The organism is Kitasatospora sp. CB02891 (genome assembly GCF_002803145.1).
GTDB lineage: Bacteria > Actinomycetota > Actinomycetes > Streptomycetales > Streptomycetaceae > Kitasatospora > Kitasatospora griseola.
This window is the reverse complement of record NZ_NNBO01000007.1, coordinates 1-227,240: the sequence shown is the minus strand read 5'-3', so window position 1 is coordinate 227,240 and position 227,240 is coordinate 1. Positions and strand designations below refer to the sequence as shown.

Annotated in this window: 222 protein-coding genes, 4 tRNA genes and 1 pseudogene (1 of these 227 running past the window's edge); 48 read left to right on the top strand and 179 right to left on the bottom strand. The window is 72.2% G+C overall.

The window, feature by feature from the left end; translation table 11 throughout:
- The 5 genes from CG736_RS18065 to CG736_RS18045 all read right to left on the bottom strand — a co-directional run.
- Positions 1–282 carry the 5' portion of an acyltransferase gene (locus CG736_RS18065; protein WP_100587216.1) on the bottom strand. Its footprint begins 969 nt before the window's first position, so 282 of the gene's 1,251 nt are visible here — the first part of the coding sequence; its start codon is at positions 280–282; its stop codon lies beyond the left edge, outside the window.
- The gene (locus CG736_RS18060; protein ID WP_100587215.1) at positions 279–1,937 is read right to left on the bottom strand and encodes a hypothetical protein; all 1,659 of its coding nucleotides are present in this window, start codon (positions 1,935–1,937) and stop codon (positions 279–281) included. The genes CG736_RS18065 and CG736_RS18060 overlap by 4 nt, the downstream gene beginning before the upstream one ends.
- Before the next feature lie 97 nt (positions 1,938–2,034).
- Positions 2,035–3,363 (bottom strand): glycosyltransferase 87 family protein, encoded by a 1,329-nt coding sequence (locus CG736_RS18055; protein ID WP_100587214.1) that lies wholly within the window; start codon positions 3,361–3,363, stop codon positions 2,035–2,037.
- Between the two features lie 141 nt (positions 3,364–3,504).
- Entirely contained in the window at positions 3,505–4,173 is a 669-nt protein-coding gene (locus tag CG736_RS18050; protein ID WP_100587213.1) for a response regulator transcription factor, read from the bottom strand.
- Positions 4,166–5,560, bottom strand: a complete 1,395-nt coding sequence (locus CG736_RS18045) for an ATP-binding protein (RefSeq protein WP_100587212.1) — start codon at positions 5,558–5,560, stop codon at positions 4,166–4,168. Before CG736_RS18045 ends, CG736_RS18050 begins: the two co-directional genes overlap by 8 nt.
- Before the next feature lie 134 nt (positions 5,561–5,694).
- Here CG736_RS18045 and CG736_RS18040 point away from each other — a divergent pair, with 134 nt between their 5' ends.
- Together CG736_RS18040 and CG736_RS18035 are read left to right on the top strand one after the other, a co-directional pair.
- Positions 5,695–7,215: a PspC domain-containing protein gene (locus tag CG736_RS18040; protein WP_198520539.1), complete on the top strand. Its 1,521-nt coding sequence runs from the start codon at positions 5,695–5,697 to the stop codon at positions 7,213–7,215.
- Positions 7,215–7,445, top strand: a complete 231-nt coding sequence (locus tag CG736_RS18035) for a hypothetical protein (protein WP_100587210.1) — start codon at positions 7,215–7,217, stop codon at positions 7,443–7,445. Before CG736_RS18040 ends, CG736_RS18035 begins: the two co-directional genes overlap by 1 nt.
- Here CG736_RS18035 and CG736_RS37840 read toward each other — a convergent pair.
- The 9 genes and pseudogenes from CG736_RS37840 to CG736_RS17995 form a co-directional block, all read right to left on the bottom strand.
- Positions 7,442–7,750: a ubiquinol-cytochrome c reductase iron-sulfur subunit gene (locus CG736_RS37840; RefSeq protein ID WP_255419014.1), complete on the bottom strand. Its 309-nt coding sequence runs from the start codon at positions 7,748–7,750 to the stop codon at positions 7,442–7,444. The two genes, CG736_RS18035 and CG736_RS37840, sit on opposite strands and share 4 nt — an antisense overlap.
- Before the next feature lie 192 nt (positions 7,751–7,942).
- Positions 7,943–8,467: pseudogene (locus tag CG736_RS37835) on the bottom strand (DoxX family membrane protein); the annotation flags it as partial.
- 143 nt (positions 8,468–8,610) lie between these two features.
- Positions 8,611–10,194, bottom strand: coding sequence for a glutamine-hydrolyzing GMP synthase (guaA, locus tag CG736_RS18025; protein ID WP_100587209.1), 1,584 nt, complete (start codon positions 10,192–10,194; stop codon positions 8,611–8,613).
- Between the two features lie 740 nt (positions 10,195–10,934).
- Positions 10,935–12,443, bottom strand: coding sequence for a hypothetical protein (locus tag CG736_RS18020; protein ID WP_100587208.1), 1,509 nt, complete (start codon positions 12,441–12,443; stop codon positions 10,935–10,937).
- Between the two features lie 72 nt (positions 12,444–12,515).
- Positions 12,516–14,267: a GMC oxidoreductase gene (locus CG736_RS18015; protein ID WP_100587207.1), complete on the bottom strand. Its 1,752-nt coding sequence runs from the start codon at positions 14,265–14,267 to the stop codon at positions 12,516–12,518.
- Between the two features lie 25 nt (positions 14,268–14,292).
- Positions 14,293–15,900, bottom strand: coding sequence for a succinic semialdehyde dehydrogenase (locus CG736_RS18010; RefSeq protein ID WP_100587206.1), 1,608 nt, complete (start codon positions 15,898–15,900; stop codon positions 14,293–14,295).
- 76 nt (positions 15,901–15,976) lie between these two features.
- Entirely contained in the window at positions 15,977–17,584 is a 1,608-nt protein-coding gene (locus tag CG736_RS18005) for a serine/threonine-protein kinase (RefSeq protein WP_198520538.1), read from the bottom strand.
- Positions 17,585–17,739: 155 nt separating this feature from the next.
- Positions 17,740–18,834 (bottom strand): protein kinase, encoded by a 1,095-nt coding sequence (locus CG736_RS18000; RefSeq protein ID WP_157815623.1) that lies wholly within the window; start codon positions 18,832–18,834, stop codon positions 17,740–17,742.
- Positions 18,835–18,956: 122 nt separating this feature from the next.
- Entirely contained in the window at positions 18,957–20,618 is a 1,662-nt protein-coding gene (locus tag CG736_RS17995) for a serine/threonine-protein kinase (protein WP_100587204.1), read from the bottom strand.
- Between the two features lie 310 nt (positions 20,619–20,928).
- Between CG736_RS17995 and CG736_RS36290 the strand changes: the two genes are divergently transcribed.
- A complete protein-coding gene (locus tag CG736_RS36290; protein WP_157815622.1) occupies positions 20,929–21,558 on the top strand; it encodes a hypothetical protein in 630 nt (209 codons plus the stop codon).
- Here CG736_RS36290 and CG736_RS17985 read toward each other — a convergent pair.
- The 4 genes from CG736_RS17985 to CG736_RS17970 form a co-directional block, all read right to left on the bottom strand.
- Positions 21,501–22,619, bottom strand: coding sequence for a GuaB3 family IMP dehydrogenase-related protein (locus CG736_RS17985; RefSeq protein ID WP_100587202.1), 1,119 nt, complete (start codon positions 22,617–22,619; stop codon positions 21,501–21,503). The genes CG736_RS36290 and CG736_RS17985 overlap by 58 nt on opposite strands.
- A 158-nt stretch (positions 22,620–22,777) precedes the next feature.
- Positions 22,778–24,280 (bottom strand): IMP dehydrogenase, encoded by a 1,503-nt coding sequence (gene guaB / locus CG736_RS17980; RefSeq protein WP_043914495.1) that lies wholly within the window; start codon positions 24,278–24,280, stop codon positions 22,778–22,780.
- Positions 24,281–24,511: 231 nt separating this feature from the next.
- Entirely contained in the window at positions 24,512–25,231 is a 720-nt protein-coding gene (gene shbA / locus CG736_RS17975) for an RNA polymerase sigma factor ShbA (RefSeq protein WP_100587201.1), read from the bottom strand.
- Positions 25,232–25,429: 198 nt separating this feature from the next.
- A complete protein-coding gene (locus tag CG736_RS17970) occupies positions 25,430–26,041 on the bottom strand; it encodes a response regulator transcription factor (protein ID WP_014136228.1) in 612 nt (203 codons plus the stop codon).
- Between the two features lie 536 nt (positions 26,042–26,577).
- On the opposite strand from CG736_RS17970, the gene CG736_RS17965 reads away from it, so the two are divergent.
- On the top strand, positions 26,578–26,904 hold the full coding sequence (locus CG736_RS17965) for a WhiB family transcriptional regulator (protein WP_100587200.1): 327 nt from the start codon (positions 26,578–26,580) through the stop codon (positions 26,902–26,904).
- A gap of 119 nt (positions 26,905–27,023) precedes the next feature.
- Here CG736_RS17965 and CG736_RS17960 read toward each other — a convergent pair whose 3' ends face one another.
- The 3 genes from CG736_RS17960 to groES all read right to left on the bottom strand — a co-directional run bounded on the left by CG736_RS17960 (position 27,024) and on the right by groES (position 30,399).
- Positions 27,024–28,025 (bottom strand): LysR family transcriptional regulator, encoded by a 1,002-nt coding sequence (locus tag CG736_RS17960; protein ID WP_043914497.1) that lies wholly within the window; start codon positions 28,023–28,025, stop codon positions 27,024–27,026.
- A gap of 333 nt (positions 28,026–28,358) precedes the next feature.
- Complete coding sequence (gene groL / locus CG736_RS17955; RefSeq protein ID WP_100587199.1) at positions 28,359–29,993, bottom strand: chaperonin GroEL; 1,635 nt, start codon at positions 29,991–29,993, stop codon at positions 28,359–28,361.
- A 100-nt stretch (positions 29,994–30,093) separates the two neighbouring features.
- Entirely contained in the window at positions 30,094–30,399 is a 306-nt protein-coding gene (gene groES, locus CG736_RS17950; RefSeq protein WP_014136232.1) for a co-chaperone GroES, read from the bottom strand.
- A 470-nt stretch (positions 30,400–30,869) separates the two neighbouring features.
- Between groES and CG736_RS17945 the strand changes: the two genes are divergently transcribed.
- Entirely contained in the window at positions 30,870–32,048 is a 1,179-nt protein-coding gene (locus tag CG736_RS17945; protein WP_100587198.1) for a class I SAM-dependent methyltransferase, read from the top strand.
- Here CG736_RS17945 and CG736_RS17940 read toward each other — a convergent pair.
- The 5 genes from CG736_RS17940 to tsaB all read right to left on the bottom strand — a co-directional run bounded on the left by CG736_RS17940 (position 32,024) and on the right by tsaB (position 35,476).
- The gene (locus CG736_RS17940) at positions 32,024–32,905 is read right to left on the bottom strand and encodes a polysaccharide deacetylase family protein (protein ID WP_100587197.1); all 882 of its coding nucleotides are present in this window, start codon (positions 32,903–32,905) and stop codon (positions 32,024–32,026) included. The genes CG736_RS17945 and CG736_RS17940 overlap by 25 nt on opposite strands.
- Before the next feature lie 69 nt (positions 32,906–32,974).
- Positions 32,975–33,220: a hypothetical protein gene (locus CG736_RS17935; protein WP_369880215.1), complete on the bottom strand. Its 246-nt coding sequence runs from the start codon at positions 33,218–33,220 to the stop codon at positions 32,975–32,977.
- Between the two features lie 11 nt (positions 33,221–33,231).
- Positions 33,232–34,311, bottom strand: a complete 1,080-nt coding sequence (gene tsaD / locus CG736_RS17930) for a tRNA (adenosine(37)-N6)-threonylcarbamoyltransferase complex transferase subunit TsaD (RefSeq protein ID WP_100587195.1) — start codon at positions 34,309–34,311, stop codon at positions 33,232–33,234.
- Positions 34,304–34,783, bottom strand: a complete 480-nt coding sequence (gene rimI / locus CG736_RS17925) for a ribosomal protein S18-alanine N-acetyltransferase (protein ID WP_100587194.1) — start codon at positions 34,781–34,783, stop codon at positions 34,304–34,306. The genes tsaD and rimI overlap by 8 nt, the downstream gene beginning before the upstream one ends.
- A 45-nt stretch (positions 34,784–34,828) precedes the next feature.
- Positions 34,829–35,476 carry a tRNA (adenosine(37)-N6)-threonylcarbamoyltransferase complex dimerization subunit type 1 TsaB gene (gene tsaB / locus CG736_RS17920; protein WP_100587193.1) on the bottom strand — a complete coding sequence of 216 codons (648 nt, stop codon included), beginning with the start codon at positions 35,474–35,476 and terminating at the stop codon, positions 34,829–34,831.
- A 133-nt stretch (positions 35,477–35,609) separates the two neighbouring features.
- Between tsaB and CG736_RS17915 the strand changes: the two genes are divergently transcribed.
- On the top strand, positions 35,610–36,182 hold the full coding sequence (locus tag CG736_RS17915; protein ID WP_232734048.1) for a L,D-transpeptidase: 573 nt from the start codon (positions 35,610–35,612) through the stop codon (positions 36,180–36,182).
- Between the two features lie 12 nt (positions 36,183–36,194).
- Here the strand turns inward: CG736_RS17915 and CG736_RS17910 are convergent, their stop codons facing one another.
- The 7 genes from CG736_RS17910 to glmS form a co-directional block, all read right to left on the bottom strand.
- Positions 36,195–36,383 (bottom strand): hypothetical protein, encoded by a 189-nt coding sequence (locus CG736_RS17910; RefSeq protein WP_100587192.1) that lies wholly within the window; start codon positions 36,381–36,383, stop codon positions 36,195–36,197.
- A 102-nt stretch (positions 36,384–36,485) separates the two neighbouring features.
- Entirely contained in the window at positions 36,486–36,995 is a 510-nt protein-coding gene (gene tsaE / locus CG736_RS17905) for a tRNA (adenosine(37)-N6)-threonylcarbamoyltransferase complex ATPase subunit type 1 TsaE (protein ID WP_043914511.1), read from the bottom strand.
- A 61-nt stretch (positions 36,996–37,056) separates the two neighbouring features.
- A complete protein-coding gene (locus tag CG736_RS17900) occupies positions 37,057–38,199 on the bottom strand; it encodes an alpha/beta fold hydrolase (protein WP_100587191.1) in 1,143 nt (380 codons plus the stop codon).
- A 108-nt stretch (positions 38,200–38,307) separates the two neighbouring features.
- A complete protein-coding gene (alr, locus tag CG736_RS17895) occupies positions 38,308–39,489 on the bottom strand; it encodes an alanine racemase (protein ID WP_100587190.1) in 1,182 nt (393 codons plus the stop codon).
- Between the two features lie 763 nt (positions 39,490–40,252).
- The gene (locus tag CG736_RS17890; protein ID WP_100587189.1) at positions 40,253–41,692 is read right to left on the bottom strand and encodes an NAD(P)H-hydrate dehydratase; all 1,440 of its coding nucleotides are present in this window, start codon (positions 41,690–41,692) and stop codon (positions 40,253–40,255) included.
- Positions 41,693–41,803: 111 nt separating this feature from the next.
- Positions 41,804–42,190: a holo-ACP synthase gene (locus CG736_RS17885; RefSeq protein ID WP_100587188.1), complete on the bottom strand. Its 387-nt coding sequence runs from the start codon at positions 42,188–42,190 to the stop codon at positions 41,804–41,806.
- A gap of 38 nt (positions 42,191–42,228) precedes the next feature.
- Positions 42,229–44,085 carry a glutamine--fructose-6-phosphate transaminase (isomerizing) gene (gene glmS / locus CG736_RS17880; RefSeq protein WP_100587187.1) on the bottom strand — a complete coding sequence of 619 codons (1,857 nt, stop codon included), beginning with the start codon at positions 44,083–44,085 and terminating at the stop codon, positions 42,229–42,231.
- 110 nt (positions 44,086–44,195) lie between these two features.
- On the opposite strand from glmS, the gene coaA reads away from it, so the two are divergent.
- The 3 genes from coaA to CG736_RS17865 all read left to right on the top strand — a co-directional run bounded on the left by coaA (position 44,196) and on the right by CG736_RS17865 (position 47,917).
- Positions 44,196–45,176: a type I pantothenate kinase gene (gene coaA, locus CG736_RS17875; protein ID WP_083462715.1), complete on the top strand. Its 981-nt coding sequence runs from the start codon at positions 44,196–44,198 to the stop codon at positions 45,174–45,176.
- A 232-nt stretch (positions 45,177–45,408) separates the two neighbouring features.
- Positions 45,409–46,728: a glycosyltransferase family 2 protein gene (locus CG736_RS17870; RefSeq protein ID WP_043914522.1), complete on the top strand. Its 1,320-nt coding sequence runs from the start codon at positions 45,409–45,411 to the stop codon at positions 46,726–46,728.
- Entirely contained in the window at positions 46,721–47,917 is a 1,197-nt protein-coding gene (locus CG736_RS17865) for a glycoside hydrolase family 26 protein (protein WP_100587186.1), read from the top strand. The genes CG736_RS17870 and CG736_RS17865 overlap by 8 nt, the downstream gene beginning before the upstream one ends.
- A 39-nt stretch (positions 47,918–47,956) precedes the next feature.
- Here CG736_RS17865 and CG736_RS17860 read toward each other — a convergent pair whose 3' ends face one another.
- The 46 genes from CG736_RS17860 to CG736_RS17635 form a co-directional block, all read right to left on the bottom strand.
- Entirely contained in the window at positions 47,957–49,552 is a 1,596-nt protein-coding gene (locus CG736_RS17860; protein WP_100587185.1) for a glycosyltransferase family 39 protein, read from the bottom strand.
- Positions 49,553–49,647: 95 nt separating this feature from the next.
- Positions 49,648–50,859, bottom strand: coding sequence for a glycoside hydrolase family 26 protein (locus CG736_RS17855; protein WP_100587184.1), 1,212 nt, complete (start codon positions 50,857–50,859; stop codon positions 49,648–49,650).
- Entirely contained in the window at positions 50,849–51,943 is a 1,095-nt protein-coding gene (locus CG736_RS17850; RefSeq protein WP_157815621.1) for a hypothetical protein, read from the bottom strand. Before CG736_RS17850 ends, CG736_RS17855 begins: the two co-directional genes overlap by 11 nt.
- Before the next feature lie 190 nt (positions 51,944–52,133).
- Positions 52,134–53,498, bottom strand: coding sequence for a phosphoglucosamine mutase (glmM, locus tag CG736_RS17845; RefSeq protein ID WP_100587182.1), 1,365 nt, complete (start codon positions 53,496–53,498; stop codon positions 52,134–52,136).
- 137 nt (positions 53,499–53,635) lie between these two features.
- Entirely contained in the window at positions 53,636–54,142 is a 507-nt protein-coding gene (gene rpsI, locus CG736_RS17840) for a 30S ribosomal protein S9 (RefSeq protein ID WP_043914527.1), read from the bottom strand.
- 47 nt (positions 54,143–54,189) lie between these two features.
- Complete coding sequence (rplM, locus tag CG736_RS17835) at positions 54,190–54,633, bottom strand: 50S ribosomal protein L13 (RefSeq protein ID WP_035863497.1); 444 nt, start codon at positions 54,631–54,633, stop codon at positions 54,190–54,192.
- Positions 54,634–54,868: 235 nt separating this feature from the next.
- Entirely contained in the window at positions 54,869–56,527 is a 1,659-nt protein-coding gene (locus tag CG736_RS17830) for an ABC-F family ATP-binding cassette domain-containing protein (protein WP_100587181.1), read from the bottom strand.
- Between the two features lie 128 nt (positions 56,528–56,655).
- Positions 56,656–57,561, bottom strand: coding sequence for a tRNA pseudouridine(38-40) synthase TruA (gene truA, locus CG736_RS17825; protein WP_100587339.1), 906 nt, complete (start codon positions 57,559–57,561; stop codon positions 56,656–56,658).
- Between the two features lie 116 nt (positions 57,562–57,677).
- Positions 57,678–58,148: a 50S ribosomal protein L17 gene (gene rplQ / locus CG736_RS17820; RefSeq protein WP_035863499.1), complete on the bottom strand. Its 471-nt coding sequence runs from the start codon at positions 58,146–58,148 to the stop codon at positions 57,678–57,680.
- Positions 58,149–58,272: 124 nt separating this feature from the next.
- Positions 58,273–59,295, bottom strand: coding sequence for a DNA-directed RNA polymerase subunit alpha (locus CG736_RS17815; RefSeq protein ID WP_030457404.1), 1,023 nt, complete (start codon positions 59,293–59,295; stop codon positions 58,273–58,275).
- Between the two features lie 133 nt (positions 59,296–59,428).
- Positions 59,429–59,836 (bottom strand): 30S ribosomal protein S11, encoded by a 408-nt coding sequence (gene rpsK / locus CG736_RS17810; RefSeq protein WP_030232513.1) that lies wholly within the window; start codon positions 59,834–59,836, stop codon positions 59,429–59,431.
- A 73-nt stretch (positions 59,837–59,909) separates the two neighbouring features.
- Positions 59,910–60,290 (bottom strand): 30S ribosomal protein S13, encoded by a 381-nt coding sequence (rpsM, locus tag CG736_RS17805; protein WP_035863501.1) that lies wholly within the window; start codon positions 60,288–60,290, stop codon positions 59,910–59,912.
- Between the two features lie 177 nt (positions 60,291–60,467).
- On the bottom strand, positions 60,468–60,581 hold the full coding sequence (gene rpmJ / locus CG736_RS17800) for a 50S ribosomal protein L36 (protein WP_003956441.1): 114 nt from the start codon (positions 60,579–60,581) through the stop codon (positions 60,468–60,470).
- Positions 60,582–60,616: 35 nt separating this feature from the next.
- Entirely contained in the window at positions 60,617–60,838 is a 222-nt protein-coding gene (gene infA, locus CG736_RS17795) for a translation initiation factor IF-1 (RefSeq protein ID WP_003956442.1), read from the bottom strand.
- Positions 60,839–61,006: 168 nt separating this feature from the next.
- Positions 61,007–61,441 carry a large conductance mechanosensitive channel protein MscL gene (mscL, locus tag CG736_RS17790; RefSeq protein WP_043914559.1) on the bottom strand — a complete coding sequence of 145 codons (435 nt, stop codon included), beginning with the start codon at positions 61,439–61,441 and terminating at the stop codon, positions 61,007–61,009.
- 140 nt (positions 61,442–61,581) lie between these two features.
- The gene (map, locus tag CG736_RS17785; protein WP_100587338.1) at positions 61,582–62,415 is read right to left on the bottom strand and encodes a type I methionyl aminopeptidase; all 834 of its coding nucleotides are present in this window, start codon (positions 62,413–62,415) and stop codon (positions 61,582–61,584) included.
- Between the two features lie 108 nt (positions 62,416–62,523).
- Positions 62,524–63,183: an adenylate kinase gene (locus CG736_RS17780; protein ID WP_100587180.1), complete on the bottom strand. Its 660-nt coding sequence runs from the start codon at positions 63,181–63,183 to the stop codon at positions 62,524–62,526.
- The gene (secY, locus tag CG736_RS17775; protein WP_043914563.1) at positions 63,183–64,490 is read right to left on the bottom strand and encodes a preprotein translocase subunit SecY; all 1,308 of its coding nucleotides are present in this window, start codon (positions 64,488–64,490) and stop codon (positions 63,183–63,185) included. Before secY ends, CG736_RS17780 begins: the two co-directional genes overlap by 1 nt.
- 273 nt (positions 64,491–64,763) lie before the next feature.
- Complete coding sequence (gene rplO, locus CG736_RS17770; RefSeq protein ID WP_043914565.1) at positions 64,764–65,219, bottom strand: 50S ribosomal protein L15; 456 nt, start codon at positions 65,217–65,219, stop codon at positions 64,764–64,766.
- Between the two features lies 1 nt (position 65,220).
- The gene (gene rpmD / locus CG736_RS17765; RefSeq protein WP_014136270.1) at positions 65,221–65,403 is read right to left on the bottom strand and encodes a 50S ribosomal protein L30; all 183 of its coding nucleotides are present in this window, start codon (positions 65,401–65,403) and stop codon (positions 65,221–65,223) included.
- The gene (gene rpsE, locus CG736_RS17760; RefSeq protein ID WP_043914567.1) at positions 65,403–66,023 is read right to left on the bottom strand and encodes a 30S ribosomal protein S5; all 621 of its coding nucleotides are present in this window, start codon (positions 66,021–66,023) and stop codon (positions 65,403–65,405) included. The genes rpmD and rpsE overlap by 1 nt, the downstream gene beginning before the upstream one ends.
- 48 nt (positions 66,024–66,071) lie before the next feature.
- Entirely contained in the window at positions 66,072–66,455 is a 384-nt protein-coding gene (gene rplR / locus CG736_RS17755) for a 50S ribosomal protein L18 (protein WP_035863513.1), read from the bottom strand.
- Between the two features lie 3 nt (positions 66,456–66,458).
- Positions 66,459–66,998, bottom strand: coding sequence for a 50S ribosomal protein L6 (gene rplF / locus CG736_RS17750; RefSeq protein ID WP_100587179.1), 540 nt, complete (start codon positions 66,996–66,998; stop codon positions 66,459–66,461).
- 22 nt (positions 66,999–67,020) lie between these two features.
- Entirely contained in the window at positions 67,021–67,428 is a 408-nt protein-coding gene (gene rpsH / locus CG736_RS17745) for a 30S ribosomal protein S8 (RefSeq protein ID WP_043914570.1), read from the bottom strand.
- Between the two features lie 265 nt (positions 67,429–67,693).
- Positions 67,694–67,879: a type Z 30S ribosomal protein S14 gene (locus CG736_RS17740; RefSeq protein WP_008747480.1), complete on the bottom strand. Its 186-nt coding sequence runs from the start codon at positions 67,877–67,879 to the stop codon at positions 67,694–67,696.
- Positions 67,880–67,882: 3 nt separating this feature from the next.
- Positions 67,883–68,452 carry a 50S ribosomal protein L5 gene (gene rplE, locus CG736_RS17735; RefSeq protein WP_073807936.1) on the bottom strand — a complete coding sequence of 190 codons (570 nt, stop codon included), beginning with the start codon at positions 68,450–68,452 and terminating at the stop codon, positions 67,883–67,885.
- On the bottom strand, positions 68,452–68,763 hold the full coding sequence (rplX, locus tag CG736_RS17730; RefSeq protein ID WP_035872243.1) for a 50S ribosomal protein L24: 312 nt from the start codon (positions 68,761–68,763) through the stop codon (positions 68,452–68,454). Before rplX ends, rplE begins: the two co-directional genes overlap by 1 nt.
- A gap of 15 nt (positions 68,764–68,778) precedes the next feature.
- Positions 68,779–69,150, bottom strand: coding sequence for a 50S ribosomal protein L14 (gene rplN, locus CG736_RS17725; protein ID WP_030300391.1), 372 nt, complete (start codon positions 69,148–69,150; stop codon positions 68,779–68,781).
- A gap of 102 nt (positions 69,151–69,252) precedes the next feature.
- The gene (rpsQ, locus tag CG736_RS17720) at positions 69,253–69,525 is read right to left on the bottom strand and encodes a 30S ribosomal protein S17 (protein WP_014136278.1); all 273 of its coding nucleotides are present in this window, start codon (positions 69,523–69,525) and stop codon (positions 69,253–69,255) included.
- The gene (rpmC, locus tag CG736_RS17715) at positions 69,525–69,749 is read right to left on the bottom strand and encodes a 50S ribosomal protein L29 (protein ID WP_014136279.1); all 225 of its coding nucleotides are present in this window, start codon (positions 69,747–69,749) and stop codon (positions 69,525–69,527) included. Before rpmC ends, rpsQ begins: the two co-directional genes overlap by 1 nt.
- The gene (gene rplP, locus CG736_RS17710) at positions 69,749–70,168 is read right to left on the bottom strand and encodes a 50S ribosomal protein L16 (protein WP_030457415.1); all 420 of its coding nucleotides are present in this window, start codon (positions 70,166–70,168) and stop codon (positions 69,749–69,751) included. The genes rpmC and rplP overlap by 1 nt, the downstream gene beginning before the upstream one ends.
- Before the next feature lie 5 nt (positions 70,169–70,173).
- The gene (rpsC, locus tag CG736_RS17705; RefSeq protein WP_100587178.1) at positions 70,174–71,016 is read right to left on the bottom strand and encodes a 30S ribosomal protein S3; all 843 of its coding nucleotides are present in this window, start codon (positions 71,014–71,016) and stop codon (positions 70,174–70,176) included.
- Complete coding sequence (rplV, locus tag CG736_RS17700) at positions 71,016–71,363, bottom strand: 50S ribosomal protein L22 (protein ID WP_014136282.1); 348 nt, start codon at positions 71,361–71,363, stop codon at positions 71,016–71,018. Before rplV ends, rpsC begins: the two co-directional genes overlap by 1 nt.
- 59 nt (positions 71,364–71,422) lie before the next feature.
- Positions 71,423–71,704, bottom strand: a complete 282-nt coding sequence (gene rpsS, locus CG736_RS17695; protein WP_043914586.1) for a 30S ribosomal protein S19 — start codon at positions 71,702–71,704, stop codon at positions 71,423–71,425.
- Positions 71,705–71,715: 11 nt separating this feature from the next.
- Positions 71,716–72,552 (bottom strand): 50S ribosomal protein L2, encoded by an 837-nt coding sequence (rplB, locus tag CG736_RS17690; RefSeq protein WP_043914588.1) that lies wholly within the window; start codon positions 72,550–72,552, stop codon positions 71,716–71,718.
- A 44-nt stretch (positions 72,553–72,596) separates the two neighbouring features.
- The gene (gene rplW, locus CG736_RS17685; RefSeq protein ID WP_100587177.1) at positions 72,597–72,914 is read right to left on the bottom strand and encodes a 50S ribosomal protein L23; all 318 of its coding nucleotides are present in this window, start codon (positions 72,912–72,914) and stop codon (positions 72,597–72,599) included.
- Entirely contained in the window at positions 72,914–73,591 is a 678-nt protein-coding gene (gene rplD / locus CG736_RS17680; protein ID WP_100587176.1) for a 50S ribosomal protein L4, read from the bottom strand. Before rplD ends, rplW begins: the two co-directional genes overlap by 1 nt.
- Before the next feature lie 5 nt (positions 73,592–73,596).
- Positions 73,597–74,244, bottom strand: coding sequence for a 50S ribosomal protein L3 (gene rplC / locus CG736_RS17675; RefSeq protein WP_100587175.1), 648 nt, complete (start codon positions 74,242–74,244; stop codon positions 73,597–73,599).
- Between the two features lie 14 nt (positions 74,245–74,258).
- Positions 74,259–74,567: a 30S ribosomal protein S10 gene (rpsJ, locus tag CG736_RS17670; protein ID WP_012785157.1), complete on the bottom strand. Its 309-nt coding sequence runs from the start codon at positions 74,565–74,567 to the stop codon at positions 74,259–74,261.
- 394 nt (positions 74,568–74,961) lie between these two features.
- A complete protein-coding gene (locus tag CG736_RS17665; RefSeq protein ID WP_100587174.1) occupies positions 74,962–75,675 on the bottom strand; it encodes a hypothetical protein in 714 nt (237 codons plus the stop codon).
- A complete protein-coding gene (locus tag CG736_RS17660) occupies positions 75,672–76,175 on the bottom strand; it encodes a SigE family RNA polymerase sigma factor (RefSeq protein ID WP_100587173.1) in 504 nt (167 codons plus the stop codon). The genes CG736_RS17665 and CG736_RS17660 overlap by 4 nt, the downstream gene beginning before the upstream one ends.
- A 179-nt stretch (positions 76,176–76,354) precedes the next feature.
- Positions 76,355–77,548: an elongation factor Tu gene (gene tuf, locus CG736_RS17655; RefSeq protein WP_030457430.1), complete on the bottom strand. Its 1,194-nt coding sequence runs from the start codon at positions 77,546–77,548 to the stop codon at positions 76,355–76,357.
- A gap of 201 nt (positions 77,549–77,749) precedes the next feature.
- On the bottom strand, positions 77,750–79,855 hold the full coding sequence (fusA, locus tag CG736_RS17650; protein ID WP_100587172.1) for an elongation factor G: 2,106 nt from the start codon (positions 79,853–79,855) through the stop codon (positions 77,750–77,752).
- Between the two features lie 39 nt (positions 79,856–79,894).
- Positions 79,895–80,365, bottom strand: coding sequence for a 30S ribosomal protein S7 (gene rpsG / locus CG736_RS17645; protein WP_030457432.1), 471 nt, complete (start codon positions 80,363–80,365; stop codon positions 79,895–79,897).
- Between the two features lie 2 nt (positions 80,366–80,367).
- Positions 80,368–80,739, bottom strand: a complete 372-nt coding sequence (gene rpsL / locus CG736_RS17640; protein ID WP_014144289.1) for a 30S ribosomal protein S12 — start codon at positions 80,737–80,739, stop codon at positions 80,368–80,370.
- 318 nt (positions 80,740–81,057) lie between these two features.
- Positions 81,058–81,615, bottom strand: coding sequence for a DUF1707 and DUF4190 domain-containing protein (locus CG736_RS17635; protein ID WP_369880214.1), 558 nt, complete (start codon positions 81,613–81,615; stop codon positions 81,058–81,060).
- 230 nt (positions 81,616–81,845) lie between these two features.
- Between CG736_RS17635 and CG736_RS17630 the strand changes: the two genes are divergently transcribed.
- The 6 genes from CG736_RS17630 to CG736_RS17605 all read left to right on the top strand — a co-directional run bounded on the left by CG736_RS17630 (position 81,846) and on the right by CG736_RS17605 (position 89,525).
- The gene (locus CG736_RS17630) at positions 81,846–82,625 is read left to right on the top strand and encodes an ABC transporter ATP-binding protein (RefSeq protein WP_100587171.1); all 780 of its coding nucleotides are present in this window, start codon (positions 81,846–81,848) and stop codon (positions 82,623–82,625) included.
- Positions 82,622–84,262, top strand: a complete 1,641-nt coding sequence (locus CG736_RS17625) for a transporter (protein ID WP_100587170.1) — start codon at positions 82,622–82,624, stop codon at positions 84,260–84,262. Before CG736_RS17630 ends, CG736_RS17625 begins: the two co-directional genes overlap by 4 nt.
- A gap of 82 nt (positions 84,263–84,344) precedes the next feature.
- A complete protein-coding gene (locus CG736_RS17620) occupies positions 84,345–86,378 on the top strand; it encodes a serine/threonine-protein kinase (RefSeq protein ID WP_100587169.1) in 2,034 nt (677 codons plus the stop codon).
- An 86-nt stretch (positions 86,379–86,464) separates the two neighbouring features.
- Positions 86,465–87,763 carry a DUF2786 domain-containing protein gene (locus CG736_RS17615; protein ID WP_198520537.1) on the top strand — a complete coding sequence of 433 codons (1,299 nt, stop codon included), beginning with the start codon at positions 86,465–86,467 and terminating at the stop codon, positions 87,761–87,763.
- A gap of 27 nt (positions 87,764–87,790) precedes the next feature.
- A complete protein-coding gene (locus tag CG736_RS17610; protein ID WP_100587168.1) occupies positions 87,791–88,816 on the top strand; it encodes an ADP-ribosylglycohydrolase family protein in 1,026 nt (341 codons plus the stop codon).
- 1 nt (position 88,817) lies between these two features.
- Positions 88,818–89,525, top strand: coding sequence for a VWA domain-containing protein (locus CG736_RS17605; protein ID WP_100587167.1), 708 nt, complete (start codon positions 88,818–88,820; stop codon positions 89,523–89,525).
- A 10-nt stretch (positions 89,526–89,535) separates the two neighbouring features.
- On the opposite strand, the gene CG736_RS17600 is transcribed toward CG736_RS17605, so the two are convergent.
- The 19 genes from CG736_RS17600 to CG736_RS17510 all read right to left on the bottom strand — a co-directional run bounded on the left by CG736_RS17600 (position 89,536) and on the right by CG736_RS17510 (position 111,970).
- On the bottom strand, positions 89,536–90,531 hold the full coding sequence (locus tag CG736_RS17600) for an ADP-ribosylglycohydrolase family protein (RefSeq protein ID WP_232734046.1): 996 nt from the start codon (positions 90,529–90,531) through the stop codon (positions 89,536–89,538).
- A 12-nt stretch (positions 90,532–90,543) separates the two neighbouring features.
- Positions 90,544–91,755 carry a cytochrome P450 gene (locus tag CG736_RS17595; RefSeq protein ID WP_100587165.1) on the bottom strand — a complete coding sequence of 404 codons (1,212 nt, stop codon included), beginning with the start codon at positions 91,753–91,755 and terminating at the stop codon, positions 90,544–90,546.
- Positions 91,756–91,815: 60 nt separating this feature from the next.
- Entirely contained in the window at positions 91,816–92,565 is a 750-nt protein-coding gene (locus tag CG736_RS17590) for a Sir2 family NAD-dependent protein deacetylase (RefSeq protein WP_100587164.1), read from the bottom strand.
- On the bottom strand, positions 92,562–93,143 hold the full coding sequence (locus tag CG736_RS17585) for a hypothetical protein (RefSeq protein ID WP_100587163.1): 582 nt from the start codon (positions 93,141–93,143) through the stop codon (positions 92,562–92,564). The genes CG736_RS17590 and CG736_RS17585 overlap by 4 nt, the downstream gene beginning before the upstream one ends.
- Positions 93,144–93,298: 155 nt before the next feature.
- Positions 93,299–93,973, bottom strand: coding sequence for a response regulator transcription factor (locus tag CG736_RS17580; RefSeq protein WP_043914619.1), 675 nt, complete (start codon positions 93,971–93,973; stop codon positions 93,299–93,301).
- Between the two features lie 14 nt (positions 93,974–93,987).
- Positions 93,988–95,148, bottom strand: a complete 1,161-nt coding sequence (locus tag CG736_RS17575; RefSeq protein ID WP_232734045.1) for a sensor histidine kinase — start codon at positions 95,146–95,148, stop codon at positions 93,988–93,990.
- A gap of 104 nt (positions 95,149–95,252) precedes the next feature.
- Positions 95,253–96,704, bottom strand: coding sequence for a WGR domain-containing protein (locus CG736_RS17570; protein WP_100587161.1), 1,452 nt, complete (start codon positions 96,702–96,704; stop codon positions 95,253–95,255).
- Positions 96,705–96,811: 107 nt separating this feature from the next.
- Positions 96,812–97,480 carry a DUF4097 family beta strand repeat-containing protein gene (locus CG736_RS17565; RefSeq protein ID WP_100587160.1) on the bottom strand — a complete coding sequence of 223 codons (669 nt, stop codon included), beginning with the start codon at positions 97,478–97,480 and terminating at the stop codon, positions 96,812–96,814.
- Between the two features lie 177 nt (positions 97,481–97,657).
- The gene (locus CG736_RS17560) at positions 97,658–101,551 is read right to left on the bottom strand and encodes a DNA-directed RNA polymerase subunit beta' (protein ID WP_100587159.1); all 3,894 of its coding nucleotides are present in this window, start codon (positions 101,549–101,551) and stop codon (positions 97,658–97,660) included.
- 104 nt (positions 101,552–101,655) lie between these two features.
- The gene (rpoB, locus tag CG736_RS17555) at positions 101,656–105,129 is read right to left on the bottom strand and encodes a DNA-directed RNA polymerase subunit beta (protein WP_043914627.1); all 3,474 of its coding nucleotides are present in this window, start codon (positions 105,127–105,129) and stop codon (positions 101,656–101,658) included.
- Between the two features lie 600 nt (positions 105,130–105,729).
- A complete protein-coding gene (gene rplL / locus CG736_RS17550; protein ID WP_100587158.1) occupies positions 105,730–106,113 on the bottom strand; it encodes a 50S ribosomal protein L7/L12 in 384 nt (127 codons plus the stop codon).
- Positions 106,114–106,195: 82 nt separating this feature from the next.
- Positions 106,196–106,750, bottom strand: a complete 555-nt coding sequence (rplJ, locus tag CG736_RS17545) for a 50S ribosomal protein L10 (protein ID WP_043914630.1) — start codon at positions 106,748–106,750, stop codon at positions 106,196–106,198.
- Between the two features lie 306 nt (positions 106,751–107,056).
- Complete coding sequence (locus tag CG736_RS17540) at positions 107,057–107,857, bottom strand: hypothetical protein (RefSeq protein WP_100587157.1); 801 nt, start codon at positions 107,855–107,857, stop codon at positions 107,057–107,059.
- A 92-nt stretch (positions 107,858–107,949) separates the two neighbouring features.
- Positions 107,950–108,792, bottom strand: coding sequence for a hypothetical protein (locus CG736_RS17535; RefSeq protein WP_157815620.1), 843 nt, complete (start codon positions 108,790–108,792; stop codon positions 107,950–107,952).
- Positions 108,793–108,945: 153 nt separating this feature from the next.
- Complete coding sequence (gene rplA / locus CG736_RS17530) at positions 108,946–109,668, bottom strand: 50S ribosomal protein L1 (protein ID WP_043914633.1); 723 nt, start codon at positions 109,666–109,668, stop codon at positions 108,946–108,948.
- A 77-nt stretch (positions 109,669–109,745) separates the two neighbouring features.
- Entirely contained in the window at positions 109,746–110,180 is a 435-nt protein-coding gene (rplK, locus tag CG736_RS17525; RefSeq protein WP_030457453.1) for a 50S ribosomal protein L11, read from the bottom strand.
- A 167-nt stretch (positions 110,181–110,347) separates the two neighbouring features.
- On the bottom strand, positions 110,348–111,217 hold the full coding sequence (gene nusG, locus CG736_RS17520; RefSeq protein WP_043914634.1) for a transcription termination/antitermination protein NusG: 870 nt from the start codon (positions 111,215–111,217) through the stop codon (positions 110,348–110,350).
- 178 nt (positions 111,218–111,395) lie between these two features.
- Entirely contained in the window at positions 111,396–111,755 is a 360-nt protein-coding gene (secE, locus tag CG736_RS17515; protein ID WP_100587155.1) for a preprotein translocase subunit SecE, read from the bottom strand.
- A gap of 142 nt (positions 111,756–111,897) precedes the next feature.
- Positions 111,898–111,970, bottom strand: a tRNA-Trp gene (locus CG736_RS17510).
- Positions 111,971–112,243: 273 nt separating this feature from the next.
- Here CG736_RS17510 and CG736_RS17505 point away from each other — a divergent pair.
- Together CG736_RS17505 and CG736_RS17500 are read left to right on the top strand one after the other, a co-directional pair.
- On the top strand, positions 112,244–113,491 hold the full coding sequence (locus CG736_RS17505; RefSeq protein ID WP_369880213.1) for a pyridoxal phosphate-dependent aminotransferase: 1,248 nt from the start codon (positions 112,244–112,246) through the stop codon (positions 113,489–113,491).
- Between the two features lie 114 nt (positions 113,492–113,605).
- Positions 113,606–114,661: an adenosine deaminase gene (locus CG736_RS17500; protein ID WP_100587153.1), complete on the top strand. Its 1,056-nt coding sequence runs from the start codon at positions 113,606–113,608 to the stop codon at positions 114,659–114,661.
- A 24-nt stretch (positions 114,662–114,685) separates the two neighbouring features.
- On the opposite strand, the gene CG736_RS17495 is transcribed toward CG736_RS17500, so the two are convergent.
- The 8 genes from CG736_RS17495 to CG736_RS17460 form a co-directional block, all read right to left on the bottom strand.
- Positions 114,686–115,726: a UDP-N-acetylmuramate dehydrogenase gene (locus CG736_RS17495; RefSeq protein ID WP_100587152.1), complete on the bottom strand. Its 1,041-nt coding sequence runs from the start codon at positions 115,724–115,726 to the stop codon at positions 114,686–114,688.
- A 49-nt stretch (positions 115,727–115,775) separates the two neighbouring features.
- Complete coding sequence (locus CG736_RS17490) at positions 115,776–117,203, bottom strand: DHA2 family efflux MFS transporter permease subunit (RefSeq protein WP_100587151.1); 1,428 nt, start codon at positions 117,201–117,203, stop codon at positions 115,776–115,778.
- A gap of 81 nt (positions 117,204–117,284) precedes the next feature.
- Positions 117,285–117,857 carry a TetR/AcrR family transcriptional regulator gene (locus tag CG736_RS17485; RefSeq protein WP_232734044.1) on the bottom strand — a complete coding sequence of 191 codons (573 nt, stop codon included), beginning with the start codon at positions 117,855–117,857 and terminating at the stop codon, positions 117,285–117,287.
- 79 nt (positions 117,858–117,936) lie between these two features.
- Complete coding sequence (locus CG736_RS17480) at positions 117,937–118,365, bottom strand: MaoC family dehydratase (protein ID WP_043914642.1); 429 nt, start codon at positions 118,363–118,365, stop codon at positions 117,937–117,939.
- Entirely contained in the window at positions 118,362–118,823 is a 462-nt protein-coding gene (locus CG736_RS17475) for a MaoC family dehydratase N-terminal domain-containing protein (protein WP_100587149.1), read from the bottom strand. The genes CG736_RS17480 and CG736_RS17475 overlap by 4 nt, the downstream gene beginning before the upstream one ends.
- Before the next feature lie 93 nt (positions 118,824–118,916).
- Positions 118,917–119,081, bottom strand: coding sequence for a 50S ribosomal protein L33 (gene rpmG / locus CG736_RS17470; RefSeq protein ID WP_006604855.1), 165 nt, complete (start codon positions 119,079–119,081; stop codon positions 118,917–118,919).
- An 83-nt stretch (positions 119,082–119,164) separates the two neighbouring features.
- Positions 119,165–119,237, bottom strand: a tRNA-Met gene (locus CG736_RS17465).
- Between the two features lie 42 nt (positions 119,238–119,279).
- A tRNA-Thr gene (locus tag CG736_RS17460) sits at positions 119,280–119,352 on the bottom strand.
- Positions 119,353–119,748: 396 nt separating this feature from the next.
- Between CG736_RS17460 and CG736_RS17455 the strand changes: the two genes are divergently transcribed.
- On the top strand, positions 119,749–120,999 hold the full coding sequence (locus CG736_RS17455; RefSeq protein ID WP_100587148.1) for a hydrolase: 1,251 nt from the start codon (positions 119,749–119,751) through the stop codon (positions 120,997–120,999).
- Positions 121,000–121,078: 79 nt separating this feature from the next.
- Here CG736_RS17455 and CG736_RS17450 read toward each other — a convergent pair whose 3' ends face one another.
- Together CG736_RS17450 and CG736_RS17445 are read right to left on the bottom strand one after the other, a co-directional pair.
- Positions 121,079–122,005, bottom strand: coding sequence for an HNH endonuclease signature motif containing protein (locus tag CG736_RS17450; RefSeq protein WP_100587147.1), 927 nt, complete (start codon positions 122,003–122,005; stop codon positions 121,079–121,081).
- Positions 122,006–122,308: 303 nt separating this feature from the next.
- Positions 122,309–122,389 (bottom strand) — tRNA-Tyr (locus CG736_RS17445).
- Positions 122,390–122,604: 215 nt separating this feature from the next.
- Here CG736_RS17445 and CG736_RS17440 point away from each other — a divergent pair.
- From CG736_RS17440 to CG736_RS17430, 3 genes are all read left to right on the top strand, one after another.
- A complete protein-coding gene (locus tag CG736_RS17440) occupies positions 122,605–123,093 on the top strand; it encodes a YajQ family cyclic di-GMP-binding protein (RefSeq protein ID WP_043914650.1) in 489 nt (162 codons plus the stop codon).
- 110 nt (positions 123,094–123,203) lie between these two features.
- Positions 123,204–123,773 carry a hypothetical protein gene (locus CG736_RS17435; protein WP_100587146.1) on the top strand — a complete coding sequence of 190 codons (570 nt, stop codon included), beginning with the start codon at positions 123,204–123,206 and terminating at the stop codon, positions 123,771–123,773.
- A 180-nt stretch (positions 123,774–123,953) separates the two neighbouring features.
- Positions 123,954–125,441 (top strand): alpha/beta hydrolase, encoded by a 1,488-nt coding sequence (locus tag CG736_RS17430; RefSeq protein ID WP_198520536.1) that lies wholly within the window; start codon positions 123,954–123,956, stop codon positions 125,439–125,441.
- A 113-nt stretch (positions 125,442–125,554) separates the two neighbouring features.
- Here CG736_RS17430 and CG736_RS38640 read toward each other — a convergent pair whose 3' ends face one another.
- Complete coding sequence (locus tag CG736_RS38640) at positions 125,555–128,767, bottom strand: BTAD domain-containing putative transcriptional regulator (protein WP_198520535.1); 3,213 nt, start codon at positions 128,765–128,767, stop codon at positions 125,555–125,557.
- Between the two features lie 79 nt (positions 128,768–128,846).
- Positions 128,847–129,287 (bottom strand): hypothetical protein, encoded by a 441-nt coding sequence (locus CG736_RS17410; RefSeq protein ID WP_157815618.1) that lies wholly within the window; start codon positions 129,285–129,287, stop codon positions 128,847–128,849.
- A gap of 126 nt (positions 129,288–129,413) precedes the next feature.
- Here CG736_RS17410 and mug point away from each other — a divergent pair, with 126 nt between their 5' ends.
- A complete protein-coding gene (gene mug / locus CG736_RS17405) occupies positions 129,414–129,986 on the top strand; it encodes a G/U mismatch-specific DNA glycosylase (RefSeq protein ID WP_100587335.1) in 573 nt (190 codons plus the stop codon).
- Here the strand turns inward: mug and CG736_RS17400 are convergent.
- From CG736_RS17400 to CG736_RS37815, 15 genes are all read right to left on the bottom strand, one after another.
- Positions 129,972–130,742, bottom strand: a complete 771-nt coding sequence (locus CG736_RS17400; protein ID WP_100587143.1) for a phosphotransferase enzyme family protein — start codon at positions 130,740–130,742, stop codon at positions 129,972–129,974. The genes mug and CG736_RS17400 overlap by 15 nt on opposite strands.
- 82 nt (positions 130,743–130,824) lie before the next feature.
- Positions 130,825–131,226 (bottom strand): YccF domain-containing protein, encoded by a 402-nt coding sequence (locus CG736_RS17395; RefSeq protein ID WP_100587142.1) that lies wholly within the window; start codon positions 131,224–131,226, stop codon positions 130,825–130,827.
- Positions 131,227–131,360: 134 nt separating this feature from the next.
- A complete protein-coding gene (locus CG736_RS17390; RefSeq protein WP_100587141.1) occupies positions 131,361–131,780 on the bottom strand; it encodes an SHOCT domain-containing protein in 420 nt (139 codons plus the stop codon).
- Between the two features lie 111 nt (positions 131,781–131,891).
- Positions 131,892–133,604, bottom strand: a complete 1,713-nt coding sequence (gene ctaD, locus CG736_RS17385) for a cytochrome c oxidase subunit I (RefSeq protein WP_369880212.1) — start codon at positions 133,602–133,604, stop codon at positions 131,892–131,894.
- A gap of 98 nt (positions 133,605–133,702) precedes the next feature.
- Entirely contained in the window at positions 133,703–134,560 is an 858-nt protein-coding gene (gene htpX, locus CG736_RS17380; protein WP_100587140.1) for a zinc metalloprotease HtpX, read from the bottom strand.
- Positions 134,561–134,665: 105 nt separating this feature from the next.
- Positions 134,666–136,168 (bottom strand): NADH-quinone oxidoreductase subunit N, encoded by a 1,503-nt coding sequence (locus CG736_RS17375; RefSeq protein ID WP_100587333.1) that lies wholly within the window; start codon positions 136,166–136,168, stop codon positions 134,666–134,668.
- Positions 136,169–136,200: 32 nt separating this feature from the next.
- Positions 136,201–137,727 (bottom strand): NuoM family protein, encoded by a 1,527-nt coding sequence (locus CG736_RS17370; RefSeq protein ID WP_100587139.1) that lies wholly within the window; start codon positions 137,725–137,727, stop codon positions 136,201–136,203.
- Positions 137,728–137,770: 43 nt separating this feature from the next.
- Complete coding sequence (locus CG736_RS17365; protein WP_100587138.1) at positions 137,771–139,735, bottom strand: NADH-quinone oxidoreductase subunit L; 1,965 nt, start codon at positions 139,733–139,735, stop codon at positions 137,771–137,773.
- Positions 139,732–140,082 (bottom strand): NADH-quinone oxidoreductase subunit NuoK, encoded by a 351-nt coding sequence (gene nuoK, locus CG736_RS17360; RefSeq protein ID WP_100587137.1) that lies wholly within the window; start codon positions 140,080–140,082, stop codon positions 139,732–139,734. Before nuoK ends, CG736_RS17365 begins: the two co-directional genes overlap by 4 nt.
- A 2-nt stretch (positions 140,083–140,084) precedes the next feature.
- Positions 140,085–140,702 carry an NADH-quinone oxidoreductase subunit J gene (locus CG736_RS17355; RefSeq protein ID WP_100587136.1) on the bottom strand — a complete coding sequence of 206 codons (618 nt, stop codon included), beginning with the start codon at positions 140,700–140,702 and terminating at the stop codon, positions 140,085–140,087.
- Positions 140,699–141,259 carry an NADH-quinone oxidoreductase subunit I gene (locus tag CG736_RS17350; RefSeq protein WP_100587332.1) on the bottom strand — a complete coding sequence of 187 codons (561 nt, stop codon included), beginning with the start codon at positions 141,257–141,259 and terminating at the stop codon, positions 140,699–140,701. Before CG736_RS17350 ends, CG736_RS17355 begins: the two co-directional genes overlap by 4 nt.
- Complete coding sequence (nuoH, locus tag CG736_RS17345) at positions 141,256–142,215, bottom strand: NADH-quinone oxidoreductase subunit NuoH (RefSeq protein ID WP_100587135.1); 960 nt, start codon at positions 142,213–142,215, stop codon at positions 141,256–141,258. Before nuoH ends, CG736_RS17350 begins: the two co-directional genes overlap by 4 nt.
- Entirely contained in the window at positions 142,212–144,179 is a 1,968-nt protein-coding gene (locus CG736_RS38635) for an NADH-quinone oxidoreductase subunit C (RefSeq protein ID WP_100587134.1), read from the bottom strand. Before CG736_RS38635 ends, nuoH begins: the two co-directional genes overlap by 4 nt.
- Positions 144,176–144,814, bottom strand: coding sequence for an NADH-quinone oxidoreductase subunit B (locus tag CG736_RS17335; protein ID WP_043914674.1), 639 nt, complete (start codon positions 144,812–144,814; stop codon positions 144,176–144,178). The genes CG736_RS38635 and CG736_RS17335 overlap by 4 nt, the downstream gene beginning before the upstream one ends.
- The gene (locus CG736_RS37815) at positions 144,805–145,212 is read right to left on the bottom strand and encodes an NADH-quinone oxidoreductase subunit A (protein ID WP_100587132.1); all 408 of its coding nucleotides are present in this window, start codon (positions 145,210–145,212) and stop codon (positions 144,805–144,807) included. The genes CG736_RS17335 and CG736_RS37815 overlap by 10 nt, the downstream gene beginning before the upstream one ends.
- Positions 145,213–145,487: 275 nt before the next feature.
- On the opposite strand from CG736_RS37815, the gene CG736_RS17325 reads away from it, so the two are divergent.
- Positions 145,488–146,639: a sensor histidine kinase gene (locus CG736_RS17325; protein WP_100587131.1), complete on the top strand. Its 1,152-nt coding sequence runs from the start codon at positions 145,488–145,490 to the stop codon at positions 146,637–146,639.
- Between the two features lie 79 nt (positions 146,640–146,718).
- Here the strand turns inward: CG736_RS17325 and CG736_RS17320 are convergent, their stop codons facing one another.
- Positions 146,719–147,804 carry a S1C family serine protease gene (locus tag CG736_RS17320; RefSeq protein ID WP_369880219.1) on the bottom strand — a complete coding sequence of 362 codons (1,086 nt, stop codon included), beginning with the start codon at positions 147,802–147,804 and terminating at the stop codon, positions 146,719–146,721.
- A 143-nt stretch (positions 147,805–147,947) separates the two neighbouring features.
- On the opposite strand from CG736_RS17320, the gene galE reads away from it, so the two are divergent.
- Positions 147,948–148,922: a UDP-glucose 4-epimerase GalE gene (gene galE, locus CG736_RS17315; RefSeq protein WP_100587129.1), complete on the top strand. Its 975-nt coding sequence runs from the start codon at positions 147,948–147,950 to the stop codon at positions 148,920–148,922.
- 171 nt (positions 148,923–149,093) lie between these two features.
- On the opposite strand, the gene CG736_RS17310 is transcribed toward galE, so the two are convergent.
- On the bottom strand, positions 149,094–151,388 hold the full coding sequence (locus CG736_RS17310) for a serine/threonine-protein kinase (RefSeq protein ID WP_100587128.1): 2,295 nt from the start codon (positions 151,386–151,388) through the stop codon (positions 149,094–149,096).
- A 307-nt stretch (positions 151,389–151,695) separates the two neighbouring features.
- Between CG736_RS17310 and CG736_RS17305 the strand changes: the two genes are divergently transcribed.
- The gene (locus CG736_RS17305; protein WP_100587127.1) at positions 151,696–152,337 is read left to right on the top strand and encodes a TetR family transcriptional regulator; all 642 of its coding nucleotides are present in this window, start codon (positions 151,696–151,698) and stop codon (positions 152,335–152,337) included.
- Positions 152,338–152,535: 198 nt separating this feature from the next.
- On the opposite strand, the gene CG736_RS17300 is transcribed toward CG736_RS17305, so the two are convergent.
- From CG736_RS17300 to CG736_RS17275, 6 genes are all read right to left on the bottom strand, one after another.
- Entirely contained in the window at positions 152,536–153,480 is a 945-nt protein-coding gene (locus CG736_RS17300) for a beta-ketoacyl-ACP synthase III (protein ID WP_100587126.1), read from the bottom strand.
- A 95-nt stretch (positions 153,481–153,575) separates the two neighbouring features.
- Complete coding sequence (locus tag CG736_RS17295; RefSeq protein ID WP_189271517.1) at positions 153,576–154,481, bottom strand: L,D-transpeptidase family protein; 906 nt, start codon at positions 154,479–154,481, stop codon at positions 153,576–153,578.
- 202 nt (positions 154,482–154,683) lie between these two features.
- Positions 154,684–155,847, bottom strand: a complete 1,164-nt coding sequence (gene mqnE, locus CG736_RS17290) for an aminofutalosine synthase MqnE (protein ID WP_043914689.1) — start codon at positions 155,845–155,847, stop codon at positions 154,684–154,686.
- 51 nt (positions 155,848–155,898) lie between these two features.
- Entirely contained in the window at positions 155,899–156,864 is a 966-nt protein-coding gene (locus CG736_RS17285) for a threonine/serine dehydratase (protein WP_043914691.1), read from the bottom strand.
- A 51-nt stretch (positions 156,865–156,915) separates the two neighbouring features.
- Positions 156,916–157,377, bottom strand: coding sequence for an Lrp/AsnC family transcriptional regulator (locus tag CG736_RS17280; protein WP_030462120.1), 462 nt, complete (start codon positions 157,375–157,377; stop codon positions 156,916–156,918).
- Positions 157,378–157,494: 117 nt separating this feature from the next.
- Positions 157,495–158,175 carry a UbiX family flavin prenyltransferase gene (locus CG736_RS17275; protein ID WP_100587125.1) on the bottom strand — a complete coding sequence of 227 codons (681 nt, stop codon included), beginning with the start codon at positions 158,173–158,175 and terminating at the stop codon, positions 157,495–157,497.
- 187 nt (positions 158,176–158,362) lie between these two features.
- Here CG736_RS17275 and CG736_RS38630 point away from each other — a divergent pair, with 187 nt between their 5' ends.
- Both CG736_RS38630 and CG736_RS17265 read left to right on the top strand, forming a co-directional pair.
- Complete coding sequence (locus CG736_RS38630; protein ID WP_100587331.1) at positions 158,363–159,103, top strand: cyclase family protein; 741 nt, start codon at positions 158,363–158,365, stop codon at positions 159,101–159,103.
- Positions 159,104–159,177: 74 nt separating this feature from the next.
- Positions 159,178–159,888 carry an MOSC domain-containing protein gene (locus tag CG736_RS17265; protein ID WP_100587124.1) on the top strand — a complete coding sequence of 237 codons (711 nt, stop codon included), beginning with the start codon at positions 159,178–159,180 and terminating at the stop codon, positions 159,886–159,888.
- 3 nt (positions 159,889–159,891) lie between these two features.
- Here CG736_RS17265 and CG736_RS17260 read toward each other — a convergent pair whose 3' ends face one another.
- From CG736_RS17260 to CG736_RS17240, 5 genes are all read right to left on the bottom strand, one after another.
- Positions 159,892–160,269, bottom strand: a complete 378-nt coding sequence (locus CG736_RS17260; protein WP_100587330.1) for a VOC family protein — start codon at positions 160,267–160,269, stop codon at positions 159,892–159,894.
- A gap of 77 nt (positions 160,270–160,346) precedes the next feature.
- The gene (locus tag CG736_RS17255) at positions 160,347–163,061 is read right to left on the bottom strand and encodes an RNA repair domain-containing protein (RefSeq protein ID WP_100587123.1); all 2,715 of its coding nucleotides are present in this window, start codon (positions 163,059–163,061) and stop codon (positions 160,347–160,349) included.
- A gap of 1 nt (position 163,062) precedes the next feature.
- Positions 163,063–164,766: an RNA ligase family protein gene (locus tag CG736_RS17250; RefSeq protein ID WP_100587122.1), complete on the bottom strand. Its 1,704-nt coding sequence runs from the start codon at positions 164,764–164,766 to the stop codon at positions 163,063–163,065.
- Positions 164,767–164,877: 111 nt separating this feature from the next.
- The gene (mqnP, locus tag CG736_RS17245; protein WP_100587121.1) at positions 164,878–165,780 is read right to left on the bottom strand and encodes a menaquinone biosynthesis prenyltransferase MqnP; all 903 of its coding nucleotides are present in this window, start codon (positions 165,778–165,780) and stop codon (positions 164,878–164,880) included.
- Positions 165,777–167,234, bottom strand: coding sequence for a menaquinone biosynthesis decarboxylase (locus CG736_RS17240; protein WP_100587120.1), 1,458 nt, complete (start codon positions 167,232–167,234; stop codon positions 165,777–165,779). The genes mqnP and CG736_RS17240 overlap by 4 nt, the downstream gene beginning before the upstream one ends.
- A 74-nt stretch (positions 167,235–167,308) precedes the next feature.
- Between CG736_RS17240 and CG736_RS17235 the strand changes: the two genes are divergently transcribed.
- From CG736_RS17235 to CG736_RS17225, 3 genes are all read left to right on the top strand, one after another.
- On the top strand, positions 167,309–167,725 hold the full coding sequence (locus tag CG736_RS17235; RefSeq protein WP_100587119.1) for a PLD nuclease N-terminal domain-containing protein: 417 nt from the start codon (positions 167,309–167,311) through the stop codon (positions 167,723–167,725).
- A gap of 350 nt (positions 167,726–168,075) precedes the next feature.
- Positions 168,076–169,668 carry an acyl-CoA carboxylase subunit beta gene (locus CG736_RS17230; RefSeq protein WP_100587329.1) on the top strand — a complete coding sequence of 531 codons (1,593 nt, stop codon included), beginning with the start codon at positions 168,076–168,078 and terminating at the stop codon, positions 169,666–169,668.
- A 59-nt stretch (positions 169,669–169,727) separates the two neighbouring features.
- Positions 169,728–169,931, top strand: coding sequence for an acyl-CoA carboxylase epsilon subunit (locus CG736_RS17225; protein ID WP_043914715.1), 204 nt, complete (start codon positions 169,728–169,730; stop codon positions 169,929–169,931).
- Positions 169,932–170,035: 104 nt separating this feature from the next.
- Here CG736_RS17225 and CG736_RS17220 read toward each other — a convergent pair whose 3' ends face one another.
- The 7 genes from CG736_RS17220 to hemL all read right to left on the bottom strand — a co-directional run bounded on the left by CG736_RS17220 (position 170,036) and on the right by hemL (position 177,120).
- Positions 170,036–170,440 carry a hypothetical protein gene (locus tag CG736_RS17220; RefSeq protein ID WP_043914717.1) on the bottom strand — a complete coding sequence of 135 codons (405 nt, stop codon included), beginning with the start codon at positions 170,438–170,440 and terminating at the stop codon, positions 170,036–170,038.
- A 64-nt stretch (positions 170,441–170,504) separates the two neighbouring features.
- Entirely contained in the window at positions 170,505–171,626 is a 1,122-nt protein-coding gene (gene ccsB / locus CG736_RS17215) for a c-type cytochrome biogenesis protein CcsB (RefSeq protein ID WP_100587118.1), read from the bottom strand.
- Between the two features lie 3 nt (positions 171,627–171,629).
- Positions 171,630–173,435, bottom strand: a complete 1,806-nt coding sequence (locus tag CG736_RS17210) for a cytochrome c biogenesis protein ResB (protein ID WP_100587117.1) — start codon at positions 173,433–173,435, stop codon at positions 171,630–171,632.
- A gap of 3 nt (positions 173,436–173,438) precedes the next feature.
- Positions 173,439–174,218 (bottom strand): cytochrome c biogenesis CcdA family protein, encoded by a 780-nt coding sequence (locus tag CG736_RS17205; RefSeq protein ID WP_189271525.1) that lies wholly within the window; start codon positions 174,216–174,218, stop codon positions 173,439–173,441.
- Positions 174,215–174,808: a TlpA disulfide reductase family protein gene (locus CG736_RS17200; protein WP_043914724.1), complete on the bottom strand. Its 594-nt coding sequence runs from the start codon at positions 174,806–174,808 to the stop codon at positions 174,215–174,217. Before CG736_RS17200 ends, CG736_RS17205 begins: the two co-directional genes overlap by 4 nt.
- A gap of 219 nt (positions 174,809–175,027) precedes the next feature.
- Positions 175,028–175,678, bottom strand: a complete 651-nt coding sequence (locus CG736_RS17195) for a histidine phosphatase family protein (RefSeq protein ID WP_100587327.1) — start codon at positions 175,676–175,678, stop codon at positions 175,028–175,030.
- A 101-nt stretch (positions 175,679–175,779) separates the two neighbouring features.
- Complete coding sequence (gene hemL, locus CG736_RS17190) at positions 175,780–177,120, bottom strand: glutamate-1-semialdehyde 2,1-aminomutase (protein WP_100587116.1); 1,341 nt, start codon at positions 177,118–177,120, stop codon at positions 175,780–175,782.
- Between the two features lie 367 nt (positions 177,121–177,487).
- On the opposite strand from hemL, the gene CG736_RS17185 reads away from it, so the two are divergent.
- Positions 177,488–177,976, top strand: a complete 489-nt coding sequence (locus tag CG736_RS17185; protein WP_035863661.1) for a hypothetical protein — start codon at positions 177,488–177,490, stop codon at positions 177,974–177,976.
- A gap of 113 nt (positions 177,977–178,089) precedes the next feature.
- Here CG736_RS17185 and CG736_RS17180 read toward each other — a convergent pair whose 3' ends face one another.
- Positions 178,090–179,463, bottom strand: a complete 1,374-nt coding sequence (locus CG736_RS17180) for a hypothetical protein (protein WP_100587115.1) — start codon at positions 179,461–179,463, stop codon at positions 178,090–178,092.
- A 286-nt stretch (positions 179,464–179,749) separates the two neighbouring features.
- Between CG736_RS17180 and CG736_RS17175 the strand changes: the two genes are divergently transcribed.
- A complete protein-coding gene (locus CG736_RS17175) occupies positions 179,750–180,004 on the top strand; it encodes a dTMP kinase (protein ID WP_100587114.1) in 255 nt (84 codons plus the stop codon).
- Positions 180,005–180,463: 459 nt separating this feature from the next.
- On the opposite strand, the gene CG736_RS17170 is transcribed toward CG736_RS17175, so the two are convergent.
- Positions 180,464–181,744, bottom strand: a complete 1,281-nt coding sequence (locus tag CG736_RS17170; protein WP_100587326.1) for an MFS transporter — start codon at positions 181,742–181,744, stop codon at positions 180,464–180,466.
- 252 nt (positions 181,745–181,996) lie between these two features.
- Between CG736_RS17170 and CG736_RS17165 the strand changes: the two genes are divergently transcribed.
- Entirely contained in the window at positions 181,997–182,524 is a 528-nt protein-coding gene (locus CG736_RS17165; RefSeq protein ID WP_100587113.1) for a YbhB/YbcL family Raf kinase inhibitor-like protein, read from the top strand.
- Positions 182,525–182,627: 103 nt separating this feature from the next.
- The gene (locus CG736_RS36280; RefSeq protein ID WP_157815617.1) at positions 182,628–183,785 is read left to right on the top strand and encodes an alpha/beta hydrolase; all 1,158 of its coding nucleotides are present in this window, start codon (positions 182,628–182,630) and stop codon (positions 183,783–183,785) included.
- Between the two features lie 72 nt (positions 183,786–183,857).
- Here CG736_RS36280 and CG736_RS17155 read toward each other — a convergent pair whose 3' ends face one another.
- The gene (locus tag CG736_RS17155) at positions 183,858–184,616 is read right to left on the bottom strand and encodes a GntR family transcriptional regulator (protein WP_100587112.1); all 759 of its coding nucleotides are present in this window, start codon (positions 184,614–184,616) and stop codon (positions 183,858–183,860) included.
- A 190-nt stretch (positions 184,617–184,806) separates the two neighbouring features.
- Between CG736_RS17155 and CG736_RS17150 the strand changes: the two genes are divergently transcribed.
- Positions 184,807–185,340: an ATP-binding protein gene (locus CG736_RS17150; protein WP_157815616.1), complete on the top strand. Its 534-nt coding sequence runs from the start codon at positions 184,807–184,809 to the stop codon at positions 185,338–185,340.
- 25 nt (positions 185,341–185,365) lie between these two features.
- Here the strand turns inward: CG736_RS17150 and CG736_RS17145 are convergent, their stop codons facing one another.
- Together CG736_RS17145 and CG736_RS17140 are read right to left on the bottom strand one after the other, a co-directional pair.
- Positions 185,366–186,358, bottom strand: a complete 993-nt coding sequence (locus CG736_RS17145) for an N-acetylglucosamine kinase (protein ID WP_100587110.1) — start codon at positions 186,356–186,358, stop codon at positions 185,366–185,368.
- Complete coding sequence (locus tag CG736_RS17140; RefSeq protein ID WP_043914733.1) at positions 186,355–187,110, bottom strand: sugar isomerase domain-containing protein; 756 nt, start codon at positions 187,108–187,110, stop codon at positions 186,355–186,357. Before CG736_RS17140 ends, CG736_RS17145 begins: the two co-directional genes overlap by 4 nt.
- 212 nt (positions 187,111–187,322) lie before the next feature.
- Between CG736_RS17140 and CG736_RS17135 the strand changes: the two genes are divergently transcribed.
- Complete coding sequence (locus tag CG736_RS17135; protein ID WP_100587109.1) at positions 187,323–187,901, top strand: DUF4291 domain-containing protein; 579 nt, start codon at positions 187,323–187,325, stop codon at positions 187,899–187,901.
- A gap of 38 nt (positions 187,902–187,939) precedes the next feature.
- On the opposite strand, the gene CG736_RS17130 is transcribed toward CG736_RS17135, so the two are convergent.
- Both CG736_RS17130 and CG736_RS17125 read right to left on the bottom strand, forming a co-directional pair.
- Positions 187,940–189,589, bottom strand: a complete 1,650-nt coding sequence (locus CG736_RS17130) for an RICIN domain-containing protein (protein WP_100587108.1) — start codon at positions 189,587–189,589, stop codon at positions 187,940–187,942.
- 257 nt (positions 189,590–189,846) lie between these two features.
- A complete protein-coding gene (locus tag CG736_RS17125) occupies positions 189,847–190,086 on the bottom strand; it encodes a chaplin (protein ID WP_043914736.1) in 240 nt (79 codons plus the stop codon).
- A 253-nt stretch (positions 190,087–190,339) separates the two neighbouring features.
- On the opposite strand from CG736_RS17125, the gene CG736_RS17120 reads away from it, so the two are divergent.
- From CG736_RS17120 to CG736_RS17105, 4 genes are all read left to right on the top strand, one after another.
- Positions 190,340–190,582 (top strand): chaplin, encoded by a 243-nt coding sequence (locus CG736_RS17120; protein WP_100587107.1) that lies wholly within the window; start codon positions 190,340–190,342, stop codon positions 190,580–190,582.
- A gap of 178 nt (positions 190,583–190,760) precedes the next feature.
- Positions 190,761–191,003 (top strand): chaplin, encoded by a 243-nt coding sequence (locus CG736_RS17115; protein ID WP_043914739.1) that lies wholly within the window; start codon positions 190,761–190,763, stop codon positions 191,001–191,003.
- 75 nt (positions 191,004–191,078) lie between these two features.
- Positions 191,079–191,444 carry a chaplin gene (locus CG736_RS38625; RefSeq protein ID WP_232734043.1) on the top strand — a complete coding sequence of 122 codons (366 nt, stop codon included), beginning with the start codon at positions 191,079–191,081 and terminating at the stop codon, positions 191,442–191,444.
- A gap of 99 nt (positions 191,445–191,543) precedes the next feature.
- Entirely contained in the window at positions 191,544–191,927 is a 384-nt protein-coding gene (locus CG736_RS17105; protein ID WP_100587106.1) for a hypothetical protein, read from the top strand.
- A 72-nt stretch (positions 191,928–191,999) separates the two neighbouring features.
- Here the strand turns inward: CG736_RS17105 and CG736_RS17100 are convergent, their stop codons facing one another.
- Entirely contained in the window at positions 192,000–192,707 is a 708-nt protein-coding gene (locus CG736_RS17100; protein ID WP_100587105.1) for a hypothetical protein, read from the bottom strand.
- Between the two features lie 319 nt (positions 192,708–193,026).
- Between CG736_RS17100 and CG736_RS17095 the strand changes: the two genes are divergently transcribed.
- From CG736_RS17095 to CG736_RS17085, 3 genes are all read left to right on the top strand, one after another.
- Complete coding sequence (locus tag CG736_RS17095) at positions 193,027–193,371, top strand: rodlet layer protein (RefSeq protein WP_100587104.1); 345 nt, start codon at positions 193,027–193,029, stop codon at positions 193,369–193,371.
- Between the two features lie 147 nt (positions 193,372–193,518).
- Entirely contained in the window at positions 193,519–193,866 is a 348-nt protein-coding gene (locus CG736_RS17090; RefSeq protein ID WP_043914748.1) for a hypothetical protein, read from the top strand.
- 195 nt (positions 193,867–194,061) lie between these two features.
- Positions 194,062–194,319 carry a hypothetical protein gene (locus CG736_RS17085; protein WP_043914751.1) on the top strand — a complete coding sequence of 86 codons (258 nt, stop codon included), beginning with the start codon at positions 194,062–194,064 and terminating at the stop codon, positions 194,317–194,319.
- A 72-nt stretch (positions 194,320–194,391) separates the two neighbouring features.
- On the opposite strand, the gene hemB is transcribed toward CG736_RS17085, so the two are convergent.
- The 7 genes from hemB to CG736_RS17050 all read right to left on the bottom strand — a co-directional run bounded on the left by hemB (position 194,392) and on the right by CG736_RS17050 (position 201,563).
- Positions 194,392–195,372 (bottom strand): porphobilinogen synthase, encoded by a 981-nt coding sequence (gene hemB, locus CG736_RS17080; protein ID WP_100587103.1) that lies wholly within the window; start codon positions 195,370–195,372, stop codon positions 194,392–194,394.
- Between the two features lie 68 nt (positions 195,373–195,440).
- Positions 195,441–197,060: a bifunctional uroporphyrinogen-III C-methyltransferase/uroporphyrinogen-III synthase gene (locus CG736_RS17075; RefSeq protein ID WP_100587102.1), complete on the bottom strand. Its 1,620-nt coding sequence runs from the start codon at positions 197,058–197,060 to the stop codon at positions 195,441–195,443.
- The gene (hemC, locus tag CG736_RS17070; RefSeq protein WP_100587325.1) at positions 197,057–198,031 is read right to left on the bottom strand and encodes a hydroxymethylbilane synthase; all 975 of its coding nucleotides are present in this window, start codon (positions 198,029–198,031) and stop codon (positions 197,057–197,059) included. The genes CG736_RS17075 and hemC overlap by 4 nt, the downstream gene beginning before the upstream one ends.
- 41 nt (positions 198,032–198,072) lie before the next feature.
- On the bottom strand, positions 198,073–199,458 hold the full coding sequence (locus tag CG736_RS17065) for a glutamyl-tRNA reductase (protein WP_100587101.1): 1,386 nt from the start codon (positions 199,456–199,458) through the stop codon (positions 198,073–198,075).
- A 31-nt stretch (positions 199,459–199,489) separates the two neighbouring features.
- Complete coding sequence (locus CG736_RS17060; RefSeq protein WP_100587324.1) at positions 199,490–200,347, bottom strand: redox-sensing transcriptional repressor Rex; 858 nt, start codon at positions 200,345–200,347, stop codon at positions 199,490–199,492.
- A gap of 107 nt (positions 200,348–200,454) precedes the next feature.
- Positions 200,455–201,129 (bottom strand): 3'-5' exonuclease, encoded by a 675-nt coding sequence (locus CG736_RS17055; RefSeq protein ID WP_100587100.1) that lies wholly within the window; start codon positions 201,127–201,129, stop codon positions 200,455–200,457.
- A 155-nt stretch (positions 201,130–201,284) separates the two neighbouring features.
- Positions 201,285–201,563 carry a glutaredoxin family protein gene (locus tag CG736_RS17050; protein WP_100587099.1) on the bottom strand — a complete coding sequence of 93 codons (279 nt, stop codon included), beginning with the start codon at positions 201,561–201,563 and terminating at the stop codon, positions 201,285–201,287.
- Between the two features lie 99 nt (positions 201,564–201,662).
- Between CG736_RS17050 and CG736_RS17045 the strand changes: the two genes are divergently transcribed.
- The 3 genes from CG736_RS17045 to CG736_RS17035 all read left to right on the top strand — a co-directional run bounded on the left by CG736_RS17045 (position 201,663) and on the right by CG736_RS17035 (position 205,458).
- Positions 201,663–202,601: an HAD family phosphatase gene (locus CG736_RS17045; RefSeq protein WP_100587098.1), complete on the top strand. Its 939-nt coding sequence runs from the start codon at positions 201,663–201,665 to the stop codon at positions 202,599–202,601.
- A gap of 487 nt (positions 202,602–203,088) precedes the next feature.
- Positions 203,089–203,937: an ECF subfamily RNA polymerase sigma factor, BldN family gene (locus tag CG736_RS17040; protein WP_369880211.1), complete on the top strand. Its 849-nt coding sequence runs from the start codon at positions 203,089–203,091 to the stop codon at positions 203,935–203,937.
- Between the two features lie 363 nt (positions 203,938–204,300).
- A complete protein-coding gene (locus CG736_RS17035; protein WP_157815615.1) occupies positions 204,301–205,458 on the top strand; it encodes a DUF5667 domain-containing protein in 1,158 nt (385 codons plus the stop codon).
- A 50-nt stretch (positions 205,459–205,508) separates the two neighbouring features.
- On the opposite strand, the gene CG736_RS17030 is transcribed toward CG736_RS17035, so the two are convergent.
- The 10 genes from CG736_RS17030 to CG736_RS16985 form a co-directional block, all read right to left on the bottom strand.
- Positions 205,509–206,513 carry a lysophospholipid acyltransferase family protein gene (locus CG736_RS17030; RefSeq protein ID WP_100587096.1) on the bottom strand — a complete coding sequence of 335 codons (1,005 nt, stop codon included), beginning with the start codon at positions 206,511–206,513 and terminating at the stop codon, positions 205,509–205,511.
- Positions 206,510–207,565: an NAD-dependent epimerase/dehydratase family protein gene (locus CG736_RS17025; RefSeq protein WP_100587095.1), complete on the bottom strand. Its 1,056-nt coding sequence runs from the start codon at positions 207,563–207,565 to the stop codon at positions 206,510–206,512. Before CG736_RS17025 ends, CG736_RS17030 begins: the two co-directional genes overlap by 4 nt.
- 209 nt (positions 207,566–207,774) lie before the next feature.
- Positions 207,775–207,873 carry a 30S ribosomal protein bS22 gene (locus CG736_RS17020; RefSeq protein WP_003948845.1) on the bottom strand — a complete coding sequence of 33 codons (99 nt, stop codon included), beginning with the start codon at positions 207,871–207,873 and terminating at the stop codon, positions 207,775–207,777.
- A 123-nt stretch (positions 207,874–207,996) separates the two neighbouring features.
- Positions 207,997–208,200 carry a helix-turn-helix domain-containing protein gene (locus CG736_RS17015; protein ID WP_035863710.1) on the bottom strand — a complete coding sequence of 68 codons (204 nt, stop codon included), beginning with the start codon at positions 208,198–208,200 and terminating at the stop codon, positions 207,997–207,999.
- Positions 208,201–208,317: 117 nt separating this feature from the next.
- Positions 208,318–209,181: a phosphatase gene (locus CG736_RS17010; RefSeq protein WP_100587094.1), complete on the bottom strand. Its 864-nt coding sequence runs from the start codon at positions 209,179–209,181 to the stop codon at positions 208,318–208,320.
- Entirely contained in the window at positions 209,178–210,362 is a 1,185-nt protein-coding gene (locus CG736_RS17005) for an acetoin utilization protein AcuC (protein ID WP_100587093.1), read from the bottom strand. Before CG736_RS17005 ends, CG736_RS17010 begins: the two co-directional genes overlap by 4 nt.
- A 39-nt stretch (positions 210,363–210,401) precedes the next feature.
- The gene (locus CG736_RS17000) at positions 210,402–211,643 is read right to left on the bottom strand and encodes an MFS transporter (protein ID WP_100587322.1); all 1,242 of its coding nucleotides are present in this window, start codon (positions 211,641–211,643) and stop codon (positions 210,402–210,404) included.
- 96 nt (positions 211,644–211,739) lie between these two features.
- Entirely contained in the window at positions 211,740–212,390 is a 651-nt protein-coding gene (locus CG736_RS16995) for an HAD family phosphatase (protein ID WP_100587092.1), read from the bottom strand.
- 11 nt (positions 212,391–212,401) lie between these two features.
- A complete protein-coding gene (proC, locus tag CG736_RS16990) occupies positions 212,402–213,229 on the bottom strand; it encodes a pyrroline-5-carboxylate reductase (protein ID WP_100587091.1) in 828 nt (275 codons plus the stop codon).
- 85 nt (positions 213,230–213,314) lie between these two features.
- Entirely contained in the window at positions 213,315–213,947 is a 633-nt protein-coding gene (locus tag CG736_RS16985; protein ID WP_100587090.1) for a DUF6461 domain-containing protein, read from the bottom strand.
- Between the two features lie 120 nt (positions 213,948–214,067).
- Between CG736_RS16985 and CG736_RS16980 the strand changes: the two genes are divergently transcribed.
- Both CG736_RS16980 and CG736_RS16975 read left to right on the top strand, forming a co-directional pair.
- The gene (locus tag CG736_RS16980) at positions 214,068–214,514 is read left to right on the top strand and encodes a hypothetical protein (protein WP_157815614.1); all 447 of its coding nucleotides are present in this window, start codon (positions 214,068–214,070) and stop codon (positions 214,512–214,514) included.
- 51 nt (positions 214,515–214,565) lie between these two features.
- Complete coding sequence (locus CG736_RS16975) at positions 214,566–215,795, top strand: hypothetical protein (RefSeq protein ID WP_157815613.1); 1,230 nt, start codon at positions 214,566–214,568, stop codon at positions 215,793–215,795.
- A 7-nt stretch (positions 215,796–215,802) separates the two neighbouring features.
- Here CG736_RS16975 and CG736_RS16970 read toward each other — a convergent pair whose 3' ends face one another.
- The 9 genes from CG736_RS16970 to CG736_RS16930 all read right to left on the bottom strand — a co-directional run.
- On the bottom strand, positions 215,803–216,306 hold the full coding sequence (locus CG736_RS16970; protein ID WP_100587087.1) for a hypothetical protein: 504 nt from the start codon (positions 216,304–216,306) through the stop codon (positions 215,803–215,805).
- 64 nt (positions 216,307–216,370) lie between these two features.
- Complete coding sequence (gene ilvD, locus CG736_RS16965; RefSeq protein ID WP_100587086.1) at positions 216,371–218,215, bottom strand: dihydroxy-acid dehydratase; 1,845 nt, start codon at positions 218,213–218,215, stop codon at positions 216,371–216,373.
- 119 nt (positions 218,216–218,334) lie between these two features.
- Positions 218,335–219,090 (bottom strand): class I SAM-dependent methyltransferase, encoded by a 756-nt coding sequence (locus CG736_RS16960; RefSeq protein WP_100587085.1) that lies wholly within the window; start codon positions 219,088–219,090, stop codon positions 218,335–218,337.
- 15 nt (positions 219,091–219,105) lie between these two features.
- A complete protein-coding gene (locus CG736_RS16955) occupies positions 219,106–219,504 on the bottom strand; it encodes a VOC family protein (RefSeq protein ID WP_100587084.1) in 399 nt (132 codons plus the stop codon).
- Positions 219,505–219,608: 104 nt separating this feature from the next.
- The gene (locus tag CG736_RS16950) at positions 219,609–220,436 is read right to left on the bottom strand and encodes a sugar phosphate isomerase/epimerase (RefSeq protein ID WP_198520545.1); all 828 of its coding nucleotides are present in this window, start codon (positions 220,434–220,436) and stop codon (positions 219,609–219,611) included.
- Positions 220,437–220,635: 199 nt separating this feature from the next.
- Positions 220,636–223,761: a hypothetical protein gene (locus tag CG736_RS16945; protein WP_157815612.1), complete on the bottom strand. Its 3,126-nt coding sequence runs from the start codon at positions 223,759–223,761 to the stop codon at positions 220,636–220,638.
- A 103-nt stretch (positions 223,762–223,864) separates the two neighbouring features.
- On the bottom strand, positions 223,865–224,818 hold the full coding sequence (locus tag CG736_RS16940) for a Ppx/GppA phosphatase family protein (RefSeq protein ID WP_100587082.1): 954 nt from the start codon (positions 224,816–224,818) through the stop codon (positions 223,865–223,867).
- Positions 224,819–224,867: 49 nt separating this feature from the next.
- A complete protein-coding gene (locus CG736_RS16935) occupies positions 224,868–226,145 on the bottom strand; it encodes an SUKH-4 family immunity protein (protein WP_100587081.1) in 1,278 nt (425 codons plus the stop codon).
- The coding region (locus CG736_RS16930) for a toxin glutamine deamidase domain-containing protein (RefSeq protein WP_100587080.1) at positions 226,142–227,240 on the bottom strand (1,099 nt) is incomplete at its 5' end. The genes CG736_RS16935 and CG736_RS16930, both read right to left, overlap by 4 nt.

Here is a 227,240-nt window from a genome sequence, read left to right as displayed (position 1 = left end):
GATCCAGCCGTAGATGGCCACGCCGTGCAGGGCCGGCATCAGCACGTCGGGCGCGCCCCGCCAGACCTGCTCCCACCCGGCGGGCTTGCCGACGTAGTGGAAGAGCATCACGGTCAGCGCGGCGACCAGGCGCATGCCGTCGAGCACGTACAGGCGGGGTCGCTTGGCGGGGGCGGCGGCCCGCCGCCCCGTCCCGACGGGGGACGGAGCGGCGTCCGCGAACACCGGCGCCTGGAGCAGGGGGCGTTCGGGGGACGGGTGTCCCGGGCCTGCGTTCGTCACGGCTTCGACACCTTGATCAGGTACTCGCCCTGCGGGCTCTTGGTCACGACCTGGAACTCGGGGCCGGTGGGCACCTCGCCGTCCTTCGGGAGCAGCATGACCCAGTCGGCGTGGTACTGGCGGAGCAGCTCCGTCTTGCGGGTGTTCGTCGTGTTCTTGGCGAAGAACTCGTCGGTGTCCTTCTTCCGCTGGTCGAGCACGGCCTGGTCGATCGCCGGGTCCGGGTAGCCGGCCTCGACGGTGTAGTAGCCGTATGCCGGGAGCTGCACCAGCGGGCGCTCACCGGTGGCCATCACCACGTCGCCGTACTTGAGGTACTTGCCGGCCCAGGTGTAGCCCGGCCACGGGTTCCAGGCCTGGACGTTCTCCACCACGCCCTTGGGGAAGTGGTTCTTGGGGACGAGGTAGAACATCGCGCCGGACTGCACCCACATGCCGAGCACCAGGCAGATCGCCATGATCCCGGTGAAGTAGTTGCGCGTCCACTGCCGCCACGGCACCCGGGCGGCCTCCAGGGCGGCGGCCAGCTGGAGCATGACGATCACGCCGGGGTAGGCGCGGCCCCAGCTGTAGTGGCCGCTGAACCAGCCGTAGGCGACGGTCGCGCCGACCAGGGCGAAGGTCAGCACCACCGGGTCGAGCCGGTTGCGGCGGAAGCGCGCCACCATCGCGGGCAGGCCGAGCAGCAGCGCGAAGCCGAACCAGTTCAGCGGGTGGTTGTACAGGCCGCGGTGCATGTCGTCGAGCGCGGCGGACTGCTTGAGCTCCAGCACGCTCCAGTACGGCCAGGCCAGCACGCCGACGGTGACGACGGCGGCGGACAGCGCCCACAGCAGCCAGTCGCGCAGCACGATGCCCCGCAGCGAGCCGATCATGATGCCGGCCATGCCCATGCACAGCACGATGCCGGTGAACGGGTGCGACAGCAGCACCGAGAACAGCGCGACGCCCAGCAGCAGGTGCAGCGGTATCCGGACCAGCAGCGAGTCGGACAGCGGCGCCCGGTCCGGGACCCGGCCGAGCAGCCGCAGGGTGAGCGCCCAGATCCAGAACATCACGCCGGCGCCGAAGGCACTCGGGTAGGACAGGCCCAGCGAGAACGACACGAACGACTCGTAGCCGCTCCACACCGAGACGTCCACGCCCCAGAGGAAGAAGTAGGAGAACAGCGCGACCACCGGCGCCCACCGGTTGGGCGTCAGCGCCCGGACCAGCGCGCCGAGGCCGGTGATCACCAGCACGACGTTCATCACGGCGAGCAGGTGCAGCGTCTTCAGCGGGACCAGGCCGGTGGCCAGCGACACCAGCGCGCCGAACAGCTGGTACGGCGAGAAGTAGGGGCTGCCGTCACCGGGCAGGTCGATCATCGGGCTGGTCGGGTGCGAGAGGTTCTCGCGCAGTCGCCAGATGGTCGACGCGTGCTGGCCGATGTCGCCGGACCACGGGAGGCGGGCGGCCATCGGCACCAGGAACAGCAGGAACAGCAGTCCGGTGACCCGGTAGGGGGTGATCCGGAACAGTCCGCGCAGGCCCCGGGCCGACTTCGGTGCGCGGGAACCGTCCTCCGACCCCAGCGGGGAACTGCCCGAACCCGGCCGGACCGGGTCCGGTGAGGTTTCGGGCGTCGGAAGACTCGAAGCGGCGGTGTCGGTCACGGTGCTCCACGTTAAGCGAGGCGGGGCCCGATTCTGCGGGCCCGGGGCGGCTCCGGAACGTCCGTCCGGAGATGGGCTGGGTTGCGGCGCCGGGCGCTCAGCCGCCCGTCCCGGCCGCGGTGTCGACCGGGGCACGGGACGCGCCTCGACCGGTCTTCCCGCGCGGCACGGTGGAGCGCCACAGCTGGACACACGACAGTACCGTCGCCGCCACCAGCACCAGGTTGCGCAGCAGCAGCACGGCGGTGAATCCCGCGTGCCCTTGAAGGACCTTCTCGTAGAAGAACGGGAACTCGACGGTGGTCAGCGCGGTCGCGACCACCAGCAGGCCGACCACCAGGCGCTGCGAGGAGTGGCGGAAGGTCACGCAGACCGCGCCGAGCCCGGCCAGCCAGATGAAGTACTGCGGGCTGATCACCCGGCTGGTGGTGACGAACACCAGCACCGCGGCCAGCGCCGCGTCGGCCGGGGTGGCCGCGGAGAACACCCGGGCCCGGACCCGCCACAGCAGCAGCCAGCAGAAGCCGACCACGCTGAGCCCGACCAGCACCCTGCCGACCACGTCGACGTACGGGCCGACGACCTCGTTCGAGCCGTACTGGTAGACCACGCTGCCGGTCCAGCCGAAGTGCTTGGCCGCCAGCAGCGCGCTGCCGCCCAGCGACTCGAACTCCACGCCGCGCCCGCTCTGCTCCTGCAGGAAGCCGAAGCTGTTGCTGAACAGCAGCGACATGATGCCGATCAGCGCCGCCGCCGAGGCCACGAAGCCGAGCACGGCCGACCGCAGGCCGCGCCCCCACGGCATGCCGAAGACCGCGAACGCCGGCCAGACCTTGACCGCCGCGCCGATCGCGGCCACCGCCCCGCCGAGCGCCTTGTACCGCGGCAGCAGCACCAGCGCCAGCACGGCGAACAGCGTGACGATGATGTCGTAGCGCGCGTACGGGATGTACTGCATCAGCGGCAGCATCAGCACCCACACCCAGGCGCCGGCCAGGCTGCGGCCGGGCCGGGAGCCGGCCCGCAGCAGCGCGCCGAGGATCACCGCGTCGGCCAGGAAGGTCACCACGATGAAGGCCTGGACGTAGTTGACGCCCGGCACCAGGGTGGGCGCGAGGATCACCGCGCCCGCGCCGGGCGGGTACTGCCAGGTCGAGTCGCCGACCGGGAAGGACCCGTTCTGCAGGAGGTGGGCCCACTTGCGGTACAGCAGGTGCACCTCGCCGTGGGCGTTCTCCCCCGTGGTGAACACCATCATGATGATCAGCAGACGGGTGCACGCCCAGTAGCCGACCGGCGCCAGCACGCGCTGGTTCCAGGTCGTGACGCGCCACGGCGAGAACGTCCGGGCGCCGTCCGCCCCCAGGTCACCGTCGGGCTGCCGGGAGTCGGTTCGCGACTCGGGGCCGGTGTGGGTGGTGGGCATGCTGCTCCATCGGGCGGGGCGGGCGCGGACAACGAGCGGCGGTCGGTTGGACGGGCCTCCGAACGACCCGGCTCTCCCAACACAATTGCGTGCATCCTAGCCGCACACCGCCCCGGGCCCCGCCCCGGGCCGTTCCTTGGTTCAGACCAGTCGGCGGGCGGTGGCCCAGCGGGTCAACTCGTGACGGTTCGACAACTGCAGTTTGCGCAGCACCGCGGAGACGTGGCTCTCCACCGTCTTCACCGAGATGAACAGCTGCTTGGCGATCTCCTTGTAGGCGTAGCCGCGCGCGATCAGCCGCAGCACCTCGCGCTCGCGCTGGGTCAGCCGGTCGAGGTCCTCGTCGACCGGCGGGGTGTCAGTGGCGGCGAACGCGTCGAGCACGAAGCCCGCCAGCCGCGGCGAGAACACCGCGTCGCCGTCGGAGATCCGGAAGATCGCGTTGACCAGGTCGGTGCCGGTGATGGTCTTGGTGACGTAGCCGCGGGCGCCGCCGCGGATCACGCCGATGACGTCCTCGGCGGCGTCGGAGACCGACAGCGCGAGGAAGCGCACGCCCTCCACGCCCACCGAGCGGCGCAGCACCTCGACGCCGCCGCCGCCCGGCAGGTGGACGTCGAGCAGCACCACGTCGGGCCGGGTCTCGGCGACCACCCGGACCGCCGACTCCACGTCGTCGGCCTCGCCGACCACGTCGATGCCGGTCTCCTCGGTGCGCCCGATCTCGGCGCGCACTCCGGTGCGGAACATCCGGTGGTCGTCCACCAGGACCACCCGGGCACGCCTCTCGGGTGCCGCTGCGTCAGTCATCTGCCGCCCTCTCCATCTCCAGCTCGACCTCGGTACCGCCGTCCGGCGCGGGCCGCACCCGTGCGGTGCCCCCGTTGCGCCGCATCCGGCCGATGATCGATTCGCGTACGCCCATGCGGTCCTCGGGGAGGTCGTCGGGGTCGAAGCCGGGGCCGTGGTCGCGGACGAACACCGACACCGTCCTCCCCTCCACCTCCGCGAAGACCTGGACCGGTCCCCCGCCACCGTACTTGGCGGCGTTCACCATGGCTTCCCTGGCCGCCTGCATCTGCGAGGCGATCTTCTCGTCCATCGGGCAGTCGCCGACGCAGACCAGCTCGATGGGCACGCCGTGCCGGTCCTCGACCTCGGCGACGATCTCCCGCAGGTGCTCGGCGAGGGTGTCGGGCGCGGCCTCGGCGGCGGCCTCGGGGCGGTACAGCCACAGGCGCAGTTCGCGTTCCTGGGCGCGGGCCAGGCGCAGCACCTCCTTGGGGTCCTCGGCGCGGCGCTGGATCAGCGTCAGGGTGTGCAGCACCGAGTCGTGGACGTGCGCGGCGATCTCGGCGCGCTCCTGGGCGCGGATGCGGGCGGTGCGCTCCGCGCCGAGGTCCTGCCACATCCGCAGCATGGACGGGCCGGCCAGCACCAGCACGCCCGCCACCACCGCCAGCGAGGACTCGACCACCAGCGCGATCGGCGACTCGACGCCCTGCGTCACGAAGTAGCCGACGATGCCGGCCACCACCAGCAGCACGCCCGCGCCGACCCGCAGGTAGGCGCCGTTGCGGCTGCCGGGCTCCAGGCCGAACCAGTTCTGCCAGCGCGAGTCGTCGGCCTGCCGCCACACCAGGGCGACGCCGACGCCGACCGCGAGCAGCGGCCACACGTACGGCTTGGCGGTCTGGATGCCGAGCGCGGACAGCAGCGCCATCACGCCGATGACCAGGCCGATCAGCGCGAACAGCTGGCCGAGGCCGGCGCCGCGCTGCCCGGTGGCGGCCGGGGCGGTCGCCGGGCGGCCCGCCGGGTCGGCGTGGGCGCCGGGGGCGCCGTCCTCGCCGTGGAAGGTCCGCTCCAGCAGCTCGCGCAGCCGCCCGAGGCGGCCGAGCCGGCCGACGTCGGGCAGGCTCGGCCGGGCGGCGCCGGGCGCGGCCTCGCCGATGCCGAGCGGCACCACCACCCAGAACGCGGCGTACAGCAGCGTGCCGATGCCCTGCGCGAAGAACAGCACGATGAACGCCAGCCGCACCCAGGTGACGGGCACGCCGAGGTGCACCGACAGGCCCTGGCAGACGCCGCCGAGGATCCCGCCGTGCGGGCTGCGGTAGAGCCGCCGGTACGGCGGCGCGCCGGCCGGCAGGTCGGTCGGTGCGGTCTCGGGGGTTCTGGTGTCGGGTGCTGCCACGGCACCGATGGTCGCAGGTGCGGTGTCGGCGGCGCATCAGGGTCCGGCCCGGAGCCCGCCTCAGGGACAGTTCAGGGTCGCTCCGGGGCCCAGGACGGTTGGGCGGGGCCCGGCGGGCCGGAAGGATGGGGGGCATGACGGACGACCAGATCCCGGGAGACGCACCGGACGCCCCCGCCGAACCGCGCCCGGCGCTGACCCGCTCCTCCCGGCACCGGGTGGTGGCGGGCGTGTGCGGCGGACTCGGCCGCTACCTCGACATCGACCCGGTGGTGTTCCGGGTGGTGATCGCGGTGCTCGGCCTGACCGGCGGACTGGGACTCTTCCTGTACGGCCTGGCCTGGCTGGTGATCCCGCGCGAGGCGACCGACGGCGAGGGCGGCCGCACCGAGCTGCAGCGGGTGCTGACCGGCCGGGTGGACGGCCAGTCGATCGGCGCGGTGCTGCTGACGGTGATCGGCACCGGGGTGTTCTTCTCCTCGATGGGCGACGGCGACCAGCTGTTCCCGCTGCTGCTGCTGGCCGCGCTGGTGTTCCTGGCGCTGCGCTACGACCCGGAGCGCCGGCGCCGGTTCGGCAGCGGCGAGGGCGCCGGCCCGAAGCCGGGCGGCGGCCCGTACGACCGGCTGGACCCGTCCGGCGCGTTCGCCGACTGGAAGACCTGGGGGGAGGCGATGAGCCGGGACCTGCGCCGGGAGTGGCGGACCCGCACCGCCGACCTGCACGAGCGGGTCGCGGCCCAGCACGAGGAGCGCCCGGCGGACACGCCCCCGACCGGCCCGTCCGGCTACCTGTGGGACCCGCGGCACCCGGAGCGCAACCCGTACGGCGCGACGCCGCCGCCCGGCACGCCCGCCCAGCCGTGGTGGCAGCGCACCGACCTGCCGGAGGGCGACCCGCTGCGCAAGGAGACGACCGCGCCGCAGGGCCAACAGGAGTGGAAGGCGCACTTCCGGGACGCCGCCGAGCAGCGCCGGCAGGCGCAGCGCGAGGCGATGGAGCAGCGCCGCGAGAACCTGCGCCGCCACCAGGAGTGGAAGGCCGCGCGGCGGGCGCAGCGCGGACGTTCGGGGCTGGGCGCGTGGGCGGTGCTGGTGGCGATCGGCGCGTCCTGGGCGGTCGCGGCGAGCGACCACGGCGACCACCGCTGGTCGACGGTGCTGGCGGTGGCGCTGCTGCCGCTGGGCCTGGCGATGATGCTCAGCGCCCGCTGGGGCCGCACCCGCGGGCTGACCTTCCTGTCGCTGCTGCTGACGGTGGGCCTGGTGTTCTCGGCGAGCACCTCGACGACGGTCGCGGGCACGGTCGGCGACCGCCACTGGACCGCCGCGAACGACAACCTGCACTCGGCGTACACGGTGGGCATCGGCGACGCCCGGCTCGACCTGTCGGCGCTGGACCCGAAGGGCGGCGTCCTCGACACCGAGCTGCGGGTCGGCATCGGCACCGCGACGGTGCAGGTGCCGCCCGGCGTCGAGCTGCGGCTGAAGCTGCGCGACGCGGTGGGCTCGGTGAGCCTGCCGGACGGCCAGGACTACAGCGGGCCGGTCACCAACGAGAACGTGGTGATCGAGGTCCCGCAGGGGCAGCCGTCGAAGGGCGCGCTGGAACTGACGGTGACGATGGGCATCGGTGACATCAGGGTGGAGCGGTGATGAGGAAGCATCAGTTCGATCTGTACGCGCTGGTCGCGGGCGGCCTGTTCACGGCGCTGGCCGTGCTGTACCTGGTGGCGTCGCTGAACGACCGGGAGATGAACAGCCGGTTCGTGCTGCCGCTGGCGCTGATCGTGCTCGGCGCGGGCGGCCTCGGCGGCGCGCTGGTGGCGGTCTCCAGGCGCGGCCGGGGCGGGGCCCGCGACGACGACCACACGCTGGACGGCTAGGCGGACTGCTGCGGCCCGAGTTCGAGCTGCTCGCCGTTCTTGGTGACGGTGTAGTGGGGCAGCGGCTTGACGGCCGGCCCGTTGATCACGGCGCCGGTGGCGGCGTCGAACTTGGAGCCGTGGCAGGGGCAGTACAGCTGGCCGTCCTTGGGCGGGTTGACGGCGCAGCCGGAGTGGGTGCAGACCGAGGACAGCGCGGTGTACTTCCCGGCGGACGGCTGGACGATGTACACCGCGTCGCCGCTGGCCGGGTCCTTGACGGTGGCGGAGCCGCCGACCGGGACCTGCGCGGCGGGGACGGTCACCGCCGGGCCGCCGGACTGCGGGGCGGGGGCGGCGGTGCCGGGCGCGGCGGCGGGCGGGAGGTCCTCGCGGCCGAAGGCGGCGGTGAGCGAGCCGGACAGCAGGCCGGCGCCGCCGAGCGCGACCGCCGCGATGCCGCCGTCCAGCAGGGCGCGGCGGCGCACCGCGTCCTCGGCGAGGCCGCGGGCACGGTCCCGGGCGGCCCGGGCGGCGAGGTAGCCGTCCACCGACAGGTACGGGGTGCCGGCCAGCACCAGCGGCGTCCAGGCCATCAGGTAGGCCAGGTCGTTGCCCAGGTAGTACGGGGTGGTGTGGAAGCTGACGGACAGCCAGAGGGTGGCGCTGAGCAGCGCGCCGCCGAGGGCGGCGATCCGGCCCCACAGTCCGAACAGGGTGCCGAGGCCGACCGCGAGCTCGCCGAAGGCGATCAGCAGGCCGAAGAAGGTGGGGGCGTGCAGCGCGGGGGCGAGCGTCCAGCCGATCGGGCTGCCGGCCCGGGCCGCCCGGGTCTGCGAGTAGAAGGAGGCGGCGTCGCCGGCGCCGGCCAGGTAGTGCGCGTCGGAGAGCTTGTCGAAGCCGGCGTAGACGAAGGTCACCCCCAGGAACAGCCGCAGCGGCAGCAGGGCGAGGCGCGAGGCCGCCGCCTTCCACTGCCCGATCCGTGCCGCCGTCCCCGACCCTTCGTGCGGGACCGTTCCCGTCCCCGTCCCTGTCGCCATCGCTGCCGTCCCTCTCCCTCGCGCCGCCTGCCGACCGCCGACACGGCCGGGTCCGATTGTGCCGGGTGGCGTCCGCACATGACGGCGCCGCCACTCCCCTGACGTCGGGGAGCGGCGGCGGCGTCACACGGTTGCCGGTGGGATCACTCCCACTCGATGGTGCCCGGCGGCTTGGAGGTGACGTCCAGCACGACCCGGTTGACGTCCTTGACCTCGTTGGTGATCCGGGTGGAGATCTTCGCCAGCACCTCGTAGGGCAGGCGCGACCAGTCGGCGGTCATGGCGTCCTCGGAGGAGACCGGGCGCAGCACGATCGGGTGACCGTAGGTGCGGCCGTCGCCCTGGACGCCGACCGAGCGGACGTCGGCCAGCAGCACCACGGGGCACTGCCAGATCTCGGCGTCGAGGCCGGCCAGGGTCAGCTCCTCGCGGGCGATGGCGTCGGCGTCGCGGAGCAGGTCCAGGCGCTCCTTGGTGACCTCGCCGACGATCCGGATGCCGAGGCCCGGGCCGGGGAACGGCTGGCGCTGGACGATCTCGGCGGGCAGGCCGAGCTCCTGGCCGACCATCCGGACCTCGTCCTTGAACAGCTTGCGCAGCGGCTCGACCAGCTGGAACTCGAGGTCCTCGGGCAGGCCGCCGACGTTGTGGTGGGACTTGATGTTGGCGGTGCCGGTGCCGCCGCCGGACTCCACCACGTCCGGGTACAGGGTGCCCTGGACCAGGAACTCCACGGCCGGGCCCTCGTCGGCGATGATGTCCGCCTGGGCCTGCTCGAAGACCCGGATGAACTCGCGGCCGATGATCTTGCGCTTGGTCTCGGGGTCGGAGACGCCCTTCAGCGCGGTCAGGAAGCGCTCCTCGGCGTCGACCACGACCAGCTTGACGCCGGTGGCCGCGACGAAGTCCTTCTCGACCTGCTCGGTCTCGCCCTTGCGCATCAGACCGTGGTCGACGTAGACGCAGGTCAGCCGGTCGCCGATGGCGCGCTGCACCAGGGCGGCGGCGACGGCGGAGTCCACGCCGCCGGACAGGCCGCAGATGGCGCGCTTGTCGCCGACCTGCTCGCGGATCAGCGCGACCTGCTCCTCGACCACGTTGGTGGTGGTCCAGTTCGGGGCGATGCCGGCGCCGCGGTACAGGAAGTGCTCCAGCACCTGCTGGCCGTGCTCGGAGTGCATCACCTCGGGGTGGTACTGCACGCCGTACAGCTTGCGCTCGTCGTTCTCGAACGCGGCGACCGGCACCACGTCGGTGGAGGCGGTGACGGTGAAGCCCTCGGGCGCGGCCGAGCAGGCGTCGCCGTGCGACATCCACACCGAGTGCTTGTCCGGGGTGCCCTCGAACAGGGTGGAGCCGGAGCGGGTGACGGTCAGCGGGGTGCGGCCGTACTCACGGGCGCCGCTGTTGTCGACGGTGCCGCCGAGGACGGTGGCCATCAGCTGGAAGCCGTAGCACATGCCGAACACCGGGACGCCGGCCTCGAAGATCGCACGGTCGAGCTGCGGTGCGCCCTCCTCGTACACCGACGACGGACCGCCGGAGAGGATGATCGCCCTCGGGTTCTTGGCGAGCATCTCGGCGACCGGCATGGAGCTCGGCACGATCTCGCTGTAGACCCGCGCCTCACGCACCCGACGGGCGATGAGCTGGGCGTACTGGGCGCCGAAGTCGACGACCAGGACGGTGTCGTTCTCGGGCGGGGACTGGGGGTGTACAGAGGACACGGACGGCCTTCCGGCGGCGGTACAAAAGGGGTGTCGCCACCGAGTCTACCGGGAGCGTTTCACCCGACTGCCCGCCGCGCTGCCCGTGACCGCGCCGGGTGGCGAATCGTTGCACCGGGCGGCCGTACGAAGACGCTGGCACCCTCCAGGTGCGGGCGGCGGCGTACGGCGGACCACGCGTGGATCTTCTCCGGTCCACCGGGTGCGCGTGGCGGGCACGGGCCCGCCGTGGGACCGCGCCCCGGTGCCGCGGTCGGGTCAGCAGGGGACAGCGAACCCGTCCGCGACCGGGCGGACCCGGGGTGTGGCGGCCGGTACCGGTGCCGGCCGCCACACATCGGCCGACCGCCCGCTCCGGCGTACGCCCCGGTACGCCCCGCAAGCCACTATCACGGAAAGTCACCACCCCGGCCGGTCGGGACCGGCGCTCCCCGGCGCCGTGTCCTGTTCCGGCCTCCCCCTGATTTGCGTCGAATCGGTTGCACGGCAAGGCCCTCGTCCAGGACGATGACTGCTGGACGGGGACCACCGCACACCCCCGCCGCAGTCCTGGACCGTTGGCGCGAACGGCCCGTTTCTCACGCTCCGTGAGGCTCACCGGCCTCCGGCGTGCTCCGAGCCATTTCCCCCGACGGCGCTCCTCCCCCGGCGCCGTCACCAGCACCCGGCGCGGCCCTGACGCCGAGTGCTGACCGACAAAGGGCCCCGTTCCCCCGCGGGGCCCTTTGCCCGGTCCGGGCTCAGTCGGCGTCGGGCCGCCGGTAGGGGGCGTGCGAGTCCAGCACGTCGACGCGTCCGACCACCGGCCGCCGCTCGGCGACCGACTCGACCAGCTCGACCGGCTCCGCCTCCATCGGCCCGCCCGTCGGTTCCGGCTGGTCCGAGGCCTGCTCGGGCAGCGGCACGGACACCGGCGCCGGCGTGCGCCGCACCGCGTCGAGCAGGGCCGGCACCACCAGCGCCCCGAACACCGCCCAGGCCGCGGCGGCGACCAGCACCGAGGTCGGCGACCAGCCGACCAGGTCGATCCGGGTCTCGTGGACCTCGCCCTTCAGCGTGGTGCGGTCGCTCAGCCGGATCGAGGTGCCGAGCACCAGGGCGGCGGTCAGCGCCGCGTACAGCACGGCCAGCCGGGCCCGGTCCGGCCGGGTCAGCCGCCCGCGGTGGGCGGACCAGCCGAGCGCCAGCGCCGCCAGCAGCACCGGCACCACCGCCAGCCACCACTGGGAGCCGTGCCCGCCCAGGTCGTACAGCGCGAAGGAGTCGTCCCGGCTGCCGCGCAGGGACCGCTGCACCACCCGGGCGCCGCTGCCCACGCCGAACAGGTAGCCGCCGCCGTTGACCGTCAGCGCCCGGAACGCGTACTGCGGGAACGGCCGGTCGACCAGCACCTGCATCACCGCCGACACCACGGTGAGCAGCACCAGCAGGCCGCCGACCACCCGCGCCGCGTGCTGCCACGCCAGCAGCCAGCCGCCCAGCCACCGGCGCCGCGCGGCCTCCGCCCGGAGCGCGCCCTGCCCGTCCACGGCGAGCACCACGACGGTCGCGGCCAGGAACGCGGACACCCCGAGCGGCGTCATCGCCGGGCCGGTGGTGATGTGCATGCTGAGGCTGAGCGTCTCCTTCTCCGAACTGCCGGTGGCGATCCAGCCCAGCACGAGCGCCGCAGCCGCCGACAGCGCGCCGGTGCGCAGCGCCTGCGCGCCGGCCGCGCGCGCGGTCGGCTCGGCGGCGCCGGCCGCGGCGCGGGCCCGGGCCGCGAGCCGCTGCCCGAACCAGAGCAGTGCCAGCCAGCCGAGGGCCACCGCGTAGGGCAGCACGTGGACGGCGGCGACGGCGCTGCCGAAGCTGCTGGTGTTGGCGTTCCGCCAGGGCGTGCCGAACGCGGTCAGCGTCAGTTGCAGCCACATCTGGAAGGCGTGGCTGGTCCACCGCACCCCCGGGTCGTCGTCCACGCCGGCGACGTCGCGGCCCGCGACGGTGGAGCCGAGCGCGGCCAGCAGCACCAGCAGCACGGTCGGGGCGAGCAGCACCCGGCCGGCGGTCAGCCAGCCCCGGGACGGCGTCGGCCACTGCCGGTCCGGGTGGATCCGCCCGGCGCCCCACGGGGAGCCGCCGGTCGTCGAGGTGTCGTCCGCCACCACTTCGCCGATCGCGGGCGGCGGCAGCGCGAGGCCGTGCCCGCAGTTCGCGCAGGCCGCCACGGCGCCGGCGACGGCCGCGCCGCAGGACGGGCAGATGGGCATGACGGTCCCCCCGGGGATGGTTCGATCGGGTGCCCGTTTATCCCACCGGCCCTCCGGGGATGTCAATCGGCCTCAGTCCGCCTTCCGCGGCACCTTCGGCACGGCCAGCAGCGGCAGCCGCAGCGCCCCGAACGCCCCCTCGGGGACGGCGGGCTGACGGGGCGCCACCGGCCGGACGGCCCGGTAGTCGGCGCCCTGCTCGGGCCGCGGGTCGGCCTCGCCGCGGTTGGGCCACATCGACATGGCGCGCTCGGCCTGCGCGGTGATCGTCAGCGACGGGTTGACGCCGAGGTTGGCGGAGACCGCGGAGCCGTCGACCACGCTGATCCCCGGGTAGCCGTACAGCCGGTGGTACGGGTCGACCACGCCGGTGTCGGCGCTGTCGCCGATCGGGCAGCCGCCGAGGAAGTGCGCGGTCAGCGGGATGTCGAAGATCTCGCCGACGGTCGAGCCGGGGAAGCCGTTGATGGACGCGGCCAGCGCCCGCGCCCCCTCCTCCGCGGCGGGGATGTAGTTCGGGTTGGGTGCGCCGTGGCCCTGCCGGGAGGTCAGCTTCCCGTTCTTCAGGGACACCGTCAGCGAGTTGTCCAGCGACTGCATGACCAGTCCGATGATGGTCTTCTCCGACCAGCGGTGCTGGTTCATCGACTGCGCGAAGATCCACGGGTGCCGGGCGGCCGTCCCGAGGTAGCGCAGCCAGCGCGGCCCCCGCCCGGCGCCGCTGACCTGCTGGACGGAGAGCGCGCCCATCGCGTTCGAGCCGCGGCCGTAGCGGACCGGCTCGATGTGGGTGTTCTCGTCGGGGTGCACGGACGAGGTGATGGCCACGCCGCGGGTGAAGTCGGGCCGCTCCCCGTAGCGCCGGTCGGAGGTCTGCGCGCCCACCAGCGCCTCGGAGTTGGTGCGGGTGAGGTGGCCGAGCCTGGCGGAGATCCGGGGCAGCAGCCCGCCCTCGCGCATCCGGTGCAGCAGCGTCTGGGTGCCGTAGGTGCCGGCCGCGACCACCACCCGCTCGGCGGTGATCGTGCGGGCGCCGGCCCTCTTCGCCCGCCGGGTGCGGGCGTCGGTGGGCAGCACGTCCACCGCGTAGCCGTCGCCGTGCGGGCGCAGCCGCTTCACGGTGGTCAGCGGCAGGATCTCGGCGCCGGCCCGCTCCGCCAGGTACAGGTAGTTCTCGGTGAGCATGTTCTTCGCGCCGTGCCGGCAGCCCGTCATGCACTCGCCGCACTCGGTGCACGCCGTGCGCTTCGGGCCGGCCCCGCCGAAGTACGGGTCGTCGACCTCGGCGCCGGGCGCGGCCTCGGCCTCGCCCGTGCCGTCCTGCCCGTCGCCGAAGAACACCCCGACGGGGGCCAGGTGGAAGGTGTCGCCGCAGCCCATCGCCTCGGCGGCGGCCTTCAGGTGCACGTCCGAGGGCGTCATCGTCGGATTGGTCCGGACGCCGAGCATCCGCTGCGCCTGGTCGTAGAACGGGGCGAGTTCGGACTGCCAGTCGGTGATGTGCCGCCACTGCCGGTCCTCGAAGAACGGCCTGGGCGGCACGTACAGCGTGTTGGCGTAGTTCAGCGAGCCGCCGCCGACGCCCGCCCCGGCCAGGATCAGCACGTTGCGCAGCAGGTGGATGCGCTGGATGCCGTACAGGCCGACCGCGGGCGCCCACAGGTAGTCGCGGGTGTCCCAGGAGGTGCTGGGCAGTTCGTCGCGGCCGAACCGGCGCCCGGCCTCCAGGACGGCGACCCGGTAGCCCTTCTCGGTCAGCCGCAGCGCGGCGACCGAACCGCCGAAGCCCGAACCGACCACCACGACGTCGTAGTCGAACGACACTGCCCCTCCTCGATCAACGGCCCTGCTACTTCAGACGGAACGCCTTCATGACCTTCAGGCCGGCGGTGAACAGCTCGGCGAACTTCCGGTCGTCCAGGCCCATCGACGGCCCGATCGGCAGCAGCCGCTGCACGGCGATGGTCTGCGCCTCGGTGTAGCGCAGGATGCCCTCCGCGCCGTGCCGCCGGCCCAGTCCGGAGTCGCCCATGCCGCCCATCGGCGACGCGACCGACCCGTACGCGGCGGCGTACGCCTCGTTCACGTTGACGGTGCCGGTGCGCAGCCGGGCCGCGATCCGGCGGCCCCGGCCGGTGTCCTTCGTCCACACGCTGGAGTTCAGGCCGTACGGGGTGGCGTTGGCGGCGGCGACCGCCTCGTCCTCGGTGTCGAACCGGTAGATCGACACCACCGGGCCGAAGGTCTCCTCCGTGCACACCGCCATGTCGGGGGTGACGCCGTCCAGGATGGTCGGCTCGAAGAACAGCGGCCCGAGGTCCGGCCGGGCCTGCCCGCCGGCCACCACCGTCGCCCCGGCCTTCACCGCCTCGTCGACGTGCCGGGTCACCGTCTCCAGCTGACGGCCCGACACCAGCGAGCCCATGTCCGCGCCGTACGCCAGGCCGCCGCCGAGGCGCAGCGCGGAGGTCCTCTCGGCGAACTTCGCCAGGAACGCGTCCGCCACCGACCGGTGCACGTACAGCCGCTCGATCGAGATGCACAGCTGCCCGGCGGACGAGAAGCAGGCCCGCACCGCGCCCGCCGCCGCCTTGTCCAGGTCTGCGTCGGACAGCACCAGCATGGCGTTCTTGCCGCCCAGCTCCAGCGAGGCCCCGACCAGCCGCTCGGCGGCCCGCCGGGCCACCTCCCGACCCGTGCGGGTGGAGCCGGTGAACGCCACGTAGTCGGCGCGCTCCACCACCTCCGGGCCCACCACCGGGCCGTCGCCCAGCACGATCTGCCACACCTGCGGCGGCAGCCCCGCCTCGACGAACAGCTCCCGCGCCCACAGCGCGGTCAGCGCCGTCTGGGTGTCCGGCTTGTTCACCACCGCGTTGCCCGCGACCAGCGCCGGCAGCGCGTCGCCGACGGACAGCTCCAGCGGGTAGTTCCACGGCGAGATCTGCCCGACCACGCCCTTCGGCCGACGCGCCTCCACGGCACTGGTCAGCCCCGGCACCGCGCCCCCGCGACGGCGGTCCCGCAGGTACGACGCCGCCGTCCGGCCGTAGTGCCGGGCCGCCGACGCGACCGCCATGACCTCCTCGAAGGCGTGCAGCCGGGCCTTGCCGGTCTCCGCCTGGATCAGGTCCAGCACCTCGTCCTGCCGCCGCAGCAGCAGATCGTGGAACCGCAGCAGCACACCCGCCCGGTGCCGCACCGACAGCGCCGCCCACCCGGGCTGCGCCCGCCGCGCCTCGGCGAAGGCCCGCTCCACGTCCGCCGTCCCCGACACCGGCAGCGTCGCCAGCGCCTCGCCGGTCAGCGGCGCGACGGTCTCCACGACGTCCGCCCCGGACGCCGTGACCCCCTTCGCCAACCGCGCGACCACCGCCGCCGGCACCGCCGAAGCAACCGTACGCGCCGCACCCTTCGCCGAAGGATTGCGCCGACCCTGGCTCGCACTCTCCGTCATGCGGGCAGCCTAGGCGCTCGACGCCCGCTTGTGTACCCGGCGGTAACAACAATCCGGGGGCGCGCCCTCCGTCACGTCACTTGGTCGGCACGAAGTTGTTCAACACCGTGGTGAAGCGCCGCAGGCTCTGCGTCCAGTCCTTCTCCGGCCCCGACACGTACACGATGTACGACGTCCCGTCACTGCGCCGGAACTCCACTTCCTTCGCGTGCCGTCGCCCGCCCGACCCGGTGAAGCTGAACTCCCACACCGCGCCTTCCTGGTCGTTGATCCGCGCGGCGGCCAGGCTGCTGGTCTGGAAGTCCTTCAGGCTCCGGCTGAGCGAGGCCTCCAGCTGCAGCAGGTGCTCCTGCGGCGCCAGCGGCTGACCGACCGTCACCGCGAACTGCAGGTAGTGGTCGCGCTCGTCGGGCGAGTAGAGGATCTGCGTGCCGCTCTCGCTGCGCACCCAGGTGCCGTCGGTGGGCAGCGGGAAGCGGAACCCCGCCGGGTCGTCCTGCCAGGTGTAGCCGGCGGGCGCGGGCCCCTGCCCGGGTTCGGCGGCGGACGGCGTCGTCCCGCCGCCGCCGGCCTGCTGCTGGTGGCGGTGGGTGGCGTAGTACCCGCCGCCGCCGGCCGCGGCCAGCACCAGGACGGCCGCCAGTGCCAGCAGCGGCCATCGCCTCCGGCCGCCGCGGGCGGCCGGGGGCGGGGTCGCGGTCTCCGCCGGCCCGCCCTGCGACGGCACCCGCGGCGCCGCCGCCGGCTCCGCCTCGGCGGGCGCCTCGTCCGGTTCGACCCGGTCGGCCACCGGCACCTGCTGGGTGGGCAGCCGGTCCTCGCCGGCCTGCTGCGGGACGCGCATGCTGACGGTGTGTCCGGCGGCGACCTCGCGGAGCATCCTCGCGGCCTCGTCGGCCCCGGGCCGCTCCGCCGGGTCCTTGGCCATCAGCGCGGCCAGCACCGGCCCGAGGGCGGCCGCCCGCCGGGACTCCGGCAGCGGCTCGTCGACGACGGCGGTGAGGGTGCCGAGCGGGCTGTCGCGGCGGAACGGCGACTGGCCCTCGACGGCGTGGAACAGCGTCGCGCCGAGCGCCCACAGGTCGGAGGCCGGTCCGGGCCGCTGGCCCTGGGCGCGTTCGGGCGCCAGGTAGTCGGGCGAGCCGACCAGGTCGCCGGGGCGGGTGATCTCCATCGCGCCCTCGAACTTGGCGATGCCGAAGTCGAGCAGGACGACCCGTCCGCTGCCGTGTTCGAGCAGCACGTTGGCGGGCTTGACGTCCCGGTGCAGCACCCCGAGCTGGTGGCCGCGGTGCAGGGCGGCGAGCACCTGGAGGCCGACGTCGGCGGCCTCACGCGGCGTCAGGGTGCCGTCCTGGCTGATCACTTCGGACAGCGCGCGGCCGTCGACGAGCTCCATCACGATCCACGGCCGGCCGTCCTGTTCGAGCACGTCGTGGATGGTGATGACGCCCGGGTGCTTGATCCGGGCGGCGGCCCGGGCCTCGCGCTTCATCCGGGACTGGAGGATCTCCAGGTCCTCCTCCGAGAGATGGCTGACCGTCAGTTCCTTGACGGCGACCTCCCGGTCCAGCATTTCGTCCCTGGCCCGCCAGACGGTCCCCATCCCGCCGCGCCCCAGGCGCTCGCCGAGCGCGTACCGCCCGGCCAGCAGACGGCCTGTCGACTGGTCCTGCCCGCCCATGACCGTCCCCCCTTCTGACCCCCCACCGTCGGTCGGACGAGGTCGTGGCACCTCGTGTGCCTGCTCGCACCGACGGTTCGAAGGCAAGCCTAGGCTGCGCGGGGCCGCGCGGGAATCACACCCCGGGTTGCGAATCGCACGGTGACCGGCCGCATTCAGCCAGCGACCAGAACGATCCCGGCGACCGCCGCCGCCATCAGCACCAGCACGGCCGCCAGCACCAGCGGACCGAGCATCCGGGCGGGAATCCGCGGCGGACGCCCGGCGGGCGCGGCCTTCTGACGGGACGTCGGCGGGCGCTTGCGCGGGCGGGCGCCGCGCGGGCGGACGGCCGGCGGCCCGGTCTCGGTGCGGGGCGCCGGCAGCGGCGGGGCGGTCGGCCCGTCCGGGTACGGCTCGGGGGCGAACGCCAGCAGCTCGCGCAGCTCCTGCTGGACGGCGACCGCGTCGGGCCGGGCCTCGGCGTCCGGGCGCAGCAGCCGCTCCACCAGGGGCCGCAGCGGTCCGCACCCGTCGGTGCGGTGGTGGCGGCCGTCCCGGACGGCGGCCAGCAGCGTCGGCAGGTCGTGCTCGGGGTACGGGCCGTGGCCGGTGAGCAGGCGGTACAGCAGGACGCCGAGGGCCCAGGTGTCGGCGGGCGCGCCCGCGTCGATCGCCCAGCGCTCGGCGAGCGGTCCGAGCATGAGCGCGCGGGTCTCGTACACCCGGCGCGGCACTTCGCCGCCGAGCGCCGCGCACAGTTCCTCCTCGGCGGCGCCGAGCAGCAGGCCGCCGAGCATCGCCGCGCCGTCCTCGCAGACCAGCACGGTGCGGGCGGTGACGTTGCCGTGGGTGAGGCCGGTGTCGTGCACGGCCCGCAGCGCCCCGGCCAGGTCGGCACCGATCTCGGCGACCCGGTACGGCGACAGCGGTCCGTCGTCCATCAGCCGTTCCAGCGGCACTCCGGAGACCGACTCCTCGGCGACCCACAGCAGTTCGCCCTCGGGTCCGGCGGCGAGTCCGCGCAGCAGCCGCGGGTGGGCGGGGGCGGCGGCCGCGACCTGCGCCACCCGGGCGGTCAGCAGCTGCCCGTAGGCGGGCGCGGCGGGGTCCATCGCCCGGTCGGGCGCGACCAGGTCGGGCAGTTCCAGGCCGAACAGCCGCACCCGGGCGCCGCTGGACCCGTCCACCGCGGGCACACCGACACCGTCGTCCGGACGGTCCGTCACCCGGTACCGTCCGGCCACCACCTGTCCAGGGGCCGCTCGCATGCCTGTTCCTCACGCCGTAGTGCCGCCAGCCTACGGCCCCGAGCCGCACCCGCCACCTTTCGGTGCGGCCTTTCAACTCCCCTGCTCCTCCCCGCCGGAGGCTCCCGCTCCGGCGGGCGGGCCTACGGCGCGGGCTGGAAGCTCTCGAAGGAGATCCGCCGGGCGAGCGAACCGTCCGGCGCGGACCACACGGCTTCCGGCATGGTCCAGTAGATCGCGTAGCCGTACTTGCCGTCGCCGGTGACGAAGCCGCGGTTCAGCGAGTGCAGCAGGGTGCCGGTCTTGCCGGAGTACGTCCACTCCCAGTCGGCGGCGTTGCTCCAGCCCCGGTAGGCCACGGATTCGACCCGGATCCGGCGGTAGTCCTTCATCGTCGCGGAGCGGTCGGACGCCTGCCAGTCCTTGAGCGCGCTGTCCCCGGCGGGCGACTGCCAGTCGACCACCAGCCGCAGCCCGTTGCCCTCGAACTGCCGGCTGGTGGAGCGGTAGTCCGCGCCCTTGTCGGACATCCAGTCCGGCAGCGTGATGCTGAAGCCCGACGGGTCCTTGTACACCCGGTACCCGTCCGGCACCTGACCGGGCGTCAGGGTCGGCCCGGGCTGCTCCCCGGTGCCCGCCGACGCGCCGGCGCTCGGGCTCGGGCTCGGACTCGCGGACGGCGAGGCGGACGGGGACGGCTGCACGGGCGCCGCGGTGCTGCCGCCGCCGTCCGCGGCGTTCGCCCCGTTGCCCTTCTCGGCGGGCCACAGCACCACCAGCGCGGCGACCAGCGCCAGCACCGCGACCACCGCGGCGACGGTCAGCAGGGTGCGCCGCCGGGACGCGCCGGCGCGCTGCACCACCGCGGTGTCCGCGCCGGCGGCGGGGTCCGCGGGCAGCGCCCGGGTCGCGGTCTCCGCGGCGACCGGCTCGGCCGGCCTCCCGGCGGCGGCGCGCTTCGAGTCGGGGAGCGCCTTCCCGGCGACGATCCGCTGCAGCAGCTCGCGGGCCTCGTCCGCGCCCATCCGCTTCGCGGGGTCCTTCTCCAGCAGGCCCTCGATGACCGGCAGCAGCGGCCCGGCGTGCGGGGGCGGCGGCAGTTCCTCGGTCATCACGGCGGTCAGCGTGGCCAGCGCGGAGCCCCGGTCGTACGGCGGGACGCCCTCGACCATCGCGTACAGGGTGCCGCCGAGCGACCACAGGTCGGACGGCGGGCCGGGCCGCTGCCCGCGGGCCCGCTCGGGCGCGATGTACGAGGGCGCGCCGACCAGCATGCCGGTGGAGGTGATCGAGGTGTCGCCCTCGACGCTGGCGATGCCGAAGTCGGTGAGCACGGTGCGCCCGTCCTCGCCGATCAGCACGTTGGACGGCTTCACGTCGCGGTGCAGCACGCCCTGGCTGTGCGCGGCGCCGAGCACACCGAGCAGATCCAGCCCGATCGCGGCGGCCCGCTCCGGCGTCAGCACGCCGTCCTCGCGGACCACGTCGGCCAGCGAGCGGCCGTCGACGAGCTCCATCACGATCCACGGCCGGTCGTCCTCCTCGACCACGTCGAAGACGGTGACGGCGGCGGTGTGCCGGATCCGGGCGGTGGCCTTGGCCTCGCGCAGGGTGCGGACGATCAGCCGGTGCTTCTCGGCCTCGTCGACGGCCCCGGTCATCCGGAGCTCCTTCACCGCGACGATCCGGCCGAGCATCTCGTCCTCGGCCCGCCACACGGTGCCCATGCCGCCCCGGCCGAGCACCTCGCCCAGCCGGTAGCGGTCCGCCAGCAGTCGGCCGGTCGGTTCCTGCGGCTGCGTCATCGGTGCGCTCTCCCCATGGTGTTGCGGCCCTCGCCGGTCGCCCGGCCGGGACCTGACGGCATGTCGGGCCGCCGCGGGCGGCGGTCGCACGCCGGGGGACCATCATCCCCTGCCGCCGCCCCGCCCGGCCACCCACCCCCACCCGGCTCGCGCCCCGTGCGCCCCTCGTGTCACTTCCGCACCGGTCCGCCGACCGAAAACGACCGCTCCCGACCTGCCCGTACCGCCGTGCGAATAGCGCTGTCCAATCGTCCTTATGCCCTGCTAACCTCTGCGCGCTCTTCACATCATCGCCACGGGGGAAGCCCACATGACCACACCCGAGCCCACCAACCCGTACGCCGGCCCGCCGCAGGCCCCTGCCGCGCCCAACCCGTACGCCGCCCCGCCGCAGACCCCGCCCCCGCCCGGCGGCGTCCCGCTCCCCCCGCCCGCGCCCGCCGAGCAGGCGTGGGGCGGCACCGCCGCCCCGCCGGTGGCGCCGACGGTCCCGGTCGTCAAGAACGTGCCGCTGGCGGTCCTGGCCGGCGTCGGTGCGGCACTGGCCGCCGCCCTGCTCTACGGCTTCATCGTCAAGGCCATGGAGCGCGAGTTCTCCGTCCTGGCGATCGGCATCGGCGCCGCCGTCGGCTTCGCGGTCGGCAAGGTCGGCGGCGCGCACCGGGCGCTGCCGCCGGTCGCTGCCCTGATCACCCTGCTTCACCGAGCACTTCGACCTGCTGTTCGAAGGCTGGAAGGCCGACTTCGACCTCCTGTCGGTGCTGTTCCTGGGACTCGGTGCGTTCTTCGGCGCCAGCGCCGCCAAGAAGTTCGGAGATTCCTGACGGACCACCAGGAAGGGCCCCCGCCGAGTACGGCAGGGGCCCTTTCCGCTGATCGGGATCAGTGGCCGGAGTTGACCGTGACCTCGACCCGCTGGAACTCCTTCAGCTCGGTGTAGCCGGTGGTGGCCATCGCCCGGCGCAGCGCGCCGAACAGGTTCATGGTGCCGTCGGGGGTGTGCGACGGGCCGGCCAGGATCTGCTCGGTGGAGCCGACGGTGCCCAGGTGCACCCGCTTGCCGCGCGGCAGCTCCTCGTGGACGGCCTCCATGCCCCAGTGGTAGCCCTGGCCGGGCGCGTCGGTGGCACGGGCCAGCGCGGCGCCGATCATCACCGCGTCGGCGCCGCAGGCGACGGCCTTCGGGATGTCGCCGCTGTAGCCGACGCCGCCGTCCGCGATGACGTGCACGTAGCGGCCGCCGGACTCGTCCATGTAGTCCCGGCGGGCCGCCGCGACGTCCGCCACCGCGGTCGCCATCGGCACCTGGATGCCCAGCACGTTGCGGGTGGTGTGCGCGGCGCCGCCGCCGAAGCCGACCAGCACGCCGGCCGCACCGGTGCGCATCAGGTGCAGCGCGGCGGTGTAGGTGGCGCAGCCGCCGACGATCACCGGGACGTCCAGCTCGTAGATGAACTGCTTCAGGTTCAGCGGCTCGGCCGCGCCCGACACGTGCTCGGCGGACACCGTGGTGCCGCGGATCACGAACACGTCGACGCCGGCGTCCACCACGGCCTTGGAGAACTCGGCGGTGCGCTGCGGCGACAGCGCCGCGGCGGTGACCACGCCCGAGTCACGGACCTCCTTGATCCGCTCCTTGATCAGCTCGGCCTTGATCGGCGCGGCGTACACCTCCTGCAGGCGACGGGTCGCGTCCGCCTCGTCGGAGATCGACGCGATCTCCTCCAGCAGCGGCTGCGGGTCCTCGTACCGCGTCCACAGGCCTTCCAGGTTCAGCACGCCCAGGCCGCCCAGCTGCCCGATCGCGATCGCCTGCTGCGGCGACACCACGCTGTCCATCGGCGCCGCCAGGAACGGCAGCTCGAACCGGTAGGCGTCGATCTGCCAAGCGATCGAGACCTCCTTCGGGTCACGCGTACGGCGGCTGGGGACGACGGCGATGTCGTCGAAGGAGTACGCCCGGCGGCCGCGCTTGCCTCGCCCGATCTCGATCTCAGTCACTTCGAGCCCTTCTGCTGCTTTCCATCTCCCGACCGGGTCACCCCGGTCGCCACCCAAGTATCCCGTACCGCCCCGGCCGCCCCGTCAGGGGCGCACCGAACAGCGGAAACCGCCCGGACTGCAGCGTGGACTGCGATCCGGGCGGCTCCCCGGAACCCTTAGCGCGAGGTGTAGTTCGGCGCCTCGACCGTCATCTGGATGTCGTGCGGGTGGCTCTCCTTGAGGCCCGCCGAGGTGATCCGGACGAACCGGCCCTTGGTCTGCATCTCGTCGACCGACCCGGCGCCGACGTAGCCCATGGTCTGCCGCAGGCCGCCGACCAGCTGGAACAGCACCGCGGACAGCGGGCCGCGGTACGGCACCTGGCCCTCGATGCCCTCGGCGATCAGCTTCTCGTCCGAGGACACCTCGGCCTGGAAGTAGCGGTCCTTGGAGAAGGACTTCGCCTGGCCGCGGGTCTGCATCGCGCCCAGCGAGCCCATGCCGCGGTACGACTTGTACTGCTTGCCGTTGATGAACAGCAGCTCGCCCGGCGACTCCTCGCAGCCGGCCAGCAGCGAGCCCAGCATCACGGTGTCGGCGCCGGCGCACAGCGCCTTGCCGATGTCACCGGAGTACTGCAGGCCGCCGTCGCCGATGATCGGGACGCCCGCGCTCTGACAGGCCTGCGCGGCCTCGTAGATCGCGGTGACCTGCGGCACGCCGACGCCGGCGACCACGCGGGTGGTGCAGATCGAGCCCGGGCCGACGCCGACCTTCACGCCGTCCACGCCCGCGTCGATCAGCGCCTGCGCGCCGTCCCGGGTGGCGACGTTGCCGCCGACCACGTCGACCGACACGGCGGACTTGATCTTCGAGATCCAGGCCAGCGCGTTGTGCGAGTGGCCGTGCGAGGTGTCCACCACGAGGAAGTCCACGCCCGCGCCGACCAGCGCCTGGGCCCGGTCGAACGCCTCCGCGGAGGCGCCGACGGCGGCGCCGACCAGCAGACGGCCCTCGGCGTCCTTCGCGGCGTTCGGGTACTTCTCCGCCTTGACGAAGTCCTTGACGGTGATCAGGCCCTTGATCCGGCCCTCGTCGTCGACCAGCGGCAGCTTCTCGATCTTGTGGCGGCGCAGCAGCGCGATCGCGTCCTCGCCGGAGATCCCGACCTTGCCGGTGATCAGCGGCATCGGCGTCATGATCTCGGCGACCTTGCGGCTGCGGTCGGTCTCGAAGGCCATGTCACGGTTGGTGACGATGCCCAGCAGCTTGCCGTCCGGGCTCGCGACCGGGACGCCGGAGATCCGGAACCGGGCGCACAGCGCGTCGGCCTCGGCCAGCGTGGCCTCCGGGCCGACCGTGATCGGGTCGGTCACCATGCCGGACTCGGAGCGCTTCACCAGGTCGACCTGGTTGACCTGGTCCTCGATCGACAGGTTGCGGTGCAGGACGCCGACGCCGCCCTGCCGGGCCATCGCGATCGCCATCCGCGACTCGGTGACCTTGTCCATCGCCGCCGACAGCAGCGGGATGTTGACCCGCACGTTCCGGGAGATCCGCGAGGAGGTGTCGACCTGGTTGGGGAGCACCTCGGAAGCCCCGGGCAGCAGCAGGACGTCGTCGTACGTGAGTCCGAGCATCGCGAACTTCTCGGGTACGCCGGCGGCGTTGTAAGACATGGGGAACCTTCCGTGGCGGGCCGTCGTTCTGCGCACGGGCGCCAGGGCTCTCTCGGCCGCCAAGGACGCCCGGCGTTCGGTCGATCCTCCAACCGAGGACCGCGCACACCGGAGAAACTTTGGCGACCCGACCAGGCGCCGATACCCCATGGTACTGGTGCCGCGGGGTGTGTCGTCGCGCCCTCTTGACAACGCGCGCGCCCCCGCGCTTCTTCCCCCCGGCCGGACCGGCTAGCCGGACTCCTCCGCCAGCGCCCGCAGCCGCGACAGCGCCCGGTGCTGGGCCACCCGCACCGCGCCCGGCGACATGCCGAGCACCTCGCCGGTCTCCTCCGCCGACAGCCCGTCCGCCACCCGCAGCAGCACCAGCTCGCGCTGCCGGGCCGGCAGGTTGGACAGCAGCTCCTTGATCCACGCGGCGTCGCTGGACAGCAGCGCCCGCTCCTCGGGGCCGAGCGAGTCGTCCGGCGTCTCCGGCAGGTCGTCCGGCGGGATCACCGTCGAACCGGGCCCGCGCATCGCGGCCCGCTGCAGATCGGCGATCTTGTGCGCGGCGATCCCGTACACGAAGGCCTCGAACGGGCGGCCGGTGTCCCGGTAGCGGGGCAGCGCGCACAGCACGGCGACGCACACCTCCTGCGCCACGTCGTCCACGTGGTGCCGGGCCCCGCCGGGCAGCCGGACCAACCGCCCCCGGCAGTACCGCAGCGCCAGCGGCAGCACGTACCCGAGCAGCGCCTCGATCGCCGGGCCGTCCCCGCGCACCGCGGCCGCGACCAGCGCGGCCTCCTCCGGCGAGGTGGCACCCGCGACCTGCGGACGGGCGCCCGCATCCGACGCACCGTCGGATCCCGCCGCCCGGCCCTCCGGCGCCGACGACGGAGCGGCAGCCGCACCCCCGGGGGCGGGCTGCGCCGGTTCGGTGCCGGCGGCCTCCTCGTCGTCATGCATCGGTCCATGGTGCCTGGTCGGACCGGAAAACGCGGCACCGCGTCCGGACTTGTGCATCGGAACGTTATGCGTCGCCGGGTGCACCGTGCCGCCTCCCCTGCCTGTCCGCTGGTCCCCGAGGTGCTCCACTACTCCATGGTGCAGCCTCGGGACCACAACGTCACACGTCCGAGCGAACGCAGTTGTCCCCGCACCCGCTCAGCGGACCAGGCCCCAGCGGAAGCCCAGCGCCACCGCGTGCGCGCGGTCCGAGGCGCCGAGCTTCTTGAACAGCCGCCTGGCGTGCGTCTTCACGGTGTCCTCGGACAGGAACAGCTCGCGGCCGATCTCCGCGTTGCTGCGGCCGTGGCTCATCCCCTCCAGCACCTGGATCTCACGGGCCGTCAGAGTCGGTGCGGCGCCCATGTCCGGGCTGCGCAGCCGGCGCGGCGCCAGGCGCCAGGTCGGGTCGGCCAGCGCCTGGGTGACGGTGGCCCGCAGCTCGGCGCGCGAGGCGTCCTTGTGCAGGTAGCCGCGGGCCCCGGCGGCGACCGCGAGGGCCACGCCGTCCAGGTCCTCGGCCACGGTGAGCATGATGATCCGGGCGCCCGGGTCGGCCGAGAGCAGTCGGCGGACCGTCTCCACCCCGCCGAGCCCGGGCATCCGAACGTCCATCAGAACGAGATCGGAACGGTCGGCCACCCAGCGGCGGAGGACCTCCTCACCGTTCGTCGCAGTGGTCACCCGGTCCACGCCGGGCACGGTCGCCACCGCACGGCGCAGTGCCTCCCGGGCGAGCGGGGAATCGTCGCAGACGAGTACGGATGTCATGACCGTCCTCCGCAGCTGATCCGCGTCACGTTGAGCCTCCTGGCTGGTACGAACCTCTCCGACACGGCCGCCGGGACGGACCCCGTTCCGATCGCCTCGCTCCGCGACCGATCCCGATGTCCTGCGCCTGCTGACCGCCTCCGTACATCCAACGACCGTCACTCGAATGAGTTACGGCTCAGGTCCATCTCCACCACTGTACGTGGCCGACCCATCACACAAGAGCCACCTCGCGGTGCACACGCCGCACTTTTGTGCAGCTCGCGCGCGGTGTCCGCGCCGCGCACGCCTTCCGACCGCGGCCCGCGCCCCGTCGAGCCTCCGATCGGGGAGTGGCGCGACTCAAAACCTATTGCACCGTTTGTCCGTTTTTATAGCTTCCGTTAGGTCATTGACTGTTGTGTCGGACTGTGGGTGACTTGTCCGTGTAGTTGGGTGTAAGTCATATTTCCAGGTGTCCGTATCGGTCCCGTGCAGCCTCGCCGGAGCAAGCCCGTCCGGGCCGCCAGGTCCCGTACCCTCGAAGGGAATGAGCCATGGCAGATTTCTCCCGCCTCCCCGGCCCCAACGCAGACCTCTGGGACTGGCAGCTCTCCGCCGCCTGCCGCGGCGTCGACAGCTCGCTGTTCTTCCACCCCGAGGGCGAACGCGGCGCGGCCCGGACCTCCCGCGAGGCGAGCGCCAAGGAGGTCTGCATGCGCTGCCCGGTACGCGCCCAGTGCGCGGCCCACGCCCTCGCCGTCCGCGAGCCCTACGGGGTCTGGGGCGGCATGACGGAGGACGAGCGCGAAGAGCTGCTCGGCCGCTCCCGCAACCGACTGGTCCAGGTCCCGCTGGCGATGCCGCAGACCGTCCGCCACTGAGCGCCCGATGAGCGGCCGCGCATGCCCCCGTCAGCTGTCCCGGCAGCGGCCCTCGAACAGCTGAAAAAACGTTTCCCTGAATCCGCCGCGCCGCCCGCCCACCGGCCGGCGCGGACGCCTCACCGGGCGGCGGCCGCCGCCGCGAGCTGATCCAGCATCAGCTCCACCGCCGGAACCCCCGCCAGGTCCGGCAGGGTCAGCGCCACCACCTCACGCCGCGCGGGCTCCCCCGACGCGACCCGCACCGGCACCGCCACCACCCCCGGATGCCGCACCGACTCCAGCGCCAGGCCCGGCAGCACCGCCACCCCCAGACCCGCGCCCACCAGGCCCACCACCGCCGGGTAGTCGTCGGTGGCGAACTCGATCGCCGGCGCGAAGCCCGCGTCCGTGCACAGTTCCACCAGGTGCCCCCGGCACTGCGGACAGCCCGCGATCCACTGCTCCCGCGCCAGCTCCGCGAGATCCACCGGCTCGCCCTCGCCCCGGCCCGCCAGCGGATGCCCCGCCGGCACCAGCCCCACCAGCGGATCGTCCAGCAGCGGCCGCACCACCAGCTCCGACCAGTCGTTCGCCGCGGCCGTCGCCGCCGCCTCCAGCGCCGCCTCCGCGCGGGCCTCGCGCAACGTCGCGTGCGGGGACGGCAGGCTCAGCCCGCCCTGCGAGTCCGGGTACCGGAACGCCAGCGCCACCTCGCACTCCCCGCCCCGCAGCATCGCCAGCGCCTGCGGCGGCTCCGCCTCCACCAACGACACCCGCACCCCCGGATGCGCCGCCCGCACCTGCGCCACCGACCGCGGCACCAGCGTCGAACTCGCCGTCGGGAACGAGACCAGCCGCACCCGGCCCGCCCGCAGCCCGGCGATCGCCGCGACCTCCTCCTCGGCGGCCGACAGCCCCGCGAGGATCCCGTTCGCGTGCTTCAACAGCACCCGCCCGGCCTCGCTCAGCTGCATCTCCCGCCCCGACCGCACCACCAGCGGGGTGTCCACCGCCTTCTCCAGCGCCTTCATCTGCTGACTCACCGCAGGCTGCGTGCACCCCAGCTCCCGCGCCGCAGCGGAGAACGACCCGGTCCGGGCGACGGCATGCAGAACACGGAGATGGCGGGCTTCAATCACGCCATCAACCTTAGGGGAGAGCGCAGCAGGCACGGACGGACGCGAAACCGGGGGCGCGAGCGGGTGCGAAAGCAGGGACGCTGGGGGTACCCCCAGGCGAAGCCGAGGGGGCGGAACTGCGCGCAGCGGAAGGCACTCGTCAGCAAGATCGCAACGCCGGACAATGACCTGCACGTGCTCGCGACCTTGCGGACGTGGCCTGCGCTTGTCGCGCAGTCCCCCGCCCATGCGAAAGGGCGCGAGGCCCTGCACGCTCCGAGCCTCGCACTACGAGAGTGCAGGGCCGGTCGCGCAGTTCCTCGCGCCCCTCATTGCCGCCTAGCGGCCAGTGCTTCAGTGGCTGTGGCCGTGCCCGCCGTGCGAGTGGCCGTGGCCCGCCGCGTCGTCCTCTTCCTTCTTCTCGACCACGAGGGTCTCGGTGGTGAGGAGGAGGGAGGCGATGGAGGCGGCGTTCTCCAGGGCGGAGCGGGTGACCTTGACCGGGTCGATGACGCCGGCCTTGACCAGGTCGCCGTACTCGCCGGTGGCGGCGTTGTAGCCCTGGCCGGCCTCCAGCTCGGAGACCTTGGAGGTGATGACGTAGCCCTCAAGACCGGCGTTCTGGGCGATCCAGCGCAGCGGCTCGACCAGGGCGCGGCGGACCACGGCGACACCGGTCGCCTCGTCGCCGGACAGGCCGAGGCCGTCCTCCAGGACCTTCGCGGCGTGCACCAGCGAGGCGCCGCCACCGGCGACGATGCCCTCCTCGACCGCGGCGCGGGTCGCGGAGATGGCGTCCTCCAGACGGTGCTTGCGCTCCTTGAGCTCGACCTCGGTGGCCGCGCCGACCTTGATCACGCAGACGCCGCCGGCCAGCTTGGCGAGGCGCTCCTGGAGCTTCTCGCGGTCCCAGTCGGAGTCGGTGTTGGCGATCTCGGCCTTGATCTGGGCGACCCGGCCGGCGACCGCGTCGGACGCGCCGGCGCCGTCGACGACGATGGTCTCGTCCTTGGTGACGGTGATGCGGCGGGCGGAGCCCAGCACGTCCAGGCCGACCTGGTCGAGCTTGAGGCCGACCTCCTCGGAGATGACCTGGCCGCCGGTCAGGGTGGCGATGTCGCCGAGGATGGCCTTGCGGCGGTCACCGAAGCCGGGGGCCTTGACCGCGACCGCGTTGAAGGTGCCGCGGATCTTGTTGACCACCAGGGTGGAGAGGGCCTCGCCGTCGACGTCCTCGGCGATGATCAGCAGCGGGCGGGAGCCGCCGGCCTGCAGAACCTTCTCCAGCAGCGGCAGGAGCTCCTGGATGCTGGAGATCTTGCCCTGGTTGATCAGGATGTACGGGTCCTCCAGGATGGCTTCCTGGCGCTCCGCGTCGGTGACGAAGTACGGCGAGAGGTAGCCCTTGTCGAACTGCATGCCCTCGGTGAACTCGAGCTCGACGCCGAAGGCGTTGGACTCCTCGACGGTGATGACACCGTCCTTGCCGACCTTGTCGATCGCCTCGGCGATCAGCTCGCCGACCTGGGTGTCCTGGGCGGAGAGGGAGGCGACGGCGGCGATGTCGTCCTTGCCCTCGATCTCGCGGGCGATGGACAGCAGGTGCTCGGAGACGGCGGCGACGGCCTTGTCGATGCCCTTCTTCAGGGCGGCCGGGCCGGCGCCGGCGGCGACGTTGCGCAGACCCTCGTTGACCAGGGCCTGGGCCAGCACGGTGGCGGTGGTGGTGCCGTCGCCCGCGACGTCGTTGGTCTTGGTGGCGACCTCCTTGACCAGCTGCGCGCCGAGGTTCTCGTACGGGTCGTCGAGCTCGACCTCGCGGGCGATGGTCACACCGTCGTTGGTGATGGTGGGAGCGCCGAACTTCTTGTCGATGACGACGTTGCGGCCCTTGGGGCCGATGGTCACCTTGACGGTGTCGGCAAGCTTGTTGACGCCGCGCTCCAGCGAGCGGCGGGCGTCCTCGTCGAACTGCAGGGTCTTCGCCATGATCCCGTTTCCTCAGGGTGTGGTCTGCGTACGTGGAGCAACAACCGCGCCCCGGGCCCCTGTCAGTGCTGACACGGATCCGGGGCGGGCTGGGGACGTCTTACTTCTCGATGATGGCGAGAACGTCGCGAGCCGAGAGGACGAGGTACTCCTCGCCCTGGTACTTCACCTCGGTGCCGCCGTACTTCGAGTACAGGACGATGTCACCGACGGCGACGTCGAGCGGCAGACGCTGGCCGTCCTCGAAGCGGCCCGGGCCGACGGCAAGGACGACACCCTCCTGGGGCTTCTCCTTGGCAGTGTCCGGGATCACCAGGCCGGAGGCGGTGGTGGTCTCGGCGTCGAGCGGCTGGACCACAATGCGGTCCTCGAGCGGCTTGATGGCAACCTTGCTGCTGGTGGTCACGTCCGAGCTCCCCTTCGGAGATTACGGGGTTGTCTAACAGGTAGGTGGGCGATGGTGCGCAACTGCCGTCGCGGGGGTCAGACACGCATCTTCGCGTTAGCACTCCCCCTGGAGTGAGTGCCAGGAACGACCTTAGGACGCCGTTAGCACTCAGTCAACCAGAGTGCCAACGACGTCGTGTCGGAGTTTTCCGCCCGACCCGGCCCGTTTCGAGCACGGATACTCAGGCGGCACACCAACTCCCTTGCCACGCTTGGCCCATGGCGACGGGGCGGCCGGGGCGGCCGCGCTGTGCGGGCTGTTCGCACTGACGGCGGTGACCGGGACGGCGCCGGCCCTGGTGCGGACCGCCCGGCGGGGGTACCGGATCACGCCGGTCGCGCTGCTGACGGCGGGTCCGCTGCCGGCCGTGGTCCTGGACTCGACGACAGCGCCCCGACCCACCGGCGCCGGGCGGCGACAATGGGGCCGTGGAGATCGAATCGTTCCGGGCGCTGCTGACCGAGCAGGGGCAGGCGCTGCTGGCCGAGTTGCGGGAGTTCACCGCGGATCAGGAGCTGGCGCTGGCGACCCGGCTGCGGCGGGACTACCCAGCGGAGCTGGTGCGGGCGGCGTTCGAGCAGGCGCGGTTGCGGCAGCGGGCGGAGGCGAAGTTCGGGGCGGACGCCCGGGGGATGTACTTCACGCAGCACGGGGTGGAGCAGGCGACGCGGCGCAATGTGGCCGAGTGGCGGGCGGGGCGGTTCGCGGCGCTCGGGGTGAAGCGGCTGGCGGATCTGTGCTGCGGGATCGGCGGGGACGCGGTCGCGCTGGCCCGGGCCGGGATCGCGGTGCTGGCGGTGGACCGGGACGAGCTGACCTGCGAGGTGGCGCGGGCGAACGCGGCGGCGCTGGGCGTGGCGGAGCTGGTGGAGGTGCGCTGCGCGGACGTCGCGGACGTCGACACGGACGGCTTCGACGCGGTGTTCACCGATCCGGCGCGGCGTACCTCGCGCGGCCGGGTGTTCGACCCGGAGGCGTACTCGCCGCCGCTGTCCTGGGCGGTGGAGGCGGCCCGGCGCACCCCGTTCGGGGCGTTGAAGGTGGCGCCGGGGATCCCGCACGAGCTGGTGCCGGAGGGCGCCGAGGCGGAGTGGGTGTCGGACCGGGGCGAGGTGAAGGAGGCGGTGCTGTGGTTCGGCACCGCGGCCGCCGAGCCGTACCGGGCGACGCTGCTGCCGGGCCCGCACTCGCTGACCGGCGGGGCGCTGCCGGACCCGCCGGTGGGTCCGGTGGGGCGGTACCTGTACGAGCCGGACGGCGCGGTGATCCGGGGCCGGATGGTCGCCGAGGTGGTCGAGTCGACGAACGGTCGGCTGATCGATCCGATGATCGCGTACGTCACCTCGGACGAGCTGCGTCCGACGCCGTACGCGCACGCCTACGAGCTGACGGACGTGCTGCCGTACAACGTGAAGAAGTTGAAGGCGCTGGTGAAGGAGCGCCGGATCGGCACCGTGGTGATCAAGAAGCGCGGGGCGTCGGTGGTCCCGGAGGAGCTGCGGCGGCAGTTGAAGCCGGCCGGGCCGAACGCGGTGACGGTGATCGTGGCCCGCACCGCGGCCGGCCCGGTGATGATGCTGGGTCAGCCGGCGGGCTTGGCGATGTAGTCGTCGAGGCGGGCGACCGCGAAGCCCTGTTCCTGGATGCGGGCGAGCATCTCGCCGAACATCGCGGTCATGGTCTCGCCCTTGAGCTCGGACGGGCCGCGGAAGTGGGCGAGGATGATGTCGCCGTTCTTCAGCTTCTTGTCGGCGGACTGGTACTGCATGTCGTGGATCTGCATGGACTCGCGCCACAGCACGATGGCACGCGGCCCGCACTCCTGCACCGAGGTGTTCAGGGTGGGGGTGTTGGCGCCGTCGCCGAAGGGCGGCCGGAACAGGTACGGGGCGGTGCCGTACTGCTCGGTGAGGGCGGTCTGGTCGTCGCAGATCTGGGTCTTCTGCTGGGCCGCGGTGATCTTGCTCATCACCGGGTGGCTGACCGTGTGGTTCTGCACGGTGTTGCCGAGCGCCTGCAGCGGCTTGAAGTAGGCGTAGTCGTTCTTGACGATGTCCTTGGTCAGGAACATCGTGATCGGCACCTTCAGCTCGGTGAGCATCTGGACGAACTTGGGGTCCTTCTCGGCCCCGTCGTCGATGGTGATGAAGACGACCTTGTCCTGGGTGGGGACTTCGCTGAACACCGGCACGGCGCCCGTCTTCGTCAGCTTGATCGGCTTGTCGGCGGGCGGCGCGGGCGCCTTGGCCATCGGCTTGAGGCCCCACTTCGCCCACGCGGCCTCCCCGGCGGTGTCCTGCGCGGGCGCCGACGCGGCGGCGGAGGAGGAGCTGCCCGAGGACGCCGCCGCGGGCTTCGCGGGGGCGGCGGACTTCGTGGCGGGGGCGGAACTGCCGCACCCGCTCGCCGCCAGCAGCACGGCGAGCGCACCCACGCCGTACCCGATCCGGGCCCTGTTCGTCACCGGTGTCCCCCGCTCTTCCTCTACACGTCTGTCGATGTTCTGGACGAACGCTACCGGCTCCCCGGTTGCCTACCCGACATCCGTCCGGGTGAAGGTCCACCGGTGCACCGGACGGGCCAGCAGCCCGGCCGGGGGCTCCGGCACCGGCCCCGGCTCGCCCGCCCAGAGCGCGATCAGCAGCACCCGGTCCCCGGGCGCGGTGAACAGCTCGACCCGCTCCAGACCGGCCGCCCCGCGCACTTCGGGCAGCGCGAACTCCCGCGCCCAGGCGTGCAGTTCACTCCCCCGCCCGTCGACCGCGCGGGCCTCCCACATCGCCGCCAGGGTCACTTCAGCGCCTCGTGGGCGTGGGCGTGGAAGTCGGTGTGCGGGACGTGCGTCTCGGTGACCGGCAGCGAGGAGTCCGCCGACAGGTCGAACGAGGACGGGGTGCGGTCGCGCCAGACCATCTCCGCGCCGAGCGCCGCCACCATCGCGCCGTTGTCGGTGCACAGGCCCGGACGCGGCACCCGCAGCACGATGCCCGCCTTGTCGCAGCGCTGCTGCGCCATCTCGCGCAGCCGGGAGTTCGCGGCGACGCCGCCGCCGATCATCAGGTGGTCGACGTCGTTGTCCTTGCACGCCCGCACGGCCTTGCGGGTGAGCACGTCGGTGACCGCCTCCTGGAAGGACGCGGCGACGTCCGCCACCGGCACCGGCTCGCCGGCCCGTCGCTTGGCCTCCACCCAGCGCGCCACGGCGGTCTTCAGGCCGGAGAACGAGAAGTCGTACGCGGGGTCGCCGGCGTTGTTCAGACCGCGCGGGAAGGCGATCGCCCTGCCGTCGCCCTCCCGGGCCATCCGGTCCACCACCGGCCCGCCCGGGAAGCCCAGGCCGAGCACCCGGGCCACCTTGTCGAACGCCTCGCCGGCCGCGTCGTCGATGGTCGCGCCGAGCGGCCGCACGTCGGAGGTGATGTCGCCGCTGAGCAGCAGCGAGGAGTGGCCGCCGGAGACCAGCAGCGCCATGGTCGGCTCGGGCAGCCGGCCGTGCTCCAGCTGGTCGACGCAGATGTGCGAGGCCAGGTGGTTCACGCCGTACAGCGGCTTGTCCAGCGCCCACGCGTACGCCTTGGCGGCGCTCACGCCGACCAGCAGCGCGCCGGCCAGGCCGGGGCCGGCGGTGACGGCGATGCCGTCCAGGTCGCTCGCCTTGACGCCCGCGGTGTCCAGCGCGCGCTGGATGGTGGGGACCATCGCCTCCAGGTGCGCCCGGCTGGCGATCTCCGGGACGACGCCGCCGAACCGGGCGTGGTCGTTCACCGAGGACGCGACCGCGTCGGCGAGCAGCGTGGTGCCGCGGACGATGCCGACGCCGGTCTCGTCGCAGGAGGTCTCGATACCGAGGACGAGCGGTTCGTCAGCCATTGTGATGATCCTTCAGATCGCTTGCATCGCTTGCCAGGTGGTCCAGACGCATCACCAGTGCGTCCACGTTGGCGGGCTGGTAGTAGCCCCGCCGGATGCCGACCGGCTCGAACCCGAACCGCTCGTACAGCCGCTGCGCGGGCAGGTTGTCGACCCGCACCTCCAGCAGCAGCTCGGCGCAGCCGCGCCGGACCGACTCCTCGACCAGTTCGGTCAGCAGCATCGCCCCGAGGCCCGCCCCCTGGCGCCCGGCCTCCACCGCGATGGTCTGCACGTCGCCGTCCGCCCCGACCGTCATCAGCCCGGCGTAGCCGACCACCGCGTCGGTCTCGTCCACCGCCACCACGTAGTGCCGGCTGCCGCCCGGGTACGCCTCGGCCAGCTCGGACCAGTACATCCCGCGCGACCAGGCGTCCTCGGGGAACAGCAGGTGCTCCAGCACCATGACCGGCTCGATGTCCCACCAGCGCATGGGGCGCAGCGCGAACCTAGCCACGGTCGGAGAGTCCCGTGCGCGTCACGCCGGAAGCACCGCCTTGTAGCCCGCCGGCACCTGCGCGTCCGGGCGCCGCAGGTACAGCGGGGCGTTCGGCAGCAGTTCGCGGCCGGCGGCCAGCTCGCGGACCGCGAAGTCGGCGAGCGCGCCCGCCGACACGTGCTCGGGGCCGCTCGCCGCCGGCAGGCCGTACAGCAGCGCGCCCGCGCCGACCGTCCGCTCGCCGGGCTCGATCTCCGCCGGGCGGTCCACCGCCGGGCCGGAGACCCGGGCGCCGGACGCGTCGTAGGAGGCCCAGTAGACCTCCTTGCGGCGCGCGTCGGTGGCCACCGTGAACGCGCCGTCCAAGCCCTCGGTGCGGGCCTGGTGGGCGATCGCGTCGAGGGTGCAGACGCCGTGCACGGGCAGGCCGAGCGCGTCGCCGAGCGCGGCGGCGGTCACCAGGCCGACCCGCAGGCCGGTGTACGGGCCCGGGCCGACGCCGACCGCCAGGTCGGTGAGCTGCCGCTTGTCCACACCGGCGGTGCGCAGCACGGCGTCGATGGTGGGCAGCAGCAGTTCGCCGTGCCGGCGGGCGTCGACCTCGTAGGACTCGGCGAGCACGCGCTCGCCGTTGTGGACGGCGGCCGTGACGGCGGGGGTGGCGGTGTCGAAGGCGAGGAGGAGCACGGGTTCAAGGTTAGAGGGTCCGGCGCCGGTGCCCGCACCGGCCGGGAACACACGATCGGAAGAGGCCGGGGCGGCGGCGCGGACCTGGCACGATGGGCCTCGGACGGGATACGCGGAGCGTTGAGGAGCAGACGTGGCGAAGCTGGGTCCTGGTGTGGTGGTCGGCGGACTGACCCTGAGCGCCATGGCGGTGATCGGTCTGCTGGCGTTCCAGGCGAACGGCGCCGCGTCCCGGGCGGTCGCGGCCGGCCCGTCGTCGAGCGCCTCCGCGACGACGGCCGCCTCGCCCGCGGCGAGCGAGAAGCCCACCGCGCCCCCGCTGCCGGCGGACTCCGGGGCGGGCCTGCGGGTGGTGTTCTCGCTCAAGGACCGCCAGGTGTGGCTGGTCGACCCGAAGAAGACCGAGCAGGTGCTCGCCTCGTTCAAGGTGACGCCGGGCAGCGCGCTGCCGAACCCGGGCGCCTACGCGGTGTACAGCCGCGCCGCGGCCGGCACCGGCACCGACGGCCGGCAGATCGAGCACGTGGTGCGTTTCACCCAGCAGCAGGGCACGGTCTTCGGCTTCAGCGCGCTGGTGGACGAGAACGCCCCCGCGCCGTCGATGGACCCGAAGACCAAGACCGGCGGCATCCGGGCGTCCCGCTCCGACGGCCAGGCCCTGTGGGACTTCGCGCCGAACGGCACCCGGGTGGTCGTGGTCGCCTGACCGCTCGGGGCGCTACGCGGCGTGGCGCTCCGGCGGGGTGGAGACCGCCTTCGCGGCCCGGCAGGACGCCAGCAGCGCCCGCATCGGCACGGGGTTCTCCGGCTCCTCGGTGCGCGGCTGCTCGGCATCGGCGCGCGCCGCCTCGACGGGGGCGTCGGCCGGTTCGGGACGGGCGTCGGTCCGGGGGGTGGTGCTCGCCATGGGGCGCCTCCCTAGTTAGGCACACCTAACCTGCTGTCGCCATCCCATCACGCCCACCGGCCGGGCCGCAACAGTTTCCCGACACGCTGTCGGAAACCCGGCTCAGTTGTCACCCAATACGGTGAGGTCCACGTCGTCCCAGCGACCGCCCAGGCCCGTCACGGTGACCCGCCGCCCGTCCGCCTCGTCCACCACGTCGGCCTCCGCACCGCCGAGCGTCCGCTCGATCCGGACCTCCAGCCGGTCCTCGGAGAGCTGCTCGACCTTGCCCTCGCCCCACTCCACGACGATCACCGACTCCGGCAGCGACACGTCCAGGTCGAGGTCCTCCATCTCGTCCAGACCGCCGCCCAGCCGGTACGCGTCCACGTGCACCAGCGCCGGGCCGCCGGTCAGCGACGGATGCACCCGGGCGATCACGAAGGTCGGCGAGGTCACCGCGCCGCGCACCCCCATGCCCTCTCCCAGGCCGCGGGTCAGCGTGGTCTTGCCCGCGCCCAGCTCCCCCGACAGCAGCACCAGGTCGCCGGGGCGCAGCAGGGCGGCGAGCCGCCGGCCGAGGCCGGTCATCCGCTCCGCGGTGGCGACGGTCAGAGTGGTCTGCGAACCCATGGCGTCCTTCTTCGTTCGTTGCGGCCACCCCTACGGTGCCACACCGCGCACGGACGCCCGCTCAGCCCTCCGGCTGCTCCCCGTCCGGCTCGGCCGGGACGGCCGGCAGCGGGCCGGTGCCCGCCCGCTCGGCGGCCCGCTCCAACAGGGCCGCCAGCTCCCGGTCCACCAGCTCGGGACGCTCCAGCATCACCAGGTGCCCGGCGTCCTCCACCAGCACCAGCCGGGACCCGGGCAGCGCCGCCGCGATCGCCTCGGCGTACTCGGGCGGGGTGATCAGGTCCTTGGCGCCGGCCATCACCAGTGCGGGGACGCCGTCCAGCCCGGCCAGCGCGGCCCGCTTGTCGTGCACCGAGAACGCCGGGTAGAACTCGGCGACCACATCGATCGGGGTCGCGTCCAGCAGCTGTTCGGCGAACCGCACCACCGCCGGGTCGACGTCCTTCCCGCCGAACGAGAACCGCCGGTAGAACACCGCCGTCACGTCCGCACCCCAGCGCCGGGTCGCCTCCACCAGCTCGACCTGCCGGCCCAGCAGCCGCACCACGCCGGGCGCGATCCGCTTCACCACCTTCGCCCCCGCGGCGGGCAGCCCCAGCGTCACCGAGTCCCAGCCGCCGGCCAGCGTCCCGATCAACGCCACCCCGACCACCCGGCCCTGCGGACCGAACAGCTCGGGGTGCTGCGCGGCCAGCGCCATCACCGTCATCCCGCCCATCGAATGCCCGACCAGCACGATCGGGCCCTCCGGCACCACCGCGTCCAGCACCGCCCGCAGATCACCGCCGAGCTGATCGATCGAGGCGGGCTCACCGCTCAGGTACGAGCGGGAGCGCTCGGACCGGCCGTGGCTGCGCTGGTCCCAGAACACCGTGCGCAGCACGCCCCGCAGCGCCGCCCGCTGGAAGTGCCAACTGTCCTGGTTCAGGCAGTACCCGTGACAGAACACCACCGTCGGCCCGGGCCCCTCGGCGGCGTCCACCTCCACGTACAACTCGGTGCCGTCGTCCGCCCGCACCCGCCGCGGCGCCCCGCGCAACGACCCGAACGGCGCCGCCGCGTCCAACTCCTCCCGGGCCCGCCGGCGCATCGCCCGCCCCACCGTCATCCGCTCCACGGCGACCCCGGCGGCGGCCCCGGCGGCCAGCACCCCGAGCGATATCCCGATCAGCCCGGCCCTGGAGACCCCGGACGACTCAGCCATGGGTGGAACCAGGGGCGCGGGGGACGGCGCGAAGCGGAAGGCGCCCGTCGGAATGCTCGCGGCACCGACCGCCGGTCGAACACGCGCGCGCCGCAGCGATGACGGCCACTACTGCACCCCTCCCACGTACCGCCGGGGCACTCGCCCCCCGATCCGGGTGATGATCTCGTACGCGATCGTCCCGCAGGCCCGCGCCCAGTCCTCGGCCGTGGGCTCGCCCCGATCGCCCGGGCCGAACAGCAGGGCTTCCTCGCCGACCTCGTGCGCGTCCCCGCCGAGGTCGACCACGAACTGGTCCATCGCGACCCGGCCCGCCACCCGGTAGCGCCCGGAGCCGATCTGCACCGGCCCGGTGTTGCTCGCGTGCCGGGGGATGCCGTCCGCGTAGCCGAGCGGGATCAGGCCCAGCGTAGTGGGCCCGGGCGTCACGTAGTGGTGGCCGTAGGAGACGCCGTGGCCGCCGGGGGCGTGCTTGACCAGGGCGAGCCGGGCGGCCAGCGACATGACCGGCCGCAGGCCGTACTCGGCGGGCGTGCCGAGCTCGGGCACCGGCGACAGGCCGTACATGGCGAGGCCCGGACGGACCAGGTCGTAGTGGGACTGCGGGAGCAGCAGGGTGGCCGGGGAGTTCGCCAGGTGCCGCACCTCGGGGTCGAGGCCGGACCGCTCGGCGAACGCCAGGGCCTGGGCGAACGAGTCCAACTGGGCCTGGATGGAGGGGTGCCCGGGCTCGTCGGCGGCGGCGAAGTGCGACCACACGCCGACCACCCGCAGCATGCCGTCGGCCTGCGCCTCGGCGGCGCGGTCGACCAGGTCGGGCCAGTCGTGCGGCTGGCAGCCGTTGCGGCCGAGGCCGGTGTCGGCCTTCAGGTGGATCCGGGCCGGGATGCCGGTGGCGCGGACGGCGGCGAGGAGCTCGTCCAGCGCCCACTGGCCGCTGATCGAGATGTCGACGGACTCGCGCAGCGCCTGCTCCCACGGGCCGCCGGGCGTCCACAGCCAGCACAGGATCCGCGCCCGGTCGGGGCCGATCCCGGCGGCGCGCAGCGCGAGCGCCTCCTGCGGGGTGGCCGTCCCGAGCCAGCCCGCGCCGGCGGCGATCGCCTCCCGGGCGCACTGGAGCGCACCGTGGCCATAGGCGTCCGCCTTGACCACGGCCATCAGCTCGGGGCCGTTGGTACGGGCGCGCAGAGCGGCCAGGTTGTCGCGCAGGGCGGCCAGGTCGATCGTCGCCTCGGCGCGCACCCCCTCGGTCAGTGCGGGTGTCCCGGTGGTGTTCGCAGTCGTCATCGCGTATCAGTCTCCCAGACCCCCGCCGGTCCCCCCATCAGGGGCGCGGCCGACCGGGAGTCCTGTCACCCGTCCACCCGTACGCCCTTTCCCTTCCGCTGTCTCCACGCGACGCGGCCCACTCCGGTTCCGAACGGCGCGTCACCGGGCCGTGGGCAAGGCCGAGAGCGACGAGTGCCAACGGCGTGTCGGCCGGGCCGGACGCAGGGTCGAGCGCAGCGATCGAGGAGCCCGCACCGAACCCCGCGGACAGCGGCGACGCACGGAGCGAGGCGGCGCCCGACAGACGACCGCTCCGACCGGGCGCAGGACACGACGACACCTGCTCCGGCGCCAAGCCGCGCGTACACGGTGGCAGAAGCGGGCAGCGCAGGACGTCGGCAGGATGATCCGGGCACGCGCCCCGACCACGCGCCAGCCGTCGGCGAGCACGGCAGAGCCTGTGCCGAAACGCCCCTGCGAAGCGGGCCGCCACCCCATCGGCGACAGCTGAGCGGGCCGCAAGGCGTCAACGGACGCCAGCGCGGTGGTCTGGGCACTGCACGCCCCGACCACGCGCCAGCCGTCGGCGAGCACAGCAGAACCCGTGCCGAAACGCCCTTACGAAGCAGACCGCCACCCCACCAGCGATAGCTGAGCGGGCCGCAAGGCGTCAACGGACGCCGGCACAGCAGGCCGAGCACGCACTCGCCCCGACCACGCGCCAGCCGTCAGCGAGCACAGCAGAGCCCGCGCCGAACGCCTTCCCACTCCCAACCGGCCGTCACCCCGTCAGCGACTGCCAGACGGGATGCAGGGCGTCGGCGATGTCCAGGGCGGTGATCGGGGCGCCCGTGCCGGCGGCGTGGCGGCCGGCCAGGCCGTGCAGGTGGGCGGCGGCGGAGGCGGCGTCGAGTGGGGTGAGGCCGGTGGCGAGCAGGGAGCCGGCCAGGCCGGACAGGACGTCGCCGCTGCCGGCGGTGCCGAGCCAGCCGGTGCCGGTGGCGTTCACCCGGACGGTGCCTTCGGGGTCGGCGACGACGGTGGTGGAGCCCTTGAGCAGGACGGTCGCGCCGTAGCGGGCGGCGATCAACCGGGCGGCCCACAGTCGGCGGGCGGCGACGGTCTCGGCGTCAGTGTGCTCGCCGACGCCGGCCAGCAGACGGGCGGCCTCCCCGGCGTGCGGGGTGAGCAGGGTCGGGGCGGGGCGGCCGGCCAGCAGGTCGGGGCCGAGTCGGGCCAGTTCGGTGAGCGCGTCGGCGTCGGCGAGCACCGGCACCTCGGTGTCGAGGGCCTCGCGCAGCGCGTGTTCGGCGCCGTCGCCGCCGCCCGGGCCGACCACCCAGGCCTGGACCCGGCCGGCCCGGGCGGGGCCCGCGTCGCTGATCAGCGTCTCCGGGTGGCGGCGGACCACCTCCTCCGCGGCGTGCCCGGTGTAGCGCACCGCGCCCGCGCCGCCGCGCAGCGCCCCGGCGACGGCGAGCAGCGCCGCGCCCGGGTAGCGGGTGGAGCCGGCCGCGACGCCGACCACGCCGCGCCGGTACTTGTCGCTCTCGGCGCCGGGGACGGGCAGCAGCGCGGCCACGTCGGCGCCCTGGAGGGCCTCGACGGGGGCGGGCGGCAGGTCGAGTCCGATCTCCACCAGGTGGACCACGCCCGCGTGGCCCGCGCCGGGGTCGACCAGCAGGCCGGGCTTGTGGGTGCCGAAGCAGACGGTGACGTCGGCGCGCAGCGCGGGGCCGGTCACCTCGCCGGTGTCGGGGTCGACCCCGGACGGCACGTCGACGGCGACCACCGGACCGCGACGCGCCATGGTGGCGAAGGGGGCGGCAGCGGGGCGCAGCGGGCCGCGACCGCCGATGCCGACGATGCCGTCCAGCACCAGGTCGGCGCGGCCGAACGCGCCGGGGTCGTCGGTGACCCGGCCGCCGGCGGCCCGCAGCGCGGCGAGACCTTCGGCGTGCGCCTTGGCGGGGTCCAGCAGCAGGGCTTCGGCGCGGGCCCCGCGACGGGCGAGCCGCGCGGCGGCGTACAGCGCGTCGCCGCCGTTGTCGCCGGAGCCGGCCAGCACGAGGACGCGACTGCCGTAGACCCGGGGCAGCAGTCCGGCGCAGGTCGCGGCGAGACCGGCTGCGGCGCGCTGCATCAGGGTGCCCTCGGGGAGGGCGGCCATGAGGGCGGCTTCGGCGGTGCGGACCTGGTCGACGTGGTGGGCGTAGCGCATACGGGTCTCCTCCGGAGGGCGCGAGCACGTACGAGTCATTGTCCGCAGCGCGATCCCGCGCAGGGGCGTCTTCCGCCTCGCGCAGCCCCGCGCGCCCCCGGGTTCCCCCTCCTAGCCTTCGGCGATCACCACCGCCGAGGCGACGCCCGCGTCGTGACTGAGCGACACGTGCCAGGCCGTCACTCCGAGGGCGGCGGCGCGGGCTTCGACGGTGCCGGTGACGTGGAGGACGGGGCGGCCGGAGTCCTCGACGCGGACTTCGGCGTCCTCCCAGCGGAGGCCGGGGGGCGCGCCGAGGGCCTTGGCGATGGCTTCCTTGGCGGCGAACCGGGCGGCGAGCGAGGCGGTGCCCCGGCGCTTTCCGGAGGGGAGGGTCAATTCGCCCGGGGTGAAGAGGCGTTCGGCGAGTCCGGGGGTGCGTTCCAGGGATTCGCCGAACCGTTGGATGTCCGCCACGTCGATGCCGACCCCGATGATCACGCGTGTTCCTCCGTCCATGCCTGCGCAGTGGCGCGCAGGCATGGACGATACGCGGGCTACTCGACGGTGACGGACTTGGCGAGGTTGCGGGGCTGGTCGACCTCGTGGCCCTTGGCGGTGGCCAGCTCGCAGGCGAACACCTGGAGCGGGACGGTGGACACCAGCGGCTGGAGCAGGGTCGGGGTGGCCGGGATGCGGATCAGGTGGTCGGCGTAGGGGACGACGGCCTCGTCGCCCTCCTCGGCGATGACGATGGTCTTCGCACCGCGGGCCCGGATCTCCTGGATGTTGGAGACGATCTTGTCGTGGAGGACGGAGCGGCCGCGCGGCGAGGGCACCACCACGACCACCGGGAGGCCTTCCTCGATCAGCGCGATCGGGCCGTGCTTGAGCTCGCCGGCGGCGAAGCCCTCGGCGTGCATATAGGCGAGCTCCTTGAGCTTGAGCGCGCCTTCGAGGGCCACGGGGTGGCCGACGTGCCGGCCGAGGAAGAGGACCGCGGGGGCGTCGGCGAGCGAGCGGGCCAGGGCGCGGACCGGCTCCATGGTGCCGAGGACCTGCTCGACCTGGCGCGGGGCGTCGCCGAGTTCGCGGATGACGGAGGAGATCTCGTCGCCCCACTTGGTGCCGCGCACCTGGCCCAGGTAGAGGGCGACCAGGTAGCAGGCGACCAGCTGGGTCAGGAACGCCTTGGTGGAGGCGACGGCGACCTCGGGGCCGGCGTGGGTGTAGAGCACCGCGTCGGACTCGCGCGGGATGGTCGAGCCGTTGGTGTTGCAGATCGCCAGGACCTTCGCGCCCTGCTCGCGGGCGTGGCGCAGCGCCATCAGGGTGTCCATGGTCTCGCCGGACTGCGAGATGGCGATGACCAGGGTGCGGTCGTCCATGATCGGGTCGCGGTAGCGGAACTCGCTGGCCACCTCGACCTCGCACGGGATGCGGGTCCAGTGCTCGATGGCGTACTTGGCGATCATGCCGGCGTGGAACGCGGTGCCGCAGGCGACGATCACCACCTTGTCGACCTCGCGCAGCACCTGGTCGGGGATGCGCAGCTCGTCGAGGGTGAGCCGGCCGTCGGTGCCGATCCGGCCGAGCAGGGTGTCGGCGACGGCCTTGGGCTGCTCGGCGATCTCCTTGAGCATGAAGTAGTCGTAGCCGCCCTTCTCGGCGGCGGAGGCGTCCCAGTCGACGTGGTACTCGCGGACCTCGGCGGGCGCGCCGTCGAAGTCGGTCACCGTCACGCCCTCGCGGCGCAGTTCGACGACCTGGTCCTGGCCGAGCTCGATGGCCTCGCGGGTGTGCGCGATGAACGCGGCGACGTCGGAGGCGAGGAAGTTCTCGCCGTCGCCGACGCCGACCACCAGCGGCGAGTTGCGGCGGGCGCCGACCACCACGTCGGGGGCGTCGGCGTGCACGGCGACCAGGGTGAACGCGCCGTCCAGCTGCCGGCAGACGGTGCGCATGGCTTCGGCGAGGTCGCCGTCGTAGGCCTCGGACAGCAGGTGGGCGACCACCTCGGTGTCGGTCTCGGAGCGCAGCGTGTGGCCGCGGTCGGCGAGTTCGGCGCGCAGGACGGCGAAGTTCTCGATGATGCCGTTGTGGACGACGGCGACCTTGCGGTGGTCGTCCAGGTGGGGGTGGGCGTTGGCGTCGTTGGGCGCGCCGTGGGTGGCCCAGCGGGTGTGGCCGATGCCCGTGGTGCCGGCCGGCAGGGGGGTTTCGGCCAGCGACTTCTCCAGGTTGACGAGCTTTCCGGCCCGCTTGTCGGTCGCCAGGAGCCGCTGCCCGTCGGCTCCCACGGTCTGCACCGCGACGCCGGCCGAGTCGTAGCCCCGGTACTCCAGCCGCCGCAGACCTGCGATCACTACGTCGAGGGCCGCTTGCGGGCCCGTATATCCAACAATTCCGCACATATGCGCCAGCATAGGTGTCGGTGTTCGAGCCCTGTTCGGTCGGATGACCACACCGGGTGACCGACACCACAACACCCGGCGGCCCGGACACGGCCCACAATGGACCTGTGCTGACCGAACTCTGTACGAGGGGCGCGCCCGCCGCACCCACCCCCTCCCCGTACGTGGATCTGGACCGCGCCGAGTGGAGCGCACTGCGCGAGCGCACGCCGCTACCGCTCACCGCCGACGAGGTCGAGCGCCTGCGCGGCCTCGGCACCGCACTGGACCTGGACGAGGTCCGCGACGTCTACCTGCCGCTGTCGCGCCTGCTGAACCTGTACATCCACGCCACGCACGAGCTGCGCGGCGCGCTGGGCACGTTCCTGGACACCCCCGACACCGAGCGGGTGCGCACCCCCTTCATCATCGGCGTCGCCGGGTCGGTGGCGGTCGGCAAGTCCACCACGGCCCGTCTGCTGAAGGCGCTGCTCGCCCGCTGGCCCGAGCACCCGCGGGTCGAGCTGGTCACCACGGACGGCTTCCTGCTGCCCAACGCGGAACTGCGCCGGCGCGGCCTGATGGCCCGCAAGGGCTTCCCGGAGTCGTACGACCGGCGGGCGCTGATGCGTTTCGTCGCGGACGTGAAGGCCGGCAAGGAGCGGGTCACCGCGCCCGTCTACTCGCACCTGGTCTACGACATCGTGCCGGACGAGCGGCTGGTGGTGGAGCGCCCGGACATCCTGATCGTGGAGGGCCTGAACGTGCTGCAGCCGGCGCTGCCCGGCACCGACGGGCGGACCAGGATGGCGGTCGCCGACTACTTCGACTTCTCGATCTACGTCGACGCCCGCACCGACGACATCGAGGCCTGGTACCTGGACCGGTTCCGCAAGCTGCGGGAGACCGCCTTCCAGGACCCCAACTCCTACTTCCGGCGCTTCACCGAAGTGCCGGAGGAGGAGGCGATGGACTACGGCCGGCAGGTGTGGCGGACCATCAACCGGCCGAACCTGCTGGAGAACGTCCTGCCCACCCGGGGCCGGGCCACCTTGATCCTGCAGAAGGGGGCGGACCACAAGGTGCGCCGAGCACTGCTTCGCAAGCTCTGACCTGGCGTCACTCGTCCGAAGGTTCCACATTTTCGGAACGGAGTGCACACGATCGAGTCACACGCCGTTACCTGAGGCCGGAAGGCATCACGGCTTGGTCCCAATTGGCGGGACACCAACGATGGCGTTGCCCCGTATGCCCGATTTCGCGGGGATTCACGTGTTACTCGGACGTCTATCATCAGGACGGCCTAGTCCAGTATGAACAGTCGATCGAGACGGTCCGGGGGCCATGCTCGCTTTTTTGCTCCAGCTCCGCCAGTGGTGGACTGTCGGCACCATCTACCCGTTTGCCGTCTTCATGTTCGGCATCTGGATGCTCTGGTTCGTCAGGCTCGGCCTGGCCCGTCGCTACCGCCCGTGGAAGCGTCCCTACCAGGTCACCACCTCGGTGATCATCCCGGTGGTGGACGAACCGGTCGACCTCTTCTACTCGGTGCTCGACCGGATCATCGACCAGCAGCCGACCGAAATGGTCGTGGTGATCAACGGTCGGCGCAACGAGGCGCTGGAGCAGGTCTGCGACCAGCTCGGCGTGTACTGGCAGTGGACCGAGATCCCGGGCAAGCGCAACGCCCTGAAGGTCGGTCTGGAGGCCTGCACCGGTGACATCGCCGTGCTGGTCGACTCCGACACCATCTGGACCCCCACCACCCTGTCGGAGCTGGTCAAGCCGTTCCGGGACGAGAAGGTCGGCGGGGTGACCACCCGTCAGCGGATCCTGGACCCGGGCCGTTCGGTGCTCACCCGCTGGGCGGACTGGCTGGAGAGCGTCCGCTGCCAGTACTCGCTGCCCGCGATGAGCGTGCTCGGCACCGTCGGCTGCCTGCCCGGCCGGACCATCGCGTTCCGCCGGAAGATCCTGCTGGACTGCATGGACGACTTCCTGTCGGAGAAGTTCCTCGGCGTGTTCCTGGAGGTCAGCGACGACCGCACGCTGACCAACTACACGCTCAAGCAGGGCTACCGGACCGTCTACCAGTCCACCTCGCTGGTCTACACCGACGCCCCGCTGCACCTGCGCAAGCTCACCAAGCAGCAGTACCGCTGGGCCCGCGGCTCGCAGTACAACACGCTGCGGATGCTGCCCTGGATGCTGCGCCGGACCAAGATGCTGGCGCTGTTCTACGTGGTCGACATCGTCGTGCCGTTCGTCCTGCTCGGCTCCTTCGCCTCCTGGGCCAAGGCGCTGTGGCGGCACACCGGCCCGAGCCTCTACATGGAACTGCCGCTACCGGCCGTCCACTGGAAGGCCATCACCACCATCCTGGTGCTGGCCGCCGTGATGTCGGTACTGTCGTTGGCGGTCCGGTTCGGCCGTCACTTCGCCTACCGGGCACAGGACTTGGTGTACCTGCCGGTGTTCATGGTGATCAATACGTTCATCCTGCTGCCGGTTCGGCTGCTGGGCTTCTTCCGGATGGGCCACAACGCCTCCTGGGGCACCCGCGAGGACAGCTTCGCGGGTGAGAAGGCCCGCAGCGTCAAGGTGGTCATTCCTTATCTGCTGGGCAGTGCCCTGCTGGTCGGATCGGTGATGATGAGTGTCTGAGACGGCGTCCGAGACGCGGTCCGCGTCGATTCCCAAACAGGCCGACGCCCCCGAGGCCGAACGGAAGGCCACGGCGCGGCGGCGCAAGAAGATGCACTGGTGGTCCCGCGGCAGCGGCATCCGCCTTCGGGTCTGGATGACCGTCAACGTGGTGCTGCTGGCCGCCCTCTGCTGGGGCGTCATGTCCGCGCTGCGGCTCGACGACCAGGGCCCCCGGTACGCGGGCCTCGGCCGGCCCGCCGGTGTGCCCGGCATCGGCCAGCTGATCAATCCCGGCCCGCCTCCGGTGCCCGCCAAGTCGATCTTCAACACGCCGAACGGCAAGTACTTCGGCGTGGCGACCCCGGAGGCCCCGTGGTCCTCCGCCGAGGTCGACTCGGTCGCCGGCAAGGCCGGCGTCCGGCCCACCATGACCGAGTACTTCGTGCGCTGGACCGCCGACTTCGACCCGAAGGCGGTCTCCCGGGCGTACGAGCACGGCACCCTGCCGGTGATGTCCTGGGAGCCGTGGGACGGCGAGGACAACGGCCACACCGAGCAGCCCCAGTTCGCCCTGTCGACCATCATCTCGGGCGCCCACGACGACTACATCCGGCGCTTCGCCCAGGCCGTCGCCGCCCAGAAGTGGCCGCTGGCGATCCGGTTCGCGCACGAGATGAACGGCACCTGGTACCCCTGGTCGGAGAGCAAGAACGGCAACCAGAAGGGCGAGTACGTCCAGGCCTGGAAGCACGTCCACGACCTGTTCCAGCAGGCCGGGGCGGACAACGTGATCTGGGTGTGGAGCGCCAACATCCTCCGTCCGGTGCCGAACACCGACCTGGCCGCGCTGTACCCCGGTGACGACTACGTCGACTGGGTCGGCCTGACCGGCTACGGCACCAAGCTCGAGGAGAGCGCCACCACGACCTTCGGGCCGACCCTCGACGCCGTCCGCAGGATCACCAAGAAGCCGGTGCTGATCACCGAGACCGGCCGCGAGCCCAGCGTGGCGCTCAAGGCGAAGTGGACCACCGACTTCTTCAGCTGGCTCAACCAGCAGACGGACGTGCTCGGCTTCATCTGGTTCGAGCGCAACCGCGACCAGGGCGCCAACGCCGACTGGCGGTTCGACGAGACCCCCGAGTCCCAGCGCGCGTTCGCCGACGGCATCGCCTCCGTCAAGCTCGCGGACGGGCTCGGGGGCTGAGGCCCCGTCGGCCGGCCCGCCCGGGCCGGCCGACCCCCGTCAGCCGCTCTTCGCGGCCGGCTTGTACAGCCAGATCGTGTAGTGCAGGCCCTTGATGTTGCTCGGCAGGTCCGCGACCTGCTGGTAGTTCTTGTTGGCCTGCAGCGCGGCGGTGATCTTCACGTCCAGGTCCTTGGTGGTCTTGTTGTCCAGCACCACCAGGTTGAACTTGTTCGCGGCGATCGCCTTCTCGTAGGCGGCCGCGCCGCTGTAGTTCTTCTTGTCCTTCGGGTCCTTGTACGAGTAGTTCCAGGTGCTGACCCACTGCGTGCCGTCGGTCTCGTGACGCAGGTAGTAGCGCGGCACCGGCGAGTTCTCCGCCAGGTACAGGCCCTGCTCATCGACGTGCGGACGGATCGCGGCCACCATCTCGGTGGCGTCCGCCCAGCCGTTCAGGTACAGCCGGTCGGTCTCCGGCACGCCCACCGCCAGGGTGCCGGCCAGGGCGGCCGAGATCACCAGCGGCTGCCAGATCCGCCGGCCGCGGCCCGTCTCCAGCAGCCAGGCCAGGAAGAAGCCCGCCAGCAGGCAGGCGAACCAGGCGCCGAAGGTGACGTGCTTGTGCAGCGAGACCGTCAGGTTGATCCGCGCCTGGTTCGCCGGGGCCAGCACCACCGCGAGCAGCAGGACCGCGCCGATCCCCCGGCTCGCCCAGGACGCGCCGCGCACGCACAGCAGCACCAGGCCGGCCACGGCGAGCAGCAGCACCGGGCCGACCCAGTCCCAGGACTCGCCCATGATGAACGCCACCGTGTCCTGTCCGGTGTGCCGGCTCAGCGTGGTCGACTCGATGCCGCCGCGCAGCTGGCGGCCGCCCGCCAGGACGCCCAGGCCCATCAGCGCGCCCGCCACCGCCGTCACGAACACGCCGCGCAGCAGCGCCGCGCCGAGCCGCAGCTTCGGCATCGCGCACAGCACCGCCAGCGCCACCACCACCGGACTCCACAGCGCCGCCGCGTACTTGACGCCGTCGGCCAGCGCCACCACCGCGCCGGTGGCGGCCAGCCAGCCCCAGCGGCCCTCGGCCCGGATCGCCAGGTAGCCGGCCAGCGCGGTCAGCAGCACGGCCATCGGGTCGTAGGTGGAGAACGCGGACAGGAACTGGGTGGGCGTCAGCACCACGAACGTCAGCGCCGCCAGCGCGCCCGCCGTCCGCCCGTACAGCCGGGAGGCCGCCAGGTAGGCCAGCACGGTGGCGCCCATCATGCAGGCCAGGCCGAGCAGTCGGGCCGCGGTGATGCCGCCGATGGTGTCGGCGGCCGCGCCGATCGGCGGGTACAGCTGCGGGGCGCCCGAGAAGTAGCTCGCGTAGGCGGGCAGTTGGACGCCGTGCACCCAGTTCGCCACCAGGTCGTGGCCGGCGAACAGGTACAGCGCCTCGTCGCTGAAGGCGGTGCGGGTCCAGATCAGCCGCAGGGCGAAGCCGACCTGGACGGCCAGCGACAGCAGCAGGAACCAGACCGGCAGCCGCAGTCCCAGCAGCCGGCGCCCGTCCGACTCCTCGCGGCGGGACCGGCGGGAGGAACCGGACCCGGTCCCGGGCTCCGCGGCGGTCTGCGGAGCCTCCTCAGCATGGGGAGAGACAGCCCAGGACACGGTCGGCTCCAGTGCGGATTCAGTGAAGAGCGGCCGAACCGGCCGCAGAGGCCGCCATTATTTCGGGCCGTTCGCATCCCACACAAGACACCTCGTCAGCGCAGCGGCCAGGACACCAGCACCTGTGAGGCGAGGCCCCTGCGGAACGAGTCGCGGGCCCCCTGGGAGGTGGTGAACCGCCAGTCGTAGCGCCCGCCCTCGCTGTCCGCGAACTGGAACCAGACGAACCCGACCACCCGCGGGTGGTCGATCAGCCAGGAGAAGAAGTCCTGGATCCACAGCGCCTTCGCGTTGGTCGGCCGCACCCCGGTCTCGCCGATGAAGATCGGCTTGTCCGAAAGGGCCGTCAACTCGTCGTAGGTGTCGTTCAGCAGCGGCCCCACGCTCTCCGCGCTGTCGGTGCTGTACGCCTCCATGCCCATCCAGTCGACGTAGTCGTCGCCCGGGTAGAACCGGGACAGTGGCGGCCGGCCGGGGCTCTGCGTGTCCGGGCACCACTGCCAGATCACGTTGTCCACACCCTGTGCGTCGAACACGTCGTGCACGTGCCGCCAGGCCGCGACGTAGTCGCCCTTCCGGTTGCCGTTGCGCTCCTCGGACCACGGGTACCAGGTCTCGTTCATCTCGTGCGCGAACCGCAGGACCACCGGTCCCCTGGCCTTCTTGACGTCCCGTGCGAACTTCTTCACGTAGTCGTCGTGCGCGCCCGAGGCGATCCTCGACAGCCGGTAGTCGGGCTGGTCCACGGACTTGTCACCGCCGGCCCACGGCTCCCAGGTGAGCAGCGGCATCGCGCCCAGCTTGTACGAGGCCTCGAACGAATCCTGGTTGAAGTCCTGATTCCACTTCAGGAAGTACTCCTGGACGGTCGGGTGGTCCCCCGCGTCGTCCACCACCTGCTTGGTGCGCGCCTCGCTCGGCGCCTCCGGCGTGGCGATGCCGAACAGCAGCCCGGGCGGGTTGACCAGCCGGTCCTTGCGCGCCTCGGTGCCGGGGTCCTCGGGCGGCAGCGCCAGCGCGCCCGAACCGGCGGAGGGCGCGCCGACCGCCCCCCGGCCCGGGTTCGAGCCGGAGGCGCCGTCCAGTTCCACCGCGAAGCAGCTCAGTACCAGGCCGATCACCAGCCCGACCCGCAGGGTCGGCGGCAGCAGCCGCCAGACCCGTGCCAGCACCGGGCCGAGCAGCGCCGCCAACCGCTCGACCACCCGGGCGACGAACGCCACGGGTCGTTCGAACAGCGGCGGCGCGTACTCGCGTATTCGACCGCTCAGTGTGCCCGGCCAGTCCTTCGTTCGCTCAGCCGGCATTCGAAAGAGCAGCCTGACCACGGGCCTTCAGATCGTCCACGGCCTTCTTGAGGACGCCCGCGGCCGCCGACTTCACGGCCGGCGTGGAGTCCGTCACCGGGCTCAGGTCGACATTGCCGCCGAGAGTGAACACCGCGTAGCGGCCGAACGAGTCGTTGGAGGTCGCGCACTCCGCCAGCTTCGGGCAGAACCGCGGCGTCGAGTTCGTGCGCAGCGCCTTGACGTTGCCGGCCACCTTCGACTTCACCCGGTCCGCCTGCGGCTTGGTGTCGAACACCGCGATGCCGACGGTGATCGCCGACTTGTCGGACAGGTAGGTCGCCAGGTACATGTCCTGGCAGTTCTCGGTGGACAGCACCGAGCCGAGACCGTTGTTGGTCTCCGCGGAGCACGTGTCGCCGTGCTCGGTCGCCACCCGGTTCAGCGTCTGACCGTCGACGGTCAGCGTCGCGTTCGGGAACAGGCCCTCCGCCGACAGCGGGGCCTTGTCGGTGGACACCCGGCTGAGTGCCTCCTCCGCCGTCTTCGGCTTCCCCGCCGGGGAACCCGAGGCGCCGTTGCTCGGACCGGGGCCCGGGTCCGTGGACTGGCCCGCGATCGGCTTCTTCGGCTTGTCGTCGTTGCCGACCAGCACCGCCGCGGTGACGATGCCGCCGACCAGCACCAGCGCGCCCAGGGTGCTGAGCAGCGCGATCGTCCGCTTGCGACGGCGCCGCTCGTCCTCGTGCTGGGTCGCCATCGCCGACCAGTCCGGCGCTTCCGCGTCGCCCTGGAACGTCGGCGCGGCGTACCGGCCCTGGTACGGCTGCTGCCCGGGCGGCGGGTAGCCCCCCTGCCCGTACGACTGCGGCGAGCCCGCGCCCTGCGAGAAACCGGGGCCCTGCGGCGGCCCGAATCCGGGCTGGGCCGGCGGGAACCCCTGCTGCGGCGGGTACCCGTACGCCGGCTGCGGCCCGCCCTGCTGCGGCGGGTAACCGTAGGCAGGCTGCGGCGAGCCCGGCATGCCGGGCTGCTGCGGCGGGACCCCCTGCCCTGATGCCGGCGGCTGCTGCTGCGGCTGCTGCTGCGGCTGATCCTCTGACATCAACGCCCCCTCCACGCTTCGATCACAGTTCAGCATGCTATCGGTAGAGCTCGACACGTCCACAGCCCGCCCTCGGGCTGGCCGAAGAGTTGCCGATCCGTCACCTGCGCACCACTGCTGACCTTCCGTCAGCCGATCCGGGGCGGGCGGCGCCCGGCTCCCCCGCCGGGCCCGCCGCGCCGACCCGCCGTCAGCCCAGGTGCAGGCGAACCGATTCGGCGAGGCGCTCGCAGACCTCCAGCGCCTGGTCGTGGCCGACCGCCTCGACCATCACCCGGACCAGCGGCTCGGTGCCCGACTTGCGCAGCAGCACCCGCCCGGTGGTGCCGAGCTCGGCCTCCGCCGCCGAGACCGCCGCCTGCAGTTCGACACAGGACTCGACCCGGTCCTTGTCCACGCCCTTGACGTTGATCAGCACCTGCGGCAGCCGGGTCATCACGGTGGCGAGGTCGGCCAGCGGCTGCTTGGTGGCGGCCAGCCGGGCGCCGAGCATCAGACCGGTCAGGGTGCCGTCGCCGGTGGTGGCGTGGTCGAGCAGGATCACGTGGCCGGACTGCTCGCCGCCGAGCGCGAAGCCGTGCTGCTTCATCTCCTCCAGCACGTACCGGTCGCCGACCGCGGTCTGCACCAGCTCGACGCCCTCGCGCTCCATCGCCAGCTTGAAGCCCAGGTTGGACATCACGGTGGCCACCGCGGTGTTGCGGCGCAGCGTGCCCGCTTCCTTCATGGCGACCGCGAGGATCGCGAGGATCTGGTCGCCGTCCACCTCGTTGCCCTCGGCGTCGGCGGCCAGGCAGCGGTCCGCGTCGCCGTCCAGGGCGATGCCCAGGTCGGCCTTGTGCTCCTGCATCGCGGCGCGCAGCTTGTCCAGGTGGGTGGAGCCGACGCCGTCGTTGATGTTCAGGCCGGTCGGCTCGGTGCCCAGGGTGTACACCACCTCGGCGCCGGCCCGGGCGAACGCCTCCGGGGCGACCCGGGCGGCCGCGCCGTGCGCGCCGTCGATGACGACCTTCACGCCGTCCAGCCGGTTCGGCAGCACCGCGACCAGGTGCGCCACGTACCGGTCGAAGCCCTCGTTGTACTGGCGGACCCGGCCCACCGCGGCGCCGGTCGGCCGCTCCCAGGTCTCGTCGCCGACGCCGTAGCGGCGGTAGTGCGCCTCGATCGCGTCCTCGATCGCGTCGTCCAGCTTGTGGCCGCCGCGGGCGAGGAACTTGATGCCGTTGTCAGGCATCGCGTTGTGGCTGGCGGACAGCATCACGCCGAAGTCCGCGCCGAGCGCGCCGGTCAGGTACGCCACCGCCGGGGTCGGCAGCACGCCGACCCGCAGCACGTCCACGCCGGCACTGGCCAGGCCGGCGATCACCGCGGCCTCCAGGAACTCTCCGGACGCGCGGGGATCACGGCCGACCACGGCGACCGGCCGGTGCCCCTCGAACGCGTTCGCGTCCCCGAGCACATGGGCGGCGGCCACTGACAGGCCGAGCGCCAGCTCCGCGGTCAGGCCGACATTGGCCACCCCGCGTACCCCGTCCGTACCGAAGAGTCGTGCCATGTTCGCGTTCGTCCCGTCCTGTCAGCGCCTGTCGGCTCGGTTGGTACCAGCCCCCGCGGACCCCGCACGAGTCCGGGAGGCACAACGCCCCGGAGCACGAAGTGTGCTCCGGGGCGAGGATCGCATGCAGGGTGCGATTAGCGCTTGCTGTACTGCGGCGCCTTGCGGGCCTTCTTCAGACCGGCCTTCTTGCGCTCGACGGCGCGGGCGTCACGGGTCAGGAAGCCGGCCTTCTTGAGCGGGCCGCGGTTGTTGTCCACGTCCGCCTCGTTCAGCGCACGGGCGACGCCGAGGCGCAGCGCGTAGGCCTGACCGGAGACGCCGCCACCCGAGATGCGGGCGACGATGTCGTAACGGCCGTCCAGCTCCAGGAGCTTGAAGGGCTCGTTCACGGTCTGCTGGTGCACCTTGTTGGGGAAGTAGTTCTCCAGGGTGCGACCGTTGATCTTCCACTGGCCGGTGCCGGGGACGATGCGCACGCGGGCGATCGCCTCCTTGCGGCGGCCGAGACCGGCGCCGGGGACGGCCTCGCCGAAGCGGCCGGCCAGCGACTCGGTGGTGTACTCGGACTCGGAGGTGTACTCGTCGACGTTCTCGTCGTCGAATTCGACCTCGAGGGTGCTCTCGATGGCAGTCTCGGCCACGGTGTTCCTCAGCTCTTCTACGTCAGTTGGGGTGTGGGTGGCCGGAATTACTGCGCGACCTGGGAGATCTCGAACGGCACCGGCTGCTGCGCAGCGTGCGGGTGCTGGTCGCCCGAGTAGACCTTCAGCTTCGAGAGCATCTGGCGGCCGAGGCTGTTCTTCGGAACCATGCCCTTGATGGCCTTCTCGACGGCCTTCTCCGGGTTGTTCGCCAGCAGGTCGTCGTAACGGACCGAGCGGAGACCGCCCGGGAAGCCGCTGTGACGGTAGGCGAGCTTCTGGGTCTTCTTGTTGCCCGAGAGGTGCACCTTGTCGGCGTTGATGATGATGACGAAGTCACCAGTGTCAACGTGCGGCGCGTAGATCGCCTTGTGCTTGCCCCGCAGGAGGTTGGCGGCCTGGGAGGCCAGGCGGCCGAGCACGACGTCGGTCGCGTCGATGACGTGCCACTGACGCTGGACGTCGCCGGGCTTGGGGCTGTACGTACGCACGGTCGTAGCCTTCGCTTTTCAGTGAGTGGGTCCTGACAGGAGCACACAGGGCCTGGGGCCTCCAGCCGACCGTCCCGGACGCAATTCGGGCGTTGGCCGCTGGAGTTCGGCCTGTGGTGTCTCCGGCGTACCGACCTCTCACGTGAGATAGAGCGAGCCAATACGCACAACAGCAGCCAACAATACCGGGCCGGAGGCGCTGAATCCAAACCGGCCCGGCGGCGGCGCCGCGGGATCAGCGGTCCCGGACCACCCGGGCCTCGTCCCAGACCGGCTCCGACGACTCGTACACCCGGCCGTCCGAGCCGAACACCAGGAAGCGGTCGAAGGTCCGCGCGAACCAGCGGTCGTGGGTGACGCACAGCACCGTGCCGTCGAACGCCTCCAGGCCCTGCTGCAGCGCCTCCGCGCTCTCCAGGTCCAGGTTGTCGGTCGGCTCGTCCAGCAGCAGCGCCGTCACACCCGACAGCTCCAGCTTCAGGATCATCAGCCGGGCCTGCTGCCCGCCGGACAGCGACTCGAACTTCTGCTCCTCCTGCCGGTCCAGCTCGTAGCGGCGCAGCGCCGACATCGCCGCGCCCCGGGACAGCGCGTGCTCCTCCTCGACGATCGCCCGCACCGTGCGGCCCAGGAGCTCCGGATGGGCGTGGGTCTGCCGGAAGTGCCCCGGCACCACCCGGGCGCCGAGCTTCCAGCTGCCGCCGTGGTTCACCGACTCGTCGCCCGCCAGCAGCCGCAGGAAGTGCGACTTGCCGGAGCCGTTCGAGCCCAGCACCCCGACCCGCTCGCCGTAGTAGACCTCCAGGTCGAACGGCTGCATCAGGCCGGTCAGCTCCAGGCCCTGCATGGTGAACGCCCGCACACCGGTGCGGCCGCCCTTCAGCCGCATGGTGATGGACTGCTCGCGCGGCGGCGCCTCCGGCGGGCCCGCGTCCTCGAACTTCTTCAGCCTGGTCTGCGCGGCCGCGTACCGGGACGCCATCTCGTGGCTGACCGCCGCCGCCTGCCGCAGCGTGACCACCAGCTTCTTCAGCTTGGCGTGCTCCTCGTCCCACCGGCGGCGCAGCTCCTCGAACCGCTCGAACCGGGCCTTGCGCGCCTCGTGGAAGTTGTCGAACCCGCCGCCGTGCACCCACACGCTGGAACCGGCCGCGCCGGACTCCACCGCGATGATCTTCTCGGCGGTACGGGAGAGCAGCTCCCGGTCGTGCGAGATGTACAGCACCGTCTTGTTGGTGGCCCGGATGGCCTCCTCCAGCCAGCGCTTGCCCGGCACGTCCAGGTAGTTGTCCGGCTCGTCCAGCAGCAGCACCTCGTCCGGGCCGCGCAGCAGCGCCTCCAGCACCAGCCGCTTCTGCTCGCCGCCGGACAGCGTGTTCAGGCCCCGCCACTGGGCGCGGTCGAACGGCATGCCCAGCGCGGCCATCGTGCAGATGTCCCAGTCGGCCTCGTACTCGTAGCCGCCGGCGTCCGCCCAGTCGGAGAGCGCCTGCGCGTACGCCATCTGCGACTTCTCGTCGTCCTGCGCGATCATCGCCAGCTCGGCGGCGTCCACCTTGCGGGCCGCGTCCGCGATCCGCTTCGGCGCGACGGAGACCAGCAGGTCCCGCACCGAGGCGTCGGGGGCCAGCGCGCCCGGGGTGTCCTTCGCGTCCTCCCGGCCGGTGGTGCCGACGAACTGGCGCATCACGCCCAGCCCGCCGCTCACCGTCACCGAACCGCCGTGCGGCTGCACGTCCCCCGCGATCATGCGCAGCAGCGTGGTCTTCCCGGCCCCGTTCGCGCCGACCAGCGCGACGGCCGCGCCCTCGCCGACGCGGAAGGACGCGTCGTCGAACAGCACCCGCCCGTCCGGCAGGTAGTACTCCAGGTGCGAGATCTCGACATGTCCCATGCCACCGAATTGTGCCAAGCGGCAACCGCACGACAAAACGGATTACCCGCCCCACCCGAGCACCCGAACACCCGTCGGCGGACCGCACCCCCGCGCCCTACCAGGGGCGCGGGGAACTGACGGCACCCTCAGTCGGATCCGCCCGGCGCGGAGCCGGCCGCGCCCTCGGCGGGCTCCCCCAGCGTACGAAGCCGCCGCGAGACCCGGTTCCGCTCCGCCAGCAGCGCGTCCTCCGGGTAGCCGACCTCCTCCAGCGTCAGCCCGTGCGGGCGGATCACGTTGACCGCCGAGTTCCGTACGCCGCCCGCCAGCACCTCGCCCGGGAACTCCACCGGCCGATGTCCGTCGCCGACCAGCAGCATCGCGCCGACCAGCGAGCGCACCATGTTGTGGCAGAACGCGTCCGCCCGGACCGTCGCGACCGCCAGCGAGCCCTCCTGGGCCGCGTACGGGTCGATCGGGGTCCGGTCCCAGTGCACCTCCAGCAGGGTGCGGATGGTGGTGGCGCCCTCGCGCTTCTTGCAGTACGCGGCGAAGTCGTGCTCGCCCACCAGCAGCGCGGCGGCCGCGTTCATCCTCTCCAGGTCGAGCGGCCGGTCGTGCCACAGCACGTGCCCGCGCAGCATCGGGTCGACGCCGCCCTGGTGGTCGGCGACCCGGTACGCGTAGCGCCGCCAGATCGCCGCGAACCGGGCGTCGAACCCGTGCGGCGCCTCGGACAGCCGGTACACCCGGACGTCCGCCGGCAGCCGCCCGGCCAGTCGGCGCAGCAGCTTCTCGCCGTGCTGCGCCCACAGCTCGTCCGGCAGGTCGACGTGCGCCACCTGCCCGCGCGCGTGCACCCCGGCGTCGGTGCGGCCGGCCACGGTCAGCGGGAAGTTGTCCTCGCTCCGCAGCACGATCCGCAGCGCGTCCTCCAGCTCGCCCTGCACGGTGCGCCGCCCGCGCTGCCGGGCCCAGCCGGAGAACTCCGCGCCGTGGTACGCCAGATCGAGCCTGATCCGGGTGTGCCCGTCGGCCGGGCCGTCCTTCACCGGCGGCTGCTCCGCGCAGTCGTTCACCACTCCAACTCCCCTGTCTCGCAGCTGAGATGCGAACGGGCCCGCTCCCCCGTCGCGGGAGAGCGGGCCCGGTCACGGACCTATGAGGTTCAGGCCTCGGTGGTCTCGGCCTCGTCGGCCTTGGCCTCGGCGGCCTGCTCGGCCTCCTTGACGGCGCGCTTGGCAGCGGCCTCGGCCTCGGCGACGGTCGCCTTGGTGGCGATCTCGCCCTCGACCAGCTCGATCACGGCCATCGGGGCGTTGTCGCCACGACGGCTGCCGATCTTGGTGATGCGGGTGTAACCGCCGGGGCGGTTCTCGAACCGCGGGGCGATCTCGGTGAAGAGGGTGTGCAGCACCGACACGTCGGTGATGGTCTTGCGCACCAGGCGACGGTTGTGGATGTCACCCTTCTTCGCCTTGGTGATCAGCTTCTCCGCCAGCGGGCGCAGGCGACGAGCCTTGGCCTCGGTGGTGGTGATGCGGCCGTACTGGAACAGCTCGCGGGCCAGGCCGGCCAGCAGCAGCGGCTCGTGGGACGGACCGCCGCCGAGGCGGGCACCCTTGGTGGGACGGGGCATGGTTACTCCTCGAATCTCCGACTACGGCCGTACCAGGTACCGCAGCGGGCGTACGGACACCGTGTCCGCACGACTTTCATGGTGCCGGGGGCGGTTCGCGAGGAACCGCCCCCGGTGCCAAAAATCAGTACTGCTCGGTCTCCGCGTAGCCCTGGTCGTCCAGGTCGTCGGCGCCGAAGGCGTCGGCGGCAGCGGTCGGGTCGAACCCGGGCGGGCTGTCCTTGAGGGCCAGGCCCATGCCGGCCAGCTTCGCCTTGACCTCGTCGATCGACTTCGCACCGAAGTTGCGGATGTCGAGCAGGTCGGCCTCCGAGCGGGCGACGAGCTCACCCACGGTGTGGATGCCCTCGCGCTTGAGGCAGTTGTAGGAGCGGACGGTGAGCTCCAGCTCCTCGATCGGCAGCGCCAGGTCCGCGGCCAGGGCGGCGTCCGTCGGGGACGGGCCCATGTCGATGCCTTCGGCGTCGACGTTCAGCTCGCGGGCCAGGCCGAACAGCTCGACCAGGGTCTTGCCGGCCGACGCCATCGCGTCGCGCGGACGCATGGCGGGCTTGGTCTCGACGTCGACGATCAGCTTGTCGAAGTCGGTGCGCTGCTCGACACGGGTGGCCTCGACCTTGTAGGTGACCTTCAGCACGGGGCTGTAGATCGAGTCGACCGGGATGCGGCCGATCTCCTGGCCGGAAGCCTTGTTCTGCACGGCGGAGACGTAGCCGCGACCGCGCTCGACGGTCAGCTCCATCTCCAGCTTGCCCTTGCCGTTCAGCGTGGCGAGGACCAGCTCGGGGTTGTGCACCTCGACACCGGCCGGGGGCGCGATGTCGGCGGCGGTGACCACACCCGGGCCCTGCTTGCGCAGGTACATCACGACCGGCTCGTCGTGCTCCGAGGAGACGACCAGCTGCTTGATGTTCAGGATGAGGTCGGTGACGTCCTCCTTGACGCCCGGCACGGTGGTGAACTCGTGCAGGACACCGTCGATGCGGATGCTGGTGACAGCGGCACCCGGGATCGAGGAGAGGAGCGTGCGACGGAGCGAGTTGCCGAGGGTGTAGCCGAAGCCCGGCTCCAGCGGCTCGATGACGAACCGCGAGCGGAACTCGTCGACAACCTCTTCGGTCAGCGAAGGACGCTGAGCGATCAGCATGTTCTGGATCCTCCAGTTGTCTTCGGCACCCACTATTTGATGCCGATAGAACTCAAGCGTACGGGGTCCCGTTCAGAACGGGACCCCGTACCAGGTTTAAAACGCTACCCGCAGTGCCTGTGAAGGCGCCGGATCAAACGCGGCGACGCTTCGGCGGACGGCAGCCGTTGTGCGGGGTGGGGGTGACGTCCTGGATCGAGCCGACCTCCAGGCCGGTGGCCTGGAGCGAACGGATCGCGGTCTCGCGGCCGGAGCCCGGACCCTTGACGAAGACGTCGACCTTGCGCATGCCGTGCTCCTGCGCGCGACGGGCAGCGGCCTCGGCGGCCATCTGCGCGGCGAACGGGGTGGACTTGCGCGAGCCCTTGAAGCCGACGTGGCCGGCGGAGGCCCAGGAGATCACGTTGCCCGCGGGGTCGGTGATCGAAACGATGGTGTTGTTGAACGTGCTCTTGATGTGGGCGTGCCCGTGAGCGACGTTCTTCTTTTCCTTGCGGCGGATCTTCTTCGCGCCGGCAGCCTGACGACCCTTGGGGGGCATAAGTCTGTTCTCCTACTGAGGTGGTCGGTCCGCTATCCCGCGGGCCGGAGGGATGTCCGGTTGACGGGACGGACTACTTCTTGCCCGGCTTCTTCTTACCGGCGATCGCGCGACGCGGGCCCTTGCGGGTACGCGCGTTGGTGTGGGTGCGCTGGCCGCGGACCGGCAGGCCACGGCGGTGGCGCAGGCCCTCGTAGCAGCCGATCTCGACCTTGCGGCGGATGTCGGCGGCGACGGCGCGGCGGAGGTCACCCTCGACCTCGAAGTTCGCGTCGATGAACTTCTGCAGCTTGACGAGGTCGTCCTCGGTGATGTCGCGGACGCGGACGTCCGGGCTCACACCGGTCTCGGCCAGCGTCTGCTGGGCGCGGGTACGGCCGATGCCGTAGACGTAGGTGAGGGCGATCTCGATCCGCTTTTCGCGGGGGAGATCAACGCCGGCGAGGCGTGCCATTCAAGGCTCCTGTGGTTCTTCAGAGGTCTGACGTGCCGCCTACTCACTGTCTCTCGACAGGGAGCCCCGGCCTCTGACCGGGGGTGGCAGTCCGTCCTGTTCGGACGGATCGGGCGGCCCGCGTATGACGTTGATGCGCGTCGCGCGAAGGTACTACGAGAAATGCTGGGGGGTGACTCAGCCCTGGCGCTGCTTGTGGCGCAGGTTGTCGCAGATCACCATGACCCGGCCGTGGCGGCGGATCACCTTGCACTTGTCGCAGATCTTCTTGACGCTCGGCTTGACCTTCATGATTCAGGTTCTCCGGGGTCTAGATCTGGCTTTTGTTACTTGTAGCGGTAGACGATCCGGCCGCGGGTCAGGTCGTAGGGGCTGAGCTCCACCACGACCCGGTCATCCGGGAGGATGCGGATGTAGTGCATGCGCATCTTGCCGCTGATGTGCGCGAGGACCTTGTGACCGTTCTGCAGCTCGACCTTGAACATCGCGTTCGGAAGAGACTCGATCACGGTGCCCTCGATCTCAATGGCGCCTTGCTTCTTAGCCATGAACTGCGAGATCCACCCTTCGGGTCCGGCTACCGTATGCGGAACGCTCGTGCGAACCAGGCTTCACCTCCGCCCGGGAGTACTCCCCTGGGCTGAGGGCGTGCCGAAACACGCTACGAGAGAGCCGACGCACCATCGTAAACCAAGCACCACGCCGGAGCGAAATTCTCAGCCCTTGGCCGTCACCTGGATGGGGAGCACCGGCTCCACCACCGCGGTGCACGACGAGCAGCGGCGGGCCGCCTGGGGGATCTCGGTCAGGCACTCGGGGCAGGGCCGCTTGGGGGTGGCGGGCTTCTTCGGCAGGTACCGGGCGGTCGCCTTGGAGACCGGGAGCACGACGCAGAAGTACAGCACCGCGGCGGTCAGCACGAACGCGATCAGCACGTTCAGGAACTGGCCGTACGGGAAGGTGACGTCGGCGACGGTGAACTTGTACGCGCTGAAGTCGCCGGCCGCGCCGACCACCACGCCCAGCACGGGGGTGAGGAACGCGGTCACGAAGCCGGTCACGACCCCGGTGAACGCGGCACCGATGACCACACCGACGGCCATGTCGATGACGTTGCCGCGCATCATGAAGTCGCGGAAGCCCTTGAGCACTGTCTCTCCTGGAGTAGCTACGGGTATCAGCTGACGAAAATAGGACAAGAGGCCCGGGGGTCAAAACCCCCGGGCCTCGATCCGCCGGTTTGAGACATGTCCCTCAGCCGCCGGCCGTCCCGCGCGCCACTCCGGAGGGATCAGCCCAGCGGGTCCGGCGCCGCGGTGACGCCCAGCTTCGCCAGCTCCGCCTTGCCGCCGTCGAACGCGGTCAGCACCAGCGGACCCTGCTCGGTGACGGCCACCGAGTGCTCCCAGTGCGAGGCCCAGGTGCCGTCGGTGGTGACCACCGTCCAGTCGTCGTCCAGGATCGCGGTGTGCGGGGTGCCCAGCGACACCATCGGCTCGATCGCCAGCACCGTGCCGGGCACCAGCTTCGGGCCCTTGCCCCGGCCCGCCACGTAGTTCAGCACGTGCGGCTCCATGTGCATGGCGGTGCCGATGCCGTGGCCGCCGTAGCCCTCGGTGATGCCCCACTTGCCCTTCGGGGGCAGCGGCTGGCGACGGATGAAGCCCTCGATCGCCCGGGACACGTCGACCAGGCGGTTGCCCTTCTTCATCTGGGCGATGCCGGCCCACATCGAGCCCTCGGTGACCTTCGACAGCATCACGTTCTCGTCGGCGGTCGCGCCGACCGCGACGGTGATCGCCGCGTCGCCGTGCCAGCCGTCCAGGATCGCGCCGCAGTCGATCGAGATCAGGTCGCCGGCCTTCAGCGCCTTGTCGCCGGGGATGCCGTGCACGACCTCCTCGTTCACCGAGGCGCAGATCACGCCCGGGAACCATAGGCCGCCGTGGTCGGCGCGGAAGTTGGACGTGGCGCCGTGCTTGGTGATGACCTGGTCGGCGATCTCGTTCAGCTCACCGGTGGTCACCCCCGGGGCGACCGCCTCGCGGCAGGCCTTCAGCGCCTCGGCGACGACCAGCCCGGCCGCCCGCATCTTGGCGATCTGCTCGGGGGTCTTGATCTCCATCTGGTCCACGCCTTCCACGTTCTGATGTCGGACTGCCTACCACCGTACGACGCCGAGACGGCCGGGCCGCCCGCTTCGGGGCTACCCGGCCGTCTCGATGCCTTGGGGTCAGGCGTTCTTCTTCTGCTCCAGGGCGGCGACCGCGCGCTCGGTCACCTCGTCCACCTTGCCGAGGGCGGGGATGGTGACGAGCAGGCCCTGCTCCTGGTAGTAGCCGATGATCGGCTCCGTCTTGGAGTGGTACTCCTCCAGCCGGACCCGGACGGCTTCCTCGGTGTCGTCCGAGCGCTGGTACAGCTCGCCGCCGCACTCGTCGCAGACGCCCTCGGTCTTCGGCGGGTTGTACACCACGTGGAACACGTGGGCGCCGTTCTTGCGGCACAGCCGGCGACCGGCGATCCGCTTGACGACCTCGTCCTCGGAGACCTCAAGGTCCAGCACGCCGTCCAGCGCGATGCCCTGCTCGGTCAGGAAGGCGTCCAGCGCCTCGGCCTGACCCAGGTTGCGCGGGAAGCCGTCCAGCAGGAAGCCGTCGGCGGCGTCCTCCTGGAGCATGCGGTCCTTGGCCATCCCGATGGTGACCTCGTCCGGCACCAGGCGCCCGGCGTCCATGTAGGACTTCGCCTCGACGCCCAGCGGGGTGCCCTGGCTGATGTTGGCACGGAAGAGGTCACCGGTGGAGATGTGGGGAATGGACAGGGTCTTGGCCAGAACGTGCGCCTGAGTACCCTTCCCGGCCCCGGGGGGTCCGACGAGGACGATTCGCATCAGCGGAGGAACCCTTCGTAATTGCGCTGCTGGAGCTGGCTCTCGATCTGCTTCACAGTTTCGAGTCCGACGCCGACGACGATGAGCACGGAGGTGCCGCCGAACGGGAAGTTGGTCTGCTGCCCGAAGGCGACGAGGGCGACCATCGGGATCAACGCGATCAGGCCCAGGTACAGCGAACCCGGCCACGTGATGCGGGTGAGCACGTAGTTCAGGTACTCGGCCGTCGGTCGGCCGGCCCGGATGCCCGGGATGAACCCACCATACTTCTTCATATTGTCGGCAACTTCTTCGGGGTTGAAGGAGATGGCGACGTAGAAGAACGCGAAGAACACGATCAGCACGAAGTAGGTGGCCATGTAGATCGGGTGGTCACCCTTGATGAAGTGGTTCTTGATCCAGATCGCCCAGCCCGCCTGCGAGTTGGTCAACTGCACCACCAGCGCCGGGATGTACAGCAGCGAGGAGGCGAAGATGACCGGGATCACACCGGCCTGGTTGACCTTCAGCGGGATGTACGTCGAGGTGCCGCCGAACGACCGCCGGCCGACCATCCGCTTCGCGTACTGCACCGGGATCCGGCGCTGGGCCTGCTCGACGAAGATGACCAGGCAGACCACGATGATGCCGACCAGGATGACGGCGGAGAACTCGCCCCAGCCGTCCAGCAGCTTGCCGGAACCCTTGATGGCCCACATCGAGCCGGGGAAGCCGGCCGCGATGGAGGTGAAGATCAGGATCGACATGCCGTTGCCGATGCCGCGGTCGGTGATCAGCTCACCCAGCCACATGATCACGGTGGTGCCGGCGGTCATGATGATGACCATGGTGGCGATCCGGAAGATCGACGTGTTCGGGACGATGTTCCCGCCCTGCGCGCAACCGGAGAACAGCGCGCCGCTGGACGCGGTCGCGAGGATGCCGGTGCCCTGCAGCACCGCGAGCGCGATGGTCAGGTAACGGGTGTACTGGGTGATCTTCGCCTGGCCGGACTGCCCTTCCTTCTTCAGGGCCTCCAGCCGCGGAATGACCACGGTGAGCAACTGAAGGATGATGCTGGCCGTGATGTACGGCATGATGCCGAGCGCGAAGATGGTCAGCTGTAGCAGCGCGTTTCCACTGAACAGGTTGACCAGCCCGAACAGACCTTCCTTCTGACCGCTCACGCACGCGTGCACGGCCTCGAAGTTGATCCCGGGCATCGGAACGTGTGCGCCCAGCCGGAACAGCACCATGATGCCCAGCGTGAACAGCAGCTTCTTGCGCAGGTCGGGCGTCTGGAACGCCCGCGCGAACGCACTGAGCACGGTGCCTCCTGCGCCTCCCGCGCGTCGTCGGCGGAAGGGTCGGTCCTGATGTGGGGTAAGGGAACTTCACGGACTCTAACAGTGCCCGGGTGCTCGACAGAAGCGCGCACTGCCGCTCCCCCACGCATGGGGTACGGCTTGCCCGGGTTTGACACACAAATCGAGCACAGGTGTTCAAGCGTGTCGGAGTCGGAAACGCAACCGGGCCCCGCACTCCTCTCTCTCGAGAGGAGTGCGGGGCCCGGTTTCTGTCCGTGCGTCAGATCAGCGACGTCACAGCAGCTCGGTGACCGAGCCGCCGGCGGCGGTGATCTTCTCGGTGGCGGAGCCGGAGACGGCGTCGACCGTCACCTGCAGCGCGACCGAGATCTCGCCCTGGCCGAGAACCTTGACGAGCTCGTTCTTGCGAACGGCGCCCTTGGCGACCAGGTCGGCAACGGTGACCTCGCCACCGTTCGGGTAGAGCTCGGCCAGGCGGTCCAGGTTCACGACCTGGAACTGCTTGTGGGCCGGGTTCTTGAAGCCCTTCAGCTTCGGGAGGCGCATGTGGAGGGGCATCTGGCCACCCTCGAAGCGCTCCGGAACCTGGTAACGGGCCTTGGTGCCCTTGGTACCACGACCTGCGGTCTTACCCTTGGAGCCCTCACCACGACCGACGCGGATCTTGTCGGTCTTGGCGCCGGGCGCCGGACGCAGGTTGTGGATCTTGATCGGCGAGTTGTCCGCCATTTCAGTCCACCTCCTCGACCGTGACGAGGTGACGAACGGTGTGGACCATGCCGCGGATCTCCGGGCGGTCCTCCTTCACCACGGTGTCGTTCAGCCGCTTCAGGCCGAGCGAACGAAGGGTGTCACGGTGGTTCTGCTTGCTACCGATGTACGACTTGGTCTGGGTGACCTTCAGGCGAGCCATCAGGCGCTCACCCCAGCCGCACGGGCCCGGAGCAGCGCGGCCGGGGCCACGTCCTCCAGGGGCAGGCCACGGCGGGCGGCGATCTCCTCGGGGCGCACGAGGCCCTTCAGAGCGGCCACGGTGGCGTGCACGATGTTGATCGCGTTGTCCGAGCCGAGCGACTTCGACAGGATGTCGTGGACGCCGGCGCACTCCAGGACGGCACGCACCGGGCCACCGGCGATAACACCGGTACCGGGGGACGCCGGCTTCAGCAGCACGACGCCGGCGGCCTTCTCACCCTGGATGGGGTGCGGGATGGTGCCCTGGATACGGGGGACCTTGAAGAAGTTCTTCTTGGCCTCCTCAACGCCCTTGGCGATGGCGGCCGGAACCTCCTTCGCCTTGCCGTAACCGACACCCACGGTGCCGTCACCGTCGCCCACCACGACCAGCGCGGTGAAGCTGAAACGACGACCACCCTTGACAACCTTGGCAACACGGTTGATCGCGACGACGCGCTCGACGTAAGCAGTCTTCTCGGCGACCGGGGCGCCGCCCCGCTCGTCACGCTTACGGTCGCGCCGCTCGCCACCCGTGCCGCGACCGGCGCCGCCTTCGCGGCGCTGGGGTCCAGCCATTGGAATTACCTCTCTCGTTTACGTCCGCCGACAGAGTCGACGAGCGGCTTAGAAGTCGAGCCCGGCCTCGCGAGCCGCGTCCGCCAGAGCGGCGATGCGGCCGGCGTACCGGTTGCCCGCGCGGTCGAAGACGACCGACTCGACGCCGGCAGCCTTGGCGCGCTCGGCGACCAGGCTTCCGACCTTCTTGGCCAGCTCGGTCTTGTCGCCCTCGGTGCCCTTGATGGACACGTCGAGGGTGGACGCCGACGCCAGGGTGTGACCCTTGGCGTCGTCGATGACCTGGGCGACCATGTGGCGGTTCGAACGCGTCACGACGAGGCGCGGACGCACCTCGGTGCCGACGACGCGCTTGCGAACGCGAATGGCGCGGCGCTTGCGGGCGGCGTTCTTGTAGGCGTTGCCCTTGCCGATCTTGACAGAGACGCTCATCGCTTACTTACCACTCTTTCCGACCTTGCGGCGGATGACCTCGCCCGCGTACTTGACGCCCTTGGCCTTGTACGGGTCGGGCTTGCGCAGCTTGCGGATCTTCGCGGCGACCTCGCCGACCTTCTGCTTGTCGGTGCCGTCCACGTGGAACTTGGTGGGCGAGTCGACGACGAAGGAAATGCCCTCCGGGGCCTCGACCAGGATCGGGTGGCTGTAGCCCAGCGCGAACTCCATGTTGGAGCCCTTCGCCGTGACTCGGTAGCCGACACCGCTGATCTCCAGCGACTTGCGGTAGCCCGCGGTCACGCCGGTGATCATGTTCGCCACCAGCGTGCGCGACAGGCCGTGCAGGGCCTTCGACTGACGCTCGTCGTTCGGGCGGGTGACGACCAGAGAGCCGTCCTCGCCCTTGCCGATTTCGATCGGCGCGGCGACGACGTGGGTGAGGGTGCCCTTGGGACCCTTCACCGTGACCGTCTGGCCGTCGATGGTGACGTCCACACCAGCGGGAACCTGGATGGGCAGCCGTCCAATGCGCGACATTGCTGTACCTCCGTTTCCCGAATTACCAGACGTAGGCGAGAACTTCTCCGCCTACGCCCTTCTTGGCGGCCTGCTTGTCGGTCAGGAGGCCGGAGGACGTGGAGATGATCGCCACGCCCAGGCCGCCGAGCACCTTCGGCAGGTTGGTGGACTTTGCGTAAACACGCAGACCCGGCTTGCTGATGCGCTTGATGCCGGCGATGGAGCGCTCACGGTTCGGACCGAACTTGAGCTCGATGGTCAGCTTCTTGCCGACCTCGTTCTCGGTGGGGTCCTCAACCTTGTAGGAGGAGATGTAACCCTCCTGCTGCAGGATCTCGGCGACGTGCGCCTTGATCTTGCTCGACGGCATCACGACGGAGTCGTGGTACGCCGAGTTGGCGTTACGCAGACGAGTGAGCATGTCTGCGATCGGGTCGGTCATGGTCATGGTGGCCTCAGGCCTCTCTCGCCGTGGTTTCTCCGCACCAGGTCCCCCTCCGCGCACTCGTGAAAGAGTGCGAAAGGGGCACAAGCGCAGGGGACCTACGACGTAGTAAGACTGGGTTGCGCGAGCCCTCCTCGGAGAGCCGCAGACTGCCCGGACAGGGCGCTGCGGCAGGGGCCCGACCCCACAACCTTACGGGATCCGCTTCCGGAACCCAAAAGCCGGGGTCGGGCACACTGCTTCGCTGGTCAGAACAGCTGGTAAGTGATTACCAGGAGCTCTTGGTCACGCCCGGCAGCTCGCCGCGGTGCGCCATCTCACGGAGGCACACGCGGCACAGGCCGAACTTGCGGTACACCGAGTGCGGACGGCCGCAGCGCTGGCACCGGGTGTACGCCCGGACGCCGAACTTCGGCTTGCGCTCGGACTTAGCGATCAGGGCCTTCTTCGCCATGGCTCACGCCTCCTTGAACGGGAAGCCCAGAGCGCGCAGGAGCGCCCGGCCCTCATCGTCGGTCTGAGCGGTGGTCACGACGGTGATGTCCATACCGCGCTGACGGTCGACCTTGTCCTGGTCGATCTCGTGGAACATGACCTGCTCGGTCAGACCGAAGGTGTAGTTGCCACGGCCGTCGAACTGCTTCGGGGAGAGGCCGCGGAAGTCACGGATACGCGGCAGAGCCAGCGACACCAGACGGTCCACGAACTCCCACATGCGGTCACCACGGAGGGTGACGTGGGCACCGATCGGCTGACCCTCGCGCAGCTTGAACTGCGCGATGGACTTGCGGGCCTTGGTGACGGCCGGCTTCTGACCGGTGATCGCGGTCAGGTCCTTGATGGCACCCTCGATCAGCTTGCTGTCACGGGCAGCCTCGCCGACGCCCATGTTGACCACGACCTTGACCAGGCCGGGGATCAGCATGACGTTCTCGTACGAGAACTCCTCGTGCAGCTGGCCCTTGACCTCGGAGAGGTACTTCTCCTTGAGGCGGGGGGCCACCTTCTCAACAGTCGTCTCAGACATCAGATGTCCTCACCCGTCCGCTTGGCAACGCGGATCTTGTTGCCCTGGTCGTCGAAGCGGTAGCCGACGCGGGTAACGACCTTCTTGCCGTCCTTCTCCACGACCAGCTGGACGTTGGAGACGTGCACCGGGGCCTCGACGGTCACGATGCCACCCTGGGTACCGGGACCCGGCTTGGTGTGCTTCTTGACCCGGTTGACACCCTCGACCAGGACCTTGTTGTCAGCCGGCATGGCCTGAATGACCTTGCCCTGCTTGCCCTTGTCCTTGCCGGTGATGACCTGGACCAGGTCACCCTTCTTGATCTTCATGCTGTTCGCCATGGGTTAGAGCACCTCCGGCGCCAGCGAGATGATCTTCATGAACTTCTTGTCGCGCAGCTCGCGGCCCACCGGGCCGAAGATGCGGGTACCGCGGGGGTCGCCATCGGTGTTCTTGAGAACGACAGCGGCGTTCTCGTCGAAACGGATGTACGAGCCGTCCGGACGGCGGCGCTCCTTGACGGTGCGAACGACGACGCACTTCACGACGTCGCCCTTCTTCACCGAACCGCCGGGGATCGCGTCCTTGACGGTGGCGACGATGACGTCGCCGATACCGGCGTAGCGGCGACCGGAGCCACCGAGAACGCGGATGCAGAGAATTTCCTTCGCACCCGTGTTGTCGGCGACGCGCAGTCGCGACTCCTGCTGGATCACAGCATTCTCCTGATCGTCAACAAGTGTTGACGGGCCGGCCGCTGCTCACACCCGCGCCCCTGGGGGCCTGGTGCACATACGGCCGTACCGCGAACAACCTTGTTACTTGGCCTTCTCGAGGATCTCGACGACGCGCCAGCGCTTCGTCGCGGACAGCGGCCGGGTCTCCATCAGGAGGACACGGTCGCCGACACCGCACGCGTTCTGCTCGTCGTGCGCCTTCAGCTTGTTGGTACGGCGGATGACCTTGCCGTACAGCGCGTGCTTGACGCGGTCCTCGACGGCGACGACGACGGTCTTGTCCATCTTGTCGCTGACGACGAGACCCTCACGGGTCTTGCGGAAACCGCGCGTCTCGTTGGTGTTCTCAGTCATCAGGCGTTCTCCACCGTCTCGATGCCCAGCTCGCGCTCGCGCATCAGGGTGTAGATCCGCGCGATGTCCTTACGGACCAGCCGGAGCCGTCCGTGGTTGTCGAGCTGCCCGGTCGCCGCCTGGAAGCGGAGGTTGAACAGCTCCTCCTTGGCCTCACGGAGCTTGGCAACGAGGCCCTCGTTGTCCAGCTCGCGAAGCTCAGCAGCCTTGGTAGCGGCCGACATCAGCTCTCACCGTCCTCGCGCCGAACGATCCGGCACTTCATCGGAAGCTTGTGCGCGGCACGCGTGAGCGCCTCGCGGGCAATCTTCTCGTTCGGGTACGACAGTTCGAACATGACCCGACCCGGGTGCACGTTCGCGATCCACCACTCCGGCGAACCCTTACCGGAACCCATGCGGGTTTCGGCCGGCTTCTTGGTGAGCGGGCGGTCCGGGTAGATGTTGATCCAGACCTTGCCGCCACGACGGATGTGACGGGTGATCGCGATACGAGCGGACTCGATCTGACGGTTCGTCACGTAGGCCGGGGTCACGGCCTGGATGCCGAACTGGCCGAACGCCAGCTCGGTGCCACCCTTGGCAGCGCCACGGCGCTTCGGGTGGTGCTGCTTGCGGTGCTTGACCCGACGGGGGATCAGCATGAGGGTCAGGCCTCCGTTCCGGTGTTCTCAGCGGCGGCCGGAGCCTCCACCGCGGCAGCCGGGGCCTGGGCCTCGGAAGCAGCGGCGGCGGGACGACGGCCGCGGCCACCGCGCTCGCCACCACGGCCACCGCGCTCGCCACCGCGAGCGGGACGACCGCCCTCGGGACGGGCCGGGCGGTTGCCGGAGCGGGCAGCGGCGTTCTCAGCGCGGACCTCGGCGATGTTCTTGACGTCGCCCTTGTAGATCCAGACCTTCACGCCGATGCGGCCGAAGGTGGTCTTGGCCTCGAAGAAGCCGTAGTCGACGTTCGCGCGCAGGGTGTGCAGCGGCACACGGCCCTCGCGGTAGAACTCCGAACGGCTCATCTCGGCGCCGCCGAGACGACCGGAGCACTGGACCTTGATGCCCTTGGCGCCGGCCTTCATGGTCGACTGCATGCTCTTACGCATGGCGCGACGGAAGGAGACGCGGGAGGACAGCTGCTCCGCGACGCCCTGCGCAACGAGCTGGGCGTCCATCTCGGGGTTGCGGACCTCGAGGATGTTCAGCTGGACCTGCTTGCCGGTCAGCTTCTCCAGCTTGCCGCGGATCTTGTCGGCCTCCGTGCCACGGCGGCCGATCACGATGCCCGGGCGGGCGGTGTGGATGTCCACGCGGACCCGGTCACGGGTGCGCTCGATCTCAACCTTCGAGATGCCGGCGCGCTCCATGCCCTGCGTCATGAGACGCCGGATGGCGACGTCTTCCTTGACGTAGTCCTTGTACAGCTTGTCGGCGTACCAGCGGGACTTGAAGTCCGTGCTGATGCCGAGGCGGAACCCGTGCGGGTTAACCTTCTGGCCCATTACCGGGTCCCTTCCTTGCTGCTGACGACCACGGTGATGTGGCTGGTCCGCTTGCGGATCCGGTAGGCACGGCCCTGGGCACGCGGACGGAACCGCTTCAGGGTCGGACCCTCGTCAACGTACGCCTCGGAGATGTAGAGGTCGTCCACGTTGGAGTGGTTGTAGTTGTGCGCGGCGTTGGCGATGGCGCTGTTCAGCACCTTGCCGACCGGCACGGTGGCAGCCTGCGGAGCGAAACGCAGGACCGCCTGGGCCTCCGTGGCCGGCAGGCCACGGATGAGGTCCACCACGCGGCGGGCCTTCATGGGCGTGACGCGGATGTACCGCGCCTGGGCCCTGGCTTCCATGGTTGTCCCCTTAATGGAGTAAGTCACTTTGTCGTTCTGGCGCTACAGCTCGGAAGCGATTAGCGACGCTTCGACTTGCGGTCTTCCTTCACGTGCCCCTTGAAGGTGCGCGTGGGAGCGAACTCGCCGAGCTTGTGGCCGACCATCGACTCGGTGACGAACACCGGGACGTGCTTGCGGCCATCGTGAACCGCGATCGTGTGGCCGAGCATGGCCGGGGAGATCACGGAACGACGGGACCAGGTCTTGATGACGTTCTGCGTGCCCGCCTCGTTCTGCACGTCCACCTTCTTCTGAAGGTGGCCGTCGATGAAGGGGCCCTTCTTGAGACTGCGCGGCATCTGACCTGCTCCTAGCGCTTCTTGTTGGTCTTGCGGCGGCGCACGATGAGCTTGTCCGACGCCTTGTTCGGGCGACGGGTGCGGCCCTCGGGCTTGCCCCACGGCGAGACCGGGTGGCGACCACCGGAGGTCTTACCCTCACCACCACCGTGCGGGTGGTCGATCGGGTTCATGGCCACACCACGCACGGTCGGGCGGACGCCCTTCCAGCGCATACGGCCGGCCTTGCCCCAGTTGATGTTCGACTGCTCGGCGTTGCCGACCTCGCCGACGGTCGCGCGGCAGCGCGCGTCCACCAGGCGGATCTCACCGGAGGGCATGCGCAGGTGCGCCATGCGACCCTCACGGGCGAGCAGCTGAATGCCGGAACCCGCGGAACGGGCCAGCTTGGCGCCACCGCCGGGACGGAGCTCCACCGCGTGAATGGTGGTACCGACCGGGATGTTGCGGAGCGGCAGGTTGTTGCCCGGCTTGATGTCGGCGCCAGCGCCGTTCTCGATCCGGTCACCCTGCGCAACGCCACGGGGGGCGATGATGTAGCGCTTCTCGCCGTCCGCGTAGTGCAGGAGCGCGATGCGCGCGGTGCGGTTGGGGTCGTACTCGATGTGAGCGACCTTGGCCGGCACGCCGTCCTTGTCGTGACGACGGAAGTCGATCAGACGGTAGGCGCGCTTGTGACCGCCACCCTGGTGGCGAGCAGTGACACGACCGGCGTTGTTACGGCCGCCCTTGCTGTGCAGCGGGCGAACCAGCGACTTCTCCGGCGTGGACCGCGTGATTTCGACGAAGTCGGCCACGCTGGAGCCACGACGGCCCGGCGTAGTCGGCTTGTACTTGCGGATACCCATTTCTGTCCTCGTCCTTTACGACGATCGCAGTCCCTGACGTGGCGTCAGGAGACCGGACCACCGAAGATGTCGATGCGGTTGCCCTCGGCCAGCGTCACGATCGCACGCTTGGTGTCCTTGCGCTTGCCGAAGCCCGTCTTGGAGCGCTTGCGCTTGCCCTGGCGGTTCAGCGTGTTCACGGCCTCGACCTTGACCGAGAAGACCGACTCGACGGCCTGCTTGATCTGGGTCTTGTTGGCACCCGGCGCCACGACGAACGTGTACTTGTTCTCGTCGAGGAGCGAGTAGCTCTTCTCCGAGATGACCGGCTTGATCAGGACGTCACGGGGGTCCGTGAACGTCTTGGAGGTGATCTCGCTCATCAGGCGGCAGTCCCTTCGAGCTCGCCCTCAGCAGCAACGGCCTTGGCGGACGCGGCCGGACCGGCCACGAAACGCTCGAAGGCGGCCTGGGTGAAGACCACATCGTCGGAGACGAGCACGTCGTAGGTGTTCAGCTGGCCGGCGTCCAGGATGTGCACGTTCGCCAGGTTGCGAGCGGACAGGATGCCCAGCTCGTCCTCGCGCTCGACCACCAGGAGGAGGTTCTTGCGCTCGGAGATCTTGCCGAACAGGGCCTTGGCGGCCTTGGTCGACGGCGCCTCGGTCGCGGTCACGCCGGTCACGACGTGGATGCGCTCGTGACGGGCCCGGTCGGTGAGCGCGCTGCGCAGGGCGGCGGCGATCATCTTCTTCGGGGTCCGCTGCGAGTAGTCACGCGGCACGGGACCGTGCACGACGCCACCACCGGCGAACTGCGGCGCGCGGGTCGAACCCTGGCGGGCGCGACCGGTGCCCTTCTGGCGGTACGGCTTCCTGCCGCCACCACGGACCTCGCCACGACGCTTGACCTTGTGAGTGCCCTGACGGGCCGCAGCGAGCTGCGCGACGACGACCTGGTGCATCAGCGGAACGCTGACCTTGGCGTCGAAGATCTCGGCGGGCAGCTCGAGGCTGCCGGCCTTGTCGCCGGCCGGCGACAGAATGTCAATGGTGCTCATATCCTTCACAGCCCCTTCGCCGCGGTGCGGACGAGGACGAGGCCGCCGTTCGGACCCGGGATCGCGCCCTTGATGAGCAGCAGACCCTTCTCCGCGTCGACCGCGTGCACGGTCAGGTTCTGGGTGGTCACGCGCTCGTGACCCATCCGACCCGCCATGCGCATGCCCTTGAACACACGACCCGGGGTGGCGCAGCCACCGATGGAGCCGGGCGAACGGTGCTTGCGCTGGGTGCCGTGACCGGCGCCGAGGCCCTTGAAGTTGTGACGCTTCATGACACCGGCGAAGCCCTTGCCCTTGGAGGTGCCGGTCACGTCGACCTTGACACCCGCCTCGAACAGCTCAGCGGTGATCTCCTGGCCCAGGGTGTACTCGGACGCGTCCGAGGTACGCAGCTCGACCAGGTGGCGGCGGGGGGTGACACCGGCCTTGGCGAAGTGGCCCTGGAGGGGCTTGTTCACCTTGCGGGGGTCGATCTCGCCGAAGCCGATCTGGACGGCGTCGTAGCCGGCCGGGCTGTCGGCGGTGTGGACCTGGGTCACGACATTGGGCCCAGCCTTGACGACGGTCACCGGAACAACCCGGTTGTTCTCGTCCCAGACCTGGGTCATGCCGAGCTTCTCGCCCAGGATGCCCTTCATCTGCTTAGCCATCTTCGGTGCGCCTCTCAGAGCTTGATCTCGATGTCGACGCCCGCCGGCAGGTCGAGACGCATCAGCGAGTCAACCGTCTTCGGCGTGGGGTCGAGGATGTCGATCAGACGCTTGTGAGTGCGCATCTCGAAGTGCTCGCGCGAGTCCTTGTACTTGTGCGGCGAGCGGATGACGCAGTAAACGTTCTTCTCAGTGGGCAGCGGCACCGGGCCCGCGACCTGCGCACCAGTGCGGATCACCGTCTCGACGATCTTCTTCGCCGAGGAGTCGATGACCTCGTGGTCGTAGGCCTTGAGCCGGATGCGGATCTTCTGTCCCGCCATGGCTACTCCGTAGTCCTTTGTGTCGTACGTCGCTACTCGGCCCCCTCCGACCCCCGCGCTCGGGCGTGTCGCACTCGCGCTTGCAAAAAACCGGCGAACACATCCGTCGGTTTCGAACTGCTGGGAGAGGTGAGCCGGGCTGATACCCCGCATACGCTTCCCGGAAGATTCCCGTACTTTCGCCCCGCAGCTGCCGCGGTGTCGCTTACACACCACTGCACCCACACACAGCACGTGGGCACATGAACGGCCATTCACGGGAACGACGAGTACATGGGACTCGCTTCCAGTCCTCCCGACGGGAGGCGCGCAGCATCGGTACTCAACCGAGCAACTCAGACATCCTGCCACAACGCGGGCCCGCGACGCCAATCAGTGGATCCTGCGACGCTCCTCACACGCCGCCGTCGCCGACCGCCGTCAGTTCGGGCCGCCGCACCAGGTCACGCAGCTGGTCGGCGGTCAGCGGCGGCGCGTCCATCGCCGGGCCGGGCGCCCGGGAGCCGCGGTAGCCGCTGATCGCGTCCACGAACAGCGCCCGCCCGCCCGGCAGCAGCAGGACCGCGTCCACGCTCCTCCCCCAGGCCAGCTCGACCCGGCCCTCGGGGTCCGGCCGCTGGTCGACCGTCAGCTCGTCCCGCCGCAGCACCGCCTGGAGCGTGCAGGAGCGCGCGGCGACGGTGGGCAGTTCGGGCGTGCAGCTCAGCGACGGGGAACTGGCGAGGCCGGTCTCGATCCGGATCACCCCGAGCCGGCCGTCCCGGCGGAGCCAGTAGACGCCGTCCAGCGGACCGCCGCGGTCGGCTCCCGGTCCGAGCACCGGGGCGGCCCGCTCGACCGTGCCGAGGCCGGCCGGCAGCAGCGCCTGCAGCCGCTGCGCCTGCTGCCGCTCCGGCCGGTCCGCGGCGCTCGGCCGGTCCGGCGGGCTCCAGCCCGGGACGATCACCGCCCCGACGGCCAGCAGGCCGGCCGCCGCCAGGCCCAGCGCGGTGCGGCGGCGACGGCGGATCCGGGCGGCGCGGGCGAACAGCGGCCGGTCGTCCGCGCCGGCGGGCGGCTCTGCCAGGGCCTGCTCCAGGAGCTGTCGGATCTGCGCGTGCCCGGTCATGGCCGGTCCCCCTGCAACTGGTCGATGTCCTGCGGGACGAGGGCGCGCAGCGCGGCCAGGCCGCGGGCCGAGTGGCTGCGGACGGTGCTCTCCGGCATGCCGAGCAGTTCCGCGGTGGCCGCGACGTCGAGGTCCTCCCAGTAGCGGAGCACCACCACCGCCCGCTGCTTCGGCCGGAGCCCGGCCAGGGCGGCCCGCACCGCGACGCCGAGCTCGGGCTCGGGGTGCGCCGCGGCGGGCTCGGGCAGCTCGCCGTAGGCCTGCTCGCGCCGCCAGAACCGGCGGCGGGCGGCGATGAAGGTGTTCAGCAGCGTCTGCCGGGCGTAGGCGTCGAGGTTGTCGATCCGCCGCAGCCGGCGCCGGCCGAGGATCACCTTGACCAGCGTCGCCTGGACCAGGTCGTCGGCCTCGTCGCGGTCGCCGCACAGCAGGTAGGCGCTGCGGAACAGCGCCGTCCGGCGGGCGGCGACGAACTCGTGCAGCACCTGGTCGGGATCCACCGGCGCCGTTCCCCCCTCTCCCGGACCGCCCCGGCGGGGCGGCTCCACCCCTTCCAGTGCGTCGGACCGCCGCCCGCGTTGCACCCGGCCGGGAGAAAAAGCGAGCGGGCCCGCTCCCCCAAAGGGGAGCGGGCCCGCTGCGTGAGCCTGTCCTGCGACAGCCCGGGTCAGAGCGTCAATTACTTGACGATCTTGGTGACCTGGCCGGCGCCGACGGTGCGGCCACCCTCACGGATGGCGAACTTCAGGCCCTCCTCCATGGCGACGGGCTGGATCAGCGCGACGGTCATGGCGGTGTTGTCGCCCGGCATGACCATCTCGGTGCCCTCGGGGAGGGTCACGACGCCGGTCACGTCCGTGGTACGGAAGTAGAACTGCGGGCGGTAGTTGTTGAAGAACGGGGTGTGACGGCCACCCTCGTCCTTCGACAGGATGTAGGCCTGGGCCTCGAAGTCGGTGTGCGGGGTGACCGAACCCGGCTTGATGATGACCTGGCCGCGCTCGACGTCCTCGCGCTTGATGCCACGGAGCAGCAGACCGACGTTCTCACCGGCCTGGCCCTCGTCGAGCAGCTTGCGGAACATCTCGATACCGGTGACCGTGGTGGTGGTCTTGGTGGTCTTGATGCCGATGATGTCGACGGTCTCGTTGACCTTGAGGATGCCACGCTCGATACGACCGGTGACGACGGTGCCACGACCGGTGATCGTGAAGACGTCCTCGATCGGCATCAGGAACGGCTGGTCGGTGAGGCGAGCCGGGGTCGGGATGGCCTCGTCGACCGCGTGCATCAGGCCGAGGAGCTTCTCGCCCCACTCCTTGTCGCCCTCCAGCGCCTTCAGCGCGGAGACGCGGACGACCGGCAGGTCGTCGCCCGGGAACTCGTACTCGGAGAGGAGCTCACGGACCTCGAGCTCGACGAGCTCCAGGATCTCCTCGTCGTCCACCATGTCGGCCTTGTTCAGGGCGACGACGATGTAGGGGACGCCGACCTGGCGGGCCAGGAGGACGTGCTCCTTGGTCTGCGGCATCGGGCCGTCGGTGGCGGCGACGACGAGGATCGCACCGTCCATCTGGGCCGCACCGGTGATCATGTTCTTGATGTAGTCCGCGTGACCCGGGCAGTCGACGTGGGCGTAGTGACGCGCCTCGGTCTGGTACTCGACGTGCGCGATGGAGATGGTGATACCGCGCTGACGCTCCTCCGGCGCCTTGTCGATCTGGTCGAACGGCGTGAAGGGGTTGATGTCCGGGTACGCGTCGTGCAGCACCTTGGTGATGGCCGCGGTCAGCGTGGTCTTACCGTGGTCGATGTGACCAATGGTGCCGATGTTGACGTGGGGCTTCGTCCGCTCGAACTTCGCCTTCGCCACTGCAGTCCTCCTGAGGACAGTTCTGTACGCCGTACGACGTCAGTTGGTCTGGATCGGGTTATTGGTACGGGGCGCTGGTTGCGCCCCATGCCGTCCCGCGGGTGGGGGTGCCGGAGGGCTCCCGGGCGGAACCCGGACGGGTGACGTCCGGGTGCCCTCCTTCTAGCCTAAAGGGTCTGATTCATCCCGATTACCGGGACGTCACTCGCCCTTGGCCTTGGCGATGATGTCGTCCGCCACGTTCCGCGGAACCTCGGCGTACGAGTCGAACTGCATCGAGTAGCTTGCGCGACCAGAGGTCTTGCTGCGCAGGTCACCGACGTAGCCGAACATCTCGGACAGCGGCACCAGCGCCTTGACGACGCGGGCGCCGTGACGCTCCTCCATGGCCCGGATCTGGCCACGGCGGGAGTTGATGTCGCCGATCACGTCGCCCATGTAGTCCTCGGGGGTGGTGACCTCGACGGCCATCATCGGCTCGAGCAGAGCCGGCGACGCCTTCTTGGCACCTTCCTTGAACGCCATGGAACCGGCGATCTTGAACGCGAGCTCGGACGAGTCGACGTCGTGCGACGCACCGTCGAGCAGGCTCACGCGAACGCCCTGGAGCGGGTAGCCGGCGAGCACGCCGAACTCCATGGCCTCCTGGCAACCGGCGTCGACCGAGGGGATGTACTCCCGCGGGACGCGGCCACCGGTGACCTTGTTGACGAACTCGTAGCCCTCGCCGGACTCGAGCGGCTCGATCGCGATCTGGATCTTCGCGAACTGGCCGGAGCCACCGGTCTGCTTCTTGTGCGTGTAGTCGATGCGCTCGACGGCCTTGCGGATCGTCTCGCGGTACGCGACCTGCGGCTTGCCGACGTTGGCCTCGACCTTGAACTCACGGCGCATACGGTCGACCAGCACCTCGAGGTGCAGCTCGCCCATACCCGCGATGATGGTCTGGCCGGTCTCTTCGTCCGTGTTGACCTGGAAGGACGGGTCCTCCTCGGCCAGGCGCTGGATGGCGACACCCAGCTTCTCCTGGTCGCCCTTGGACTTGGGCTCGATCGCGACGCGGATGACCGGGGCCGGGAAGTCCATGGACTCCAGGATGACCGGCTGCTTCTCGTCGGACAGCGTCTCACCGGTGGTGGTCTGCTTCAGGCCCATGACGGCGATGATGTCGCCGGCGCCCACCGAGTCGATCTCCTCACGCTTGTTCGCGTGCATGCGGTAGATCTTGCCGATGCGCTCCTTCTTGCCCTTGACGGAGTTCAGCACCGAGGTGCCGGACTCCAGGCGGCCGGAGTACACGCGGACGAAGGTGAGCTTGCCCAGGTGCGGGTCAGACATGATCTTGAACGCGAGGGCGGCGAGCGGCTCGTCGTCAGAGGCCTGACGGACGATCTTCTCCTCGTCGTTGCCCGGCTTCGTACCCTCGATGCCCTCGATGTCGAGCGGCGACGGCAGGTACTTCACGACCGCGTCGAGCAGGGGCTGGACGCCCTTGTTCTTGAACGCGGAGCCGCAGAAGATCGGGGTGAAGGACGAGTCCAGGGTGCCCTTGCGGATCGCGGCGATCAGCAGCTCCTCGGGGATGTCCTCGCCCTCCAGGGCGAGCTCCATCACCTCGTCGCTGATGTTCGACACGGTGTCGATCAGGGCCTCGCGGTACTCCGCCGCCTGCTCGGCCAGGTCGGCCGGGATCTCGACGGTGTCGTACATCTCGCCCTTGGGGGCGTCGGCCGAGTAGACCAGGGCCTTCATCTTCACCAGGTCGACGACGCCGGTGAAGTCGGCCTCGGCGCCGATCGGCAGCTGCATGACCAGCGGGGTGGCGCCGAGGCGGTCCACGATGGTCTGCACGCAGAAGAAGAAGTTGGCGCCCGTGCGGTCCAGCTTGTTGATGAAGCAGATGCGCGGGACGCCGTAGCGGTCAGCCTGCCGCCACACGGTCTCGGACTGGGGCTCGACACCGGCGACGCCGTCGAACACCGTCACGCCACCGTCGAGGACGCGCAGCGAGCGCTCCACCTCGACGGTGAAGTCGACGTGGCCCGGGGTGTCGATGATGTTGATCGTGTTCTCGACACCGTCGAGGGTCCAGTGGCAGGTCGTCGCGGCCGACGTGATGGTGATGCCGCGCTCCTGCTCCTGCTCCATCCAGTCCATGGTGGCAGCGCCATCGTGGACCTCACCGATCTTGTACGAGACACCGGTGTAGAACAGGATCCGCTCGGTGGTGGTGGTCTTGCCCGCGTCGATGTGCGCCATGATCCCGATGTTGCGGACCTTGGCGAGGTCAAGGGAGGTTGCAGCCATGGTGGCTCGTTCTCTCTCTGTCTAGTGACGGGGTTCGGACTACCAGCGGTAGTGCGCGAAGGCCTTGTTGGACTCGGCCATCTTGTGGGTGTCCTCGCGACGCTTCACGGAAGCGCCCAGACCGTTGCTGGCGTCGAGGATCTCGTTGAGCAGACGCTCGGTCATGGTCTTCTCGCGACGGGCGCGGGAGTAACCGACCAGCCAGCGCAGCGCCAGGGTGTTGGCGCGGCCCGGGCGGACCTCGACCGGCACCTGGTAGGTGGCGCCACCGACGCGGCGGGACTTGACCTCAAGGGTCGGCTTGACGTTCTCCAGCGCGCGCTTCAGCGCGACGACCGGGTCGGCGCCGGTCTTCTCACGGACGCCCTCGAGGGCGCCGTAGACGATCCGCTCGGCGGTGGAGCGCTTGCCGTGCAGCAGGATCTTGTTGACCAGCGAGGTCACCAGCGGGGAGCCGTAAACCGGGTCGATGATGACCGGGCGCTTCGGGGCGGGGCCCTTACGAGGCATTCTTACTTCTCCTTCTTGGCGCCGTAGCGGCTGCGAGCCTGCTTGCGGTTCTTGACACCCTGGGTGTCGAGGGAGCCGCGGATGATCTTGTAGCGGACACCAGGAAGGTCCTTCACACGGCCACCGCGGACCAGCACGATGGAGTGTTCCTGCAGGTTGTGGCCCTCGCCCGGGATGTAAGCGGTGACCTCGATCCCGCTGGTGAGGCGCACACGGGCGACCTTACGGAGAGCCGAGTTCGGCTTCTTCGGGGTGGTCGTGTACACACGCGTGCAGACGCCGCGGCGCTGGGGCGAACCCTTCAGTGCGGGCGTCTTGTTCTTCTCGACCTTGTCCTGCCGGCCCTTTCGGACCAGCTGCTGGATCGTAGGCACCGTTTCTCCGTTTTCTGTGTGCCAAGGCTTGGTGAAACTAACCTGCGGTGTGGCCCCCACTCTCCGACCCACGCGGTCGGGCGTGTTGGGCCTTCTTCGGGGGAAGAATCACGGAATCCCGAGCTGAGCTGCGGCTACGACACAGGCCGGGCGGGTGGAGTCTCCGCCACGGCGGCCGATCTGCTGGCACGCACAAGGACCCGGGCACACCCCAGGCACAAGGTCAGAGCGTACCTAGCGCACAGGCGGCGGTCAAAACAAATGGGGCGCGCCGGGGCGTCCGCCGCCCGGGCCCGCGCCGACCTGCCGAAACCCGGCTCAGTGCGGCGAGCCGCTGCCGGCCGCCACGACCACCAGGAGGAGGAACGCCACCCAACCGGCGAGTGAGAGCCAGCCGAACACCAGGCCGAAGATCGCCAGACCGTCGCCGTCCTCCCGGGTGCGGCGGATCTGCGAACGGGCGATGTGGCCGGTGATCACGGCGGGCACGCCGGTCAGGCCGAAGGTGAACAGGGTCAGGCCGCCGAGGATCGCCGAGGCCACCGCCAGGCCGTTGTTGCGCGGCGCGACGGGCAGCGGGGGCGGCTGCGGCAGGAAGGTCGCCGGGACGGCGGCGCCGAACGGGGCGACCACCGGTCCGGACGGCAGGTCGCCGACCAGGGAGGACAACTGGCCGTAGGTGGCGGCCTGGTGGGCGGAGGCCATCCGGTGCTCGTACTCGGCGGCGGTGAGCCGGCCCTCGGCGTAGGCGGCCTTCAGCACGTCCACGGTGCGCTCGCGGTCGGCGTGCGCGGCGCGCATCGCGGACTGCGGCGTCGTCGCCGGCTGCCAGGGCTGCTGCCCGTACGGCGCCGGTGTTCCCCACTGACCGGCCATCTCGGCCACCTCCCGTTCCCCGCACTGCGCGTGCGTTCCTCAGGATGCAGGACGAACGGGGCGTCCGGGTAGTTGCCGGGCTGCGGCGGGTGACGATCGGCCACCGGCCCCCAAGAGGCCAATACCGCCACATGGGGGATGGAAAGGTAAAGAAATGATCATAAGGTCGAGTGGCCCGGCCAGGACCGACAGGACCGACAGTGACCGACTCGACAAGGAGACCACCCGCCATGGAGGCGACCACCACGCCGCCCGCCGTCTCGATCCGCGACCTGTGGAAGCGCTTCGGAGCGCAGACCGCCGTCGCCGGACTGAACCTCGACCTGCCCGCCGGTTCGTTCATCGGACTGGTCGGCCCGAACGGCGCCGGCAAGACCACCACGCTGTCGATGGTCACCGGCCTGCTCCGCCCCGACCAGGGCACCGTGCTGGTGCACGGGGCCGACGTCTGGCAGGACCCGGTCGCGGTCAAGTCCCGGATCGGCATCCTGCCCGAGGGCCTGCGGATGTTCGAACGCCTCAGCGGGCGCGAACTGCTGCAGTACAACGGCCGGTTGCGCGGCCTGCCCGGCCCGGAGACCGACCGGCGCGCCGAGGAACTGCTCGCCGTGCTCGACCTGACCGGCTCCGCCGACAAGCTGGTCGCCGACTACTCCACCGGCATGCGCAAGAAGATCGGCCTGGCCGCGGCGCTGCTGCACAACCCCGACGTGCTGTTCCTGGACGAGCCGTTCGAGGGCGTCGACCCGGTGTCCGCGCAGACCATCCGCGGCGTGCTCACCCGGTACGCCGCCTCCGGCTCCACCGTGGTGTTCTCCAGCCACGTCATGGAACTCGTCGAGTCGCTGTGCGCCTGGGTCGCCGTGGTCAACGCCGGCCGGGTGGTCGCCGCCGGGCCGCTCGACCAGGTGCGCGGCGAGACCTCGCTGCACCAGGCGTTCCTCGGGCTGGTCGGCGTCCGCGAGGACGACGGGCAGGCGCTCGGCTGGCTCGGTGGGGGCCACCGGTGAACACCACGGCCGCTGCCGCAACCCCCGACATGTCCGCCGCGGACGACCGGGCCGTCGTCCGCGCGCTGGTCTCGCTCAAGCTCCGGCTGCTGCGCAACGGGCTGCGGCGCAGCCCCGGCCGGGCCGCCGGCTTCCTGGTCGGCACCAGCCTCGGCCTGCTGTTCGGCGTGTCCGCGGCCGTCGGAATGGTGGCGCTGCGCGGGCACGCGGGCGCCGCCGACGCCGCCGCGGTGCTGACCGCCGGACTGGCCGTCTCCTGGGCCGCCCTGCCGCTGTTCTTCTTCGCCGGCGACGAGAGCGCCGACCCGACCCGGCTCACCATGCTGCCGCTGCGCCCGCGGGCCCTGCTGCGCGGCACCCTGCTGGGCAGCCTGGTCGGCCCCGGCCCGCTGGTCGGCCTGCTGCTGCTGATCGGCGCCGCCGCGGCCGGCGGGCAGGGCGCGGCCTCCGCGGTCGTCGCGGTGCTCGCGGTGCCGCTCACCCTGCTGCTGCTGATCGCGCTGACCCGCTCGGTGGCCGCCGCCAACGCCCGGCTGCTGTCCAGCCGGCGCGGCAAGGACTTCGCGATCTTCGGCGGCCTGCTGTTCGCGCTGCTGATCCAGCTCGGCAACCTGGGCATGCAGAGCGGCTTCCAGGACCCCAAGGGCCTCGACCTGTCGGTGCTGCACCCGTACGCCGCGGTGGTGCGCTGGATCCCGCCGGTCTCCGCGATCGACGCGGTGCGCTCGGCCGGCGAGGGCGCCTACCTGGTCGCTGCGCTGCAACTCGCGCTCGCCGGCGGCCTGCTGGCCGTCCTGCTGCGCTGGTGGCTGCGCAGCCTGCAGGACCTGATGGTCTCCGGCGACGCCTCCACCCTGGTGGAGACCTCCTCGGTGCACTCCGGCAAGGGCTCCCGCTTCTGGCGGCTGCTGCCCGCCGGCCGGGCCGGCACGGTCGCCCAGCGGCACCTGCGCTACACCTGGCGCGAGCCCCGCGCGAAGGTCGCGCTCTTCACCGGCATCGGCATGACCTGCGTGATCGCGGCGCTGTCGGTGGTCCAGGGCTGGAGCTCGGTGTACGTGATCGCGATCGGCGCGCTGATGCTCGGTCTGCAGTCCGGCAACCTGTTCGGCATGGACGGCTCCGGGTTCTGGATGGTCGCCGCCACCCTGAGCACCCGTCGGGACGCCCGCGACGAGCTGCGCGGCCGGGTGTTCGCCGTCCTGCTGTCCGGCGTCGCCGTGCTGCTGCTGGTCGGACCGGTGCTCGCCGCCGTCACCGGCAAGTGGGCGGAACTCGCGCCCGCGCTCGGCCTGGCGCTCGCCGCGCTCGGCACCGGCGTCGGCCTGGGCTGCGTGACCAGCGTGTACGCCCCGTACGCGGTGCCCGCCGACGGCAACCCGATGCGCAGCGCCGCGCCCGGCCAGAACGGCGTGGTGATGCTCAACGCCTTCGGCTCGATGTTCGGCGTCACGCTGGGCTGCGCGCCGCTCGGCATCACGCTCGGCGTCCTGCTGATCTCCCACTCGCCGGTCTGGCCGGTGCTGCCGGCCGGTGTGCTGTACGGCGCGGGGATGGTCCTGCTGGGCGTCCGGATCGCGTCCGGCGGGCTGATCAAGCGGCTGCCGGAGATCCTCACCCGGGTGATCGAGCGCTGACGGACCCCCCGACCGGCCCCGGGCCCGCCGCTATCATGCGTGCGCGCCCGGGGCCGACCCGTGTGCACGGGGAGGACACACCATGGGGACGCGGATCGCCGCGGCGACGCACCTGACGCACTACGGCTGGACGGACAGTCCGTTCTGGAAGCAGACCGTGCTGCCGATGCTCGTGGTGCTGCTGGTGCTGCGGCTGGTCACCGTCGTCACCCTCGGCCTCAGCCAGCACGGCTACCGGGCCCGGCTGCTCAGCCGCGCCCGGCGGACCCAGATCCGCACCCTGCTGGCCGGGGACGCCTCCCGCCGGCAGTTCGAGCTGCGGGCGCTGCGCACCGCGTACCCGCCCCGGCGGATCGCCGCCGCGGTGGAGCTCGTGCTGCCCGTGCTGGTGGGCGCCGGGCTCACCGTGCTGCTGTGGATCGCCGTGCACCGGCAGTTCCAGGGGGACGACGCCCTCGATCAGAAGGCCGTGCGCACCAGCCCGCCGTGGCTGGCGGCGCGCGGGCTGCTCGCGCTGTTCGGCGGCGAGGGCGGGCTCGGCGCGGCGCTGACCGGCCTGGTGCTGACCGCGCTGTGGCAGCTGCTGTGGGCCCGCACCCGGTTCCTGGTGCTGTGCACCCGGATGCCGTCCGGCACCTGGGAGCACTCCCGGCTGCGCCGCTACCTGGTGCCGGTGCTGGCCGCCCAGTTCCTGCTGATGCCGCTGGTGCTGCCGAACGGCGCGCTGCTCGCGCTGGTGGTGTGGCAGCTGTGCTCGCTGTACGCCACCCGCCGCCTGAACCTGCTGCCGACGGCCCTCGCCGCCCCGCCGCTGACGGGTGTCACCGGGTCCGCAGACGCGCCCGCCGGGGCGGTCCGGGACACCGTCGACACGCTCGGCGCGGCCGCCTCCGCCCGGTTGCAGTCGATCCGCGAGACCCGCGAGGCGCAGCGCACCCGCCGTGCCCGGGAGGCCGCCGCGCGGGCCGCCGCCGCGCAGAACGAGGCGGCGGTCGCCGCCCGGGACGCCGAGACCGCCCGTGCGGTGCTCGCCGAGTCCGAGGCGCTGCGGGCCGCCCGGGACGCCGAACTCGCCGACGCGGCGGCCCGGTTCGCGGCCGAGCCCACGGTGGTCGGCGTGGTCGGCGCACCGGCCGCGCCGACGGCGGTGGACGGCACGGTGCGCGACCCGGACGCGGTGGCGACGGTGCGCAGGCCGGACGGGCCGCCGAGCCCCGACGGCCTGCCGACGGTCGACGTCAAGCCGCTGCCGAGCGGGGCGCCGACCGCGATCGGCGCGTACCGGCTGATCGGGCTGATCGGCTCCGGCGGGTTCGGCACCGTCTACCTGGCGCGCCGTCAGGGCTCGGCCACCCAGGTCGCGCTGAAGACGCTGCACGCCGACGCCGAGCACGACGAGGAGCTGCACCGCCGGTTCGCGAACGAGGCGAAGGTGCTGGCCCAGGCGCCCGCCGCGCACACCGCCCGGGTGCTGGACACCGGCGTCGCCGACGGCACCCCGTTCATCGCCATGGAGCTGCTCGACGGCCGCCCCCTGCAGGCCCTGCTGCGCGAGCGCGGCCCGTTGGCCGACCGGGCCGCGCTGCGCGCGCTCGCGGTGGCGCTGGCCGTCGCCCTGGACGCCCTGCACCGCGGCGGGCTGGTGCACCGCGACCTGAAGCCGTCCAACATCATGATGACCAGCGACGGCCCCAAGCTGCTGGACTTCGGGATCTCGCTGATGGTCGACCACACCCGGCTGACCCGGACCGGCGGCATGGTCGGCACGCCCGTCTTCATGGCCCCGGAGCAGCTGGCCGAGGGCCCGGTCGGGCCGGCCGCCGACGTCTGGGCGTGGGCCTGCTGCCTGATCTGCGCGGCGCACGGCGACAGTCCGTTCGCCACCGCCAACCCGTACGCCGTCTACCACCGGATCGTCAACGAGGACCCCGACCCGGCGGCGGTCGCCGCCGTCCGCGCGCTCGACCCGGAGCTGGCCGACACCGTCGGGCGCGCCCTCGCCAAGGACCTCGCCGACCGCCCCGCCGACGGGGCCGCGCTGCTGGCGCTGCTCACCGCGGACGGCACCCCGGCGCAGCGGCAGATCGACCGCGGCTGGGAGGCCCTGGGCGGCTGACCGATCCGGCGGTCGGCGCGGTCCGGTCGCGTGCTCCGGCATCATGGGGAGCGCCCCTCCCCCGTGCCCCAGGAAGCAGGACCGCCGTGACCAGCACCGATCAGCCCGTGGACGAGCTGCTGGCGGAGGCGGTGGGCCGGGTGGTCGGCGCGCCGGCCGACGGGCTGGAGTTCGTGGTGGACGGCGCGGCCTCGGCGCTGGCGGCGTCCGCGGACCGGTGGCCGCTGGTGAGCCGGGCGCTGCTGGGCTTCGCGGACCGGTCGGTGGGCCGGTGCTGGGCTGCGGGCTGGCGGCCGGCCGACCTGGTGCGGGTGGCGCGGCGCGAGCTGGCCCCGGTGCAGGTGGCGCTGGCGGTGGACCTGATCGCCGCGGAGGGCCGCCGGCATCCGGCCGCCGCGCTGGACCGGCGCTGGCAGGAGCAGCTGCGGGAGTTGGAGGCGGAGCCCTGGTGGGCGTCCGACGAGGCGTACCTGCAGGCGTTCGCGGACCGGCACCGGATGGACCGGTTCGCGCTGGCCACGGCGGCGCTGGAGCTGCTGCGGGTGTGGGCGCTGCTGCCTCCCGTGCAGCCGGTGGGCCCGGCGCCGGGGCAGTCGGCGCCGCGGGTGGGCGCGCCGCGCAGCGGGGAGCCGCGGATGCTGGGGCGGATCCGGGCGCTGCTGGCGAAGGCCGAGTCGACCGGTTTCCCGGACGAGGCGGAGGCGCTGACCGCGAAGGCCCAGGAGTTGATGGCGCGTCACTCGATCGACGAGGCGCTGCTGTCGGCGGGCGGGCCGTCGGCGGACCAGCCGGCGGCGCTGCGGATCGGCGTGGACAACCCGTACGAGGGCCCGAAGACGATGCTGCTGGACGCGGTGGCGGCGGCGAACCGGTGCCGGGTGGTGTGGGCGAAGGAGTTCGGGTTCTGCACGGTGATCGGCTTCGACGCCGACCTGGACTGCGTCGAGCTGCTGTACACCTCGCTGCTGGTGCAGGCGACGTCGGCGATGCAGCGGGCGGGCAGCCGCAAGCACAAGGACGGGGCGGCCCGGACGAAGGCGTTCCGGCAGTCGTTCCTGGTGGCGTACGCGGCGCGGATCCGGGAGCGGCTGGCGGACGCCACCGAGCGGGCCACCGAGGACGCGGCGGCCGGGCGACCGGCCGAGCCGGGCGAGCCGGGCGGCGTCGAGGACGGCGGCGGGGCGCTGCCGGTGCCGACCCCGGACGGCGGGCTGCTGCCGGTGCTGGCGGCCCGGGCCGAGGCCGTGGACGACGCGGTTGGCAGGATGTTCCCGAAGCTGGTGTCGCAGCGGGTGCGGGTGAGCGACGGCGAGGGCTGGGTCGAGGGCCGGGCCGCCGCCGACCGGGCCACGCTGCACCGGGGTTCGGGCCGGATCGAGCGCTGACGGAACGTCGGCGGACAGGGAGTGGGCATGGAGTTCGCGGAGCGGGTGCGCGGATCGCTGGTCGGCGGTGCGCTGGGCGACGCGCTGGGGTGGCCGATCGAGTTCCTGCGGCTGGACCGCATCCGGGAGCTGCACGGCGAGGCGGGCCTGACCGACCTGGCGGACGCCGGCCGCGGCGGCCAGGTCACCGACGACACCCAGATGACCCTGTTCACCGCGGAGGGCCTGCTGCGCGGCGGCCGCCGCGAGGACCTGCACGCCGCGTACCGCCGCTGGTACCAGACCCAGCGGCTGCCCGGCCCCGGGCGCTTCCCGGACGGCTGGCTGGCCGGGCAGGAGTTCCTGTACGCCTCCCGCGCGCCGGGCAACGCCTGCATAACGGGCGTGGTGCTGGACTGCACGGAGGCCGTCCCGTTCGGGCAGGACGGCCCGGTGAACCCGAACTCGAAGGGCTGCGGGACGGTGATGCGCTCGGCGCCGTTCGGCCTGGTCGGCCTGGGTGCGGAGGAGGCGTTCCGGCAGGCCGCGCTGGCGGCGCAGCTGACGCACGGTCACCCGACGGGCTACCTGGCGGCGGGCGCGTTCGCCGCGCTGGTCGAGCGGGTCGCGGCCGGGGTGCCGCTGCGGGCGGCGGTGTCCTCGACGCTGGCGAGGCTGGCGGCGGTGCCGGACAACGCGGAGACGACGGAGGCGCTGCGCCGGGCGGTGCGGGTGGCCGACGAGGGCCCGGGTTCGGCGGAGGCGGTGGAACGGGTCGGCCTGGGCTGGGTCGCCGAGGAGTGCCTGGCGATCGCGGTGTACGCGGCGCTGGTCGGCGCGGACGCCCGGGAGGCGCTGGTGCTGGCCGTGAACCACTCGGGCGACAGCGACTCCACGGGCGCGGTCTGCGGCAACCTGGTGGGCGCGATGTACGGCCTGTCCGGCCTGCCCGCCGACTGGTGCGCGCTGGTGGAGGGCCGGGAGGTGCTGCTGCAGGTGGCCGACGACCTGGTGGTGTTCGCCCACGGCGACCGGGCGGCGCTCGCCGACCGCTACCCGCTGCCGGTCGGGTGACGTGGTGGCGCTGAGTCTGGAGAAGGTGTCGGCCGCCGCGCCCGGGCTGGTCGACCTGTACAAGTCCGCGCGGGTCAGCCTGACCGAGCGCGGACTCCAGCACGCCCGGGCAGCCGTCTACCTGGTGCTCGACCGGTCCGGCTCGATGCGGCCGCACTACCGGTCCGGGACCGTCCAGCACTTCGCCGAGCAGGTGCTGGCGCTCTCGGCGCACCTGGACGACGACGGGCGGGTGCCGGTGGTCTTCTTCTCCACTGAGGTGGACGGCGTCGCCGAGATCTCGCTCGACGACCACCGGGACCGGATCGGCCGCCTGCACTCCTCGCTGGGGCACATGGGCCGGACCAACTACCACCTGGCGATGAAGGCCGTGATCCGGCACTACCAGCTCTCCGGGGCCACCGACCCGGCGCTGGTGGTGTTCCAGACCGACGGCGGCCCGACCTCCCGCGCGGCGGCCCGGGACATGCTCTGCCTGGCCGCCGAACTCCCGATCTACTGGCAGTTCGTGGGCTTCGGCGACCCCGCCGACCAGGAGTTCGCCTTCCTGCACCGGCTCGACGAACTGCCCGTCCCGGCCCGCCGCCCGGTCGACAACGCGGGGTTCTTCCCGGCCGGCGCCGACCCGCGGGCGCTCGCCGACGCCGAGCTGTACGACCGGCTGCTGACCGGCTTCCCGGAGTGGCTGACCGCCATGGGCCTGGACTGACGGGCCGGGGTCAGTCCCAGAGCGCGCCGAACGCCAGCAGCTCCTTGCGGTACTCGATCCGTTCCACCCACTCGCCCGGCCAGCCGCCCTCGCCGTGCCGGGCGCCGGCGAACGCGCCGGCCAGGCAGGCCAGCGAGTCGGAGTCGCCGGAGGAGACGGCGGCCCGGCGGACGGCGGCGACCGGGTCGTCGGGCAGCAGCAGGAAGCAGAGCAGCGCGGTGGCGAACGCCTCCTCGGCGACCCAGCCCTCCCCCGTTCGCTCGCAGGGGTCGGCGTCCACCTCGCCCGCGGCGAGGGCGGAGTCGAGCCGGTCGAGGGCCAGCAGGCACTCGTCCCAGCCGCGGGCGATAAACGCCTCCGGCGAGCCGAAGTGGTCCCGGGAGGCGAGGTCGCCGAGCCAGAACTCGTCGTAGCGGGTGCGCTGTTCGTGGGCGTGGGCGCGCAGCCGGGCGGGCAGCTCGGCCGGGTCGACGCCCTGGGCGAGCCAGCGGACGGTGAACGCGGTGAGTTCGCTGGCGGCCAGCGCCGTCGGATGGCCGTGGGTGAGACCGGACTGGAGCTGGGCCGCGCCGGACACCTGCCGGTCCGTCAACTCCCGGACCAGGCCGAGCGGGGCGACCCGCATGTTGGCCCCGCAGCCCTTGGAGCCGAGGTCGGACGCGTCCTGCCAGGGCCGGCCGGTGGACAGCCGGAAGCAGGACCGCAGGCAGGTCATGCCGGGGGCCCGGTTGTTGTCCGGGGAGCGCCACCAGTCCACGAACTCCTCGCGCAGCGGAAGTTCGAGGCGCAGCGGGACGAGCGGGCCCTCGGCGAGGCCGGTGCGCAGGGCGCGGGCGAGCGCCAACGTCATCTGGGTGTCATCGGTGACCTGGGCCTTCTTCGGCAGCGGGAGCTGCCGCCAGTCCGGGCCGAGCAGCCCGATCTCGTCCAGATTCAGGAACTCGGTGCGCTTTCCAAGGGCGTCGCCGATCGCCAGCCCCAGCATCGCTCCCGTCGCCCGCCCCATGGCACGCCCCTCTCAGACCTCGACCAGCAGTTCCTTGAGTCCGCGGATCACGTAGCCGGGGTTCCACTCGGGTTCGCGCACCAGCGTCAGCCCGGGGGCCTTGCGGAGCAGCGCGCCGTAGGACTCGGTGAGTTCGAGTCTGGCAAGCGGAGCGCCGAGACAGAAGTGAATTCCGGCGCCGAAGGTGATGTGCGGGTTGTCGGCGCGGCCCAGGTCGAGCCGGTCGGGGTCGGCGAACCGCTCCGGGTCGCGGTTGGCGGAGCCGAACAGCAGCGCCACCTCCGCGCCGCGCGGGATCCGCACGCCGCCGACCTCGATGTCCTCCAGCACCCAGCGCTCGAACATCTGCAGCGGGGTGTCGTAGCGCATCAGCTCTTCGATGGCGGTGGGCAGCAGTTCGTCCACCGCGCCGCGCAGCCGAGCGAGTTCGCCGGGGTTGCGGAGCAGCGCCCACCAGCCGTTGCCGGTGGTGTTGACGGTCGCCTCGTGGCCGGCGTTCAGCAGCAGCACGCAGGTGGAGATCATCTCCTGCTCGCTGAGCACCTGCCCGTCCTCGGCGGCCTGGGCCAGCGCGCTGATCAGGTCGGCGCCGGGCTGCTCGCGCCGACGGCGGATCAGCTCCCGCAGGTAGGCGGAGAATTCGAGGCTGGCGGTGACCGCCCGGCGGGCCGTCTCCTCGTCCGGGTTGAGTTCGAACATCCCGGTGATGTCGGACGACCAGGGCCGCAGCAGGTGCCGGTCCGACTCCGGGACGCCCAGCATCTCGGCGATCACCGCGACCGGCAGCGGCTCGGCGACCTTCGCGATCAGGTCGCCGCCGCCGTCGGCGAGCAGCCCGTCGACCAGCTCGCCGGCGAGGCGCTGCACGGTCGGGCGCAGCGACTCCACCATGCGCGGGGTGAACGCCTTGGACACCAGCCGCCGGATCCGGGTGTGGTCGGGGCCCTCCAGGTCCAGCAGGCCGTGGTCGTTCAGGGTGTGGAACGGCTCGTGCGCCGGGTTCGGCGCGGGCTGCCCGAACTCCTCGTGGCCGAAGCGGTGCGTGAACGTACGGCCCAACCGCCGGTCCCGCAGCAGCGCGTTGACGTCCGCGTACCGGGAGACCAGCCACTGGTCGCTCGGCTCGAAGTGGACGACCGGCGACTGCTCGCGCAGCGCCGCGTACGCCGGGTACGGGTGGGCCACGAACTCGGCCGACCACGGGTCGAAGGCATCGATCGCCATGGAGCTCTCTCCCTGCTCGTCAGATCGCCATCGTATGCCGCCCGACCTGCGGGTTTGTCCTCAGCCCCGGGTCAGGTCGCCGCTCACCAGCCGCTGCACCAGCTTCGGCAGCGCCTCCGAGATCGGCTCACGGACCACCTCGTGCGCCGCCCAGTCCCACGGCGTGGGCTCGCCGTTGACGACGATCAGCCGGGCATCGTTCTCCAACGCGATCCGCGGCAGCAGCGCCGCCGGATGCACCTGGAGCGAACTGCCCACCGCCAGGAACACCTGGCACCCCTTGGCGATCGCGTCCGCCTTCACCAGCACCTGTTCGTCCAACGCCTCGCCGAACATCACGGTGCGCGGCCGCAGCACCCCGCCGCACTGCTCGCACGCCGGGTCGTCCTCCCCCGCCGCGACCCGCTCCAGCGCCGCCGCCGTCGGACCGACCGCCCGGCACCCGACGCACTGCACCTCGGTGGCCGTCCCGTGCAGCTCGATCACCTTCCGGGCCGGCAACCCCGCCGCCTGGTGCAGGCCGTCCACGTTCTGCGTCAGCACCCGCATCGGCACGCCCGCCCGCTCCAGCTCCACCAGCGCCCGATGCCCCGCGTTCGGCTTCGCCCCGACCGCGCCGGCGTCCCGCCGCATCAGCCAGGACCGGCGCCGCACCTCCGTGCTCGCCAGGTACGGGCCGATCGTCACCAGGTCCTGCGCACTCGGATCACGCTGCCAAAGCCCCTGCGGGCCACGGTAGTCGGGAATCCCCGAGTCCGTGGAGATCCCCGCCCCCGTCAACACCGCCACCAGCGGACGCTTCTCGCTCATGCCCCGGACGGTACGGCCCGCAGCCGGTTCTGACCACCCGTTATCACCGGCCGGAACGCCGCCAGGTACAGCGCCGCACCGACCGGCATGAAGTCCAGCGACGCCCCCATCAGCACCGTGCCCACCAGCACCAGCACCGGGCTCCACCAGCGCACCACGCCGCGCACCGTCAGCCGCACCAGCAGCGCCAACAGGCCCACGTACAGCATCATCGGCACCACCGTGTACACCACCGGCAGCACGCCCGGCACCGACTGCACCCGATCGAACAGCTCCGAACGCGCCGCGTAGTCCTGCGAGACCGCGTTCGCGTACAGGTCGATGCCGCTCTGCGCGAGCCCGGACAGCACCCCCGCGAGACCCGCCCCCAACCAGACCCGGCCCCAGACGCCGCCCGCACCGCCCAGACGCCACAGCTCCACCATGCCGAGACCCATCAGCACCATCCCCGCGAACAGCGCGACATGCCCGATCGTCCACCCCGGCCCCACCCCGCGCGAGCCCGGCACCAGCCGCACCGCCCCGTACACCGCCAGCAGCCCCGCCGCCCATCCCAGCGCCCGACGCCCCGTGACCATCGCCCAACCCCTTTGCGTGAGTGCCCTTTTCGACACCCCCAACCCTGCCGGGACGGCCTGCGGCGCGACTCCCCCGCGACGGTGAAACGTGGGACTCCCCCGCCAGAGGGACACCAGGGGCGCGTGGGGGTACCTCCCCGCGCGCCCCTGTCGTCTCATTCGCCTGCTGTCACGGCCCCCGCCTCGTACGCGAAGACCACCGCGTGCACCCGGTCCCGCAGCCCCAGCTTCTGGAGCAGGTTGCTGACGTGCGTCTTGACCGTGTGCTCGCTGACCACCAGCTCCGCGGCGATCTCGGCGTTCGACATGCCCCGGGCCACCAGCCGCAGGGTCTCCAACTCGCGGGCGGTGAGGGAGCCCAGGAGGAGGCCCAGCGGCCGGGAGACGGCCAGCGTCCCGCCGGCCTTGCGGGCGGTGACCTCGCCGATGACGCGGCGGGTCACGGAGGGGGCGAGGAGGGCCTCGCCGGAGTTGACGACGCGGACGGCGTGGGCGAGGTCGTCGCGGCGGACGTCCTTGAGCAGGAAGCCGCTCGCCCCGGCGTACAGCGCGTCGAAGACGTAGTCGTCGACGTCGAAGGTGGTCAGCATGATCACCTTGCAGCGCGGGAACTCGGCGCAGACCCGACGCGCCGCCTCCAGCCCGTCCATCACGGGCATCCGGACGTCCAGCAGCAGCACGTCGGGGTCGAAGCTGCGCACGGCGTCAATGGCCTGCTGCCCGTCGCCGACTTCGGCGACGACCTCGATGTCGGGTTGGGCGTCGAGAATCATGCCGAAGCCGGCGCGGACCAGTTCCTGGTCGTCGGCGATCACCACTCGTACGGTCAACTCGGGTTCCTTCCTCAGGCGTTGAGCGGCAGCACGGCGGCCACCAGGTAGCCCGGGCCGTCGGTTCGGGGGCCGGCTTCGGCGCTGCCGCCGCAGGCGGCCGCGCGTTCCCGGATGGAGAGCAGGCCGCGTCCGCCGGAGCGTCCGTCGATGCCGGCGCCGGCCGACGCCGCAGGCCCGGTCCCGTCGTCGGCGACCGAGACGGTCAGGTCGGCGCCACCGCGGACGGCCACCCGCACCACGACCCGGTCGGCCCGGGCGTGCTTGACCACGTTGGTGAGGGCTTCCTGGACGATCCGGTAGGCCGCGGCCTGGACTTCGGCGGGCCCGGCCTCCTCGATGCGGGCGTCGACGGCGACGCCCGATTCGCGGACCCGGTCGAGGACGCCGCCGAGCTCGGCCAGTCGGGGTTGCGGGGCGAGCGCGGGCGCGGCGCCGTCCTCCTTGAGGACGCCGAGCACCCGTCGGAGTTGGACCATCGCGTCGCGTCCGGAGTCGGCGATGGCGTCGAAGGCGCGGATCGCCCGGTCGGGGTTGCTGTGCACCACCAGTGGCCCGGCCTCGGCCTGGACGACCATCAGGGAGACGGCGTGGGCCAGGATGTCGTGCATCTCGCGGGCGATCCGGCCGCGCTCCTCGGCGACGGCCCGGGCGGCGTCGCTGGCGGCGCGCAGTCCGACCTGCCGGGCGCGCTCCGCCTCGACGCCGGCCAGTCGGCGCAGTTCGCGGACCAGGGAGCCGACGACGAAGCTGCCGACGGACACCAGCAGGCTGAACAGCATGCCGTCGAAGGAGCGGGTGCCGATCACGTTGCCGACCACGCAGATCGCCAGCAGCACGGCGCGCTGCCAGTCCTTGCCGCGGTCGGCGACGGTGTAGATGGCGACCGCCATGGCGACCTGGATCTGCGGCATCGCGGAGTGCGCCAGCGCGGACAGCGCCATGGTGGGCACTCCGCACGCCCCCATCACCGCCCACGGGGCGCGGCGCCGCCACCACAGCGGCAGCGACCCGGCGATCGCCAGCGTGTACGCCCACCACCTCCCGCCCGCGCCGTGCGGGTCGGTGTACACCCCCCACACCGAGACCCAGACGGCGAGCGCCACCAGCGGCGCGTCCACCGCCCACGGCCGGGCCCTCCCCCAGGCCAGCAGGCCTTCCGTCCACTTCCCCATCCGCGCATCCTCTCGCATCGTCGGACGGCCGCCGCGTCCCTCCCCGGGAACGCCGAAGGGCGCCCCCGACGGGAGCGCCCTGACGATGCGTCAATGCCGGGGCGTCACAGCAGCCGCTTGATCTCTCCGCGCGCCCGGTAGAACCCGCCGGACGCGGACTCCCGCACCTCCGCCACCAGGTAGCGCGCGCCGGCCACCCGGACGTCCTTGGGGAACTGCACCCGCCAGCCGGGGTCGAAGCCCGGCGAGACCACCCGGACCCGCAGCCGGCTGCCGTCGGCGACGCACTCCACCTCGACCCCGGTGCCGGCCGCCGCGGTGACGCTGACGGTCTCCAGCTCCGCGGACGGCTCCACCCGGGCGATGTCGCGGCCGGTGACCTCGGCGGTGGTCGGCAGGGTGCCCTGCTCGGCGGCCTGCACGGCGCCCGGCGAGGCGTCCAGGCAGGCCAGCGAGCCGTCGGTGGTGACGACGTACAGCCGCCCGTCGCGGTACTGCATGCTGTACGCGGAGCCGCAGCCGGTGCCGAGCTTCCACAGCCGGGTGCCGTCGGCGGCGAAGCAGTACACCGAGGAGTGGTTGTCGCCCGCGAACACGTACTCGCCGTCCGGGGAGGCCGCGCAGGAGAACACCGAGGCGTCGCACTTGTACGCGACGACCTCGGCGCCGTCGGACTTGCGCAGCCGGTGCACCCAGCCCTGCGAGGTGCCGGCGAACACCTCGTCCCGCTCCTGCCAGCCGAACAGCACCTGGCCCTTGGTGCGGGTGTGCCACTGCTGGTCGCCGCCGCGCTTCGCGTACCGGGTGACGCCCGCCGAGTAGCCGTGGTAGACGGAGTCGGCGTCGCAGCGCACCATCCAACCGGACGAGCCCTGCGCGTTGCGCCGCCACTGGAACTCGTCCTCGTGGTCGACGGTGGTCAGGCCGCCGCGCTCGTCGGCGACGCCGAGCACGCCGTCGTGGATGTCGAGCCAGTAGATGTCGACGTCCTGGGCGATCTCGTACGCCACCCGCGGCACCTTGCCGCCCAGGTCGTACACCTTGCCGTCGTCGCAGCCGGCGTAGATCCACCAGTCGTCGGCGACGATGCACTTGACGCCGTCGGGCAGGCCGAACCGGCCGGTGACCTCGCCGTCCCGGGTCAGCGTGTAGACGTCGCCGCTCTCGTTGCCGACCCAGGCGTGCTCCTCGCCCACGTACACCCCGAACGCGGGCGAACCGGAGCGGAAGCGCCACAGCAGCGGCGCCTGGCGGGCGCTGGAGCGGGTCGAGGTGATCTGTCGACGCGTCACCGACCGGCGCTGGCGCACCCCCCGGACCGCCGGGGCGTAGCCCTTGCGGACCTTCTCGCCGATCTTCTTGGCGGCCGCCGAGGCGGCCTTCTCCGCGCTGGCGCAGACCGTGGTCTTCGTCGTGCCCGGTTCGCCGATCCGTCCGTACCGGATCGTCAACTCCGCGCCCGTGACGGTGACTTCGTAGAACTTGTGGGCACTGCCCTGGTCCTCGGAGAGTTCCAGGTAGGTCACCTGCGGGTCTGCGGAAACGGTGGCAGACATGGCCGACGCCCCTTTCGGGCACAGAGTTCGGGGGGTGTCGGCGGGGCCCTCGCCGCCTGCCGACACACCTCAATCTAGGCCCTGCCACCGACAGTTGCGGCAGCCGGTCAGCTGTTGTCCACCTGCACACCGCCGCTGGTGGCCCGGGCGATCAGGATGTGCGGCGCCCCGGCGACGGAGGGCACCTTCACCTCGGTGCCGCCGCTGTCGGAGTGCGCCTCCACCTGGTACTGCTGCCCCGACGGCACCCGCACCTGGACGCCGCCGGAGTCGGTGGACATCTCCGCCCGGGTCGGCGCCTCGACGAACCGGGCGTTCACCCCGCCGGAGGTCACCGACATCTTCACGTTGCGGGACTTCAGCCCGGTCGCCTCGATCCCGCCGGAGGTCACCTTGGCGTCCACGTCGCCCGCCACGTCGTGCAGCTGGATGCCGCCGCTGGTCTGCGACAGCTTCAGCCTGGTGCCGGCCGGGACGTGCACCTCGTAGCCGATCCCGCAGTTGTCGCAGGAGTAGGTCAGCTTCAGCACCCCGTCCTTGAGCTCGTGGGTGCCCTGCGGCTCCTCGTCCTGCCAGGCCCGCTTCTCCACCACCCGCACCGGGCCGTCGCCGACCCGGACGTCGATCCCCCCGCTGGTCCCGTCGACCACCAGCTCGTCGACCTGCCCGGGCACCTCGTACGACACCGTCTTGCGCTGCTGGTCCCACGGCCCGCAGCCCACCGCCCCGACCACCAGCAGTCCCACGACCGCCGCCGCCCCCATGATCCGCTTCACCGCGGCCTCCTTTCGACGTCCCCAAGTCTCCCGCTCCCCGGGGCCCCGGCGCCTCCCTCCACGGAGTGGTTCGGCCGCCTCCGTCCCCAGGGGGATCCCCTAGGTGACACGCGGGGCGCGGACGCCGCAGGGCGGCCACCCCGAGTGGGGTGACCGCCCTGCGGTTCAGCCGAAGGATCAGCCGGTGTACGGACCGTAGTCGTAGTCGTCCAGCGGGACGGCCTGACCGGAGCCCGCGCCGAACGGCGACAGGTCGTAGTCGTCGTAGCCGACGGCCGAGTACATCGCGGCCTTGGCCTCTTCGGTCGGCTCGACCCGGATGTTGCGGTAGCGGGGCAGACCCGTACCGGCCGGGATGAGCTTACCGAGGATGACGTTCTCCTTGAGGCCCAGCAGCGGGTCCGACTTGGCGTGGATCGCCGCGTCGGTGAGCACCCGGGTCGTCTCCTGGAAGGAGGCGGCCGACAGCCAGGACTCGGTGGCCAGCGAGGCCTTGGTGATACCCATCAGCTGCGGACGGCCGGAGGCGGGGTGGCCGCCCTCGGACACCACGCGGCGGTTCTCCTGCTCGAAGCGGCCGCGCTCGACCAGCTCGCCCGGCAGCAGCTCGGCGTCGCCCGACTCGATGATCGTCACGCGGCGGAGCATCTGCCGGATGATGATCTCGATGTGCTTGTCGTGGATCGACACGCCCTGCGAGTTGTAGACCTTCTGGACTTCGGCGACCAGGTGGATCTGGACGGCACGCTGGCCCATGATCCGCAGCACGTCGTGCGGGTTGGTGGCGCCGACGGTCAGCTTCTGGCCGACCTCGACCGCCTCGCCCTCGCTGACCAGCAGCTTGACGCGCTTGGAGACCGGGTACGCGATCTCGTCGGTGCCGTCGTCCGGCGTGACGACGACCTTGCGGGTCTTCTCGGTGTCCTCGATCCGGACCCGACCCTGCGCCTCCGAGATCGGGGCGACACCCTTCGGGGTGCGCGCCTCGAAGAGCTCGACGACACGCGGCAGACCCTGGGTGATGTCGTCACCGGCCACACCACCGGTGTGGAAGGTACGCATGGTCAGCTGGGTGCCGGGCTCACCGATGGACTGGGCGGCGATGATGCCGACCGCCTCACCGATGTCGACCAGCTTGCCGGTGGCCAGCGAACGGCCGTAGCAGAAGGCACAGGTGCCGACCGCGGACTCACAGGTCAGGATCGAGCGGACCTTGACCGCGCTGACGCCGTGCCGGATCAGCTCGTCCATCAGGACGTCGCCGAGGTCGGTGTTGGCGGTCGCGATCAGCTTGCCGTCGACCGTGATGTCCTCGGCGAGCATGCGGGCGTACACGCTGGTCTCGACGTCGTCGGCCTTGCGCAGCACACCGTCCGCACCGATCTGGCCGATCTCCAGCTTGAGGCCGCGCTCGGTGCCGCAGTCCTCCTCGCGGATGATCACGTCCTGCGAGACGTCCACCAGACGACGGGTCAGGTAACCCGAGTCGGCGGTACGCAGCGCGGTGTCGGCCAGACCCTTACGGGCACCGTGGGTGGAGATGAAGTACTCCAGCACGGACAGGCCCTCACGGAACGAGGCCTTGATGGGACGCGCGATGGTCTCGTTCTTCGCGTTCGACACCAGACCACGCATACCGGCGATCTGACGCATCTGCATCATGTTTCCTCGAGCACCCGAGTCGACCATCATGAAGATGGGGTTCGTCTTCGGGAAGTTCGCGGCCATCGCGTCGGCGACCTCGTTGGTCGCCCGGGTCCAGATGCCGACCAGCTCGGACTTGCGCTCGTTGTCGGTGATCAGACCGCGCTCGTACTGCTTCTGGACCTTCTCCGCCTGCGCCTCGTAGCCCTCCAGAATGGCGGGCTTGCTCGGCGGGACGATGACGTCCGAGATCGAGACGGTGACACCGGAACGGGTCGACCAGTGGAAGCCGGCCGCCTTCAGGTTGTCGAGCGTCGCGGCGACGACGACCTTCGGGTAGCGCTCGGCGAGGTCGTTGACGATCGCCGACAGCTGCTTCTTGCCGACCTCGTAGTCGACGAACGGGTAGTCCTCGGGCAGCAGCTCGTTGAAGAGCGCGCGACCCAGGGTGGTGGTGATCCGGAACGGCTCACCCTCGGTCCAGGTCGGCTGGCCCTCCTCGTCCACCGGAGCGGCCCAGCCGCGCGGCGGCACGGTGCCGGCCGGCATGCGCAGGTCGATCGGGGCCTGGACGTCCAGGTCGCGGGCGTCGAAGGCCATGATCGCCTCGGCGGTCGAGGAGAAGGAACGACCCTTGCCCTTGACCTCCTCGCGGTCCGAGGTGAGGAAGAACAGGCCCAGCACCATGTCCTGGGTCGGCATGGTGACGGGGCGACCGTCGGCCGGCTTCAGGATGTTGTTCGAGGACAGCATCAGGATGCGGGCCTCGGCCTGCGCCTCCGCGGACAGCGGCAGGTGCACGGCCATCTGGTCGCCGTCGAAGTCCGCGTTGAACGCGGTGCAGACGAGCGGGTGGATCTGGATGGCCTTGCCCTCGACCAGCTGCGGCTCGAAGGCCTGGATGCCGAGGCGGTGCAGGGTGGGCGCACGGTTCAGCAGCACCGGGTGCTCGGCGATGACCTCTTCGAGGACGTCCCACACCACGGGGCGGGCGCGCTCGACCATGCGCTTCGCCGACTTGATGTTCTGCGCGTGGTTCAGGTCGACCAGGCGCTTCATCACGAACGGCTTGAAGAGCTCCAGCGCCATGGCCTTCGGCAGACCGCACTGGTGCAGCTTGAGCTGCGGGCCGACGACGATGACCGAACGGGCCGAGTAGTCGACTCGCTTGCCGAGCAGGTTCTGACGGAAACGACCCTGCTTGCCCTTCAGCATGTCGCTGAGGGACTTCAGCGGGCGGTTGCCCGGGCCGGTGACCGGACGGCCGCGACGGCCGTTGTCGAACAGCGCGTCGACGGCCTCCTGCAGCATGCGCTTCTCGTTGTTCACGATGATCTCGGGCGCGCCGAGGTCGAGAAGCCGCTTCAGGCGGTTGTTGCGGTTGATGACGCGGCGGTACAGGTCGTTCAGGTCGGAGGTGGCGAACCGGCCACCGTCGAGCTGGACCATCGGACGCAGGTCCGGCGGGATCACCGGGACGCAGTCCAGCACCATGCCCTTGGGCTTGTTGCTGGTCTGCAGGAAGGCGGAGACGACCTTGAGGCGCTTGAGCGCACGGGTCTTCTTCTGGCCCTTGCCGGTGCGGATGATCTCGCGGAGGCGCTCGGCCTCCTCGCCCAGGTCGAAGGACTCCAGGCGGTCCTTGAGGGCCGCCGCGCCCATCGAGCCGGAGAAGTAGGTGCCGAAGCGGTCGCGCAGCTCGCGGTAGAGCAGCTCGTCGCCCTCGAGGTCCTGGACCTTGAGGTTCTTGAAGCGGGCCCACACCTCGTCCAGGCGGTCGATCTCGCGCTGGGTGCGGTCGCGGAGCTGCTTCATCTCGCGCTCGGCGCCCTCGCGGACCTTGCGGCGGACGTCGGCCTTGGCGCCCTCGGCCTCCAGCTCCGCCAGGTCGGACTCGGCCTTCTTGGCCCGGGCCTCGAGGTCGGCGTCGCGGCGGTTCTCGATCTGCTGACGCTCGACCGAGACGTGCGCCTCCAGGGAGGGGAGGTCGCGCTGACGGCGCTCGTCGTCCACCCAGGTGATCATGTAGGCGGCGAAGTAGATGACCTTCTCGAGGTCCTTCGGCGCGAGGTCGAGCAGGTAGCCCAGGCGCGACGGGACGCCCTTGAAGTACCAGATGTGGGTGACCGGGGCGGCCAGCTCGATGTGGCCCATCCGCTCACGGCGCACCTTGGCGCGGGTCACCTCGACGCCGCAGCGCTCACAGATGATGCCCTTGAAGCGGACGCGCTTGTACTTACCGCAGTAGCACTCCCAGTCCCGGGTGGGACCGAAGATCTTCTCGCAGAAAAGGCCGTCCTTTTCCGGCTTCAGCGTGCGGTAGTTGATGGTCTCCGGCTTCTTCACCTCGCCGTGCGACCACTGGCGGATGTCGTCGGCGGTGGCCAGTCCGATGCGGAGCTCGTCGAAGAAGTTGACGTCAAGCACTGGTCGTCAAGCCCTCTTTCGTGATTCGAGAGTCTGTCTGTTGGTCTGAGGGGGGCCTGGGGGCGGACCGGCTGCCCGGTGAGGGGCAGCCGGCCCGACCTCCGTCAGACCTCTTCGACGCTGCTCGGCTCGCGCCGGGACAGGTCAATGCCGAGCTCCTCGGCGGCGCGGAACACGTCCTCGTCGCTGTCCCGCATCTCGATGGACTGGCCGTCCGAGGACAGCACCTCCACGTTGAGGCAGAGCGACTGCATTTCCTTGATGAGGACCTTGAAGGACTCGGGAATGCCGGGCTCGGGGATGTTCTCGCCCTTGACGATGGCCTCGTAGACCTTCACACGGCCGAGGACGTCGTCGGACTTGATGGTGAGCAGCTCCTGCAGCGCGTAAGCGGCGCCGTATGCCTCAAGGGCCCACACCTCCATCTCACCGAAGCGCTGACCACCGAACTGCGCCTTACCACCGAGCGGCTGCTGGGTGATCATCGAGTACGGACCGGTCGAACGGGCGTGCAGCTTGTCGTCGACCAGGTGGTGCAGCTTGAGGATGTACATGTAGCCGACCGAGACCGGCATCGGGAACGGCTCGCCGGAGCGGCCGTCGAACAGCCGGGCCTTGCCGGTGGAGTTCACCAGGCGCTCACCGTCACGGGTGAGGGTGGTGTTGTCCAGCAGGCCGGTGATCTCGTCCTCGCGGGCGCCGTCGAACACCGGGGTGGCGAGGTTGGTGCCGCCCTCGACGGTGTCCGCGCCGATCGCCTGCAGGCGCTTGGCCCACTCGTCGGCGAGGCCGGAGACGTCCCAGCCCTGCTTGGCGAGCCAGCCGAGGTGGATCTCCAGGACCTGTCCCGGGTTCATTCGGGACGGGACGCCCAGCGGGTTCAGGATGATGTCGACCGGGGTGCCGTCCTCCAGGAACGGCATGTCCTCGACCGGCAGGATCTTGGAGATGACACCCTTGTTGCCGTGACGGCCGGCCAGCTTGTCACCGTTGGTGATCTTGCGCTTCTGGGCCACGTAGACGCGGACCAGCTGGTTCACGCCGGGGGGCAGCTCGTCGCCCTCCTCGCGGTCGAAGACGCGGACGCCGATGACCTTGCCGGACTCGCCGTGCGGCACCTTCAGCGAGGTGTCGCGGACCTCACGGGCCTTCTCACCGAAGATCGCGCGGAGCAGGCGCTCCTCCGGGGTCAGCTCGGTCTCACCCTTCGGGGTGACCTTGCCGACCAGGATGTCGCCGGTGACGACGTCGGCGCCGATCCGGATGATGCCGCGCTCGTCGAGGTCGGCGAGGACCTCCTCGGAGACGTTCGGGATGTCCCGGGTGATCTCCTCGGGGCCCAGCTTGGTGTCACGGGCGTCGACCTCGTGCTCCTCGATGTGGATCGAGGAGAGGACGTCGTCCTGCACGAGGCGCTGCGACAGGATGATCGCGTCCTCGTAGTTGTGGCCCTCCCACGACATGAACGCCACGAGGAGGTTCTTGCCGAGGGCCATCTCGCCCTCGTCGGTGCACGGGCCGTCGGCCAGCACCTGGCCGGCCTCGACGCGGGCGCCCTCGTCCACGAGCACCTTCTGGTTGAAGGCGGTGCCCTGGTTGGAGCGGGTGAACTTGGCGGCGCGGTACGTGTTGTACGTGCCGTCGTCGTTGGCCACGGTGACGTAGTCGGCCGAGACCTCCTGCACCACACCGGCCTTGTCGGCGGTGATGACGTCCGCGGCGTCGACGGCGCAGCGGTACTCCATGCCGGTGCCGACCAGCGGCGCCTCGCTGCGGAGCAGCGGGACGGCCTGGCGCATCATGTTCGAGCCCATGAGCGCGCGGTTGGCGTCGTCGTGCTCGAGGAACGGGATCATGGCGGTCGCGACCGACACCATCTGGCGCGGCGAGACGTCCATGTAGTCGATCTCGGTGCCGGGGATGTAGTCGATCTCGCCGCCACGGCGGCGGACCAGGACACGCGGCTCGGCGAAGGTCAGCTCTGCGGTCAGCGGGGCGTTGGCCTGCGCGATGACGAAGCGGTCCTCCTCGTCGGCGGTCAGGTAGTCCACGGCCTCGGTGACGACACCGTCGACGACCTTGCGGTACGGGGTCTCGATGAAACCGAACGCGTTGACCCGGCCGTACGAGGCCAGCGAGCCGATCAGACCGATGTTCGGGCCTTCGGGGGTCTCGATCGGACACATGCGGCCGTAGTGCGAGGGGTGCACGTCTCGGACCTCGAAGCCGGCCCGCTCACGGGACAGACCACCGGGGCCGAGCGCGGACAGACGACGCTTGTGGGTCAGGCCCGACAGCGGGTTCGTCTGGTCCATGAACTGCGACAGCTGGCTGGTGCCGAAGAACTCCTTGATGGAGGCGACGACCGGCCGGATGTTGATCAGGGTCTGCGGCGTGATCGCCTCGACGTCCTGGGTGGTCATGCGCTCGCGGACCACTCGCTCCATGCGGGCGAGGCCGGTGCGGACCTGGTTCTGGATCAGCTCGCCGACGTTGCGCAGGCGACGGTTGCCGAAGTGGTCGATGTCGTCGACCTCGATGACAATGTCGCGGCCCTCGTCATCACGCCACTCGGTCTCGCCGGCGTGCAGCTTGACCAGGTACTTGATCGTGTTGATGATGTCGGGCTCGGTGAGCACACCGGAGTCCAGCGACTCGGCGTTGCCGAGCTTGCGGTTCACCTTGTAGCGGCCGACCTTCGCCAGGTCGTAGCGCTTCGGGTTGAAGTACAGGTTCTCCAGCAGCGTCTGCGCGGCCTCACGCGTGGGCGGCTCGCCCGGGCGCAGCTTGCGGTAGATGTCGAGGAGCGCGTCGTCCTGGCCCTGGGTGTGGTCCTTCTCCAGGGTGGCGCGCATCGACTCGTACTCGCCGAACTCCTCGAGAATCATCTCGTTGGTCCAGCCGAGGGCCTTCAGCAGCACGGTGACCGACTGCTTGCGCTTGCGGTCGATGCGGACACCGACCATGTCGCGCTTGTCGATCTCCATCTCCAGCCAGGCACCGCGGGAGGGGATGATCTTCGCGGAGAAGATGTCCTTGTCGGACACCTTGTCCAGGGTGGAGTCGAAGTACACACCCGGGGAGCGCACCAGCTGGGACACGACGACACGCTCGGTGCCGTTGATGATGAACGTGCCCTTGTTGGTCATGAGCGGGAAATCGCCCATGAACACGGTCTGGGACTTGATCTCACCGGTCTCGTTGTTGGTGAACTCCGCGGTGACGAAGAGCGGGGCCGCGAAGGTGAAGTCGCGGTCCTTGCACTCGTCGATGGAGTTCTTCGGCGGCTCGAAACGGTGGTCCCGGAAGGTCAGGGACATCGACCCGCTGAAGTCCTCGATCGGGGAGATCTCTTCGAAGATCTCCTCCAGACCGGACTTGGTGGGGACGTCCTGACCGCTCTCCAGGGCTGCCTCGACCCGGGACTTCCAGGCCGCGTTGCCGAGCAGCCAGTCAAAGCTCTCGGTCTGCAGGGCGAGGAGGTTCGGGACCTCGAGGGGCTCCTTGATCTTCGCGAACGAGACGCGGAGCGGGGCGGTGGATGCGGAATTGTTCGAGGCGTTGCGCGGCGCGGCCAAGAGGGGGGTCCTTCCGAGGGCTCGGAGCTCACTACGCGCATACCGTCCGGGCCTTGGCCGAGGCGGAAAACCCCAGGTCAGGACAGGGGCCACTCCGGGCGACGAGTCACGGAGCAGCTAATAGGCAGCGCAAAGGGACAGTGTAGCCAATGGCGACACTGCTAGCAAGCCCTGATTCGGAGACCGAATCGGACGCTCCTCCCGTACAACCGACAACCCGGGCAGTGATCCCTCACCGGCCGGGCCGTCGCACCCACTCCTGCGTCACCGGGAACCTTCCCAGCGCCACCGCCGAATATGCATCGGAGGCGGTTCCGCTTGGGCACGCGCCTCGAGAATCGCGCGCCGCGTGCTGTTCGTCAAGGCCCCCACCAGGGTGCGGACCTCGTACTGCCCATCGTCGCAGCCGCTCCGGGCGTTACACACGCCCCGTGACGGGGTGGCGACGACAGCGATCACCCTACCCCCGGCGACCGACAGGATCCGAGTCCGCCGTGGACCGGACGGAACCGAACGAAGCAGAACGAAAGCAGGCCGGGCCGGCCACCCCGAAGGGTGGCCGGCCCGGCCGGAAGAGCACCTCTCAGAGAGAGGAGAAAGTCACTTGACGGTGACCTTGGCGCCAGCGCCCTCGAGCTGAGCCTTCGCCTTCTCGGCGACGTCCTTGGCAACCTTCTCCAGGACCTTGGCACCAGCGGTGTCAACGAGGTCCTTGGCCTCCTTCAGGCCGAGGGAGGTCAGGGCGCGCACCTCCTTGATGACCTGGATCTTCTTGTCGCCGGCACCCTCGAGGATGACGTCGAACTCGTCCTGCTCCTCGACGACCTCGGCGGCGGCAGCAGCGCCACCGGCGGCGGCAACGGCGACCGGGGCGGCAGCGGTGACGTCGAACTTGTCCTCGAAGGCCTTCACGAAGGCAGCGAGGTCGATCAGGGTCATGTCCTCGAACTGCGCGAGCAGGTCCTCGGTGCTGAGCTTCGCCATGATGGCGTCCTTCCACTAATTCGGCAGGTGCCGGATGTACGGATTGGCGGGCGTGCTTACGGGCCCGCTGGGACGGAAGTGGTTACTCCGCGTCCTCGGCGGGAGCCGGAGTACCGGCACCGCCCTGCTCGGCCTTCTCGCGCAGCGCTTCCACGGTGCGAACGAGCTTGGACGGGAGCGCCTGGAAGACGGCGGCAGCCTGGGACTGCTTGGCCTTCATCGCACCCGCCAGCTTGGCGAGCAGCACCTCGCGGGACTCGAGGTCCGCGAGCTTCTTGATCTCATCGGCGGTCAGCGCCTTACCGTCAAGGACACCGCCCTTGATGATGAGAGCAGGGTTCTCCTTGGCGAAGTCACGCAGAGCCTTCGCCGACTCCACCGGGTCACCGGTGACGAAGGCGACAGCCGTCGGGCCGGCGAACAGGTCGTCCAGCTCGGAGATCCCGGCCTCATTGGCCGCGATCTTGGTCAGCGTGTTCTTCACCACGGCGTAATCGGCGTTGCCGGTGAGCGAGCGACGCAGCGTCTTGAGCTGCTTCACCGTGAGACCGCGGTACTCGGTCAGAACGGCGGCGCTGGAAGCACGGAACTTGTCCGTGATCTCGGCGACGTCGGCAGCCTTGTCGGGCCTGGCCATAGGCTTACGCCTCCTTCCGTGATGTCGAAGTCGGGCCGACCTTCGAGAAGTCGACCATTCAACGCCGCGGACCCCGGGAAGCGAAAAAGCCCCGGCGCGCAGGCGCACGGGGCTTGCCATGACCTCGACGAACCGTGAAACGGCCCGGAGATCTTGTCTGCTCCACAACCTGCGCGGGCGATCTGCACGAGGCAGATCCTTCGGCACCGTCCCCCCTCTCGGGCGGGCGGCAACAACCAGCGGTCTTTGGCTCGGCCAGCCTAACGGTCCCAGCGGGTTTGTCCAAATCGGCCCGACCGCGGAGGTTTACGGGAACGGCGGCGCCGTGGCGCCCGACTCCGGGGCGATGTCCGCCTCCGCGGGGGCCTGCACCGAGAGCGCGGAGCTGCCGAACTCGCTGTACCCGATGGTGTCCACCTCGGCGGCGGCCCGGCGGAGCTGGACCAGCTGGTCGCGGTCGTTGAGCCACAGGTCGAGCACCACGTCGCCGGGGCCGAGCGCGTGCTCCAGGGCCTGCCGCCGGCCCTGGTCGAACTGGGTCTGCGCGGCGGCGTACCGGGCGGCGGTCAGCGTGACCCGGTAGTGCTCGACGCTGGTGTCCAGCAGCTTCTCCTCGCCGACCAGCACCGGGTCGTCGGCGGCGGCCGCGGCGTTGGTGGCGACCACCGGGTTGATCCGGTCGATCAGCGCGGCGTAGGGGTTGCGGCCGCCGGTGTACTTCTCCCAGTGCGGGCCGCCGAGCCGGGCCGCGGTCTGCGGGTCGCCGCCCACGTACGCGGAGGTGTCCAGCACCATCAGCTTCCGAGTGTCCGCCTCGCCCCGGTACTGCAGCACCGCCTTGGGCGCCCAGAACAGCGCGCCCTTGCCCCGGTCCTCCCCCAGGGTGGCCCGGTACTCGGACCGCCGGGCCTCGTGCAGCGCCAGCTGGGCGGAGAGCAGCACCCCGTGCGGGGAGCGGTCGGTGGGCGTGGCCTGCACGGTGGACGGGGACGGGGTGGTCGGCCGTTCGGTGCCGCCGCCAGACCCGGAGCCGGTGCAGCCGCTCGCCGCGGCCAGCAGCAGGGCGGCCGCCAGCAGGGCCGCGGCCGTACGTGCGCGTGCCGCCATCGGTCCCTCCTTCCGGCCGTCCGTTCCGTTCCCCCACCTTGTCACGCGTCCCGGCCGGCCCGGCAGCGACCCCGGGCCGGGCGGGACCGGGATCACTGCTTCAGCAGATCGGCCAGCGAGAAGACCTCGGAGTCGGTCGGGGCCTTGGTCGGCTGGACGGTGCCGAGGCCGCTGTAGAGGATCTTCGCGGAGCCGGTCGCCAGGCCGTTGCTGGCCTGCTGGACGACCTCGCCCTTGGCGTTGATCCAGAACTCGGTGGTGATGGTCGAGCCCTTCTTCTTCAGCTCGGTCAGCACCTGGCTCTTCAGCTCCGGAGCCAGCTGCATCTTGGCGACCAGCTCCTCCACCGGCACGTCGCTGCGGTAGTGGGTGGTGCCCTGGCCCGCCACCGTCTCGGCGCCGGCCCGGGTGGCGGTCGGCGCGGCGACGGCCAGCTGCACGGCCGGGTCCATCAGCTCCATGGTGGAGGCGAAGCCGCCGGCGCCGCCTCCACCAGGGGCGGTGGCCTTCGGGTCGATCTTCATCCAGGTCTTGCCGCCGGCCTTCCCGGCCGCGTCGGCGCCGGCCCCGACGTACATCACGTCGCCGACGAACAGGATCTTGCTCTCCTCGCCCTTGCTCTTGGTGGTGAGCAGGAAGGACTTCGGGCTCTTCCAGACGAACTCGCCGGTGCCCTCGGTGCCGCCGCTGACGGACAGCTTGGCGCTGCCGGCCTTCTCCATCACCGCGGCCGAGGCGAGCAGCGCCTCCTTGGCGCCGAGCTTCGAGCCGCCCTGACCGCCGCCCTGACCGCCGCCCTGGCCGCCGCCGCTCCCCGCGGGGGCGCTCGCGCCCGGCTCGGCGTCGGCGGCGGCGCCCCCGGATCCGGAGCTGCCGCAGGCGGTCAGCAGTCCTGCGGCCAGGCAGGCCACGGCAGCGGTACGCAGTGCGCGCACGAGAGTCCCCCTATTGTGCGATTCGCATGTCGACAGACTTTCGGACTCTATCCGATGGCCCGGACCGTCGCGCCGGCGATGAAAGGCACCGGGCCCGCACCCCAAGAGGGGTGCGGGCCCGGTGAGTTGACCGCGTGGGGAACTGACCTGGGGTCAGACCGCCGCCGGGTCCTCCTCGACGAGGAGGTTGCGGGTGCGGTTCGGGTCCACCTGGATGCCGGGGCCCATGGTGGTCGAGAACGCGATCTTCTTGATGTAACGGCCCTTGGCGGCGGACGGCTTGGCCCGGAGGACCTCGTCCAGCGCCGCGGCGTAGTTCTCGACCAGCTGCTCGTCCGAGAACGAGGACTTGCCGATGATCAGGTGCAGGTTCGAGTGCTTGTCGACGCGGAACTCGATCTTGCCGCCCTTGATCTCGTTGACGGCCTTGGCGACGTCCGGGGTCACGGTGCCGGTCTTCGGGTTCGGCATCAGGCCACGGGGACCGAGCACGCGGCCCAGGCGGCCGACCTTGCCCATCAGGTCCGGGGTGGCGACGACGGCGTCGAAGTCCAGACGACCCTTGGCGACCTCGTCGATCAGCTCGTCCGAGCCGACGATGTCGGCACCCGCGGCACGCGCGGCCTCGGCACGCTCACCGTTCGCGAAGACCAGGACCCGGGCGGTCTTACCGGTGCCGTGCGGGAGGATGACGGTGCTGCGGACCATCTGGTCGGCCTTGCGCGGGTCGACACCCAGACGCATGGCGACCTCGACGGTGCCGTCGAACTTGGTGGTGGAGGTCGCCTTGGCGAGGCGGACCGCCTCGAGCGGGGCGTAGATCCGGGTGCGGTCGACCTGGGCGTCCGCGGCCTTGAGAGCCTTGCTGCGCTTCACTGCTGCTCCTAGTAACTAATGGAGTTCGTGGTAGTCACGGGCCGCGCTGGCCCTACCACGGTGGACGTACGGGCTGTTCAGCCCTCGACGGTGATGCCCATCGACCGGGCGGTGCCGGCGATGATCTTCTCCGCGGCGTCCAGGTCGTTGGCGTTCAGGTCGGGCATCTTGGTGGTGGCGATCTCGCGCACCTGGGCCGAGGTCAGCTTGGCGACCTTGGTCTTGTGCGGCTCCTTGGAGCCCTTGTCGATGCCCGCGGCCTTCAGGATGAGGCGCGCAGCCGGCGGGGTCTTCGTGACGAAGGTGAAGGAACGGTCGTCGTAGACCGTGATCTCCACCGGCACGATCATGCCGCGCTGCGACTCGGTGGCCGCGTTGTACGCCTTGCAGAATTCCATGATGTTGACGCCGTGCTGGCCGAGCGCGGGGCCGACCGGCGGGGCCGGGTTGGCCGCACCGGCGTTGATCTGGAGCTTGATAAGCCCCGTGACCTTCTTCTTCTTGGGAGGCATGTCTCTCCGGGTCCTTCCGAGAGGTGAGTGCTGGTGGTACCCGGCCCCGGGGCGAAACCCGAGTGCCAGGACACACATCGGACCAGGCTAACCGCTGAGGCGGCGCTGGACCAAAACGGTGCCGGGGCGGAGGCTCTCGCCCCGCCCCGGCACCGGAGACCTGTGGGTCAGTTCTTCTGGATCTGGTCGAAGGAGAGCTCGACCGGGGTCTCCCGGCCGAAGATCTCCACCAGGCCCTTGACCTTCTTCGAGTCGGGGTTGATCTCGTTGATGGTCGCCTGCAGGGTGGCGAACGGACCGTCGGTGACGGTGACCGAGTCGCCGACCTCGAAGTCGAGCACCTGCACCTCGACCGGGCGCACCGGGGAAGCCTTGCCGGCCTCCTTGGCGGCGGCGCGCTCCACGTCGGGGGCGAGCATCTTGACGACCTCGTCCAGGGTCAGCGGGTACGGGTCGTAGGCGTTGCCGACGAAGCCGGTGACACCGGGGGTGTTGCGCACGACGCCCCAGGACTCGGGGGTGAGGTCCATGCGCACCAGCACGTAGCCGGGGAGCTTGTTCTGCCGGATGGTCTTGCGGTCGCCGTTCTTGATCTGGACGACCTCCTCCTGCGGAACCTGGGACTCGAAGATGTAGTCCTCGACGTTCAGCGAGACGGAGCGCTGCTCCAGGTTCTGCTTCACCCGGTTCTCGTAGCCGGCGTAGGTGTGGATGACGTACCACTCGCCCGGGGCGCGGCGCAGCTGCTCACGGAACTCGGCGACGGGGTCGGACTCGACCTCCTCGGCGACGACGTCCTCGGCCTCTTCGGCCTGCTCGCCCTCGGCGGCCTCGTCGTCCACCTCGTGCACGGCCTCGACCTCGGCCGGCTCGCCCGCCTCGGCGTCGGCGACCTCGGCCTCGTCCTCGTCGCCGTCCGCGCCGTCAACGATCTCCTCGGCGGCCTCGACGTCGGCAGCCTCGGCCGCGTCCAGCTCGGCGGCGACATCCGCCTCGCGGACGGTCTCGTCGGCGTCGTACAGGGGGGACTCAGACACGGTCGCTGCTTCTTTCCTGGTTGTGGAACGGATACCTCAACAGTACCGACTCAACGGTAGTCGCCCGTGGCCGTTCGCGCCGACAGCTCGACCCGGGCCGAGAGGTTCGGCCCGGGTCGGGGTGAGGTATCGGTGCGGAATCGGCGGGGATCCCGGTTTCGGTCGGCCTGATCGAGCGTCAGCCGAAGAGCCAGAAGGCTCCCTTGGCGAAGACCCAGTCGAGACCGGCGACCAGCAGCATCAGCACGATCACGAAGGTCACCACGACGGTGGTGTACTGGATCAGCTGGCTGCGGGTGGGCCAGACGACCTTGCGCAGTTCGGCGATGATCTGGCGGTAGAAGATGCCCATCCGCGCGAACAGGCCCTTCTTGGCCCGCTTGCCGGACTTCTTGCCACCCTCGCCGCTGTCGGCCTTGTTGGCACGCCGACGCTCACGCCGCGACAGCTTGCCGTCCGCGGTGGTCTCGTCCGCCGCGTCGGCCCCCTCGGGGTTGCCGCTCTCAGGCGTTGCGGTGGAGCCCGTGGTCTCCGTCACTCGTCCTCACCTGAATCCGGGTCCTGCGGAGCTACCGTGCCTGGTGCACGGGCGATCCGGCGAAAGCAGTGCTGGGCGGGGCCCTCTCCGCATCAAGCCCGCTCGCTCTTCGGAGCGAACGGGCTTGGCACGAATCGAGCTGCAGGGCACGAGGGACTCGAACCCCCAACCGCCGGTTTTGGAGACCGGTGCTCTACCAATTGAGCTAGTGCCCTTCGGAACCTTGCGGCTCCGTCGTGGCCCCCAACCTACCGTATCCACCCGGCCGTGTGGTGAACCCCGGCCGAAGGATCCGCACTTGGGAGCCGTCGAGCAGTGAGTGTACGGGTTCTTGGTCGATTGGTCGAACCTCATTTCCGGCGACCCGCGCGACGGCGTCACCCGGGCGGCGGGCGAACGTCACCCGGTCGGCAGCGGCGTACGGATGCTGGAACGCGCCGGTACGCATGGTGGAACCGCGATGCCCGACCGCTGTGCGGTCTGGGACCATGCAAGACATGAGCGCACCCACCCCCGAGAACGTCCCCCCCGCGAACCGCCGGGTCTCCGCCCGGGTCGGCGCCATCGCCGAGTCGGCCACCCTCGCCGTCGACGCCAAGGCCAAGGCCCTCAAGGCGGCCGGCCGGCCGGTGATCGGCTTCGGCGCCGGCGAGCCCGACTTCCCGACCCCCGGCTACATCGTGGACGCCGCCGTCGCGGCCTGCCAGGACCCGGCGAACCACCGCTACACCCCGGCCGGCGGCCTGCCGGAGCTGAAGGCCGCGATCGCCGCCAAGACGCTGCGCGACTCCGGCTACCAGGTGGACGCCTCGCAGGTGCTGGTGACCAACGGCGGCAAGCAGGCGATCTACAACGCCTTCGCCGCGATCCTCGACCCGGGCGACGAGGTGATCATCCCGGCCCCGTACTGGACCACCTACCCGGAGGCCGTGAAGCTGGCCGGCGGCACCCCGGTCGAGGTGATCTCGGACGAGACCACCGGCTACAAGGTCTCGGTGGCGCAGCTGGAGGCCGCCCGCACCGCGAACACCAAGGTGGTGCTGTTCGTCTCGCCGTCCAACCCGACCGGCGCGGTGTACACCGAGGCCGAGGCCGAGGCGATCGGCCGCTGGGCGCTGGAGCACGGCCTGTGGGTGCTCACCGACGAGATCTACGAGCACCTGGTGTACGGCGACGCGAAGTTCACCTCGCTGCCGGCCCTGCTGCCCGAGCTCGCCGACAAGTGCATCGTGGTCAACGGCGTGGCGAAGACCTACGCGATGACCGGCTGGCGGGTGGGCTGGCTGATCGCCCCGAAGGACGTGGTGGCCGCCGCCGCCAACCTGCAGTCGCACGCCACCTCCAACGTCTCCAACGTGGCGCAGCGCGCCGCGCTGGCGGCCGTGGCCGGCGACCTGTCCGCGGTGGACGAGATGAAGACCGCGTTCGACCGCCGCCGCCGCACCATCGTGGCGATGCTGAACGAGATCGAGGGCGTGTACTGCCCCGAGCCGGAGGGCGCGTTCTACGCCTACCCGTCCGTCAAGTCGCTGCTGGGCAAGGAGATCCGCGGCAAGCGCCCGCAGACCTCCGCCGAGCTGGCCGCGCTGATCCTGGACGAGGCCGAGGTCGCGGTCGTCCCCGGCGAGGCCTTCGGCACCCCGGGCTACCTGCGGCTGTCGTACGCGCTGGGCGACGCCGACCTGGTCGAGGGCGTCAGCCGGCTGCAGAAGCTGCTGGGCGAGGCCCGCGCCTGATTCACCCGGGCCGCGGCGTGTCCCGCCGGCTCGACCGCCCCTCGCACCTCACCCCTTCGGGCGACGTGCGGGGGGCGGTTCCTGTTTCGGCGGGTTATGCGGCAGGATCGGTGAATGGATCGCCTGCGTGATGTCCGGAGCCTCCCGAAGGCTCATCTCCACCTGCACTTCACCGGTTCGATGCGCCCCGCGACGCTGCTCGAACTCGCCGACAAGCACGGCATCCGGCTGCCGGAGGCCCTCAGTTCGGGCCACCCGCCGAAACTCCGGGCGACCGACGAACGCGGCTGGTTCCGGTTCCAGCGGCTGTACGACACCGCGCGCTCCTGCCTGCGCGACGAGGCCGACATCCGCCGGCTGGTCCGGGAGACCGCCGAGGACGAGCGCGCCGACGGCTCCCGCTGGCTGGAGATCCAGGTCGACCCGACCTCGTACGCCCCGCTGCTGGGCGGGCTCACCCCGACCCTGGAACTGATCCTGGACGCCGTCCGGGAGGCCTCCGAGGCCACCGGGGTGGGCATCCGGGTGCTGGTCGCGGCGAACCGGATGAAGTCGCCGATGGACGCCCGCACGCTGGCCCGGCTCGCCGTCCGGTACGCCGACCGGGGGGTCATCGGGTTCGGCCTGTCGAACGACGAACGGCGGGGCCTGGCACGGGACTTCGACCGGGCGTTCGCGATCGCCCGGAGCGGCGGGCTGCTGGCCGCGCCGCACGGCGGGGAGCTGGCCGGGCCGGGTTCGGTCCGCGACTGCCTGGACGACCTGGGCGCCGGCCGGATCGGCCACGGCGTGCGGGCCGCCGAGGACCCGCGGCTGCTGCAGCGGCTCGCCGACCGGCAGGTCACCTGCGAGGTCTGCCCGGCCTCGAACGTCGCGCTCGGCGTCTACGAGCGGCCCGAGGACGTCCCGCTGCGCACCCTGTTCGAGGCCGGCGTGCCGCTGGCGCTGGGCGCCGACGACCCGCTGCTGTTCGGCTCCCGGCTGGCCGACCAGTACACCCTGGCCCGCGAGTCGCACGAGTTCACCGATGCCGAACTGGCCGAACTGGCCCGGCAGTCGATCCGCTCGTCGCGGGCTCCCGAGCACGTCGCCAAGGAGCTGCTGGCGGACGTCGACGCCTGGTTGGTCGAGGAGCCGGCCCTCGCCGGGGCCGAGCCGGTCCCGCTCTAGCGTCTGCCGGCGGCCGGATGGGCCCTAAAGGCTGACGCCGACCATCACCGGCTCGTTGACCAGGTCCACCCCGAAGGCCGCCCGCACGCCGTCCCGCACCTCGCGGGCCAGTGCGAGCAGGTCCTCGGTGGTGGCCGAGCCGCGGTTGGTGAGGGCCAGGGTGTGCTTGGTGGAGAGGGTGGCCGGGCCGGTGCCGTGGCCCTTGCGGAAGCCCGCGTTGTCGATCAGCCAGGCCGCGGAGGTCTTGGTCCGGCCCTCGCCGGCCGGGTAGCCGGGGGCCCGCAGCTCGCCCAACCGGGCGGTGAAGTCGGCGAACTGAGCGTCCGTCAGGATCGGGTTGGTGAAGAAGGAGCCCGCCGACCAGGTGTCGTGGTCGGCCGGGTCGAGCACCATGCCCTTGCCGGCCCGCAGCCGCAGCACCTCGGCGTGCGCCTCGGCGAGCTTCACCCGCTGCTCGGCCTCGACGCCGAGCGAGCGGGCCACCTCCGCGTACTTGATCGGGGAGGACAGCCCGCCTTCGTCGGCGAGCCGGAAGCGGACCCGCAGCACCACGTACCGGTCCGGGTCGGCCTTGAACCGGCTGTGCCGGTAGGAGAAGGCGCAGTCGGCGCCCGCCAGCGTCACCGTCTCGCCCAGCAGGCGGTCGTAGGCGACCACCTCGGTGATGGTCTCGGCGACCTCCTGGCCGTACGCGCCGACGTTCTGCACCGGGGTCGCGCCCGCGGAGCCCGGGATGCCGGCCAGGAACTCGATGCCCGCCAGGCCCGCGTCGACGGTGCGGGCCACCGCGTCCGCCCAGACCTCGCCGGCCGCGAGTTCCAGCAGCGTGCCGTCCAGGGTGAAACCGGTGGTGGCGATCCGCAGGACGGTGCCGGGGAAGCCGGCGTCGGAGATCACCAGGTTGGAGCCGCCGCCGAGCACCAGCAGCGGCTCCCCCGCGCGGTCGGCCGCGCGGACCGCGGCGACCACTTCGGCGTCCGTCTCGGCCGTCACCAGCCGGCGGGCGGGGCCGCCGAGGCGCAGCGTCGTCAACGGGGCCAGCGGTGCGTCCATCTGCTCAATCACCGCCCCAGCGTAACCGCCCGCCGCGCGGCGGCGGCCCCGCGCGAGCGGCTCAGGCCCGGCCGGCCGGGGCGGCGGTCGGAGCGGCGTGGTCGGCGACCTTCGCGGCGGCCCGGATGCCGTGCCGCCGCGGGACGAGGGCTGCGGCCACGGCGCCGGCCGCGACCACGGCCGCGCCGACCAGCAGGGCGGGGACGACGCCGTCGGTGAAGGCGGCGGCGCTGTCGTAGCCGCCCTGCGCGGAGAACACGGCGGACAGCACGGCCACTCCGAGCGCCCCGCCGACCTCCCGCATCGCGTTGTTGGCGCCGGAGGCGATGCCCTGTTCGGCGGGCCGGACGCTGGCCATCACCAGGCCGGCGGTGGGCGCGAAGTACAGCGACATGCCGATCCCGCAGACCACCATGACCGGCACCTGCGGCCCGTACCCGGCGGAGTGGTCGATCAGCAGGGCGTACCCGGCCAGGCCGAGGGCCTGCAGGGCGAGGCCGGTGACGACCAGCGGGCGGCCGCCGATCCGGTCGATGAGCAGCCCGGCGAGCGGGGAGACCAGCAGCGGCATGCCGGTCCACGGGAGCATCCGCAGGCCGGCCTGCTCGGGGGTGTAGCCGCCGACGCCCTGGAAGTACTGGCTGATCAGGAAGATCGAGCCGAACATGCCGAGGTACATCAGCAGGCTCGCGGCGTTCACGGCGCTGAACGCCCGGCCGCGGAACAGCCGCATCGGCAGCATCGGCCGCTGCGCCCAGCGCAGCTCGTACCCGACGAAGGCGAGCAGCAGCAGGACGCCGCCGATCAGCGAGGCGAGGACGAGCGGGTCGGTCCAGCCGTCGGGGTTGCCGCGGACCAGGCCGAGGACGATGCCGAACAGGCCGGTGCTGACCAGCAGGGTGCCGGGGACGTCCAGCCGGGGGTTCTCGCCGCGGCTCTCGGCCAGCTTGGCGCGGGCGATCGGCAGCAGGGCCAGGCCGACGGGGACGTTCACCCAGAAGATCCACTGCCAGGAGAAGTGCTCGGTGAGGCTGCCGCCGATCAGCGGCCCGACCGAGACGGCGAGGCCGCTGACGGCGGACCAGATGCCGAGCGCCGCACCGCGCCTGGCGGCGGGCACCGCGGCGGCCAGCAGGGTGAGGGTGAGCGGCATGGCCACCGCCGCGCCGGTGCCCTGGACGGCGCGGGCGGCGATCAGCGTGCCGATGTTCGGGGCGAGCGCGGCGGCGGCCGAGCCGAGGGTGAAGACGGTCATCCCGATCAGGAACATCCGGCGGCGGCCGAACCGGTCGCCGAGGGCGGCGCCGAGCATCAGCAGCACCGCGAAGGTCAGGGTGTAGGCGCTGACCGTCCACTCCAGGTCGGCGAGGCCGCCGCCCAGGTCGGCGCGGATCGCGGGCAGTGCGGTGGTGACCACCAGGTTGTCGAGTCCGGCCATGAAACTGGCCACGCTGACGACCACCAAGGTCCAGACGGCTTGCCTGTTCACGATGGATGCCCCCCAAGGTTGTGATTGATCAATAACTTTCGTGGGCCGAAAAAAGGCGCGCCGCCACCCGGGCGGAGCGCCTCAGCAGCCCCCGGCCTGCTTGCCGTACCCCTCGAACCCGTCCCAGATCCGGTGGTCCCTCGGGTACCCCAGCCCGACCAGGGTGTTGATCAGCATGCCGTAGGCCATGAACTGGGTGGCCTCCTTGCGGCCGCCGCCGATCCGCTCCTCGATCCGCTCGAACAGCCGCAGCCAGGCCGCCCGGGCCGTCTCGCCGACCTGGACGTCGCCGGCCGACTCCGCCGCGAACACCGACACGTACATCTGCATCTGCATCATGACCTGCTCGCGGTCCTCGATCAGATCCACGTACGCGCGCGACATCGCGGCCTGCGCCGCCTCCCCCGTCAGCCCCTCCGACACCCGGTCGAAGACCCGCCAGGTCTCCTCGATGCAGTGCTCGCAGGCCGCCTCGAATATCGCCTGCTTGTTCGGGAAGAGCCGGAACAGGTACGGCTGCGAGACGCCCACCCGGCGGGCGATCGCCTCCGTGGAGGTGCCCCGGTAGCCGCCCCGGGCGAACTCCACCATGGCCGCCCGGACGACGCTCTCGCGCCGCTCCTCGGCGGACATCCGGATGCTGGTCCTGGCCATGGCCTCAGATTAGTGATTGACCAATAACTTCCGCAAGAGGCCCGGACCCCCCGGGCGCCGGCGCCCGGGGGGTCCGGTCTCAGCCCAGTCGGACCACGGCCCGGGCCATGCCCAGCACCTTCTGGCCCTCGCTGGTCGCCACCAGGTCCACCCGGACCCGGTTGTCGTCCAGCAGCGCCGCGACCTTGCCGCTGACCTCGATCACCGCGCCGACGCCGTCGTTCGGCACGATCACCGGCTTGGTGAAGCGGACGCCGTACTCGACCACCGCGGCCGGGTCGCCGACCCAGTCGGTGACCACCCGGGCGGCCTCGGCCATGGTGAACATGCCGTGCGCGATCACGTCCGGCAGGCCGACCTCGACCGCGAACTTCTCGTTCCAGTGGATCGGGTTGAAGTCCCCCGACGCCCCCGCGTACTGGACCAGCGTGGCCCGGGTCACCGGGAACGACCGGGCCGGCAGCTCGGTGCCGACCTGGACCTCGTCAAAGCGGACCGCCACGGTCACTCCTCCCCGGCTTCGTCGGCGGCACGGGCCACCAGCGTCATGATCGACGTCACCACGTGCTCGCCACTGGCGTCGTGCACCTCGCCGCGGACCGTCAGCACGTCGTTGCCGGCCAGCGACTTGATCGCGTCGATGGAGATCGTCACCGAGAGCCGGTCCCCGGCGCGCGCCGGGCGGGAGTACACGAACTTCTGGTCGCCGTGCACCACCCGGCTGTAGTCCAGACCCAGCTCCGGGTCGTTCACCACCTGCGCCGCCGCCTGGAAGGACAGCATGAAGGGGAACGTCGGCGGGGCGATCACGTCCGGGTGACCGAGCGACTTGGCCGCCTCGGCGTCGGTGTACGCCGGGTTCGCGTCGCCGATCGCGGCGGCGAACTCACGGATCTTCTCGCGGCCGACCTCGTACGGCGCGGTGGGCGGGTAGGTCCGCCCGATGAACGAGGGGTCGAGCGGCATGGGCAACTCCTCCGATGGTCCGGCTGATCCGTCATGCAGAAATGACTCCAGGCCGCGCCCCGTGGTGGGGTGCGGCCTGGAGTCGAGGCAAAGTCAGCGGGTCTCGCGGTGCGCCGTGTGAGAGTTGCAACGCGGGCAGTGCTTCTTCATCTCAAGACGGTCCGGGTCGTTGCGCCGGTTCTTCTTGGTGATGTAGTTCCGCTCCTTGCACTCCACGCAGGCCAGCGTGATCTTCGGGCGGACGTCAGTGGCAGCCACGGGAGTGCCTTCCTGGGACAACGAATAAGAACACAGACAAGAGTAGCCGATCGGGAGTGATCCCCCCCGATCGACTACGCGGGTAGCGGTGACCGGACTTGAACCGGTGACACAGCGATTATGAGCCGCTTGCTCTACCAACTGAGCTACACCGCTTTGATGAACGAACCCTCACCGAGGCGAGGAGCCTTCCACCAGAGCCCCCATGCGGAATCGAACCGCAGACCTTCTCCTTACCATGGAGACGCTCTACCGACTGAGCTATAGGGGCGAACGAGGAAGAGATTACACGGTTCCGGGCCAGAGGTGAAATCCGTATCCGCGGCCGATCTCCGCAGGTCGAAGGGGCCGCACTGACGGGCCGTCGCCCGACACCCGTTCGACCTCCGCCGCAACCGGAACCTGCTCTCCGCGACGCCCCTCCCGGCGGCCCCTGCGCCGGCCCTCCTGCCGCCACTCCCTGCGCTTCTCCCGCCGCTTCTCCCACCGCTCCTCCCTCCGCTTCTCCCGCACGACACGGGCGACGACCCGGGTCCGAGCGTCCCGGCCGGGCGCGCCCTAGGCTCGACCGTCAGTGACCTCTCTCGCGGGCACGCCGCAGGCCGGCTCCCCGCACACCGGGCCCCAGGGCCGCCGGGCGGTCAACCGGACTGGAGGGAACGGGCCGATGGGCGAACGCAGCGAGGGCGACCGGCCGCCGACCCCCAACCCGCTCGGACACGGGCCGGTGCTGCTGCTCACCGGCGCCCGGCTGACCGACGGCCGGGTGGTGGACGTCCGGATCAGCGGCGACCGGATCCAGGCCGTCGGCACCGTCGGCAGCCTCGGGCCGCTGCCCGCCCTGCCCGGCCAACCCACCGTCACCACCGGCGCCCGCATCGACCTGTCCGGCTACCTGTTGCTGCCCGCCCCCGCCGAACCGCACGGGCACTACGACAACGCGTTCTCCGCCGCCCTGCCCGCCCCTCCCCCGGACGGGCCCGCCGACCTGGTCCGCCGGGTCACCGAAGCCGCACTCACCTCGCTCGGCTACGGCGCCACCGCCCAACGCACCCACGTCCGGATCGGCGACGTGCACGGACTCGGGCGGTTGGAGGCCGTCCTCACGGCCCGTCAGTCCCTGCGCGGACTCGCCGAACTCCAGGCCGTCGCCATGCCCCGACTGCTCACCGGGCTGGCCGGCGCCGACGGCCGGGCCCAACTGCGCGACGCCCTCAAGCTCGGCGCGGACGCGGCCGGCGGCTGCCCCGACCTCGACCCCGACCCGATCGGCTACGTCCAGACCCTGCTGTCCGCCGCCGCCGAGGCCGACTGCCCCGTCGACCTGCACACCGACGCCGCCGACCGGGCCCAGCTCGCCCGGCTGGTCGCCGCCCTGGCCCCGCACCGACCACGCGTCACCCTCGGACCGTGCAGCGCGCTGCCGCCGGGCGGCTCCACCGTGCTCGCCAACTCCGGCATCCGAGTCGCCTGCCTCCCCCAGAACGGCGGCTGCACCGGACTCGAAGGCCCGCCGACCGGCCTGCGCCCGTCCCTGGTCCGCGAACTGGCCCACGCCCGGGTCGCCCTCACCGCCGGCGCGGGCAGCCTCCGCGACGCCGCCAACCCGGTCGGCCGCGCCGATCCCCTCGACACCGCCCGCCTGCTCGCCGCCGGCGGCGCGCTCTCCCCCGAAGCCGCCTACGACGCCGTCTCCACCCAGGCCCGCGCCACCCTCGGCCTCCCACCCGTCCGGGTCGACGCCGGCTTCCCCGCCGAACTCCTCGCCATCCGCGGCGACAGCCTCACCGGCGCCTTCGCCGGCGGCCACTCCCGCCTCGTCGTCCACTGCGGCCGAATCGTCTCCCGCACCAGCGCCGTCCGCGAATTCGCCGACACCGTGGCCCTCGCCCTCCCCCGCCAGAACCACCCGGGCTGACGAACCGTCCCGCGCTTGTCGGCCGGCAGGCCGCACCTGTCCCAGCAGGGGGGCGCGACCGGCTTGCAGCGTGGTCGTGTCAGTTGCCGCGGTGCTGGGCCCAGTGCGCTTCCAACCAGTCGCGGCCGTGCTCAAGCGGCACGGCCGGCGCAGCGCCGTGCAGGGGCGCGTAGGTCGGGTATGCGGCCAGCTCCGGCGCCAGGTCGAGGACCAGGCTGCCGGGGTCGACCGCGATGTGTCCCAGGTCGAAGAGACGGTGGACGTCCCGGCGCAGGAGAATGCCGCCGTTCTCATGGTGCTCGGCATTGGCGGCGTAGCTGTACAGGTGCGCAGCCTCCAGCACGCTGGCAGGGGCGGGACCGGTGAACGCGCACACCGCGCCGTGCCGTTCCATCAACCGGGCGCGGAAGGCCGCCTGTCCGACCCGAGCACGCACGATCCGCTCGGAATGGCCACCCGTGATCGCGCGCCGGGCCTGCTCGGCGATGGTCACCGATGCGCTCACTCCTGCACCGGCGAGGGCTTCCTGAAGTCGCTCCCAGCGCATGCTGCGAATGCTGTGCTGGGTACCGGGCTTGTCGCACATCGGCCGAAGCACCGATCCGGGCAGGACACCCGCCATGTCGACCCATGCGGCATCGTGCCGAGTGCGGTAGGTCGTGACTTCCTCCCGCCGCGAGTCGGGCACGTCGAATGTGCCCCCGCACTTGCAGACGTAGACCGGGCGCTTCGTCTTCCTCGGCTTGAAGCTGCCCTTCCCGCAGTTCGGAAGCGGGCAGGTGTAGCGGTCCTTCTCGGCCCGGCCGAGCTCGATGTGCTCGATCACCGACACGCCGAGCAAGGTCTTCTTGTCCCACAACGCGATCACGTCACCGACTGCGGGTCCCCCACTGTTGGGGACGGTCTCGTCCCAGCTGTAGTGCCGCGCCGGATCATCGTCGTACCCGTCGTTGCCGCTGCGCTCGCGGTTGTCACCCACCGCCAGAACCAGCCACGCCGTCGCCACACCAGCCCCCTGTGTTCCCCGCCCCCATGGCCACACCTTGCATGGCCACCACAACCTAGCCGCCTCTTGTGACGAGGATCGTGCCGACCGGCTCGTCACCGCGCGGCTCCGGCGGCGACCGTCCCGGAGGCGCCGAAGTCCTGGTCCGCGTCTGGTCCGTAACTGCCGGTCAGGCCCGGGATTCGGGCGGAACCGGGTGAGACGGACCACTCGGAACGACCGTCCGACGCGATCGATGCTCGAACACAACGAAACAGCCCCCGTTCTGCGTTTCCGCAGCTCGGGGGCTGTTTCACTATCCAGTGGCGGGTGCAGGGTTCGAACCTGCGTAGCTTGCGCGACAGATTTACAGTCTGCTCCCTTTGGCCGCTCGGGCAACCCGCCAGGGATGGTGTCTTGCGGGGCGCTGCCCCGTTCGACGTCGTAAACGATACCCGATGTTGGGGGGTGGTCTGCCACTCGTTTCGTCACGTGATGATCAAGGTCGGGGCGCGAGCTGTTGCGGGCGGGGGTGCGGGGGGCTGGATAGGCTGGGGCGTCGCCCGCCGGAGGCGGGTGGCGAAGACCGTGCAGCCAGTAGTTCAAGGAGACCAACACCCATGGCCGACTCCAGTTTCGACATCGTCTCGAAGGTCGAGTGGCAGGAGGTCGACAACGCGATCAACCAGACCTCCCGCGAGATCGCCACCCGCTTCGACTTCAAGAACGTGGGCGCCGAGATCAAGCGGACCGGCGAGAAGATCGAGATGAAGGCCAACGGCGAGGAGCGGGTCCGGGCGATCCTGGACGTGCTGCAGACCAAGTTCGTGAAGCGCGGACTGTCGCTGAAGGCGCTGGACGCGGCGGAGCCGCAGCTGTCCGGCAAGGAGTACAAGATCTTCGCCGACATCAAGGAGGGCATCACCACCGAGGATGCCAAGAAGGTGGCGAAGATCATCCGCGACGAGGGCCCCAAGGGCGTCAAGGCGCAGGTGCAGGGCGACGAGCTGCGGGTCACCTCGAAGTCGCGTGACGACCTGCAGACGGTGCAGGCCCTGCTGAAGGGCAAGGACCTGGAGTTCGCGCTGCAGTTCGTCAACTACCGCTGACACAGGGGCGGTACCGCCGGAGCGCCGGCGCGGGAGGGCACGCCGGGAACGGTGTGCCCTCCCGGCGTTTGCGGGCCGGTGGGGGTCGACTCCCGTGGGAGGGTGGGGAGATGACGGACGGTTGGCTGACTCCGGCGGCGCTGGCGCCGCTCGACGGGGGCGAGGTGTTCCGGGGCGCCGAGGCCGGTGCGGTGGTGGACTTCTGGCGGTACGCGATGCCCGATCTCCGGACCAACACCACCCGTGGGCTGCTGGCGGAGTTCCTGGTGCACCGCGCCGTCGGTGCCACGGCGCGGAACGCGGAGTGGGAGAGCTTCGACGTGCTGGCGCCGGACGGGCTCCGGATCGAGGTCAAGACCAGCGCCTATCTGCAGGTCTGGGGTCAGCGGGAGCTGTCGCGGATCCAGTTCTCCCGCCTGCGCGGCCGGGTCTGGACTCCCGAGGGCGGCACCGCCGCGGAGCCGTCGTACAACGCCGACGTCTACGTGTTCGCCCTGCACACGGCGCGCAGCCACGCCGAGTACGACCCGTTGGACGTCGCCCAGTGGAGCTTCTACGTGGCCTCGCGCGCGAGCGTGGCGGAGGGCGGCCGGGCCAGTGCGGGCCTGGCCGCCGTGCAGCGGCTGTGCGGCGATCCGGTCGGCTATCGAGAGCTCGCCGGCCGGATCGCCGGGGTCTGACCGGTCGGGCGGAGGTGCCAGCGGAATGCCGGCGCTCCGGCAGCGCGGTGCGGAATCGTCCGGTGTGCCGGGCGGGACGCTGCGACCGAGGGGCGCGGGCGACCGGCCGGCCGGTGGAGGGAGGGCTTGAGGATGGCTCGTCGTGGACGTGTTGCGTGGCGGTTGGCGGCAGGAGTCGCCGTGGCCGCGGTGCTGGGGACGACGGCCCCGGCGGTGGCGGTCGCGGCGGCGGTGCCGCGGTTGACCTGGGCGGCGTGCGCAGGCGGTTTCGAGTGCGCGACCGCCGAAGTGCCGGTGGACCACCGTGATCCGCGGGGCGCCAAGCTCGATCTGGCCGTGATCCGGCATCCGGCGGGTGACCCGGCGCACCGGATCGGTTCGCTGTTCTACAACCCGGGCGGGCCTGCCGTGCCGGGGACGGCGGCGCTGCCGCTGATGCTGGACCGGTTCCCGGAGGAGGTGCGGCAGCGGTTCGACATCGTCAGCTTCGATCCGCGCGGCACCGGGGGCAGCGCTCCCGTCCGGTGCTTCGACGACCCGGCGGACGAGCAGGCTCTGCTGACACGCACCGCGGCCGGTTTCCCGGAGGGCGCGGAGCAGGAGCGGGCCTGGACGGACGCGTACCGGCGGCTGGGCGAGCAGTGCGCGACCCGCCCGCTGGTGGCGCACCTGTCCACCGCGAACACGGCCCGGGACCTGGACCTGCTCCGCCGCGCTGTCGGCGACCGGGACCTCACCTACCTGGGCACCTCGTACGGGAGCTACCTCGGCGCGACCTACGCCAACCTGTTCCCGGGCCGGGTGCGCGCCATGGTGCTGGACAGCGGCCCGGACCCGGTGGCCTGGTCGACCGGGAGCGGGCGGGAGGCCGCCGTCACGGGCCCGCTGCTGCGCAACCGCAGCGACCTCGCCGCCGGTCGGGTGCTGAACGCGTTCCTCGACGCCTGCGGCCAGGCCGGCCCCTCCGGATGCGCGTTCTCGGCCGGGACGGCCGCCGCCACCCGGGCCCGGTACGACGAATTGCTGACGCGCTTGCGGGCCCACCCGGTGGCGCTCGGCGACGCCGCGTTCACCGAGGCCGCGGCGGTGGAGGCGACGATCGTCTCGCTGTACGCCGCAGCGCCCGTCCCCGGCCTCCCGAACACCGGATGGGCGCAGCTCGGCACGCTGCTGCAGACCTTGTGGGCGGCGGGCGACGCACCCACCGCGCCGCTGCCGCCCGTCGTCCACCCGTCGCCGGACCAGGCCCTGGCGGTGGTGTGTTCGGACAGCGCCGGCCCCTCGGCCACCGCCGACCACGCGGGAACGGCGGCGCTCGCCCGGGCCCGCTCGGGTCCGGTCGGCCCCTGGTTCGCCTGGACCGACGAGCGCTGCGCCGGCTGGCCGGCCCGGGACGCCGCCCGGTACGACGGCCCGTGGAACCGCCGCACGGCCCGACCGGTCCTGGTGGTCGCCAACACCGGCGACCCGGCGATGCCGTACGCGGGTTCGCAGGCGATGGCCCGTTCGCTGGGCCGGGCCGAACTGTTGACGGTCGACGGCTTCGGCCACACCGTCCTGGCCAACCCGAGCGACTGCGCGGCCCGGTACGAGGCCCGCTACCTGGTGGACGGCGTCCTGCCCCCGTCGGGCACGGTGTGCGCGCCGGACCACCGGCCGTTCGAGTAGTCGGCCGACCGGCGGGACGGTCGGGGTCGGGAAGCGCGGGCCGACGCCCGGCCCCGACTGCCGGTGACGACGCGTGCAGCGATCGGACGGACCGCCCGCACGCCGAACGGGCGTCAGCCGCCCGGCTCTTGGCCGGCCGTCAGCGCGAACGCCTCCGGCTCCGCCAGCGCCGGCCCGCGCTCCCAGGCGGCCCGGAACGCGACGCCTCCGAGGGCGGCGGCACAGCCGTCCAGGACGGCGCGCAGTTCCGGGTCGCCGGCATCGTGGCCGCCGCGCAGCGCGTAGGCGGCGGCCAGGGCGGTGGTGGCGCGGGCGGGGTCGGCGAGGGCGAGGCGGTGCTCGGCCCAGGCTTCCAGGACGTCGGCGCGGACCGGGCGGTCCCGGGTGGTGGCGGCCAGTTCGAGGGCGCGGCGGTGGAGGGAGGCGGCGGCACGGGGGTCGGCGAGGCGGTGGTGGGTGCGGGCCAGGCTGCTGTGGACGAGGGCGAGCAGGTGGTGGTGGGTGGGGGTGGTGGCAGGGAGTTGTTCGAGTTGCTGGAGCGTGCGGCGCTGGGTGGCCAACGCGGCGGTGAAGTCGCCGGTGCGGCGGGCGAGTTCGCCGAGTGCGTAGTGGGCGGCGGCCTGCAGGTGCGGGTCGCGGGCGTGTTCGGCGGCGGTGCGGGCGCGTTCGAGGTCGGCGCGGGCGGCGGTCGGGTCGCCGTTGCGGGTGCGGAGGCGGCCGGAGAGCAGGAGGGTCAGGGGGGATTCGCCGGTGCCGCCGGTCTCGGTGTCGTGGCGGGCGGCTTCGTCGAGGGCGGCGAGGGCTTCCTCGACGGCGCCGGTGAGGGCCAGTTGCGCGGCGAGGGTGACCAGGGCCATGGCCAGTCCCCAGCGGTCGCCCTGGGCACGGAAGCCGTCGACGGCGGTGCGCAGGGAGCGTTCGGCGGGTTCGATCCGTCCGGCGCTCAACTCGATGCGGCCGAGGACGAGTCGAGCGGCGGAGCGGATCCACGGGTCGGGGTGTGCGCAGTACTGCCGGGCGGTCGCGCCGGGGGCGTCCGGCGGTCCGCCGGCGGCGAGCAGCAGGGCGGCGGCGAGGGCGGTCGGGTGGTCGCCGTCCCGGGCGGTGGCGAGGGCCGCGCCGAGCGCGGGGGGCGGCAGCAGCGTCTCGGCGCCGCGGAGCGGGGCGGTGAGCAGGTCGAGGATCACGCACCGGGCGTGTTCCTGTTCCAGGCCGGGCGGCGGGGTGGCGCCGTGTGCGGCGAGGACGGCCGCGGCCCGTTCGCCGGCTTCGTGGGCCCGGCCGCGCATCAGCCAGGGCCAGGTGCGGGCGGCGGCGAGTCGTAGGGCGTGGTCGGGCGGGCCGGCGGTGACGGCGCGCCGGAGGGCGGCGTCCAGGTTGTCCTGTTCGGCGTCGAGCCGGGCCAGTCGGTCGGCCTGACGGTCCGTCCGCAGCAGGGGTTCGGCGTGTTCGGCGAGGTCGAGGAAGCAGCGCAGGTGGGCGGTGGCGGTGCGGTCGTGCTCCTCGGCTTCGGTGAGCCGTTCGGCGGCGTAGGCGCGGACGGTCTCCAGCAGGCGGTAGCGGGCCTCGCCGGTGTCCGAACCGCCGGCGGCCAGCAGGGACTTGTCGGCGAGGGCGGTCAGCAGGTCTTCGACGGCGGTGGGGTCGGGGGCGGGCCCGGTGGGCCAGTGCGCGGCGCAGACGGCGTGCGCGTCGCGGAGGGTGGCCCCGCCGGCGAAGACCGAGAGCCGGCGCAGCAGGACGCGTTCGTCCTGGTCGAGCAGGTCCCAGCTCCAGTCGATGACGGCGCGCAGGGTGCGGTGCCGGTCGGGTGCGGTGCGCGGGCCGCGGTCGAGCAGGCGGAGGCGGTCGTGCAGGCGGGCGGCGATCCGGTGGGGGTCGAGGGCGCGAAGGCGGGCGGCGGCGAGTTCGATCGCCAGGGGGAGGCCGTCGAGCTCGCGGCAGATCCGGACGACGGGTTCGAGGTTCTCCCGGTCCAGGGTGAAGCCGGGGCGGGCGGCGGCGGCCCGTTCGACGAAGAGGGCGACGGCGGGGTGGGCGAGGGCCTGCTGCGGGGTGCCGCCGGGTTCGGGGACGGCGAGCGGCCGCACCGGCCAGAGCGTCTCGCCGGGGACGCCGAGCGGTTCGCGGCTGGTGGCGAGCACGGTGAGCCGGGGTGCGGCGGCGAGCAGGCGGTGGGCGAGGCGGGCGGCGTCCGCGACGAGGTGTTCGCAGTTGTCGAGGACGAGCAGCACGTCGCGGCCGTCCAGGGCGCGGACGATCCGCTCGACGGGTCCGCCGGGCGGCTCGCCGGCGGGGAGGCCGCCGGCGAGCGCCCCGCTGTCGGCGGGGCGGCGCAGCGCGCCGAGGACGGCCCGGGCCGGTCCGTCGGGGCCGTCGGCGCCCGCGAGTTCGGCGAACCGGACGTCCGCGCCCACGGCGGCCGCGGCGGCCACGGCGAGCCGGGTCTTGCCGACGCCGCCGGGCCCGGTGAGCGTCACCAGTCGGGAGCGGCGCAGGCGGTCCTGAACGGCCGCCAGGTCGGTGTCGCGGCCGATCAGGGCGGTGAGCGGGCCGGGCAGCACGGTGCGCGCGGGCGGGCGCCGGCCGGCCAGGACGTGCAGGTGGGCGTCGCGCAGTTCGACGGAGGGGTCGGCGCCGAGCTCGTCGGCCAGCGTCTGCCGGGTGCGGTCGAACACCTCCAGGGCGGCGGCGCTCTGCCCGTTGGCGTGCAGGGCGCGGACCAGGCGGGCGGCGGTGCGTTCGCGCAGCGGGTGGTCGACGCGGAGGCCGGTGAGTTCGGCGATCAGCCGGGGCAGGGCGGCGGGGTCGCCGAGGGCGAGCAGCGCGTCGGCGCGGTCCTCGACGGCGGCGAGCCGGAGTTCGGCGAGCCGGGCGGCGGGGGCGGCGGTGAATTCGGCGGCTTCGGCGTCGGCGAACGGCGCCCCGCGCCAGAGGTCCAGGGCCGCGCCCAATTCGGTCGCCGCGCGGGCGTGTTCGCCGGCCGCGAGGGCGGCCCGGCCGGTGGCGGCGCGCTGTTCGAAGTCCCAGGCGTCGACGTGTCGGCGGGGCAGGTCGAGCAGGTAGCCGGCGGGGTGCGAGGCGATCGCGGTCCGGTCTTCGGCGAGGGTGCGGCGCAGCCGGGAGACCAGGGACTGCACGGCGCCGGCCGGTTCGTCCGGCGGGGTGTCGCCCCAGAGGTCGTCGACCAGCCGTTCGCGGGTCACCACCCGACCGGGGTCGAGGGCGAGCCGGATCAGCAGCAGCCGCAGTCTGGCGCCGCCGGGTCCGTCGGTCGGCCCGTCGCCGCGTACCAGTTGCAGTGGCCCCAGGACATTGATCCGCATGGTGTCCGTCCCCGTTCCGACCGATCGACCGGTGATCATTCTCGCGTCGTCGGGGCGGGCCGTTCGCGGCGGGCCCGGGTCAGGCCTCCGGCGGTTCGGCGGCCACGAGTGACGCCAGGGCGGCGGCGAGTTCGGGCAGCGCGGCGGCGGGGGCGCCGAGGGCGTGCAGGATCCGGTCGAGCGGGGCGCCGTCGGCGGGGGTGAGCGGGCCGAGGGTGATCCGGCCGTCGTACCAGAGGGCGGCGCGCCGGCCGGCGGGGTGCTCGGCGTCGATCTCGGCGAAGGCGATCTGCGCGGCCTTGGACCAGCCGGCGATCCGCAGCGCGAATCCGGAGGGGAATCGCTTGAAGTCGTAGTCGGGCGCGGTGGACGGATGCTGAAGTGCGTTGTGGAGTTCGTCCGTCATCGGGATGAGCGCCAGCCCGTGGGACAGGCGGGTGACCCGCGCGAGTGGGAGTTCGGCCGCCACGACGGTGATCAGCTCATCGGTGGCGATCAGGGCGTTCAGTTCGTATGGCACCACCCCATTCTCCGTCCGAACAGTCATCAGGTCTGGAAAACAATCGAACTGGCTATCCATCCGATATACCGGACATGAACGTATCAAGTACCCGGGGCCGCAATCGCGTACGGCAGAGTGGTCCGGGTGACCCGCACTCCCCCGTCCCGCCCGACTCCCGAGCAGCTCGCCGCCGCCCAGGACACCACCATCCCCGACGTGGCCGCGCCGGGCCTCCGGGTGCTGTTCTGCGGCATCAACCCCGGCCTGTGGTCGGGCGCCACCGGCCACCACTTCGCCCGGCCCGGCAACCGTTTCTGGCCCGCCCTGCACCGCTCCGGCTTCACGCCGCGGCAGCTCGGCCCCGAGGAGCAGGACGACCTGCTCGCCCTCGGGCTCGGCATCACCAACGTGGTGGCCCGGACCACCGCGAAGGCCGCCGAACTGACCGCCGAGGAGTACCGGACGGGCGGCGAGGCGCTGACCGCCCGGGTGCTGCGCCTGCGCCCGCGCGCCCTGGCGGTGCTCGGCATCGGCGCGTACCGGGCCGCGTTCGGGCGGCCGAGGGCGGCGGTCGGCCGGCAGCCGGAGAGCATCGGCGACACCGAGGTCTGGCTGCTGCCGAACCCGAGCGGGCTGAACGCGCACTACACCCTGGACGGGATCGCCGCCGAGTTCCGCGCCCTGCGCGAGCACCTGGAGGCGTCAGGCGCCGAGTAGCGCCCGCTCGAAGCGGTCGCGCTCGCGCAGCACGTACGCGGCGTCCGACAGGTACATCAGGTGGTGCCCGTCGGCCAGGTGCGAGGCGAACGCGGCGCTGCCGGCGGCGGCCTCGGCCCGCATGTGGTCGACCAGGGCGTGCAGCCGGGCCGCGAGGGCGTCCACCAGCCCGGCCCGGCCGGCCTCGTCGAGCCCGTAGGCGTCGCAGAACTCCCGGGCGCGGGCGGCCTGTTCGTCCGGGGTGCCGAAGCCGTCGGCGTTGCCGGGGGCGGTGGTGGGCGTCCAGCGGTAGACCGCGTACGCGACGTCCCACAGCCGGGGGCCGGGGTGGGCGGTGTCGAAGTCGATGACGCCGACCACCTCCTCGCCGTCCAGCACGCAGTTGTGCGGGGCGTAGTCGCCGTGGCAGATCACCTCGGCGGGCTCGCGGGCGGGCAGCATCCAGCCCTCGGCCGCGTACCCGGCGGTGGCGTCGTGCAGGGCCCGCAGCACCCGGGCCGCCGTCAGCAGCGCGGTGCGGGAGGCGGCGGCCGGCGTGGCCGGGTAGTCGGAGACCTCGCCGGGCAGGAAGTCGAGGATCTCCCGCCCGTCCGCCGTCAGCCCGTGGAACGCCGGCCCGGCGGTGAACCCGCTCGCCCGCAGGTGCCCGAGCAGCCCGTGCACGGCCGGCGACCACGGCCCGGTCGGCCGCAGCACCCGGTCGCCGACCCGCTCCACCTGATTGACGCCGCCGGCCAGGATCTCGCTGTCCGCCACGCACTCGCTCCTCTGCCTCCACGGCCTTCCGGGACCGGACGGTTCTATCCCGGCCCCGGACGGCTGCCAACCGGTTTTCCGGTCAGCGGGCGCCGAAGCCGTCGTCGGTCCGGACCACCTCGCGGCCGAGCGGGGTGAGCGAGATCGGCACCATCTTGAGGTTCGCCCAGCCGAACGGGATGCCGATGATCGACAGGAACAGCGGGATCGAGGTGACGATGTGGCCGATCGCCAGCCACCAGCCGGCGAACACCAGCCAGATCACGTTCCCGACGCAGGACGGCGCGCCGGCGTCGTCCCGCACCACGGTGGTACGGCCGAACGGCCAGAGCATGAAGCCGGCCAGCCGGAAGGACGCGATGCCGAACGGGATCGTGACGATCAGGACGAAGCAGATGATCCCGGCGAGGGCGTACCCGATCGCCATCCACAGCCCGCAGAACAGCAGCCAGATGACGTTGAGCAGGAAGTTGATCAGCTTCATGCCTCCAGCGTCCCACGGTGCGGCCGAGCTGGGGAGCCGGTGCGGCGCCGTTGTGGCAGGGGTGTGACGCGGCGGGGCCGGGCAGACCGAAGGCCCGTCCCGGAGGCGTCCGGGGCGGGCCTTTCGCGGGGCGGTCAGGCGAGGAGTTTGTCCTTGGCCCGCTGGTACTCCTCCTCGGTGATCGCGCCGCTGTTCTTGAGGTCGGCCAGCCGGTGGAGGTCGTCGACGTGGCTCTTCGCGGACGCGCCGCCGCCCTCCTCGGCGGGGCCGGTGCCGGCGGCGCGGCGGATGTAGTCCTGGAAGGCGGCGTCGGCCTGTTTGGCCTGGGCGACGTCGCGTTCGTGCATGGAGCCGCCGCGGACGATCAGGTAGATCAGGACGCCGAGGAAGGGCAGCAGGATCACCAGGACCGTCCAGCCCGCCTTGGCGCCGCCGCCCATGTCCTGGCTGCGGAAGATGTCCGTGATGATCTTGAACAGCAGGAAGAACCAGAGGATCCAGAGGAACAGCTCCAGCATCGTCCAGAAGATGTTGAGCAACGGATAGTTGTCCATGACGCTCCGATCCCGCGCACAGTCAGACCGAACGTCCCCGCACCTCGAACGGCACAGGGACGAAACGATTCGTATCACCGCGAATCGGGCATCGCATGTCGGCGGCGGACGTCAGTCCGGGTTGTTCTGCAGGCGGTCCAGCTCGGCGATGTCGGGGTGGTGCAGGTCGAACGCCGGGGACTCGGAGCGCACCCGCGGCAGGGTGACGAAGTTGTGGCGGGGCGGCGGGCAGGAGGTCGCCCACTCCAGCGAGCGGCCGTAGCCCCACGGGTCGTCCACGGTGACCCGCGGCGCACGGCCCGCGGTCCGCCAGACGTTGTAGAGGAACGGCAGGGTGGACAGGCCCAACAGGAACGAGCCGATGGTGGAGACGGTGTTCAGCGTGGTGAAGCCGTCCGAGGCCAGGTAGTCCGCGTACCGGCGGGGCATGCCCTCCGCGCCCAGCCAGTGCTGGACCAGGAACGTGGTGTGGAAACCGACGAACAGCGTCCAGAAGTGGATCTTCCCGAGGCGCTCGTCCAGCATCCTGCCGGTCATCTTCGGCCACCAGAAGTAGAAACCCGCGAACATCGCGAACACCACCGTCCCGAACACCACGTAGTGGAAGTGCGCGACCACGAAGTAGCTGTCCGAGACGTGGAAGTCGATCGGCGGGGAGGCCAGCAGCACGCCCGTCAGGCCGCCGAACAGGAAGGTCACCAGGAAGCCGACCGACCAGAGCATCGGCGTCTCGAACGACAGCGAGCCGCGCCACATGGTGCCGATCCAGTTGAAGAACTTCACCCCGGTCGGGACGGCGATCAGCAGCGTCATGAAGGAGAAGAACGGCAGCAGCACCTGCCCCGTCACGAACATGTGGTGCGCCCAGACCGTGATCGACAGGCCCGCGATCGCGATGGTGGCGGCGATCAGGCCGGAGTAGCCGAACATCGGCTTGCGGCTGAACACCGGGATGATCTCCGAGACGATGCCGAAGAACGGCAGCGCGATGATGTACACCTCCGGGTGGCCGAAGAACCAGAACAGGTGCTGCCACAGGATCGCCCCGCCGTTCGCCGGGTCGAAGACGTGCGCGCCGAACTTGCGGTCGGCCTCCAGGCAGAGCAGCGCGGCGGCCAGCACCGGAAAGGCCATCAGCACCAGCACGGCCGTCAGCAGCACGTTCCAGACCAGGATCGGCATCCGGAACATGGTCATCCCCGGCGCCCGCAGGCAGATGATGGTCGCGACGAAGTTGACCGAGCCGAGAATGGTCCCGAAGCCGGAGAACGCCAGGCCCATGATCCACAGGTCGGCGCCGATGCCCGGCGAGTGCACCGCGTCGTTCAGCGGCGCGTACGCGAACCAGCCGAAGTCCGCCGCGCCCTGCGGGGTGACGAACCCGGCCATCACGATCAGCGAGCCGAACAGGTAGAGCCAGTACGCGAAGGCGTTCAGCCGGGGGAACGCGACGTCGGGGGCGCCGACCTGCAGCGGCATGAACCAGTTCGCGAAGCCCGCGAACAGCGGGGTGGCGAACATCAGCAGCATGATCGTGCCGTGGATGGTGAACAGCTGGTTGAACTGCTCGTTGGAGAGGAACTGCGTCCCCGGCCGGGCCAGCTCGGCCCGCATCAGCAGCGCCATCACGCCGCCGACCAGGAAGAACCCGAACGAGGTGACCAGGTACAGGGTGCCGATCTGCTTGTGGTCGGTGGTGGTCAGCCACATCACCAGCCGGCGGCCCCGGTGGGGGCGGGTGGCCCGGCCGAAGCGGCGGCGCGGTGCCGGGGGTGCGGGCGGGCCGGTCACGCCCAGTTCGGCATCGCTCGGCAGTATCGTCACCGCACCGCACCTCCGGCCTCGGGTCTGGCAGTGCGTCCAGCACTACCAGCGGGGCCGGAGGCCCGGGCGGACGCTCGCCGCGCCCTCCCCCGAAGGAATCAGCGGCCGGCCATCCGCTCCAGGCGGTCGATCCGCTCGCGCATCGGCGGGTGGGTGGAGAACAGCTTCGCGCCGACCTCGCCGGGCCGGAACGGGTTGGCGATCATCATGTGGCTGGCGGTCTGCAGCTGCGGCTCGGGCGGCAGCGGCAGGCGCTGGGTGCCGGCGTCCAGCTTGCGCAGCGCGCTGGCCAGGGCCAGCGGGTCGCCGGTGATCCGGGCCCCGTCGGCGTCCGCCTGGTACTCGCGGGAGCGGCTGACGGCCAGTTGGATCAGGCTCGCCGCGATCGGCCCCAGGATCATGATCAGCAGCATGCCGAGCAGGCCCGGGCCCTCGTCGTCGTCGGAGCGGCCGATCGGGATCAGCCAGGCGAAGTTCACCAGGAACATCACCACCGAGGCCAGCGCGCCGGCCACCGAGGAGATCAGGATGTCCCGGTTGTAGACGTGGCTGAGCTCGTGGCCGAGCACCCCGCGCAGCTCCCGCTCGTCCAGCAGCTGGAGGATGCCGTCGGTGCAGCAGACCGCCGCGTTGCGCGGGTTGCGGCCGGTGGCGAAAGCATTCGGCGCCGGGGTGGGCGAGATGTAGAGCCGGGGCATCGGCTGCCGGGCCGCGGTGGAGAGCTCCCGGACGATCCGGTACAGCTGCGGGGCCTCGATCTCGCTGACCGGCCGGGCCCGCATCGCGCGCAGCGCCAGCTTGTCGCTGTTCCAGTACGCGTAGGCGTTGGTGCCGAGCGCGATCAGCAGCGCCACCAGCAGACCGGTGCGGCCGAAGAAACTGCCGATCACCAGGATCAACGCGGACAGGCCGCCGAGCAGAACGGCCGTCCGCAATCCGTTGTGGTGGCGGTGCACTGCGGGCCCTCCTGTGGTGCCGGGGAAGCCTGTGGAGCAGCTTCCTTCTGCCGGGATCAACGCGCCGAGCTGGCCCGATCGTTCCCTTCGGCATTCGACCACAGGTCAGAACAGGCTGCCCGACACCACCTGCAACACCAGTTGCGGAGCCACCGAGAGCACCACGGCGCCGCTCGCCGCGAGACCGAGCGCGGTGGCCAGCGGGGCCGGAACGCGGCGCGGCGCGACGACCTGCTCGGCGGACGGGGCGAACAGCAGCGCCGTCCACTTCAGGTAGTAGGCGAGCGCGATCACCACGTTCACCGCCATCACCACGGCCAGCCAGCCCAGGCCCGCGTCCACGGCCGACCGGAACACCACGACCTTGCCGAACAGGCCGACCACGCCCGGCGGCAGACCGGCCAGGCAGAGCAGGAAGAACGCCAGCGCGAACGCCGCCCAGCGGTTGCGCCCGGCCAGCCCGCGGAACGACTCCAGCCGGCCCGAGCCGCCGACCAGCGCGACCACGCCGAACGCGCCCAGGTTCACCAGGCCGTAGATCAGCGCGTACGCCACCGTCGCCCCCAGCGGCTCGGCGGAGCCGGCGTACCCCGCGGCGGCCAGCGGCACCAGCAGGTAGCCGGCCTGGCCGACCGAGGACCAGGCCAGCAGCCGCACCGCGCCGTACGGGGTGTCGGCGCGCTGCCGCAGCGCCGCCGCGTTGCCGACCGTCATGGTCAGCGCGGCCAGCACCGCCAGCACCAGGCCCCAGGTGTGGCCGTACGGGCGGAACGCCAGCGTGGTGACCAGCGCCAGACCGGCGAGGCCCGCGGCCTTGCCGACCACCGACAGGTAGCCGGCCACCGGGAGCGGCGCGCCGACGTAGGTGTCGGGGACCCAGAAGTGGAACGGGACGGCGGCGGTCTTGAACGCGAAGCCGACCAGGGTGAGCACCGCGCCGGCCTCGGCCAGCGGCTTCAGCTGGGCGGGGGCGTGCGCCAGGCCGTCGGCGATGCCCTGGAGCTGGATCGTTCCGGCGGCCGCGTAGACGAAGCTGACGCCGAGCAGCATCACGGCGGTCGCGGTGACGGAGGAGAGGAAGAACTTGAGCGCGCTCTCCGCGCCCCGGCCGTCCCGGCGCAGCGCGACCAGCGCGAACGCGGGCAGGGTGGCGACCTCCAGCGCGATCACCAGGGTGGCGAGGTCGCGGGCGGCGGGCAGCAGGGCGGCGCCGCAGGCGGAGGAGAGGAGGAGGAACCAGTACTCGCCGCCGGGGAGCTTCTCGTCCTCGACCGTGTGCAGCGAGAGCAGCGCGGTGAGCAGCGCGCCGCCGAGGGCGAGCAGTTGGAAGGCGAGCGCGAAGTGGTCGGCGGTGTAGGAGCAGCCGCCGCTCGTGAAGCAGAACGTGGAGCGGGTGTCGCCGAGCACCAGCGGCAGCAGGGCGGCCAGCGCGGCGAGCAGGCCCGCGGCGCTCAGCCACCCGAGCAGGCGCTTGCGGGCCTCGGGCAGGAACAGGTCGGCGACCAGCACGGCGAGGGCGGCGAGCGCGGCGATCAGCGGCGGGGCGATGGCCACCCAGTCGACGGACTGGATCAGGCCGCCCGGGTCGGCGACGGCGAGCGGAGTCATGAGGGGCTGCCCCAGGTCGTGAGTGGTGGTCATCAGCCGCTCCCGAGGAGGTGCTTGACGGCCGGGTCGGAGAGGCCGAGCAGCAGTGCCGGCCACAGGCCCGCCACCAGGGTGAGCGCGGCGAGCGGCGTCCAGCTGGCGGCCTCGTAGCCCTGCAGGTCGGCCACCTCGGCGACCGGGGCGGGCTGCTTCGGGTCGCCCATGCAGACCCGCCGGACCACGACCAGCAGGTAGGCGGCGGTCAGCAGGGTGCCGAGGCCGGCCAGCACCATATAAGTGACGAAGGCGGGCCGGGACAGGCCCGCGGCCGGGTCGAACGCGCCGTACATGGCGAGCAGCTCGCCCCAGAAGCCGGCCAGGCCGGGCAGGCCGAGGCTGGCGACGGCGGCGAACGCCAGCAGCGCGCCGATCCGCGGGGCGCGGCCGTACAGCGCGGCGCCGGTGGCCCCGGCGAGGGTGTCCAGGTCGGCGGTGCCGTAGCGGTCCTTGACGGCGCCGACCACGAAGAACAGCAGGCCGGTGATCAGGCCGTGCGCGATGTTGGCGAACAGCGCGCCGTTCACGCCGGTCGGGGTGAGCGAGGCGATGCCGAGCAGCACGAAGCCCATGTGGCCGACCGAGGAGTACGCGATCAGCCGCTTCAGGTCGCCCTTGGCGCCCGTCCGCGCAAGCGCCAGGCAGGCCAGCGAACCGTAGACGATGCCGACGGCGGCGAACGCGCCCAGGTACGGGGCGTAGGTGGCGGTGCCGTCGGGGACGATCGGCAGCAGCACCCGGACCAGGCCGTAGGTGCCCATCTTGAGCATGACGCCGGCCAGCAGGACCGAGCCGACGGTCGGCGCGGCGGTGTGCGCGTCGGGCAGCCAGGAGTGCAGCGGCCAGGCGGGGGCCTTCACGGCCAGGCCGACCAGGATCGCCAGCGCGGCGATCAGCTGGGTGGTGTGCGAGAGGCCGCTGCCGTGCGCGTCGGCGAGCTTCACCATGTCGAAGGTGCCGGCCTTGACGCCGATCAGCAGGAAGCCGAGCAGCATCACGGCGGAGCCGAGCAGGGTGTACAGGATGAACCGGTTGGCCGCGGCGACCTTCTTCCCGCTGCCCCAGCGGGAGATCAGGAAGTACATCGGGATCAGCACGATCTCGAAGGCCAGGAAGAACAGCACCAGGTCGAGCACCGCGAAGGTGGCCAGCATGCCGGTCTCCAGCAGGAGCAGCAGCCCGGTGAAGGCGCGGCCGCCGGGGCCGGCGGGGAGCTTCTTCACCGAGTACACCGCGCACAGGAAGGTGAGCAGCGCGGTGAGCACCAGCAGCGGCAGCGAGATGCCGTCCACGCCGAGGTGCAGCCGCACGTCCAGCGCGGGGATCCAGGACACGTCGGTGACGGCCTGCATCCGGCTCGGCGCGTCGTGGTCGAAGCCGGCGGCGAGGGCGATCGCCAGCAGCAGGGTGCCGCCGGTGACGGTGGTGCCCAGGCGCAGCGCCTGCTTCTCGCCGATCGGGGCGAGCATCAGGGCGGCGCCGAGCAGCGGCAGCACCAGGAGGGCGATGAGGACCGCGTTCATCGGTGGCTCCTAGGAAATGCCGGGACGGGGAGCTGGGGGTGCGTCACGATCCCACCGCCACCAGCACGGCGAGCAGGACGGCCCCGGCGAGCAGCGCGCTCAGGTAGCCCTGGGCGTTGCCGGTCTGGGCGAAGCGCACGGCGCGGCCGAGCCAGCCGGGCGCGGCGCCCGCGCCGCGGACGTAGGTCTCCACCACGGCGCGGTCCAGGAACCGGACCAGCCCGGCGGCGGCCTCGGTGGGCCGGACGAACAGCGTGCTGTACAGCCGGTCGACGCCGAAGCCGTGCTGGGCGGGCCGGTACAGCGGGCCGAGCAGCAGGCGTCCGGGGTCGTCGGCGGGCTGTCCGGCGGCGGTGCGGGCGGTGACGGTGCGCCAGGCGGCCCAGGAGATCAGCAGGCCCGCGACGGCGATGCCGGTGCCGAGCACCCAGGTGGCGGTGGACGGGCGCAGCGACTCGCCGTCGAGCAGCGCGGGCAGCCAGTCGGTGCGCAGCGCGGCCACGCCGAAGCCCATCGCGGGGACCGCCAGCACCCACAGCGGCCAGCGCATCGCGGCGGGCTCGACGTGGGCCGGGTCGGCCTCGTCGGGCTCCGGCGAGTACGGGGCGCCGGGCTGCGGGGAGAGGTCGGCGCCGTCCGTCGAGCGGCCGTGGAAGACCGCCAGCCACAGCCGGGCGGCGTAGGCGGCGGTGAGCAGCGCCGTCAGCAGGCCGGCCACCAGCACCGTCCAGCCGACGGCGGTCGGCACGGCGGAGGCCGGGCCGAGGCTGCCGGTGAGGGCCTCGCCCCGGGCGGCGTGCTCGGCGGCGGTGAGCACCGACTCCTTGGAGAAGAAGCCGGCCAGCGGCGGCAGGCCGACCAGCGCGGCCAGGCCGATGCCCATCGTCCACATCGCGTCGGGGATGCGGTGGCGCAGGCCGTCCATCCGGGCCATCGCGCTGAGCGAGTTGGTGTGCGCGGCGTGGATGACCACGCCGGCGCCCAGGAACAGCAGCGCCTTGAACACGCCGTGCGAGACCAGGTGGAACACCGCGGCCTGCCGGTCGCCGGACGCCAGCGCGCCGGTCATGTAACCGAGCTGGCCGACCGTCGAATAGGCGAGGACGCGCTTCAGGTCGTCCTGGGCGAGCGCGCACAGCGCGGAGCCGACCATGGTGACGGCGGCCATCACGGCCAGTACCACCAGCGCGGCGGAGGACTGCAGGAACACCGGCAGCAGCCGGGCGACCAGGTAGACGCCGGCCGCGACCATGGTGGCGGCGTGGATCAGCGCGGACACCGGCGTCGGGCCGGCCATCGCGTCCGGCAGCCAGGTGTGCAGCGGGAACTGGGCGCTCTTGCCGGCCACGCCGGCGAGCAGCAGCAGGGCGATCAGCGTGGGGTGGTGCAGCCCGCCGGTGGCGGCGGTGTGCAGCACGTCGGTGATCCGGAAGGTCCCGGCGTCCGCGCCGAGCAGGAACAGGCCGAACAGGAACGGCACGTCGCCGAGCTTGGTGACCAGGAAGGCCTTCAGCGAGGCGGCCCGGGCGTCGGCGGTCTCCCAGTGGTGGCCGATCAGGAAGTACGAGCAGATGCCCATCACCTCCCAGCCGACCAGCAGCACGATCAGGTCGCCCGAGTAGACGACCAGGAACATCGCGGCGGTGAACAGCGAGACCAGCGCCGCGTACGACGGGTAGCGCGGGTCGTCCTTCAGGTACGCGGTGGAGTAGATCTGCACGCAGGTGGCGACCAGGCCGACCAGCACCGAGATCACCGAGGTGAAGCCGTCCAGGTGCAGGGCCAGCGAGATCTCCGGGCCGCCGGTGGGGGCGAGCCGGGTGCCGGCGTCCAGGGTGGCGCCGGTGCCCAGCTGGACGGCCGTCACCAGGGCGAGGACGGCGGCCACCGCGACCGGCAGCACCGCCAGCGGGCGGGCCAGCGAGGGGTTGCGGCGTCCGGTGGCCAGGCCGGCGGCGGCGCCGAGCGCGGGCAGCACGGGGACGAGGATCGGCAGCGCGAGGTTCATGCGGCGGCCTGCTCCTTCTCCTCGGCCGCGTCCGCCTCGTGCCGGTCGCCGAGCGCGGTGACCAGGTCGACGGCGGCGGTGCGGCGGGTGCGGTACACCAGCAGCACGATGGCCAGGCCGAGACCGATCTCGGCGGCGGCGACGGTGATGGTGAACAGGGTGAGCGCCTGGCCGGCGTGCAGGGTGTCGCGCAGCCAGACGTCGAAGGCGACCAGGTTGAGGTTGACGGCGTTGAGCATCAGCTCGACGGACATCAGCACCAGGACGACGTTGCGCCGGGCGAGCACGCCGTACACGCCGACGCTGAACAGCAGCACGGCGAGGACCGCGGGATAGGCGAGGTGCACGCTCAGCGCTCCTTCGTCTTCGTCAGGGCGGTGCGCAGGTTCCCGGGCCTCGGCTTCGTCCGGTCGCCCTTGGTGCGGGACAGCACGATCGCGCCGACCAGGGCGGCCAGCAGCAGCACCGACAGCGCCTCGAACGGCAGCACCCAGTGCGAGAACAGGAACTCGCCGGTGAGCCGGGTGGTGCCGACCGGACCGGACAGGTCGATCCAGGACGAGCGGAACGCGTCCACCACCAGCGTCACCAGGGTCGCGGCGGAGGCCACGCCGACGGCCAGCGCCGCCGGACGGTTGCCGGAGTCCGCATCCGGGGAGCTGCCGATCGGGGCCCGGGTCAGCATCAGGCCGAACAGCACCAGCACGACCACCGAGCCCAGGTACACCAGCACCTGCACCCAGGCCACGAACTCGGCCGTCAGCAGCAGGAACTCCACCGCCAGACCGCCGAGCGCCACCACCAGCCACAGTGCGGCGTGCACCAGCTGGCGGGTGGTCACCGAGACCACGGCCGCACCGAGCACGAGCACACCGACCAGCAGGAAGACGATCTCCTGCCCGGTCGGCGAGAGGTACGAGCGCGCGGCGGGCTCCAACGAGCCCGCCGCGGCCAGCAGGGCGCTCAACTCTGCTCCCCCTCCTCGGCGGCGGCAGCGGCGGCCGCGGCCGCCAGCTTGTCGGCGGCCTTGCGGGCCATGGCGATCTCCTTGGGCTCCTCCGCCGCGACGTCGTGCGCGGGCGGCGGCGGGACGGTCCACATCCACTCGCGCAACCGGTCGCGCTCGTGGGTGAGCTCGCGGATGTCGGTCTCCGCGTACTCGAACTCCGGCGACCAGAACAGCGCGTCGAACGGGCACACCTCGATGCAGATCCCGCAGTACATGCAGAGCGAGAAATCGATGGCGAAACGGTCCAGCACGTTACGGGTACGGGCCCGGGCGTTCGGATCGGCGGCGGGCAGCGTCTCCTTGTGGGAGTCGATGTAGATGCACCAGTCCGGGCACTCACGGGCGCACAGCATGCAGACCGTGCAGTTCTCCTCCAGCAGCGCGATCACGCCGCGCGAGCGCGGCGGCAGCTCGGGCTGCACGTCCGGATACTGCGCGGTGACGGTCTTCCGCGTCATCGTCCGCATGGTGACGGCCAGGCCCTTGGCCAGGCCGGAGCCGGGAAACTTCATCAGGAGATCGCCACCTTGACGACGCCGGTGAGGGCGAGCTGGGCCAGGGCGAGCGGGATCAGCACCGTCCACGCGAAACGCATCAGCTGGTCCTCGCGCAACCGCGGGTACGTCACCCGCAGCCAGAGCACCACGAACGCCAGCGCGAACGTCTTCGCCAACGTCCACACCACGCCCAGACCGTCGGAGAACGGGCCGTGCCAACCGCCCAGGAACAGCACCGTGGTCAGCCCGCAGAGCACCACGATGCCCGCGTACTCGGACAGCAGGAACAACGCGAACCGCAGACCGGTGTACTCGGTGTACGCGCCGAAGATGATCTCCGAGTCGGCCACCGGCATGTCGAACGGCGGCCGCTGGAGCTCCGCCAGACCCGCCGTGAAGAACACGAACGCGCCGATCAGCTGCCACGGCACCCACCACCAGTGGAAGGCGTCCACGATCCCCGGCAACGAGACGGTGCCCGCCGCCATCGCCACCGACGCCGCCGCGAGCAGCATCGGCAACTCGTACGACATCAGCTGCGCCGCCGTCCGCAGCGCACCCAGCAACGAGAACTTGTTCGCCGACGCCCAACCGCCCATCAGCGAACCCAGCACGCCGATGCCCATGACCGCCAGCACGAAGAAGATGCCCGCGTCCACCGCCTGCCCGACCAGCCCGTTCGGCCCGATCGGAATCACCAGCAGCACCAACAGGTACGGCAGCAATGCGACCGCCGGAGCCAACCGGAAGATCCGCCGGTCCGCCCCCGCCGGAACGACGTCCTCCTTCTGCACGAACTTCACACCGTCGGCCACCAACTGCGCCCACCCGTGAAACCCGCCCGCATACATCGGCCCGAGCCGCCCCTGCATGTGCGCCATCACCTTGTGCTCGGCCTGCCCGACCACCAACGGCAACACCAGGAACGCCACCAGCGTGCCGACACAGCGCAGCAGCGTGTCGAGAAGATTCACGCGCTGTCTCCGTTCTGCGAGGGCTGCGAGGACTGCTGATCGGCTTCGGACGATTCGGACTCCGGCTGCGCGGACTCGGACTCGGGCTCGGCCTGCGCAGTGTCAGATTTCGCAGGCCCGGCCTTCGCGGGCTCGGCCTTCGCGGACTCGGCCTGCGCTGGCTCGGGCTCGGGCTCGGGCTCGGGCTGCACGGTGTCAGATTTCGCAGGCCCGGGCTCCACGGCCCCAGGCTTCGCAGGCGCAGGCTCTGCGAGCTCGGCTTGTGCGGTCCCAGGCCCCACGGGCTCGGGCTCCGCCCCCGCAGGCGCGGCCTGCACGGCTTCGGGCGTCGCGGGCTCGGTGTGCGCGGGCATTGCTTCCGCAGGCTCGCGCTTCGTAGCCCCGGACTTCGTCTCCGCCACCGCAGGCTCGGCCTGCGCGGACTCGGACTCCGCGGGCTTCACCCCTGCACGCTCTGGCTTCGCGGCCCCAGGCTTCGCGGGCCCGGCCGCTGCGGACTCGGGCTGCACGGACTCCGCCGCCACGGCCCCGGCCTGCACGGACTCCGCCGCCACGGCCCCGGCCTGCGCGGACTCGGCCCGCACGGCCTCAGGCTGCACGGGCTGCGCCTCCGCCGCCTCAGGCTCCGCGGCGTCAGGCTTCACAGACTCAACTGCCGCAGGCTCAACCTGCGCGACGACCTCGGACTTCGCGGACTCGGACTTCGCGGACTCGGCCGCAGGCTTCTCCGCCTCGGGCTTCACGGCCTCGGTCGCGGTGGGCTCGGCCTGCGCAGACTCGGGCTCCGCGGGCTTCGCCCCTGCACGCTCTGGCTTCGTGGCCCCAGGCTTCGCGGACTCGGGCTGCACGGACTCCGCCGCCACAGGCCCGGCCTGCGCGGACTTGGCCCGCGCGGCCTCAGGCTGCACGGGCAGCGCCTCCGCCGCCTCGGGCTCCGCGGCCTCAGGCTTCACAGCCTCAGGCTTCGCGGCCCCAGGCTCCGCAGCCTCGGACTTCACTGCCTCGGGCTTCACTGCCTCGGCCGCCGCAGCCGCAGGCTTCTCCGTCTCGGGCTTCTCCGTCTCGGGCTTCGCGCCGGCAGGCGTCTCGTGGGCCGGGACGGGGGCGTGCCACGGGGCGTCGGAGGACTGGGTGCGGGTGGTGCGGCGGGGGGTTTCGGGGGCGGCCTGGCTGACCGAGCCCTCGCCCACGCTTCGGCTGCGGCGCGGGCGGTCGGCGCGTACCGGCGGTGCGTCGGCGGCGGGAGTCGCGTCCGGGGGCGTCGTGGCCTGGCTGGTGGAGCCCTCGCCGACGGTGCGGGTGCGGCGGGGGCGGTCGACGCCGGCTCCCGCGCCGGCCCTCGCGGCGCGGGCGGGACGTTCGGCGACCGGGGGGAGGGTGCCCTTGAGGGGGCCCCACTCGTTCGGGTCGGGGACACCGGGCGGGAGCATCTTGCGTCGGGCGGGGCCGCCGCCGTGGTCGGACTCGCCGGGTTCCTTGGCGCCGGGCCAGTCCTTGGCGACCCTCGCGGCCAGGACGAAGTCCTTGCGCAGCGGGTGGCCTTCGAAGCCGTCCGGCAGCAGCAGGGTGGCCGGGTAGGGGTGGCCGGGGAATTCGATGCCGAACATCTCCCGGGTCTCGCGTTCGTGCCAGGCGGCGCCGGCGTACACCTCGACGGCGGTCGGCAGTGCTGCCTTGTCGCGCGGCACGCGGGTGCGCAGCAGCAGTCGGCGGACGCTGCCGGGCTCGCCGACGGCGGCCAGGTGCGCGCAGACCGCGAAGCCTTCGGCGAGTTCGTCGACGGCGCTCAGCCAGTCCAGGAACGCCAGGCCGAGGACGTCGCGGGCGGCGGTGAGCGCCTCGATCCAGTGTTCGGCGGGGACGGTGACGGTGAGCAGTTCATAGGCCTCGGCGGCGGTGGCCCACGGGCCGATCGCGGCGGCGGTGCGCTCGGCAGCAGTCGGAACGTCGGGGTTCTCGGTCACCGCTCGCCCTCCTCGGTCGGGGCGGGCGCGGCCTGCAGCGGGCGGCGCAGCGCGGCCGCGGGTGCGGCGTAGCGCTGCGGGACGTCCTCGGCGGCGATCTTCTCCTGGAGCTTGAGGATGCCCTGGAGCAGCGCCTCGGGCCGGGGCGGGCAGCCGGGCACGTAGACGTCGACGGGGATGATCTGGTCGACGCCCTTGGTGACGGAGTAGGAGTCCCAGTAGGGGCCGCCGGAGTTGGCGCAGGCGCCGAAGGAGATGACGTACTTCGGTTCGGGCATCTGCTCGTACAGGCGCTTGACGGCGGGGGCCATCTTGTCGGTGACGGTGCCCGAGACGATCATCAGGTCGGCCTGTCGGGGGCCGGGCGCGAACGGGATGACACCCATTCGGATGAAGTCGTGCTTGGCCATGGACGCGGCGATGAACTCGATCGCGCAGCAGGCGAGTCCGAAGTTGAAGCACCAGAGGCTGTAGCGGCGGCCCCAGTTGAGCACCACCTTGACCGGGTCCGGGGCGAGTCGGGCGAGCGGGCCGAGGCGGCGCTGCTCGACGGCGGCGCCGGGGGTGGCGGGGTCGGGGATGCCGAGCGGGACCGGGCCCTGACCGGGCGTCCCGTGGGAGTGCGTCACGTCCATTCCAGAACGCCCTTCTTCCAGGCGTAGAGCAGTCCGACCGCGAGGAAGCCGATGAAGACGAACATCTCCACCAGCGTGGCCGCCCCGAAGCCGGCGGCGGCGAACACCGTGGCCCACGGGAACAGGTAGATCGCGTCGACCGCGAAGATCACGTACAGGAAGGCGTAGACGTAGTAGCGGATCTGGGTGTGCGCCCAGCCCTCGCCGACCGGATCGACGCCGCACTCGTAGGCGAGCAGTTTCTCCGGGGTGTCGACCACCGGCCGCAGCAGGCGGTTGGCGGTGAACGCCACCGTGACGAAGAGGACGCCGATGACCACCAGCAGGCCGATCGCCGCGTAGGCGTCGAAGTAGCCGCTGCCGGCGGCGGGGTCGGCAGCGAGCGGCTGCCACTCCATGGATTACGCCCTTCTTCTTTGCCCGTCCATAACCATCGCTATCGCGGGAGTCTATGTGCACCGCTCGTCTACTCCCCCATCTGCCCGGTCTGCAAGACGTCCGGTGGACACTCGCCGGAATTCCGCTTGCCGGCCCGCCGGGACCGGGGTTCAGCGCGAGGGGTGGGGATAACCCCCGGACGAAGACGGAGTGCAGCACCATGGCGGCGCCCGGTCCGCAACCGGGATGCTGGTGATCGTCAGAGAACGGCGAGCATCAGGAGAGGGCGCCGACCATGGAGGACGAGGCGAAGCGTCCGTCGCTGTACGGGGCGGAGATGTGGCAGCGGGTCCAGCACGAGTTGCTGAACTTCCCGATCGGGCTGGCCGCCTTCACGGTGATGGTGACGCTGCTGTCGGCGGGGCTCGGCATGGCGGTGACGGTCGTCGGGCTGCCGCTGCTGGCCTTCGGGCTGACGTGCTGCCGGCTGTTCGGCCGGCTGGGCCGGGCCCGGGCCCGGGTCTCGCTGGGCAGCCGGGTCGCCGAGCCGGAGCCGCTGGTGGCGACGCGTCCGGGCCCGGCCGGCTGGGTCGTGGCGTCGCTGTCGGACGGGCTGAGCTGGCGCAGCGCGCTGTACTGCCTGCTGATGCTGCCCTGGGGCATCCTCAGTTTCACGGTGACGCTGGTGCTGCTGATCGTCGGCTGGCCGGTGCTGCCGTGGGCGGTGCGCGGGCTGGCCTGGGTCTCCCGGCTGCTGGTGGAGGGCCTGCTGTCGCCGGGCGCGCTGGCCGAGCGGGTCCGTGAGCTGGAGGACGACCGCGGTGCGGTGGTCGACCACGCGGCCGCCGATCTGCGCCGCATCGAGCGGGATCTGCACGACGGCGCGCAGGCCCGGCTGGTGGCGCTGGCGATGGATCTGGGCCTGGCGAAGGAGAAGCTGTCGGAGGATCCGGTGGCCGCCCAGAAGATGGTCGACGCGGCGCACGGCGAGGTGAAGCTGGCCCTGCAGGAGCTGCGCGATCTCGCCCGGGGCATCCACCCGGCGGTGCTGACCGACCGCGGGCTCGATGCCGCGCTGTCCTCGGTCGCGGCCCGCTGCACGCTGCCCGGCGGCGTCAAGGTGCACGTCGAGCTGGGCGAGGGGCGTCCCGATTCGGCGGTCGAGGGCATCGCCTACTTCACCGTCAGCGAGCTGCTCACCAACGCTTCCAAGCACTCCGGCGCCCGCTCCGCCTCGGTGGACCTCTGGCGGCAGGACGACCGGCTGATGCTGACGGTGCAGGACGACGGCCGCGGCGGTGCCGAGGTCCGCCCGGGCGGCGGCCTGGCCGGCCTGGCCGAGCGCGCCGAGTCGGTGGACGGCGTGTTCGTGGTGGACAGCCCGGCCGGCGGCCCGACGTCGATAGCCGTCGAGCTCCCCTGGCGCACCCGGGTCGGCCGGGCCTGACGGCCCGGCCCGGGCGTGGACGGACCCGGGGTGCCGTCTCCCTTGCGCGGTACGGCACTCCGGGCCCGAGCGGGCGGGGCTACAGCGTCCCCAGGGTGACGTCCGCGCTCTGGTTCTTGCCGTCGCGCTGGTAGCCGACGGTCACCTTGTCGCCCGGGGAGAACCCGGCGAGCACGGTGGTCAGCGCGGAGGGGCTGGTGATCGCGGTGTCGTTGATCTTGGTGATCACGTCGCCCGCCTGCAGCCCGGCGGAGGCCGCCGGTCCGCCGGAGGACACCGAGACGACCGCCGCCCCGGCGGGCTGGAAGTTGGCGTCGAAGTAGGGGCGGACGGTCACCCCGAGTGCGGCCCGCCCGGAGTTGGTGACCGTGCCGCTGGTGATCAGCTGGTTGGCGATGCTGGTCACGGTGACGGCGGGGATGGCGAAGCCGATGCCGGGCGCGGCCGAGTTGCCCAGCTCCGGGTCCACCGCGGTCAGGGTGTTGATCCCGATCACCTGGCTGGAGAGGTTGACCAGCGCGCCGCCGCTGTTGCCCGGGTTGATCGCGGCCGAGGTCTGCACCATGTTGCCGATGGTGGCGCCGGGCGAGCCGGAGGTCTGCGGCTCGCTGACGGTCCGTCCGACCGCCGACACGATGCCCTCGGTGACGCTGCTGGACAGGCCCAGCGGGCTGCCCATGGCCAGCGTGATCTGGCCGATCGCGACCTTGGAGCTGTCCGCGAAGGTGGCGGGCTTGAGGCCGCCGGGCGGGCTGCTCAGCTTGATCACCGCGAGGTCGGACTGCGGGTAGCTGCCCACCAGGGTGGCGTCCAGCGGCTTGGTGCTGTTGGCCAGCGTCACGGTGAAGGTCTGCGCGGTGCCGACCACGTGCGCGTTGGTGACGATGTCGCCCTTGTCGTCGAAGACGATCCCGGAGCCCAGGCTGTCGCCCGCAGTGATCTGCACCACCGAGGGCAGCACCTGGGAGATCACCTGCTGGTAGTTCTGCTCCAGCTGGTCGCTGGTGGAGGGGGCGGGCGCGGTCGTGGCCGCGCCGGCCGCCGTGCTGGAGCCGGACCCCTTTCCGGCACTGGAGCAGCCCGTGACCAGCAGCGCGGCCGCGGCCAGCACCGCCGCCGGACCGAGCCACAGCTTGGGCCCGGTGGGCCGGGGGCCGGCCGGCACCGGACGGGTCGGTTCCTTCTTGGGGCGCACGGCAGCCACCTCCGGTCGCGGGACAGAACTTTGTCAGCATTTCAGCGAATTGTCCGAATGCCTGTCCAGACACACCCGCCACCACCCGGAAGGCGGCCGTCTAGGATCGGGGCATGACCTGGTTGATCACGGGCGGGGCCGGCTACATCGGTGGTCATGTCGTTCGGGAGCTGGCCGCGGCCGGCGAGTCGGTGGTCGTCCTGGACGACCTGAGCACCGGCTCGGCCGCCCACCTGCCTCCCGGCGTCCCTCTGGTGACGGGTTCCACGCTGGACCGCCAGCTGCTGGACCGCGTCCTCGCCGAGCACGGCGTCACCGGCGTGCTGCACCTGGCCGCCCGCAAGCAGGTCGGCGAGTCGGTCGCCCAGCCGCTGCGCTACTACCACGAGAACGTCGAGGGCCTGCGGGTCGTACTGGCCGCCGCGGTCGACGCGGGCGTGCGCCGGGCGGTGCTGTCCTCCTCGGCCGCCGTCTACGGCATGCCGGACGTCGACCTGGTCACCGAGGCCACGCCGTGCACGCCGATGAACCCGTACGGCGAGACCAAACTGGCCGGCGAGTGGCTGCTGAACGCCTGCGCCGACGCGTACGGGCTGTCCGCGGTGTCGCTGCGCTACTTCAACGTGGCCGGCGCGGCCGCCCCCGAGCTGTCCGACCCGGGCGCGGCCAACCTGGTGCCGCTGGCCTTCCAGCGCCTCACCGCCGGGCTGCCCCCGCTGATCTTCGGCGAGGACTACCCGACCCCGGACGGCACCTGCATCCGCGACTACATCCACGTCTCGGACATCGCCTCCGCGCACGTCGCCGCGGTCCGCCGGCTGAGCGCGAGCGCACCGGGCGAGCAGGTCCGGCTGACCCTCAACATCGGCACCGGCCACGGCGTCTCCGTCCGCGAGATGCTCGCCGAGATCGCCGAGGTCACCGGCCTCGACACCGCCCCCGAGGTGACCGCCCGCCGCGCCGGCGACCCGGCCCGGGTGGTGGCGTCCGCCGAGCTGATCCACCGCGAACTCGGCTGGACAGCCCGGCACGACGTCCGCGACATGGTCGCCTCCGCCTGGGCCGGCTGGCAGCACCGCCACCCGTAGCCGACGACCACGACGGCCCCGGACCGCACCCGGTCCGGGGCCGTCGCGCGAGCCCCCGCCCGCTGCCGATCGCCGAAGCCGATCACCGAATTCGATCATCGTTCGGCGGCGGGTGCGCCGGAGCCCGACCCGCGGTCGCCCCCGCCGGCGAAGAAGTCCGCCCACCCGGTGTCAGTGCGGGACGGCCGTCCCGTAGAACGAGTCCAGCGCGTACACGCAGCGGTCCTTGGAGCCGACGAAGACCCGGCCGTCGACGGCGACCGGGGAGCCGGTCAGCTCGCCCTTGGTGCCGAGTTCCCAGCGCAGGCGGCCGGTGGCGAGTTCCAGGGTGTGCAGCGAGTGGTCGCGGCTGCCCAGGTGGACCAGGCCGTCGGCGACCGCCGGGGAGCCGACCAGGTCGGCGCGGGCGGCGTAGCGCCAGCGCTCCCGGCCGGTGGCGCTGTCGAAGGCGAACAGGGTGTCGCCGGAGCCCAGCAGCACCGTGCCGTCGGCGACCACGGCGGGCTCGGCGCCCTGCCGGGAGGTGGTGGCGGCCCGCCACAGGCCGTGTCCGGTGAGGGCGTCCAGCGCGTACAGGGTGCCGAGGTAGTCGGCGACGTACACCGCGCGGTCGTCCACGGCGGGCGGGGTGAACAGCACCACGGGCGCGTCGAACCGCCAGCGCTCGGCGCCGGTCGCGGCGTCCAGCGCGTGCACCCGCTGGCCGGAGGTCAGGTACAGCACGCCGCCGCGCTCCACCGGCCGGGCCGGGACCTTGCCGGTGACCGGGAGCGCCCAGCGGACGCCCCCGCCGCGCGGGTCCACGCAGTGCAGGCGGCCGGAGCCCTGGTAGTAGGCGGCGCCGGCGATCAGCGCCGGGCCGGACTGCGGGTTCTCGTACTCCTGCTGGGCGTCGTCGGCGCGCCACAGTTCGGCGCCGCTGGCGGCCGAGCGCAGCTGCACCCCGCCGCCGCGGATGCCGCAGCACAGCACGCCGTCGGCGGCGTCCAGCGAGTACACCCAGCCGTCCAGCGAGGTGCGCCAGCGCTCGGTGCCGTCGACGGAGTCCACGGTGTACAGGTGCGGCCCGTCGGCGGCGTGCACCCGGCCGCTGTCCACGGCCAGGGCCCAGGCGACGTCGCGGGTCTTCCAGCGGCGCTCGCCGGAGCCGATGTCGAGGGCGTGCACCTCGAAGCTGGAGACGAACAGCGTGCCGTCGGCGACCACGGGGGTGCCCCACACGTCGTTGGACATCCGGAACCGCCAGGGCCGCCAGCGGGCGGCGGGCGGCTGCGGCGGGGCGGCGGGGGCGGCCGGTGCGGAGGTGCGGCGCACCCAGTCGGTGCCGACGGGGGCCGCGGACGGCGCCACCGGCTCCACCCGGGGCCCGGGGCCTATCGGCACGTGCGCGCCGGCCAGCCGGATCGCCCCGTCCCCGCCGGACGCCGGCCGCTGGTGCGGCCGCATCCGCTCGGTGGCCACCTCGGCCTCGGACGGCGCCCCGACCGGGGCGGCCCGCGAGATCGGCGGCGCGGACGGCTGCGGCGGCACCACCGGCGCCGGCGGCTGGGCCTGCGGCTGCTGGCTGACGGGACGGCGGCTGCTGCGCTTGGCCTCGATCAGGTCGAGCGCGGCGGGCGGCAGCCAGTCCCCGGCCTCGCCGGAGGCGTCGGCCCGGGAGAACAGGTGCGGGGCCAGCTCGGCCTGGATCTGGGCGGGCGTCGGCCGGTGCTCGGGCGCGGGCCGCATGCAGGCCCGCACCAGGTCGGTCAGCTCGGCGGGCAGCCCGGACAGGTCCGGCTGGTCGCGCAGCAGCTGGAACACCGTCTCGACCGGGTTGGTGCCCCGGTACGGCGGGTGCCCGGTGGCGCAGAACACCACCAGCGAGCCGAGCGAGAACACGTCGCTGGCGCCGGTGACGCTGCGGCTGTCGCGGGCCTGCTCGGGCGACATGTAGGCCGGGGTGCCGACCGCGACGTTGGTCATGGTGAGCCGGGTGCTCGACACGCCGGCGGCGATGCCGAAGTCGATCACCCGCGGGCCGTCCTCGACCACCAGCACGTTGGACGGCTTGAGGTCGCGGTGCACCAGCCCGGCGGCGTGGATGGACTGCAGCGCCTCGGCGATGCCGGCGGTCAGCCAGCGCACCGCGTCGGCGGGCAGCGGCCCGCAGTCGGTGACCAGGTCCTCCAGCGAGGGCGCGGGCACGTAGGCAGTGGCCAGCCAGGGCACCGCGGCATCGGCGTCGGCGTCCACCACGGCGGCGGTGTAGAAGCCGCCGACCGTCTTCGCGGCGGCGATCTCGCGGGCGAAACGGACCCGGAACAGGTTGTCCTCGGCCAGCTCGCTGCGGACGGTCTTGATGGCCACCCGGCGGCCCGAGGCCGACCTGGCCAGGTACACCAGGCCCATGCCGCCCGCGCCGAGCCGGGCCAGCACCTCGAAGGGCCCGATCCGTCTCGGATCGTGCGCCGTCAGCGGGTCCACTCCGCAGCCACCTCCCCTTCCGCCAACGCCCCCCGGCGGTGGCGCGCCCCCGATTCTCCAATGCCCGCCGTCCTGGAGCCAATCTCCCCCGCCCGTGTCACCCGCCCCGGCCGGGCGGGTCACCGGGCGTGTCGGGGGGTCGCGGCCGTCGCCGAACCCGTCGGAGCTGACTTGTCGTCACGCTGTGGGGTCATCAGTGCACGGGGGGGCAACAACACACGCTGAAAAGTCGTTGATTCTCCCCACGAGCGGACTAATAGTCGCACTACCGAATCGCGCCAAGATCGTGCCACGGTAAGCTGACGGCATGACAGGACAAGTTCGCACCGTCGACGGTCGCGTCGCCGGGCGGCGCGGACAGGAGACGCGGCAGAAGCTGCTCGACTGCCTCCGCGAGATGCTCAGCACGTCGCCGTACCGGGACGTCAAGGTCATCGACGTCGCCCGTATGGCGGGTACCTCCCCCGCGACCTTCTACCAGTACTTCCCGGATGTCGAGGGCGCAGTCCTTGAGATCGCCGAGGAAATGGCCGAGGACAGCGGCGGGCTCAAAGAGCTCGTCGATGGAAAGTCCTGGGCGGGAAAGACCGGCTTCACCACTTCCGAAGAACTGGTGGACGGATTCCTCGCCTTCTGGCGCAAGAATGACGCCATTCTCCGAGTGATCACACTCGGTGCCGCGGAAGGGGACAAGCGGTTCTTCAAGATCCGCATGAAGGTCCTCAACTCGGTGGCGGCTCCGCTCGCCGAGGCGGTTCGCAACACCCAGGGCAAGACCGACAAGACGGTCGACGGGTCGGCGATCGCCGGCGCCCTGGTGACGTTGCTGGCCGCGTCCGCGGAGCACTCGAAGGCGTTCACCTCGTGGGGCGTGAAGGTCAAGGACCTCAAGCCCAGCCTGGCGCTCCAGGTGTACCTCGGAGTCACCGGAAAGAAGCCGCCGAAGTAACACTCAGCCCAGTCCTCTGACGCCCGAGCCCCGGTTCCTGTACGGGGTGCGTCGGACGCGGCCGTGTCCTCGGGGGAGGTTCGCCGACGTACCGCGGGGCGTCATCCGCACCGATACAACGAAACGCAGGGGCGGTCGGGAGATGGTCTCCCGGCCGCCCCTGCGCCGTGTCGTGTCCTGTCGTGGGCCGCTCCCGGGTCAGGGGCAGCGCACCACCTGGCCCGCGTAGGCCAGGCCGCCGCCGAAGCCGAACAGCAGCACCGGGTCGCCGCTGTGCAGCTCGCCGCGCTCGACCAGCTTGGACAGCGCCAGCGGGATGGAGGCGGCGGAGGTGTTGCCGGAGTCGACCACGTCGCGGGCGACCACCGCGTCCTCGGCCAGGCCGAGCTTTCCGGCGATCGCGTCGATGATCCGCAGGTTGGCCTGGTGGGCGACGAAGCCGCGCAGCTCGGACGGGTCCAGGCCGGCCTTCTCGCAGGCCTTGCGGGCCAGCGGGGCGACCTGGGTGGTGGCCCAGCGGAAGACGGTCTGGCCCTGCTGGCTGATGATCGGCTGCCAGCCGCTGATCACCACCGCCTCGCCCTTCTCCGGCTCGGAGCCCCACACCACCGGGCCGATGCCGGCCCGGTCGTCGGGGACGGCCTCCAGGACGGCGGCGCCGGCGCCGTCCGCGAAGATCACGCAGGTGGTGCGGTCGGTCCAGTCCACGATGTCGGACATCCGCTCGGCGCCGATCACCAGCGCGCGGGTGGCGGCGCCGGCCCGGATCGCGTGGTCGGCGGTGGCCAGCGCGTACGAGAAGCCCGAGCAGACGGTGTTCAGGTCGTAGGCGGCGGGCGTGGGGACGCCGAGCCGGGCGGCGACCGCGGCGGCGGTGTTGGGGCTGCGTTCGACGGCGGTGCAGGTGGCGACGGCGATCAGGTCGATCTGGTCGGGGGTCACTCCCGCGCGGGCGAGGGCCTTCTGGGCGGCGCCGGCGGCGAGGTCGACCAGGGTCTCGTCCTCGGCGATGTGCCGGGTGCGGATGCCGACCCGGCTCCGGATCCACTGGTCGTCGGTGTCGACCATCGCCGAGAGATCGTCGTTGGTGAGGATCTTCGGCGGCTGGTAGTGGCCCAGCGCCACGATACGAGAGGCGGTCATACTGCCACTCAACCGGGTTACCGGCCAGTCGGGCGGTAACGCCCTGGCACAGGATCGGGTGCCGGATGCTGTAGGGGCCTCACAACCGGAACCCGTCACGCCGCCAGGGAATCGGCGTCGCCCATGGCGATCATCGGGTGCATGGCCGGGTCGAGGGTCTTGATCAGCTCGACCATGTGGTCCTCGGTCAGCGAGATGCAGCCGTGGGTGGGGCCGCCGTGGTCGAGGTGCAGCCAGATGCCGCCGCCCTTGGCCGCGCCGTCCGGGAAGCGGCCGTCGAGCGGGGAGGAGCCGACCACCCGGTTGTAGTTGATCGCGACCACGTAGTCGAAGGAGCCGGCCAGCGGCTCGTTGTTGAAGCCGCGCCCGCCCATCACGAACTTGGCGTTCTCGTCGTACGGCAGCTTGGAGCCGGGGTCGGCCTTGCGGCCGCCGGCGTCGGTGAGCGAGAACAGGCCGATCGGGCTGCGCAGGTCGCCGGAGCGGTGGTCGGCGGTCCAGCCCTTGTAGGCGTTGTGGGCGGGCCAGCTCTGGCCGGCCTGCCAGCCGCCGTCGTCGCCGCGGGTCCACAGCGTGACGGTGTTGTCCGAGGAGTCCTTGCCCTTGCCGCTGGCGACCAGCACCTGACGGGTCTCGGCGGGGATCTTGGCCGTCCAGGAGGCGCCCAGCCCCGGGATGGCCGTGATCCTGTCGCGGGTGGAGCGGTCGGCGGCCGGGGCCCCGGTGTGGGCGTCGGCGGCCTTCATCGGGGCGACCTCGGGCTCGCGGTCCGGGGCGGCGCTGGCGGTCTCGCCCTGGAAGTCCCGGCCGGGGCCGACGGTGAACCAGCCGGCCGTCAGGGCCAGCAGGGTCGCGGTGCCGACGGTGAGCTTGGCGGCCCGGCGCGGCTTCGGCTTGCGGCGGCGGCTCGCGGCTCGGCCCTGGGTCTGCTCGGCCTCGCTCCGGGAGGCCGGCGCGGGGGCCGAGCGGCGGTGCGAGGCGGCGCGATGGGAACCGGACATGTCGTCGATCCTCCCAGACCCGGGGGAGGCGGTGGAACCCGGGCTGTGTGATGAGCCTGTGAGCATACGCGCGTGGAAACGCATTCCCGGTGGTGAGGGGCATACCGGGTAGTGCAGAACCGTCCCGCGCGCCCCTTGCGGAACGACTGCGCCCGGTGGCCGGAAACCGGCCGCCGGGCGCAGTCGTACGTGCGGGCGGGAGTCAGAGGCGCATGGCCTGCGGGGTCTCCCGGCGCTGCAGGTCCGGGCCGTCGTACTCCCGGATGATCTCGTAGCGGGTGTTGCGCTCGACCGGGCGGAAGCCGGCGTCCCGGATCAGGCCGAGCAGGTCGTCGCGGCCCAGCTTGTTCGGGGTGCCGAAGTTGTCCGCGTCGTGGGTGATCTTGTACTCGACCACCGAGCCGTCCATGTCGTCCGCGCCGTGGCTGAGCGCCAGCTGCGCGGTGGTGACGCCGTGCATCACCCAGAACACCTTGACGTGCGGGACGTTGTCGAACAGCAGACGGGACACCGCGAAGGTCTTCAGCGCCTCGGCGCCGGTGGCCATCTCGGTGCGGTCCATCAGGCGGTTGCGGACCTTGCCGTCCTTCGAGTCGTGGAAGTCGTGCTGGTAGCGCAGCGGGATGAAGACCTGGAAACCGCCGGTCTCGTCCTGCAGCTCACGCAGCCGCAGCACGTGGTCGACCCGGTGGCGGGGCTCCTCGATGTGGCCGTACAGCATGGTGGCCGGGGTCTTGAGGCCCTTCTCGTGCGCCAGGCGGTGGATCCGCGACCAGTCCTCCCAGTGGGTGTCGTGGTCGACGATGTGCTGGCGGACCTCCCAGTCGAAGATCTCCGCGCCGCCGCCGGTCAGCGACTCCAGGCCGGCCTCGATCAGCTCGTCCAGGATCTCGCTCGCCGTCAGGCCGCTGATCCGCTCGAACCAGTGGATCTCGGTCGCGGTGAACGCCTTCAGCGAGACGTTCGGCAGCGCGGCCTTCAGCTCCTTGAGGGAGCGCGGGTAGTAGCGCCACGGCAGGGTCGGGTGCAGGCCGTTGACGATGTGCAGCTCGGTGAGGGACTCCGACTCCATCGCCTTGGCGAGCCGGACGGCCTCCTCGATGCGCATCGTGTACGCGTCCTTCTCGCCCGGCTTGCGCTGGAACGAGCAGTACGCGCAGGAGGCGCTGCACACGTTGGTCATGTTGAGGTGGCGGTTGACGTTGAAGTGGACGACGTCGCCGTTCTTCTGCGTCCGCACGTGGTGGGCCAGGCCGCCCAGCCAGGCCAGGTCGTCGCTCTCGTAGAGCGCGATCCCGTCCTCGCGGGTCAGCCGCTCACCGGCGTAGACCTTCGCCTCCAGCTCGCGCTTGAGCCCTGCGTCCATGCGGCGCTCCGCCTCCTCGGTCCTTCGATTCGTTGCCAGTCGAGACTACGCCTAGGCCGCCAGCAGTTCGGCCAGCAGGGCGGGGTCCAGGTTCCCGCCGCTGACCACGGCCGCGAAGACGCGGCCGCCGAGCTCCTCGGCGCGGTGGAAGTACGCGGCCGGGGCGACCGCGCCGGACGGCTCGGCGACCAGCCGGCCGCGGCGGGCCAGCAGGGCGACGGTGTCCCTGATCTCCTGCTCGGAGACGGTGACGATGTCGTCCACGTACGCGGTGAGGTGTTCGAACGGGAGGACGCCCACCACCGGGGTGCGCAGGCCGTCCGCGACGGTGCGGTAGGTGTCGGCCATCGGCCAGGCGGTGCGGACGCCCTTGCGCAGGCTCTCCTGCGCGTCCGCCGCGAGCTCCGGCTCCACGCCTATCACCCGCACGCCCGGGCAGGTCAGCTTCAGCGCCGCGGCCGTGCCGGAGATCAGGCCGCCGCCGGAGACCGGCACCAGCACGGTGTCCAGGTCGTCCGGGGCGTCCTCGGCGATCTCCAGGCCGACCGTGCCCTGGCCCGCCACGATGTACGGGTCGTCGTACGGCGGCACCCACACGTAGCCGTGCGCGGCGACCAGCTCCGGCGGGAGCGTGTCGCGCTGCTCGGCCGGGACGACCAGCACCTCGGCGCCGAACGAACGGGTGTTCTCGATCTTCACCGCGGGCGAGGTGTCCGGCATCACGATGACCGCCTTGATGCCGAGCCGCTGCGCCGCGTACGCCACCGCCTGGGCGTGGTTGCCGCTGGACTGCGCCACCACGCCCCGGGAGCGCTCCTCCGCGCTGAGCGCCGCCAGCCGGTTGAACGCGCCGCGGACCTTGAACGCCCCGGTCGGCTGGAGGCTCTCCGGCTTCAGCCACAGCCGGCGCCCGTCCGGCTGCTCCGCCCACGGGCAGGGCAGCAGCGGGGTGCGGACCGCCGTGCCGGCGATCCGACGTTGAGCGGCGCGCAGGTCTTCCAGGTCGACCAGGGACATCCGGGGCCATCCTCAGCAGTTGACGGTTCGTGGGACGACGACCCTAGTGCGCTACTCGGCGAGGTGCAGCGGCAATTCGCTGACCCGGTTCTCCCACTTGGTGGAGAGCACCACCGTGGTCCGGGTGCGCGCCACGCCCTTGGTGCCGGACAGCCGCTTGACCACCGACTCCAGGCCCTCCACGTCCGGCACCCGGACCTTCAGCATGTACGAGTCGTCGCCCGCGATGAACCAGCAGTCCTCCACCTCCGGGAGGTCCTTCAGCCGGTGCGAGACGTCGTCGTGGTCGGCGGCGTCGGTCAACTGGAGACCGATCAGCGCCGTCACCCCGTAGCCCAGGGTGGCCGGGTTGACCGTCGCCCGGTACCCGGTGATCACGCCCGCCTGCTCAAGACGGTTGATCCGGTCCGTGACGCTCGGCCCGGAGAGGCCCACCAGACGGCCCAGCTCGGCATACGAGGCACGGCCGTTCTCACGAAGTGCCTGGATGAGCTGCCTGTCCACAGAGTCCATTGCCTGCCGCGTCCTTCCGAACCTTTCCAGAATCAAGATCATTTTCTGGAATCCAAGGCGCCGAGCGCCGATCGACCGGGGTATCCCAGAGAACATACTCTCCCCTGGCGAGGCCGCTCACTCGCCCCGGCGCGACCGGGTTTCCGGGGTGCTTCCGGGAGTGCTCCCCGCCTCGCCGAGGCTGCCCGACCAGCGCCGGTACAACCGGTGCGACACCCCCACCGCGTCCAGCACCCGGCCCGCCACGAAATCCACCAGCTCCTGGGCCGTCGAGCCCCCCGCGTAGAACCCCGGCGAGGCCGGCAGCACCACCGCACCCTGCGCGTCCAGGGCCACCAGGTGCTGCAGGGTGACGCCGGTGAGCGGCGTCTCGCGCAGGCACAGCACCAGCGGGCGGCGCTCCTTGAGCGTCACCGAGGCGGTGCGCTGGAGCAGGTCCTTGGACAGCCCCAGCGCGATGCCGGCCGCGGCGCCGGTGGTGGCCGGGACGACCAGCATCCCCTTCGCCGGGTACGAGCCGGAGGACGGGCCCGCCGCGAAATCCCCTGCGGGCCAGTACCGGACGTCGTCCAGCTCCTTCTCCTCCCGGCCCAGCCACTGCGCGAGATCGGCCTTCCAGTGCGCGTCCCGGAACGAGATGCCGGTCTCGTCCAGGATGGTCAGCCGGGCGGCCCGACTCACCACCAGGTCGACGGACTCGTCGGCGTCCAGCAGCGCGCGGATCACGGACGCGGCGTAGGGGGTGCCGCTGGCGCCGGAGACGCCGACGACCCAGGGGCGACGGGGGTTGCTGCTCATGGGGACATTGTCGCCGGGACGGACCACCGGGCTGCGCGACAGGCGCGGACCACGTCCGTGAGGTCGCGATCACGTGCAGGTCGTCGCCCTGCGTCGCGATCTCGCGGACGTGTTGCGCTCCCCTTCGCGCAGTTCCCCGCGCCCGTGTCTTCGCACCCGCCCGCCGCTCAAGACCAGAATGGTCTGCATGGCAGTGGAGTTGGTGGATCTGACGCATCCGGTGGTGTCCGGGATGCCGGTGTATCCCGGGGATCCCGGGGTGGAGTTGCGGGCGGCGTTGACGGCCGAGGTGGAGGGGGTGAATGTGCTGGCGGTGCATCTGGGGTCGCAGACGGGGACGCATGTGGACGCGCCGTACCACCTGGACGTGCGGTGGCCGACGTTGGACGGGCTGCCGTTGGAGTTGTTCACCGGGCCCGCGGTGGTGGTGGACCTGCGGGGGCTGCCGGCGCGCGGGGAGGTGACGGCGGGGCATCTGGCGGAGGCGCTCGCGGTGTCGGGGCCGGGGACGGTGCTGCTGCTGGCGACGGGGTGGCCCAGGTACTGGGGGACGGACCGGTACTTCGCGCATCCGTACCTGTCGGAGGAGGCCGCGGCAGCCATCGTCGCGGCGGGCGTGCGCACCGTCGGGGTGGATGCGCTGTCGGTGGATCCGACGCCCGACCCGGGGCCGTCCGATCCCGAAGTGGCCAGCCTGTTGGCGGAGTTGGCGGACGAGCACGATCCGGCGCCGGAGCTCCCGACGCTGGCGGCGCACCGGGTGCTGCTGGGGCCGGAGGGCGGTGGGGTGATCGCGGAGAACCTGACGGATCTGTCGCCGCTGCTGGAGGCGCAGGCGGCCGGGGTGCCGGTGGAGGTGTCGCTGTTCCCGCTGCGGTTGACGGCGGCGGACGGGGCGCCGGTGCGGGCGGTGGCGCGAATCGGCTGACGGGCGGCCAACGGGCCGCCCCCGCCCGCGACTTGGTCTAGACCATCAGCGCGAGGCCCCGATAGGCTCCCGCCATGCCTCAGATCGTCGGTGTGGTCGAGCGCTTGTGGCGCTACCCCGTGAAGTCCACGGGCGGCGAGTTGCTCGACTCCGTCGAGGTGGACGACCGCGGCCTGGTCGGCGACCGGCTGTACGCGGTGCGTGACGGCGCCGGGAGGTTCGGGTCGGGGAAGAACACCCGCCGGTTCCGGCGGATGGACGGCCTGCTGCGGCTCAGCTCCCGGCTCGGCAGCAGGATCGACGGCCCGGAGCTGTTCGACCCGCTGGGGATGCCGGTGCCGGACCCGGACGCCTTCCTGCGCGCGTACCTGGAGCAGGAGGACGTCGGGCTGGCCCGCGAGGACGCGGTGTCGCACTTCGACGAGCTGCCGGTGAGCGTGCTGACCACCGCCACGCTGGACTGGGTCGCCGCGGCGGTGCCGTCCGCGGTGGTGGACGAGCGCCGGTTCCGACCGAACGTGCTGCTGCGGACCCCGCCCGGGACTCCCCCGTTCACCGAGGACGCCTGGTACGGCCGGGAGGGCCGGGTGAAGGGCGGGGTGCGGCTGGCGTTCGTCCGGGCCAGCGTGCGGTGCGTGATGGTCGGGGCGGCGCAGCCCGGGCTGCCGCACGCGCCGGAGATCCTGAAGACCGTCGCGCACGAGCGGGACTGCGAGCTCGGTGCGCTGGCGTCCGTCTCCCGGCCCGGCCGGCTGCGGGTCGGGGACGTGCTGACGCTGGCCTGAGCGTCAGGCGGCGCGGCGCGGGATCAGGCAGAACGGGTGCCCGGCCGGGTCGACGAACACCGTCCAGCCGGCCTCGCGGTCCTTGACCTCGGCGCCGAGTTCGACCACCCGCTGCTCGACGGCGGAGATGTCCTCGACCTCGATGTCCAGGTGGAGCTGCTGCGGGTGCGCCGGGTCGGGCCAGATCGGCGGGCGGTAGTCCTCGACACGCTGGAAGCCGAGCACCTGGCCGCCGGGCAGGTGGACGGTGGACCACTCCTCGTCCAGCGACCAGCGCGGGTCGGGCCGGTCGACCTCGCCGCCGAGCAGGGCGGCGTAGAAGTGGGCCAGGCCCGCCGGGTAGTGGCAGTCCAGCACTACGCACTGCAGTGTGCCGATCATCGTGTTCCCCGTCCGCATCTGGTCGAGTCCCTCGTTCCAGCATGGCGCATCCGGGTGCCCGGCGGCGGGCCGCGGGATCACCCGGCCGGGTCGAGTTCGCCGACCGGCAGGCGGGTGGCGGTGACGCCCGGCAGGCCGGGCAGCCAGGCGGCGGTGATCCGGTCGAGGGTCTCGCGGTCGGGCGGCTGCGGGCCCAGGCCGACGGCGAGGCGGTGGCCCGGCAGCAGGTGCGGCCAGGCGTGCACGCCGGGGGCGGGTTCGAGGGCGGTGAGCAGGGCGCGCAGGCGGCCCTTGACCGGTCCGAGCCGTTCGGGGTCGGCGGTCAGCACCAGCCAGGCGGCGTGGCGGCGGTGCAGCGGGGGCGGGGCGAGCAGCTCGGGGTGGTCGGGGCCGAGCTCCCAGGCGCGGTAGAGCTCCTCGGCGAGCAGGTCGCGGGCGCCGGCGCCGACCTGGGCAGTGCAGCTGCGGACCGGGGCGGTCGGGGTCAGCACCGTCACCGGGTCGGGGTGCGGGGCGGCCGGCCCGCCGAGCAGGGTGACGGGTTGCCGCCAGTCCCAGGCGGCCCAGGTCCCGGTGAAGCGGCGGAACAGTTCGGCCGGGTCGTCCGAGGCGGTCTCCCGGACGGTCCTTGCGGCGAGCACCGTCCAGGCCAGGGACGGGAGTTGGCCGAACGGCGCGCCGTCCAGGCCGCGCGCCCGGGTCCAGGCCTTGACCCGGCGGGCCAGCGCGGCGAACGCCCGGTGGCGGTCGCCGACGGCGGCGAGCACCGCCTCGGCGTCGGTGACGGCGCTGTACGCGACCGCGAAGTCCTCGGCGGGCCCGTCGGCCGGGGCCAGCACCACGTCGACGGCCAGCCCGTCGACGTCCAGCCGGAGCCCCGGCACCCGGGCGCCGCGCACCTCGCGGACGTTCCGGGCGTCCGGCAGTGCGGCGGCCAACTCGGCGGCCAGCAGGTCGGGTTCGACGGCGCCGGGCAGCACGGCGACCAGGTCCAGGTCGGCGCCGGGCAGTGCGCAGCCGAGCCGGCGGGAGCCCACCGGGTGGACCTCGCCGGGCAGCACGGCCGCGATCCGTTCCGTCAACTCCCCGATGGATACAGTCGGTTCGACCGGGGCGGCGGTCAACGGCTCGGGAACGGACCGGAGTTCGCCGGCGCCGAGGGCGACGGTGGCGCGCGGGAGCATCGGGCCGTCGCCGCGCCGGGACAGCACGACCAGTTCGCCGACGGGGGCGGTCATCGGGCCGAGCGCGGCGGTGCAGTCGGCGACGGCCCGGCGGGGATCGTCGGACCGGCCGAGCGTCAGGTGCGGGTGGTACCCGTCGGCGTGGGCGCGGCACTGCGGGAAGCGGCGCTCCAGGGCGTGCCGCAGGGCGGCCCACGGGGCGGGGCCGTCGGCGGCCGGGTCGAGCCAGAGGGTGTGGCCGGTGCGCCGGGCGAACGTCCGCACGCCCGCCAACGTGGCCGTGAACGGCGGGACTTCGGCGGCGGCCTCGGCCAGCAGCGGCAGCGCGGCGTCCCACTCGTGCTCGGCGACGAAGCCGTACAGCAGGTTGACGTGCGGCGGCCAGCGGTCGAGCTGCGGGTCGTGCTCCGCGCGCAGGCGCTGGATCGGGGGCCGCAGCTGCTCGGGCGGCAGCCAGGCGACGGCCGTGCGGGCGGTGGGCGGGGCGTCGAGCCGGCCCTCGGCGGGAGCGGGGGTGAAGTCCAGGTCGACCGCGAGCCCGTAGTGGTCGGAGGCGAACAGGCCCTCCCGGTCGGGGAGTCGGCCGAGCAGGCGGGCGGCTTCGGCGCGGGCCCGGCCGGGACGGAGCAGGACGCGGTCGAGGCGACCGGCCCGGCCGGTGAGGGAGGAGACGGCGGCGAGCGGGTTGGCGACCGGGTCGAAGGTGGGGCTGCCGTCCCCGGGGCCGTGCACCTCGGTCCAGGTGTCGTTCAGGTCGAGGGCGGCGGCGGGCGTCGAGCTGCTGTCGTTGAAGTCGCCGAGCACCAGCAGGTCGCCCTCGACGGCGGCGAACCCCTCGGCGAGCAGCGCGAGTTCGGCGCTCCGACGGACGGCGCCGTCGGGCGAGTGGTCGCTGCTGAGGTGGACGGCGGCGACGGTGAGCGGCCCGTCCCCGGTGGGCACGGTGATCGCGGTGACGGCCTTGTGCGGGCCGAGGGCGTGCCGGCCGGCCTCCAGCACGGGCAGTCGGCTGAGCAGCAGCAGCCCGTGGTCGTCGATCTCCCGGCCGAACGGGTCCGCGCCCAGGGTGTAGCCGCGCCGGACCCACTCCTGCGCCAGCAGGAGCTTCACCAGCGCCGGTTCGACCTCCTGCAGGGCGATCAGGTCGGCGTCGGCGGCTTCCAGCTCGGCGAGCAGCAGCGGACGGCGGCGGGCGGTGTGGATCAGCTCCGGGTCGTAGCGGTCCCACAGGGTGTTCCAGGTGACCACCCGCAGCTGCCCGACGGGAACGCCGGGTCGGCCCTCCGCGGGCCGCCAGCCGCGCTCCAGGCGCCAGGCGTGCGGGGTGCTCGGGGTGAAGAACGGCGCGGGCAGCACGCGCGGGGCGGTGCGCCGCCCCACGGTGGTGGTGTCGAGCAGGTCGACGCCGGAGTCGCGGTCCCACACCACCCGGCCGTCGGCCTCGACGTGCCGCACCCGGTGCCAGGGCACGTCCCCGGCGGCGGTGAACGTCTCCAGCGGGACCAGCTTGGTGCGGTCGTCGCGCTGCCGGACGCCCAGCGTGAACCGGGCCGGGTCGAACCGGTCGTCCCAGCGGATGCGTTGGCAGATCTGCTCGATGGGACGCATGTCAGTCCTCCTCGCCGTCCAGGGCGCCCGCCGTGTCCTCCACCGCGCCGCCCGCGCCCACGTACCAGGTGCGGTGCGCCTGCCCCGGGTACGGCGGGCTCCAGCGGTGCAGCTGCGCCGTCAGCACCTCGGCCGGGACGGGGTGCGCCCGGACCGCGTTGCGGCGGGCCAGTTCGGCCTCGTCGACCACCAGCACCACCTGGGTCAGCAGCGCGTCCCGACGCCGGGCGATCGCCTGCACGTGGGAACGCTGATGGCGGTTCAGCGAGGTGGCGTCCCACACCGCGGCGCGGCCCTCGCCGAGGGCCGCCTCCAGCGCGGTCAGACCCTCGCGCAGCACCTCGCCGTTGTCGCGCTGGTCGCTGCGCGAGCCGCGGGCCGTCCGCAGGTCGTCCAGCGCGATCCGGGTACCGCGCAGGGTCGCCGCGAACGTCGACTTGCCGCTGCCCGCCGGGCCGCACAGGTGCACCAGCTGCGGGAACCGGCCGTCCCGCCACGCCCAGGTCGCCGCGACGGCTTCCTCCGCGGTGGCGATCCGGCCCGCCGCGAACGCCTCCCGGGCCTGCGCCCAGCACCTGTCCCGGACGTCCGGACCGAAACCCTCCAGTGCCTCGCTCAACCCGGCCCGCAGGCCCGCCAGCGGATCGGGCCCCAGCAGCCCCGCGTCCTCCGCGTGCAGCGCCGACCAGGCGACCTGCTCACGCTCCTCCGCCGTCCCCGCGGCGGTCGCGGCAACGGCGTGCAGCACCCCCAGATCGGCGGCCGCCGTCAGCCGGACCAGTCCCGCACGACGGTCCTCGTCCGGGTACGGCCGGCCGAGCTGCGGGTGCAGCCCGACCAGGTCGGCCACCCGGCGGGCCTGCGGCAGGCCCAGCGTCGGCGCGAGCCGCGGCAGCACGTCCTCGCGGCGGGCGGTCGACAGGGCGGCGGCGAGGATGCCGTTCAGCCGGGCGTCGCCGGTGCGGCCGAGTTCGTCCAGGCGGGCGGACATCTCGTCCAGCGGCGGGAGTTCGGGCAGGCGCAGGGCCTCCGCGAGCGCGGCGCGATCCGGCGTGCCGCCCGAACGAACGTGCCAGAGCGGGGCGTTCGGGCCGAGACCGTTCTCGACCACGGCCGCGTGCATCCAGTGGGTGCTGGTCCGGACGTGCTGCGGGCGGACCCACTTGGCCACCCGGCTGCCGAACTCCGCCCTCGGGAAGCCCTCGACCGTACGGACGACGTAGCCCTCCTGACGGTCCAGGTCGAGCTTCAACGCCCGGATCGCGCGCTCGTCGTACCGGCCCCGCCACAGCACGCGGGGCGTCGGGACACCGAGACGGCGCAGGAAACGGACGGTGGCGTCCCAGTCGAGGCAGTGGTCGTCGGCGGTCCACACCGAGAAGCCGTAGAACCAGCTGTCGAGCTCGCCGTATGGGAGCGAATGGCGGGCGAACAGGTTCTCGCCGCAGATCCGCCAGCCCTGGGGAATCCGCGGGCCGAGACGGCTCTGGAGCGCCTTCACCCACGTCCGGGAGGGGTGGTGCGCGGAGTCGAGGGAACGCGCGTGCAGGCCGTCCGGGTAGAGGGTGGTGTTCTCGCCGTCGAGCTTCTCGGTGAGAACCACCTCGCGGTGGGCGAGACCGGAGAGATCACCGCTGCGGACGTCGTCCGCCGTCGCACCGGGCGACCACGGGAGGTGCGGCGTCCGGGGGTAGTGCACGCGCATACGGCCAGCCTAGGGACGGGACCTCGGACCGGGCCAACGATTTTGCGGGGGCGGGATACGAAAGCCACCGGGGGCGCGGAGGTACCCCCACGCGCCCCCGGTGGTACTCCCTTACGCCACAAGCCCTCGCGCGATCAGGTCGATCAGCGCGAACACGAACAGCGAGATGCCCACGAAGCCGTTGGTGGAGAAGAAGGCCCGGTTGAGGCGGGAGAGGTCGTGGGGCTTGACGATGGTGTGCTCGTAGACGAAGGCGCCGGCGACCACGGCGAGGCCGCACCAGAAGAAGGCGCCGGCGTGGGTGAGGACGGCGTACCAGACGAGGAGGGCGGTGGTGAGGGCGTGGCAGACGCGGGCGCCGTTGATCGCGGCGGGGATGCCGAACCTCGCGGGGACGGAGCGGACGCCCATGCCGCGGTCGGCGGCGACGTCCTGGCAGGCGTAGATGAGGTCGAAGCCGCCGATCCAGATGCCGACGGCGAGGCCGAGGACGGCCGCGTCCCAGGACCAGGTGCCGGTGACGGCCAGCCAGGCGCCGACGGGGCCGATCGCCTGGGCGAGACCGAGGATGGCCTGCGGGAAGTCGGTGAAGCGCTTGCCGTAGGGGTAGACCACCATCGGGATCACCGCGACCGGGGCCAGCACCAGGCAGAGGGTGTTGAGCAGGGCGGCGGAGCCGAGGAAGACCACCAGGGCGACGGCGGAGCCGATGTACGCGGTGCGCAGCGAGACCGCGCCGGTGACGAGTTCGCGGCCCGCGGTGCGCGGGTTCCGGGCGTCGATCTCGCGGTCGATGATCCGGTTCGCGGCCATCGCGAAGGTGCGCAGGCCGACCATGCAGACGGTGACCAGCAGCAGTTCGCCCCAGTGCACGGACTTGTCGGCGAGGAACATCGCGGTGAGGGCGGCGATGTAGGCGAACGGCAGGGCGAAGATCGAGTGCTCGATCATCACCAGGCGCAGGAAGGCCCGGGTCCTGCTCCTCGGGGCTTCGAGAGCGGTGGCGGCGGTCACAGCCCGTACTCCTTCCAGCGGCGGGTGACCCGGGCGGCGGTCTCCGGGTCGGAGGCGACCATCTCGGGCCAGCCGCCGTCGCGGGTGTAGCCCTCCTCGGGGAGCTTGCGGGTGGCGTCGATGCCGGCCTTGCCGCCCCAGAACTGCTGGTAGGAGGCGTGGTCGAGGTGGTCGACGGGGCCTTCGACGACGGACAGGTCGCGGCTGTAGTCGACGTTGCCGAGGGCTCGCCAGGCGACTTCCTGGTAGTCGTGGACGTCGCAGTCGGCGTCCACCACGATGATCAGCTTGGTCAGCGACATCATGTGGGCGCCCCAGATGGCGTGCATGACCTTCTGCGCGTGCTTGGGGTACTTCTTGTCGATCGAGACGATCACGCAGTTGTGGAAGCCGCCGGCCTCGGGCAGGTCGTAGTCGACGATGTCCGGGATGATCACCTTGAGCAGCGGCAGGAAGAAGCGCTCGGTGAACTTGCCGAGCGGCCCGTCCTCGGTGGGCGGGCGGCCGACCACGATGGACTGCAGGATCGGGCGGCGGCGCATGGTGACGCAGTCGATGGTGAGCGCGGGGAACGGCTCCTGCGGCGTGTAGAAGCCGGTGTGGTCGCCGAACGGGCCCTCGGGGAGCATCTCGCCGGGCTCCAGCCAGCCTTCGAGGACGACCTCGGCGTCCGCCGGGACCTGCAGCGGGACGGTCTTGCAGTCGACCATCCGGACCCGCTCGCCGGCCACGAAGCCGGCGAACAGGTACTCGTCGATGTCGCCGGGCAGCGGGGCGGTGGCGGCGTAGGTGACGGCGGGCGGGCAGCCGAAGGCGATCGCGACGGGGAGCTTCTCGCCGCGCTTGGCGGCGACCGCGGCGTGGTTGCGGCTGTCCTTGTGGATCTGCCAGTGCATGCCGATGGTGCGCTTGTCGTGCCGCTGCAGCCGGTACAGGCCGAGGTTGCGGATGCCCGAGTCGGGGTCCTTGGTGTGGGTCAGGCCGAGGTTGAAGAAGGAGCCGCCGTCCAGCGGCCAGGTGAACAGGGCGGGCAGCTGCTCCAGGTCGACGTCCTCGCCGGTGAGCACCACCTCGTGCACGGGCGCGTCGCCGGACTTCACGTTCTTCGGCGGGACGTGCGCCATCGTGGCGAGCTTGCCGAAGGCCTCGCGGAAGCCGGTGAAGCCGTGCGGCAGCTCGGGCTTGAGCAGGCCGCCGATCTTCTCGGCGATGTCGTCGGGGGACTTCAGGCCGAGGGCCTTGGAGAGCCGGCGCTCGCTGCCGAAGACGTTCATGGCCAGCGGCATCGCCGAGCCCTTGACGTTCTCGAAGAGCAGCGCGGGGCCCTTGGCCTTCTGCACCCGGTCGACGATCTCACCGACCTCCAAGTGGGGGTCGACCTCCACCTTGATCCGCTTCAGGTCACCGTCGCGTTCCAGGGCCCGGAGGAAGGAACGGAGATCGTCGTATGCCATACCTGTCAGTATCCGGTACGGGCTAACCTGGGCCCGCCAAGGGTCCTGTTCGAACATAGTTCGGAGTTCTGCGCGTGCTTCTGCGAGTCGTCCCAACGGTGGCACTGCTGGCCCTGTGGGTGTGGGCGTTCATCGACTGCCTGACCACCCCGGAGGACGAGATCCGCCACCTGCCGAAGGTGGTGTGGGTGATCATCGTGCTGCTGTTCCCGCTGGTCGGGTCGATCGCCTGGCTGGTGGCGGGAAAGGACCGGGCCCGTTCGCGCGGCCGGCGGGCGGCGTGGCCGTCCGGCCCGACCGCCGGGTTCCCGGAGCGCGAGCGGCCGCGGCCGCTCGCGCCGGACGACGACCCGGAGTTCCTGGCCTCGCTGAAGCGCGGCAACCAGCAGCACGAGGACATGCTCAAGCAGTGGGAGGCGGACCTGCGCCGCCGCGAGGAGGAGCTGCGGCGGGGCGGCGAGCGCCCCGAGGACGACGTTCCCAAGGGCTGATCCCGTCTTTTGGCGGATCCCTACGACCCGAGCGTTCCCCGGTTCCGTTCCGGTCGGCCGCCGGCCTTCGCGCGCCCCTTCCGGAGGGCCGCGTTCCGGCGGCCTCCGCATGCCCGCCATCTTGCCGCTGACCTGCCAATTCACTGGTCCTGGCGATCCCGCCGGGGGTGCCCCTGGGCACCCGTCGGGGGTGACCCGGCAGTAGGCCTGTGCGCCCCCTTCTGTGCGCCCTCTACAGCGATCGGCTTCCGACCTTGTACGGAATCGACGCCGAAACGCGGGCACAGTGGCTCGTACTGTCGTAACAGAAGAGGTGTTCGCTGGCTCACGTGACCCTGGAGAGGTTCGAGATGACGGTCCTGCACGATGCGCCGGTCGGCGGCGAGGCTCCGGCCGATGCCCGTAGCCGGGTCGCCGAACTTCACGAGCTGCGCGAGCAGGTCCGCCGGGGTCCGAGCGAGAAGGCCACCGAGGCCCAGCACGCCAAGGGCAAGCTGACCGCCCGTGAGCGGATCGAGCTGCTGCTGGACGAGGGCTCCTTCCGCGAGGTCGAGCCGCTGCGCCGGCACCGCGCCCAGGGCTTCGGCCTGGAGGCGAAGAAGCCGCACACCGACGGCGTGGTCGTCGGCTGGGGCACCGTGCACGGCCGGACGGTCTTCACCTACGCCCACGACTTCCGGATCTTCGGCGGCGCGCTGGGCGAGGCCCACGCGCAGAAGATCCACAAGATCATGGACATGGCCATCGCGGCCGGCGCGCCGCTGGTGTCGCTGAACGACGGCGCGGGCGCCCGCATCCAGGAGGGCGTCACCGCGCTGGCCGGCTACGGCGGCATCTTCCAGCGCAACACCCGGGCCTCGGGCGTGATCCCGCAGATCTCGGTGATGCTCGGCCCGTGTGCGGGCGGCGCGGCGTACTCGCCGGCGCTGACGGACTTCGTGTTCATGGTCCGCGAGACCTCGCAGATGTTCATCACCGGCCCGGACGTGGTGCAGGCCGTCACCGGCGAGAAGATCACCCAGAACGGCCTCGGCGGCGCCGACGTCCACTCGTCGGTCTCCGGTGTCTCGCACTTCGTCTACGACGACGAGCAGTCCTGCATCGAGGAAGTCCGCTACCTGCTGTCGCTGCTGCCGCAGAACAACCGCGAGATGCCGCCCACGGTGGCCAGTGACGACCCGGTGGACCGCCGCAACGAGTCGCTGCTGGACCTCGTCCCGGCGGACGGCAACCGCCCGTACGACATGCGCAAGGTGATCGAGGAGATCGTCGACCACGGCGAGTACCTGGAGGTCCACGAGCGCTGGGCGACCAACGTGATCTGCGCGCTGGCCCGGGTGGACGGCCACGTGGTGGGCATCATCGCCAACCAGCCGCAGTCGCTGGCCGGTGTGCTGGACATCAACGCGTCCGAGAAGTCCGCGCGCTTCGTGCAGATGTGCGACGCGTTCAACATCCCGCTGGTGACCATGCTGGACGTGCCGGGCTTCCTGCCGGGCGTGGACCAGGAGCACGACGGCATCATCCGGCACGGCGCGAAGCTGCTGTACGCGTACTGCAACGCCACCGTGCCGCGGATCCAGCTGATCCTGCGCAAGGCGTACGGCGGCGCGTACATCGTGATGGACTCCCGCTCGATCGGCGCGGACCTGTCCTTCGCCTGGCCGACCAACGAGATCGCCGTGATGGGCGCCGAGGGCGCCGCCAACGTGATCTTCCGCCGTGACATCAACGGGGCCGACGACCCCGAGGCGATGCGCGCGCAGAAGATCAAGGAGTACAAGAGCGAGCTGATGCACCCGTACTACGCGGCCGAGCGCGGCCTCGTCGACGACGTCATCGACCCGGCCGAGACCCGCGCCGTGCTGGCCTCCTCGCTGGCCATGCTCCGCACCAAGCACGCCGACCTGCCGAGCCGCAAGCACGGCAACCCGCCGATGTAACCGGTGCGTCGAGCCCGCCGCCACCGTTCAGCCGCCAGCCTGGGGGAGAAACAGGAATCATGAACGAACCTCTCGTCCGCATCGTCCGGGGCTCGCTGTCCGCCGAGGAGCTCGCCGCCCTGACCGCGGTGCTGGCCGCCCGCGCCGCGCAGGCCGCGTCGGTCGCCGCCGCCGGACAGGTCGTCGAGCCGATCGCCACCTGGTCCCGGATGGAGCGCCGCCCGGCGTACTTCTCCCCGGTCAGCTGGCAGCAGGCCGCATAAGGCCCGTCCGGCCCGTCCGGCCGGGCAGGTCCTGAGGATTCGCGCGAACGCCGAGGGCTCCGGAGGCAGTGCCTCCGGAGCCCTCGGCGTCTTTTTTGCTGCTGCTACGCCGCGGCCAGCGCCGCAGGGCGGCCGGCGTGCATGGTGATGAGGTTGGCCGCCAGCCGCTGCGGGTCCTGGGCCAGCCAGAGCCGCACCGCGGCCCCGAGCATGATGCAGGACGAGCCGAGGCGGACGCCGGTGGAGTGGGCGATCCGCGCGGTGGCGATGGTGAGCAGGTCGGCGAGCTCGGTGGGCAGCCACACCGTGAGCGCGCAGGGCGCCGGGGTGGCGAGCGCGGCGAGCAGCCGGTGGGCGTCCGCCGGGCAGTGCAGCGTGGGCAGGACGTCCAGCAGGCCGTCGGCGACGACCTCCGAGACGTCGCTGTGGTGGCCCTGGGCGAGCCGTCGCAGCAGCGCACGTTCCGCTGCGGTGATTCGGACGGTCATGATGACCTCGTCGCACTCCATGGTGCGGCCCTCCTCGCGGCTTTGTGGATCTCGGGGGTGAATCAGGTGTGGGTGGGGCGGGGCGTCAGATGCCGGCGTACGAGTGCTTGCCGGTGACGAAGATGTTGACGCCGTAGAAGTTGAACAGCCAGCAGGCGAAGGCGAGCAGGGCCAGGTAGGCGGCCTTGCGTCCGCGCCAGCCGGCGGTGGCCCGGGCGTGCAGGTAGGCGGCGTAGGCGACCCAGGTGATGAACGACCAGGTCTCCTTCGGGTCCCACTCCCAGTACTTGCCCCAGGCGGCCTCGGCCCAGATCGCGCCCGCGATGATGGTGAACGTCCACAGCGGGAAGACCAGCGCGTTGATCCGGTAGGACAGCTTGTCCAGGCTGCTCGCGGCGGGCAGCCGGTCCATCAGGTTGGCCGCGCGGACGGTCAGTCCGGCCGCGAGCCGGTGCTCGTAGCGGTCCTTGAGCAGGTAGGCGCCGGTGGCGACGAACGCCGCGAAGAACGCGCCGCCGCAGATCGTCGCGGTCGAGACGTGGATGCCCAGCCAGTAGGAGTGCAGCGCCGGGACGAGCTGCTCGGACTCCGTGTACAGCACGCTGACGGCGACGCCGAGGATCAGCAGGACGGCGATCACCACGGGCAGGCCGAGCCAGCGCACGTTCTTCTTGGTGGCCAGCAGCACGACGTACGAGCCGACCATCATCAGCGCGAACGCGACGGAGAACTCGTACATGTTGCCCCACGGCCAGCGCATCACCGACAGGCCGCGGGTGATCACGCCGCCGGTGTGCAGCAGCATGCCGAGCACGGTCATCGAGACCGCGATCCGGCCGGCCATGTCGGCCTTCTCGCTGCTGCCGGCCGGGCCGAGGCCGTCGGCCGGGCCCTCGTCGCCGCGGCCGCTGGTCACCGTGGTGGCGCCGGCGTCGGCCAGCGCGGTGCGGGTCAGGGTGGTGGTGCCGCCGCCCTGCGAGGCCACCGTGACGCTGACCTTGCGGACGCCCTTGGCCGCGTCGGCCGAGTCGCTGACCGCGTCCGCGAGGGTGGCCTGCTGCCGGGAGCGGACGGCGACGCCGCCCTTGGCGCCGAAGGTCCACTCGAACATCTGAGCGAACATGGCCAGGGTGTAGACGGCCATCGCCGAATAGACCAGCTTGTTGGAGATGTCGGCCAACTCATGGTTGACCTGCGCGAGCAGCACCGTCTACTCCTTGGTTTCCGGGGCGGTGGGGGCGGCTGCGGCCGGGGAGTCGGCCGCAGTCGGTGCGTCGTCGTCAGCGTCGTTGCCGGTGGGATCGGCGGGCGCCGGTTCCTCGTCGGTGGCGGGGGCGTCGCCCTGCAGCTCGACGGCGAGCTCGGCGAGCTCCTCGGCGGTGCGGGTGGACTCGCTGCGGCCCAGGCCGGCCATCTCGACCAGGGTGCGGCCGTCGGGGCCGGTGGTGGCCCGGACCCAGATCCGGCGGCGCTGGACGAACAGCGAGCCGATCAGACCGAGGATCGCGGCGACCGCGCCGGCCAGCGCGATGGAGTTGCCGGGCCGGTGCGAGACGGTGAACGTGGCCCACTGCTGGTAGCCGTCGAACGTGATGGTCCCGTAGCCGTCGGGCAGCTGCCAGCCCTCGCCGACCTTGAGGCGGGCGCGGGCGATGTCGTCGCCGACCTTCAGCTGGGTCATCGCCTTGTCGTCCAGCTGGTACACGTTCTGCGGCAGGCCGCTGTCGGTGCGCAGGTCGCCGGCGTAGGCGGTGAGCACCAGCATCGGGTCCGCGGCGGCGGGGAACACCGACCGCGGGCCGGTCTTCTCGAAGTTCTCCGGCGCGGTCGGCAGGAAGAAGCCCTGGAAGGCCAGCTGGGTCTTGTTGCCGTTGGCGTCGGCGCCGTAGTCGTTGACCTTGATCACGCCGGGCGAGGTCATGTTGGCGTCGCGCGGCAGGAACGGCGTCGGACCGCGGTAGACGATCTCGTTCTTGGCGTTCTTGACCGTCACCACCGGGGCGTAGCCGTGGCCGATCAGGTAGACCTTGGACCCGCCGATCTCCAGCGGGTGGTTGACCTCGATGGTGGACTTCTTCAGCTTGGTCGCGTCGTCGCCGACCCAGTAGCGGACGTTCGCGGTGAACTGCCGGGCGGTGCCGACCTGCGGGCCGCTCTCCTGGTACCGGGCGGTGAAGCCGTCCAGCTTGAAGCCGAAGGCGTCCAGGTCGTCGACGGTGTAGCCGTACGAACCGTAGAAGTCGTCGATCTGGGTGGTGGTGTTGGAGTAGCCCTGACCCTCCAGCACCAGCTTGCTGGCGGTGCCGGAGGCCAGGCCGGCCCAGGCGACGCCGATCAGCAGCGCGAACAGCGAGAAGTGGAACAGCAGGTTGCCGACCTCGCGCAGGTAGCCCTTCTCGGCCGCGATCGAGCCGCCGTCGGCGGAGGCCCGGAAGCCGCGCTTCTTCAGCAGGCGGTGGGCGGCGGCGTGCACCGCGTCCGGGTCGGCGTCGCTGTGCCAGGCCGCGTAGACCGGCATCCGGGTCAGGTTGCGCGGGGCCGCCGGGGGCTGCGCGCGCAGCACGCCGACGAACTGCCAGGTGCGCGGGACGATGCAGCCGGCCAGCGAGATGAACAGCAGGATGTAGATCGCCGAGAACCAGAACGAGCTGTACACGTTGAACAGTTCGAGCCGCTCGAAGAGCGGGGTGATGCCCTTGTGGGCGCTCTTCCAGGTCGCGACCTTCATCTGGTCGGGGCCGTCCTGCGGGATCAGCGAGCCCGGGATGGCCGCCAGCGACAGCAGGAAGAGCAGCAGCAGGGCGACCCGCATCGAGGTCAGCTGACGCCAGACCCAGCGCGCCCAGCCGATGACGCCTATGCCGACGGGGCCGTCGCTCTCCACGGGCGCGGTGCTGAGCCGCTCGACGGCCTCGGCGTCCACCAGGAAGGGGTTGTCCGTACGGTCGGAGCCGTCCGACGATCCGGGGCTGTCCGCGGCGTCGGCCGGCTGGGGGCTGGTCTTGGTGTCGCTCACGGGTCAGATTCCGATCGAAAAGTTCTCGGTGAGGTACTGGAGCTGGTTGACCAGCGCGTCCCACGCCCCGGTCACCAGGGCCAGGCCGACCGCGACGAGCATGCCGCCGCCGATCCGCATCACCCACTGGTAGTGCCGCTTCACCCAGCCGAAGGCGCCCAGCGCCTTGCGGAACGCCAGGGCGGCCAGCACGAACGGTACGCCGAGGCCGAGGCAGTAGACGGCCATCAGCAGCGCGCCACGCCCGGCGCTGCCCTCGTTGACGGCCAGCGTGTTGATCGCCGCCAGGGTCGGGCCCATGCACGGCGTCCAGCCGATCCCGAACACCAGGCCGAGCAGCGGGGCCCCGGCCAGACCGACCGCGGGGCGGCGGTGCGTCCGCAGCTCGCGCATGGTGAAGCCGGGCAGCAGGCCCATGAAGGCCAGGCCCATCAGCACCGTGACGCAGCCCATCACGATCGAGATGATCCGCTGGTGCTCCTGCAGGGTGTGCCCGAACGAGCCGAACAGCGCGCCGCCGGAGACGAACACCGCGCCGAAGCCGAGCACGAACAGCAGCGAGCCGGCCAGCATCCGCCCGCGGCGGGTGCCGCGGGCTTCCGACAGGTCGGCGGCGGAGAAGCCGGTGACGTAGCTGAGGTAGCCGGGCACCAGTGGCAGCACGCACGGCGAGAAGAACGAGACCAGCCCGGCGGCCAGCGCGATCGGCAGCGCGAGCATCAGCGCGCCGCTGCCCACGGTTTCGTTGTAACCGACCTCGGCAGCGACCAGGACGGCGCTCACTTGGACTCCGCGAGGACCGGCTCGATCATCTTGTCGAGGTCCTCGGTGGACATCGCGCGCATGGCGCGGGCGGCCAGCTTGCCGTCCTTGTCGATCACGATGGTGGTCGGGATGGACTGCGGGGGGAGGCTGCCCTTGGGGAACTTGAGGATCTGGGTGCCGTCCGGGTCGTAGATGCTCGGGTAGGTCACCCCGAAGTTCTTCTCGAACGCGACCGCGTTGGCGGGGTCGGTGTCCCGGGTGTTGATGCCGAGGAACTGCACCTGGTCGGCGTACTTCTCGGCGCTGGCCTGCAGGCCCTTGGCCTCGGCCCGGCAGGGGCTGCACCAGGAGCCCCAGACGTTGAGGACGACCACCTTGCCGCGGTAGTCGGAGAGCTTGAGCGTGCCGGTGCCGTCCAGCCCGGTGCCGCTGATGTCCGGGGCGTCCACCCGGTGCCCGGCGGGAACGGTGGCGATGCCGCCCTTGCCGGTGATGAAGCCCGCGGAGCCTCCCCCGCTGCCCGAGCTGCCACACCCGGCGAGGGCCAGGGCGGTGGCCGCACCGAGGGCGGCGGTGAGGCGGGTGCGGCGGCTGCGCGTCCAAGACATGTGAAAAGTTTCGCATGGCTCTTCGGCCCGTTTTCGGGGGGTCCGGCGTTGTCGGCCGGACCCCCCGTGACCTGCGAAGACTCCGCTTATGATCGTCTTAATTCGGGCATTCCGCCGCCCGCCGGGTTTACCCCGGGGCCGCCGGTGTGACCAACGTCCCGGAGCGGGCGCGCGCCGCGCGTCGAAGGCGGTGCGCGCCACGCCCCGGGGCGGTGCGGCCTACGCCCCGAAGCTCTTCCCGACCGGCTTGTCGCCCTTCTTGCCCTTGCCCACCAGGTGGGCCGGCAGCAGGTCGCGGGCCGGCTCGCGGTAGCCGATCGAGACGATCCGGTCGCCCTCGTAGGTGAAGCTGGTCAGCGAGGCCAGCGAGCACTGCCGGCGGCGCGGGTCGTGCCACAGCCGGCGGCGCTCGGCGAACGAACGCAGGATCCAGATCGGCAGCTGGTGGCTGACGCACACCGCCTCGTGCCCGCGCGCGGCGTCCCGGGCGGCGGCGATCGCACCCATCATCCGCACCACCTGGTCGATGTACGGCTCGCCCCAGGACGGCTTGAACGGGTTGGTCAGGTACCGCCAGTACGCCGGGTTGCGCAGCGAGCCGTCGCCGACGCCGAAGGTCTTGCCCTCGAAGATGTTCTCCGCCTCGATCAGCCGCGGGTCGGCCGCGACGGTCAGGCCGTGCGCCTTGGCGATCGGCTCGGCGGTCTCCTGGGCGCGCTCCAGCGGCGAGGCCACCACGTGCGTGATGTCACGGTCCTTCAGGTGGTCGGCCACCCGCTCGGCCATCTCCCGCCCCAGCTCGGACAGGTGATAGCCCGGCAGCCGGCCGTACAGCACGCCCTCCGGGTTGTGCACCTCACCGTGCCGCATCACGTGGACGACGGTGATGTCCTTCTTCCCGGCCGGTGCACCCGCCTCGACTCGCTCGTCGGACGCTTCGCCGTGCTCGACGGCTCCTTCGCTTCGCTCAGTCACTTCGACTCCTCGGTGGCCTCGGCGGCGGCGCGGGCCGCGGCGGGCAGGGCGGCGGCGATCCGCTCGATCGCGCGCGCGTCGTGCGCGGACGAGACGAACCAGGACTCGAACGCCGACGGCGGCAGGTAGACGCCCTGGCTCAGCATCGCGTGGAAGAAGCCGTTGAAGCGGAACGCCTGCTGCCGGCGGGCCTCGTCGTAGTTGGTGACCTGCTCGTCGGTGAAGAAGACCGAGAACATGTTGCCCGCGGTCTGCAGGCGGTGCGCCACGCCCTCCTTCGAGAGCGCCTCGGTGACCAGGCCGGACACCTCGGCGGCGACCTCGTCCACGGTGGCGTACACCTCGTCGGTGCAGTGGCGCAGCTGGGCCAGGCCGGCCGCGGTGGCGATCGGGTTACCGGACAGGGTGCCCGCCTGGTAGACCGGGCCGGCCGGGGCGAGGTGCGCCATCACGTCGGCGCGGCCGCCGAACGCCGCGGCGGGGAAGCCGCCGCCCATCACCTTGCCGAACGTCAGCAGGTCCGGCGCCCAGCCCTCGTGAGCGGCCTCCAGCCCGTACCAGCCGGCCTTGGAGACGCGGAAGCCGGTCATCACCTCGTCGGAGATGAACAGCGCGCCGTTCTCCCGGCACAGTGCGGCCAGGCCCCCGTTGAAGCCGGGCAGCGGCGGGACGACGCCCATGTTGCCGGGCGAGGCCTCGGTGATCACGCAGGCGATCTCGCCGGGGTGCGCGGCGAAGGCGGCGCGCACCGCGTCCAGGTCGTTGTACGGCAGCACGATGGTGTCGCCGGCCTGCGCGCCGGTGACGCCCGGGGTGTCCGGCAGGCCGAAGGTGGCGACGCCGGAACCGGCGGCGGCCAGCAGCGCGTCCACGTGACCGTGGTAACACCCGGCGAACTTGACCACCTTGGCGCGGCCCGTGAAGCCGCGGGCCAGCCGGATCGCCGACATGGTCGCCTCGGTGCCGCTGGAGACCAGGCGGACCTGCTCGACCGGGGCGATCCGGGCGACGATCTCCTCGCCGAGCTCGACCTCGCCCTGGCCGGGCGTGCCGAACGAGGTGCCGCGGGCGACCGCCTGCTGCACCGCCTCGATCACCGCCGGGTGCGCGTGGCCGAGCAGCATCGGACCCCACGAACACACCAGGTCCACGTACTCGCGGCCATCGGCGTCGGTCAGGTACGGGCCGCTGCCGGACACCATGAAACGGGGCGTGCCGCCGACCGCGCGGAAGGCCCGCACCGGCGAGTTGACGCCGCCGGGGGTGACCGCCAAGGCGCGCTCGAACAGCGACTGGGACTGGGGTGCTTCGTACGGGTAGCTCATCTGCTCGCTCATCCGTTGGGTCCGCGGGGTGGCCTGGAGCCTCTCTTACCCGAACATGGTCTCAAATCGTGTCTTTGCGTTCTGCATGTCGGGCCCGATCATCTGGAACGATGATCCGTGTGCTGCTCCCCTCACTGGCTGTGGCGAAGGTAAGGTCGAGTAGCGCGCGCTCGTGTAGCACGCCAGCAGACGGGTAAGGGGCATGTCCGGAGGGAAAGTCGGACATGCGGGGGTCTGTCGATTCCGGTGAGTTCCGGTGAGGATGGTCCGAGTGTCCGAGAGGCAGGACGGTTTCGACGAGGCCGCGGAGCGCACCCGCAGGCCGTCCGAGACCGGCGGGGGCAGGGAAGCGGGCAGGGGAAGGAGGGGCGAAGACAAAGTGGGGGTCACCTACAAGTACTTCGGCGCACCGGACCGCGCCACCGCCGCCAGAGTCCCCACCGCCCTCGGCCCCGGTGGCCTCGGCCTCGACGCCGGGGAGCTCGGCGCGCTGGGCCGGCTCGGCGACCTGATGGAGACCAGCGGCTCCGGCAACGGCCACCTCTCCACCAAGATCAAGCCCGAGACGATGAGCGCGATGGTCCTCACGGGCATCCAGGGCGTCCCGCTCCACCACGTCCCGCCGCTCGAACTGGTGGTCCTGCACCCCGACTACGCGGTCGTCCAACTCCCGCACACCGTCGTCGAACCGCTCCGCAAGGCCGACGAGACCGAACTCGGCGCCGCCGCCTTCATCTGGTCCACCGTCCCCGACCGCCGCGGCCCCCGGGACGCCTTCGTCATCTACCAGATGCTGCACGAGTGGCAGGACTTCGCCAACCGCCTGCACGACGCCGGCCACCAGCTCTACTGCCTGGTCTGGCCCTGAGCCGCCGAATTCCTGCGATTGCCTTCCGACGCTCAGTCAGGCGGCAGCCGCAGTAGGGCACTTGGAACGCTCAGGATCTCGACCCGTCGGCGAGTACGTCCGGGTGGGAGGGTTCACTCGTGCAGGCCGGCTTCGACCTCCGCCCAGACCTCTTCCAGCGGGCATTCGAGCAGATGCGCGGCGACCACCGAGGCTTCGGCGGTGAAGTCCGCGAGGTCCGTCACCAGGTTGAGGAAGTCGACCTGGTCGGCGGCCATGATCTCCGCCCCGACGGTGGCCAGTCCCTGCGCCGAGGACAGCTCCTCGATCACCCTCGGCACGTTGGAGTTGCCGTCACGCGCCCGCAGCTCGGAGACCAGCTGCCGCATCACCTCCTCGGGCTCCCGGGACTGGGCCACGGCCATGGCGGGGAGCATGTACGACAGGGTGAAGGCGAGGCCGGTGAAGAGGTTGCTCAGGCCCTCCATGTTGCCGTTGTCCATGTCGCGCCGGGCGACCAGCGAGACGATCCGTCCGGCCGGTGAGTCGATCGGCCGTTGGGCCTGCTTCGAGGCGACGTCCAGGGAGGCCTTCAGCAACGGGACCACCAGGTCCAGCGCCACCGACCTCGCCCCGGAGGACTTCGGGCTGCTCGTGTCGGTCACGCCCGACAGCACCGAAGGGTCCTCGATCTCCGACCCGCCGTCGGGAGAGTCGTCCCGGAGGGCGTCGGTGATGCGGCGCAGGGTCTGATCGTCGGCATCGTTCACGGCGGCGGCACGAGACAGCGCCTGCTCGATGTCGTCGCCCACCGCATCGATCACCGCTTCGACGTTCGGCGCCGAACGGACTGTCGTGTCGGGCTCCTGGTCCGGATCGCCTTCGAGGACGGGTCCGGCGGCGCGGAGCCGGTCGAGCTCGTCGGTCAGCGCTCGGACCTGTTCCTGGACCCGGGCGGCGAGGGCTTCGGCCTGCCGTCGCTTCTCCTCCGCGCGCTCGAACTCCTCCTTCGCCCGGCGTTCCTGGTCCAGCGCGCGCGCCAACTGCCGCTGGGTCTCTTTCAGCGCGCGCGACTCACCGGCGGTCGCACGCAGGCGGTCACGCTCGGCCGACAGCGTTCCCACCCGCTGATCCAGTGTGCGCAGCATTTGCAGCAACACCGTCACCAGCTGTGCGGAGTTGTTCACCGCTCGCTCCAGCTCGGCCTGCTGCTCCAGCGACCGGGTCAGCCGGTCGTAGACCTCCACCTGTTGGGTTCGTGCCCGGATCAGCTCCGAGACGATTCCCGGCCCGTCCGCCGGAACGGCGGCGGACCGCGCCCTGGCCGGGTTCAGCGCGGCCCGCAGCAGGACCAGGGCCTCGGCCTGTCGACGCTCACGCATCCTGGGATCGGGCACCGTGACGCGCAGCAGCTCGGTGACGAAGTCCTGGTCGGCGCAGGCCTGGCCGGACAGGTAGGAGCCGACCCGGGTCCTGGGCAGCCGGATCCGCTCCGCGACTGCCGTCATCGTCAAAGGGCTCTCGTCCACCCGCGCACGGAGGAAGCTCGCCAAGGCTCGGGCCTCGGCGGTCTCCCCGCGGATCGGGCCCCATGGCCTGCCGCCCCGGCGCTGCCCCGCCATCTTCCAACTCCTGTCCCGCACAGGACCGTTGTCCCGACCGTCCGGGGACAACCCCCCGTTGTCCGGACCCTACCTGCAGGGATCCCCCGAACGCTGTCGAACAACTCGAACCATCGGCACGGTCTCCCCACCGCCCGGCACACCACCGGGCCGATCCGGTGAAGGAGACCGCATGTACCCGCCGTTCCTGCCTGTCCCGCTGCCGTTCAAGGCCTTGCAGCGCATCCTGCTCGTCGCCCTGCTCATTCCGCTGCTACTGATCACCGTCGCCGCTGCCGTCCCCGCCCTGGTCCTCATGCCCTTCCTGCCGGGCGGCGTCGATCGCACTGTCCGCCTCCTGCACGCCCACACCTCCCAGATCCGCACCGTGCTGACCGGCAGCCGCGCCGCCCCCGACCTCCGGCCTCGCCGTACGGGCCGGCCGTGAACCCGCGCCCCGTGCGAAATGGCCGACTCGTTGTCGAGGTTCCACTCGCCCGGCAGGGCTGTCGCAGACGGCGCAGGTCAGGTCCTCGTCCTTGACCAGGTTGAGTGGCGTACCCGCCGGGCAGCGGCGGAACACGAACGGCGAGGTGAACCGGCCCGGTCAGGGGGTCCCCGCGCATGCGACGTACTCGCTGCGGCGGGGGCCAGGCGCAGGGCGCCGGTGCGGTCGACCACGTAGGTGACCGGCTCGTCGCGTTCGGCGGGCTCCAACTCGGCGAGACAGCCGGCACGTTCGGCGCGGGCCAGGATGGAGCGGCCGAGGGTGCTCCGGTCTGCGCGGGCGTCGCCGGGGTCGGACAGGGCAGCACCGTCCGAGAACCGACCGCCTTCCCCACCGCGCCCGGCCCGGCACCCTGCGCGTGCCCGAGTCGCCCCGCCCGGCCGCCGGAACGGTTCGCGCCTATGCTCGCGCGCGCCCTGCCAGTGCGACGAGCAGCGCCACCGGGGCCGCGAGCAGGGCGAAGGCCGTGGCGTAGCAGGTGAGTTGAGTGGCGTCGAGGGCCAGGCAGGTGTTGAGGACGGCGGAGGCGAGGGCGAGGACGCCGACCTGGCCGAGGTTCTGGTTGGTCTGCATGGCGCTGCTGGTGTGGCCCTCGCGGCCGGGCGGGCTGTGGGTGAGGGAGAGGACGGTCAGGGCCGGGGAGAGCAGGCCCATGCCGAGGGCGGCGACGGGCATCGCGGGGGCGGCGGTGAGGGCGGGCACGGTGGGGAGGGTGCCGAGGACGGCGAGGGCGACGGCGGCGGACATCACCAGGGCGCCGAGGGCGACCACCCGATGGCGCGGCGTGTGCTGGAAGAGGCGGCCCTGCGCCCAGGAGCCGACCGCCCAGGCGATCGCCGCGCCGGTGAAGGCGAAGCCGCTGACCACCGGGTCGACGTGGCGCTCGGTGATCAGCAGCAGGGGGACGTACGCCTCCAGGGTGAAGAACGTCCCCGAGGAGAGGCCGCGCAGCAGCACCGTGGTGGGCAGGCCGTGCAGGGCCCGCCAGGTGCCGGTGGGGAGCAGGCGCGGGGCGAAGGCGATCAGCAGGGCGGCGCCGACGGCGACGAAGAGCAGATGGCGGGCGTCCCAACCGGAGACGCCGTACTGGCCGAGGGCGGCGCCGACGCTGACCACGGCGGCGATCAAGAGCGGCGGCCGGGGCGGGTGTGCGTCGAGACTGCGCGGCAGCGCGTGGCGGCGCAGGACCGGGACCAGCAGGACGGTGGGGAGTGCGGTCAGTGCGGCCAGGCCGTGGAACACGACGCGCCAGGACCAGAGTTCGGAGACCAGTCCGGCGAGCGGCGGGCCGACCAGCGAGGGGATCACCCAGCAGGCGCTCATCAGGGCGAGCACCCGGGGCCGGAGCCGCTCGGGGTAGGCCTGGCCGATGGCCGCGTTGACGGCGACGGCGGCCATGCCGGCGGCGAGGCCGTCCAGGAAGCGCCCGACGGCGAGCTGCCAGATGGAGGTGCTGGTGGCGGAGACCAGCAGGGTGAGGACGGTGAGGACCAGGCCGGCGGCGAGCGGGTCGCGGGCCCCGGCGCGGTCGGACCAGGTGCCGCCGAGGACGCCGCCGAGCAGGCTGGCGGCCACGAAGCACCCGGCGACCAGCGGGAACAGTGCCACTCCGTGCAGATCTGCGGCGGCGGTCGGCAGGGTGGGCACCACGGCCAGGGCGGCGAACCCGGTCAGGAACATGATGGCGGTGAAGCAGGCGGTGACCGCCCGGTACTCCCGGGCGAAGATCCCGTCCACGGCGCGGACTCCTTCGGCGACGACGGCAGGCAACCCTCAAAGGTCTCGACCAATTCCGGTTCCCGGCAACCGAATTACCAGCTCGCCGAGCCAAGGCGTGGTCAGCCGCCCTGCACAGAACGGATCTTGGCGAACCGATGTCGCCGCACTGGGGTCGCGGGGCACCCATCGACGCACCACCCACGGGGGACACCCATGACCGCATCCGACCGGCCGCCGCTGCCGCACACCTTCCTGCGCCCCGTCCCGACGTTCACGCTGGTCAGCGAGGACGTGGTGGACGGGGGCAGGCTGGGTGACGAGCAGGTCCATCAGGCCGGGAACCGCTCGCCGCAGCTCAGCTGGTCCGGGTTCCCGGCGGAGACCAAGAGCTTCGCGGTGACCTGCTTCGACCCGGACGCGCCGACCGGCTCCGGCTGGTGGCACTGGCTGCTGTTCGATCTCCCGGCGACCGTCACCGAGTTGGCGTCCGGCGCGGGCAGCGGCGAGTTCCCGGGCCTGCCGGCGGGTGCGGTGCACGGTCGCAACGACTACGGCACCCGGGACTTCGGCGGTGCGGCCCCGCCGCCCGGCCACGGCCCGCACCGGTACGTCTTCACCGTGCACGCCCTGGGCGTCGACTCGATCGGCCTGGACGCGGACACCTCGGCGGCGGCGATCGGCGGCGCCCTCGGCTTCCACGCGCTGGCCCGGGCCACCGTGGTCGCCGAGTACGAGAGCTGACAGCGAGGGGCGTGCCCGGCGCCGGGCACGCCCTCTGGTCGACGGTGATCCGGACCTCTACCGTGAGTGGCCATCAGGTCGGGCCGAACTCCGGGGGTGGACGATGATCGGGCGACGATCACTGTTGGTGGCGGCCGGGGCGGGCGCCGCCGCTCTCACGTTCTCCGCGCGGTCGGCCTCGGCCGCGCCCGTACGGTCGATCGACCTGCCGAGGCCGACCGTCGACCGGCCGGTGGGCACCGTCGCCCTGCACCTCGTCGACCGGGCCCGACAGGACCCGTTCGCGCCGACCCCGGGACCGCGCGAACTCATGGTCCAGCTGTGGTACCCGGCGCTCGACCGGGGCGAGTACGCCCGCGCGCCGTACACCACGCCGAGGGTCGCGGCGGCGTTCGAGACGATGCTGCAGCTGGACCCCGGCACCCTCGCCGCCGTCCGCCCGACGGCGCGCGCCGGTGCGCCCGCCGCGCCCGGCGCCCTCCCCCTGCTGTTGCTGGGGCACGGCCGCAAGGGCGGGCGGAGCAACTGCACCGCGCTGGCCGAGGAGCTCGCCGCCCACGGCTACCTGGTCGCGTCCGTCGACCACACGTACGACGCCGCCGCGGTGGAGTTTCCCGACGGCCGACTGGTGCGCAGCGTGCTGGCCGACGATCCGGCCGACTGGGGCGCCACCGAGCACCAGGAGATCGCTACCCGGGTCGATGACCTGCGCTTCGTCGCCACCGCGCTGACGGAGCGCCGGGAGCTGCCGCGCCGGCCCGGGCTGCCGTACGCGGACGGCGGGCGGATCGGCGTGCTCGGCCACTCGATGGGCGGGGCGGCGGCGGCCGAGGCGGTCCGTCAGGACGACCGGTTCGTCGCCGGGCTCGACCTGGACGGCGGCCTGTTCGGCTCCCCGGTGCCCGAACTCGGCCTGGACCGCCCGTTCCTGCTGCTGACCTCGTCGGCCGACCACGACACCTGGCAGCGCTGGCGCGACCACCAGCGCGGCTGGGCCCGTCAGTTGCGCTTCCTCGGCGCCGGGCACCTCAGCTTCACCGACCTCCCGCACGCGGCCGTCCCCGGCGGGCTGCCGCAGCACCTGCCGGCCGAGGCGTACGCGGCGCTGTTCGGCACGCTCGCCCCGGACCGGACCACCGAGCTCACCCGCGGCTACACCCGGGCCTACTTCGACCACTTCCTGCGGCACCGGCCGGCACGGCTGCTCGACAGCCCCTCGCCGCGCTTCCCCGAGGTCGAGTTCCGCTGGAGCCGCGGATAGCGCGGGACTTGTCCACAGACCTGTGGACAAGTGCGCCCGGCTGTCCACCGGCCGTCCACCGGCTGTGGACGGTCAGGCGTCGAAGTCGTATTCGAGGATGTACGAGGACGAGTCGAGCACCATCGCGTTGAACTCCACCACCTGGCCGTCCTCGGCGAAGGCGGTGCGGTGCACCAGGAAGACCGGCGTGCCGGGGGCGAGGGCGAGGCGCTCGGCCTCGTCGCCGGCGGGCATCCGGGAGCGGATGTGCTCCTGGAAGTGCACCGGCTTGTGGCCGAGCTCGGCGAGCCGGGCGTAGGTGCCGCCGGGGCCGGTGTCGGGATCGGTGATCCGGCTGCCCGCCACCAGCGCGGCCGGCAGGTAGGACTCGGAGAGCAGCACCGGCTTGCCGTCCAGCACGAAGCGGCGGCTGCGCACGCAGGCCGACTCACCGGCCTTCAGTCCGAGGACGGCGGCGATCTCCTCGGGGACCTCGCGCTCAGCGACCGTCAGCTGGTCCACCGTCAGGTCGCGGGCCGCTATGTCGGTCGACCAGACCGAGAAGCCGCTGCCCCAGTTCCGGTCGGACAGCCGCTGGATGCCGCGACGCCTTATCGGCCGGAACTCCCGGACGAAGACCCCCACCCCCTTGCGGGCCTCCGCGATCCCCTCGGTCTGCAGCACGCCGAGCGCCTGGCGGGCCGTCATCCGGGCCACGCCGTACGTCACCATCAGGTCGTTCTCGCCCGGCAGCCGGTCACCGGGTCGGTAGCGGCCGGAGTCGATGTCGCGCTTGAGGTCTTCGGCGATCCGCTGGTACTTGGGCCGGGTGGCCCGGGGGTGACTGGTCATGGCGGCGGGTTTCCTTCCCTTCTCTAGACATCCTACGCACGGCCCGCCCCCAAGTGCATTGACATCTCTAGAGATTTCAGCTTGTCTAGAGATGCTGCAATCTGACATACCCTCATATCGGCTGCCGAGTCTCCCGCTCGACGGGCGTTCCAGGAGCGCTCATCGAGCGAACCCGCGTGAGGAGCCCGCCATGTCCGTGCACCGTCGATGGTTCTCACTGCCCCGCGAGCCCGCCACCGTCGCCGCCGGACGCCGCCGGGTCCGCGCGCTGATCACCGCCTGGGGCGGCGCCCCGCTGGACGAGGACACCCAACTGACCGTCGATCTGGTCACCTCGGAACTGCTCGGCAACGCCGTCCGCCATGCCACCGGCCCGGTCGTCACCGTCGGCGTGCACGCCGACCCGCTGCACCACCGGGCCGTCATAGAGGTCTACGACGCCTCCCCCGCCGTCCCAATGGCCGGCCGCCCCGACCGGGACTCCGAGTCCGGCCGCGGCATCCTGCTGATCGCCGAACTCGCGCTCGCCCACGGGGTGGTCCGCAAGCGCACCGGGAAGTGGGTGTGGGCGGAGATCGCCCTGCCGACCGGGCCGGTCGGCCGCCTGTGGTGGCCGACCCGGAGCCGCCGCACCGACGAACCCCCGGACCGGAACCCCCGGCAGGGCGTCCCGCCGAAGCCCCCGGCCGACCGGGTCGCGCCCGGGGCCATGACCTGTCACTGACCTCGCCCCGACCCGGCCGGCCTGCTCACGCCGTCAGCAGGCGGTGGAGCTCCTCCGTTCCGCGACCCAGGTCCCGGGCGGCCAGCCAGGCGGCGGCGCCGGCGCCGTTGCGGGCGGTGGAGACGACCGCGTCCGGCCAGCGGGCGGCCAGACGCGGGCGCAGGTGCGCCGCCAGCGGCGTCTGCGAGGCGAGCAGCCCGCCGGCCAGCACCAGCGGCAGCGGGGAATCGGGCTCGCGGACCAGCGCGAGGGTGGCGATCAGATGGTCGGCGGCACGGTCGACCAGGGCGAGGGCGACCGGGTCGCCGGCCGCCGCGTGATCGAGGACGATCGGCGCGAACCGGGCCAGCCGGGCCGGGGCCTCGGCATGGGCGGCGGCGATCAGCGCCGAACGCGGCTCGCGCCCCAGGCCGTCCGGTCCGACCAGCGCGTCGGCGATCGCCCCGGCCAGACCGGGCAGCCGAAGTGACGGACCGTCGAACGGCAGCGCCCGGTCCACGGCGGTGAGCGCGGCGGCGACCGCCTCGCGACCCAGCCAGAAACCGGAGCCGCGATCACCGAGCAGCCAGCCGTGACCGTCGGCGGTGCGGCGCAGCGCGTGGTCGCGGATCTCCGCGGCGATCGCGCCCGTGCCGCTGAGCAGCAGGGTGCCGTCGGCGGCTGCCGTCCCGGCCGCGTGGGCGAGTTCGGCGTCGCCGACCAGCCGCGGTGTGACGGTCAGTCCGGTGGCGGGCCAGAGCGCCAGCACCTCCGGCGGGGCGAGCGAGCCGCCCGCGAGACCGATCACCCCGGCCGCGACCCCGGCCGGGTCCAGCCCGGCCAGCGCGGCCCGGACGGCGCCGCCGATCTCCCGGACGGCGACCTCCGCACCGTGCGCGACCGGATTGCCCCCGGCGCCGTGCGCGGTGCCGAGGATCCGACCGTCCAGGGTGGCGACCAGCGCGCGGGTGCTGGTGCCGCCCACGTCGAGGCCGAGCACCAGCGGCGCGTCCGCCGAGACCTGCTGATGTGTCGTCATGCGGTGCGGCGGATGCGGCCGGCGTACAGCGCTTCGAGCTTGTTGTTGTGCTCGTCGCCGCCGGGGATGTTCGCCGACAGGTAGACGGGCGGGACGCCACCGCTCTCCTCCACCCGGCGGATCACCTCGGCGATGATCTGCTGGCCGAGCAGCGCGGCGGTGATCGAGGAGATGCCGCAGGCCCGGCCGCCACCCGCCATCGGCAGCACGGCGTCGCCGAACGGCGCGCCGTTGTCCAGCACCACGTCCGCGTAGTCGCGCAGCCGCAGGCCGGACGGGTGCTTGGGCTGGACACCGGCGGTGTGCTCGGCGGAGGTGACGACGATCAGCGGGTGACCGTTCTCCTTCGCCAGCCGGGCGAGTTCGACCACGCAGCCGTTGACGCCGGAGTTCGATGCGAGAATGAACACGTCGGCCGGGTGCGGGGCGGTCAACTCCCAGAGCATCGCCGCCGATTCGGTTCCCCGCTCCAGCTCGGAGCCGGACAGGATCTCCACCGGCCGCCCACCGAACAGCACCACGTCGCGCAACGCGATCCGGTTGCTGGGCACCAGCCCGCCGGCCCGCCCCGCGATCTCCATCGCGAACGCCTCGGAGTGACCGGTGCCGAACGCCTGCACGATGCCGTCCGCGGCCAGCGCATCCGCGATCAGCTCGGCGGCCTTCGCCACCTCCTCGGCCTGCGAGCTGCTGACCCGGTCGATGGCGGCGTGGGCGGCGGCGACGAAATCGACTGCAGAGGGGCTGGGCACGTGAACCTCCAGGCGGAGCACTGTGGGACGGCTCACATGGTCGGTCCGGTCCGCCACCGCTGTCAACGACAGGACTAGACCAGTACGGAGGGCGAGGCATCAGGGGCGGACGGGGGGCCTTGCGCCTGTCGCACGCTTCCGCCCCCTCGGCTCCACTCGGGGGTACCCCCGGCACCCTCGGTCTTCGCGCCCGGGTGCGACAGGATGGTCGGATGAACGAGGTGCCGAAGCGACAGATCAGGGCCCGGTACGACGACGGGACGGTGACGGTGTACCAGGCGTTCCGGCCCGAGATCGGTGACCCCGCGGTCGCGGACGGGCGGTGGCCGGAGGCGTTCTCGGTGGAGCGGATGACGTGGATCAAGCCGTCGTTCCGCTGGCTGATGTACCGGAGCGACTGGGCGCGCGCCGAGGGGCAGTCGCGGATCCTCGGGGTGGTGATCAGCCGCCGGGGATTCGATGCCGCGCTGGAGGCGGCGGTGCTGAGCGGCTACCAGCCGGGGGTGCACGCCTCGAAGGCCGAGTGGCAGCGGGCGCTGCGGCGCAGTCCGGCCCGGGTGCAGTGGGATCCGGAGCGGGATCTGGATCTCCGGCCGTTGCCGCACCGGTCGTTGCAGTTGGGGCTGAGCGGGGAGCTGCTGCGGCGCTACGCCGGGGAGTGGCTGGTGCGGATCGAGGATCTGACGCCGCTGGCCCGGGAGTTGCACGCCACCAGGGACGCCGCGCTGCTGCCGCCGGAGCGGCCGTACCCGATGCCGCCGGGTGCGGCCGTCCGGCTGGGTGCGGCCTGACGGAGGTCGCAGGGGCGGCTCTCCGTCAGGCCGGTGGGTCAGCCGTGCAGGTAGACGATGCCGAGCTTGGTCAGCTGCCAGTGCTGCGCGGCGGAGCCGTTGTCGGCGGCCAGCTGGACCAGCTGGTTGCCCTGGGCGTCGGTCTGGGCGGAGGCGGTGGCCAGCTTGGTGGCGTCCTGGGAGTCGGCGAGCTTGTAGGTGCCGTCGCCGACCGGCTGCAGGAGCCAGTGCTGGTTGCCGCCGCCGTTGCAGCCCCACTGCTGGATCTTGGCGCCGGGCGCGGTGGAGGCCCCGGAGACGTCCAGGCACATGTTCCGGTTGCCGCTGAAGTCGAGCTCGAAGGAGCCGCCGGCCTTGATCTCGAACACGAAGGACTGGTTCAGGCCGCCGGTGGCGGGATAGGTGATCGCGGTGCGGCCGTTGGTGGAGTCACCGTAGGTGCCGCCGCCGGACAGGTCGAGCACCTTGCCGTTGGCCTGGTTGGTGAGCTGGTACCAGGCGCCGTCCTCGGGGGTGTCCGGGAACGGCTTGCCGGGGGTGAGCCCGGTGATCGAGGTGCCGTTCTGCTGGTTGAGCGAGCAGAACGCCTGGGCGAGTCCGGACTGCTGGTAGAACTGCCGCAGGCAGGCCGCCTCGGCGGCGTAGCCGGCGACCCGCAGGTGGTACGACTGGCGAACGTTGTTCATGCACAGGCCCGGGATGGAGATCGGGGTGTCGCAGCCGTTGCGGGTGCTCTCCGACAGGTCGATCACGTCGCCGTTGGTGTACTCGTACGGCGAGCTGGTCCACTCCGCGCAGACCTCGTGGCCGAAGGCGACCCGCCGCTGGTCGAGGTAGCGCACGCCCGGCACGCCGGAGGCGGCCTCGCGCAGCGCGTCGCTCAGCGTGGGGACGACCCAGTTGTGGCCCCAGGCGAGGTCCTCGGGGAAGGCCGGGCAGCCGTCCGCGACCTTGCCGACGTAGTCGTTGCGCCGGATGTCGGGGGTGATCGGGTTGAAGTACGACTGGTAGACGAGCTGGTAGGAGTCGTCGGAGTAGCCGGCCTTCCGCATGGTGTTGCGGATGTTGGTCAGCGCGGCCGTCACCTTGGGCTTGACCCCGGCGGCGCGGCGGGTGATCTCGGCGCTGCCGATGGTGTCGCGGCAGCCCTGGGACTGCGGGATCGGGAAGTACTGGGCCAGGCAGGACATCATGATGTTGGCGAACTCGAAGTCGTCGTTCGCGCCGATCGTGACGACGACCATCTTCACGTCGTAGTCGGCCGCGGTGGCGGCCAGTTGGACGTCCTGCTTGGCCTCGCCGAAGTCGCCGCTGCCCGGTCCGGTGATCTTCGCCAGCTCGGGGTCGCTGACCAGGTCGCCGGTCTGCGCGCCGGAGCAGGCCAGGTCGATCGGGGTGACGCCGGGGAGCTGGGTCACGAAGATCTCGGACTTGGTGGAGCGGTGGCAGTAGTTGGTGGGGCTGTCCGTGCCGGGGACGTAGTCGTCGTTGGTGTCGGTGCCGGCGCCCTCGCCGGAGATCGCGCTGTCGCCGAGGGCGACGATGGCGGCGGGCTTGCCCGCACTGGGCGAGGCGGCCTGGGCGGTGGCAGCGGTGCCGAAGCCCGAGCCGAGGCCGAGGGCGGCCAGCAGCGCGGCGGTGGCGAGCAGGGCCGGGGGCCTGCGGCGGACCGTGGGTGTCCTGGACACTCATGACTCCTTGCGGGGTGGGGGATCGCCCGGCGGGTGCCGAGCGGCGCGGAGCATGGGGGAACCGGGCCGGAACCCGGCGAACATGAGGCAGGCTCACATGCTAGGTACTGACAGGTAACACAACAAGACTCGCGGCGAGACCTGACCGGAGCACGGAGACGTGCCGTCAGGAAAGCGCCCGGAAAACGCAGTTGAGCCGCCGCCCGTACCGCTGATGCGGTGCGGACGGCGGCTCGATCTGCCAGTGGCTGCGGTCAGCCGCCGTTGATGCAGGTGTTGCCGAACGCCGGGTTCAGCAGGCCGACGATGTTGATCGAGTTGCCGCACAGGTTGACCGGGACGTGCACCGGGACCTGGATCTGGTTGCCGGACACCACACCGGGGGAGTTGGCGGCGACGCCCTCGGCCTCGCTGCTCGCCATGGCGGAACCCGCACCGACGGCGACGATGCCCGCGACAGCGGCGCCGACCGCGGCAGCCTTCTTGATGCTCATTTGAGTCTCCTCTTTAAATCAGATCTTCCAATTGCCGCGCCGGGGCTACCGGAAGGAAGCACACGGGACGTGCACTCAGCCAACGAGACCCCTCCGGAACAGTTGCGCCGTTCTTCGGACAATCACCCGTCCGGCGTAACCGCAGCATTCGGGTGAACGGCTCGGAGGATCGGCGAACTCGCCCGTTTCCCCCGCCGTACTGGTTCGTTCTTCCTGGCGAACCCGATCCACCCGCAAGAAATGAGACTTCACCATGCGCAAGCTCGCCTTCGGCGCCTTCGGCTCCGCCGCCGCCGCGACCCTGCTGCTCGGCACCGCCGGTGCGGCCGTGGCCAGCAGCGACGCCGAGGGTGTCGCCGCCGGCTCGGCCGGCGTCGTGTCCGGCAACCAGATCCAGGTCCCGGTGCACGTCCCGATCAACCTGTGCGGCAACACGATCGACGTCATCGCGCTGCTGAACCCGGCCTTCGGCAACACCTGCGTCAACGGCGGCTGACGCCGGCGGAGTCCGGCGCGCGGCGCCGACGCAGCGCCGACCGCCCAAGCCACGGGCGACACGCGGGTCTTGGGCCGCGTGAGTGACATTCCCGGCAGATCCCGAAAACAGCGGGCGATGATGCGATCGCCCGACCCCGACCTTCCACAGTCGGGCAGAACGTGAGGAAGAGAAAGTCATGCGCAACTTCAAGAAGGCCGCGGTCCTGTCCGTCGCCGCCACCGGTCTGATGCTCGGCTCGGCCGGCCTGGCCAACGCCTCCTCCGAGGCCGAGGGCGTCGCCGCCAACTCCCCCGGCGTACTCTCCGGCAACCAGATCCAGGTCCCGGTGCACGTCCCGATCAACCTGTGCGGCAACACCATCGACATCATCGCGCTGCTGAACCCGGCCTTCGGGAACACCTGCGTCAACGGCGGCTGAACCGCCTGATGCCGCGCCGCGCCCGTTCGGCGCGGCGCACCAACTCCCCGTTTTGATCTAGGAGATCAAACCCTCATGCGCAACTTCAAGAAGGCCGCGGTCCTGTCCGTCGCCGCCGCCGGCCTGGTTCTGGGCTCGGCCGGCCTGGCCAACGCCTCCGCCGAGGCCGAGGGCGTCGCCGCCAACTCCCCCGGCGTGCTCTCCGGCAACCAGATCCAGGTCCCGGTGCACGTCCCGGTCAACGTCTGCGGCAACTCGATCAACATCATCGGCCTGCTGAACCCGGCGTTCGGCAACACCTGCGTCAACGCCGACGGCGGTGCCGCGCCCGCGCCCGTGGCGGCGCCGGTCGAGCACGAGCCCCAGCAGGAGCCGCCGGTCGAGCACGAGCACCCCCACCCGCACCACCACCACCACGAGCCGGTCGAGGACTGCGACTGACCGGCCCCGGCCGCTCACCAGCCCGTGCATACTGCCCCTCGGCCACCGGCCGGGGGGCAGTGCTCGTACCCGCCCCTCTCACCCCCGAAGGAATGGCCGATGTCCCGGACCACCACCGGCGCGCTGGCCGCGCTCGGCACCGCCCTGCTGCTCGGCGGCGCCACTGCCCAGGCCGCGCACGCCGAGACCGAACAGCTCGGCGGGCTCCCGCTGCCCACCACCCACCTGCAGCCCACCGACGCCAAGCAGGCCCTCGGCGGCACCACCGCCGGGCTCGGCTACGCGGTCGCCCCGGTCAAGGACCTGCGGCTCGACCCGTGGGCCAACTCCTCCGCCGACCTGCTCGACAACGGTGTCGCGGTGGTCCCCGACAACGGGCTCGGCCCGGTCGGCACCGGCACGCTCACCGCGCCGCTGTCCGCCGGCGGCGGGGCCAAGAACCTCCCGCTGGCCGGCCCGCTGCTCACCGCACTGCCGATCTGACCCGCGCCCGGCAGCCGTACGGCCCGGCCTCCGCGAGGAGCAGCCGGGCCGTGCGGCACTTCTGACGTGCCGTCACATCTGCGACTGGTCCAGCGCGCCGGTGAGGGTCTGCGCCGGGCCGGCCTGGTTGAGCATCTCGCCCGTCATGGAGGTCGTGGTGGCGGCCAGCCCCTTCACCGAGTCGGTGACCGAGATCTGGTCCTGCTCGCCGCCGAGCGAGGCCTTGGCGCCCGGCACGGCCTGCACGGGGGCGGTCACCAGGTGCGGGTCCACCTTGTCCAGGGACAGCGCCGCGTCGGTCAGTTCGCCGCTCTCGCTGCGGACGAAGGTGACCGGCTGGCCCAGGCCCACCGCCGGTCCGGCCAGGTTCAGCGGGGCGGCCGGAGCGTCCAGGTCCAGGGTGCCGAGCTTCGCGCCCCGGTCCGCCTCGGGCAGCGGCAGGGTGGCGCCCAGCGACGGACCCAGCTTGGTGCCGTTGACGGCGGGCAGGATGTGGTCCGGGATCGGCTGGGTCGGGCTCTGGCCGGTGTCGGTGGGCGGCAGCAGCGGCGAGCTCGGGATGCCGCCGTGGATCTCGCCGCCGTCCGCGAGCAGCGGCAGCGGCGACATCGCCGTGCTGAGCGGAATGCTGAACGGCACCTCCTTGGTGGCCAGCCCGTCCTCCAGCGCGGCGACCTCGGACGGGGTCTTCGGGGCCGCCTGGGCCACGCCCTGCGCCGCAGCCACGCCGGCGCCGACCGCCAGCAGCAGGGCGCCGGTGGCCCGCTTGGAGAGCTTCATGGTGTCCGCCGTTCGTTCGATATCCGGTAATTCGGTAGGTCGGTCATTCGGTACGTCGGTCATTCCGTATGACTTCTCGTGGCACCGTGGACCCCGAGGGTAATTCGGGTGCGGCGCACACACCTTGGCGAACGAGCCAGCTCCCTCACGGATAGCGGCAGTTAACCTGAACGGCCCAATAATCGGACCGGCACGCAGGGAAACCGGTGATCCTCGACGAATTTTCTCCGCCCCCGTAACTTTCCTGTTCGCCATTCTTTGATCCCGACGACGACGGGGCAGCACCCCTCGAACGGCATTTCAGAGAGGTATCTCCACCATGCTCAAGAAGTCCTTGGCCACCGTGGGCCTGGCCGCCGCCGCGCTGGCCGCGGTGTCCACCCCCGCCGTCGCGATCGGCGACGCGGACGGTTCCGCCGCCACCATCCAGGGGAATGGCGGCACCAACTCCAGCGGCACCTGGGGCAACCACAGCCCGAACTTCCACTTCGCCGACAACCCGAACATCTGCCTGCCGGAGATCCACAACGTCGGCGTGGCAGTGCTCGGCGTCGCCGTCCCGGTCGAGGTCCAGGCGCTCAACAACCAGCCCAAGCAGACCTGTGTGGTCGGCCAGGGCACTGTCGGCAGCGGCGACGGCGGCGTCTCCCACCTGGTCGGCTGACGCACCGTCACTGCCCTGGCGCGGAACCCCGGTTCCGCGCCCCATGACCCGCCCGGTCCGTTCCCCCGGCCGGGCGGTCGGCCCCGGCGCGAGCCACGCGCAAGGGGTTGCTGCTCCACTCCATCAGATCCGAAAAGGAATGACCCCATGATCAAGAAGGCTCTCGCCGCCGTCGGCGTCGTCGCCGCCGGTTTCGCCATGTCCGCCTCCCCCGCGATGGCCATCGGCGACGCGGACGGCTCCGCGGCCTCCATCCAGGGCGACGGCGGCACCAACGCCACCGGCACCCACGGCAACCACAGCCCGAACAACCACGTGCTGGACAACCCGAACATCTGCCTGCCCGACATCCACAACATCGGCGTGGGCGCCCTCATCGGCATCGTCGTCCCGGTCGAGGTCGACGCGCTCAACAACGGCGCCAAGCAGACCTGCGACATCGGCCAGAACACCGCCACCAGCGGCGACGGCGGCGTCTCCCACCTGATCGGCTGATCCTTCCCCGGTCACAGCCGACCGCCGGGTCCGGGGCCAGCCCCGGGCCCGGCGGTTCCGTGTCTCCGGCCCCACACCACCCGTTCGTCCGCGGCGCGATCGGGTGATCGGAGCACCCGTGGGCGCGTGCAGCGACCCACCGGCCGCACCCCCGTGTTGACCTTGAGACAGCATCGACGCAGAGAGGAACTCTCCATGAAGAGCAAGCTGGGCAAGGCCGTCGTCACCACCGTCGCCGCGCTCGCGCTGGCCGGCATCGCCGCGCCCGCCTCCGCGACCGTCGTGGCCGGCGGCGGCGAGGAGGGCGTCATCACCGCCCACGAGCCCTTCCTCGCGGGCCACGGCGGCGGCGTCGCCGCGACCGACCACATCTTCACCATGGGTGGCGGCGGCGGCTGGGCCACCTCCACCGCCCTCGGCGGCGGCGGTGGCGGCATCATCGCCATGGACTGACCCCGCGTCACCCCGAAGGGCGCGACCGCCACTCCCGGCGGTCGCGCCCTTCGGCCTGTCGGCGGCCCGGCGTCAGCGCACCAGGCGGGCGGCCTCGGTGGCCCAGTAGGTGAGGATCTGCTCGGCGCCGGCCCGGCGGATCGAGGTGAGGGTCTCCAGGATGGTCCGCTCGCGGTCGATCCAGCCGTTGGCGGCGGCGGCCTCGACCATCGAGTACTCCCCGGACACCTGGTACGCGGAGACCGGCACCGGGGAGACGTCGGCGATCCGGCGCAGGATGTCCAGGTAGGCCATCGCGGGCTTGACCATCACCATGTCGGCGCCCTCGGCGAGGTCCTGCTCCAGCTCGCGCAGCGCCTCGCGGGCGTTGGCCGGGTCCTGCTGGTAGGTCTTGCGGTCGCCCTTCAGCGAGGAGCCGACGGCCTCCCGGAACGGGCCGAAGAACGCGGAGGCGTACTTCGCGGTGTACGCGAGGACGCCGACGTCCTGGTGGCCCGCGTCGTCCAGCGCCCGGCGGACGACCGCGACCTGACCGTCCATCATCCCGGACGGGCCGACCAGGTGGACGCCCGCGTCGGCCTGCACAACGGCCATCTCGGCGTAGCGCTCCAGGGTGGCGTCGTTGTCGACCGATCCGTCCGCGGCGAGCACGCCGCAGTGGCCGTGGTCGGTGTACTCGTCCAGGCACAGGTCGGACATCACCACGAGGGCGTCGCCGACCTCGGAGACCACGTCGCGGATGGCGAGCTGCAGGATGCCCTCGGGGCTGGTGCCCTCGGAGCCGATCGCGTCCTGCACCTCGGGGACGCCGAACAGCATGATGCCGCCGACGCCGGCCTCGGCGGCCTCCACGGCGGCCCGGCGCAGGGTGTCGCGGGTGTGCTGGACGACGCCCGGCATCGCGGTGATCGGCTTCGGCTCGGTGAGGCCCTCGCGGACGAACGCCGGCAGGACCAGCTCGGCCGGGTGCAGCCGGGTCTCGGCGACCAGGCGACGCATCGCGGGGGTGGAGCGCAGGCGGCGCGGGCGGACGGACGGGAATTCGGCGGACACTTCGAAGGCTCCCTGAGTCGCGGAGAAGACGTCAGGGGGAGGCCGTCGGGCCTCCCCCTGACGGAGGGTCAACGCGCCTTGCGGCGCGAACCGGGGCGGCGTTCGCTCGGCCGGTAGACCGGCTCGCCCGCCGCGGTGGCGGCGTCCCGGCGGTTGGCCCCGAAGTCGGCCAGCGCCTGGGCGAGCGCGGACGCGGACGGGGCCGGGGCCATCACGTCGACCCGCAGGCCGTGCTCCTCCGCCGTCTTGGCGGTGGCCGGGCCGATGCAGGCGATGACGGTCACGTTGTGCGGCTTGCCGGCGATGCCGACCAGGTTCCGGACGGTCGAGGACGAGGTGAACAGCACCGCGTCGAAACCGCCGCCCTTGATCGCCTCCCGGGTCTCGGCCGGCGGCGGCGAGGCGCGCACCGTCCGGTACGCCGTCACGTCGTCGACCTCCCAGCCGAGCTCGACCAGGCCGGCCACCAGGGTCTCGGTGGCGATGTCGGCGCGCGGCAGCAGCACCCGGTCGATCGGGTCGAACACCGGGTCGTACGGCGGCCAGTCCTCCAGCAGGCCGGCGGCGGACTGCTCGCCGGACGGCACCAGGTCGGGCTTCACGCCGAAGTCGACCAGCGCCTGCGCGGTGGTCTCGCCGACCGCCGCGACCTTGATGCCGGCGAACGCCCGGGCGTCCAGTCCGTACTCCTCGAACTTCTCCCGGACGGCCTTGACGGCGTTCACCGAGGTGAAGGCGATCCACTCGTAGCGGCCGGTGACCAGGCCCTTGATCGCCCGCTCCATCTGCTGCGGGGTGCGCGGCGGCTCGACCGCGATGGTCGGCACCTCCTGCGGCACCGCGCCGTAGGAGCGCAGCTGCTCGGACAGGCCGTGCGCCTGCTCCTTGGTGCGCGGGACGAGGACGTTCCAGCCGAACAGCGGCTTGGTCTCGAACCACGAGTGCGAGGCGCGGTGCGCGACCTGCTCGCCGACCACGGCTATCACCGAGGTCGCCGGGTCCACCGGGGCGGAGACCGGCGAGGGCAGCACCCGGGCGGCCTTCAGGTCGGCGGCGATCGCGGACAGCGTGGAGGTGAAGGTGCGCTGCCGGGTGGTGGTGCCGGACAGCGTCGCCGACAGCGCCGCGTCGGGCTTGCGGCCGTGCGCCACCAGGGCGTTCGCGGTCACCGGCAGCTGGCCCAGGGTGGTGCGGACCACCAGCGTGGTCTCGGGCGCGCCCAGGTCGACCAGCTGGCCGCCGAGCAGCGCCTCGCCGTCCACGAACCGGACGTCCGCGCCCTGGTCGCCACGGAGCGGCACGCCCGCGTAGGCGGGCACGCCCACCGACTGGGCGACGCCGGGGACGACCTCGAACGGGACGCCGGCCTTGGCGCAGCGCAGCATCTCCTGGGCGGCGCAGCCGTCCAGGCCGGGGTCGCCGTCCACGGTGCGGACCAGGTGGCGGCCGGCCTTGACCGCGTCGGCGGCCAGGTCGCACAGCTCCTTGCCGGCCTCGGCCGGGTCGAGCACCTGGACGCCGCTGGGGCAGTGGGTGCGCACCGCGGCGGCGGTCAGCGGGTCGGCGATCAGCACGTCGGCGGTGCTGAGCACGTCGACGGCGCGCAGGGTGAGCAGTCCGGGGTCGCCGGGGCCGGCGCCGAGGAAGGTGCAGCGCCCTGCGGGCGGGTGGAATCCGGCGGCGGTCATCGGGCGCGCTCCCCCATCAGGTCGGCCGCTCCGGTGTCGAGCAGCCGGGTGGCCAGGGCGCGGCCCAGGGCCGCGGCCTGCTCCTCGGCGGTCTCGTCGGGGACGAGCGGGCCGTTGGCGGACATCTTCAGCAGTTCGGCGCCATCGGTGGTGCCGACCGCGCCGTCCAGGCGCAGTTCGGTGCCGGCCCAGGTGGCCAGCGCGGCGACCGGCGCGGAGCAGCCGGCCTCCAGGGTGGCCAGCAGGGCGCGCTCGGCGACCACGGCGGCCCGGGTGGGGGCGTGGTCGAGCCGGGACAGCACGGCGGCCAGGGCCGGGTCGACGCACTCGATCGCGAGCGCGCCCTGCCCGGGGGCGGGCAGCATCAGCGCGGTGTCGAGGTGCTCGGTGATCTCACCGGAGCGGCCGAGCCGGTTCAGGCCGGCGGTGGCCAGCACCACGGCGTCGAGCTCGCCGGAGGTGACGTAGTTGATGCGGGTGTCGACGTTGCCGCGGATCGCGACGGTCTCCAGGTCCGCGTCGTGGGCCCGGGCCCAGGCGTTGAGCTGGGCCATCCGGCGCGGGGAGCCGGTGCCTATCCGGACGGTGCGGCCGCCGGCCTTGCCGACCAGCTCGGCCAGGGTGAGGCCGTCGCGGGCGACCAGGGAGTCCCGGACGTCCTCGCGCTCGGGGACGGCGGCCAGCAGCAGCCCGGCGGGGGCGGCGGTCGGCAGGTCCTTGAGCGAGTGGACGGCCAGGTCGATGCGGCCCTCCAGCAGGGCGTCGCGCAGCGCGGAGACGAACACACCGGTGCCGCCGATCTGCGCCAGCGACTCCCGGGAGACGTCCCCGTAGGTGGTGATCTCGACCAGCTCCACCCGGCGGCCGGTGATCTTGGCCACCTCCTCGGCGACCATGCCCGACTGGGCCATGGCGAGGGCGCTGCGGCGGGTACCGAGGCGCAGCGGCGTCACTGTCTCTGGACCATTCATGAGGTGATCGTCCTGGTCGTGCTGGGGGGCTGACGGGGTGTTCATCTGGGTGCTCCGGCGGGCGGGGCGACGGCGGCCTGGGCGGCGGGGATGCCGCCGGCCGGGATCGAGGACCCGGCCCGGTCGCCGACCGGGGTGCCGGAGACAGCGTGCACTGCCGCCGGGTCCAAGTCGAACAACTCGCGCAGGGCTTCCGCGTAGGAGGCCCCGCCGGGTTCGCCGGCGAGCTGCTTGACCTTGACGGTCGGGGCGTGCAGCAGTTTGTCGACCACCCGGCGGACGGTCTGCGAGATCTCCGCGCTGGAGCGCTCGTCCAGGTCGGGCAGCCGGGAGGTGAGCCGGGCGAGTTCGCTGCGGACCACCTCGGAGGCCATGGCGCGCAGGGCGACCACGGTGGGGGCGATCCGGGCGGCGCGCTGCGCCTGGCCGAAGGCGGTGACCTCGTCGCCGACGATGGTGGTGACGGCGTCCACGTCGCCCGCGCCGGGGCTGGCGGCGTGCGCGTGGGAGAGGCTCTCCAGGTCGACCAGCAGGGCGCCGTCGAGCCGGTGCACGGCGTGGTCGACGTCCCGCGGCATGGCGAGGTCGAGGAAGGCGAGCGGCTGCTCGGCGGTGCGGGCGGCGACCGCGGCGGCCACCTCGGCGGCGTCGATGACGGTGCCGGCCGCGCCGGTGCAGGAGATCACCAGGTCCACGTCGGCGAGCGCCTGCGGGACCCGGTCGAAGTCCAGGGTGCGGGCGGCGCCGCCGAGGATCTCCGCCAAGCGCTCGGCGCGGGCCGGGGTGCGGTTGGCGATCTGCAGGTCGGTGACGCCGGAGCGGACCAGGGTGGCGGCGGCCAGCGAGCTCATCGAGCCCGCGCCGACCACCAGGGCGCGCTTGCCGGCGATCGGGCCGGCGCCGGCGGCGACCTGCTCCAGGCCGAAGGTGACCAGCGACTGGCCGGCCTTGTCGATGCCGGTCTCGCTGTGCGCCCGCTTGCCGACCCGCAGGGCCTGCTGGAACAGCTCGTTCAGGCCGCGGCCCGCGGTGTGCTCGTCCTGGGCCTTGGCCAGGGCGTCGCGCAGCTGGCCGAGGATCTGGCCCTCGCCGACGACCATCGAGTCCAGGCCGCAGGCCACCGAGAACAGGTGGTGGACGGCGCGGTCCTCGTAGTGCACGTACAGGTGCGGGGTGAGCTCGTCGATGTCGACGCCGCTGTGCCCGGCGAGCAGCTGGGACAGCTCGGCGACGCCGGCGTGGAACTTGTCCACGTCGGCGTACAGCTCGATCCGGTTGCAGGTGTTGACCAGCGCGGCCTCGGCGACGGTCGCCGAGGCGGCGGCGTCGTGCAGCAGCCGGGTCGGGGTCTCGCCGGTGAGCGCGGCGCGCTCCAGCACGCCGACCGGTGCGGTCCGGTGGCTCAGACCGACTACCAGAAGACTCATGCCCCCACCTCGTCGTGACGGATGTTCGTGCTCACGCCGGCATCACCGCGGACAGGTCGTCCTCGGGGCCCTTGGCGGCCGGGGCGCTCTTCGCCGGCTCGGCCGACTTGCCGCCGCCTGCGGCGCGGCGCAGCTTGGCCGCCGCGGCGCGGACCGGCCCGGGGGCGCGGTCGAGCACCGAGTCGCCGGCGGGCTCGTCGCCGGCCTTGCGCTGCTCGTGGAAGGCGAGGATCTGCAGCTCGATCGAGAGGTCGACCTTGCGCACGTCCACGCCGTCCGGGACGGTCAGCACGGTGGGGGCGAAGTTGAGGATGCTGGTGACGCCGGCCTCGACCAGGCGGTCGCAGACCAGCTGGGCGGCGCCGGGCGGGGTGGTGATGACGCCGATGGAGACGTGCTGGGAGACGACGATGTCCTCCAGCTCGTCCATGTGCCGCACCGGCAGGCCGGCGGCGGTGCTGCCGACCACGTTGGGGTCGGCGTCCAGCAGGGCGGCCACCCGGAATCCGCGGGACGCGAAGCCGCCGTAGTTGGCGAGCGCGTGGCCGAGGTTGCCGATGCCCACGATGACGACCGGCCAGTCCTGGGTGAGGCCGAGCTCGCGGGAGATCTGGTAGACGAGGTACTCCACGTCGTAGCCGACGCCGCGGGTGCCGTAGGACCCGAGGTAGGAGAAGTCCTTGCGCAGCTTGGCGGAGTTCACGCCGGCCGCGGCGGCCAGCTCCTCGGAGGAGACGGTCGGCACGGAACGCTCGGACAGCGCGGTCAGCGCCCGCAGGTAGAGCGGGAGTCGGGCCACGGTCGCCTCCGGAATGCCCCGCGCACGCGAGGTCCGGCGCGCGGCGCCCGGGTCGGGCGTCTGCGAACTGCTGGGGGAGGGTCGGCCGATTGCCACGTTGCTCCTGTGGGTGAAGCTGGGCTTGGACCGCCAGGCTATGCGTTTGTGAACGTGTGCACAAAGATGGTGTCCGATTTGTCCCCGAACAGTGACACGCATCACTCGTAACCCGCCGCGTCGACCAGCGGCCGCGGCCCCTCCACTCCGGCCGGCCACGGACCCAGCGGCGCCCACCGGCGCAGCAGCCGCACCGGCTCCCGGGAACCTGCCGAACGGCCCGGCGCCAGCCGCGGCCACGGCACCGCGGCGGTCGGAACGGGCTCCTCGGCCGCGCTGCCGACCCGGCGGCAGTGCCGCAGCAGCTCCACGGTGGCCTGCGCGTCGCCCAGCGCGGTGTGCGCCGGGAACCAGCCGAGCCCGGCCGCCTCCACGCACGCCGACAGTCCGAACCCGCCCGCCTGCGGCAGCAGCCGACGGGCCAGCCGCATCGTGCACAGCGTCGGCACCGTCGGCAGCACCACGCCGATCCGCGCGAACTCCCGCTCCAGGAACGCCCGGTCGCAGGTCACGTGGTGCCCGACCAGCACCCGGTCGGCCAGCAGCTCCAGCAGCCACGGCGCGATCTGCCGGAACCGGGGCGCGCCGGCCACGTCCTCCTGCGCTATCCGGTGCACGTGCGTCGGCCCGACCGGTCCGGCCGGATCGAGCAGCGTGGCGAACTCCCGCTCGGTGCGCAGGGCCGCGTCCAGCTGCACCACGGCGACCTCGACCACCCGGTGGCGCCAGGGGCTGCGACCGGTGGCCTCGACGTCGACGACGGCATAGCCGTTCATCGCGCCCTCCTCTTGCACGGCCCCCGGCGGACACGGAAAGACGTTCGATGGTATGCCGGAACCCGGTCGAACTCCTAGGGCCGGGACAGTCGAACGTCCACGAAGGACCGCCCGGGCGGGCCGGTGCGAGGAGGGTCACACCGGCCGGGCGGGGGTCAGGCCAGCGCCTTGCGCAGCCGCTGCTCGTCCACCCGCCAGAAGTCGTGCTGACGGCCGTCGATCAGGGTCACCGGGATCTGCTCGGCGTACTGCTCGTACAGCGCCGCGTCCTGCAGGATGTCCTTCTCCTCGAAGCCGACGCCGAGCTCCTCCACCACCTTGAGGATCACCTCCCGGGCGTCCTCGCACAGGTGGCAGCCGGGCTTGCCGATCAGCGTCACCACGGTGTCGGCCGGATTCTTCTTGTCACGTCGCAGCAGGCTCACAGCGCCCATTCTGCCGTCGCTCACACCGCCGCCCCGGACGCCCCTCGTTCACCGCCGCGGCACTCCTCGGTCACGGGGGCGGACGGCCCGGCTGACTATGCTCGTTGCATGGCAGCGCTGCGAAGGCTCACCCGGTCTAGGCGTTCCACCGACGAACGGACCGCCCTGGCGGGCGAGGCCGCGGCCGACGCCGCCCAGGAACAGCTGGGCCCGGACGACACGGAGCCCGGACCGCCCAAGGCCCCCGAGGGCGACCACACCCCGGTGCCCGGCGACGTCCGGGCCGCCGCGTTCTTCGACTGCGACAACACCATCCTGCGCGGCGCCGCGATCTTCTACCTCGGCGTCGGCCTGTACCGGCGGCGCTTCTTCACCCGCCGCGACCTGGTCCGGTTCGCCTGGCAGCAGGCCGCGTTCCGGCTGCGCGGCTCCGAGAACCCCGAGCACATCGCCGACGCCCGGGACAGCGCGCTCGGCCTGGTCGCCGGCAAGCGCACCGCCGACCTGGAGCGGATCTGCGAGGAGATCTTCGAACCCGTCCTCGCCGAGAAGGTCTGGCCCGGCACCCGCGCCCTGGTCCAGATGCACCTGGACGCCGGGCAGCGGGTCTGGCTGGTCACCGCCGCCCCGCAGGAGGTCGCCCGGCTGATCGCCCGCCGGCTCGGCATGACCGGCGCCCTCGGCACCGTCGCCGAGACCCGCGACGGCGAGTACACCGGCAAGCTGGTCGGCGGCATGCTGCACGGCCCCGCCAAGGCCGCCGCCGTTCAGGCGCTGGCCCGCCGCGAGCACCTCGACCTGGCCCGCTGCGCCGCGTTCAGCGACTCCGCCAACGACATCCCGATGCTCAGCCTGGTCGGCCACCCGTACGTGATCAACCCGGACGCGGCGCTGCGCCGGCACGCCCGGGCGATGGGCTGGCGGGTGCGGGACTTCCGCACCGGGCGCAAGGCCGTCCGGGTCGGCATCCCCGCGGCGGCCGCGCTCGGCGTCGCGGCCGGGGCGGCCGCGACCGCGGTGGCGATGCGCCGCCGCCGGCAGGCCTGACCCGCCGTCACCGCACGGTCGTCCCTCCGTCACCCGGCGCGATCTTGACCGGGCGTCAACCCGTCGCCTCCGACACGCCCCTCGACGGGTGGTCCCGGCACGCCCCGCGATCCGGCCGCGAGGGGCCTGAACAGGCCTCTCGACCGTGACCGGAAATGATCGTTCGACAGTCGGCCAAAGTCGTGGGTTGAGACCGCCCCGACCGGGGAAACCCCGGACCTCCGTCACCGTTCGGTCACCTGGCGCACGCAAGTGGTCGCGTTGGGTCGGTGAAATGGTGTCAACTCCGGTCACCCGTAGGTGGATATGCACAAGAAGTGGACTTTGTTCGACCACTTCGACCACGCGGTGTAGCTGTCATTGCACAAAGCGTTATTCTCTCCTGGATGCACGCCACCCCGAACGTCCCCGTGACGGGTGGTCAATGCGGCGTGCTGCTCCGCGCAGGCGGAGGTGATCCGTCCACAGTTCTGCCTCTGGGAGTCCCGTGTACCCACCCGTCCGGAACGACGCGCCAGCCACCTCCCGCCCGTCGACCGCCGGCCTGCGCCGCGGTGTGCGCCTGGAGCGGTTGTGGGCCGCGATCCGCGAGTTCGAACTGCTGGTCCCCGAACCCGCGGTGGCCGGCCCCGCGTTCGCCGCGCCCGCCCCCGCCGCGTTCGCCTCGCCCCTGCTGCGCTCCACCGCCGCCGGCTCCCCCGCCGCCGCCCCGCGCAGCCGGACCGTCCCCTCCCCCGGCACCCGCGGCCGCGCCCGCACCGCCCCCGCCGGACCCGGCTACGACACCGAGCACAACCCCGTCGTCGACCTGGTCGAACGCGCCCAGAACGGCGAGAGCGAGGCCTTCGGCCGGCTCTACGACCACTACGCCGACACCGTCTACCGGTACATCTACTACCGGGTCGGCAGCCGGGCCACCGCCGAGGACCTCACCAGCGAGACGTTCCTGCGCGCGCTGCGCCGGATCGGCACCTTCACCTGGCAGGGCCGCGACTTCGGCGCCTGGCTGGTCACCATCGCCCGCAACCTGGTGGCCGACCACTTCAAGTCCAGCCGGTTCCGGCTGGAGGTCACCACCGGCGAGATGCTCGACTCCAACGAGTGCGAGCGCAGCCCCGAGGAGTCGGTGCTGGAGTCGCTCTCCAACGCCGCCCTGCTGGACGCGGTGCGCCGGCTCAACCCGCAGCAGCAGGAGTGCGTCACGCTGCGCTTCCTGCAGGGCCTCTCGGTCGCCGAGACGGCCCGGATCATGGGGAAGAACGAGGGCGCCATCAAGACGCTGCAGTACCGGGCGGTGCGCACGCTGGCCCGCCTGCTGCCGCCGGACGCCCGGTAGTCCGCCGCCCGTGGACGCCACACCCTGCAGACCCCGGACCGAACACCCGCGCCCGGCGCGCCCGTTGGCGGCGCGCCGGGGCCCGGTGCGCCCCTCGCCGGCTCACCCTCCGCCTGACGCGCCGTCAACCCGCCTCCGGCGCTTGCCCGTCCGGGTGAGAGAGCGGTCATCTGCTCTGCTTAATACGCCAGGGGGGTCGTGCGTAACCGACTCCCGACACCGCTCGTTGGCCAGCGTGCAATCCGCCACCGGGCCCACAGTCAAGAGGCAACTCGAACTGTCACCCGATGGTGTGGTGTGGGCCCGCCGGGACAACCAACCGCCGGGCCGCGGTGTCGAAAACGACGAAGGGAGGTGTGGCCCGTGACGGCAAACATGCTGGAGCACCGGCGGGCGAAGTCCTTCGCCGAGGCGCTGGAGGCCCACCAGAGTGACCACCGGAGCAGCGGCGCGCACCGGGCCGGCTCCGCCGCCATGGCCGAGTTGCTCACCATGGCCGACGCCCTCGGCGCGCTCCCCGCCCCCGGGCTCGCCGCCGAGACGCGGACGGTCCAACGCGCCCGGCTGATGGCCGCGTTCGAGCAGCAGTGGGCCGAGGGCGCCCCCACGGCGGTCATCCCCGTCCAGCGCCGCGGGCGCGTCCGGCGGAGCCGCTGGGGCCGTCGCCTGGCGATCGGCGGACTGGTCGCGGGCGTCGCCGTCGGCTCCTTCGCCGGGGCCGCCGCCGCCTCCACCGGCGCCCTCCCCGGGGACGCCCTGTACGGCATGAAGCGCGGCCTCGAAGGGCTCCGCCTCGACTGGGCCGACAGCGACTCCGAGCGTGGCGCCCTGCTCCTCCAGCAGGCCTCCACCCGGCTCGACGAGGCGCAGTCCCTGCTCGGTCGGACCGACCCGGGCACCACGCTCAGCCCGGCCACGGTCGACCAGGTCCGCCGCGCCCTCGACGACATGCACGCCGAGGCCCTGCGCGGCCGCGACCTGCTGCGCGCGGTCTACCGCTCCAACGGCTCGCTCGCCCCGATGCGCCAACTCGCCGGCTTCGCCGGGCAGGACGAGCGCTGGTCGGCGCTGCAGTCCCGGCTGCCGTCCGGCCTGGCCGGCCAGGCCGACAAGGTGGACCGCCTGTTCAGCGACATAAGCGAGGACGTCGCGCCCCTGCGGCTGGTGGAGGTCGCCGGCCAGGGCAGCGACGGCAGCGGGGCCGCCGGCGGCACCGGCGACTCCAAGGCGGGCCGGCCGGCCGGCGGCGACACCGCGAGCACCGGCAGCGGCGCCGGGCAGGGCCCGGCCGGCGGGTCCGCCGGGCGGGCCACCCCGTCGGCCACGCCGTCCGCCAAGCCCGGTCTGGGCGACCTGCTGGGCAACCTCACCGGCGCCACGCCCTCGCCGGCCGCCCCGCCGGCCCAGGGCGGCGGGGCCCCGGCCCCGTCGGCCTCCCCCGCCGCACCGGCGGACGGCAGCCAGGGCCTGAACCTGCCGCCGCTCCTCCCGGGGCTGCTGCCCGGTCTCACGCTCGGCTGAGCCGGGCGTCGGGTCGCCGCTCCGCGCCGGGAGCGCGGAGCGGCGGCCCGTCAGCCGAAGACCGAGCGGCGCTGCACCAGCAGCTTGTACAGCGTGTGCTGGATGGTCTCCCGCACCTGGTCGGTCAGGTTGAACACCAGCATCGGGTCGTCGGCGGCGTCCTTCGGGTAGCTGTCCGTCGGGATCGGCTCGCCGAACTGGATGGTCCACTTGGTCGGCAGCGGGATCGCCCCGAGCGGGCCCAGCCACGGGAAGGTCGGCGTGATCGGCACGTACGGCAGGCCGAGCAGCCGGGCCAGCGTCTTGAAGTTGCCGATCATCGGGTAGGTCTCCTCCGCGCCGACGATCGAGCACGGCACGATCGGCACCCCGGCCCGCAGCGCGGACGCCACGAAGCCGCCGCGGCCGAACCGCTGGAGCTTGTACCGGTCGGCGAACGGCTTGCCGATGCCCTTGAAGCCCTCCGGCCAGACCCCGACCACCTCGCCGCGCTCCAGCAGCGTCTGCGCGTCCTCGTTGCAGGCCAGCGTGTGCCCGGCCTTGCGGGCCAGCTCGTTGACCACCGGCAGTACGAACACCAGGTCGGCGGCCAGCATCCGCAGGTGCCGGTCGGCGTGGTCGTGCACCGCGACCTGCGTCATCAGCGCGTCCAGCGGGACGGTGCCGGAGTGGTTGGCGACGATCAGCACGCCGCCGTCGGCCGGGATGTGCTCGGTGCCGCGGACGTCGATCCGGAAGTACTTCTCCGCCAGCGGCCGCAGCATCGCGAGGAACACCTCCTCGGTCAGCTCCCGGTCGAAGCCGAAGTCGTCGACCTCGTAGTCGCCCGTCAGCCGGCGGCGCAGGAAGCCGAGTCCGCCGGCGGCGCGCTGCTCCCAGCCCTTGCCGAGCAGCCGGGTCGCGGTCGCGCCGAGCTGGCCGGAGAGCGCCGCGCCGACGCCGTCGGCCAGCCGGTCGGCCAGCGCCGGGCGCGGCTCGGGGCCGGACCAGCTCGGCGCGGACTCGATCGGGATGACCTTGGCCGCCGGGTCGGCGGGCTCCCGGACGGCTGTCATCGCGGCCTCAACTCCTCTGGTTCGGTGGGGCGGTGGTCGGCGAGCAGGTCGGTGAGCCGGTCGGTGACGGCGGTCAGCCGGGCCGGCGGCAGCGGGCCGGGCTTCACATGCGCGGCGAAGTCGGCGAACGCCTCGGAGGTGCTCCAGCGGGGGGTGTAGCCGAACGTGCCGCGCAGCAGCGCGGTGTCCACCACCCGTCCGTGGGTGAGCAGTTGGAGCTGTTCCTGGGAGAACGCGCGGTCCGCGGGGGCGGTCAGCTGCCGGGCCAGCCGGCCGACCACGCCGAGCGCGGGCCGCAGCAGCGGCACGGTGGGCCGGCCGAGCCGGCGGGCGCACTGGGAGAGCAGCAGCACGCCGTCGCCCGCCACGTTGTAGGTGCCGCTCGGCGCGTCCAGCGCGGCCAGCCGCAGCACCTCCAGCGCGTCGTCCTCGTGGACGAACTGCAGGCGCGGGTCGTGGCCGAGCGCGGTCGGCAGCAGCGGCAGCCGGAAGTACGCGGTCAGCGGGGTGTCGCCGTGCGCGCCGAGGATGTTGGCGAACCGCAGCACGGTCACCGCGACGTCGGGGCGGCGGCGGGCGAACCCGCGGACGTAGCCCTCCACCTCGGCGGCGTCCCGGGCGAAGCCGCCGGCCGGCAGCGCCTTGGGCTGCATCCGCTCGCCGAACACCGCCGGGTCGCGCGGCGCGGAGCCGTAGACGGCGGTGGTGGACTTGACCACCAGGCGGCGTACGCCGGGGGCCTTCTGGCACGCCCCGAGCAGCTGCATGGTGCCGATGACGTTGGTCTCCTTCACCAGCGCCCGGCCGCCGTGCCCGAGCGAGGTGACGTGCAGGTGCACCACGGTGTCGACCTCGTGCTCGGCGATCACCCGGGCGATCGCCGGCCGGCGCAGGTCGACCTGCGCGTACTCCACGCCGGACGGCAGTGCGGCCGGCGGCGGGCCGGCGTCCACGCCGACCACCCGGTCCACGCCGGGCTGTTCGGCGATCTGCCCGGCGAACCGCGCACCGAGCCAGTGCGCCACACCGGTGACGAGCACGACCTTGCCCACGTTGCCGCGACCTCCCTGGCTGCCGGTGCTGCCTTCCCCCTGGCCTGCACCGTACCGCGCCGCGGTCGCGGGAGCGGAAACGCCACTGCCCGCCACCGGAAATCATCCGGGGGCGGGCAGTGGTGCACCGTCGGCGTCAGTTCTTCCTGCGTCGCTGAACGCGTATGCGGGGCCGACCCCCGCGTGAGCGAGGATGACGCCGAACGGTGTTACTTCTTGTTGCGACGCTGAACGCGGGTCCTCTTCAGAAGCTTGCGGTGCTTCTTCTTGGCCATACGCTTGCGACGCTTCTTGATGACAGAGCCCACGGAACATTCCTCGCTCACTCGGACCCGCGCCCGTGAGGAACGGGAGTCCATACGACTGACGGAGGGCCTAGCCTACCGTCCACCTCGCGTTTGCCGTAATCGGTGTCCCGTGGCGGTTGCAGACTACGCGCTCTGCAACCGCACGTAGGACTCCTGGAGGTACTCGTGCACCTTCTGCTCGGGCACCCGGAACGAGCGTCCGACCCTGATGGCCGGAAGTTCGCCGCTGTGCACGAGACGGTAGACCGTCATCTTCGAGACCCGCATCACCGAGGCGACCTCGGCGACGGTCAGGAAGACCACATCCTGCAGGGGACGCTCGCTCATGACCCTCACCCGACCCTTACCCGTGTGCAAGGCACCGGCTTCCCCTCCGGTGACTCCACCGGCACACGTGTATCCCCAGAGTAGTTATGGGTGGTACGGGTGGGAAGGGGGTGGCCGTCAACTGTTGTACGGTGCGAGATCCGCCCGTTGCAGTACGTAGTCGCTCAACGGGCGGTAGCAGGACGGGGCGGAGCCGTCCTCCAGCGGGACGACCACCCGGACCAGACCGTCCGCCTCGGCGGCGAACGGGGCGACGTCGTTGCAGTCGGCGATCCCGCCGGCCGGGATGCCGAGGCGGCCGGCGCCGCACAGCCAGCCGTGGTCGCCCAGGACCAGGTCGGGAGGGCGGTGCCCGGCGTCGGCGAGGGCGGCCACGGCCAGTCGGACGGGCAGCGCGGAGTGGGTGTGGGCGAGGTCGCCCGGGCCGGGCCGGCCGGGGCGTTCGGGGCCGTCCAGGGCGCGCATCACCAGCACCCGGTCGACCACGTCGAGGTAACGGGGGCGGTCACCCTCCGGGGTGGGCTCACGGAAGCGCACGCCCCGCGCAGGGGTGTGCACGGGGCAGCCCGCCGCTTCAAGCGCCCTTACGAGCGCCCCGTGGAAGCCGGCCAGTTTGGTCGGGTGCCCGGTGCCGGCCAGCACGCTGCCGCGGCGGTCGGCGGTGCGGCGCAGCAGCGCGGCGAGGCGGTCCAGCGCGGCGAGGGTGAGTTCGGGGTCGATGGTGTCGGGGCCCTCGGTGTACCGGGGGTCGGGGTCGACGCCGACCCGTTCGGCCATCAGCCGCAGCACCGCGTCCTGGTCGCGGCGGGGCTCCGGGGCGAGGCCCATCAGCGCCTTGGGGTCGCCCTGGGCGAACAGCCGGTAGTGCCGCAGGTTGTTCTGCCGGGGGGTGGGCACGTCGGGGCCGGCCAGGCGGTGCTTCAGCAGGTGGGCGCGGAGGTCCTCGCGGGCGGTCGCGAGCGCGGACGCGGTCGCGGTCACGGGAGCAGTCCGTGGTGCGGGAGGACGGCGCGGCGGGTGGCCAGGATCGCCTGGTCGAGCCGGTCGGCGGGGTCGTAGCCGCCGTCGTGGAAGTCCGCCCAGTCGGGGTCGGCGCCGTCGGTCATCCGCAGCGGGGCGGGGCGGCGGGTCAGCCGGTAGACCTCGGCGCGCCACTCCTCGGGGGTCTCGGTGGCCGGGTCGACGGGGTGGCCGGCGGCGGTGGCCACCAGGTGCGTCCAGGCGCGGGGCACCACGTCGACCACCGCGTACCCGCCGCCGCCGGTGGCCACCCAGCGGCCGTCGGCGTACTGGTGGGCGAGGCGGTGCACCGACTCGGCGATCAGGCGCTGGGCGTCGACGGTGACGGCGAGGTGGGCGAGCGGGTCCTCGATGTGGGTGTCCGCGCCGTGCTGACTGACTATCACCTGCGGGCGGAACGCGGCCAGCAGTTCGGGGACGAGGGCGTGGAAGGCCCGCAGCCAGCCGGCGTCGCCGGTGCCGGCGGGCAGCGCCAGGTTCGCGGCGGAGCCCTCGGCGTCCGGGCCACCGGTCTCGGTGGCCCAACCGGTCTGCGGGAACAGGGTGCTGGGGCTCTCGTGCACGGAGACGGTGAGCACCCGGGGGTCGTTCCAGAACGCCTGCTGGACGCCGTCGCCGTGGTGGACGTCCACGTCGATGTAGGCGACCCGTTCCGCGCCCAGCTCCAGCAGGCGGGCGATGGCGAGGGCCGGGTCGTTGTAGATGCAGAACCCGGACGCCTGGCCGGGCATCGCGTGGTGCAGCCCGCCGGCGAAGTTGACGGCGTGCGGGGTCTGCCCGCGCCACACCGCCTCGGCGGCGGCCACCGACTGGCCGGCGATCAGCGCGGAGGCGGTGTGCAGGCCCGGGAACGACCAGTTGTCGTCGGTGCCCAGGCCGTGCACGGGGTCGGTGCCGGACGGGTCGGCGGCGGCGCGCTTCACGGCCGCCAGGTAGTCGGCGGTGTGCACCAGGCGGAGCGTGGAGTCGCCGGCGGCGGGGGCGGAGCGGACGGTCACGGAGGGCTGCTCGGCGAGGCCGAGGGACTCGATCAGACGCATCGTCAGGGCGAGACGGGTCGGGTCCATGGGGTGGCCCGGTCCGAAGTCGTAGCCGGTTTCGGCTTCGTCCCAGTAGAGGTGCAGTCCGCAAGTTTCTGCCATGGGCACACGGTATCCGGCAGCGGCGCACCCGGGCGCAGGTCATGGTGTGCGACGCGGTCCTGCCACTGGCTGCCGTCCGCTTCGCGCAGTCTCCCGCGCCCCCGGCTTCGCGCCCTCGAAGTGGGGGGCCAGCGGGATGATCGCCAGGATCATGAGCATGGGGGCGCCGAAGGCCCAGCGGTAGTCGGAGAGTTCGGCGAGGGTGCCGACGAGGGGGGAGCCGATCAGGAAGCCGACGTAGTTGAAGAGGTTGAGGCGGGCGACGGCGGCGTCGCTCGCGTGCGGGAGGAGGCGGCCGCCGGCGGCGAAGACCTGGGGGATGATCGCGCAGATGCCGAAGCCGAGGACGGTGAAGCCGAGGATGCCGGCCCAGGCGCCGGGGGCGGTGGCGGCGAGCAGGAAGCCGGCGCCGGCCAGGCTCGCGCCGGTGCGGACGACCGGGATCGCGCCGAAGCGCTGGACGGCGCGGTCGCCGACGGCGCGGCCGAGCAGCATCGCGACCATGTAGCCGAGGTAGGAGAGCTTGGCTAGGTCCTCGCGGCTGCCGAGGCCGTCGGTGAGGTACTTGACGCTGTAGTTGGAGACCGAGGCGTCGGCGATGTAGGCGAAGGCCATCGCGGCGCACAGCGGCAGCAGCGGGCGCCAGGGGATGCGGCGGGCGGCGAGTTCGGCGGCTTCCCGGACGGCGTCGCCGAGCTCGGCGGGGCCGGCGAAGCGGCGACCGACCAGCAGCGCGGCGGGGGCGAGGACGATCGCGGCGCCGCCGAAGAGGGTGGGCAGGCCGGCGTCGTAGTGGGCGGCGAGGCCGGCGAGGGCGGCGCCGGCGATGCCGCCGAGGCTGAACGCGGCGTGGAAGCCGATCATGATGCTGCGGCCGTAGCGGTGCTGGAGGCCGACGCCGAGCATGTTCATGGAGGCGTCGAGGGCGCCGACCAGGAGGCCGAACAGGCCGAGGGCGATGGCGAGTTGCCAGAGCTGGTCGCCGAGGCCGGTGAGTCCGAGGGTGAGGCAGAGGGTGGGCTGGACGACGCGCAGGACGCCGCGGGCGGTGGTGCGCTTGACCAGCGTCTCGGAGCCGATGGAGCCGACGCCGGCCAGGATCGGGACGGCGGCCAGGAAGACCGGCAGCAGGGAGTCGCTGAGTCCGTAGCGCTTCTGGATCTCGGGTATGCAGGTGACCAGCAGGGCGAAGGCAGTGCCCTGGAGGAGGAACGAGAGGGTCAGCGCGGCGCGGGCCTGCCGGAGTCTCGGGGTGGGTTCGGCCGTGGCCGTGTCCTGCATCGGGACCTCGCTCACCACCGACGCTACCGGCCGGTACGAAGGATGTTGGCCAGAGCGTAGGGGGTGGGCGGCGTCGGCGGGAGGGGTCGGACGCGATCAGTTCAGGAGGTCGACCGCCCGCTCCAGATCGGCGTAGAGGCCGGTGGCTCCGGCGGCGTCGAGCCTCTCCGGGTCGGTGAGCGCGGTGTACCCGTACACGTCCATTCCGGCGGCGCGGGCGGCGAGGACGCCGTTGGCGCTGTCCTCCAGGACCAGGCAGCGGGCCGGGTCGGCGCCCATGGTGCGGGCGGCGTGCAGGAACAGGTCGGGGGCGGGCTTGCCGATGCCGACGTCCTGGGCGGAGAACAGCAGGTCGTCGGTGAAGTGGCGGGACAGGCCGGTGAGCCGGTGCGCGGTGCGGATCCAGGAGTGGTGGGCGGAGGAGGCGACGCAGTAGCGGACGCCGTGCTCCCGGAGGTGGGTCAGGAACTTCTCGGCGCCGGGCACGGGCCGGAGTTCGCCCTCGAACGCGGCGAACACCCGGTCGTGGAACAGGTCGTCGAAGCCCTCGGGGAGGGTGGCCCCGTGCCGTTCGGCGATCACGTCGTGGACGTAGTGCGCGGCGGTGCCCATGAAGTCGCGGTAGGAGTCCTCGACGGTGGTGGGGAAGCCGAGCTCGGTGAGGTACTCGGCGAGCACCCGGTTGGCTATCGGCTCGCTGTCCACCAGGACGCCGTCGTTGTCGAGAATCAGCAGGTCGTAACTCACGTTGCTCCAGACTACTTTCCGCCGGTGGCCAGTTCCCGGGAGCGGTCCCGGGCGGCTTCGAGGGCGCCGAGCAGGGCGGCCCGGACGCCGTGGTTCTCCAGCTCGCGGATGGCCGCGATGGTGGTGCCGGCCGGGGAGGTGACGGCCTCGCGCAGCTTGACGGGGTGCTCGCCGGAGTCGCGGAGCATCACCGAGGCGCCGATCGCGGACTGCACGATCAGCTCGTGGGCGACCTGGCGGGGCAGGCCGAGCAGGATCCCGGCGTCGATCATCGCCTCGACCAGGAAGTAGAAGTAGGCGGGCCCGGAGCCGGACAGCGCGGTGGCGGCGTCCTGCTGGCTCTCGGGGACGCGCAGCGCCTTGCCGACCGAGCGGAAGATCGCCTCGGTGCGCTCCAGGTGGGCCTCGGTGGCGTGCGAGCCGCCGGAGATGACGCTCATGCCCTCGTCGACCAGGACGGGGGTGTTGGGCATGACGCGGACCACGGGGGTGCCGGGGGCGAGCCGGTCCTCGAACCAGGCGGTGGGGATGCCGGCGGCGGCGGAGACGATCAGCTTGTCGGCGGCGACGTGCTCGGCGAGTTCGTCGAGCAGGGCGCCCATGTCCTGCGGCTTGACGGCGAGGATCAGGGTGTCGGCGAGCTTGGCGGCCTCGGCGTTGGTCGCGGTGGCGACGCCGTAGCGGTCGGCGAGCTCGGTGGCCCGCTCGGGGCGGCGGGCGGTGACCATGACGTCGGCCGGGTCGGCGCCGGCCCGCAGCAGGCCGGAGAGCAGGGCTTCGCCGATCTTTCCGGTGCCCAGGAAGGCGATCTTCTGGCCGGCGGTGGTGCTGTTGCTCATGGGGCCCTCCGTGCGCTGCGGTTCCTGCCCGCCATCTTGCCCCGGAACGCCGCCGCCGCGGCGCAGGCGTCCACCCTGCGGGCGGTCAGTCGGTGTCGTCCTCGTCGGGCACCACGCCGAGCACGAACTCGGCGTCGCGGACCGTCTCTTCGGTGATCCGGACGCCGGTGAGCCGTTCGGAGAGCGCGAAGATCACGGCCTTCCGCTCAAGGGTGTCGGCGGTGTCCCGGTGGCCGACCTCGTCCAGCAGCGCGTCCAGGGCGCGCGGGTCGCTGCCGTACGACGAGGCCGGGTGTTCGAAGGAGGTGCGCAGCTCGCCGTCCAGGTAGTGGTGGAACATGTGCATCGGCTTGCCGCCGTTGCTGTCGTGGGTGACGGTGGCGCCGCCGCGGGACAGGCCCGCCAGGTGGCGGGGCATTGCGCCGCCGCCGTCGAGGGCGAGCAGCAGCGTCCAGTCGCCGTCGGCGCCGGGGACGGCGACGGCGCCGACGGCGAACGAGGAGTCCTGGTGGTCGTCGACCCACTCGCGCAGTTCCTCCTGGCAGTCGAACAGGTCGTCGGCGCCGTCGCCGAAGCCCTGCGGGACGGCGCCGATCGACTCCAGCACCTGCTGCGGGGTGCGGCCGCGCACCAGGGTGAGGGAGTAACCGTCCTGGAGGCAGCAGGCGAACCAGCGGGAGTCGGCGAGCCAGGCGTAGTCGTGCGCAGTCGGAGTCATCCGAGCAGTCTGCCGCAGGCCTCCGACACCGGCGTCGCGGTGTGGCGGTCCCGCCCCGTAGGGGGAATTTCAGGGGTCCCGGTGCTGGATTCCCGGGCGGCCGAGGAGCACCGTGGAGGCATGGGACACGGAGAGTTGTCAGGACGTGAGAACCGTCAGGTCGCTGTCGCCGCGGCGACGCTCGGGCCGTGGCGGACGGCGACGGCGGTGGGTGCGGTGGTCGGCGGGGCCGCGCTCGCGGTGGACGTGGTGACCGGGCACTGGTCGATGGACATCCTGGCGGGGCCGGTGGGCCTCGGGCTGTTCTTCTTCTTCCTGGTGGGCACGGTCGGCGGCCGGCTGCGCAAGGGCGGGGACCGGCGGCTTCGGCGCTGGGCGGCGGAGCACCCGTGGCAGTCGGCGGTTCCGGCGTCGGCGGCGCTGTGGCTGGCGAGCACCCTGAACCTGTGGCTGCTGGGCGACTGGGGCCTGTTCGGGGCGCTGTTCACGTCGCTGCTGCCCGCGGGTCTGCTGCTGGGCGTGGCGGGTGTGGTCGGTTCGGTGAAGGCGGCCCGCAAGGACGCGTAGCTCCGCCCCCCGGTGTCGGGCGTGTCGGCGGTGGTCGGCATACTTCCGGCCGTGCCGAGAAAAGAGGGGCCGGGGCCGGAGAGCGGCGAGCCCGGACACGAGGGGGACCCCTTCGAGGGGTTGGTACTGGACGAGGAGTTCGTCCGGGGGGCGAAGAACACCGAAGCATCCGGCCGGGCCCGGATGTTGACGGCGCGTTGGAAGGACGACCCGCCGCCGGAGAACGGGCCTTGGCGGCCGCCCACGGAGGCCGCCGCCGAGGCGCCGAAGATCAGGAAGCCGCATCCGGTGCGCAACGCGCTGCTGGCGCTGCTGGTGCCGGTGGCGCTGATCGCGGTGATGGTCGCGGAGGGGAGCCCGAAGGGTAAGCCGCAGGCGTCGTCCTCGGAGCTTCCGTCGGTGGGTCCGGCGACCGCCGTGCCGAGCAGCAGGGCGCCGCAGGTGGCCCCGGAGACGCCGACGCCGGAGCGGCCGTGGGCGGGTTCGCCCGCCGAGGCGTGGCCGGCCGGTGCGGACGGGCTGGCGCTGCCGCCGGCCGCCGCGGTCGGGGTGTTCGACCAGGAGCGGGTGGCCAAGGACCTGGAGCTGGCGAAGGCGTTCCTGGTCGCGACCAACCTGGACCCGAAGGTGATGGCGGGCGGGTACCCGCAGGCCGCGATCGACCTGCTGGGCCGGGAGACCGCCGACAGCATGGCGGCGGACTTCGCCCACCCGAGCGAGGAGCACGACCCGGCGGACTGGGTGAGCCGCTTCGACCCGGCGTGGGCGGTGCCGGTGACCGACCAGGTGAAGGTGCAGGGCCTGATCAGCTTCGAGGGCGACGGCGAGCAGGGCCTGCTGGTGCACGCCGACGTCACCTTCGTGTACGCGCTGAAGCCGGGCCCGCAGGTCGGCAAGGCCTCGCCGTCGGCGAAGCCCGTGCCGAACGGCGGGGGGCAGCCGACCGGCACGGCCGGCGCGAAGTCGGTGGCCTGGATCCAGGCCGACCCGGTGACGGTCGAGGTGCAGCGGGAGATCGTCCGCCGCAAGGTCGACGTCCGCTTCGCCGACCCGGCGCGCTTCCAGGTGAAGAAGGACAAGGTCTGGGTCGCCGGCATGAACAGCGAGTGGTCCAACACGCTCTGCGGCTACAACGGCGGCTACCTGCGGCCGTCGTTCCGCGCCGACCGGTCCGACGAGGGCGTCAGCGCCTCGCCCGGGGGCGGCCCGACCAGCGACCCGTACGACTGGGGCCGTCCGATGAGCACCGACACCAGGTGCGGGACGGCCAGCCGCACCTGACGGCCGTTCAGGCCCGCCGCCGGGCCGCCTTGCGGGCGTCGCGTTCCGCCCGGGCGGCCCGGCGGCGCTGCCAGGTGGCGGTCCGCTGGTCGTGGACGGCGCGCCGGAGGCCCTCGCCGGGGGCCTCGACCAGGCTGCGCAGGAAGTAGACGGCGAGGGCGCCGACGGAGCCGACCAGCCAGACGCCGGCCAGGGCCTTGTCCTCGGCCATCCAGCCGGTGAGCGAGTCCCGGCCCTCGGTGAGGATCTTCCAGTTTCGCAGGCCCGCCAGGGCGGTGCAGATGCCGATGGCGAGGGACAGCAGCACGGTGAGCGGGGCGGCGGCGGAGAGCCGGACGCCGGAGACGCCCAGGCGCAGCAGCAGCGCCGCGGCGGCGGTGGCCGCCAGGGCGCCGAGCGACACCAGGACGCGGCGCAGCCAGTAGGCGGCGTCGCGGTCGACCCAGGTGGTGCCGAAGAAGCGGATCGGCTCGGGGGCGGGCGCGCCGTCGGCGGTGGTGGTCGTCCTCACGCGTCCGATTATCACCACGCCGGGCTGCCCGCCCCGGGCGGCACGCTGGGGCGGGCGGGGGGTGTCAGCCGAGCTTGCTGACGTCCCGGACGGCGCCCTTGTCGGCGGAGGTGGCCATCGCCGCGTACGCCTTGAGGGCGGCCGAGACCTGCCGGTCGCGGGTCTTCGGGCGGTAGCCGCTGCCCGACTCCAGCTTGAGCCGGCGCTCGTGCAGCTCCTCGAAGGAGACGTCGAGGTTGATGGTGCGGGCCGGGATGTCGATGGTGATCGGGTCGCCGTCCTCGACCAGGGCGATGGCGCCGCCGGACGCCGCCTCCGGGGAGACGTGGCCGATGGACAGGCCGGAGGTGCCGCCGGAGAACCGGCCGTCGGTGATCAGCGCGCAGGCCTTGCCCAGGCCGCGGCCCTTCAGGAAGGACGTCGGGTAGAGCATCTCCTGCATGCCCGGGCCGCCCTTGGGGCCCTCGTAGCGGATGACCACCACGTCGCCCTCGGCGATCTGCTTGGCGAGGATCTTCTCCACCGCCTCGTCCTGGGACTCGCAGACCACGGCCTTGCCGCGGAAGCGCCAGATCGACTCGTCCACGCCGGCGGTCTTCACCACGCAGCCGTCCTCGGCGATGTTGCCGTACAGCACGGCCAGGCCGCCCTCGACCGAGTAGGCGTGCTCGACGCTGCGGATGCAGCCGCCGGCCGCGTCGGTGTCCAGGGTGTCCCAGCGCTCGGACTGACTGAACGCCTCGGCGGAGCGGACGCAGCCCGGGGCGGCGTGCCACAGTTCGACGGCCTGCGCGGAGGGCGAACCGCCGCGCACGTCCCAGGTCTTGAGCCACTCGGCGAGCGAGTCGGAGTGCACGGTGTGCACCTCCTCGTTGAGCAGCCCGCCGCGGTACAGCTCGCCGAGGATGGCGGGGATGCCGCCGGCCCGGTGCACGTCCTCCATGTAGTACTTGCCGTTCGGGGCGACCTTGGACAGGCACGGCACCTTGCGCGAGATCGCGTCGATGGCCCGCATGTCGAAGTCGACCTTCGCCTCCTGCGCGGCGGCCAGCAGGTGCAGGATCGTGTTGGTGGAGCCGCCCATCGCGATGTCCAGCGCCATGGCGTTCTCGAACGCGGCGCGGGTGGCGATGTTGCGCGGCAGGACGGTGGCGTCGTCGCCGCCGTAGTAGCGGTTGGTGATGTCCACGACCGTGCGGCCGGCCTGCTCGTACAGGGCGCGGCGGGAGGTGTGGGTGGCCAGCACCGAGCCGTTGCCGGGCAGCGACAGGCCGATCGCCTCGGTCAGGCAGTTCATCGAGTTGGCGGTGAACATGCCGGAGCAGGAGCCGCAGGTCGGGCAGGCGTTCTCCTCGATGATCGAGATGTCCGCGTCGGAGACCTGCTCGTTCACCGCCTGGGAGATCGCGTCCACCAGGTCCAGCTTGCGGACGGTGCCGTCGACCAGGGTGGCCTGGCCGGCCTCCATCGGGCCGCCGGAGACGAACACGGTGGGGATGTTGAGGCGCAGGGCGGCCATCAGCATGCCCGGGGTGATCTTGTCGCAGTTGGAGATGCAGATCAGCGCGTCCGCGCAGTGCGCGTTGACCATGTACTCGACCGAGTCGGCGATCAGGTCGCGCGAGGGCAGCGAGTACAGCATGCCGTCGTGGCCCATGGCGATGCCGTCGTCGACCGCGATGGTGTTGAACTCGCGCGGGATGCCGCCCGCCTGCTTGATCGCCTCGGAGACGATCCGGCCGACCGGCTGCAGGTGGGTGTGGCCGGGGACGAACTCGGTGAAGGAGTTGGCGACCGCGATGATCGGCTTGCCGAAGTCCTCGCGGGCTACGCCCGCGGCGCGCAGAAGGGCGCGCGCGCCCGCCATGTTGCGACCTTGGGTGACCGTGTTGGACCTCAGCTGGGGCATCGGAGCCGCTCCTTCGGGACTTTTCTGGGTCCGTCGAGCCTACGCCCGCGCCGCCCCGATCCGGACCAGGTGTCCGCGATGCGGTCAGCGCGGGCGGCTGCCGGGGCCGAGGCCCCGGGCTACGGCTTCGGGGCGACGTACAGGTCCAGCCGGTACGGCTCGACCAGCTGCCCGTCCGGGAACTCGGCGAGCAGCGCCTCCCGTTCGGCGGCCAGGACCGGGGCGCGCCGCTCCGGGTCCAGCACCGCCACGTACGAACGGGAGGTCAGGTCGGTGATCACCTGATCGACCGTCACCCGCCGCTCCCAGCGCACCGAGGCCTCCCGCACCTCCAGGCCCGCCTCGGTCAACTTCTCGGGCCCGGCGATCACTCCGCCGTAGTAGTGGTAGCCGGGCAGGGTGGCGGCCATCCGCTCCTGGTGGGCGGCCAGCCACGGGGTCTCGTAGTCCTTGACGTTCCACCACAGGGCGAGCGCCCCGCCCGGGCGCAGCACCCGCAGGGCCTCGGGGACCGACCGCTCCGGGTCGGTCCAGTGGAACGCCTGCGCGTAGGTGACGAAGTCCACCGAGGCGTCGTGGAACGGCAGTTCGTCGCCGCCCGCCCTGACCACCGGCAGTTCGGGGCTGACCTCGCGGAACACCGCGGCCATCCCGTCGCTGGGTTCGACCGCCACCACCCGGGCGCCGCGGCCGGCCAGCAGCCGGGTGGCGATGCCGGTGCCGGCGCCGACGTCCAGCACGTCCGCGCCGTTCAGCGGGCGGCCGGACAGCCGCTCCAGCTCGTCGAACAGCGCGTCCGGGTAGGACGGGCGGGCCGCGTTGTACTCGGCGGCGACCGCGCCGAAGGAACTCGCGTGGGCCTGCAGGTCACTCATCGGTTCGTCCTCTCGTCATCCCCAGGTGCGGGAGCACAGCACCAGGCCGTAGCCGTCCGGGTCCAGCACCGTCACCCCGAACTCGTCCCAGTACGGGTTGTGCGCGGGCACCCGGCGGCCGCCCGCCGCGACCAGGCGCTCGACCAGCGCCTCGTCCACCGGCTCGCCCAGGTACAGCACGAACAGGTCCTCGACGGTGGGGGCCGGCTCGACCGGGCGCTCCGGGTCCACGGCGAGCTCGAAGTGCCAGGCGCCGCCCGGGAATCCGACCATCAGCAGGTCGTGCTCGCCGGACACCCGCTCGGTGGTGCGCCACAGCACGGACAGGCCGAGGCCCTCGACGTAGAAGCGTTCGGCCGCCGCCAGGTCGCGGGAGGGCCGGGCCAGTCGGACGTGGGTGTCGGCGCCGATCATGCCGGGCCCGCCGCTCGCCGGGTGATCATTCGGTGTTTGATCATGGGGCCGACTCTAGGCGCGGGCCCGGCGGCATGTCCGCCGGTTCACGAACTGACGCGGCGTCAGGACGCGGGCCGGACCGCCGCCAGGTGCAGACGGGTGAAGGCCAGCGCCTCCGCGAGGTCGGCCTCCCGGTCGGCCGGGGTGCCGGACTTGCGGGTGTTGACCTCCAGCACCACGTGCCCGTCGAACCCGGTCCGGGCCAGGCGCTCCAGCAGCTCCGCGCACGGCTGCTTGCCGCGCCCCGGGATCAGGTGCTCGTCCTTGCCGGACCCGGAGCCGTCCGCCAGGTGCACGTGCGCCAGCCGCTCCCCCATCCGGTCCACCAGCCCCAGCGCGTCCACCCGCGAGGTCGCGGCGTGCGACAGGTCGACGGTGAAGTGCCGGTACTCCTCCTCGGTGACGTCCCAGCCGGGGGCGTAGGCCAGCACCTCGCGGTCCCGGTAGCGCCACGGGTACATGTTCTCCACCGCGAACCGGATCGGCGTCTCCCCCGCCATCCGGTCGATGCCCGCCACGAAGTCCTTGGCGTACTGCCGCTGCCAGCGGAACGGCGGGTGCACCACCACGGTGTCCGCGCCGAGCCGCTCGGCCGCCTTCCGGGCCCGCACCAGCTTGGTCCACGGGTCGGTGCTCCAGACCCGCTGGGTGATCAGCAGGCACGGGGCGTGCACCGCGAGGATCGGCACCTCGTAGGTGTCGGAGAGCCGCCGCAGCGCCTCCACGTCCTGGCTCACCGGGTCGTTCCAGACCATCACCTCGACGCCGTCGTACCCGAGCCGCGAGGCCAGTTCGAACGCCGTCTCGGTGGTCGACGGGTACACCGACGCCGTCGACAGCGCCACCTTGGTGTCCGGCACGTGCAGCGCCGGGTGCGGCGGCAGCACCAGCCGGTCCGTGGTGCGCAGCAGCGGCGGCCGCTCCAGCTTCCGCCGCGCCGCGCGGGCCGCCCGCGCCGCCTTCAACGGCAAGGGGCCGCGCCTCGGCTTTCGCTGGTCCGCTGAATCCACCACGCGAACCAGGTTAAGCGCACGGCGCGGCCCCGTCGGGATCCCGACCGGTGTGCGATGCGGCACGCGGTCCCGGCGGCTAGCCCTTGACCACCTCGAACGCCTTGGGCAGGTAGCCGGGCGACGGGACGCCCTTCTTGTAGGCGGCGCCCCTGACCAGCAGGTCGTAGCCGCCGACGTAGGCGGACCCGAGATTGACCCGGACGTGCAGCTCGGTGCCGTCCGCGCTCACCCACAGCGGGCGCACCGGCGGGTTGTCGTACCGGTTGTTGTCGGGGAGCAGGTCGATCTGGCTGTCGAGGCTGAGGCCCGTGCCGCGGACGGTCATCTCGACGTAGCCGCCGACCGTCGCCACGGCCGGGCCGATCCACTGCGGGACGCCGGAGCGTTCGGCGCCGGTGCCCGGCCGGGCGCCCTGCAGCGTGAACGCGAGCGGCAGGTGGGCCCGGCCCGGGGTGAACAGCAGCACCGCGTGCCCGGTGGTCGTGCCGTTGTACGTGCAGACGGTGGAGATCCCGGTGTTCGGGTCGTCCCGCGTGCACGTGTAGGCGGTGTCCGCGTCGGCCCAGTTCTCCCGGCCGGCCACGGTCAGCCCGTGCCGGGCGAGGAAGTCGTCGTTGGCCGCGGCGACGTCCACCCGCTGCCCGGGCCGCATCTCCAGCACCGCGCAGTACAGCGGCGCGGCGTCGGTGAGCACCCCGCTGCGCTGGTCGAAGCCGTCGGCGGAGACCGGGTGGGCGGCGCACTCCGGCGCCCAGCCGGCGGCGGTGGCCAGCCGCCAGACGTCCAGCGTGCCCGGGAACGGGGTCCAGTCGCCCGGGTTGCGGGCGGCCACCAGCGCGACGTAGCGGGTCGAGCCGGTGACCCGGCATTCGGTGCTCCAGTCCCGGCACACCGTCCGGCCCTCGGCGTCCACCACCGTCACCTCGGCGGACGTCCGGTCGGTGTTGGCGCGGACGCCGACCTTCAGCAGGTCCGCGGTGGCCGCGTCGAAGGTGGTGCAGTGCACGTCGACGGAGGTGTCGAAGGCGACGCCGGCGCCCGGGCCGCCGACCTTGCCCGACGAGGCGGGCAGGTCGCAGGCCGCGGACGGGGTGGCGTCCCGGCGGACCAGCGTGTAGCCGCCCAGGCCGCGGCCGTAGGTCAGCAGCGCGGTGTAGGGCCGGCCGGCGGGCGGGCGGCAGACGTCGGTCCGGCCGGCGACGATCTGGCAGAACTCCGTGCCGGACGGGTCGACCAGGTGCAGCACGGACTCGAACTGCGGCCCTTCCAGGCGGTAGTTGAGCAGTTCGGCGGCCGGGTGGTCGGCGGGGACGGTGAAGCAGGTCTCCAGCGTGCCGTCGGCCCGCGTCCCGGACAGGCCGGTGCGGGTGCCGCTGCCGGTGCCGTACTCGGAGCCGGCCCACGGGACGCAGCCGGCGGTCTCGCCGACCCGCTGGATCATCACCCGGTAGTTGAACGCGCCGGTGGCGGTCAGCACCAGCCGGAACGGGGCGGCGCCGGTCAGCCGGCACACGTCGTAGGTGGCGTACACGGTGTTGCCCTGGCACTGCACGGCGCCGGCGGCGTCCAGCACGCGGTAGCGCACCGTCTCGCCCTTGGCCGTCCCGTTCCGCAGGAAGACGGAGTCGCCGGACGCGGTCGGCAAGGTCCGGCAGCGGTCCTGGCCGGCCGAGTCGAAGGTCTCGACGGGCGCGCCGGAGGCCATCTGGTCGTCCCGGCCGACGGTGCAGCCGCGGGTGTCGGTGGCCGAGCGGAGCACCATCGCGTACGGGATCTCGTAGATGCTCGGCGCCACCGTGTAGGTGTAGTCGCCGGCCTTGAGGTCGCACTCCCCGTCCGGGCAGAGCTCGGTGCCGTCGGGACGGTAGAGGTGGCCGCCGGTGTCGCCGATCTCGCCCGTCCCGCGGAACGTGTAGTGGCCGTCGGCGGGCACCCGCAGGAGCCGGCAGCGGGTGGTGTCCTTCAGGTCGGGGGCCACCCCGTACGCCTGCGGCTCGACCACCGGGCAGCCCTCCGGCCCCGACAGCCGCGACAGCGCCAGGCGGTAGGTCCGGTCCGAGTAGCCGCCGTACTGGACGACCACCCGGTAGGGGGCGGTGCCGGCCAGCCGGCAGTCCAGGACGGACCAGTCGCCCTTGGAGCAGACCTCGGCGCCGGTGGCGTCGAACACGCCGGCGGACAGGCTGGAGTGGAGCATCCGCAGCAGGTCGCCCGTGGCGAAGTCGCCCGCGTAGCAGTCGCCCGCCTTGCCGGGCGGCACCACGCCGTCGTACATGGTGGGCCGGCCGAGCGAACGGTCGGCGGCGCTCAGGGCCACGCACTTGTCGGTGGAGAACACCGGCAGGTACGAGAGCGTGACCGGCAGGGGCTTCGTGTCGTAGTCGTACAGCCGCAGCGTGTACGTGCCGGCCCCGTTCGTGACGCACCGGGCCGGGCCGTAGCTGTAGGTGTCCGGCGAGACGTCGCAGGCCACCTGCTTGCCGTCCGGGCCGAACAGTCGCGGCACCATGCCGAACAGCTTGCTGGACACCTGGACGATCACCATGTCCCGCGCCTGCGACACCGGCAGCCGGAACAGGGTCGGCCTGCCCGGGGCGAGATTGCAGGTCACCATGACCTGGGGCGCCAGCGCGTCCGGGCACGAGCCGTCCGAGGGCGACGGGCTGGGCGACGGGCTGGTGGACGGGCTCGGGGACGGGCTGGTGGACGGACTCGGGCTCGGCGACGGCGTCGGCGAACCGGAGCCGGACGGCGAGGGGCCCGGCGTGCCCCCGGGCGTCGGAGTCTGGGGCTGGGTCTGGGTCCGGGTCGGTGCGGGGGTGCCGGGGCCGCCGACCCGCACGGGCCCGCTCCCGCCGCCGGTGCGGCGCCCGCCGCCGGACCCGGTGGACCCGGTGGACCCGGTGGACCCGTCGTCCGTCGTGCCGTCCGGGTCGTCGGGGGTGCCCCCGGTGCCGGGGGTCTCCGGGGCGCCCGAAGTGGCGGAGGCGGACGGGCTCGGCGTGGCGCCGGAGGTCGGCGTCGGCGTGGCGGACGGCGAGGCGGCGGCGGACGCGTTGGCGGGTCCGGACGCCACCGGCTTCGGGTCGTCCTTCCCGGGCAGCAGCAGCGCCAGCGACACCAGCACGGCGAGGACCAGCAGGCCCCCGACCGCGGCCAGCAGCCACGTCGCTCTTCTGCGGTCGGCAAACGGCACTGGCATCGCGGCCCCCCGGTGTGGTGCTCTCCCCCTGAAATCACCGGGATCATAAGCGCTCGCACACGAATTTCCCAGCGGAAGAGCAGAGTTGAGGCCTGACTGCCGGTCAGGCCTCGATCGCGACCCGGCTGTCCTGGCCGTCCATGGTGTCGAGGCGGCGCAGGATGATGCCCTCGCGCAGCGCCCACGGGCAGATGTCCAGCTCCTCCAGACCGAACAGGTCCATCGCGGCGTCCGCGACCAGCGCGCCGGCCAGCAGCTGGCGGGCGCGGCCGAGCGAGACGCCGGGGATCCGGGCGCGTTCGGCGGGCGTCATCGCGGCGAGCCGCGGCAGCCAGGCGGAGAGGCCGGCCCGGGTGAGCTTGCGGGGGACGCGGACGCCCGCGCCCTCGGGGGCGGCGCCGGTCATCCGGGCGAGCTGCTTGAAGGTCTTGGAGGTGGCCACCGAGTGGTCGGGCGCGCCGAGGCGGGCGATGTCGCCGACCGTGCCGGCGATCTCGGCGCGGATGTACCGCCGCAACTCGCGGATGTCGCCGGGGTCGGCGACGTCGCCCGGGAGGCGGGAGGTGAGGCGGCCGGCGCCGAGCGGCAGGGAGGTGGCGACGTCGGGCTGCTCGTCCAGGCCGCAGGCGATCTCCAGGGAGCCGCCGCCGATGTCGAGGTTGAGCAGCCGGCCGGAGGACCAGCCGAACCAGCGGCGGACGGCGAGGAAGGTCAGCCGGGCCTCGTCCTGGCCGGACAGCACGGTGAGGGCGACGCCGGTCTCGTCCTCGACCCGGCGCAGCACCTCCTCGCCGTTGGCGGCCTCCCGGACGGCGGAGGTGGCGAACGGCAGCAGGTCGACGACGCCCTTGTCCTCGGCGACCCGCAGCGAGGAGGCGACCATGGAGACCAGCCGTTCGACGCCGATCTCGCCGATCGCCCCGTCCGCGTCCAGCAGCTCGGCGAGCCGCAGGTCCGCCTTGTGCGAGTAGGCGGGCAGGGGGGCCGCGCCGGGGTGGGCGTCCACCACGAGGAAGTGGACGGTGTTGGAGCCTACGTCGAGCACACCGAGTCGCATGACCGTCCAACCTAGCCCAAACCGGTGACCGCCAGGGGTAGCGGCGGGGTCACAGCAGACCGTCCCAGAGCTGTTCGACGATGACCGCCCACCAGTTCTCCGGGTCGCGCAGCGCCGTCCGGTCGAGGGCGGCCAGCGCCCACTGGAACTCCGCGACGGCGGGGCCGGCCTGCTCGGGCGGCAGGTCGCGCAGGCGCGGGTAGCGCTCGGCGAGCAGCGCCAGGCAGCGGGTGAAGGCCGTCAGGTCGGTGTTGCAGTAGCGGGCCTCGCAGGTGTCGGGGTCGACGGCGCGGATCCGGCCCTGCGCGGTGTCGACGGTGAACAGCGCCCAGCCGTCGGTGCCGAGCAGCCGCTGCCCGAGCAGCGCGGCGCGGGCCGCGGCGGTGGCCCGCCGGCCGCGGCCGAGCGCGCCTAGGTGCTCGGCGAGGTCCGGCAGGACCGGCCCGGCCTGCTCGGCGATGCCGTCGCTCTCCGGCAGGTGCAGGGCGAAGAAGCCGGGCACGACCCGCGGCAGGCCGGTGCGCTGCAGGGCGCGGGCGGCGGGCTCGGGCAGGTCGGCGGCGAGCACCTCGACCTGCTCGAAGCGGTGCGTGCCGTCCTCGCCGAACAGGGCGGCCAGCCGCTGCCCGAGGCCGTTCTCGTCCTCGGGCTGGGCGGGCGGCACGGCGAGCGGGAACGGCACCCGGTTGTAGGTCCGGCCGGTACGGGCGACCAGCGCCCGGACGGCGGCCGCCCGGTGGTCGTGGCGCGGCCCGTACGGCTGCTCGAACTCGATCCGGACGCCGGGCAGCCGGGCCGCGATGACGTGCTCCCAGTAGCCGCCGGGGAGCATCGACAGCCGCAGGTCGGTGCGGAGCGCGACCAGGTCGTCGAGGGCGACGCCCTGCGCGGACAGCTGCTGCCAGGCGCGCAGCGCCGGGTGCGGGTGGCCGTGCGCGGAGTGCACGGCCAGCGACCGGGTGACGCCCTTGTCGTCCCGGTAGCTCAGCGCGGCCCGGGTGCCGGGGCCGGTGACGGGCGGCAGCGCCGGGTTGTGGCTGCCGGCGCCGAGGCGGTCGCGGTAGAGCCGCTCCACCTCGGGCACCGGGACGGACGGGAAGACGGTGAGTTCGCCGCTGACCCGGTCGACCACGGCGCAGGCCGTGCCGATCTCCTCGGGCGCGCGGCGCGCGCCGGTGAGCGGGTCGGTGAGGATCGGCGCGGGCTCCGGCCAGAGCACCCAGCCGAGGTCGAACTCGTGGCACCTGACAGGCCGTGAACCCTCCTGCGGGAGGTCGCCGTTGACCCAGCGATGGGCAGTGGCGAGGGCCTGTTCACGGGTGATCATCGGCTGGTGCTCCCGGTGGTGCGGTGGATGGTGAGACGGGAGCGCGGCGGCGCCGCCGCGGGCGGGACGTCCGCGGCCGGTTCCTCGGCGGGCCCGCCGACCATGGCCGGCACCGGCTCGGCCACCGCGACGGGCGCCCCGGACGGGACGGCGACGGTGACCGGCAGCGACGCGGACAGGTCGATCGGCCGGTCGGCGGCGTCCACCGCGATCGCCCACAGGCCGTGGTCGGCCGGGTAGAGCGGGGTCGGCGCGGCGTAGCCGGTCTGGTGGTCGAGGTAGCTGAGCACGCCCTTGTGGTTGACGGCGTTCCAGGTGTGCGAGCGGCCGAAGCCGTCGACGGTCAGCAGCACCGCGCGGGTACCGGTGCCGTGCGCGAGCAGCGCCTGCCCGAGCTTGCCGTGCGCGTCGTCGCCGTCGCCCAGGTCGAGGAACCGGGTGCCGAGTTCCAGCTCGGCGCGGTCGCGGCCGCCGCGCTCGCCGGCCGGGCCGTCGGGCAGCCGGGGCGCGGCGCAGGTGGGCGCGCCGCCGAGCGTGTCGACGGCCGACAGGGCCACGTCCACGCAGTTGTTGGCGCGGCCGCTCTCGGCCGGGCCGCCGCCGTTGAGGACCTCGATCCACTCGCCGACCATCGGGTCCGGGTACGGCCCGGGAGTGCGGCGCACCACCTCGGCCTGGTGCGCGGGATCGACCGGGCCGAGCCCGCCGGGCAGCCCGTACGGGCGGCTGTCGGCGAGCGTGCGCACCGTCTGCTCGGCGGAGCCGGGCCGCACCGCGCCGCCCGGGCCGCCGCCGGTGATCACCAGCCACGCCGCGGACGCCTGGTGCAGCGGCGCGCCGGACTCGTCGACCGCGCCGTGCCGCCGGCCGTCCGGCAGCGGGTCGTGCCGGACCGGGCCGCCGGGGGCCTGCTGGCCGATGCCGCCGCCGCCCGCGGGCGGAACCGGACCGGTCACCGGCCGGGCCGCCACCGGACGGTTGTCCGCCGCGTGCTGGCCGACACCGACCACGGCGGCCGCCGAACCGGCCTGCCCGCCCGTACCGGGCGCGCCGGGGGTCGCACCGGCCGCCGCGCCGGGAGCACCCGGGGCGCCC

Coding starts and splice junctions, on each gene's coding strand:
- CG736_RS17250 (WP_100587122.1), bottom strand. CDS start 164,766: ATGCGCGTGCACTACCCCCGGACGCCGCACCTCCCGTGGTCGCCCGGT.
- CG736_RS17280 (WP_030462120.1), bottom strand. CDS start 157,377: ATGGACTCTGTGGACAGGCAGCTCATCCAGGCACTTCGTGAGAACGGC.
- CG736_RS17255 (WP_100587123.1), bottom strand. CDS start 163,061: ATGCGTCCCATCGAGCAGATCTGCCAACGCATCCGCTGGGACGACCGG.
- rplV (WP_014136282.1), bottom strand. CDS start 71,363: ATGGAAGCCAGGGCCCAGGCGCGGTACATCCGCGTCACGCCCATGAAG.
- rplP (WP_030457415.1), bottom strand. CDS start 70,168: ATGCTGATCCCCCGTCGGGTCAAGCACCGCAAGCAGCACCACCCGAAG.
- CG736_RS17000 (WP_100587322.1), bottom strand. CDS start 211,643: ATGCAGGACACGGCCACGGCCGAACCCACCCCGAGACTCCGGCAGGCC.
- CG736_RS36290 (WP_157815622.1), top strand. CDS start 20,929: ATGACCACACCCGAGCCCACCAACCCGTACGCCGGCCCGCCGCAGGCC.
- rplQ (WP_035863499.1), bottom strand. CDS start 58,148: ATGCCCCGTCCCACCAAGGGTGCCCGCCTCGGCGGCGGTCCGTCCCAC.
- CG736_RS17305 (WP_100587127.1), top strand. CDS start 151,696: ATGACAGGACAAGTTCGCACCGTCGACGGTCGCGTCGCCGGGCGGCGC.
- CG736_RS17935 (WP_369880215.1), bottom strand. CDS start 33,220: ATGTGGGAGGCCCGCGCGGTCGACGGGCGGGGGAGTGAACTGCACGCC.
- CG736_RS38630 (WP_100587331.1), top strand. CDS start 158,363: ATGGCAGTGGAGTTGGTGGATCTGACGCATCCGGTGGTGTCCGGGATG.
- alr (WP_100587190.1), bottom strand. CDS start 39,489: ATGACGACTGCGAACACCACCGGGACACCCGCACTGACCGAGGGGGTG.
- CG736_RS17175 (WP_100587114.1), top strand. CDS start 179,750: ATGTACCCGCCGTTCCTGCCTGTCCCGCTGCCGTTCAAGGCCTTGCAG.
- CG736_RS17120 (WP_100587107.1), top strand. CDS start 190,340: ATGCGCAAGCTCGCCTTCGGCGCCTTCGGCTCCGCCGCCGCCGCGACC.
- rplO (WP_043914565.1), bottom strand. CDS start 65,219: ATGGCGGACAACTCGCCGATCAAGATCCACAACCTGCGTCCGGCGCCC.
- CG736_RS17970 (WP_014136228.1), bottom strand. CDS start 26,041: ATGACATCCGTACTCGTCTGCGACGATTCCCCGCTCGCCCGGGAGGCA.
- CG736_RS17295 (WP_189271517.1), bottom strand. CDS start 154,481: ATGTCCGGTTCCCATCGCGCCGCCTCGCACCGCCGCTCGGCCCCCGCG.
- CG736_RS17540 (WP_100587157.1), bottom strand. CDS start 107,857: ATGGCGGCACGCGCACGTACGGCCGCGGCCCTGCTGGCGGCCGCCCTG.
- CG736_RS17085 (WP_043914751.1), top strand. CDS start 194,062: ATGAAGAGCAAGCTGGGCAAGGCCGTCGTCACCACCGTCGCCGCGCTC.
- glmM (WP_100587182.1), bottom strand. CDS start 53,498: ATGGCACGACTCTTCGGTACGGACGGGGTACGCGGGGTGGCCAATGTC.
- CG736_RS17455 (WP_100587148.1), top strand. CDS start 119,749: ATGGGCGAACGCAGCGAGGGCGACCGGCCGCCGACCCCCAACCCGCTC.
- CG736_RS17595 (WP_100587165.1), bottom strand. CDS start 91,755: ATGGCGATCGATGCCTTCGACCCGTGGTCGGCCGAGTTCGTGGCCCAC.
- hemL (WP_100587116.1), bottom strand. CDS start 177,120: ATGAGCGAGCAGATGAGCTACCCGTACGAAGCACCCCAGTCCCAGTCG.
- CG736_RS17590 (WP_100587164.1), bottom strand. CDS start 92,565: ATGAGCGAGAAGCGTCCGCTGGTGGCGGTGTTGACGGGGGCGGGGATC.
- CG736_RS17135 (WP_100587109.1), top strand. CDS start 187,323: ATGAACGAGGTGCCGAAGCGACAGATCAGGGCCCGGTACGACGACGGG.
- CG736_RS17285 (WP_043914691.1), bottom strand. CDS start 156,864: ATGTCCCTGGTCGACCTGGAAGACCTGCGCGCCGCTCAACGTCGGATC.
- CG736_RS18000 (WP_157815623.1), bottom strand. CDS start 18,834: ATGCGAGCGGCCCCTGGACAGGTGGTGGCCGGACGGTACCGGGTGACG.
- CG736_RS16945 (WP_157815612.1), bottom strand. CDS start 223,761: ATGCCAGTGCCGTTTGCCGACCGCAGAAGAGCGACGTGGCTGCTGGCC.
- CG736_RS17435 (WP_100587146.1), top strand. CDS start 123,204: ATGACGGACGGTTGGCTGACTCCGGCGGCGCTGGCGCCGCTCGACGGG.
- rpsG (WP_030457432.1), bottom strand. CDS start 80,365: ATGCCTCGTAAGGGCCCCGCCCCGAAGCGCCCGGTCATCATCGACCCG.
- rpsQ (WP_014136278.1), bottom strand. CDS start 69,525: ATGACTGAGAACACCAACGAGACGCGCGGTTTCCGCAAGACCCGTGAG.
- CG736_RS17815 (WP_030457404.1), bottom strand. CDS start 59,295: ATGCTGATCGCTCAGCGTCCTTCGCTGACCGAAGAGGTTGTCGACGAG.
- CG736_RS17995 (WP_100587204.1), bottom strand. CDS start 20,618: ATGACGCAGCCGCAGGAACCGACCGGCCGACTGCTGGCGGACCGCTAC.
- CG736_RS38640 (WP_198520535.1), bottom strand. CDS start 128,767: ATGCGGATCAATGTCCTGGGGCCACTGCAACTGGTACGCGGCGACGGG.
- CG736_RS18050 (WP_100587213.1), bottom strand. CDS start 4,173: ATGACTGACGCAGCGGCACCCGAGAGGCGTGCCCGGGTGGTCCTGGTG.
- CG736_RS17275 (WP_100587125.1), bottom strand. CDS start 158,175: ATGAGCAGCAACCCCCGTCGCCCCTGGGTCGTCGGCGTCTCCGGCGCC.
- CG736_RS17780 (WP_100587180.1), bottom strand. CDS start 63,183: ATGCGAATCGTCCTCGTCGGACCCCCCGGGGCCGGGAAGGGTACTCAG.
- CG736_RS18055 (WP_100587214.1), bottom strand. CDS start 3,363: ATGCCCACCACCCACACCGGCCCCGAGTCGCGAACCGACTCCCGGCAG.
- CG736_RS18020 (WP_100587208.1), bottom strand. CDS start 12,443: ATGCCCATCTGCCCGTCCTGCGGCGCGGCCGTCGCCGGCGCCGTGGCG.
- CG736_RS17090 (WP_043914748.1), top strand. CDS start 193,519: ATGATCAAGAAGGCTCTCGCCGCCGTCGGCGTCGTCGCCGCCGGTTTC.
- CG736_RS37815 (WP_100587132.1), bottom strand. CDS start 145,212: ATGGAGTGGCAGCCGCTCGCTGCCGACCCCGCCGCCGGCAGCGGCTAC.
- tsaD (WP_100587195.1), bottom strand. CDS start 34,311: ATGGCTGACGAACCGCTCGTCCTCGGTATCGAGACCTCCTGCGACGAG.
- CG736_RS17030 (WP_100587096.1), bottom strand. CDS start 206,513: ATGACAGCCGTCCGGGAGCCCGCCGACCCGGCGGCCAAGGTCATCCCG.
- CG736_RS17195 (WP_100587327.1), bottom strand. CDS start 175,678: ATGCGGCACGGTGAGGTGCACAACCCGGAGGGCGTGCTGTACGGCCGG.
- CG736_RS17830 (WP_100587181.1), bottom strand. CDS start 56,527: ATGGGACATGTCGAGATCTCGCACCTGGAGTACTACCTGCCGGACGGG.
- rpsK (WP_030232513.1), bottom strand. CDS start 59,836: ATGCCCCCCAAGGGTCGTCAGGCTGCCGGCGCGAAGAAGATCCGCCGC.
- CG736_RS17870 (WP_043914522.1), top strand. CDS start 45,409: ATGCTCGCTTTTTTGCTCCAGCTCCGCCAGTGGTGGACTGTCGGCACC.
- CG736_RS17165 (WP_100587113.1), top strand. CDS start 181,997: ATGACCGCATCCGACCGGCCGCCGCTGCCGCACACCTTCCTGCGCCCC.
- CG736_RS17395 (WP_100587142.1), bottom strand. CDS start 131,226: ATGAAGCTGATCAACTTCCTGCTCAACGTCATCTGGCTGCTGTTCTGC.
- hemC (WP_100587325.1), bottom strand. CDS start 198,031: ATGAATGGTCCAGAGACAGTGACGCCGCTGCGCCTCGGTACCCGCCGC.
- rpmD (WP_014136270.1), bottom strand. CDS start 65,403: ATGGCTCGCCTGAAGGTCACCCAGACCAAGTCGTACATCGGTAGCAAG.
- CG736_RS17005 (WP_100587093.1), bottom strand. CDS start 210,362: ATGGCAGAAACTTGCGGACTGCACCTCTACTGGGACGAAGCCGAAACC.
- CG736_RS17850 (WP_157815621.1), bottom strand. CDS start 51,943: ATGTCAGAGGATCAGCCGCAGCAGCAGCCGCAGCAGCAGCCGCCGGCA.
- CG736_RS17125 (WP_043914736.1), bottom strand. CDS start 190,086: ATGAGCATCAAGAAGGCTGCCGCGGTCGGCGCCGCTGTCGCGGGCATC.
- CG736_RS17095 (WP_100587104.1), top strand. CDS start 193,027: ATGCTCAAGAAGTCCTTGGCCACCGTGGGCCTGGCCGCCGCCGCGCTG.
- CG736_RS17585 (WP_100587163.1), bottom strand. CDS start 93,143: ATGGTCACGGGGCGTCGGGCGCTGGGATGGGCGGCGGGGCTGCTGGCG.
- CG736_RS16955 (WP_100587084.1), bottom strand. CDS start 219,504: ATGATCGGCGCCGACACCCACGTCCGACTGGCCCGGCCCTCCCGCGAC.
- CG736_RS17390 (WP_100587141.1), bottom strand. CDS start 131,780: ATGGACAACTATCCGTTGCTCAACATCTTCTGGACGATGCTGGAGCTG.
- CG736_RS17045 (WP_100587098.1), top strand. CDS start 201,663: ATGGCAGCGCTGCGAAGGCTCACCCGGTCTAGGCGTTCCACCGACGAA.
- CG736_RS17335 (WP_043914674.1), bottom strand. CDS start 144,814: ATGGACGTGACGCACTCCCACGGGACGCCCGGTCAGGGCCCGGTCCCG.
- CG736_RS17170 (WP_100587326.1), bottom strand. CDS start 181,744: ATGTTCCTGACCGGGTTCGCCGCCCTGGCCGTGGTGCCCACCCTGCCG.
- proC (WP_100587091.1), bottom strand. CDS start 213,229: ATGAGCAACAGCACCACCGCCGGCCAGAAGATCGCCTTCCTGGGCACC.
- CG736_RS17230 (WP_100587329.1), top strand. CDS start 168,076: ATGACGGTCCTGCACGATGCGCCGGTCGGCGGCGAGGCTCCGGCCGAT.
- CG736_RS17485 (WP_232734044.1), bottom strand. CDS start 117,857: ATGGCCAGGACCAGCATCCGGATGTCCGCCGAGGAGCGGCGCGAGAGC.
- galE (WP_100587129.1), top strand. CDS start 147,948: ATGACCTGGTTGATCACGGGCGGGGCCGGCTACATCGGTGGTCATGTC.
- CG736_RS17150 (WP_157815616.1), top strand. CDS start 184,807: ATGTCCGTGCACCGTCGATGGTTCTCACTGCCCCGCGAGCCCGCCACC.
- CG736_RS17900 (WP_100587191.1), bottom strand. CDS start 38,199: ATGGCTGAGTCGTCCGGGGTCTCCAGGGCCGGGCTGATCGGGATATCG.
- rplD (WP_100587176.1), bottom strand. CDS start 73,591: ATGAGCACCATTGACATTCTGTCGCCGGCCGGCGACAAGGCCGGCAGC.
- CG736_RS17015 (WP_035863710.1), bottom strand. CDS start 208,200: ATGAGCGAGCGTCCCCTGCAGGATGTGGTCTTCCTGACCGTCGCCGAG.
- rpsC (WP_100587178.1), bottom strand. CDS start 71,016: ATGGGCCAGAAGGTTAACCCGCACGGGTTCCGCCTCGGCATCAGCACG.
- CG736_RS17065 (WP_100587101.1), bottom strand. CDS start 199,458: ATGAGTCTTCTGGTAGTCGGTCTGAGCCACCGGACCGCACCGGTCGGC.
- CG736_RS17200 (WP_043914724.1), bottom strand. CDS start 174,808: ATGTCTTGGACGCGCAGCCGCCGCACCCGCCTCACCGCCGCCCTCGGT.
- tsaE (WP_043914511.1), bottom strand. CDS start 36,995: ATGGGTTCGCAGACCACTCTGACCGTCGCCACCGCGGAGCGGATGACC.
- CG736_RS17155 (WP_100587112.1), bottom strand. CDS start 184,616: ATGACCAGTCACCCCCGGGCCACCCGGCCCAAGTACCAGCGGATCGCC.
- CG736_RS17145 (WP_100587110.1), bottom strand. CDS start 186,358: ATGACGACACATCAGCAGGTCTCGGCGGACGCGCCGCTGGTGCTCGGC.
- CG736_RS17620 (WP_100587169.1), top strand. CDS start 84,345: ATGGGGACGCGGATCGCCGCGGCGACGCACCTGACGCACTACGGCTGG.
- CG736_RS17570 (WP_100587161.1), bottom strand. CDS start 96,704: ATGTCTGCCACCGTTTCCGCAGACCCGCAGGTGACCTACCTGGAACTC.
- ilvD (WP_100587086.1), bottom strand. CDS start 218,215: ATGCCCCAGCTGAGGTCCAACACGGTCACCCAAGGTCGCAACATGGCG.
- CG736_RS18040 (WP_198520539.1), top strand. CDS start 5,695: ATGACGGACGACCAGATCCCGGGAGACGCACCGGACGCCCCCGCCGAA.
- rplX (WP_035872243.1), bottom strand. CDS start 68,763: ATGAAGATCAAGAAGGGTGACCTGGTCCAGGTCATCACCGGCAAGGAC.
- CG736_RS17855 (WP_100587184.1), bottom strand. CDS start 50,859: ATGCCGGCTGAGCGAACGAAGGACTGGCCGGGCACACTGAGCGGTCGA.
- CG736_RS17500 (WP_100587153.1), top strand. CDS start 113,606: ATGGATCGCCTGCGTGATGTCCGGAGCCTCCCGAAGGCTCATCTCCAC.
- rplC (WP_100587175.1), bottom strand. CDS start 74,244: ATGGCTAAGCAGATGAAGGGCATCCTGGGCGAGAAGCTCGGCATGACC.
- glmS (WP_100587187.1), bottom strand. CDS start 44,085: ATGTGCGGAATTGTTGGATATACGGGCCCGCAAGCGGCCCTCGACGTA.
- CG736_RS17240 (WP_100587120.1), bottom strand. CDS start 167,234: ATGGCATACGACGATCTCCGTTCCTTCCTCCGGGCCCTGGAACGCGAC.
- rplK (WP_030457453.1), bottom strand. CDS start 110,180: ATGCCTCCCAAGAAGAAGAAGGTCACGGGGCTTATCAAGCTCCAGATC.
- CG736_RS17475 (WP_100587149.1), bottom strand. CDS start 118,823: ATGCCGCTCGACCCCTCGTTCATCGGGCGGACCTACCCGCCCACCGCG.
- CG736_RS17505 (WP_369880213.1), top strand. CDS start 112,244: ATGCAAGACATGAGCGCACCCACCCCCGAGAACGTCCCCCCCGCGAAC.
- CG736_RS17740 (WP_008747480.1), bottom strand. CDS start 67,879: ATGGCGAAGAAGGCCCTGATCGCTAAGTCCGAGCGCAAGCCGAAGTTC.
- CG736_RS17180 (WP_100587115.1), bottom strand. CDS start 179,463: ATGACGGCAGTCGCGGAGCGGATCCGGCTGCCCAGGACCCGGGTCGGC.
- map (WP_100587338.1), bottom strand. CDS start 62,415: ATGGAGATCAAGACCCCCGAGCAGATCGCCAAGATGCGGGCGGCCGGG.
- CG736_RS17260 (WP_100587330.1), bottom strand. CDS start 160,269: ATGATCGGCACACTGCAGTGCGTAGTGCTGGACTGCCACTACCCGGCG.
- rpsS (WP_043914586.1), bottom strand. CDS start 71,704: ATGCCGCGCAGTCTCAAGAAGGGCCCCTTCATCGACGGCCACCTTCAG.
- CG736_RS17630 (WP_100587171.1), top strand. CDS start 81,846: ATGGAGGCGACCACCACGCCGCCCGCCGTCTCGATCCGCGACCTGTGG.
- CG736_RS16935 (WP_100587081.1), bottom strand. CDS start 226,145: ATGATCACCCGTGAACAGGCCCTCGCCACTGCCCATCGCTGGGTCAAC.
- CG736_RS16980 (WP_157815614.1), top strand. CDS start 214,068: ATGGGACACGGAGAGTTGTCAGGACGTGAGAACCGTCAGGTCGCTGTC.
- CG736_RS16940 (WP_100587082.1), bottom strand. CDS start 224,818: ATGCGACTCGGTGTGCTCGACGTAGGCTCCAACACCGTCCACTTCCTC.
- mqnE (WP_043914689.1), bottom strand. CDS start 155,847: ATGGACGCAGGGCTCAAGCGCGAGCTGGAGGCGAAGGTCTACGCCGGT.
- rpmJ (WP_003956441.1), bottom strand. CDS start 60,581: ATGAAGGTCAAGCCGAGCGTCAAGAAGATCTGCGACAAGTGCAAGGTG.
- CG736_RS17375 (WP_100587333.1), bottom strand. CDS start 136,168: ATGACTCCGCTCGCCGTCGCCGACCCGGGCGGCCTGATCCAGTCCGTC.
- rpsM (WP_035863501.1), bottom strand. CDS start 60,290: ATGGCACGCCTCGCCGGCGTTGATCTCCCCCGCGAAAAGCGGATCGAG.
- CG736_RS17440 (WP_043914650.1), top strand. CDS start 122,605: ATGGCCGACTCCAGTTTCGACATCGTCTCGAAGGTCGAGTGGCAGGAG.
- CG736_RS17610 (WP_100587168.1), top strand. CDS start 87,791: ATGGAGTTCGCGGAGCGGGTGCGCGGATCGCTGGTCGGCGGTGCGCTG.
- CG736_RS17225 (WP_043914715.1), top strand. CDS start 169,728: ATGAACGAACCTCTCGTCCGCATCGTCCGGGGCTCGCTGTCCGCCGAG.
- guaB (WP_043914495.1), bottom strand. CDS start 24,280: ATGTCTTACAACGCCGCCGGCGTACCCGAGAAGTTCGCGATGCTCGGA.
- rpsE (WP_043914567.1), bottom strand. CDS start 66,023: ATGGCTGGACCCCAGCGCCGCGAAGGCGGCGCCGGTCGCGGCACGGGT.
- CG736_RS17325 (WP_100587131.1), top strand. CDS start 145,488: ATGGAGGACGAGGCGAAGCGTCCGTCGCTGTACGGGGCGGAGATGTGG.
- CG736_RS17365 (WP_100587138.1), bottom strand. CDS start 139,735: ATGAACCTCGCGCTGCCGATCCTCGTCCCCGTGCTGCCCGCGCTCGGC.
- rplL (WP_100587158.1), bottom strand. CDS start 106,113: ATGGCGAAGCTCAGCACCGAGGACCTGCTCGCGCAGTTCGAGGACATG.
- rplW (WP_100587177.1), bottom strand. CDS start 72,914: ATGAGCGAGATCACCTCCAAGACGTTCACGGACCCCCGTGACGTCCTG.
- rplE (WP_073807936.1), bottom strand. CDS start 68,452: ATGTCTGAGACGACTGTTGAGAAGGTGGCCCCCCGCCTCAAGGAGAAG.
- CG736_RS17075 (WP_100587102.1), bottom strand. CDS start 197,060: ATGACCGCCGCCGGATTCCACCCGCCCGCAGGGCGCTGCACCTTCCTC.
- CG736_RS17220 (WP_043914717.1), bottom strand. CDS start 170,440: ATGGAGTGCGACGAGGTCATCATGACCGTCCGAATCACCGCAGCGGAA.
- CG736_RS17105 (WP_100587106.1), top strand. CDS start 191,544: ATGTCCCGGACCACCACCGGCGCGCTGGCCGCGCTCGGCACCGCCCTG.
- rplR (WP_035863513.1), bottom strand. CDS start 66,455: ATGAGCGTCTCTGTCAAGATCGGCAAGGGCAACGCCTACAAGAACGCC.
- CG736_RS16985 (WP_100587090.1), bottom strand. CDS start 213,947: ATGACTCCGACTGCGCACGACTACGCCTGGCTCGCCGACTCCCGCTGG.
- CG736_RS17100 (WP_100587105.1), bottom strand. CDS start 192,707: ATGAAGCTCTCCAAGCGGGCCACCGGCGCCCTGCTGCTGGCGGTCGGC.
- CG736_RS18010 (WP_100587206.1), bottom strand. CDS start 15,900: ATGACGGAGAGTGCGAGCCAGGGTCGGCGCAATCCTTCGGCGAAGGGT.
- shbA (WP_100587201.1), bottom strand. CDS start 25,231: ATGCATGACGACGAGGAGGCCGCCGGCACCGAACCGGCGCAGCCCGCC.
- rplF (WP_100587179.1), bottom strand. CDS start 66,998: ATGTCGCGCATTGGACGGCTGCCCATCCAGGTTCCCGCTGGTGTGGAC.
- CG736_RS17635 (WP_369880214.1), bottom strand. CDS start 81,615: ATGGCCGGTCAGTGGGGAACACCGGCGCCGTACGGGCAGCAGCCCTGG.
- rpsH (WP_043914570.1), bottom strand. CDS start 67,428: ATGACCATGACCGACCCGATCGCAGACATGCTCACTCGTCTGCGTAAC.
- CG736_RS17890 (WP_100587189.1), bottom strand. CDS start 41,692: ATGCGCTACGCCCACCACGTCGACCAGGTCCGCACCGCCGAAGCCGCC.
- rplB (WP_043914588.1), bottom strand. CDS start 72,552: ATGGGTATCCGCAAGTACAAGCCGACTACGCCGGGCCGTCGTGGCTCC.
- CG736_RS18035 (WP_100587210.1), top strand. CDS start 7,215: ATGAGGAAGCATCAGTTCGATCTGTACGCGCTGGTCGCGGGCGGCCTG.
- CG736_RS17965 (WP_100587200.1), top strand. CDS start 26,578: ATGGCAGATTTCTCCCGCCTCCCCGGCCCCAACGCAGACCTCTGGGAC.
- CG736_RS17910 (WP_100587192.1), bottom strand. CDS start 36,383: ATGGCGAGCACCACCCCCCGGACCGACGCCCGTCCCGAACCGGCCGAC.
- infA (WP_003956442.1), bottom strand. CDS start 60,838: ATGGCTAAGAAGCAAGGCGCCATTGAGATCGAGGGCACCGTGATCGAG.
- groL (WP_100587199.1), bottom strand. CDS start 29,993: ATGGCGAAGACCCTGCAGTTCGACGAGGACGCCCGCCGCTCGCTGGAG.
- rplJ (WP_043914630.1), bottom strand. CDS start 106,750: ATGGCCAGGCCCGACAAGGCTGCCGACGTCGCCGAGATCACGGACAAG.
- CG736_RS17050 (WP_100587099.1), bottom strand. CDS start 201,563: ATGGGCGCTGTGAGCCTGCTGCGACGTGACAAGAAGAATCCGGCCGAC.
- CG736_RS17115 (WP_043914739.1), top strand. CDS start 190,761: ATGCGCAACTTCAAGAAGGCCGCGGTCCTGTCCGTCGCCGCCACCGGT.
- CG736_RS17300 (WP_100587126.1), bottom strand. CDS start 153,480: ATGACCGCCTCTCGTATCGTGGCGCTGGGCCACTACCAGCCGCCGAAG.
- CG736_RS16960 (WP_100587085.1), bottom strand. CDS start 219,090: ATGAGTGACCTGCAGGCCCACGCGAGTTCCTTCGGCGCGGTCGCCGCC.
- fusA (WP_100587172.1), bottom strand. CDS start 79,855: ATGGCTGCAACCTCCCTTGACCTCGCCAAGGTCCGCAACATCGGGATC.
- CG736_RS17575 (WP_232734045.1), bottom strand. CDS start 95,148: ATGGGGAAGTGGACGGAAGGCCTGCTGGCCTGGGGGAGGGCCCGGCCG.
- CG736_RS17055 (WP_100587100.1), bottom strand. CDS start 201,129: ATGAACGGCTATGCCGTCGTCGACGTCGAGGCCACCGGTCGCAGCCCC.
- CG736_RS17885 (WP_100587188.1), bottom strand. CDS start 42,190: ATGGACGGAGGAACACGCGTGATCATCGGGGTCGGCATCGACGTGGCG.
- CG736_RS17665 (WP_100587174.1), bottom strand. CDS start 75,675: ATGACCGGGCACGCGCAGATCCGACAGCTCCTGGAGCAGGCCCTGGCA.
- CG736_RS38625 (WP_232734043.1), top strand. CDS start 191,079: ATGCGCAACTTCAAGAAGGCCGCGGTCCTGTCCGTCGCCGCCGCCGGC.
- CG736_RS18005 (WP_198520538.1), bottom strand. CDS start 17,584: ATGGGCGGGCAGGACCAGTCGACAGGCCGTCTGCTGGCCGGGCGGTAC.
- CG736_RS17600 (WP_232734046.1), bottom strand. CDS start 90,531: ATGGGGCGGGCGACGGGAGCGATGCTGGGGCTGGCGATCGGCGACGCC.
- CG736_RS17265 (WP_100587124.1), top strand. CDS start 159,178: ATGCCTCAGATCGTCGGTGTGGTCGAGCGCTTGTGGCGCTACCCCGTG.
- rpsJ (WP_012785157.1), bottom strand. CDS start 74,567: ATGGCGGGACAGAAGATCCGCATCCGGCTCAAGGCCTACGACCACGAG.
- CG736_RS36280 (WP_157815617.1), top strand. CDS start 182,628: ATGATCGGGCGACGATCACTGTTGGTGGCGGCCGGGGCGGGCGCCGCC.
- CG736_RS17370 (WP_100587139.1), bottom strand. CDS start 137,727: ATGAACGCGGTCCTCATCGCCCTCCTGGTGCTGCCGCTGCTCGGCGCC.
- rpmC (WP_014136279.1), bottom strand. CDS start 69,749: ATGTCGGCCGCTACCAAGGCTGCTGAGCTTCGCGAGCTGGACAACGAG.
- rimI (WP_100587194.1), bottom strand. CDS start 34,783: ATGCGCTGGTGGGACATCGAGCCGGTCATGGTGCTGGAGCACCTGCTG.